Below are 230,686 nucleotides of genomic sequence, written 5' to 3'. Positions count from 1 at the left end.
AAATCTATGATCATAAGTAGCTTTTATTTCATAACCAGATTTTGTAGTTAACTTGAATACATCCTTTTCTCCATTATTATATACCTTAGTTATTGCATTAAAGGAAACACCATCACATTCCATACATGGAATAGTCTTAGCAACACTTCCACCATTTACTACTTCGTATTGAGTCATAGGCACTCTATCGTCAGTAGCTATAACAAGTCCACCATTCTCATATCTTTTATATATTTCATCAATCCTCATCAAACCATATTCCGTTGAGACATAAGTATCTCCAGTAACACATGGGTTAGTGCTTTCTATTTCTCCCAATTTTCTTACAGGGCTCGTTTTATTTATTCTATCTAAAAATACTATTCCAGGTTCTCCTGTACTCCAAGCCATTTCTACAATATGTTTAAATACCTCTTTAGCATTTAAACTTCCTACAGGCTTTTTAGTATGAGGATCTATCAAATCATAATCTTCTCCATTTTGAACAGCTTCCATAAACTTTTCAGTAATTCCAACACTTATATTGAAATTAGTTATCTCACTAGTATCTCTTTTGCACTCGATAAATTCCATTATATCAGGATGATCTATTCTCAATATTCCCATATTTGCTCCTCTACGAGTGCCCCCTTGTTTTACAGCTTCAGTAGCTGAATTGAATACCTTCATAAAACTAACAGGGCCAGAAGCAACTCCTCCAGTTGATTTAACTGAAGAACCTTTTTGCCTAAGTCTTGAAAAACTAAATCCAGTACCACCACCGCTTTTATGTATTAAAGCTGCATTTTTTATCGCATCAAAAATTCCCTCCATAGAATCTTCTACTGGCAATACAAAGCAAGCTGACAATTGCCCAAGTTCTTTTCCTGCATTCATAAGAGTAGGTGAATTTGGTATAAATTCCAAATTAGTCATCATAGTGTAAAACTTTATAGCAGTTTCTTTTACATTTGCATCTTTATCATATATTTTGTCTGCTTCAGCAATAAAATTTGCTACTCTTTCAAACATTTCCTCAGGAGTCTCTAAAATTTTTCCGGTATCATCTTTCGTCAAGTATCTTCTTTCAAGGACTTTTCTCGCATTATCTGTAAGCTCCACAAAAACACCTCCAACAACTATATTTAGTATGCATTTTTCTCAATAATACAATCTATTGTAACATCATAAAAAAAAACTGTCAAAAGAGTTTAATAACAGTTTTTTTTGATATATATATATATATTCTACTTATTTAATTAATTTCCTTAGTTTTAGTTATATTACCATACTATTTTCTTTTATATCCATTTATTGTATATTTATTTGATGCATTCCAAAATATCCATTCTCTTATACCGCTATCATAACAAGCCTGTATTTGAGCTTTTATCTGCTTTTCTCCATATTTTATGTAATGAGAACCATATTGTTTTTTTAACCAAGGAGCTGAAAAATCTTGAAGCCAAGGCCTTATAATAGCTTTTCTATCATCTGCATGAATATTATCTATTCTATTTACAGCAGTTGCGACACTCTTATAGACTATTTTATATGGCTCTGCATCTGGATACTTAACTCCATAACTACCCATTGCATAATGAGATGGATAAACCATAGGCGATACAATGTCTACGCTTGTAGCTATAGTTTCTAAATACTGTCCTAACCCCATATCATCTTCTGCAGTTGTTACCAATCCGAAGACATCTGCCGACACATAAACTCCTAAAGGCTCTAGTCTCTCTCTAGCATACTTAAGAAATTCTCCAATTGCCTTTTCCATAGTAGTATCTTTTATAGCTTGTCCATAATCTATAAAATCTCTTTTCCCATCAGTTGGAAATCTTACATAATCAAATTGAATTTCTTTAAATCCCTTAAGAGCCGCTTCTTCAGCTATTTTTATAGGATATTCCCAAGACTTTTTGTTGTAAGGATTGAGCCAAGCATCTCCTTTGTTGTCTCGCCATACAGTTCCATCTTTGGATTTAATAGCTAAATCAGGTCTTTTACTTGCTAAATTTCTATCTTTAAAAGTTACTATTCGAGCTATAGGGTATATATCTTTTTCTCTCAATATATCCATCACTTCATCAATATCTTCAATTCTAATATTGTTTGTTGCCCCTATATCTTTTAGATACTCTAAATCGGTATTGTATGTTATTTCTCCTAAATCATCTTTTATATCTATAACTACTGCATTTATCTCTGTAGCATCAATAAATCTTATCAACTCATCAAATCTATCTTTATATCCTACTGTATTTCCTGTAAGATATATACCTTTTACTTCTACTTTTTCTTTATATGGAGCCCAATTTGTATCTGGTTGAACTAAAAAATCTTTTTGAGAAAAACCTGCAGAATGTGAATAGTTGTCAATATGAAAAATAAAAACCAAAATAATTATTGTGGCAAATATGAATATGCTTCTATCTCCTTTTTTCAACAATTTCACCTCACAATTCTAATACCCTATTTCTTCTAGTACTTCCTTCAAGGTTTCTTCTACATATTCTCCTTTTCTATATTTTCTCATAGTCACAATAATAGATGGTTGATTTCCGCTATTGTATACTTTTTTTATACAAGTAGGTCTCTCTACAAAGCTTCCCAATTGAGTAAAATATTCATCGTAAAATACAAAAGTAGGTATTCTCACAATATTTTCTTCAATATTAAAAACTTTAAAAAAATCTTTATTTTCTTCCTTCCCAACTATAGAAATGTGGATATTTTCATTTATTTGTCTCATCTTTTCCACAATAGGAACATTTATCATACAATCCGGGCACCAAATTTCTGCACAAATCAAAATATTTATCTTTTTGTCTATGCTTTTTATTCTTTCTATACTTTCTTCTTTAAAACTTAAACTATCATAAATTTCTAAAGTCTTCTCTCTATAAGAATTTGAATCCATATTTACAAAATCTTCAAATGAAACTCCTCTTTCAAATATTTCTTTAGCCTCCATCTATAACCACCCCTTTATATTTGTATATAATATATTGTATTGGTCAACTAAGTAAATTATAATATATAAATGTTTTGATTACAATAAAAGCCCTACCTCGACCTACGAGATAGAGCTTTTGTTTTTATGTAATCTGGCGATGTCCTACTCTCCCAGGGCGTTGCCACCCAAGTACCATCGGCAGCTAAAGAGGCTTAACTTCTGTGTTCGGTATGGGAACAGGTGTGACCCTCTTGCTATAATCACCAGGTAAAGCCTTTCGGCAATTGTAAATTACAAATGAACTACATTCGCAATTTTTTCAAAATCTTGATTTTGAAAATCTAACACAGTAAGATAATTGGTCAAGCCCTCGACTTATTAGTATCCCTTAGCTAAAGATATTGCTACCCTTATACCTGGGACCTATCAACCAAGTGGTCTACTTGGAGTCTTACCTTAAAAAGTGGGAAATCTCATCTTGAGGGGGACTTCGTGCTTAGATGCCTTCAGCACTTATTCCTTCCAGACATAGCTACTCAGCTGTGCCTCTGGCGAGACAACTGATGCACCAGCGGTCTGTCCATCCCGGTCCTCTCGTACTAGGGACAGCTCCTCTCAAATTTCCTACGCCCACGACGGATAGGGACCGAACTGTCTCACGACGTTCTGAACCCAGCTCGCGTGCCTCTTTAATGGGCGAACAGCCCAACCCTTGGGACCTACTCCAGCCCCAGGATGAGACGAGCCGACATCGAGGTGCCAAACCTCCCCGTCGATGTGGACTCTTGGGGGAGATAAGCCTGTTATCCCCGGGGTAGCTTTTATCCGTTGAGCGATGGCCCTTCCACTTGGAAGCCACCGGATCACTAAGTCCAAGTTTCCTTCCTGCTCCACTTGTAGGTGTCGCAGTCAAGCTCCCTTCTGCCTTTACACTCTTCGCACGATTTCCGACCGTGCTGAGGGAACCTTTGAGCGCCTCCGTTACTCTTTAGGAGGCGACCGCCCCAGTCAAACTGCCCAACTGACAGTGTCCCAAGACTGGATTCACAGTCTCTGGTTAGAATTTCAGCATTGCAAGAGTGGTATCCCAAGGTTGACTCCACCAAAGCTGGCGCCCTGGTTTCCAAGTCTCCCACCTATCCTGTACAAGCAATACCAAAATCCAATGTCAGCCTACAGTAAAGCTCCACGGGGTCTTTCCGTCCTGTCGCGGGTAACTCGCATCTTCACGAGTACTACAATTTCACCGGATCCCTTGTTGAGACAGTGCCCAAGTCGTTACACCTTTCGTGCGGGTCGGAACTTACCCGACAAGGAATTTCGCTACCTTAGGACCGTTATAGTTACGGCCGCCGTTTACTGGGGCTTAAGTTCAGAGCTTCGCTTGCGCTAACCCTTCCCCTTAACCTTCCAGCACCGGGCAGGTGTCAGCCCCTATACATCGTCTTTCGACTTAGCAGAGACCTGTGTTTTTGGTAAACAGTCGCTTGGGCCCATTCACTGCGACCAATCAAGGCTTACGTAGCAAGTACTTCACCTCAATTGGCACCCCTTCTCCCGAAGTTACGGGGCTATTTTGCCGAGTTCCTTAACAAGGGTTCTTCCGCACATCTTAGGATTTTCTCCTCGCCTACCTGTGTCGGTTTGCGGTACGGGTACCTAACATACTCGATAGAGGCTTTTCTTGGCAGTGTGGATTCAGCTGCTTCGCTACTTAATTTTCGCTCCCCATCACTTCTCAAGACTCTCCTACGGATTTGCCTATAGGAGCTCTCTACAAGTTTGGACGCACTCAACCAACGGTGCGTTCAGCCTATCCTCCTGCGTCACCCCATTTCTCAAACGCATGTAGGTAGTACAGGAATCTCAACCTGTTGTCCATCGCCTACGCCATTTGGCCTCAGCTTAGGTCCCGACTAACCCTGAGAGGACGAGCCTTCCTCAGGAAACCTTAGGCTTTCGATGGGTAGGATTCTCACCTACCTTATCGCTACTCATGCCAGCATTCTCTCTTCTGTACAGTCCACCACTCCTTACGGTATAGCTTCAGCCCGTACAGGATGCTCCTCTACCGATGCAAATGCATCCCACAGCTTCGGTGATAGGTTTGAGCCCCGGAAATCTTCGGCGCAAAGTCACTCGACCAGTGAGCTATTACGCACTCTTTAAATGAGTGGCTGCTTCTAAGCCAACATCCTGGTTGTCTGTGTAACCTTACATCCTTTTCCACTTAACCTATACTTAGGGACCTTAGCTGGTGATCTGGGCTGTTTCCCTTTTGACCACGAAACTTATCTCCCGTAGTCTGACTCCCAAGAAACATGACTATGGTATTCGGAGTTTGATAGGTTTTGGTAACACTACGTGCCCCTAGACCATTCAGTGCTCTACCCCCACGTCACTTATCTTGAGGCTAGCCCTAAAGCTATTTCGAGGAGAACCAGCTATATCCGGGTTCGATTGGAATTTCACCCCTACCCACAGGTCATCCGATAGTTTTTAAACACTAAGCGGTTCGAGCCTCCACGAAATTTTACTTTCGTTTCACTCTGCCCATGGGTAGGTCACCCGGTTTCGGGTCTACGATATACAACTAAACGCCCTATTAAGACTCGGTTTCCCTACGGCTCCACTACTTAATAGCTTAACCTCGCTATATATCGTAACTCGCTGGCCCGTTCTACAAAAAGTACGCGGTCGCACATATAAAGTGCTTCCACTGCTTGTAAACATAGGGTTTCAGATTCTATTTCACTCCCCTCCCGGGGTTCTTTTCACCTTTCCCTCACGGTACTTCTTCACTATCGGTCACCAGTTAGTATTTAGCCTTGGGAGGTGGTCCTCCCTGCTTCCCACAGGATTTCACGTGTCCCGTGGTACTCTGGATCACGGCTATAAGCTATTTTGTTTCGCCTACAAGACTATCACTTTCTATGGTAGGCCTTTCCAGACCTTTTCGACTACAAAATATACTTATTTTATGCCGGTCCACAACCCTCATAGAGAAAACTCTACGAGTTTGGGCTCTTTCCCGTTCGCTCGCCGCTACTTAGGAAATCGAATTTTCTTTCTCTTCCTCAGGGTACTTAGATGTTTCAGTTCCCCTGGTGTTCCCTCATCTACCTATGTATTCAGTAGATGATACCTAAAGTTTGTTTAGGTAGGTTTCCCCATTCGGAAATCTCCGGATCAAAGCTTGCTTGCAGCTCCCCGAAGCGTATCGGCGCTTACCCCGTCCTTCATCGGCTACTGGTGCCAAGGCATTCACCCTATGCTCTTATTAGCTTGACCAGTGAAAATTGTATTATATATAAGACAATTTTTTCTTACTGTGTAGTTTTCAAAGTTCAATTTGAAATTTTCAACCCTTTGGGTTGAAAATGGTGGGCCTGGGTGGACTCGAACCACCGACCTCACGCTTATCAGGCGTGCGCTCTAACCACCTGAGCTACAAGCCCTTAACAGTATGAAACACATCGCAGTTTCGCAACTCAAATCTATTACTCCCTAAGGTCGTATAGATTTGGTGCTCATTGCGTTTGACTTAACTTGCTCACTTACGTTCACTAAGTTAGGTCATAATCTCCTTAGAAAGGAGGTGATCCAGCCGCACCTTCCGATACGGCTACCTTGTTACGACTTCACCCCAGTCATTGACCCTACCTTCGGCGGCTGCCTCCTTACGGTTAGCTCACCGACTTCGGGTATTGTCAACTCCCATGGTGTGACGGGCGGTGTGTACAAGACCCGGGAACGCATTCACCGCGGCATTCTGATCCGCGATTACTAGCAACTCCGGCTTCATGTAGGCGAGTTGCAGCCTACAATCCGAACTGGGATCGGTTTTGTGGGATTAGCTCCTTATCACTAAGTGGCTGCCCGTTGTACCGACCATTGTAGCACGTGTGTAGCCCAGGACATAAAGGGCATGATGATTTGACGTCATCCCCACCTTCCTCCGATTTGTCATCGGCAGTCTCTTTAGAGTGCACAGCCTAACTGTTTGCAACTAAAGACAAGGGTTGCGCTCGTTGCGGGACTTAACCCAACATCTCACGACACGAGCTGACGACAACCATGCACCACCTGTCTCCCCAGTCCCCGAAGGGAAGGAACTATCTCTAGTTCGGTCCGGGGGATGTCAAGCCCTGGTAAGGTTCTTCGCGTTGCATCGAATTAAACCACATGCTCCGCTGCTTGTGCGGGTCCCCGTCAATTCCTTTGAGTTTCAGTGTTGCCACCGTACTCCCCAGGCGGAGTGCTTAATGTGTTAACTGCGGCACCGAGGTTTGACCCCCGACACCTAGCACTCATCGTTTACGGCGTGGACTACCAGGGTATCTAATCCTGTTTGCTCCCCACGCTTTCGTGCCTCAGCGTCAGTTACAGTCCAGAGAGTCGCCTTCGCCACTGGTATTCCTCCTAATATCTACGCATTTCACCGCTACACTAGGAATTCCACTCTCCTCTCCCGTACTCAAGCCTCACAGTTTCAAATGCTTACCACGGTTAAGCCGTGAGATTTCACATCTGACTTACAAGGCCGCCTACGCACCCTTTACGCCCAATAAATCCGGACAACGCTCGCCCCCTACGTATTACCGCGGCTGCTGGCACGTAGTTAGCCGGGGCTTCCTCCTAAGGTACCGTCATTATCGTCCCTTAGGACAGAGCTTTACGATTCGAAAACCTTCATCGCTCACGCGGCGTCGCTGCATCAGAGTTTCCTCCATTGTGCAATATTCCCCACTGCTGCCTCCCGTAGGAGTCTGGACCGTGTCTCAGTTCCAGTGTGGCCGTTCGCCCTCTCAGGCCGGCTACCCATCGTCGCCTTGGTGAGCTATTACCTCGCCAACTAGCTAATGGGACGCGAGGCCATCTTGTACCGCTAAATCGCTTTGACTTGAAAGTCATGCGACTTTCAAGTGTCATAGGGTATTAATCCCGGTTTCCCGAGGCTATCCCCTAGTACAAGGCAGGTTCCTCACGCGTTACTCACCCGTCCGCCGCTAAGAAATACATAATTCCATCCGAAGATTTCTTTATATATTCTTCGCTCGACTTGCATGTGTTAGGCACGCCGCCAGCGTTCGTCCTGAGCCAGGATCAAACTCTCATAAAAAAAGTTTTACCTGTCTTAAAAAATTTAATTAAACTCAAGGATTGTTTCATACTGTTCAATTTTTAAAGTTCACTGTTGACTTTGGTGTCAACTCTTAAAACTATAGCAGATTTTGATTCCAATGTCAACAACTTTTTTTGAAATCCATCACTTTTTTTGAATCGTTCTTTCAACTCATTTTGTGATGGATTTTTATCATACACCTTTTTTATTCCTATGTCAACATTTTTTTATTAATTTTTTTAATTCTTGTAGATCATCTAAATACACTTTTTTTAACTCTCTCCGGTATATAACTGCTGCTGGGTGATATAGAGGAAATACCATGTACTCTTTACCTTTTATATTAGCTTTAAGGGCCTTCCCATGAACTTCACCTATTTTAAAATTATCTTCAAATATACCTTTAATAGGAGTATTTCCAAGAGGCACTATTATTTCTGGGTCTATGATATCAATTTCTTCAATCAGATATTTTTTAAATTTTTCAATTTCAATATTAGTTGGTGTTCTATTTACTACTCCATCCGTCTTTGTACTCTTTTTTGTAGGTCTATATTTAACTACATTTGTTATATATAACTGTTCTCTCTCAATATCTAAAACTTCAATGAACTCATCAAGATACTTTCCTGCCTGCCCTACAAAAGGCTTCTTTAGTTCCACTTCCTTTGCACCTGGTGCCTCTCCTATGAGCATTATTGAACAATCTAGATTTCCATCACCAAATACAATATTCTCATTTGTATAATCTTCAAGAATTCTCTTGTTTAAACTCTGAATTCTCTCATGCTTCAAATAAATCATCCTCTCTAGTGCATATCTTTTATTTCCATATATTTTGCCTTTATGCTCTTAAAATCTTCCCATGCTCCTCTTTTTTTACTCTCATCTCTCAATAGTGCTGCTGGATGATATGTGGGCATTATGTAAAATTTCCCTTTCTTGACCCATATTCCTCTATCAGTTGTCACTTTGAAATCTGAACTAATTATATTCCTTGCAGCCACTGCTCCTAAACAAACTAGTATCTCTGGATTTATTATCTTTACTTGCCATCTTAAATATTCTATACAGACCTTACTTTCATTCTCTAATGGATTTCTATTGTTTGGTGGCCTACATTTAACAATATTTGCAATATATACTTCTTCTCTTTTAAGATCAATTGCTTCAAGCATCTTGTCAAGAAGTTGGCCTGCTTTTCCTACAAAAGGCCTCCCCATCTGGTCCTCGTAATATCCCGGTCCCTCTCCTATAAACATGATTTTTGCCCGTTTATTTCCCTCTCCAAAAACAGTATTGGTTCTACCCTTATACAATTCACATCTATTACATTTTGAAACTATGTATCTTAATTCTTCCAATGTATACATACAAATCGCCTCTTGACCATGAACTTTCTCTAATTATATCATAAATTTTTTAAGTGTTTTATTTATTAAAAAACAAATAATCCAAAAAAATGATAAAGTGAGTCAAATATTTGGCTCACTTTATTCTTCATCATTTTCATTATTTTCATTATCTATTGGTTTCATTGTTGGAAATAGTATTACATCTCTTATGCTTGACTGATCAGTTAATAGCATGATAAGTCTATCTATTCCTATTCCAAGGCCTCCTGTTGGTGGAAGACCTACTTCTAGAGCGTTGACAAAGTCTGTATCCATCATATGAGCTTCATCGTCCCCTAATTCCTTTTGTTTTAGCTGATCTACAAATCTTTGTTTTTGATCTATTGGATCATTTAATTCGCTGAAAGCATTTGCTATTTCCCAAGTATTTATAAATGCTTCAAATCTATTTGTCTTTCTTGGATCTTCTGGATTTCTCTTAGCAAGTGGAGAAACTTCTACAGGGTGGCCTATGACAAATGTAGGTTGAACTAAATGTTCTTCACAAAATTCTTCAAACATTTCACTGATTACATGCCCTCTTGTCATACCAGGTTTTATTTCTATACCTTTTTCTTTAGCTACTTTTAATGCTTCTTCATCAGTATTTATATTGCTAAAATCTACTCCTGCATATTCTTTTATTGCCTCTTCCATATCAAGTCTTCTCCAAGGTGGAGTCAAGTCTATTTCCTTACCTTGATATGTTATAACTGTTGAACCTAATGTCTTCTCTGCTACATAAGCTACCAAATTTTCTGTTAGTCTCATCATTTCTTCATAGTCTACATAAGCTTGATACAATTCTATATTTGTAAATTCTGGATTATGTTTATAATCCATTCCTTCATTTCTAAACATTCTACCCATCTCATATACTTTATCAAACCCACCAACTATAAGTCTCTTTAAGTAAAGTTCATTAGCAATTCTTAGATACATATCTATGTCTAATGCATTGTGATGAGTAATAAAAGGTCTGGCATTTGCTCCACCAGCAATAGTACTAAGTATAGGTGTATCTACTTCTATAAATCCTCTATCATCTAAAAATTCTCTTACAGCTTTTATAATCTTTGAACGCAATATAAAAGTTTCTTTGACTTCAGGATTCATTATCAAATCTACATATCTTTGTCTATATCTCAAATCTGGATCCTTAAGTCCATGAAATTTTTCGGGTAAAATTTGAATAGATTTACTCAAAAGAATTATCTTTGTAGCCCTAATGGAAATTTCACCTGTCTTAGTTTTAAATACTTCTCCATTGACACCTACAATATCACCAATATCGTATAACTTAAATAGTTCATACTCTTCTTCTCCTAAAAGATCCTGTTTAACAAATATCTGTATTCTTCCTTGGCTATCTTGAAGATCTAAAAAACTTACCTTTCCATGTCCTCTTTTAGACATAAGCCTTCCTGCTACTGCAACTTCTTTGCCTTCCATTTCTTCGAATTTTTCTTTTACCTCACTACTATAATGAGTAAAATCAAATTTTTCAATAAGAAAAGGGTTTCTTCCCATTTCTATAAGTTTTCCTAATTTTTCTCTTCTTAAAACCAGCATCTCATTAAGGTTTTCTTCCGTACCTGCCATATAAAATCCTCCTTATTTTTATCTTGCTATACTAAGAATTTCGTATTTAATTTTACCATCTGGCACTTGTACTTCTACAATATCGCCTTTTTTCTTTCCCAACAGTGCGTTCCCAACAGGAGATTCATTTGAAATTTTGCCTTCATAAGGATCTGCTTCAGCTGACCCAACTATAGTATACTCTATTTCTTCATCATATTCCAAGTCCTTTACACAAACTTTAGAACCGATACTCACTCTGTCTGTTGATATATCTTCATCATCAATAACTTTTGCATTTCTAAGCATATTTTCAAGTTTTACAATTCGTTCTTCCAACTGAGCTTGTTCATTTTTAGCTTCATCATACTCTGAATTCTCACTTATATCTCCAAAAGCTAATGCTTGCTTTATTCTTTCTGCCACTTCTTTTCTTCTAACAGTTTTCAATTCATCCAATTCATCTTCCAATTTTTTTAACCCTTCTACAGTTAAAAAAACATCTTTTTCAGTCATTTTTCTCTCTCCCTTTCTTTTATTTGTTCCAAGCCCAATTGGCCTAAACTTTAAACCCCATTACACTTTATATGGAGACTATTATAATTTAGCTGCAATTTATTGTCAAGTACCTATATGTGTATTCTATTTCTTATTTTATTTTGAACCAATTCTTCTAAAGTATATTTTTGATTTCTTACTAGAACTTTCTCAAAATCTTTTATATCGTATCTATTAAAAACTTCATATTTATGAGAAGGTATCAAATTTTCAGTATGGAAAAATTCTTTTTGCCTAATTAAATATTCCCAGTTAAATAAAAAATCTTCTATTGTTATTACATTTTTATTTATGTTATTTATTTCTTCTGAAAAAACTTTCTCAGTACTTAAATCAAATACAATAGTTTTACTCCTCAATTTTTTTATATTTACAGGAATATTATCTTTAAAATTGATAATTATATTATAATTCATCAATATTCTATCAACATTTTGTGAATAAAATATTGACAATCCCGTGTCATTGTAAATTTTATCAATGCTTTTTTGAACATTATCTTTTTTATCTCCTAATATAGTCAAAAATCTAATCTCTTTAGAAAGCCTTTCTATCAATTTATAAGGTAAATTGCTACTATCGCTTATGATTAGTATTTCACTATTCGACAGTTTTTCATCGCATAAATGCAACAGTTCTTTTAATACATAGGGCAAAAAATATATAAATACATCTACTCCATCTGCTATTTCTAATCCCGTCTGTTCTTTGATATAACATCTATCTTGGCTGTCAAATATATAAATATCATCATATAAAATCTTTTTTGTTTGATCTGATTTAAAAAACTTTGCTACGTTTATTACACCATTTATATATTCTTCTTTGGTCATTTCAATATTTTCTAAAAAAATTCCAATTCCTCTACCTAATATATCTCCTTTTTCATTAGTAAAATCGACGACTTCTTTTGGCTTCATTTTTTTTAACCATATTTTAGGTATATACTTGTACATGCCTCTTCTTAAATATCTAGTATATATTTCTTGATTAAGTATATATAAAAACTCAAAACATAACAATCCCCCTATTAAGTATTTTAGTATTGTATTATATGAGCCAAATACTACAGGTATTCTTTAATTTTATTGTTCTTGCTTCTTTAAGCTATCAGAATAGTCAAGTAAAAGTGTTTTCATACCCTCTAATGTTTGAATGGTGTTTATACTATTCTTTATCTGATTTGAACCCTTTAGCCCCTTTAAATACCAAGCTATGTGTTTCCTCATTTCTCGTACTCCAATCTTTTCCCCTTTGAAGGCACAAGCTAATTCCAAATGCTCTATAGCCTTTTCTATTCTTTCATAATCCTTAGGATAGTTAACTTTTTCGCCATTCATATATTCTAATATATTTTTAAATATCCAAGGGTTACCTCTAGCTCCTCTTCCAAGCATTATGGCATCACAATTTGTGTATTCTAGCATCTTCATTCCATCTTCTACTGTAAATATATCTCCATTACCTATAACTGGTATGGAAACAACTTTCTTTATTTCTCTTATGATGTCCCAATCTGCCTCTCCTGAATAGAACATATTTCTTGTTCGTCCATGAATAGTTATAGCACTTACACCTTCTTCTTCGGCTATTTTAGCTATCTCTACCGCATTTATATTGGAATCATCCCATCCTTTTCTTATTTTAACCGTGACAGGCTTTTTGGATACATTCACTATTCCCCTGATTATTTGTCTAACTAAATCCGGCTTTTTCATAAGGGCACTTCCTTCTCCATTTTTAACTATCTTTGGTGCTGGACAACCCATATTTATATCAATAATATCTATATCACCTCTATCATTTAAATATTTACCGACCACTTCACTCATAATAGATGGTTCTGAGCCAAAAATCTGTATAGCTATTGGTCGTTCTCTTTCATCTACACTTGTCAATTCTTTAGTTTTTTCATCTTTATAATAAAGTCCCTTACAACTTATCATTTCTGTATATACTAGACTAGCCCCCATATCTTTGCATATTATTCTAAAAGGTAAATCTGTAACTCCTGCCATAGGAGCTAAAAAAACATTTCCTTTTAAATTTACGTCTCCTATTTTCAACATCATCACCTCACTTATTAAAAGAGTAGCCTTTTAAGGCTACTCTACACATTTCTTTCATAAATTATTCTAAGTCCTTCCAATGTCAACATCTTATCTATTACATCTATTTCTTTACTTTCACTAGCAATCAAACTTGCCAATCCTCCTGTAGCTACTACAGCTTTTACTTTTCCTTCTCCATTAAGTTCTTCTTTCATTCTCTCAATTATATTGTCCACCAATCCTACATATCCATAGATTAAACCTGATTGAATACTAGATACTGTATTTTTACATATAACTTTGTCTGGTTTTACTAATTCTACCTTTGGAAGTTTAGCTGTTCTAAGAAACAACGCTTCACTTGAAATCTTTATTCCTGGAGCAATAGCACCTCCTAAATAATCCCCTTCTCTTGAAACTGCACAAAATGTTATAGCGGTTCCAAAATCTACAATTATTAAAGGGCCTCCATATTTTTCATATGCTGCTACAGCATTAACTATTCTATCTGCACCGACTTCTTTAGGATTGTCATATTTAATATTCATGCCAGTCTTTATTCCAGGTCCTACAATAAGTGGAGTACATTGAAAATATTTTATACTCATTGCCTCCATTGTATACATCAATGTAGGTACTACAGATGAAATGATTACATCTTTTACATCTGATGGACAAAGACCATGATATTTAAAAATCTGCTCTAACAATAGTCCATACTCATCTGATGTCCTATCTTTATCAGTGGCTATTCTCCAATCATTTAGCAATTTATTTTCTTTATATACTCCTAAAACCACATTAGTATTTCCTACATCTATTACCAATAACAAGTTTTTCACCATCCTTTGGATTAAGCACTCTTTTTAAGAGATGCAACTACACTAGTTACAATTATCATTGCCACTATTATTTCTGGAATTCCATTAGTTATTCCTATGCCTAAAATAGCTTTCCCCGCAGTACTTGGATCTAGTCCTAATTTTAAAGCATATTGTTCTCCATGTACAAAATATATTCCTGACAATACCCCTACTGTATTTGTAAGAGTTCCTGCTGCTGCCGATAACACTACTTCTACAGCACCTTCCTTAAGTTTCTTGCCAGAATAATATCCTATAAAAACAGTAAATCCTATTAAGACAATATTAAATATCTGTACCCACAAACTTATTTCTTCATTGCTTATATTCTTAAAAAAATTTAAAATTAAATAAAGCAAAGTCACTCCCCATATAGAATACAGAATTATCTTTGATGCCCTTTGTCCAAGTTTTTTAAATAAAACATAGACATAATAAGAAACTATTCCTATAAGTACTCTAGGAACTACTGAAACTAGGGGATCTAAAAACACAACAGAAATAGGTGTGGGATTCATAATAGCTTGAAAAATACTAAACAAGCCAAATATAAGACCAATCAGTGCTCCCACTAATGGTCCTTCCATTAGCGCTCCAATAATGACAGGAATATGCATGATTGTAGCTCTAGTAGGCCCAACAGGAATAAATCCAAGAGGGGTAAGTCCTAAAACAGCAGAAATTCCACCGAGAACTCCTGCTACAGCCATTTTTTTGACAGTAAATTTTTTATTTTCCATAATTATACCTCCGTTCTAGTTCTAGAATAGATACTAGACGATGTTTTGAAATTGTACAAAACAGTCTAGCTCCCAATAAAGGATGCTAGCTTTAGCATTCTTACAAGAACATTTTAAAGTTTATTTGATAAAATTTCAACATTTATTAAGAATTATTTATATCTTTATATGACAATATGTTTTCATAAGATTCTGCCGCTAATATTGCATTGACTATTGCCTTTGACATGATTTCACTAGCTACAGTACCTATAAGACTTATATCCGCCTTTACTTTCCCTGTAGACATAGCAAATACAGTGTCTCCATCGTACATAGTATGTATTGGATTTATGGAACGAGCTAAGCCATTCTGTGCCATTTGTGCAACTTTATTTGCTTCAGCCTTTGAAAGTATTCCATTAGTTGCAACTACACCTATAGTAGTGTTTTTCATAGGAAATTCAACAGTTTTCCCTTGTTCTTTCATTATTTCATAAGAGTTTAATAGTCTTTTTTCTTTGTAATCATAAGTTCCCGCTAAAATTCCCTTTTTTTCATAATCATACACATCTCCAAAACTATTTACTGCTACTATAGCACCTACCCATAAATCGCCAATTTTTATACTGGCACTACCAAGTCCTGATTTCATCGAATACTCAGGACCTAAAATTTTCCCTACTGTAGCCCCCATGCCACATCCAATATTTCCTTGCCTATTTTCAGTTTCACTAGCACTTTTAGCTGCCTTATATCCCATATTGTAATCAGGACGAATTCTATAGTCTCCAATATTTAAGTCAAATATAACTGCACCACATACTATAGGAACTTTTGTCACTCCTACATCAAATCCAACTCCATTTTCTTCTAAATATTTCATGACACCACTGGCTGCATCAAGACCAAAGGCTGAACCTCCTGAAAGAACTATTCCATGTACCTTATCTACCATTTTCTCTGGTCTTAAAAGATCTGTTTCCCTAGTCCCTGGTGCAGAACCTCTCACATCTACTCCTGCTACTGCACCATCCTCACAAAGAATAACCGTACAACCTGTCATCCCTTCTATGGATTCACCATGACCTACCTTTATCCCTGATACATCCGTTATATATCCACTATACATTTTGCCATCTCCTTTCAACACAACAAAATTAGCGGAGGAATTCCCCCGCTAATTTATTATCCGAAGAACATAAGAAGAAGTCCTGCTGCTACAGCGGAACCTATTACCCCTGCTACATTTGGTCCCATTGCATGCATAAGCAAGAAGTTCCTTGGATTTTCTTCTTGTCCTACTTTTTGTACTACTCTTGCTGCCATAGGTACTGCTGAAACTCCAGCTGCACCTATAAGAGGATTTACCTTTCCCTTACTAGTCTTATACATTATCTTTCCAAATAATACTCCTGCTGCTGTTCCCAATGAAAAAGCAATCAATCCAAGTAGTATTATCTTTAAAGTTGATGGAGAAAGAAATGTCTGTGCATTAGCTGTTGCCCCTACAGTAGTTCCCAAGAATATCGTTATTATATTTACAAGTTCATTTTGTGCAGTATTTGAAAGTCTATCTACAACACCAGATTCTCTAAGTAAATTTCCCATCATTAGCATTCCAATAAGTGGTGCCGCTGAAGGAAGCAATAGTGAAACTAGCACTGTAACCATTATTGGAAATATTATTTTTTCTTTCTTGGATACAGGTCTTAATTGCTCCATAACTGTTTGTCTCTCTTCTTTAGTTGTAAGAGCCTTCATTATAGGAGGTTGTATGATTGGCACTAGTGCCATATATGAATAAGCAGCTACAGCTATTGGTCCAAGAAGATGAGGAGCAAGTCTACTAGTTAAATAAAGTGCTGTAGGCCCATCTGCTCCACCTATTATTCCTATACTTGCTGCTTCAGGACCTGTAAATCCTAACAATATCGCCCCTATGAATGTCAAAAATATTCCAAATTGAGCTGCTGCCCCCAATAAAATACTTCTAGGATTTGCAATAAGTGGTCCAAAATCCGTCATGGCTCCAACACCTAAAAATATTAGTGGTGGATATATTCCAAGTTTAACGCCTTGATACAAATAATATAGTAATCCTCCTACTTGCTTTGTCTCAGGAACAAGTATCCCAGACCTTTCTACCACTTCAACTATTGGAGGGTCCATAAGCCCCCCTAGTGGCAAATTGGCTAGTAACATTCCAAAAGCTATTGGAACTAAAAGAAGGGGTTCGTATTCCTTTTTTATAGCTAAATAAAGAAGTACAAAGGATATACAAAGCATTATGACTTCTTTATAAGTTATGACAGCAAATCCTGTGCTTTGTAAAAATTCTTTTAATATTTCAAGTAACATTTAGTTTACCTTCCTTTCTTTAGTGTTTTATTCAATAGACACTAATTTATCTCCAGTATTTACAGAAGCACCTTTTGATACATGTATAGCTGCCACCTTTCCATCTCTTGGAGCTAATATTTCATTTTCCATTTTCATTGCTTCAAGAATTAACAACTCTTGTCCTGCTTTTACTTCATCACCTACATTTACATTTATTCTAAGTATTGTTCCTGGCATTGGAGCTTCTACTGTTTCTGCTCCAGCTGGTACATTTACAACTTTTTTCTCTTCTTTTTTTGCTACTTGTGGTTTTGATTGGGGTTTTGATTCTACTACTGGTGTAGCTATTGTTTTTTCTTCTCTTTGACCATTTGACAATTCTTCTACTTCTACCTCATATTCATTTCCGTTTACACTTATAAGATATTTTTTCATTCTTTAGCCTCCTTATAATCTACCAAATATTTGTTCCTGTCTTCCAACTCTTGACCACACAGGAGTATTTTGGGGTATTCTTTTTATACTACTTATTTTTACATCCGAAACATCAATACCTTGAATTGCTGCAATTGCTGCTGCTATTACTGCCACTACTTCTTCTTCATTTTCTTGGTTTAAATTTTCTTCAGCAATATCTTTTTTTTCTTCTACTTCTAATTTTTCTTCTACAGTCTTTTTTCCATTAGTCTTTGAAGAAATAGCTCTCAATCCATCTATCAAGTATGAAATAATGAGTAATGCTATGAAAACTATTACCATGCTGAAAACTGTAATCATCAAACTTTGTCCTATACTAACGCTATCTCCTAACAAATTAAATCACCTCTTTATAGGGGAATATTCCCATGTTTTTTACTAGGTCTATTCTCCCTTTTACTTTGAAGCATATCAAAAGCGCTTACAAGTCTCTGTCTTGTAGTGCTTGGAACTATTACATCATCCACATATCCCCTTGATGCTGCAATATATGGATTTGCTACAGTATCTCTATATTCTTCTATTTTTTTGGCTCTCATTTCTACTGGATCTTCTGCATTTTTTATATCATTTTTAAATATGATATTAGCTGCTCCATCTGGTCCCATAACGGCTATTTCTGCATTTGGCCATGCAAATACCTGATCTGCTCCAAGATCTTTGCTGCACATAGCAAGATAAGCTCCACCATAAGCCTTTCTTATAATAAGAGTAACCTTTGGAACTGTTGCTTCACTATAAGCATAAAGCATTTTTGCACCATGTCTTATAATCCCACCGTATTCTTGTTCAGTTCCAGGCAAAAATCCTGGTACATCAACTAAATTAAGTATTGGAATGTTGTAAGCATCACAAGTTCTTATAAATCTAGCCGCTTTATCTGAAGCATTTATATCAAGACATCCTGCCAATACCTTTGGCTGATTTGCAATAACTCCAACTGTACTTCCATTTAATCTTATAAATCCTACTATTATATTTTGAGCAAAATAAGGTTGTACTTCGAAGAAATCTCCATCATCTGCAATAGTAGTTATGATTTCTTTCATGTCATAAGGTTTATTTGGATTGTCTGGCACTATTTCATTTAATTTATCTTCTATTCTATTTATATCATCACTTGTTTCAATAAATGGAGGATCTTCTAAATTGTTTGAAGGCAAGAAACTAAGTAGTCTCTTTATTCTTTCAATACATTCCTCTTCACTTGAATCTACAAAATGTGCTACACCACTAATTTTATTATGAGTCATAGCCCCACCTAATTCTTCTTGGGATACTTCTTCTCCTGTAACAGTTTTTATAACCTGTGGTCCAGTTATGAACATCATACTTGTCTTTTCTACCATGAATATAAAGTCGGTTAAAGCTGGTGAATATACTGCACCTCCAGCACTAGGCCCCATTATAACTGAAATTTGTGGTATTACTCCTGAAGCCAATGTGTTTCTAAAAAATATTTTCCCATATCCTGACAAAGCATCTACACCTTCTTGAATTCTTGCTCCACCAGAATCATTAAACCCTACAATTGGTGCACCCATTTTCATAGCCATTTCTTGAACTTTACATATCTTTGCAGCATGCATTTCTCCCAATGAACCTCCAAGAACCGTGAAGTCTTGAGCATATGCAAATACTAATCTACCATTCACAGTACCATATCCAGTCACTATTCCATCTGCTGGTGCATCTACATTTTCCATGCCAAAATTTGTACATCTATGCTTTACAAAAGCATCAATTTCTATAAAACTACCTTCATCAAAAAGCAAATCTAATCTCTCTCTTGCTGTATGTTTACCTGCGTTGTGTTGTTTTTCAATTCTTTTTTCTCCTCCGCCAAGTTTTATCTGTTTCTTGGCTTCTATTAGTTTTTCAACTTTCATTTTGCCCCTCCTTTTTAATTTAATCTCTTTCACAAAGCTCTATAAGTACTCCATGAGTGCTCTTTGGATGTAGGAAGGCAATTTTAGCACCACCTGCTCCATATCTAGGCTTTTCATCAATCATTCTAATACCCTTTGACTTCATTTCTTCTATAGCCTCTTCTATATTGGCAACTCTATAGGCTATATGCTGAATTCCTTCTCCCTTTTTTTCTATGTATTTTGCAATAGGCCCATCTTCTTCTGTTGATTCCAACAATTCTACTTCTGTATCTCCAATTGGAAGAAATGCTACTTTTACTTTTTGTTCTTCTACTACTTCACTACCTGCACACTTAAGTCCTAGTACATCTTCATAGAATTTCAATGCTTCATCTAAATTTTTTACAGCTATTCCTATATGATCTACCTTTTGTACCATGCTTTTTCCCTCCTTTACTTCATTAAATTTATTATTTTATCTTTTGCTGTATATGGATCTAGATTCCTTGAAACCACTTGACTAGTTAGCTCATCTAATAAATCTTCCTCCCTAGTCTTTGAAAGAATCATTTCCATAAGTTCTTCCTCAACAAGTTTAATAAGTTCAAGCTTTGTATTTCTAATTCTTCTTTTCTCAAGTTCTCCAGTACTTTCTAAATAGTTTTTATGATCTATAAGTTTATCTAAAAGCTCATCTATACCTTTATTTTTACCTGCTGACACCTTTAATACTGGAGGTCTATAATCCATTTTTTCATTTAAATCTAAATTCATTTCAATTTCAAGCTGTGTTTTATCGGCTCCATCTAAATCAGATTTATTTATTGCAAACACATCAGCAATTTCCATGATTCCAGCTTTTATAGCTTGTATGTCATCTCCTAAATTTGGAACCATAACCATAAGAACAGTATCTGCCATTTTGACAATATCAACTTCCGACTGACCTACTCCTACTGTCTCTATGAAAATTATGTCAGCTCCATATATATCAAGAACTTTCACTGCCCCTTGAGTAGCCTTAGAAAGTCCACCAAGAGATCCTCTTGTGCCCATACTTCTTATGAATACATTACTATTCAAAGCCAAATCACTCATTCTAATTCTATCTCCAAGTATAGCCCCTCCTGTAAAAGGACTTGTGGGATCTATGGCTATGATACCTACTTTTTTTCCTCTCTTTACAAGCTCTTTTGTAAGTCTATCTGTAAGAGTACTCTTACCACTTCCAGGAGGTCCAGTGATCCCTACTATATAAGCATTTCCTGTATGTTCATACAAGTTCTTCAAAATATCAAAGGCTTCTTTTTCATTGTTTTCTACCATAGTTATAAGCCTTGCACAAGCTCTCTTATCACCTTTAAGCAGCCTTTCTTCCAAATTCAACTATAACACCACCTGTATTATCTTTTTATATGAGTCTGTATATACTCAACAATATCCTTTGTAGAAGTGCCCGGTGTAAATATTGCCTCTACCCCTGCCTCTTTTAGACCTGGAATATCATCTTCAGGTATTACGCCACCTCCCAATATAAGTACATCATCAACACCTTGTTCTCTAAGCAAATTTACTACCTTTGGAAACAAGTGATTATGAGCTCCTGATAGTATGCTCATAGCAACCACATCAACGTCTTCTTGTATAGCAGCTGCTACTATTTGTTCTGGTGTCTGTCTAAGTCCTGTATATATAACTTCCATTCCAGCATCTCTAAGTGCTCTTGCGACAACTTTAGCTCCTCTATCATGTCCATCAAGACCTGGTTTTGCTACCAATACTCTAATTGGTCTATCCATATTTTTGCCTCCCTTTTCATAAAAAATTTGTTTTCTTAATATAAACTATAAAATTACTGATTGTTCATACTCGCCAAATACTTCTCTTAAAACATCACATATTTCTCCTAAAGTTGCATAAGTCTTTACTGCTTCCAATATAAATGGCATCAAATTTTCTTCTCCCTCTGCAGCCTTTCCCAATTTTTTCAAAGATTCATCTACTTTTTCATTATCTCTTTGTTTTCTTAATTGTGACAATTTTTCTCTTTGAAGTCTTTCAACTTCAGGATCAACTCTCAATATATCCTTGTGTTGTTCCTCTTCGATTTGGAATTTATTTACTCCTACTACTATTTCTTCTTGAGCTTCTACTGCCATTTGATATTTATATGAACTATTTTGTATTTCTTTTTGTATATATCCTTTTGCAATAGCTTTAGGTGCTCCTCCAAGTTCATCTATTGTCTCTATATATCTCATAGCTTCTTCCTCGATTTTATCTGTCAAACTCTCTATATAATAGGATCCTGCTAATGGATCTATAGTATCTGTAACTCCACTTTCATAGCCTACTATTTGTTGAGTTCTTAGAGCTATTCTTACAGATTCTTCTGTTGGCAATGCCAATGCCTCATCTCTTGAGTTGGTGTGTAAAGACTGAGTTCCTCCAAGCACTGCTGCAAGAGTCTGTATAGTAACTCTTATAATATTGTTATCTGGTTGTTGTGCTGTAAGAGTAGAACCTGCAGTTTGTGTATGGAATTTAAGCATCATAGATTTTTCTTTTTTTGCTTGAAATCTATTTTTCATGATATTTGCCCAAATTCTTCTTGCTGCTCTAAACTTAGCTACTTCCTCTAATAAATTGTTATGTGCATTGAAGAAGAATGAAAGTCTAGGTGCAAAATCATCCACATCTAATCCTGCTTTAAGTGCAGCCTCTACATAAGCAATTCCATCTGCTAAAGTAAATGCAACCTCTTGAGCTGCTGTAGAACCAGCTTCTCTTATATGATAGCCGCTAATGCTTATAGTATTCCATTTTGGTACTTCCTTTGAACAGTATTCAAATATGTCTGTAATAAGCCTCATTGAAGGTTCTGGTGGAAATATATAAGTACCCCTAGCAATATATTCTTTTAAAATATCATTTTGAATAGTACCTCTGAGTTTATCTTTAGATACACCTTGCTTTTCTGCCACTGCAATATACATAGCAAGTAATACGCTAGCTGGAGCATTTATAGTCATGGAAGTACTTACTTTATCTAACGGTATACCATCAAATAATATTTCCATATCCTTTAATGAATCAATAGCAACTCCTACTTTTCCTACTTCACCTTCACTAAGAGCATGGTCTGAATCGTATCCAATTTGAGTAGGCAAATCAAAAGCAACACTAAGTCCTGTTTGTCCTTGCTCTAACAAGTACTTATATCTCTTGTTTGATTCTTCTGCTGTAGCAAAACCTGCATATTGCCTCATTGTCCAAAGTCTTCCCCTATACATTGTAGGTTGGACTCCTCTTGTAAACGGATACTGTCCTGGATAACCTAATTTTTCATTGTAATCAAAATCTTCTATATCTTCTGGGGTATAAAGTCTTTTTACTTCAAATCCGGAACTAGTAGTAAATTTTTCTTTTCTCTCTGGAAATTTATCTATTGCCTTTTTCACCTTCCCATTTTCCCAATTTTCTCTCCCAGCCTTTATTTCTTCAATTTTCTTTTCATCAAACATCCTTTCCCCTCCTCATATTTTAGCATATGAAAATGAAATCCTTTTCCTAATTTAATTATAACTTATCCCTATAAACTATTATATTATACAATATAAATATTTTTGCAATATTTATTTCAAAAATATTTTAAAATGAAATAAATGTTGCATAATCTAAGTAAATATTCGACATAAATTCACTTTTTCCTCTTTAAATAATCTTAACAAAAAAGAAAAAAAGGTAGTTAACTTTTGTTAACTACCTTATGCACTCATGAATATTTCTTCAAATTCTTTTGCATCAAGGGTTTCTTTTTCAAGAAGTTCTTCTGCAACTCTATGAAGTTTATTCATATTTTCAGACAATAGTTCTTCTGCTCTCTGATATGCTTTGTCTATAATATTTCTCATTTCTTTATCTATAGCAGCAGCTACTTCCTCACTATAATTCCTTGCCCTTCCAAAATCTCTTCCTATAAACACTTCTTCATCATCTGTTCCATAAGTCATAGGCCCCAAATTTTCACTCATTCCATAGTGAGTAACCATTTTTCTTGCAAGTTTTGTAGCTCTTTCTATATCATTTTGTGCCCCAGTACTTATATCTCCAAGAACCAATGCTTCTGCTACTCTTCCACCAAGCATCTGAACTATTTCATCTTCCATTTGTTTTTTGGTCATATAAGATCTATCTTCTTCAGGAAGATATGCTGTAAACCCTCCAGCCATACCCCTAGGAATAATAGTTACCATATGAACTGGATCTGCATTTGGAAGAAGTCGTGCTGTAACTGCATGACCTGCTTCATGATATGCAGTAAGTCTTCTTTCTTTTTCGCTTACAACTCTGCTTTTCTTTTCAGGACCTGCCAATACTTTTATTGAGGCTTCCTCTATAAGTTTCATAGGTATTTCTTTTAAATTGTTTCTGGCAGCAAGTAGTGCCGATTCATTTATTAAATTTTCAAGATCAGCTGGTGTAAATCCAGGAGTTCTCTTAGCTACAACTTTTAAATCTACATCTTCTGCAAGAGGCTTATTTCTAGTATGAATTTTAAGTATGGCCTCTCTTCCCTTTACATCTGGCACGCCTACATACACTTGCCTATCAAATCTTCCTGGTCTAAGAAGAGCTGGGTCAAGAATATCTGGCCTATTTGTAGCAGCCATAACTATTATACCTTCATTTGTACCAAAGCCATCCATCTCAACTAACAATTGATTCAATGTCTGTTCTCTCTCATCATGACCACCACCAAGACCTGCACCTCTTCTTCTACCTACTGCATCAATTTCATCTATAAAAATTATACATGGTGAATTTTTCTTTGCTTGTTCAAACAAATCTCTTACACGACTAGCACCCACACCAACAAACATTTCTACAAAATCAGAACCACTGATGCTAAAAAATGGTACTCCTGCTTCTCCTGCAACTGCCTTACTTAAATAGGTTTTTCCTGTCCCTGGAGGCCCTACAAGAAGTACCCCCTTGGGAATTCTTGCACCCAATTCGATATATTTTCTAGGGCTCTTCAAAAAATCCACAATTTCTTTTAATTCTTCTTTTTCCTCTTCAAGCCCTGCTACATCGGCAAAAGTAACTTTTTGAGTTTCATCGTCTTTATGCATTCTAGCTTTGCTTTTGCCAAAAGACATGACTCGATTTCCTCCACCACCTTGAGATTGTTGCATAAATGTAAACCATATAACAACAAATATGAGAATCATAAAAATAGTTGGCAATGCTTCAAGTATAAAAGGAGTTCCTGTTTCTTCTTCTCCTTTATAGGCTTTTATTTTACCTTTTTCTATCTGTGGTTCCACATATTTTTTATAGGTATCCTGTAATTCCTCTGGCAAAATCGTGGTAAATTGAGTATTATCTTTTAATTTACCCTTTATAGTGATCCCGCCAGCACTTCTTACACTTTTTATACTTTCAACATCTTCATTTTTTAAATGTTCTATAAGTTGTATAGCATCTATTTCGACAACTGGCTCTACATCTTTTCCCACCATTTCAACTACTAGAATTATTATGATAAGTATAAGCAAATAGAAGCTCACGCCTCTAAAAAATTTTCTCAAACTAAGTCCTCCCTTCTTAAACTGGGCATAATCGTATATTTTCAAATTATAACACATTTTATTTTAAAAAACAATGATTGATCAATGACATTTTGCGTTTTTAAATTTAACTATAGTGCTTCTTCTTTTAAAGATGATATATATGGCAAATTTCTATATTTTTCAGCATAGTCTATCCCATATCCAACTACAAATTCATCTGGTATTATAAAACCCCTATAATCTACTGGAACATTTACTTTTCTTCTTTCTGGCTTATCCAACAATGTACATATTCTTACACTTCTTGCCCCTCTCTTTGTGAGATTATCTGTTAAATAACCTAATGTTAAACCAGTATCAATTATATCTTCAACAATTAAAATATCTTTTCCTTCAATGCTTGTATCCAAATCTTTAACTATTCTAACTACTCCTGAAGACTGAGTTGCATTTCCATAACTAGATACAGCCATAAAATCCATAGTTAATGGTATATCGATATTTCTAGCGAGATCTGCCATAAATATTGCTGCTCCTTTTAGTATACCAACTAGCATCAAATCTTTCCCTCTATAATCTTCGGTAATTTGCGTTCCTAGTTCCCTTACTCTTTTTTCAATATCTTCCTTGGAAACAAGTACCTCCTTAACAAAATCCTTCATTTTTCTCCTCCTTAAAATATTATAAATTTTTATACTTAATCACTAAAACATTTTTTGTATAAGACGTTATTTTATATTTTTCACTGGTCCTCACGCCTACAACCCAAATTATATCACTTTCATCAACTATTATAGGAATTTTTTCTCTTTCATCTATAGGAACCTTTTTATCTATAAACAAATCTTTTAACTTTTTATTTCCATTCATCCCAAAAGGCTGTATTGTATCTCCAGGCATTCTATTTCTTATGTATATTTCGCCTTTTATTTTATCATAATCAAAATACTTTATAAACCTATCTTTAAAATTTAATTGAATTTTTTCTATAGGAAATACCTCCATTTCAAAAATACAGTTCCACTCTTTTACATATGTAGATTGCCCAAGTTTAAGACTATATTTATAGTTCTTATTTCCATCTAAATTCTTTTTTTGAAAAATTAAATCATCATAGCTTGTCTTAACTTCTAAACTATTCGGCAAATCTATACTCTTTCCTGTATCTCCTCTTTCAAATAGTTCCAATACATTTCTTACATGAATTTCTGAAATTCCTTCTAGAGTCCCTAACAAATTATATATTGAATGTCTTATTATTCTCTGTTTTATAGCTATATGCTCATCATAAAATCTTTGCCTATATAAAATTATACTATTTTTGTCTTGAGATTTCACCAATTCTCTATATCTTTCTTTGGAAAAGTTCTCCAAAAAGTCACTGTCATTAGACATTGTCCTAGAAGTTCTCCAAAGTGTGTCAATAATATTGGGATTAAAATTATCCACTATATATGGGATAAGTTCTAATCTGATTTTATTTCTATTGTATATATTTTCTAAGTTTGTTTTATCTAATCTTGTATCTATGTTTTTTTCTAATATATACTTTTCTATTTCATCTCTCGAAACGTCTAGAAGGGGTCTTATGATATCCCCATTTTTATATTCCATGCCTTTTAATCCATCTAGTCCAGTTCCTCTAAAAAATCTCATAATCAAAGTTTCTGCTTGATCATTCTTGTTATGTGCTACTGCTATTTTACCCCCATTTATACTTGATAAAACTTCTCTAAAAAAATCATATCTAAGCTTTCTACCTGCATCTTCTGATGAAAGTTTGTTTTCTCTTGCATATCCTTCCATATCAATCTTTTTAGAATAAAAAGAAATTCCAAGCTTTTTAGATATTCCCTCAACAAATTTTTCATCTTCATCTGCTTCTATCCCTCTGACACCATGATTTACATGAGCAATATGAAGAGAAAAAGAAATCTCAGTTTGTATTGACAAAAGAACATACAAAAGAGCCATAGAGTCTGGTCCACCAGATACCCCTATCAAAATATTGTCTCCATTTTCTATTAAATTGTGTTTTTTTATTGTATTTAACACCTTATCTTCCACCATATCACCTACCCCTTATTTTTCTTATTTTCTTCTACATAAACACAAATTTCCCTTTAAAATAAACAAAATTTTTTCCCCATTAGCAATGAGAATATAAAAAAAATAATACTTCCCACAAAAAAATAATCTATCTTATCTGTTTTTTTGCTAAATCCTCCAAAATGATAAGATAGTTTTTTCAAATCGCTTTTATATTCATTTAAGGAGCCATACTTTCCATTCAGTCCCCTTTGCAAAAATTTTTTTATCTCTTTATCTAGATTTGTATTTTTTATTTTCTCATTTATGTCTTCCAAAGTAAATAAAAAAGGATGATATTCTTTTCTTAAGAACATTGTGATCAGAACCATTGTAGTGCTAAAAATTATATTTTCAAAATAATTGCCACTCTCATTCTTTTTCCAAGAAATCATATTATAATTTGGAGTATATTCAACTATATGACTATTTTTCTCTGCTACTCCTCCAAAATCCACAAAATAAACAGCATTTTTTCTAGTCAGTATTATATTTTCTAGTTTTATATCATAATATCTATATCCTATATTATATATTTTCTCTAATGAATCTACTATGAAATACCCAATTTGAAATACTTCTTCAATCTTTAATTTGTTTTTTTTAGAAACTTCCTTTAAGTTTTCTCCTGGAATATAATCCATAACAATAAAATGATATATTTCGCCTTTATATTGAAAATCATCAAAATCATAAACCGTAGGTATAAAATCTAAGTTTTTAAGGTTTTCCATAGTATAATATTCTCTAGTTATGGAAGACGTATCCTTAGACATTTTTAATACTCTTTCTTTGTTCCCCTCGTCTAAAACTTTATATACAGTTCCAAAACCACCTTTACCTATCTTTTCAATAATATAATATATATTTTTATTCCAATTACCCTGAAGAAAATTCATCTAATTCACCTATACCATGTACTCGGAAAAAACATTTTTCTCTTTCCCCAGTATCATATCTATTCCACCTTCTAGAGCTGGACCTGTAGGAGTAGTCCCTCCAATTGAAATTTTTTTCATTTTCTCTTCTAAATAATTTACATCATCAGTAAAGTCACAAAGTATATTATAAAAATCTTCCTCCCCAGGATAAGTAATGATACCTATTGCTATCTGTCCTGATCTTTCTTTTAAAAATCTAAAAAGTTCCAAAACGCTTCTTTTAGCTACATTTATTTTATATTTCATACTCCCGCTAGTATCTAATAGTATTAAACATTTTATAGAAACTTCATCACCTAATTTGTCCATCATCTCGACTATTTTCTTTCTCTCTTTTGGAGGAATTTCTTTTATATCCTTGTCTATTATTTCTCTTAGCTCTTTATTAACTACTTCTTCTATTGTCTTATGAATAGACTGAACTGTAACCATACTTAAAACTTCGTCTAAACTTTCCAGACTAGTTATTTCACAAATGCCCCCTCCATTTAAAGCAATTTCTTCAACTTCTCTTAAGGGCTCCTCTCTATCTTTATTCTTCACAATTCCTATAGTATTTACAACTATATCATTTTCTTTAGCTCTTTTGGCTACTACTATAGGACTAGCCCCTACATTTGATTCTCCATCCGTAATAAGGATTATCTGTTTGATTGGCATGATATCACTCCTATATTTTTTTAGGAGTATTGACATATTTTAAAATTTTATACCCCCTTTGCCTATACTGACTAAGGGGGCCATATTTACTTTATCTTCCATACCTTAGTTACAAGTACAGTCATATCATCTTTTATCTCGTCATGACAAGCCTTTTTAGCTTCCTTCATGAGCATATTAGCAACAGTCTGAGGATTGAAACTATCTATATTGGCAATTGTATCCATCATCCATTTTTCCTTGTTGCTTACATCTTCATTTGATTCCAAAACCCCATCCGACATCATGATTATAAAATCTCCATCATCTAAGTATTCTTCATAAATTTCTAAATCTATATCCTTAAGCATTCCAACTGGAAGAGAATTTGAATTTATAACTAAGACTCTATCTTTTTTCTTTATAAAAGTTGGTGCAGCTCCTGTCTTTATTGTTTGAAGTTTTCCAGAATACAAATCTATTGTTGAAATATCTAATGTAGTAAAAATTTCTTCTTCTGATTTCAACATAAGAATTGAATTTATAGTTTTTAAGGCAATCTCTTTATCAAATCCCGCTTCCAAAAATTTTTCCAATAGAGATATAGCAATAGTACTTTCAAAATTAGCTCGTCTTCCTATTCCCATGCCATCACTTAAAGCCGCAAAATAATTGCTTCCTTCTTCCCCGAAAGTATAACTATCTCCTGAAACAGTATTGAAAGATTCACTATTTTTTGCAATTCTCGTCATAGCCCCATATCTATTAGCTTTTATCAATTTATATCTATTGACTTCTCGTGCCTTCATAGTATCAAATGTAAAATCTCCCTTTAAAGGTATTCCTACAACTTCTGAAACCATATCTCTAACATTTTCTAAGCTATTTTCTCTTTTAAAACATTTCCCTACTTCTACATATATCTCAAAATCTTGTTCACTGTACTCAGCTACCATGACATTTTTTATATTTACTCCTTGAGATTTCAATGCAGAATATATCTCTATTTCAACGTCTTCCTTAAATACTGGAGATCTATCTATATCTTTCATAAGTCCTTCCATGATATTTGAAATCCCACTCAATTGCTCTGCAACAAGTTTTCTATTTTCAGCCATTTTCTTTTCCCAAGTATAATTTACTTTATATAAATCAAACAATCTATGACTCTTATCAATTATTTCTTCAGTTTTTATGCAAGTATTTTTAAAAAGTTCCGGCAAATTTTTCTCATCTATGCTACCAGTCATTTCCATAGAAGCTATAAGGTCAAATATAGAATAATAAGTAGTATAAAAATCATCTTTCCAACAAAATACATTCATAGAGCAATTTTTACATACATCACTAGCTACACAATCTATAAACTTAGTTATATTATCCGTATACATTTCTTCATTGTAAGAAACCTTTTTAAATATACCGCCTAAGTCTTTGAACACTTCAGAAATATATTTAAGTTTTTTAGTTGTCAATTCTTTAGTTCTTTCACTATATATATCATTATTATCTAATGATGACACAACCGAAGACATAAAGAATAGATTTTCTTTTATATAATCAGAAAAAATATAGAAAAGACCACAAGCAATAGCTAACTCATAATAACTTAAAAAGCTTGTACTATACCCATTTATATAAAAACTCATAATGCTATTTGCTAAAACAAAACCTAATATAGTTCCAAATTTCCCCAAATCCCTAAATACTCCTGACAACAATCCAGCTAATCCAAATATAGCCAATAAAAATGGCATATCACTTTGCGATAGATAAGAAATCATTCCTATTGATATTCCCATTCCTGCCCCTAAAGATGCTCCATATGCATATCCAGAAGCCATTACAAAAAATATACTTAAAATATTTTTAAATGACAAGCTAAAAATCTCAAAATCAGTTAATCCAGAAATTGCTAACGATAAAGTTATAAATACACATATGATCTCTTCATTGGTGAGTTTAGTCTTTCTTACAGTTTCTTTTGGAAGCCCATAAGAAAATATATATGAAAGAGTAAATATTACCAATCCCTCAAAAAATATCATTAAAAAATCATAAATATAGAAATTCTTCAATATAATAGTTTTAAATATATTTACTCCAACAAATATAAACGATGAAAAAAGAGATGTTTTAAAAACAGATATCTCTTTTTTCTTTGTATATAGAGAAAATAATGTGAATATTATTCCAGAAGAAATTAGATATCTGTAAGAAGCATTAAAACCATGAAAACTTAGCAAACCTAAAATTGAAGAAATCAATGCCACAATTGAAAAGCTCCTACCTAAACTTGCAGTTAAAAATGAAATCCCAAAAGGTGTCAACCCATTAATGATTGAAGCTCTGGATATGAAAAAACCCAGTATCGCTATAGCAATTTGAACTCCGTTAAAAGAAATCTTTTGTAAAGTTCTCTTTTCATTAAAAAATATGCTCTCAGTTCTAGTAGTCATGAAAAATCACCCCTATTTATTTTTTCATGACTATAATATCAGATAGAATTTGAGATTTTTGTCAATACTAGTTGCCTTGCAAAAAGAAAATTTAGACATATTAGAATAATATATATTATAATATCCTACAATTTATTTAAATTAAAGCAATTCACTTTAAGCCCATATAATAGTGTTTTTAATACTTCACGCTTAAAGTGTTAAAAATCTCCATTCAATGTCAAATTTTATACATTAAATATTTTTTGTCTATTCCCTATAATTTAACCTAAAACAAAAAACCGGATAAATCCGGTTTTAATCTGCCAAGCTCTTGCTACGAGGTTTTGAGCCCGAACCTCTTTTTGACTCTCTGCTCTTTAATTGATCTTGCCTTTCATTGCTCTCTTTTAAGAATTTAGAAAGCTTATCTTCAAATGACATAAACTTTTGTTTATCATCTGTTTTACCCCAGTCAATTTCAACAGGGTTATTTGACTTTGGCTTAGCTTGTCTAATAGAAAGACTTACCTTTCCCTCTTTACTTATAGATAATACTTTTACTTTAACTCTTTGATCTTTTTTTAAATAATCGCTTACCTTTTCTACATAATCCTCTGATATCTCAGAAATATGAACTAATCCAGTTTTTCCTTCTGGTAGTTGAATGAATGCACCAAAATTTGTTATACCTGTAACGGTACCTTCAACTACTTCTCCAACAGCTACGGGCATAAATAAATGATTCCTCCTTAATAAATATTTATCTTCTATCTAGTATATATTAGAAAATATTATATGTCAATCTAGTTTATTTCCTACTTTTTTTCAAAAACGGATCTTTATTTTTGCTTTTATCTATATAAATAATTTCTCTTGGCTTAACCATTTTTAATTCTTCTCTTGCCACTTTTTCTACAAACTCCAAAGAATCACTATTTTTTATCTCCTTATTGATTTCATTTATTTCTGTATTTAATGTTTTAACTTCACTTTCCATTTCCGCTTTTTCTCTATTGAGACTTTTAAGCATCCTTCTTTGAGATATTAAAGTTGCACTAATATATATAGCAAACACCAAAACAATGAGATGCCTTATCCTAAATTTCTTTACATTCTTTTTCTTGCGTTTTGCCATAAGTATCACCTCTTTTGTATCTATTCTACATCAAATTAAAAAATCCTCTATTTCTTTTTAGAAATTATGTTTATGTATCTATTCATATTTTTAACTGTCTCTTTAGAGAAACTGTTGGCTTTTTTTACTTTCTTTATCTGTGGCATAAGTAGCTTTTTAATTAAACTAAAAGGATAAAGTAATACATAAAATATTTTATTGAAAAATACATATAAAGCTTTCAATATTTTTATGAGCAATGGATAAACGAAATTACTCAATATTTTTAAATATAAATATACACCTAAAAGTATCCCTACAAATACATATCCACGTATTTCACCAAAATTACTCTTTATAAGCATATAAAAAGTAACTATAACCACTACTATCCAAAATATAAAATCACCCAAGACTGTAGCAATTTTTTTAGGTTTTAAATAATATCTAAAAATCCTATATATGTCGTATATAAATCCAATTATCAATCCGCCATAAAAGACACTTAAAAATACATACAATTGAACTTTGATAGAATTCTCCATATTTACAACCCTCGACATTATTTGAACATTTTCTCAAGCAATTTGCCCTTCCCACTTGAATCTCTATTGTTATATAAAATGCCATTTATCGTCCCATCTATTTTAACATTCCCATCTTCTAAATTTAATTTATTTATATTAAGTTCTTCTCCCTTTATTGTCATGCCCCCCTTTATTGTAATCAAAATAATAGTGTTGTCATTGAAACTTTCAACTTGTTCTACCCCTGTAATTGTAAGTTTTGTTCTGTCTTCTAAATATATATTTTGATTTTTTAAACCAATATCGTTTTCACCCATAGCTATTCCTCCTATAAATTTTCTAATACATAATATGAATAAAAAAAAGCCTTTATTCCTAAAAGGCTTTTATAATTCTTTGTATAATTCTTTGTATAATTCCTGTGCCTTGTCCTTAGGCACATTATCATCAACTCTTATTATTTGAATTTTTCTAGAACCATTTCCAAAATTTATTTCTATATTGTCTCCTACTTTTACTTCATCTCCAGGCTTAGCAGCTTTTCCATTTAAAAGTACCCTTCCCTGTTCACAGGCTTCTTTAGCTACAGTCCTTCTTTTTATAATTCTCGAATTCTTTAGATATTTGTCGATTCTCATAAAATCACTCCTCACAAAAAAGTCAGGTCAATGACCTGACTTTTTTTACTTATTTACTGATTCTTTTAAAGCTTTTCCTGCTTTAAATACTGGAGCTTTTGAAGCTGGAATATTAATGATTTCTTCAGGATTTCTTGGATTTCTTCCTTCTCTAGCTTTTCTTTCTCTTACTTCAAAAGTACCAAATCCAACAAGTTGAACCTTTTCTCCATTTGATAATGCTTCCTCAACAGCCTTCATAAATGCATTTAAAGCACTTTCTGCATCCTTTTTAGTTAAATTACTCTTTTCAGCCATACTAGCAACTAATTCAGATTTGTTCATAATTTAATTCCTCCTCATATAAATGTTTAAAATAGCTCACATTGCTTATTCTACGTTAATTTCAAAATTCCTTCTTATTTTTAGTAGTTTTTATCAAATTATTTGTTTTTATGTATTTTTGCTTCGTTCCATAGCATATCCATTTCCTCTAATGTCATGTCCTTTAAATCTTTATTGACTTCTTTACTCTTCTTTTCCATAAAACCAAATCTTTCAATAAACTTGTTAATTGTCTTATTGAGTGCTATTTCTGGATTGACATTTAAAAATCTGCATACATTCACTACAGCAAATAATAAATCTCCCAGTTCACTCTCTACTTTTCCCATATCACCACCTTTAGATACATTTAAAGCCTCAATCACTTCATGATATTCTTCATCTACCTTATCAATAGCTCCACTTACATCATCCCAATCAAAGCCAATATCAGCCGCTCTTTCTTGAATTTTAAAACTTCTCATAAGAGAAGGTAAATGTGGAATTTCTTTTAGCCTATCTGTGTAGCTTTCAATGTTTCTTTTCTTAAATTTCATTTCATTCCAATTATATACTACTTCATCACAATTTTCTACTTTTTTTTCTCCAAAAACATGTGGATGCCTAAAAATTAATTTATCACAAATTTCAGTAGTCACATCCCATATATTAAAATAGCCTTCGTCCTTAGCTATATCACTATGAAATACAACTTGAAGTAGAATATCTCCCAATTCTTCACATAAATTTTCCATATCATCTTCATCTATTGCATTGACTACTTCATAAGCTTCTTCAACAATACATTCCCTAATGGATTTATGAGTCTGTTCTATATCCCAAGGACATCCTTCATCACCTCTAAGCATTTCTACTATAGTCAATAAATCATTCATGTCATAAATTTTTTTATTTATTTTATCCACTTTAGGAATATATATACTTGTCAAATAACTAATTTCTTCCAATCTATCTAATTCATATATTGGTATTTTAAATATTTGTTCTTTATGAGGAACTCCAGCACTATTTATAACATAAATTTCATACTCATCCCCATATACTTGAGACAATTCCAATTTTACTTGTGAAGCAATTCTCTTGTTATAAACTTGAGTAATTATATTTCCCGTATTTATATCTACATACTGTCCTTTTATATTTAATCCATCTATAATTTTTAATCCATTTACCGGATCATGACCTACAGCTAATATGATAGGATCTATAAAACTCATACCTGGAATGATTTCTATACAAACATTTTCACTTTCTCTTTTTTCCAGCAATAAATCCACAGTTTTTTCAGCTACAAATGGATTGCCTGGAACAAAATAATTTATGGAATTATATTTCCTCGACTTTTCAATCAAATCTAAAACTATAAAATTATAAACTTCATTGAAACTTTCTCTACTTTCATAGACAAAATCATAAGAAATATATGGTATTTTGTTTTCTTTTAAATATTCAATTGTTGGATGAACTTCCGTCCTCAATATATTTAATTCTCCACTTTTAAGCCTATTAACAGCCCCTAATGTCAGGGAATTTACATCGCCAGGACCAAGACCTATAATGTATATCTTACCCATAAATATCTTCTCCTTTGTTTATTATTAACTAATTCTTAACAATTTAAGTTTCACTAAAGTTTTAGCTATTTTTTCACCTTTAGGTAACAACTTGAAATCTTCATAAGTTAAAGAACCAGTTCTCATGAGAAGTAAGAAATAAGTTATCATACCTATAAATATGGCTATAATAGTAGCTAATTTATCGCCTATAAGAGAATAAAACAAAATATGGCTTACTTTAACTATGACTGCCATCCCTAACGCTGAAATAAAAGGCCTTATAAATACTTCTCCCATATTGAATTTAACTTTTGTATATTTTTTTACACCAATTAAATCAAGAATACTAGCTATCATATAAGCTGCAACTGTACTTATAGCAGAACCTTTAACATTGATGCTAGGTATTCCTGTCAACACATAAGCAAGAACTACTTTTACAGCTGCACCTATAGCTAAATTCCTAACTGGAACAATCGGTCTACCTATCCCTTGAAGTATAGCTGTTAGGGACTGAACTAAAGTCAAAAATATGACACCGAAAGATAGATACATGAGTATCTCTCCAGTACTATTTAATGCTTCCACTGTATTCTTAAAGTACAATAGTCTAATTATAGGTTTAGCAAGCACAAAAAGTCCAAATGCAGCTGGAAGTCCAATAAGCAATGTAACTCTCACTCCCGAAGATATAATACTTCGTATTTCTCCATATTGTTTTCTGGCATGAGCTTCTGAAATAGCTGGAACTAAGCTTATAGCCAACGCCATAGAAAAAACTTGAGGTAAATTGATTAAAGTTTGAGCAAGTCCTTTAAGTTGACCATACAAATCATTAGCTTCAAATTCACTAAAACCAACAAACTGTAACCTTTTCATAACTATAGCTGCATCTATAGTATCCATAATTGGTGCAATAGATGCTCCGATGGTTATAGGAATAGCTATAGCCAACAAGTTCTTGATGATTTTCCCTGTAGTTTCTTCCTCTACAAATTTACTTTTTTCAATTTCCCTATTGATTTCACCTTTTTTAGACAAATAAATTATAAATATCGCTAATGTACCAGCAATAGCACCTATAGAACCTCCAAAAGAAGCCCCCCCTGCTGCAATCGGAATTCCACGATCTAATAGATAATAAGTAAAAAATAGCCCTGCACCCACTCTAAAACCCTGTTCACATATTTGCGAAATAGCCGTAGGAGTCATAGATTGCCTACCTTGAAAATAGCCTCTAAAAGCAGACATCATTGGTACAAAAAAAAGTGCTGGAACTAATGCTATTAAAGCATAATAGGCATTTTTATTCCCTAATGACTCAACAATATTTTCTGCAAAAATATATACAAGAAAACTAGTGATAATACCACATATAAAAAGTCCTGCTAGTGCTACTTTAAAAACTTTGTGTGCACCCCTGCAATCCCCTAATGCCCTTTTTTCAGAAACTAATTTGGCAATAGCTACTGGAAACCCAGATGTAGATATAGTCAAAAGCAACACATAAAGAGGATAAGCCGTTTGATAATATCCCATTCCTTCTGTTTTTATAATATTGCCTATAGGAATCCTATAAAATGCTCCCAATATCTTGACCACTATACCTGCTATACCCAATATAGCGGCCCCTTTCAAAAAATTCTCTTTAGTCATATTTTTTCCTCCTAAGAATACTTATCATTTTCTACTAATCAATAAACTATATTATATCAAAAAGATATTTCAGAAGGAATACATTTATTACTAATCAACTTAAAATGAGAAATTAAGAAAGCCTACCCCAAGGTAGACTTTCTTAATTTTCCATTTGTTTTGATAAAAATCCTGCAGCCGTCTCTGCCAATTTCAACTCTAAATCCCCCATTTGAGCATCTGCTTCTTTAGATAGAAATATAACAGCTCCTATAGGGTCACCTTGCATGACAATTGGTACTATTACTTGTGCCGTATACTTATCTACATTTTCATCTTCAGAATATAATTTTATTGGTTTATTTGAACCTGTAGCATTATAAGCTTTTCTGCTTTCCATTATATTTTCTAAATCTTGGCTTACTCTTTTATCCAAATAATCTTTTTTTGAACCACCTGATATTGCTATAATAGTATCTCTATCAGAAATAACAACTGTATGATTAATAGCTTCATATAAAGACTCACAGTATTCAGCTGCAAACTCATTTAATTCCCCAATAGGACTATATTTCTTAAGTATCACTTCTCCTTCTCTATCTGTAAATATTTCTAATGGATCACCTTCCCTTATTCTTAAAGTTCTTCTAATTTCTTTGGGAATGACCACTCTGCCTAAATCATCAATTCTTCTAACTATTCCAGTAGCTTTCATTTTTTCCCTCCTTGTAAATTAATTGTCTTTATGGTTTTATTATTTTACTTTCATGAATATTTTATGCATCAATGGTAAAGTTAAGTTAAAGTATTACTTTAATCAAAAATCAAAAACCCCATAATGTAAACTTTTTTATTGTTTACATTATGGGGTGAATGTTGACAGATTATGGTGTATTTAAAATACTTTAAGATTTCTTTTCCTCTTTTTCGTTATTTTCTTTTTTGTCTTCTTTCATATAAATCTTAACTTTTGCTTCATCTCTCATTTTCTTAACACTTGCTTGATATTTTTGGTTTTTTAAATCTTCCAGTACTTCATCTTTTACGTCTTCATAGTTTTCTAATCTATCTTCGACTTTTATTATATGATATCCATAGTCAGTTTGAACTATTTCACTGACTTCTCCAGGTTTCAAAGAAAAAGCTGCTTCTTCAAATTCTGGTACCATTTGTCCTCTTGCAAAAAATCCTAAATCTCCGCCTTTTACAGCTGACATATTGTCTATAGACTCTGTAGCTGCTAAAGCATGAAAATCTTCACCTTTTTTAATCTTATCTAAAACTTTTTTTGCCTCTTCTTCAGTTTTTACCAATATATGACTTGCTCTAACCTTTACATAAGAATCTTTGTTTTCTTCAAAATACTTCTTTGCCTCTTCTTCACTAATTTTTAGACCATTTACATAGTCACTTTTATATTTATCTATAGTCATTTCTTTTTTTATGCTATCTTTAAAATATTCTTCTGTAAGATTGTTTTGTTTTAAAAATTCCTTGTACTTTTCTTCTCCACCTAGTATTTCTTCATAATTTTTAAGTTGTTCTTTGAGTTCTTCATCTGTAACAGTAATATTCTTTTCTTTAGCACTTTCTGTAATCAACTTTTCTGTAATTAACTTTTCCAATATATTTTCCTTAATCACTTCTTCAAAAGTCTTATCATTTCCTGCATCTTTTTTCATTATATCAGGGCCATATTGAGACTCATAAGCTTTTTTATACATCTCAAAATTCTTATCAAACTCGTCTTTAGATATAGTATCGCCATTCACCCTAGCTACTGCATCTTTGGGAGTTTTTTCGCACCCAGCTAGTACTGAAACACACAAACTTAAAATTATTACTAAAATTAAAAATCTTTTATTTTGCTTCAATAGAAACATCCTTTCTTTAACTTAATATATTTTATTTTAAGTATATTATATAACATTTTAGTCTTTAAGAGAACCTCTAATTTTTTTAACTAATGACTTCAACTCATCTAATAAATTTTCTTTCCATCTAAATTTAAAATATGGACTACCAGATAAATCAAAGGATATTCTCCTTCCATATTCACTGGAAAGATCATTAATGAGTTCAGGAGTTATATGGCTAGATGAATTAAACTCTAATTTCACTTGTCTTCCTTCTTCTGTAATGCTAGAAATATTGCTTCTTCCAGAAATATATTTAATATATGATATTTTCATGAGATTTTCAACTTCTACAGGTACATCTCCAAATCTATCAATTAATTCCTCCATTAAATCATCGTAATCACTTTGACTTTCAATATTTGCAATTTTTTTATATATTTCAATCTTTGTTTCTTCTTCATCAATATATTTATCTGGTATATATCCATCCACATTGAGTTCTATGCTAGTTTCTACTATTTCTTCATAGTTTTCACCTTTTAATTTCTTTATGGTCTCATTCAAAAATTTCACATATAAATCATACCCTATTGCCTCTATATGACCATGCTGTTCAACGCCTAACAAATTCCCTGCTCCTCGTATTTCTAAATCCCTCATGGCAATTTTAAACCCAGAACCAAATTCTGTGAATTCTTTTATTGCTCTAAGTCTCTTTTCTGCTACTTCTGACAATACTTTATCCTTTTCATACATGAAATAGGCAAAAGCTATTCTATTCGACCTTCCAACTCTTCCTCTAAGTTGATAAAGCTGAGATAATCCCATTTTGTCTGCATCATATACAATCATTGTATTTACATTTGGAATATCTAATCCCGTTTCAATAATAGTTGTACAGACCAATACATCATACTCCTTTTCCAAAAATCCCATCATAACTCTTTCCAATTCTCTTTCACTCATCTGTCCATGACCTATGGCAACTCTAGCTTCAGGAACTAATTTTCTTATATTAGATGCTATTCTGTCTATAGACTCTACTCTATTGTATACTAAATAAACTTGACCATCCCTATTCATTTCTCTGATTATGGCATCGCGCACTAATTGTTCATTGTATTCCACAACATATGTCTGTATAGGATATCTTTCTTCTGGTGGTTCATCAATAACACTCATATCCCTTATACCAACCAGTGACATATGAAGAGTCCTTGGAATAGGAGTTGCTGTCAGTGTAAGGACATCTACATTTTCTCTTATTTTCTTTAATGATTCTTTGTGTTTCACTCCAAATCTTTGCTCTTCATCTACTATTAAAAGGCCTAAATCCTTAAATTTCACATCTTTGGATAGCAACCTATGTGTTCCAACTACTATATCTATATTTCCCTTTCTAAGTCCCTCTATAACTTGCTTTTGCTTTGCTGGAGTTTTAAATCGGCTAAGCATTCCAGCCTTTATCGGAAAATCGGCAAACCTTTCTAATATAGTATTGTAATGTTGCTGTGCAAGTATAGTAGTTGGAACTAAAATAGCAACTTGTTTTCCATCCATAATTGCCTTAAATGCTGCCCTCAAAGCTACTTCTGTCTTTCCATATCCAACGTCTCCACAAAGGAGCCTATCCATTGGTTTAGGTTTTTCCATATCTTTTTTTATTTCTTCTATACTTCTAATTTGAGCCTCTGTCTCTTCATAAGGAAACATATCCTCAAATTGCCCTTGCCAAGGAGTATCTTTGCTAAAAGCAAAACCTTCTACACTTTCTCTTTTAGCATACAATTCTAGCAAATCTTTTGCCATGTCTTCTATTGCTTTCTTAGCTTTTGCTTTTGTCTTTGTCCATTCTGTGCTACTTAATTTGTTTACCTTGGGTTTTACCGCATCCGAACCTATATATTTTTGAATTAAATTCATTTGATCTATAGGAACATACAATTTATCTTTGCCTTGATACTTAACAGTTAAATAATCTTTTTTAATCCCTTGAATATCTAATTGTTCTATTCCTAAATACTGTCCTATTCCATGATTTTCATGAACTACATAATCACCAATATTTAAATCAGAAAAGCTAGCTATTTTTTGCCTATCTTTTTTTATAGGCTTAGTTATTTTTCTCTTATTCACTCCAAATACTTCTTTGTCACTAATTATGGCAAATTTAATACTCGTATACTCAAACCCGCCATTTATGCTTCCAGACGTAATAAAAACTTGACCAGATTTTATATCTCTATTACAGTCCTCTACATACACACATTCTACACCTTTTTCTCTAAGAAGCGTTTCAAGTCTTCTACCTCGTTCTTCTATCCCAGACAATATAATAGTTTTATATCCCCTATACTTATAATGATTTAATTCTTCCACTAAAAATTCTATCTTGTTGTGAAAAGATTGCATCCCCTTAGTTGTAAAATTTAATATTGTATTAGAAACAAATCTTGAATCAGAATTTAGAAGAGCTGAAGTAGTTATACAAATGTGTTTTCTCATAGATTTATACACTACATCAAAATCATGATATATTTTATCATGTTTAGATAATAATTCTCCACTTTCAAACACATCAGTAAACTTAAGTATAAACTCGTTCTTAAAGTCTTGTAATTTTTCTTCTAACCTTCTTGGTTCATCTATTAAAATCAAACTATCATCATTTAAATAGTCAATAATATTCCCTAAATATTCTTCAGGAATATAGGGAACAATCATATCCACATTATTTAAACTTAGTCCCTCTTTCACGATTTCCATATATTTCAAAAACTTTTCTTCTAATTTATCTTTTTCTTTAGCACCTTTCTGAAATTTCCCCAGTATGTTTTTTAAATCTCTATCAATATTGGATACAACTTCATTCCTAAACTCATCCAATATCAAAACCTCTTTGGCGGGAGGAATTGAAACAGAAAAAATCTTTTCAATAGATCTTTGAGTTGATATATCAAAAGTCCTTATAGAATCAATTTCATCGTCAAATAGCTCTATCCTATAAGGGTTCTCACTATTTACGGGAAAAAAATCTATAATTCCTCCTCTTAGACTAAATTGCCCCTTGCCCTCTACCATATTTACTCTTTCATAGCCTTTAGTCACAAAAGCATTTAAAAGATTATCTAAATCTATAACTTCCCCATACTTTAATTCTTCAGTACAAATATCAAATATATTGCTACTCATGACCTTATTGAGCAATGCTTCTAAATATGTAACTACAACAATATTTTCATCATCATTTAATCTTGACAATACTTTAATTCTCTCATGAGTTGTTTCATAACTAAAAGCATCAATATCATAAAAAACCAAATCTCTTGAAGGATAATTTCCCACAAAATTGTTGTCGAAATTTTTTAAATCTTCAAATATCTTTTTAGCTTTAATCTCATCGCTTGTTATAATTAATATTTGTCTTTGTGTATGCTTATTTAACCCATAGGCTAAATGACCTATGTTCTCCTCACTCAAACCATGAATGCTTATAGGACTAATTTTAGACTCTATTGCAGCTAATAATTTGTTATAGGAAGACATATTTTTCAGAGGATCTATAAACATATTTTGTGGCATTTAATCAGCTCCTTCTAAAACACCTTAAGCCCAGGTTTATTCCTGGGCCTTGTTGTTTTTGGAATTGTAAATATTCATTGCAGTATTTAAATCTTCATTTATAATAGTTTCAATAGCCGCACAAGCTAGTTCTATTGTATGATCTATAGTTTGTCTTTCTTGCTTGCTAAATCTACTAAGTACAAATTGGGCTAAATCTTCACCAGGTTTTGGACTGCCTATCCCTACTTTAACTCTTGGAAAACCATCGTCTCCTAAATGATATATTATAGATTTCAGTCCATTATGTGTACCAGCACTTCCCTTTCTTTTAATCCTTATAGTCCCAAATTGTATATCTATATCGTCAACTACTACTATGATTTTTTCTATAGGTATTTTATAAAAATTATATAAATCTAGTACACTCATACCACTATTATTCATATAAGTTTGTGGCTTTATAAGTATAACTTTTTCGTTTCCTATCTGTCCTTCACCATAAACTGCCTTAAACTTAATTTTATTTATATCTATATTGTTCCTCTGAGCTAACAATTCTATAGTATCAAATCCTATATTATGCCTGGTATTTGCATACTCTTTTCCTGGATTTCCAAGGCCTACAACCACATACAAAATATCAGCCCCTAACTAATCAAACAATTTACTTACAGATTCATTTCCATATATTCTCTTTATAGCTTCAGCAAATATTGGTGCTACACTTACAACTTGAATTTTATCTATTTTCTTTTCCTCTGAAAGAGGTACGGTATCTGTAACGACAAATTTTTCAATTTCCGAATTGTCAATTCTTTCAACAGCTGGTCCAGAAAGTATTGGATGAGTTGCACAAGCATAGACTTTTAATGCTCCAAAATTTTTAAGTACCTGTGCCGCCTTTGTTATGGTACCAGCAGTATCTATTATATCATCAACAATGATTACGTTTTTCCCTTCAATATCGCCAATTACATTCATAACTTCTGAAACATTAGCTTTTGGTCTTCTCTTTTCTATAATAGCTATAGGTAAATCTAAAAGATTTGCAAAATTTCTAGCTCTTGCAACTCCTCCCAAATCAGGGGAAACAACTACTGTTTCTTCATCAACTATGCTCTTAAAATAATCTGCAAGAATTGGAACTCCCACTAAATGGTCTACAGGTATATCAAAATATCCTTGAATTTGTCCCGCATGTAAGTCCATAGTAAGCACTCTATCAGCACCAGCTTTAGTCAAAATATCAGCTACAAGTTTAGCTGTTATAGGTTCCCTTGCCTTTGTCTTTCTGTCTTGTCTTGCATAGCCATAATAAGGAATAACAGCAGTAATTCTACCAGCTGAAGCTCTCTTTAAGCCATCCATTAAAATCAAGGTCTCCATCAAACTGTCATTTACAGGTGGACAGGTTGGTTGAATTAAAAATACATCATAACCTCTAACAGTTTCATTGATGTTAACTGTTATTTCTCCATCGCTAAAAGTCCCAACTTCACAGTCCCCAAGAGGTACTCCTAATTCACTACAAATCTTTAAAGCCAATTCTCTGTTGGCATTTCCAGTAAATACTTTCATGCCACTTCCGCTTAAGTTCATATTTAAATTCCTCCCAGTTATTTATTATTTTTATCTGCAAATCCTTTTTTATATGTCCAGCCTTCTTTGTTTACTTGTCTAGCCCTAGCTATAGACAGTGCTCCATTTCCTACTTCATCAGTAATAGTGGAACCAGCAGCTACATACCCCCATTCTCTCACAACTACTGGGGCAACCAAGTTGGAATTGCTCCCTATGAAGGCATTGTCCTCCACAATAGATCTTTGTTTGATTTTTCCATTATAGTTTACAAATACCACGCCACAGCCTACATTTACATTCTTACCTACATCTGCATCCCCTATATAGGAAAGATGGCTAGCTTTTGAATTATCTCCTACATTTGAATTCTTAACTTCTACAAAATCACCAATCTTTACATTCTTACCAATATGGCTATTTGGCCTTAAATAAGCATAGGGCCCTATTTTGCTATCATCATCTATACTACTATCTAATATGGTGGAGATTTGAATTTCTACCCTATTCCCAATTTCTCCATTTACAATTTTCGTATTGTGACCTATTATACAATCTTCTCCTATAACTGAATATCCCTCTATAATTGCCCCTGGATATATGATTGTATCTCGTCCAATTTTAGCCTCAGCATCTATGTAAGTACTATCTGGATCAACAATGGTGACTCCATCTTCCATGAACTTTTCAATTATCCTTCTTCTCATAAGCTTTTCTGCATTTGCAAGTTCTTTCCTTGAATTGATGCCATATATTTCTTCAGGATTTTCTATCTTATATGCACCTACTTTTAAATTTTTACTTTTAAGTACTTGTACTGCATCTGTAATATAGTATTCACCCTGAGCATTGTCATTGTCAATATTATCTAATGCAAATTTTAAATATTTTCCATTGAAGCAATACATTCCTGAATTGACTTCTTTTATTTTTCTTTCTTCTTCTGTAGCATCTTTGTGTTCTACTATAGAAAGAATATTGCCATTTTCATCTCTTATTATTCTGCCATAACTAGTAGGATCCTCTAATTCAGCTGTTAAAACAGTACAAACATTTTCACAAGACTTATGATATTCTACCAATTTATTCAAAGTATCTCCCGTTATCAATGGAGTATCTCCATATAAAATTATAACATAACTGTCGTCCTCAATATAATCTCTAGCTTGCATCACCGCAAAACCCGTGCCATAAGGCACATTTTCCCCGATTGGCTGACGTACAAATACCACATCTTCCTTTTTTATGGCTTCTGCCACTTGATTGCCGCCATGACCTATAACTACTATATTTTTCTCCATAGCTGCAGCCCTGCTTGCCTCTAAAACATAGCTTAAAAGAGGCTTACCACATACTTCATGAAGAACTTTAGATTTTTTAGATTTCATCCTAGTTCCCTCTCCTGCTGCAAGTACAATAGATATATTCATATAAACACCTCTATGTTTTGTATTTCTCCACCCAATAATATTTTATACAATTTAAAATATAAGTCCACACCTATTTTTTCTTTTCTTTAAATAATATTGTATTTTGGCTAAGTAAAAAGGACCTCTATGGTCCTTTCACTATTCTTCAGATATGCTTTTTTCATACTCTTTAAATATTGCCTCTTGGATTCTACTTCTAGTCTCGGAATTAATTGGATGTGCAATATCTCTAAACTCTCCATCTGCCATTTTTCTGCTTGGCATTGCTATAAAAAGTCCATTTTGTCCTTCGATTATTTTTATGTCATGAACAACGAATTCATCATCAAAAGTAACAGAAACTATGGCTTTCATTTTTCCTTCATCAGTAACTTTTCTAATTCTAACATCTGTAACTTTCACTCCTGCTTCACCACCTTCCAAAGAAGTCGTTTGAAATCACCAAATATTCTCTATATTCTCTATTTTTTAAAGAAATCCTTCTTTTCACTAAAATTATTTTATCTTTTATCTAAATTGTTTTAATTGTTTGAAATTTGGAATAAGTATGGTCTCATTTTTTTCTTCATCTATTTTTTCAAGCCTTATGAGGGAAACATAATCTTCCACCAATTTTTTCTCTGGATTTTTGGTAGAAATAAATATTCCTACTCCAACAACTTCTGCATTAAATTCCCTCATCATTTCCTTCATTCCCTTTACAGTCCCACCTGCCCTCATAAAATCATCTATGATGAGCACTCTAGAACCCTCTTTTATTGCCCTTTTAGAAAGAGACATCGTTTGAATAGTCTTGGTTGAACCAGATAAATAATTTATATTTACAGCTGGTCCTTCTGTAATCTTCATATTTTTTCTTATGATTATGAGAGGAACATTCAATATTTCAGCAGTCATTAAAGCTATAGGTATGCCCTTGGTTTCTATTGTCACTACATAATCTATATCATTTTTTGCGAATTCATTTGCAAATATTTTCCCAATATTTCTAATAATCCTTGGTGTATACAATATATCCATCATATAGATAAAACCACCAGGAATAAGTCTTTCACCTTTAGATAATTCATCACATAATTCTAAAAGTAAATTTTCCACATCTTTTTTTCTCATATTGGGACTAAATCTAACACCTCCATTAGCTCCCGGAATAGTTTCTATATAGCCTATATCAAGTTTTTCAACCAGTTCCTTCATTATAGAAATATCTCCACTAATACTTGGTTTTTTTACTTTGAATAGTTCTGAAAAATATCCATAAGTAAACACTTTATTTGGATTTGTTGTAAGTATATACATGATACCTGCTATTCTTTCATTTCTTTTCAATTTATCCACATAAATCACCCTACACTTGAATATTATTTTTTTATATATCACTTTATTTTATTCCTATTTATAAAACTTTTCAACAGGTTTACAACTTTTCCTTTTTATATTTATACCTTTATGATATAATCTATCAGTGACAAATAAAAAAGACTTCTATTGTAAACTTTTAATAATCACGGAAGCTTTTTTGAAACCCATTTTGGAAAGTTTTAAATTAAGGAAAACAAAAATTTTCGTATGAGCTATAAAAAATGAATATAATATGATGATAATAACATATTTCTTGGCAATAATAATTAATATAGAACCATTTATTACTTCAGGAGGTATTCGTTTATGTTTTCTTTCAATATATGTGAACATAATTTTTCTCATGTTCATCTCATAGGCATAGGTGGTATAAGCATGAGTGGTTTAGCTGAAATACTTTTAACAGAAGGATATACAGTTTCAGGCTCCGATATGAACCCTTCTCCAATAACAGACAAATTAAAAACTCAAGGGGCAAATATCTACATAGGCCATAAATCTAAAAATATTGAAGGTGCAGATTTAATCGTTTATACAGATGCCATTTCTAAAGATAATCCAGAACTTATAGAAGCTCAAAAAAAAGGAATAGAAACTGTCGATAGAGGAACCTTTTTAGGCAAACTCATGAAAAACTATGAAAAATCTATTGCGGTCTCTGGAACTCATGGAAAAACAACTACTACAAGTATGTTAGCCACAATACTAAATAAATCTCACTTAGACCCTACAATTCTTCTTGGAGGAGAACTTGATGAAATAGGTGGAAATGCCAAAATAGGTAGTAAGAAATTGGTATTGACAGAAGCTTGTGAATACAAAGGAAATATTCTCAAATATCAGCCTACAATGGCTATAATACTAAATATGGAAGAAGATCATTTGGATTATTTTAAAAATATCGATCACATTGTAGCAACATTTGCAGAATATGCTAATGGGATAAGTGAAGATGGGTATCTCATCATTAATACCGATGATATAAATGCTGAAAAAGTTATAGAAAATACCAAATGTAATGTCATCACCTTTGGACTCAATGGTAGTGGAGATTATGTAGCTGAAAATATAAGCTTTACTAGCGAAGGTTATCCAAAATTTATTCTAAATGTAAAAAATAAAGAAAAATACCTCATTACACTAAATGTCATGGGTATACACAATATATACAATGCCCTCGGAAGTATAGCTGCAGCCCATACCTACCATGTACCTATGGAAGATATCATAGAAGCTATAAAAGATTATAAAGGCACCCATAGACGACTAGAAACAAAAGGATTTATAAAGGGGGCTAAAATAATTGATGACTATGCTCATCATCCAACAGAAATAAAAGCGAGCTTGAATACTCTAAAAAAAGCCACTGAAAATAAGCTTTGGTGTGTATTTCAACCTCATACCTATTCAAGAACTAAAATATTATTAAATAGTTTTTCCGAATCCTTTTATGATGCAGATAAAGTTATAGTTACAGACATTTATGCAGCAAGAGAAGTTGATACTGGAATTATTCACTCTAAAAATTTAGTAAATGCACTAAAAGAAAAAGGTGTAGATGCAATATATATTGATTCATTTGACAAAATAGAAAATTTTTTACTAGCCAATATCGAGAATGGAGATACTATTGTCACTATGGGAGCTGGAAATGTATATAAAATAGGAGAAGCTCTTCTTGAAGATGAAAAAAAAGCAATTTAAAAAAAGGTCCTTATTTCATAAGGACCTTTTTTTCTACTCCATATATGTTTTCCATGATTTCCTTAACCATCAACTCATCATATATAAAATAAGATAATTGTTTATTTTTTACTTTCTTATAAGTTCCTACACCAGGCAATGTAGTAAAATTAAAATCCTCCGAACCCATTGCCAATGCACTTTTCCCATAATTTAGGGCTTCAGCCAAACTTACATCTGTCTTTATATAATCAAAGCTAGTCTTTATAACTAAAGGCATTTTTATACTCAACGCTTCATCAATAAAAGATTTTAAAAATTCTTGTTGTGCTTTAACTCTACCTAAATCACCATCACTATACCTATTTTTACCAACATTGTCTTTTCTATATCGCAGAAATTCCACAGATTTTTTCCCATTTAAAAGCTGCTTTCCTTCAGGTATATCTATATACAATGGCGGTTTTGCTGTAGGGTCTTTGTACTTCATATGAAAAGGTACCGTTACTTCTACCCCTCCTACAGAATCAACTATTTTTTCTACACCCTTATAATCTATCATAATATAATGATGTACAGGTACTCCCTCCAATATATGAGAAACTACTTTTTTAACTCCACTAGCACCATGAGAAGCATATACTGCATTTATTTTTCTCTGTTCTGCTTCTTCATATCCCTTTCTATAAATATAAGTATCTCTAGGAATTGATATCATATCTACTTTCTTTAATTTCGGATCAAAAGAAATAAATATAATAGTATCAGATCTTATCCCTTCCATGCCCATAAGCACAAAATTTATTCTACTACTCTTTTCATAAGCCTTTTCTAAAGTATCTATGGTTTCTTTCTTTTCTTTTACTTCCTTTTTTTCATCTTTTTTTAAAATATCGCTTTTCTCTTCTTCTAAATTTTTATCCCTATCTTCATGAATTTTCACTTTAGTCTCCAAATAAGTATAGGAACCTAGAAAAAAAGCCATAACAATACATACAGAAAAAATAATAAGAACTTTTAAATTTTCTTTCATCTATAATTCACCTTTTCTAAACCTCCTTTCCCATCTTCACAATAATATTTTGTACAATAGATAAATTTTTACTCATAAAAAAACCGATCCAATTGGATCGGTTTTTTTATTCTTATTTTGTATAATCGTAAAATCCTTTGCCTGTCTTTCTACCTAATTGTCCGCCTCTAACCATCTTTCTTAGTAGTGGATGAGCTCTATATTTTGAATCACCAAATTCAGTATAAAGTACATCCATTATAGCTAAACATACATCAAGTCCTATTAAATCTCCCAAAGCTAAAGGTCCTATTGGGTGATTTGCACCAAGTTTCATAGCTTCATCTATGTCTTCAACTGTTGCAACACCATCAGCATAAATGCCAACTGCTTCATTAATCATTGGAATAAGTATTCTATTCACTACAAATCCTGGAGCTTCTTCTACTTGAACTGGAGTCTTTCCTAATTTTTCAGCCAATTCAAATACTGTGTTTCTAGTTTCTTCACTTGTTGCAATACCTTTTATGACTTCGACCAATTTCATAACTGGAACTGGGTTGAAGAAATGCATTCCTATAACTTTTTCTGGTCTATTTGTAGCACTTGCTATTTCAGTTATTGATAATGATGAAGTATTGCTTGCAAGTATTGCCTCTGGTTTACAGATTTCGTCTAATTTCTTAAATGTTTCTTTCTTTACGCACATATCTTCTGAGATAGCTTCTACAACAAGATCACAATCCTTTAAATCCTCATATTTTGTAGTTATTTGAACTTTTGCCAATACTTTTTCTTTATCTTCTTCAGTCATTTTGCCTTTTTGTACTTTTCTATTTAAATTTTTATCCACACTTTTTAAACTGCCTCTTGGGTTTCCTTCGTCAATACTTCTAACCCACATAACTACATCATAATCATTTTCTGCCAATACCTGAACGATGCCAGAAGCCATAGTACCTCTTCCAAGAACTCCTACCTTTTTCATAAAAACACCTCCAAAATTTATCTTAATTTATAGTTTGGGCTACGTTTCTCTAGAAACGCTCCCATACCTTCTTTTTGATCTTCTGTTGCAAAGCAAAGACCAAACAAATCTCTTTCTATAGCCATACCAGTTTCAATATCAGTTTCCATCCCTCTATTTATAGAAGTCTTTGCAAATCTCACAGCTATCTGTCCCTTTGAAAGTATCTTATTCGCCAATGCAATAGCTTCATTCATAAGTTCATCTTGAGGAACTACTTTATTTACCAAACCTATTCTATATGCTTCATTGGCATCTATCATATCTGCAGTAAATATAAGTTCTTTTGCTCTGCCCATTCCTACAAGACGTGCAAGTCTTTGAGTCCCAGCAAACCCTGGTATGATTCCAAGTCCAACTTCTGGTTGTCCAAATTTAGCTTTTTCTGAAGCTATTCTTATATCACAGCACATAGATAATTCACAGCCACCACCAAGGGCAAAACCATTTACAGCTGCAATAACTGGTTTTTCCATTAGCTCAATTTTTCTAAATACGCCCAGCCCATTTTTAGCAAATTGTCTTGCTTCCTTTGAATCCATTTCTTTCATTTCAGCTATATCTGCTCCTGCTACAAAAGCTCTTCCTTCACCTGTTATTATCAATATATGTATATCTTCATCATTTTCTATCATATCTATAGCTTTATCCAATTCACATAAAACTTGAGTATTGAGTGCATTTAGTGCTTTAGGTCTATTGATTGACAATATACCTATATTCCCTTCTCTTTTAAAAATCAAATTTTCAAAATCCACACTATCCCTCCTAGGCACAAAACAATATTTTCTCAATTTGTTTATATTTTATCAAATTCAAGCATATAGTGCAATACCATCTTTGATAACTGTTTAACAATCCCTATTGGTAAAAAAAGATTTTTTCGTATAAATCTTTAAATTGCTCCTGTTTTCTCAATTATACTCCAAAACCTCTCATTTCAGTTTTTTTAAACATTCTTTACTTATATTCAATAATGACGTTAAAAAATTATCAACTATAAATGAGATGAATATTCATCCCATTTATATTCTAATATCCAGGTTTACCTAAAAGTTTAAACATATTCTTTTTATATTCCTCAACTCCAGGCTGATTAAATGGATTTACTCCCAATAAATATCCACTGATAGCACAACTTTTTTCAAAGAAATATATAAGTTTGCCAAAATTGTATTCATTCATTTTTTCTATATTTAAAATAATATTGGGAACTCCTCCACTTGTGTGCGCCATAAGAGTACCTTCAAAAGCCTTCTTGTTCACAAAATCTATAGTTTTCCCTGAAAGAAAGTTGAGACCATCTAAATTTTCTTTATCTTCTTTTAAGATCATATCAACTTTAGGTTCTTCTATATTTATAACTGTTTCGAATATATTCCTCCTTCCATCCTGTATTAACTGACCTAAGGAATGGAGATCTGTAGTAAAACTTGCAGAAGATGGATATATACCTTTCAAATCTTTTCCTTCACTTTCACCAAACAATTGTTTCCACCATTCTTGAAGATAAAACAAACTAGGCTCATAACTTGTAAGTAATTCTATTTCTTTGCCTTTTCTATACAATACATTTCTTATAGCTGCATACTGATAAGAATAATTTTTATCTAAATCTAAAACCCCATACTCTTCCATGCCATCTTTGGCACCATTCATTATCTCATCAATATTTAAGCCAGATACTGCAATTGGAAGTAAGCCTACTGAAGTAAGGATAGAATATCTTCCTCCAATATCATCTGGAACTGTAAATGTTTCATAACCTTCTTTAGAAGCTAGTTCTTTCAATGCTCCCTTTTTGCTGTCTGTTGTAATATATATTCTATTTTTAGCCTCTTCTTTTCCATATTTCTCTTCTATATATTCCTTAAATATTCTAAAAGCAATAGCAGGCTCTGTAGTTGTACCAGATTTAGATATAGTATTAATGCTAATATCTTTTCCATCTATAAGCTCCAAAAGTTCCAATATGTAAGAACTACTCACATTGTTCCCAACAAAATATATTTCCGGTCCATTTCTCTTTTCACTAGATAGCATATTGTAAAAATTGTGATTTAATGCCTCTATACAAGCTCTAGCACCTAAATAAGAACCACCTATACCTATGACTATGAATACCTCCGAGTTTTTTCTTATCTTTTCTGAAGCTAGTTTCACCCTTTCATATTCATCTATATCAAATTCCTTTGGATAATTAACCCATCCTGTATACTCACTACCTGGTCCCTTTTTATCATGGAGCATATTGTGAGCTATATTCACATATTCCTTTATATTTTCCAACTCATAATCTTCTATAAAACTATGAGTATAGTCTAAACTAATGCTTGCCACATTAGCACCCCCTCATATTTTTCTCAATATATATAATATCACATTTCTCAAAAAAAAATCCCAGAAGTTGCGACAGCATGCTACGGCAGGGACGGTTCTCGCTGTAGCAAAAAGCATCCTAGAAGATGTACTTCTAGGATGCTTTTTGCACATTGTCAGGATAATTTGGACTATCTGGGTTTAAATCTCTCATGATATACTCATATATCAAGGGCTCTACCTTTATTCCCATATGATTTAAGCCTTCATTTCCAAACAATACATTGAACTCCAATATATAATATTTATCACCCACTACCGCTATATCAAATCCTGCATGATTTATCTTAAGTGAACTAGCTACATTCTCCACCAATTTTATACTAGCTTCAGGAACATCTCTAAAAGAATAGGTACCACCTTTAGCTATATTGTTGTGAAAAGCTCCTTCCCTTCCTATTCTCCAATAAGACGCTACAACTCTATCTCCAACATAGACAATTCTCAAATCCCTATCTATTGGAAGTTTCTCTTGAATATAAAGAACTTCGTTGTTGTTCATATATTCCAACAATTCTCTTCTATTTTCTACGAGGTATACTCCCCTTCCCATAGAATTTCTGATTTCTTTACATACACAAGGATATCCAAATTCCTCTTCTATATCTTCTACACATACTCTATCTAAATTTGTAATCTTTGTATAAGGCACATTTTGAGGAAAAGTAGCCCAAAGTGTTCTTGTCATCTCAATTTTGTTGTGTCCAAGGTGGTATGTGCTTATATTCGGAAATATTTTCTTATTTAGACCATATACAAGAGTGTTTAACTGCCAATATTCTGGAAAAAGCACATAATCTGCCTCTTTAATAATCTCTTTTTCTCTAAACATATTTTCTGGCTTTATATATATTATATTTGGAATACCAATGGTCCTATATGGATTAAAAGAAATAAATTTCAATTTTACACCACCCTTTCATTTTAGCAAAAATATAATACATCATGCTAAATCAGGTGTCAATATATTTTTTATTCCATAACTTCAACAAGAACTAATGCAAAATCATCTTCTTGCTCTCCCCATTGAAACTTTTCTACTTCCCTATTTATAGCGTTTAAAATGTCTCCTCTGTTGTTTTCTATAACTTTTATAACTCCTTCCAATCCAAACTGATTTTTTCCCCTATCATGAACTTCCGTTATTCCATCTGTATAAAAAAGTATTTTGTCACCTTTGTGAAATTGAACACTATCTTCTAAATAAAATATTTCATTGAATATATATGAAATAGGAAAACCTCTGATTTTTAATATTTCTAACTTTTCATCATTAAAAAGTATTGGAATACAATTGTGCCCAGCATTTGAATATTTAAAAATATTTGTCCTAGTATCTAATACACCATAAAACATAGTGAAATATTTGTCATCATCCAAATTTAAATCCACAAATTTCTTGTGAAGTTCTGTAAGCGCTTTTGATGGACTAATAATTTCGTCCTTTATAGAACGCATAGTTTGTCTCACAAACATAGTCATCATAGATGCTGTAACACCATGACCCGCTACATCGCTTATATATATTCCTACATGATTTTCATCTATACTGAATATATCAAACATATCTCCACTAATCATCTCACATGGTTTATATATATAATTGAATTTTATATTTTTATATATTCCTTCTTTAGGAAGGATTTTTTGTTGCAAAGTTTTAGCAAAAAGTAAATCCTTGCTCATTTTCCTATTTTTTTCTTTCAGCTCCTTCTCCAATTTTCTTTCTCTGGTCACATCTCTGAAAACTTCCACAGCAGCATATATATTACCTTCTGAATCTGCCACAGGTGAGCTTTTTACTGAAAAAATTCTATCTCCTACCCTTTCCTCTTTTTGTACTATTTCTCCAATTTCTATACTCCTTTTGGTAATACAAAAATTGCAAGGCAAATCCTTTCCCAAAACTTCATAGCATTTCCTTCCTTCTATATCTTCCCCTAAACTTTCTTTCATCGTTTTATTTGCATATATTATGATCCCATCCTTATCTACAATCCTTACCCAGTCTGCCATTCCTTCTAAAGCATGATAATTGAGTATACCAAAATCTCTATACCTCTGTACTCTTTCTTCTATAAAACTAACTTTCTCATTATCTAACATATTCATCACCTAATTTTCAGAAGATTTAAAGTCCTTTATCTAATCATAGCATATTTACCAATTGAAAATAAAGTAGTATTTGAAAAAAGCATTCATTCTACATAAAAATCTCATAGAACGAATGCTTTTTATCTACCTAATAGTCGAACCATGTATAACATTTAAAAATTCCGGATTGAAAATATCTTTTTTTACAAAAGACTCTCTTTCTATATCATAAGTATAGTCAGATAACTTTAAAACAGCTGAACCTGTTTGCAATGTCAATATATGATAGTCATTCTTTGATGTAAATACCCAAAATTCCAAAGTTCCAATTTGAACATATTCATCAAACAATATATATTCTTTATCCCCATCATGAACTAGCAAAAACCACTTTTGACCATCATCCCAAATCATTTCACCATTTTCGTCTCTTTGAGCAGTAGTATATAATTCTATGGTTTCTTCCTTCTTGTCATTATTTATATCAACTTTCACACTATCCAACAAAGTCAAACCCGAAGTATCCAATCTATCTGTTGATGGAAATATGGCAGTAAATTTTTCTCTCTTTTCTATCTGTTCTTCTTTTCCTACTGATTCTTCTTCTTCATGTAAAACCTTCTCGTATATTTTCCCAAAAGTATCATTCTCTTGTACATCTTCAAGTACAAATGACCCACTTTCTTTTACACTATAAGTTAAAAAATAATATTTATTTTTCTTGATAGTATTCCACAAGTTTTCATCTAGAACCTCAAAGGAAAGCTTTTCGAGTTCATTTCCATCTTCTCCAAAAGTTTCAATAGTTACAAAATTAATTTCCCCTGATTGGTTTTTCCCTACGACTAATCCAGAAATAATTTTAATTTCTTTTTTATTTTCATCTACATTCTTAAGAACAAAAAAAGCACAAATTATAGCTAATATGATAATTAAAATTATAATATTTCTAGATTTATTGCTCATGTTTTCACCTTCTTTTTTAATTAATATTATCATTTAATAACTAGAATATCAATCTTATTTTGTATATCATCTCAATTAATATTTTAAAAAATAGCAAATTTTGCTGTTTCTATTTCATTTATTACAATATTAGTGTAAAATATTATTAAAGTACAAAGAAAGGAGAATTTTTATGGAAAATAATTCCGAAACAAAAAAGTCTAAAGAAAAATTTGGGAATTTAAAATTAAAAATTGTTTTTGCACTTATTTTAACTTTGTTCTTAAGCACTATGGTTTCAAATTTAATTTATGATCTTTTAGAGAATTTTGTCAATATCAACCCTAAATTCGCCATGTTCTTTTCAACTCTCATAAACATTGTAATAGGTCTATTGTTTGCTTATATTCTAGTCAGGACATTCTTTATAAAAAACATTAAAACAATATTGACAAGCATAGAAAAAATAGCTCAAGGCGATTTAACACAAATTAAAGTCTTAAAAAACAACAGCGAATTCAATGCCATAAATGCATCTTTGAATAAAGTCACAGAAAATTTTAAAAATGTATTAAAAGAGATAAAAACAAATTCCGAAATACTTGCAGAAAGCACAAAAACACTATCTGACATAATAGAAGAAACAACAGAATCTACAGAAAATATTGCAAGCAATGTAAATGATATAGCTCTTGGCTCAGAGGATACTTCTAAAAATATAGTTGAATTAAATGAAGCAATCTCTAATTTAACTGAACTTTCTCAAACCACTGATAAAAATACCAATATAGCAACAGAGCTTTCCAAAGATATGGCAAGTTCTGCTGAAAAGGGAAGCAAAGATATGGATATGATCATTGAAAAAGTAACTTTAATTGACGATTCTACAAAAAATACTTCCACTATAATTGAAGATTTAAACAACAAAATTAAAGATATTGACAATATTGTCATCATAATAAACGAAATAGCTGAGCAAACGAATTTGTTAGCACTAAATGCAGCCATAGAAGCTGCAAGAGCTGGAGAAGCTGGAAAGGGATTTGCTGTTGTAGCTGAAGAAATTAGAAAATTGGCAGATGAAACTCATACATATTCAGAAGAAATATCTAAAATCACAAATTCCGTCATCTCTAGCAGTACTAATGCAGTAGAAAGTATAGAAAAAGTAAGCAATATCGTCGATGAAAGTGTAAATGTAGCTAATTTAACTAAATCATCTTTTGAAGAATTGTTAAGTAAAATAGTCGAAATAAATTCATTGATAATAGATATATCTAAAGCTGCTAAAGAAGAGAGAAGCAATAGTGAATACATCCTTGAAAGAGCCACAGAAGTTTCTGCAATATCACAAGAGACAACTGCTTCGTCTGAAAATAGTGCTGCTGCTGTAGAAAAAAATCTTGCTTCTATGGAAGAAATTACGGCTTCAATTGAAGATTTGGCAAAAATCGCAGAAAAACTTAACACTATGGTGGAGAGATTTACTATCTAATCTCTCCATTTTTTAAAATTATTTTTTAGGAGGTCTTGGCCCATAATATTGATAATAGTCTACTTTTATTCTTCCATTGTATAACTTCCTTTTTCTATCTGCCTTTTGCCCATAAAGCTTTTCAAAGTTTTCATTTGAAGTAATTATATAAATAGACCATGTATCCAATTGCCTAAATATCTTCCCAATTTTAGTATATAACTCTTCAACCTTTTCTTTATTCCCAAGTCTTTCTCCATAGGGTGGATTAGAAATTATGACTCCATATTTCTCATGAGTTTTAAAATCCAATACATTTCCTACATTAAAATCAATGCAGTCATCAACTCCTATTTCAAATGCATTTTCTTTAGAAATTTCTATAGCTTCTTTATCTATATCAAAAGCCTTTATATTTAGCTTCCTATCCTGAAGTATTGCTTTTCTTGCATTTATTTTTGCCTCTTTCCAGTACTCTTTATTTATTCTTGGCCAATTCTCCGATGCAAAAGATCTTTGAATACCTGGTGCAATATTTTTCCCTATCATAGCTGCTTCTATAGGAATAGTTCCTGATCCACAAAAGGGATCTACAAGTATTCTCTCATGATTCCAATAACTTAAATTTATTAAAGCTGCTGCAAGAGTCTCCTTTATAGGTGCTTCTACACTTGACTCCCTGTATCCTCTTTTATGTAATCCTTCACCACTAGTATCTATAGTCAAAGTTGCAATATCCTTTAAAAGCGCTACTTGAATAGTAAACTTTGCCCCTGTTTCTTTAAACCATTCTGTATGATATTTAGTTTTCAATTTTTCAACTACTGCTTTTTTAACTATTGCCTGACAATCTGGAACACTCATAAGCTTTGAATCTACAGCCTTTCCTACTACTGTGAACTCTCCATCTTCTGTTATCCACTCTTCCCATGGAAGAGCCTTGGTCTTTTCAAATAATTCTTCAAAAGTAATTGCCTTAAACTCTCCCATTTTTAAAAATACTCTATCAGCACTTCTCAGCCAAATATTAACTCTTGGAATATCCTTTTCTTCTGCACTAAAAGTAACTTTCCCATTTTCTACTTTTACATCTTTATATCCTAAATCTATAATTTCTTTCTTCACTACAGATTCTAAGCCAAAAGTAGATGTTGCAATTAACTCTATTTCACTCATTTTATCTCTCCTTTATCTTGTCCTTCATTTCTATTATAACTAAAATTTAAAATAATTACTTAATAAATGTGTATTTTTTTATACATATGGGTATAAACTTTTATAGGAAAGAAAGTACTCCCCATTGGGGAATGAAACATAAAATTGACAAGGAGGATCTGACTATGAAAAGTTTAGGAACATTTTTGCAAAGTGGAGATTGGAAAGGCGAAAAACATGTACCAGTTATCCATGCTCCTGAAAATGCAAAAAAAGGTGAAGAAATTGAAATAAGAGTATTGGTAGGAGAAGAAATCAAACATCCAAATACATTAGAACATCATATTTCATGGATTAAAGTATTTTTCCATCCAGAAGGTTCAAAATTCCCTATTGAAATAGGAAATTATAATTTTTCAGCTCATGGTGAAGGTGAAATCTACGAAGAACCTGAAATTGCAATTAAAGTTAAACTTGACAAACCTGGCGCAATACATGCATTAAGTTATTGCAATATCCATGGCTTATGGGAAAACAGCATAGAGATCAAAGTAGAGGACTAACAAGTCCTCTTTTTTTCCCCCTTGACAATGGAAACTCTTTATATTATCATATAACATAAATTACATACTGAAACTATGAAGGATTTAGTAGTCCACTATAGTTAAAAGACAGAGAATAGACTATTGGTGAGAAGTCTATAACAAATAGTGCGGCGAATTACACTCTGGAGTTCCAATGAGAAATCATTGCGTCTATCACACGTTAAAGTGATTTAAGGCTTTTTGAGCAAATTAAGGTGGTACCACGGGGTTCTTCTCGTCCTTAGATGGAGAAGAACCCTTTTTTATATTATTTATTTTAGAAAAAGGAGGTTTTTGTTTTGAATAATGTACTCGACTTGTTAAAAGAAAGAGGATATATTGACCAAGTTACTTATGAAGATGAACTACATGAACTTTTAAATAAGGAATCTGTTACCTTTTATATTGGCTTCGATGCTACAGCAGACAGTTTGACCTTAGGACATTTTGTTCAAATAATGGTTATGAAACATATGCAAGAAGCTGGACATAAGCCTATTGCACTACTTGGTGGTGGTACAACATTGATTGGAGACCCAAGTGGAAAATCAGATATGAGAAAAATGCTTACAAAAGAACAAATTGATTACAATGCAACTAGATTTAAAGAGCAACTTTCAAAATTTATTGATTTCAGTGACGATAAGGCATTGGTAGTAAATAATGCAGACTGGCTTTTAGATCTAAACTATGTTGAGTTTTTAAGAGAAATTGGTATACATTTTTCAGTCAATAGAATGCTTGCTGCCGAATGCTATAAACAGAGACTAGAAAAAGGACTAACTTATTTTGAATTTAGCTATATGCTCATGCAATCCTATGACTTTCTAAAACTTTACAGAGACTACAATTGTAAACTTCAGATAGGTGGAAGCGATCAATGGTCCAATATATTAAGTGGATATGAATTGGTAAGAAGAATTGAAAATGACAAAGTATATGCTATGACATTTAAGCTCTTAACCAATGCTGAGGGCAAAAAAATGGGAAAAACGGAATCTGGCACCATTTGGCTAGATAGTGAAAAAACTTCACCTTATGAACTATATCAATACTTGAGAAATATTGATGATAGAGATGTAGAAAAATGTCTTTCAATGCTTACCATGCTTCCTATGGATGAAGTAAAAAAATTGTCATCCCTTGAAGGAGCAGAGATAAACAGAGCTAAAGAAATTCTTGCTTATGAAGTAACCAAAACCGTTCATGGAGAAGAAGAAGCACAAAAAGCACAAAAAGCTGCCAAAGCACTATTTGCAGGTGGAAACCAAGAAGGGTCTATTCCTACTACTGAAATAGACAAATCCAATTTTAAAGATGGCATGGGAATATTGGATTTAATGACCAAATTGGGATTAACTAGTTCAAATAGTGAAGGTAGGAGACTTATAAAGCAAGGTGGAATCTACATTGGCGATAGGAGAGTAGATGATCCAAATCTAAAGATAGAAATAGCTGACTTTGATGACAATAAATTGATGATAAGAAAAGGCAAAAAAGTTTATCATCAAGTTAAATTAGTCTAAGATTATAATTTTTATATTAAAGAAGTTCTACAAAAATTGTAGAACTTCTTATTTTTTATAGCCCATTTCCTTCATATCCCTCTATACCCACATATTAAGGGTTTATCTGAAAAGTCATTAATGATATACTCATAAACAAATTTAAAAAGGAAGGGGGAAAGTCAAATATCTTTATGTATTACACTCAAAAATCCAAGGAGGTAATAAATAATGAAAAAAGGAAATGCGAAAAAAACTCTATTGTCGACAACTATATCTCTGTTACTGCTTTCTTCATCAAGCTTTGCTAGTGCTGGAGGTTCCACAACCATAAGATATACCATAAATACCAATTGCTCAAACTGTTATCAAATAAATAATCAAAATGTCCTATATAAATATGTAACCTATTCACCATATAAATATACTTATAATAGATATGCTGTACCTAATACTAATACCAACACTAATACCAATACTAACACTAATACCAACACTAACACTAATACCAATACTTCTGTATCAAGTACAGCAAATGCAATGGAGTTAGAAGTCTTAAAACTCATAAATGAAGAGAGAAAAAAAGAAGGACTAGCTCCCTTTACTTACAGTGAAGAACTTTCAAAAGTAGCTAGAACTAAATCTCAAGATATGGCTGATAAAAATTATTTTAGCCACACTTCACCTACTTATGGAGATTCTTTCACTATGATGAAAAGCTTTGGAATAAAATACAAAACTGCAGGAGAAAATATTGCCAAAGGCTACTACAGTGCTTCTTCTGTGGTAAATGGATGGATGAACTCTCAAGGACACCGTGCAAATATATTGAATCCAAACTTCAACAAAATTGGTATAGGTTATGCTACAGATAAAAGCGGTACAACTTATTGGACACAAATATTTACAGATTGATATTAGCTAATTTAAAATAGTACTTATAATTATAGTTAGAATTCTAACAGTTAGAATTCTAACTATTTTTTGTTTGAGGTGAAATTATGATAGATAGCCATAATTTATGAGAACATTAGATATGAATAGATACACAAAATTTACCTAGTATCCACTAGCCAAATTTTACTGGTCTTTATCTTATGATAATTTTTTTAATAGCAGAAAATAAAATTGGTTTCATTTCATCTATATCGGCCGGTTCGTTTAAAATTATGCAACTATAGCATACTGAACCTGTCAATTCCAAAATTATAAAAAGCAATTTCTTTATCTCTTCTTCTTCATAATTAAAATCTTTAAGTCCTTCTTCGAACATGTAAAATATTTCATTTATTTCTTCATAATCTTTATAGGCTTTTTTTATTATTCCCCATGAAAGATTTTTATATATAATCTTTAAAAGCAATTTGTTTTCTTTTAAATACTCAATTATGTAGTCTATAAAATAAAGAAGTTTATCTTCAAATTTTTCAAATTGTTCCTTATTTGTTTCACTTATAGCTTGGCTCAATATTTGGCTGCTCTTTTTTAAAACAATTTTATCTAATATATCATATTTGTCTTTAAAATACAGATAAAAAGTACCTTTAGCTACACCTGCTTTTTTTACGATATCATTTATAGCCGTATTGTGAATACCTTGAGTTGTGAATAACTCATATGCAGCAGCATAAAGCGATTCTTCTTTAAGCTGCTTATTTTCCTCTACCTTCGACATTCTTTTCATTTTAGACCTCCAAAAAATATTATCATTTCATAAATATATATTATCATACTAAATAATTTATCTGACAATACTCTCTTCTATTTTTGTTCCAATATACTGATTTTGGCTATAAATATTTTTTATATATTTATCTATATTCCCATCAAAATATAACTCATTTCCAAAAGCAACTTTTTCTAGTGCTACTCTGACTTTATTGACAATAAATTTATCATCTTTATCTACTCCATATCTTATATAATCTTCTATCACTAAACTCAATGCCTCTACCACTTTATCTATATCAAATTTTTTATCATTTACATTAAAAACAATCTCGTCATCAATATAATATTCTTCATTTTCTCTTGCATCTCTAAGAATTTTTTTAGTGTATCCAATAATACATTTATCCCTCATACAAATACCGCAAGTTCCTTCACCTAGACAAATATTATTTACCGCTTCATTTAATTCTTGCGTCTGCATATAAAGAGTTGCTGCCACTTCCTTCAATGCTGATTTTTCTCCAGATTTCCTTTTCACTATGAGTTTTCTTATCAATATAATAGCCAATAATGACAATATACCAAAATAAATTCCAATGTTTAAAGATGTTAAATACTTACTTGGTATTGTCTGAAAAAGTTTCAATGTCCCAAAAGTTATAAATACAAGAGATGAAATGAGTTTTATGAAAATATCTGGAATTTTTTCTCCTATTTTACTTCCTATAAAAATCCCTATACCACTTACAGCTATCATCCCCAAAGTAGTACCCATAAGTATGAAAAATGGATAAGAACCTTCTGTAGCCAGTGTCATAGCAGTAAGTTGAGTTTTATCCCCCAATTCTCCAACGAAAAATGCTAAGGCTACAGTCATCACAGGGCCAAAGTTCTTTTTATCTTTACCTTGCTCTTCATCGTCTTCATCAATTAATGCCAATATTCCAAAAACTACAAAAAGTAAACCTGCAACTATTTGAATAAAACTCATTGGAACAATTTTTGAAATATATCTTCCAAGAACTATAGCTAGACCATGATTTAAAAATACTCCTAAAAAAACACCTAAAAGCACTTGTCGTACTTTATATTGAGTTGCAAAAGTCATAGCTAAAATTTGAGTTTTATCTCCCATTTCAGCCACGAAAATAAGTAAAAAACTTCTCATCAGTTCATTAAACACAGTTTTTCCTCCTTTTATTTACATAGAAAAAAAACTTTTAGCTTAATAGGTATTGTTCCCCATTAAGCTAAAAGTCTCGCTCCTCTTTTTTTGTAAGAGTAAATAGAACCAGGTATTTCTACCAGTATGTTGACTCTATTTGCAAATATTTGCAGCTACTCCCCTTTAGCAAAAAATAACTTAAATTTTACATTCATTATACATTATACAAAAATTATTTGCAAGAATCATTGTTCTTCATTTTTTCTCTATTTATAGCCATTATTTTGTTGTTGATATAGTCATATCCATTGGGTGAATGAGGTATAAGACAATTGCTACAATCCTTTATACCATTGTAATCCCTATGATTCCCTCCACAGTCTTCCAAAAAATATAGAGGACAGTAGCAAAACATACAATTAAAATCCTCTTCATTTTTCACCTTGTGACATGGGAAATAACTACAAGCAGTATTTCTATAAAACCTATATGAATTTTCCACAGCTATTCTCCTTTCTTTTTGTGATTTCTTATGACTTTTTCAATTTCGTCTAAATCATCAATTCCATCTTCTTTTTCTCTCCCTATGACTATAGGCACTATATTTAACTCACTACAGGCAAGTATCTTTTCTAATGTTCCCCCTGCTTCTCCACTATCTTTCATGACTACATAATCTACATCGTATTCTTTAAACATTGATTTATTAAAATCTATAGAAAATGGTCCTAAAATAGCTACAATATCCTTCATTGTTACATTCCACTTTTTGCATTCTTGTATACTACTATTAGCAGGAAGTACCCTATAAATAAATCTATTATCCCTTTTTATTTTTTCAAAATCTCCTATATTCTTTGAACCTGTAGTGAAAAATACCGTCCCAGAAATATTTTTTAGATATTCTATACATTCTTCATAAGTTTTTAAATATATAGCATCCGAAGGAATTTCCGATTTTTTTCTTACATATCTTATATACATAATATCTTTTATTTTAGATACTTTCCTGGCATTTTCACTTACAATTTTGGCATAGGGATGAGATAAATCAACTATAAGACTTATATTCTTCTCTTCAACAAAATTTAACATATCTTCTAATCCCATTCTCCCAACAATTAGCTTGTCCAAATCTATAAATTCCTCTTCACTTTCAGTAGCACTAGTTATGACAAAATCATCTATATCTTCTATCTTTCGAGAAAGAGTACTTGCTTCACTAGTTCCCCCTATTATCCATATCAAATTTCATACCCCCTAGGAGTTATAATGAAGTCATCTTTTATATATGTATTGCTATTTCCAATTATTAAAACACACATCATATCTATAATATCATAGTCTATATCATCTAAAGTAGTAATATATTTTTCCGTATTGGCCCTTCCCGAATTTTTAACTATTCCCACAGGTGTCTTTGGTGCTTTATATTTAAGCATTATATCCACAGCTTTTTTTAAATGATCAGTCCTAGTTTTACTCTTGGGATTGTAAATTGTTATAACAAAATCTCCACAAGATGCATATTCTATTCTCTTTTCTATTATATCCCAAGAAGTCATCAAGTCACTCAAACTAATAGAACAATAATCATGCATAATAGGAGAACCCAATTCGCTAGCAGCTGAAAAAGCTGCTACTATTCCAGGGATTATTTCTACTTCTATTCCTTCTGCCAATTCCAAAATAGGCCCTGCCATACCATAGAGACCTGAATCTCCAGTACTTATGATGGCAGTATCTTTCCCTTCTTTGACTTTTTTTATGGCCATATTACATCTTTCAATTTCTCCCCTCATTCCTGTTGAATAAATTTCCTTTCCTTCTTTTAAATCTCCTAAATATTCAATATAAGAAGTATATCCTACTATTACTGAACATCTTTTTATAGTCTCTACTGCTCTAATTGTCATATTTTCTCTTCCGCCTGGCCCTATCCCCACTACATAAAGTTTAGACATACTAAATCATCTCCTTTGAAACTGCCACAGTTATACCATTGTATTTAGTCTTTCCTACTACTATCTCTCCTCCCGATAGATATGCACAAGGTTCACTGACACAATAAACTCCAACATTTCTTTTAACAAAATCGCTTTTTTCAAATTTTTCTTCCACCATTTTTATTTCTTCTATAGTATAAATATTCCTAGGGCATTTAAAATAACTTGCAGCTTCTAAAATACCTAATTCATCACTTTTTATTTCAATAGTATTTATAGACTTTATAGAATTAGATGAAAAATTGTTTTTATCAAGCACATCTAATATAGCATTTATTATTTCTTTTCCACTAGTACCTTTTTTACAACCTACTCCTATATTTAAATTTTTAGGTCTCAATATTACATGAGGTATATTGATATCTATTTGTTTTATAGAACTTATACACAATACTCCATCTAACTTGTCTTCATATTCTTTTATATTTTCTAATCCATAAATAAAAACCAAATTGTCATATTTTATATGGCCTTCCATTTCAGAAAAATACCCTATCCTTTTATCATTAACCATCATACTAGTTATCTTCTTTACCTCTTCCATATTCTCCATAACATAACCTTTTCTCATAGCAAATATATCTACCGCCTCTATATTTCTCCCATCAGAAGCAGTAGTTATGATTGGCTTTGCCCCCAGTATTTCCCCTACAATTTCACACAATCTATTTCCTCCACCTATGTGTCCTGACAATAAGCTTATCGAATACCTTCCCAAGTCATCAACAACTACCACAGCTGGATCTACAGTCTTATCTATTATATACGGAGAAATCATTCGTACTGCTATACCCGTAGCTGAAATAAATACTATGCCTTCATATTCCTTAACTATCTTTTCAAATATAGATTTTATTCCGCCCTCAACTTCTGAATTTTCATAGTGACAAATTTCCAAAAAATCTTTCTTATCTCCATATTTCTCTAATTTGCGTCCTATATCTCTACCTTTATCTGTAAAAGATAGACATGCTACTTTCAATTTTTTGCCTCCCTGTACTCATGAGTAAAATTTGGATCATACAATTTAGATCTTTCATAAGACCCATCTATAAAATCTCCCACCAATATTTGTGCAGTTTTATTTATGCCTTCTTTTTTTACTTTGTCCACAATATCATCTAAAGTCCCTATAAGGATTTTTTCATCTTCCCAAGTAGCTTTGTATACTACTGCAATAGGTACATCTCCTCTTTTATATCCTTTTCTCAACTTTTCAACTACATTTTCTATATTCTGAACAGAAAGAAATATTGCCATAGAAGCCTCATAAGAAGCTAATTTTTCTAAATCTTCACTTTCTGGTACACTGGTTCTTCCTTCTATTCGAGTAAGTATAACAGTTTGACTTAAACTTGGAAGTGTAAATTCACTTTTTATAGCTGAACAAGCTGCAGTAAAAGAACTAACTCCTGGAATAACCTCATACTGGATATCTTTTTTATCAAGAAGGTCCATCTGTTCTTTTATTGCTCCATATATAGTAGGATCCCCTGTATGAAGTCTCACAACTTTAAGGCCCTTTTCTTCGCCTTCTACCATTATTTTTACAACTTCCTCCAAAGTCATATAAGCACTATTATAAAATTTACATTTATCTTTGCAATAGTCTAAATGTGCCTTAGACACTAAACTCCCAGCATAAATAACAATATCTGCTTGTTCTAAAAGTCTTCTGCCTTTGACTGTTATAAGGTCTACATCTCCTGGACCTGCACCAACAAAACTAATCATTTCTTTCCCTCCTTCCAAAAATAAACGATATATAATCTCTGTCTTTAAGTATCTGGTCTCTATCTACAAGTATTTCTTCATTTTCCAATGTAACTCTTTTCATATATCTATAGACATAATCTTTATTTTCTAAATTATTTAGAATTTCTTTTTTATTCTCTAATGTCTTTAATACACAAATAGAATCTATTTTATCTAATACTTCTTCATTAAATTCATCACAAAGTAAAAAACTTTCTCCTTTTAAAATTAAAGGAGTCTTGGACTTTGCTGCTCCTGCTACAAAAGAAGGTATGCCAGGAATGATTTCTACTTGAATATTCTTTTTCTCCAATTCTTTCATGATATAAATAAAGGTACTATATATCATAGAATCCCCTATAGTTAAATAAGCCCCAGTACCTTCTTCTGGGATTTCATTGTATATAATCTCTGCTGCATTTATATAATCTTCTTTTCCTACCTTCCCCATAGAAAAGTCCAACAGTACTATCTTTTTCCCATGAATAAAATCCTCTACTGTATCCAAAGCCATGTTTTTCCCCTTATTATTTGGTGCAAAAATTACACTGGCCAATTCTATTTCTTTTACTGCTTTTAATGTCAACAACTCTTTATCGCCTGGACCTGTTCCTATTCCATATAATTTTTTCATATTTTCACTCCCTTAACTATAAATATTGGATTTTGTCCCTTCATAAGTCCAATTTTATCCATATAAGAAGATTGAATTAACTGTACTTCTATATTTTCATATTTATATTCTTCTAAACATTGAATACAATTGTTTAAATTTTGTAGTCTAATAAAATTTCCACAGACAATACCGCCTGTTTCTAGATGAGCTTCTAAATACTTAAATATTTCATTAAATTTCCCTCCACTGCCACCTATAAAACATTTGTTTATCTCAATATCTGGTAAAGCCTCTGGAGCTTGTCCCTCTATTAGATTTAACTTCACATTAAATTTAATACTATTTTTAGTTATAATATCTATTCCTTCTTTCTCCTTTTCAATAGCCCAGACATTTGCACCTTGCAATGCTGCTTCTATAGATATGCTACCTGTTCCAGCTCCAATATCTAATAGTCTATCTCCTTTTTCAATAGCTAAATAGGCAATAGCAAGTGTCCTAATATTAAATTTAGTCATAGGAATATTTCCCCTGATAAATTCTTCATCTCTAATCCATTTCATTTTCCACCACCACCACTGCCAAAGAAGAGATATCTTCTATTTCTTCTCCTATATTTATTTTCAATATGCATTCATCTTCATAGGACAAATTGTATCCTATATACATAGTCCCCCTCATACTCAATTCATGCAATTTTTTTGATATAGTCTTTGGTGTATTTATGCTATCTGTAAGTATAATAGTCATAGGAGTATCAAGTACTGATTCTAGGCTTTCTTCTCTCCCATGAAGAGATAAAAATCTAGAATTGTGCCAACTTTTCTTAAGCTTTCCCATCATATATTGAAAAGAAGACAACCCAGGAAAAACTTCATCTACTAATATATCTTTATTTTTTAAATACTCTAGTATACCATAAAAACAAGGATCCCCAGATGCAAGAATCAAGATATTTTCCTTCCTCAAAGAATATCTATACACTTCATCTATATTTTTAACTTTTATATAATCGCTTCTCAAATCTTTTATTGACTCTCCTGCTCTCCCAAAAGCTACAATACATTCCGCTGATTTTATAGCTTCCAATACTTGAACTGTTAAATATTTAGTATTTCCAGGTCCTATACCAGCTACTGTGAGCAAATAAATGCACCTCTTTCCATAGAATATATAATCACCTTCACAGGATAATCTTTATCTTTCAAATACACTTTTATCCTTTCTTCACAACCTCTTTCCATATCATAGACTATTTTGCCGTATCCATTGTCTATACATATATTTAAGGCTTCTTCAGCCGTCATAGCAGCCTTTACTTTTTCTATAATATCCATAGGAGCACCCTTCAGTGCTAAATAGTATATAAAAGCTTCAATTCTTCCATCACACACTCTGCTGTGAGTATTAAATACTCCTATTGATAATTTTGAAAATTTTCCAATATGCCCAACGAGGGTCATAGACTTAAATTCGCTATTATAGACATACAATATACTGTCTCCTATATAGTTTGAAATTTTTACTTTCCCTCCTTGTAAATTCAATGTATCCGCAATTTTTTCTCCATAGTTTCCTGGTACAAGTATTATATTTTCTTTTCCTATATTTTCACCCACTGTATCAACTTCTAAATATATAGTCTTTATGAGAGCATCTTCTGACATAGGATATACTATACCTTTAGTTCCAATTATAGAAATACCTCCTTCTATTCCTATGTTTTTATTGTAAGTTTTCTTGGCAATTTCTTTTCCCATAGGAGCATATACAATTACATCATATCCGCAATTTGAAATTTCTTTTATCTCCTTTTCTATCATCATTCTAGGCACAGGATTTATAGCTGCATCCCCCACCTCTCCAAACAGTCCTTTTCTACATATTCTGCCTATTCCCTCTCCTCCATCTATGAAAACTTGTCCATCATTTCTTTTCCTTACCTTTGCACATATTTCCATGCCATCTGTCACATCTGGATCATCTCCACCATCTTTTATAATAGTAGAATGAGCCCACTCTCCATCTATATATTGATTTTTAACTTCAAGTTTCAATTTGATTTTAGCAGGAGTATTTATCTCTATAAAAGAAACTCTTTCACCTTTAAGCAATTTAGCTGCCGCTTTAGCAGCTGCTGCAGCACAACTGCCAGTTGTATAGCCACACTTAAGTTTTTTGCCTTCTTTTATTACATATAGTTCTTCATTCATCTTCCTACCACCATATATAATATTGCATTCATAATAGATGCTGCTACATTGCTCCCACCTTTAGTTCCAACTGTTGATATAGAAGGTATAGCATATTTTCTTAAACTTTCTTTTGATTCAGCTGCTCCTACAAAGCCAACCGGAACCCCCACAACAAATTTTGGATTTACCTTTCCTTCATCTATCAATTCAAGAAGCCTAAAAATAGCTGTAGGTGCATTGCCTATAACAAACATATCTATCCCCTCAGATACCGCTGCATCTATTGCACAAGCCGATCTAGTAGTCCCCAATGTTTTAGAAAGTTCTACTACTTTTTTATCATCTATAAAATATTTCAATTGGCATGAAGTCTTTGCAAGAGCTGTTTTATTTATTCCTGCTGCTACCATTTTGGTGTCAGTGAATATAGTTCCACCAGCTTTTATTCCTTCAACAGCAGTATTTAAAAAATCATTTTGAAATACTGCTATTTTTCTATAATCAAAATCTCCTGTAGTATGAATCATTCTTTTGACAATCAACTTTTCTTCTTCAGAAAAGTAAGTATCTCCCATAACTTCCTCAATAATCTCCATGCTCTTTTTTTCTATTGCCATAGGTTTCTTTACATACATTTTGATTTCTCCTTTTCAACAATATCTAACAAATTTAAAAATGCCTTCATATTTCCTAAAAAATTTATATGAGGATACCCCGCCAACACATTTTTATACATATATCCACAATTCCACCTTTTATCACTCATAGGTTTGGTTATACTATAGATTTCTTCTCCATCTATTTGGGTCATAGATTTGTGAAATTCATGACCAGTCAGAATATCACCTTTTTCCCCTAAAATACAATCCTTCATTAATTCTATATCTATATAGCCAAATCTTTGCAACTTGTCAGTCATTTTACTCGTTCCATTAAATACGCCACACATTTCATGGTCTTCTATAGCACTCATCAAATACATAAATCCTCCACATTCTGCATAAATATGTCCTCCATTTTCAGCAAATCTTTTTATTGATTTTCTCATCTCTGTATTTTTTGAGAGAAATTCACTGAAAACTTCAGGATATCCTCCTCCTAAATATAAAAGATCGCATTTAGGAATTTGCTTATCCTTCATAGGAGAAAAATAAACAACATTTGTAGTGTTTTCAAATAAATTTAAATTTTCTCTATAATAAAAAGAAAAAGCTCTGTCATAAGCTATGCCCACCACTACATCTCTTTTTGCTGGATATGTGTATTCTTTTGTCACTACTTCACTCATACTATCTATCAAACTATCTAAATTTACATTGTTTTCTATTTGTACAGAAGCTCTTTCTATGAGCTCATCAATATTTTCTATTTCTTCACCTTGGACAAGTCCTAGATGCCTACTCTTTATTTCCAATTCCTTATCCTCTTCTACAAAACCTAATACTTTTATGCCTATATATTTTTCAATTTGTTCTTTCATCAATACATATATATCTTTTCTGACTTTATTTAAAATAACTCCAACTATATTTGAATATTTAAAATCTACCATGCCCTTTATCTTGGGTATAGCTGAAAACATTTCTCCTTTTGGAGTATATACAAGTATTGTATTTATTTTAAGCTTTCTTGAAATATCATAAGATGAATTTTCGAAAGTATTGTAAATTCCATCAAAATATCCCATAGCACCTTCTACTACTGCAATTTCTCCCTTCCCCATAGAAAAAGAATCCTCTATTCCATCCATTCCCATAAGATGAATATCTAAATTCCCCGCATCCAGTCCAGAAGCCAATTCTAAAAATTTCTTATCTATATAATCTGGACCTGTCTTATAGCAGCATACATTTAATCCTCTTTTTTTAAGGGCCCTTACAATTCCCAATGTAATTGTAGTCTTCCCGCTTCCACTAGAAGGAGCCGAAATCATGATACTCTTCATTTTACATCCTCTCCAAATTTCTAAAAGTCTCAATGAGTTTTAGATTGTCTTCTCTTCTTTTTATAGCTATTCGAACATAGCTAGTATCAAGTCCTTGAAAACTAGAACACTTTCTTATAACCATACCTTCTTTAAGAAAATAATTAAATACATATTCTTCATTCCACTTAAGCAATTTAATAAGCATATAATTGGTATCGGTGTCATAGGGCTTTAATCCATCTATTTTTGAAAGCTCTTCAAATATAAATCTTCTTTCATTTTCTATATAAGACTTGCTTTTTTCCATATAATCTTTGCAACTAAAAATATAGCTTCCAGCTATTTCTGCTAAAGAATTTACACACCAAGGCAATTCTACAATTTCATATGCTTTTTTCATATCTATCGAAGTACATCCATATCCCAAACGAATTCCTGGAAGGGCAAAAAATTTAGTTGCTGCCCTTATGATCCCTACATTTTCAAAATCATAATCCTTAAATATATCTATGCTATCATAATCTTCAGGACAAAATTCATAAAATGCTTCATCTAAAAGTAAAAACCCATCTTTCTTTTTAACTATTTTATATATACTTAACAATACTTCTCTTTCAATTCTTAACCCTGTAGGATTGTTAGGATTTCCTAGAATAAGCACATCTCCATGTTTTATATTAGTTTCTAAAAGATTTAAATCTATCTTGAAATCTTCTGTATAATTTAGTTTTAAAACTTCTTTTTCATGTATTTTCCCTCGTTTTTCATATTCAATAAAAGAAGGTACAAATACTACAACTCTATCAAATAGCTGTATAAAATTATCTATTATTTCAACAGCCCCATTGCCAACCACCACATTTTCAACTTTACATTTTAAATAATCAGCAATATGCTGTTTAAGATGTCTATACTTTATATCTGGATAAATTGTCAAAGTATGGAGGGAATTCGAAAGAATTTCATACAATCCACAAGGAGGCCCTAATGGATTTATATTGCTAGAAAAATCTATAAGTTCTCCATCATAAAAATCGCTATAAGAAATCAAATCTCCACCATGTTCCATAAAATCACCTACTTTCCTAAAAGAACAATGCAAATATAAATAAAAATCAAAAGCATTTCAGCTCTATACATTATTTCAATAGTTCTTTTTATATCATCTTTTTCTAATAGTCTATTATCATCTCCAATAGTAGGCTTTTCTACTATCTTCCCAAAATAATAGCTATTTCCACCAAGCTGTATATTCAAAAGTCCTGCTACAGCACCTTCTGGATAAGCAGAATTAGGACTTTTATGATTTTTTCTATCTCTAAACATTATTTTAAATCCATTTTTTACATCATATTTAAACATAGAAGATATGCACATCAAAATTCCCGAAATCCTTGCTGGAATAAAATTGAATACATCATCTACTCTTGCTGGAAAATAGCCTAAATCTATATATTTTTCATTCATATACCCAAGCATAGAATCCATAGTGTTTATCATTTTATACATCATTCCACCAGGTGCTCCAAAAAGTAAGATATAAAATATAGGTGCAATGACACCATCAGAAGTATTTTCTGCTACTGTTTCTACATCTGCTCTTACTATTTCAGATTCAGTCAAGTTCTCAGTATCCCTTCCCACTATATAGGAAAGCCTCAACCTAGCCTCTTCTATTCCATTTTCAAATCCTTTATATACTTTCATAGCTTCTTTGTGAAGGCATCTAGCAGCAATACAAGTATATATAAGATATACATTGACTATATGATAAATAAGTTCATGTTTTTTTACACTTTTAAGAAGTAAATATGGAACAAAATAGGCTATAAAAATATTCAAAAAAGCTATTATAAATCCGCCTATTTTAAGTCCTCTTTTAGTTTTAAAAATCTTTCTTTGCAAATTGTCTTCAACTGAAATAAGCTTCCCCATATATTTCACTGGATGAGGAAAACTATAGGGATCTCCTATAAGCAAATCCAAAAAAACTGCCAATACAATATCCATCACATAATTCACCTATTTCTTCAAAACAGAGTAAATATACTCCATATTTATATTTTCTCTAACTACCTTTGCAAATTTAGATATCTCTTCTTCCTTTTCCCATTCCCTTTGTTCTTTGCTATTGCAATTCTTTTCATAATCTAAAAGACTATCTTCATCTTCCAGTTCCAAATGAACATAAGGAATAGTTCCAACTACAGGAATATGAGTTAGCTTTTCTATCATGTCTATGCCAGATTGTAAAAGAGATATATCTCCTCTAAACTTATTTATGACAAGTCCTTTTATTCTCTTTCTTTCTTCTTCTTCTAAAAGCATTACTGTTCCATAAAGAGATGCAAATACCCCGCCTCTATCTATATCAGCTATCAACAATACCGGAGAATTTGCCATTTCAGCCATGCCCATATTCACAATATCATTTTCCTTCAAATTTATCTCTGCTGGACTTCCTGCCCCTTCTATCACTACTATATCGTAAGTACTCTCAATTTCCTTAAATGTCTCTAATATCATAGGCTTTAAGCTACTTTTAAATTTAAAATATTCTACCGCATCCATAGTATATTTATTTTCGCCATCTATAAAAACTTGACTAGTTCTGTCTCCAGTAGGCTTCAAAAGAATAGGATTCATTCTTGAATCTGGCTTAAGTCTAGCAGCAACAGCTTGAAGTGCTTGTGCTGTACTTATTTCACGCCCATCTTCAAGGATGTACGACTTAGATGACATATTTTGAGATTTAAATGGAAATACAGTAAATCCATCTTCTACAAATATCCTACACAGTGCTGTGCAAAGCATACTCTTTCCTGCAGAAGAAGTAGTACCTTGTACCATAATACTTGTCACTTTCTCACCTCCAAAAAAAAGAGAACCTCCTCGAAGTTCTCTTGCCTACAAATCAACAAAAAACACTACCTTTCCCTCCGAAAGAATGCTTTTAGTTCAGGCAGGTTTCCTGACTCATGGCTAAATCCTCTTTCCTCCTTCCCAGCAAAGCCAGTGGATATGGAATTCGTCACCATTTACAGTAGCGGGGGCTGTAGTGGAATTTCACCACTTTCCCTTTTAACCCATAGGGCACCTAAACCACTATTCTATTTTCTATTTAATAATATCATTCTTATTTATTTTATGTCAAATAAATTCATTCCCAAGCTCTAAAATATGATATCGGCAACATTTAAAATTGTTTCCTCTTTGTTCAATGCAGAAAGAAAATCTACTTTTCTTACAACTTTAGCCAATATTCCTCCACTGTCTTCTTCTATTTCTCTTTCTTCATGTTGTTCCTTAACAATATCTAAAAATTCATCATAAGAATATATCTTAAATTTTTCTATATCATATTTTTCTGCCAATATTTCGAGAAATCTTATGACAATATCTTCATAATCATTTTCTTTATTTGTCCCTAAAATTTCACTTATCTTTGGAATTATAAACTCAAACAAAGCCCTTCTATAAGGTACATCTTCTATACCAAGAACTTGTCCTATCTCTAAAATTTTGTGTTCACCTAAATCTAATAGAGTATTTAAAAAGTAGTCTTCGTCCATCTTAGGCTCAATATAATATTTATAGCCCTTAAGTTTTCTCAAAGCCTTTATTCCGTCATAATATCCAAGTTGCAAATCTCTTCTAGCTATTTCACTATCAAAATCTAAGGTCTTTCCTAAATCCTCATTGGGTGAAATATATATAATATTTAAATCTTTATTGTCAAATTTTTTAGTTCTGCCTACACCATAAGTCCTTACAGCAATTAAATCTTTATATCCTTTATCCGAAAGCAAATTTATAGGAAGATTGTTGTAAACTCCGCCGTCTATATATTTTTTCCCGTCTATCTTTTCTTTTTTAAATACAGGAAAATATGCACTGGCAATTAAATAATCTACAAGCATTCCTTTAGGTATATCTTCAATACATATTTCCACAGGTTTTAAATCTGAAAGTGATACTGTGACTATACCAAAATCCTTCCCTGAATTTCTAATTTTTTCTTCATCTATTACTTCTTCCAGCAAATTTCTCAAGGGAGTTATATCTAATCCTCCATCACTTATGATTCCCTTAATAGCTCCTGCTAAATTTTTTATATCACTTCTACTCATCTTTCCCTTTTTTATTTTTTCTATTTCCTCATCATTAGCTTCTATAACCCTTGAATAAGTCATATTGTACCAAAGTTCATAAGCTTTCTCATACTCACCTTGAACTAGCATAGCTCCATTCAGTGCTCCAACAGAAGTACCTGCTATTCCACCAATTTCAATCCCCATATCCATTATAGCTTTATATGCTCCTATATGATATGCTCCTTTGGCTCCTCCACCTTCAAGAATTAAACCATACATAAAAGTACCCCCATTCATTTCCTTTTTTCATAAACTATTGATAAATATCACAAATTCTACTTTATATCTATGAATCCTTCTTTTTCTATCTTGGTATTAAAACCTTTAGATAAACCATTTATATAGGATATAGCTTCTGCTTTTTCTTTGCCCTCTAAAGGTATAGGTCTTGAATTGGCTATTTTACATGGTATGATATTTACTCTTTCTATTTTCTTATTCTTTATGACTATTTGCCCAATCATGGTCTTCTTGCTTAATTCACTTGTTGAATTGAAAACAAAATTTCCCAAACTATAAAAAATAGGTTTCCCCCTATAAACCTCTATCCCTTGAAGAACATGAGGATGATGACCCATGACAATATCTGCTCCACTGTCTATCGCTCTTTTAGCAAACTTTATCTCTTGTACTCTTGGAGTAGTACTTCTTTCAACTCCCCAGTGAATAGAAAGAACTACTATGTCTGCATTTTTCTTCATCTCTTGAATCTTTTTACACACTTCATCTACATAAATATCATATCCACTAAGAACCCCAGGTCTTTTATCATTTGCATACCACTTTGGATCTGGGATAACTCTTGAATAAGCCACAATTCCAATTTTAATTCCATTCTCCTCAACTATAATTCCCTTCATTGCTTCACTTTTATTTCTTCCAGCTCCTGTATATTTAATTTCATATTTATCTAAATTGTCTAATGTATCCATAAATCCATCATATCCGTAATCTAGCACATGATTGTTTGCAAGAGTCACCACATCTATTCCTGATTCTTTCATCGCCTTTGATGTCATAGGACTGGATCTAAAATTGTACTGCTTGTTTGGCCACTTTTTTCCTCTATTGGTAATACTGGTTTCTAAATTTACTATTGTCAAATCATCTTCTATAAAATATGCTTTTACCTTTTCCCAAGGATATCCTATTCCATATTGATTGTGATATTTTCTAATGCCTCCATCAAACAAAACATCTCCTGCCATAGATATGATTGTTTCATCTTTCTCGCCATTATCTTCCGCTTTTACAGGAATAGTAGAAAACAGTAAAATAAATATTAAAAGCATGGAAATTTTTCTTCTCAATTTTATCCCCCTCATTGAACTTTAAATATACCCGCCTTTATATTCTATAATGGCAAAATATTTTTAAGCACTCTCACAAAATTTTCTCCCAATACCTTTCTTATAGTAGATTCACTATAACCTCTGTTTAGAAGTTCTTTTGTCACTATTGGAATTTTAGTACAATCCTCTAAATCTTTTGTCCCTTTAGAACCTAAATACTCATTAAAATCAAATCCCAATCCTACATGGTCCTCTCCTGCCAACTCTAAAATATATTCTAAATGTTTCATAAAACTTTCCATAGATTCTTTTTCTTTGTCTTCTGTAAAATATCCATTAATTCCTATAACACCACCAGTTTTGGCAATAGCTTTTATTTGTTCATCTGTCAAATTTCTCTCATGATTGTATATAGCTTTGGCATTTGAATGAGAAGCAATAATAGGATTCTTAACTAAATCAATTATATCCCAAAATCCTTCCTCATTTAAATGTGAAACATCAACTATTATACCTAATCTCTCCATCTTCAATATAGCCTCTTTGCCCAATTCACTTAATCCACCACTTTCCGAAACACCTGCTGCAAAATAATTTCTCCAATTCCATGTAAGCATAGCACTTCTAAGACCTAATTCATAGAAAACATCAATCAATCCCAATTCATTGCTTATAGGTTCCATACCCTCCATTGACAATACCAAACCTATTTTATTTTTACTCATTGCCTCATCTAAATCTCTTTTAGTTCGTATGAGAATAGCTTCTTCAGTATTTCTAAGTTGTCTATACACCTCAGATATTTCAACCAATGCTTCCTTTAAAGAACCTTCAGGATGCAAATTTTCAAAAGTATTTACAAATACTAAATTTACACCTCCCTGTTTTAATAAAGGCAAATGTTTTGAAACAAGTATGTCTTCATTTCTTTTTCTACTCTTTTCCATCAACATATGAAGTAGAATATCTGAGTGAGCATCTACCACATAAGAATTCTTATGTAAATCCATATAATCCATTATTTCATCCCCTATTATATAAATTTATTAATACCATAAACATTGTACTATTTTTCTATAAAAAAGAAAACACCCTCAAGTAAAGGTGTTTTTACATACAAGCCACTCTATTTCTCCCACATTTTTTAGCCTCATACAGTGCCTTATCAGCTTCTATTATGACACTACTTATATCACTATTTTTACTAATTTCATCTATTTGAGATACCCCAATACTTATTGTAACTGATATATCAAAATTCCACACTCTAAAATTGTTGTTTTCAACTTGACTTCTAAGTCTTTCAGCTATTTTTTTCGCCGTATTCACGTCAGTATTTGGCAATAAGCATACAAATTCTTCTCCACCAAATCTAATTAGTATATCATCACTTCTAGTATTGTTTTTCATGATTTTAGAAATTTCTTTTAATATCATATCGCCTACACCATGACCATAAGTATCGTTTATACCTTTGAAATGATCGATATCCAGCATGAGTACAGATATATTATTTTTTAGACCTTGACATTTTAGAGAAATTTCCTCTATTTTTTCATCTATATATCTTCTATTGTAGAGTCCTGTGAGAAAATCAGTTTTAGACTCCATATCCTTAACTCTATAAAACCTTTGAAGTTCTTTATTAGCATTTTCAAGCTCCATTTTATTTATTTTTAATTCTTCATTTGATTGAATAAGTAAGTTTACCAGCCTGTAATTTTCTATTACTGTCAAACTTTGTCTTATAGCTATAAATACACCTGTAATCAAAAACCCTAAAAAAATGACATCCATTTTTTTTGCTTTTAAAATAGTCACTATAAGAAATATAACTATTCCTATATAAGCTGACAATATTACAGAAACATTTTCTCTTCTATATTTTCTCCTAGGAATCATTTCTACATCTTCAAATATTTCACCAGAAAATGCAATGACAAGCAAAGGCAATATCCACATTGTTTTATAATATATAAGGCTTTTTGTAATACCAAATACATCCATATAAATATAAATTACATCCATTACTGTCTCCAATAAAAATCCACTAGCCCCAATATACGCTACCTTTTTAGGAAGCACTTCTCTCACCGCAAAATACAAAAACAATACACTAAAAAACAAATTCAAATTCTTTATAATATATCCCATTATAACAGAAAAAGAGCGTAAATCCATGCTGTTTAAAAAAGATACTTTCATATTGTGATAGTATAAAGCTAATGTAAAAACCATTGTAAATATAATTAAATTGTCAAAAAATAATTTTAAACTTGTCATCTTATTTCTTCTCTTTGAAATTATATAAAGTATACCAAATAAGCTTAATGGATATTGTAATAAATAAAAAATACTATGAATCCCTAAAATAGGGGCCTCAGTTTTTAAAATCAAATCATAATAGGCCCGACACATTTCAGCAATTGTATAGCTAAAAATTCCCAATGATAAAAAAAACCAATAGTATCTTTCACTTTTCACAGTGTTTCTATACACATTAAAAAGAACTATAAAAGCTATAAAAGATCCACTTATCCCCAATAAATCGCTTGCCAATTTCTGTATGTAAATGTTTTCCTTAGACATGAACACTACACTATAATATATAATTATGAAAATAGGAATAAAGTATTTTAATGAAATTTTTTTATTTGTCCCCCCCAAACCCCTCACTCTTTTCATAAATATTAAAAATATGTTACAATACATTATATTATATAATATATATAGTTTTTTTGCCATACTATTATAGGTCCAAGGTACCGCTTTTTATTAAATTTAATTAATTTTAAACTGTAAAGGAGGAAATATCATGGAAAGAAGAGATAAAACTAATTATTATTTAGACATAGCTGAAGTTGTGGCCGAAAGAGGTACTTGCCTTAGAAGAAACTTTGGTGCAATCATAGTTAAAAATGATGAAATAATTGCTACTGGATATACTGGTGCCCCTAGGGGAAGAAAAAATTGTTCTGATTTAAAATATTGCAGAAGAGAAGAATTGAATATCCCTAGGGGCACACACTATGAATTGTGCCGTTCAGTTCATGCCGAAGCCAATTGCATCATAAGTGCACCAAGAAAAGATATGATTGGCTCTACTCTCTATCTAGCGTGTAAAGATCCTAAATCAGGAAAGCTAGTTGAAAACACTAATTCTTGTGCCATGTGCAAAAAACTCATTATAAATGCAGGTATTGAAAATGTAATAGTTAGGGACACCAAAAATGAGTTTAGAACAATAAAAGTAAAAGATTGGATAGAAAATGATGATTCTCTAAGTGATGAATTTGGCTACTAATTTTCATCTATCTTTAAAGCTGCTCTAGCAAGTTTATCTACTTCCTCATTGTAAGTATCTCCACTATGAGATTTAACCTTTTTGAATACTACATTCAATCTATCCTTTATAGAATCATAAAACTCTTTGTATCTCTTTGTCCCAATTTTATTTGTTTTCCATTCACCAGTAAGCCACTTCTCTATCCCCATATAGTCATAGTAGAGATAAAGCGTATCTACATTTTTTTCTAGGGCAATGTTCATGGCGACCATTGCCCCTTTAATTTCTCCTGACACATTCCTCATCTCTATCAAATCTTTTTCATTTCCTCGACCTGAATATGTGAATTTCCCATCCTTTGAAAATAATATAACGCCATAAGCATAATATCCAACTTTCACATCAAAACTTCCATCTACATAGGCTATCATTTCATTGTCTTTCAAATCACAAATATCCTTTTCTTCACTATTCTCTTCACCATTTAAATAATCTTTAGCTTCTTTGAGAGTGAGAAAACTCTTGTATTCTGCACCAGAATAACCCTTTACTTGTTTCTCGCACTCACTCCAAGAACTATATATTCCTATATTTCTTCCATTTTTAACTGCATAGTACTTTTTCTTCACACAATCACCTCATATTTTGATTATGACATGATGAGCTACTAGTTTCAACTATATATTTATTTATATTCACTTAACTCCATGACTTGAGCCATATCTTTGTCTCCCCTGCCAGATAAATTGATGATTATTATCTTATCTTTTGGAAGAGTACGAGAAAGTTTCATACCATAAGCTACAGCATGGGCACTTTCAAGGGCAGGTATGATGCCTTCTAATTTTGAAAGTTTATAAAAAGCTTCCAAAGCTTCCATGTCAGTAACAGAAACATATGAAGCCCTTCCTATATCTTTTAAATAACAGTGTTCAGGCCCAACCCCCGGATAGTCAAGTCCTGCTGCAATAGAATATATATCTGAGTCTTCCTTTAGAGTACAACATTTAAATCCATGAATAATTCCTACTTCACCCTTAGAAATAGAAGCTGCATGACATCCCGTATCAATACCCTTCCCAGCAGGCTCTACTCCTATAATTTTCACTTCGCTATCCTCTATAAAAGGATGGAAAAGACCTATGGCATTGCTGCCACCACCAACACAAGCAACCAGATAATCAGGTAAGCGTCCCTCTTCTTTAATTATCTGTCTTTTTGCTTCTTTCCCAATTATACTTTGAAATTCTCTAACCATTAGAGGATATGGATGAGGTCCTACAGCTGAACCCAATAGATAAAAAGTATCTTGACTATTTTCTACAAAATCAGCTAAGGCTTTATCTACTGCTTCTTTTAATGTCCCTCTTCCTTCTTCTACAGGCTCTACTTTTGCCCCAAGCATTTTCATCCTAAAGACATTGTGTTCTTGCCTTTTTACATCTGTACTACCCATATATATAGTACAATCCATATCAAAAAGTGCACAAACCGTAGCAGTAGCAACTCCATGCTGACCTGCTCCCGTTTCAGCAATAATTCTCTTTTTGCCACTTCTTTTTGCCAACAATGCCTGACCTAGTGCATTATTTATCTTGTGAGCTCCTGTATGATTTAAATCTTCTCTTTTTAAATAAATCTTTGCTCCTCCAGTATATTTGGTCAAATTTTCTGCAAAGTATAGTGGACTTTCTCTTCCAACATAATTTTTATAATAATATTTAAGCTCTTTCAAAAAGTCTTCATCTTCAATATACTGATAAAACAAATTTTCTAATTCTTTTAATACCTCTTTCATAGATTCTCCAACATAAGAACCACCATATTGTCCAAAATAACCATCAAATTTTTTCACAAAAACCCCTCCTTAATTTTTTAATAGAAATAAAAAAACCCTCGCCCAAATATAAAATAGGGCGAAGGTTAAATTCGCGGTACCACCTAAATTGTGCAAAAGCACATCTCTTTCATGGGATACTAGCATATCCTGTCCTTAGATAACGGTAGGCTTCCGGCAAATGCTACTCTCCATTTGATTTCGCAATGCATCTTAAGGATCCATTCATTAGAGTCTGTACTACTGAGATCTCACCACCCTCAGCTCTCTTTAAATACTTCATTCTAACTACTCTTTCCTATCATAGAATTTTTATATATTTATTTTAATACATATTACTAGATTTTAATTTCAAAGTCAATACATTTCAATAATTAATTGTTCAACAATTCCATAAGTTTTTCTTCTATATAGTCTACAAGTGAAATTTCTCCAATTGTCACTTTGTTTTCTTCATATAAATCAGCTTTAATTCTAAAGAAATTGATTATGAGTTTGTTATCTACTATTTTGTACTCTTCTTCAGTTCCAGGAACAAATATTACTTCTAACTCTTCAAATTTTGATTCTACGCCACTTTCATTTATTTTATCCATTACTGAATTTAAATTTAGTGTTTTCACTGGATTTACCATCATTTGAGTAAACCCTAAATCCTCCATCATCCACATATTATAGTTCCAAAATCTTCTTTCCTTTTTGCTTTCACTATTTAACATTTCTCTATTTTCTATTGCACTTAATACTCTTCTCACACTATCTTTATTAAATTCATCATCATATACATATTTCATATCTTCCGAATCAGCTACACTTATCAAGTAAGGATCTCCTACCTTTCCTTTTTCACTAACCACTTGCCAAAAATAATTTAACATTTCAATAGTATCAAATTTTGTCTTGATTCTTTTAATCATATAAATCCTCTCCTTTATCTCATTGTTTTAAATTTAATACCTCTTCGAGTAAACTCAATTTTTCCTTCCTTTAGCAGTCTTCCTACTGCTCTTTTAAACGCGCTTTTACTCATATTTAGCTCTTCCTGTATTCTTCTTGGCGAGCTAGCATCATTTAAATCCAATTCTCCCCCGTTGGCCTTCATCTTATTTATGATAGTATTTGCATCTCTATCCATTTGTTTGTAAGACTTACTTCTCAAACTCAAATATAGTCTACCATCTTCTCTTACTTTAGTCACCCTCAATTCTACTTTATCTCCAGGCCTATAGACCCCATATAGTTCATTTTGGGGAATAAGTCCATCATATTTATTATCAACTGCTACAAAAGCTCCCATTTCAAAATTTATGCTATATATAGTTCCAGAAACTTTGTCATTTTCTTTGTATGGAGAATTGGTAGAAAGTAATTTTTTTATCTGCATAGTTGCACATGGTCTATTGCTTTTATCTACATATACACCAACTAAATATTTTTCGCCTCTTTCAATTTTCCCAAACTGTTCTCTAAAAGGAAGAAATAAATCCTTGTCCAATCCCCAATCTAAAAAAGCACCTATTTTTGTTATTTCCACAACTCTTAAAAGCCCTATTTCTCCAGCAACTATTTTAGGCCTTTTTGTAGTAGCTAACAGTTTATCATCTTTATATACAAATGCTTCTATCTTGTCTCCTATTTTAATCTTTCCTTGAATCTCTTTTTCTGGCAAAAACGCCATTTCATTGCTTCCCTTTAAACCTAAAAAAGCTCCCTTTGGAGTAATTTTAACTACATCTAACTCTTGAATTTCACCTACTTTTATCATGTTTCACCTTCTCTTTTCATATTATCCAATTCTAAACTTAGCATCTTTATATTATATATTCGACAATATAAGTCAAAATCCTTTTTTGTATATCCAAAATATTTGTTTTCAAAACCTATTAATATTATACCTTTAAATAACAATATTACACTAATAAACTTTTAAAGTATTTTAAATAAGAAAATAGAATTTATTCATTGTGAATTCTCTTAGAATAATTGATTATTTTTCTTTCATATTCTTCTTCCATTAGTGGCGATGAAAGTAAAAAATCTGCTGTAGCCTGATTGTTTGCAACTGGTATATCATATAATACTGCAATACGAAGAAGTGCTTTTACATCTGGATCATGGGGTTGAGCTGACAAGGGATCCCAAAAGAAAATCATAAAATCTATTCCACCTTCAGCAATACGAGAACCAATTTGTTGATCCCCTCCTAGTGGTCCACTATTAAAAGCTCTCACAGGCAAATGAACTTTTTCTGAAATAAGCCTTGCAGTAGTTCCTGTTCCACATAAAAAATGTCTTCCAAGCTTATCTTTATTTGTTTCTACCCACCGAATCAAATCTTCTTTCCTATTGTCATGAGCAATTAAAGCTATATGTTTTTGTTTTCCCATTTTAACTGAGATAAATTCATCTCCTAAACCCATTTAAAATCCCCCTCATACAAATTAGTATATTATTTATACCCAAATATAATTTAATACCAAATAAATAAAATACATTCCAACTAAAAAAGCACCTTATCCTTCATTTTGTGACAATATCAAAGTGCTAGAATTCCTTACTTCCATCTCCTACACCAATAACTAATACTTCTCTTATATTGAAATGTCTATTCTTCCATATAGTGAGCATTATTATTCAAATTACACATAATAAGGTGCCTAAATAGATTATAATATATATATATTTTAAAAGGAGTGAAATAAATATGACATATGAAATAAAATTGATAAAAAGTGATGAATTCAAAACAAGTGAATGGTCAGGAGGAACTACAACGCAAATTGCCATATACCCAGAAGATGCTGTATATAGTGAAAGAAATTTCATTTGGCGTATCAGTTCAGCTAAAGTTGAAGTAGAAGAATCAACTTTTACTCACCTTCCAGGAATAAATAGAATCATTATGATACTTGATGGAAAACTTGAACTAGTACATGAAAACCACCATAAATGTGTATTGAAACCTTTTGAACAGGACAGCTTTAGCGGTAGCTGGAATACAAAGAGCTATGGAAAAGTAGTGGATTTTAACTTGATGATGAATGAAAATGCAAATGGAAATCTGGAAAGTCTATTCATCAAAGAAGGGGAAGAAAGAAAATTTGCTTTAAATGTAGATATGAAAAGATATTCTAAAAATACTCAAGTTATTTATTGTGCATCTGGACAAGCAAAATTGTATATTCCTTTGACTGATGATACATTAATTTTACATGAAAAAGAAGCTACTATATTTACTATAGACAACACAGGTTCAATGGAATTTACAATATATAACGATTGTGAAGATATAGCTAAATTAGTCAAAACTAATATTATGTATTAATACTGCACTCTATTTATTCTAGCCTTCTTATGTTTTGAAAATAACTAAATATTTTGACATTTTAAAAAGGATTTTAACATATTATGAAGAATACAATATATAGTACATTGTGAAATTTTTATTTTGATATGCATGCCATTTGTGAACGTGCTAAAAATCTTAATACAAATATTAGCATTTTCCCAATTTCAGCTCATATTGGGGAAAGTATAGATGCTTGAACTAATTGGCTAAAAGCTCAAGTATCGGAAGTAAAAAAATAATATTTATAAAAATAAGGGGGATAATGAAATGCGTCCAAAAATTATTGAAATGGCACAACATATCAGCGGTTTAAAAATAAACTTTACTGAAGATGATCCAAGATATTATGTGTTTGCTGATTTAGTAAATGATGAACAAGCTGATGTTGTTCTTGCCATGAAAAGAAGAAAGCCAGAAGCTGTAGAGGATATTGCGGCAAGGGTGAATAAGAGCTATGCTGAAACTTTTGATATTTGTATGCAACTTGCTGATATGGGAGTCATTGAAATTAAACCACAGGGCGATGGAACAGACAAATTTGAACTTCCAATTTATGTTCCAGGAATTTATGAACTGATGATGCTTAATCATGAACAAGTTGAAACTCACCCTGAAATAGCTAAAGCCTTTGAACAATATACAAGAGAAGTCGTTGAACCTGTCACTAGAATCATGCCAATGGGTAATGGAGCAATGCGTGTTATTCCAGTTGAATCAGCTATCCAATCTGAAACCAGAAGGGCACCCTATGAAGAGCTATCTTATTGGTTAACTAAATATCAAAACCACATTGGTATTGCACCATGTCAATGTCGTTTAGTTCGTACTCAAATGGGTGAAGGTACTGGTAGTATAGCAGAAGAATTGTGTATTCTTCTTGGAGCTACTGCTGAATCTGCTATTATGACAGGGAAAGCACGACGTATCACAAAAGAAGAAGCTGAAAAAGTTCTTTTGCAAGCAGAAAAAAAAGGTTATATGCATCAAGTAACAAATATGGATGGTACTAATAAAATTTGGGCAATTTGTAATTGTCAACGTGATGTTTGTCTAGCTTTACGTACTTCCCAATATTTTAATACTCCAAACATGTCCCGCTCTAATTATATTGCAGAAGTAGATCCTGAAAAATGTGCAGCTTGTGGACAATGTGTTGAAACATGTCCTGCCAATGCTGTACGATTGGGAGAAAATTTATGTACTAAAAAACCAATTGAATATCCACTTACTCCACTTCCTGATGACCACAATTGGGGTCCAGAACGCTATAACCCAAATTTCAGAGAAAATTTTGAAAATGTATACGAATGTGGTACATCCCCATGTAAGACAACTTGTCCAGCTCATATCGCTGTTCAAGCATATATAAAATTAGCAGCTCAAGGAAAATATCATGATGCTTTAGAGTTAATTAAAAAGGAAAATCCATTCCCTGCAGTTTGTGGTCGTATTTGTCCACATAATTGTGAAAGTGAATGTACTAGAGGAGATATTGATGAACCTGTTGCAATTGATGAAATCAAAAAATTTATAGCTGATGTGGAATTAAATAGTAAGACAAGATTTATTCCAGAAAAATTATATGATTTTAGTGATATTAAAATTGCCATAATTGGTTCTGGACCAGCAGGACTTTCTTGTGCATACTATCTAGCTCAAAAAGGTTATACAGTCACAGTATTTGAGAAACAACAAAAACTTGGTGGAATGTTGACTTTGGGCATACCTTCATTTAGACTCGAAAAAGATGTTGTTGAAGCTGAAATTGATGTACTACGTCAATTAGGTGTTGAGTTTAAATGTGGTGTTGAAGTAGGCAAAGATATCACTTTAGATGAATTGCGTTCCCAAGGATACAAAGGATTCTACATTGCTATTGGTGCCCAAGGTGGTCGAAAACTTAATATTGAGGGCGAAGACCATGAAGATGTAATTAGTGGTGTAGAGTATTTAAGAGATATTAACCTAGGCAAAGATGTTAAGACTAAAGGTAATGTCGTGGTGATTGGTGGTGGTAATGTCGCAATTGACGTTGCAAGAACCTCCCTTAGAACAGGAGCCGAAACTGTAAATATGTTCTGCTTAGAAGGCGAAAATGAAATGCCTGCCCAAGATGAAGAAGTTCTTGAAGCTAAGAACGAAGGTATTTTTGTGAACAATGGTTGGGGTCCAAAGCGAATCATTATTGAGAATGGTAAAATTAAAGCTGTTGAATTTAAACGTTGTTTAAGTGTTTTTGATGAAAATGGAAAATTTAATCCAAAATATGATGAAAATGATGTTAAAACCGTAAAAGCCGATAAAGTATTATTATCAATCGGACAATCTATTGTTTGGGGCGATATATTAAATAACAGCAAAGTAGAATTAAACCCTAATATGACTGCCAAAGCTCAACAATTGACATATCAAACATGTGAACCAGATATATTTGTTGGTGGTGATGTTTATACTGGGCCAAAATTTGCTATTGATGCTATTGCTGCAGGTAAAGAAGGAGCTGAATCATTGCACCGATATGTTCATCCTGGTCAATCTTTGACATTAGGAAGAAATAGAAGAATCTTTAAAGCAATTGACAAAGATAATTTAAATCTTGATGGCTATGATAGAGTCAAGCGTCAAAAAGTTCGTTATGATTCAAGCAAAAACAATACTTTCTCAGATCCGCGTATTACATTTACGGAAGAACAATTAAAATCTGAAACTGATCGTTGCTTAAAATGTGGAATTGCTCATGTTGATGTAAATCGATGTATTGGTTGCGGAGAATGTACAACAAGATGTAAATTTGATGCAATCACAATCCATCGTAAGTTTAATGCTTATAGTTACGGCTATGAAAAAATCAAACCACATGCAGTTGCACGAGCAATTAATATTAAAATTAAAACAGCTTTAAATCCAAATAGAGATAGTATGGATAAATAGGGAAATATTATGCATGAAATAACTATATTGGTAGAATTAATAAAGATGATTGAAACAGCGGCAATTGAAAACAATATTGATGAAATAGATACTGTTGTTGTGCAAATAGGAGAAATGTCATCAATTGTACCTAGATATATGATGGAATATTTTCCTAATGCAGCAGAAGGAACTCTTCTTAAGAACTCTAATTTGAAAATTGAGATGATTCCCGCAAACGGTTTATGTCATCACTGCAATAAAGTTTTTAAAATTATAAAAAACAAGGGGAAATGCCCTTATTGTGAAGCTGATGATTGGGAAATATTGAGCGGAATGGAATTCATCTTAAAAGAAATTGTCATTAGAAATTCAGTAGAACCAGATTGAACAGGTTGATTTTTAGCTCTCAAAACTTTGAGAAAACAAGGTTTTGAGAGCTTTTAATTAGTCACTTCTTTTAAATTTTGTGAAACTCCCTGTTCAAATGTTTAGGTAAACTTGAATTGATATATCTTAAATAAACTTTCCTGTAGATTTCAAAAAAAGCTTCCTTGATTGTTAATTTTTAGTTGATTTATTGTATGAATTAATGTATAATTTACTCATTGACAATTCTATAACAAATAATTTAGAGGAGGTTTGCCTATGTTTACATTCAATTATGCTGAAGGAGCAACTCTGTTTTCAGCTTGGGGTATGTGGTTTATAGTATTTGTGGCATTGTTCCTATTTAATGAATTTTCGAGAAGATCAAAAACAGGTGCATTTATTAGTTTTATAATTTTACCGACAATACTGTCGATTTTATGGTTTACAGTTCTAAAAGAAAAAACCTATACAGATTGGTTTCACTTGGCAAAAGTCTATTCTGCTACTGCAGGATGTATAGGTTTTTGGTTTATAAGACATTTTGAAAAGAAAGACAAAAATACAGGAAAAGTTTTATGGCGTCTCTCCGAAAAAAAAGCTGCTCTTATTTTCCCACCATTAATTCTTGCTATTAATATCATTGAAGCTGTATCTCGTGATTTCCAAATTGGTAGTCTTGGGCTTATGAAAGATTTATTTGAAGGCGAAGTCATGATAAGTGGACCATGGAATTATATGAATGGTATTGCAGGTATTCTTAATATCATAACTATTACAGGATGGTTTGGAATTGTCATAAGAAAGAAAACAAAAAATGATAAAAGTATGGACATGCTATGGCCTGATATGCTATGGTTTTGGATATTAGCTTATGATGTATGGAATTTTGCATATACTTATAATTGTTTACCAGGTCATGCATGGTATTGTGGTATTGCATTGTTGCTTGCACCAACTCTTTGTGCTTTTACATTAGGAAAAGGTGCATGGCTACAACATAGAGCACATACTCTTGCCATTTGGTGTATGTTTGCACAAACGTTTCCTAATTTCCAAGACCAAGGGAAATATCAAGTAATGTCAACATATAACCCGAAAATTTATTTTATCGTAAGTTTTCTAGCATTGGCAATTAATATTGCCGTATTTATATACATGATTTATAAAGTTGTAACTACAAAGAGAAATCCATATCTTGGAGAACTCTATGTAGACTTACCTGGATATCAAAAAGTTTTTACAATATATAATGATCATAAAAATATAGCTAAGGTAGTCAAAACTAATATTATGTATTAATACTACTACATGCAATTTTAAACTATAATATTTATGAAAAGGTGGAGATAATTTGAAAGGGCAAAAAAGAATTAGAGATTTCTATTCGTCTATTGGAAGTATGAAGACAGGAAATAAAAACTCCATTACAGATGTACCTGGAGTAAAAGTAGGTCATGTGACATTAGATGATGGAGAAATAAAAACAGGCGTTACGGCAATTATCCCTCATGGTAGAAACTTATTTAAAGAAAAAGTTGTAGGTGCTTGCCATGTAATTAATGGTTTTGGAAAAAGTTTAGGATTAGTTCAAATTGAAGAATTGGGGAATATAGAGACTCCAATAATACTTACAAATACTTTAAGCATAGGTGCAGCTCATGAAGGGCTAGTAAAGTACATGCTTTCAATGGATAAGGATATACAGTCCTTAAATCCTATTGTATGTGAATGTAATGATGGATATCTAAATGATATTAGAGGACTTCATGTTAAGGATTTTCATATATCTGAAGCTATAAAAAATGCAAGTTCTGAATTTGAAGAGGGAAATGTTGGTGCTGGAACAGGAATGATGTGTTATGGATTAAAAGGTGGAATTGGAACATCTTCACGTATAGTAAACCTTGACAATAGAGAATATATAGTAGGTATACTAGTATTATCTAACTTTGGAATCATGGATGATTTTATGATAAATGGGAAATTTGTTGGGAAAGAACTAAAAGATATTATAAATTCTGAAAACCAAAGAGATGATAAAGGATCAATAATTCTAATAGTAGCTACTGATATCCCACTCTCTTCTAGACAGCTAAAAAGAGTTATCAAAAGAGTAAACCCAGGTATAGCAAGGACAGGAGGATTTATTGGCCATGGCAGTGGAGAAATAGCCATAGGATTTTCTACAGGAAATATTATTAAGCATCAAGAAGAAAAAGAAATACTTGATATAAAAATTATCGATGAATCGAAAATTAATAAAGTATTTAGAGCTACATCTGAAGCAACAGAAGAAGCCATTCTCAATTCCCTGATATGTTCAGACACTACCATAGGGAGAAGTGGGCATAAAGTTTATTCTCTAGCCAGTTTCTTCCATGAGTTCTAATTTCCCTATAGTTTATATAAAGACAGTAGTAGATTTCAAATAAAATATAAAATAGATAGTGAAATATTAGAAAATAATGGTCTTGTATATAAAGTGATATCATGATAAAATTCACTTAAAAGCTTATCTTAACTAGTAAGAGCAAAATTTTAGATGCAATTTTTTTATATTTGATGTCTATTTATTTATAGTGAACATAAACTTATTATATTATATTTTGATTCATTGGAGGGATATATGTGAAGACAATAATTATCACAGATTCTAGTTGTGATATTCCAAAAGATTTTTTAGAAGAAAACAACATTCCTGTTATTCCTTTTCATTTTTATTTAAAAGGAAAAGATTATGAAGATGATTTTGGAAAGACAATTAGCTATGAGGATTTTTATCACGAATTAAGAAATGGAGAAATGGCAACGACTGCACAAATAACACCATACACATATGAAAATTATTTCAAAAAATACGTCGATGAAGGGTATTCTATTATCTACATAGGACTTTCATCTGCCTTAAGTGAGTCATACAATCATTCCATAATGGCAAAGAATACTATATTAAGTGAAAATCCAGAAGCAGATATTACGGTTATTGATTCCAAATCAGCTAGTATTGGGCAAGGACTTTTGGTAAGGGAAGCAAATAAAATGCTAAAAGATGGGAAATCTAAAGAAGATATTGTTGACTGGCTAGAGAAAAATAAATTAAAAGTTAATCATTGGTTTACAGTTGATAGCTTAGATCATTTAAGACGTGGCGGAAGATTATCTGCTACAAGTGCTATAGTTGGAACTATGCTGAATGTTAAACCTATTTTGATTGTAGATAATGATGGAAAACTTGTTCCAGCACAAAAAGTAAGAGGTCGAAAAAAAGCAATAAGAGTTTTAATGGAGGAATTAAAAGATAGGGGTATCAATATAGAAGAACAAACAATTTATATTGTTCATGGTGATTGCATTGAAGATGCTGAATACCTTAAAAATATGATCATGGAAGAGCTTAATGTAAAGGATGTCATAATTAATTGTCTTGGCCCAGTGATAGGTACACATACAGGTCCAGGATTGCTTGCTATTGTTTTTATAGGACAGAATAGAGAGCTATAAAAAAGCATAAAAAGTGTTTTAAGAATCTAAAGTGTGACTTTGTATATGATAAAAACAAGGATTAAAGTAGATAAATAAGATGGGAGTATCTTTATATGAAAGAAACAATTTATATTACAGGACATAAAAATCCTGATTCAGATTCTATATGTGCAGCATTGGCTTATGCAGAATACAAAAATGCTAATGGAGATGTTAATGCTATCCCAGTACGGCTTGGAGAAATAAATAGAGAAACAAAATTTATTTTAGATTATTTTGGAGTTGCTGCTCCAGTTCTTTTAGAAACAGTAAGACTTAGTGTTGGAGATTTAAATTTTGATAAAATCGCTCCTGTAAGTCCTGATATATCACTGCGAATGGCATTAGAGCTGATGAAAAAAAACAATTTAAACAGTCTTCCTGTAATAGATGAAAATGAGCAATTATTAGGTATAGTTACAATATCTGATATAATAGGTTCTTATATAGATGTCTGGGATAATGGCATTTTGGGAAAGTCTGGAACTCTTATGGATAATATTATAGAAACTTTATCTGCTAAAATTGTAACAATGCCCAACAATCTAAAACCAATCACCGGTAAATTGTTGGTGCTTGCAATGGAACCTAAAACTGCAGAAACATATATAGAAGAAAATGACATAGTCATATGTGGTGACAGGAAAGATATCCAGAAGCTTGCAATCAATAAAAATATTTCATTGATGATTTTAACTGGAAGTGTTAAGGTAGAAGATGATATTGTGAAATTAGGGAAAGAAAATGGTGTAACTATACTATCTACACCTCATGATACATTTACTACAGCTAGATTAATAACTCAGTCTGTTCCTATTCGTCATGTAATGTCTACAGATGATTTGATAGTGTTTACCCTTGATGATTTGGTTGATAATGTAAAAGATAAAATGTCTCAGACAAGGTACAGATCATATCCAGTAATAGATGATGACAATAACAACAAAGTGGTAGGCTTAATATCTAGATATCATTTGATATCTAGTATGAAAAAGAAGGTAATTTTAGTTGACCACAATGAGCGAAGTCAATCAGTAGATGGTTTAGAAGAATGTGAAATATTAGAAATCATAGATCATCATAGAGTGGCAGATGTGTTTACGGGAAATCCAATATATTTTAGAAATGAGCCAGTAGGCAGTACATCTACTATAATTGCTTCTATATTGTTTGAAAATGGCAGAAGACCTTCAAAGAAAATAGCAGGGATACTCTCAGCAGCTATAATTTCAGATACCTTATTATTTAGATCTCCTACATCAACAAATGCAGATAGAATGATGTTGGAAAGATTGGCTAAAATTGCAGACTTAGATGTGAATAAATTTGCTATGGAAATGTTCAAGGCAGGAACTTCTCTAGTGGGAAAAACACCTCAAGAACTCCTAAGTCAAGACTTTAAGGTATTCTCTATAGGTGAAGAAAGAATAGGAATTGCCCAAGTATATACAATGGATCCAGAAAGTTTAAATGGTATGAAAGCTGATTTAATTTCACTAATGGAAGAAAGAGCAAAAGAACAAGGCTATTCGATATTTATTCTAATGCTTACAGATATATTTAAAGAAGCTTCTGATATGGTAGTAGTTGGACGAAATAAAGAATTAGTAGCAAGGGCCTTTGACAAGAATCTTGTGAATAACTCATTTTATGCACCAGGAATCCTTTCTAGAAAAAAACAAGTAGTTCCTCCCATTACAAACATTCTAACAAATGTAAGCGTTAAATAGCCTCCACCTATTAAAGATGAAGGCTATACATTATACTATTCTTTGTTAGGAACTTTACATTCTTGTGGAATTGAATTTGATCAAGGTAGAAGATTATCTAGATCTTCTGGATTATCTAAATCTCAATTTTGACGAGATAAATCTATTCCAAAATTTTTAAATTGCTGTCCTTGCCTGTATAATGGAACTGCCTCAGAGTATTTACGATCCATTACATTCGTATTCAATTACTTCTACTGGTAGGTCTTCGAAGGATTTTTTATTTAATCATTTATTTTTTTCTACGTTTGTATGTAATTTCTTCAATGGACAGAAACATTGTTTTCTTCAGCCCATTTAATAGCTGTTAAACCACTGGCCCTATAATCTTCGATTCTTTTAGTCCAAAGTTTTCTTTCTTATTCAGTCATTTGAGATAACCTCCCTTATTGGTGATGTTTAAAGGTATTATCTCATAAAAGGTATTTCTTTAAAATGTGGGGTGGATTTGACGCTTACATATATTTAAACATATATAATTATAATATTAAATAATCTATAGCATTTGTTTAAATCCAAATCTGTTTTTAAACCAACAAAGAGTAAGAAGTAAGAAATATAATAATTAAAGTTTTAGAGTTTAAATTTATAGTTTATTAAGTTATCTATATAACTTCAATAGTTTTTCATCTTTAACATTTATTCCTTGAACCCTGCTTTTCCCCTGTTTCTATTCCCATTGTACCTGTCTCACGCTTACATTAAAAAAAGCCAAAGCCCAAGTCTAATACTTGACCTTGACCCTTTCCCCTTGTTCCTGTTTTATCCCTTAATCCTGTCTTTTCTAATGCCTCCAATTGTTTTTGAAAAAACTCCTTTACTTCTGGTCTATTAGGTTTAGATATATTTAGTATTTTAGAAATGTTAATATTCTTATACTTAAAAAGTTCTTCTGATTTTACTATTATAAACTTAATTCCCATTTTTTTTGCAAGGCCATTAATTATATCTATGTTTTGAACAAATATTACCTCCTCTATTTATGCTTTAACCTTTAATTTTTCTTTTTACATAGGATTCCTTTATTTCTATTCTTATACATATAATACCCTCATTGTCGTAAAAACAACTTTTTAAATCTATATATTGTAGGCTTAGGAACAGAGGCATTCTGCTCTTTTAAGTAAAATAGATGAAAAAAGGGTCAAGAAGTTAGGCTTAATTGTTTTATAAAAATACAGAGCTACCTTTTGTTATAAGAAATTTTGCTTTTTCAGAAAATCAATAACCTCTTTATTTTCTATATTTTCTTTATCTTTTTAGCTAAATTAATTTCATCCGATAAAATCATCTTGATTGCCTTTAGAGTAACAACTGAAACGGAAATAATAGCAACTGTAGCTACAACAGAAACCGTTAAAAGTTCCATTGAATCAACTCCTTTTCTTAAAAACTTTATCAAAGATTAAATTTATCCTAATTTTAGTTTTAAAATGTTTATTTTGTGGTATAATAAGAGTAGAAAGAGATTTGGCTCTTAGAGTCATTTTAATCTATAGTTTTGATATTTTAAAACAGTAGAATCCTTTGCCGGGGGTCTACTGTTTTTCCTTTTCACCTTTTTCTGATACATCTATTTCTAAACCAGTTTCAAATTTTACGCCTTTAATATCTAGCTTTGCACCTAATCTGGTAATAATCTCCTTGTTTGTATCTCTAACAAGTTTCATTATTAAAAACAGTAAAGATATACAAACAATTGTTACTGCAAATACTATTACTAGTATTATTATCATTTGTGTTTTATCTTCTATATCCCCCACCTCCTCCCTGACCTCTAGTAAGCCTATTGCCTCTTTCTACTCATGTTGGCAAAAAGAGGAGGTATTCAAAACTATAAATTTGCATTGCCCTTCTATTATATTATACCACAATTTTCTTTTAAAATAAAAAAACTTGTCTTTCCCTCATTACTCACATCAAAAAAGAGCCAAAGCCCAAGTCTAAAACTTGAACCTTGACCCTTTCCCCTTATACCTGCTTTATCCCTTGTTCCTGTCTTTTCATCCTTATCCCTAGCTCCTTATTCCTTGAACCTGCCTCTACTCCACTTCATGCATTCCACCAAGTTTTATTGTAAGTTGATTACCTAAAATTAAGCTCTCTGCAGCTAAAGTGAAAATTTGGCATTTTACTGACTTATAGCAGCTTTTTATGTTAAAATCACGTACTTATTATATGAATGCTTACAAAATAATAATATGGTTAAATCATTATAAGAATTTATAAGAAATTATCTTGTAATAATTTAATGATTATAAGAAACTATAAGAATTTATAAGAAAGGCAGGTTTAAAACTTCGGGGATAGGGATTAGGTATAATATAAAAACCTTAAATCTAAATGTTGTCTTCATCATAAATTTTTTGTGGTAACAATTCTTTAAAGTACTGTTCAGAAAATAATGGAATATGATAATCTCTATCGACCATCAGCATCATATCTTCTTTTTTAATATACCTATCATATATTCTTATAATTATATATTCTAATATTTTATAATTGAATTTTAAGGTATTCTTATATTGCTCTGATGAGAGTTCTAAAAAATCTTCTTTAATACTTATTTTCGTCACTAAAGGGTACCATTTTGTTTCTTTTAACCCTATAAGTTTGAATTTGAGGCTAAATCTACACTCTGGACCTAAATTCTGTATATAGCTAATTATTTCTATAGGAGAAGCGTAAGTAATACAATCCAATATAATTACCTCCCTTACATACTTATTCCTTAACCCTATTTCAAAGGCCTGCCAGGTCTACTCATACAAAACTTACAATTAGGGTCTCCACAACTTTTTTCTGTCCATTTATTACAATAAGCACAAAAGTATGAATCATATTTCTTATAGTAAATCAATTTATTGTTACATTTATTGCACTTTTTATTTGTAACAATCCATCTATTTTTCTATTATCAATTATTACTTCTTCAGAATTATTACATTCAATAATTTTCATATATTTCACCGCCCTTATATATTGTCATTTAAAATACCTTAATAAATATTCTAAATACTTTCTATAATAATACCACATTTTCCACAATATTTCTTATATTCAGGAAAACAACTATACATTATTTAACTTATACGATTCTACATCTCAAACTTTACCCCATAATATTACTTCACTCTATTTTTTTTAAATACCATTCCCCTATTAATTCAACCTTTTTTATACCTTATCTTCTGTCGTTTCCCTTATTCCTGTTTCTATCCTTATTCCTATCTTTTCTCCCTTAATCCTTATTCCTTTTTTCCTTAACCCTTAAGAAAAGAGAATATATCCCATTTTCTTCCATGATTTTAAATCCGTTTTTATTTTTTCCCTATTTCCTGTCCTTACTATGTTCCTTTATAAAAAAGTTTTGCTTTTTCACCCCCCTCAAACCCTTATACCTTCGTCGAAAATTTAATAAAGTTTTGCTTTTTTTCTCTCTTTTTTCCCAATTTATTCCATGAATTGAAAGCAAGACTCTATTAAAATTAGAATAAAGTTTTGCTTAATGCAGGAATAGAAACAGGAATTAGGATTAAGGTTCAAGGGATAAGGATTTATATGAAAAAAAGAAGGATAAAATAATTGAATAAACGAAGAATTTCCTATCATTATTTCAATCTTTTATCCCTTATTATTCCTTGATTCTTATACCTTTCTCCTGTCTCCTGTATTTCCATCTGTATTTCATCTTTTAATTAAAGGAAATGTAGAGGGAAATATAAAGAAAGCAAATGTTTTTTATAATAGAAGCAAGAGTTTATTTAAAAGAGCAAGAGTTTATTATATTAGAACATTTCCTTTTGTATCAACGCTATACACTCCACATGGCTCGAGAGGACAGAATGAATGTCATATAAGTGTGTCCGTTCTCGGAAACATATCCACTGCGTTTTTGGCACTATCGGTAGACGGGAACATATCCACCAATCGTACCGTTTACGAAAAGGGCACTCTTACTAGGAGCGCCCTCAATAATAAACATTAATGTAATCAATAGTCTTTTTTCTTTACTGGAATCCAGATTTCGCTTCGATACTTTGGATTTCCAGTGTCTGGACTCTCATTCCATAAAATTTCAGGACCTTCAACCGCCTCGTATCCTGAAGATGGAAACCACTCTGAGTATATCCTACCCCACACATTTTGAAGTGTTTCCGGAAATGGTCCAATCGATTCAAATACAGCCCAGGTACTAGCATCAATTTTTAATACATCAAAATCTGCAGTTTCATTACTTGATGTTGCTACCCCGATGTAATGATCTAATTCTCCTTTCTCTTCCATTCTACCTTCTGAAAAATTAGTGGAAGCACTAATAATACCTGTAGGTTCTACATTTGAAATTGCTTTTAATTGATTAATAACATCCATGGTTAAAAGTTCAGTCATTTTTGCAATCTCTGGATTGACACCTTCAAAAATAATTGGAACTCTCTTCTTAAATCCTACTAACTTAAAAGGTCCTTTCTCAACAATACGATAGTTCATTTCGCATCCTCCTTTAATTGATAATTGAAAGGTCATTCGAGGATAAGCTTTTAATTGTGTATTCTCACTCCTTGCCTCAGAAGGGAGAATGCCATGCAGAGAATGAAAAGCACGGGAAAATGAATCAGCCGAATTATAGCCATATTTGACGGCTACATCAATTATTCTCAAATCCCTATCTTTCAAATCAAGTGCAGCCAACGTCAGTCTTCTTCTCCGAATATATTCTGATAAACTTATGCCTGCTAAAAAAGAAAACATCCGCTTGAAATGATACTCTGAACAATATGCGATTTTAGATACTTCAATATAATCAATTTCCTCTGTTAAGTGCTCTTCAATATACTCCAATGCATTATTCATACTTCTTAAAGAATCCATCAAACAACCTCCTTTCATCATCAATATTATCAGAGGATGCATTTATCCATCCGACAATCTGTGCACAGTATTGTCGATTCCCTTACATGTAATTAGTATCGTTAAACTAAATTTATCTTTGGGATGTTTACAACAGGAATCCTTTACTTTTCTTCAGTGTATCTTTCTTGCTGCAAAAATTCCTTTGCTTCGCTAAGGCATAAATCCCAATGACTCTTTCTTCAAAGTCAGCTTCATCTAGCCTTGCATTGCTATCTTCTCTTATTCGTTCCAACAGTTCACTTCCAAATCCAGAAAGGGAATCTTTAATAGAACGTGCCGTATCTTTTCCTCCTCTAAATTCTAATTAAATCGGAATTTGTCAGTTACTTGTATTCACTCGGTACAGGAATATTAAATCTCTCGCACAATAGTTTTACATCATGCATATCATTTTCATCATGCTCATAGCCCAGATGAAATAACACTTGATTTTCAGCATCGATACATCTTACCGTTTTATCGCCTATTTTCCCAATGCCGCTAAAGACTTCTGGAGGATATGCTTCTCCCTCAAAAACAATGTATCCTTGTTCGTTGAATTTAAATATATGAAGATCAATTATCCTACCTTTACTATCCTTATAAACCGTATGAGATGTGGTGGTATATGCTTCGATAACTTCAGCAAAGCCATATTCTTTTAATATTTCAATAAACTTTTTACCATTACTTTCTTCCACAAATAAATCAATATCGTTGTGTACTCTTGTTTCTTCTTCTAATAGAGCATCTACTCCCCAACCACCATCTATCCAAATGTTAATATCATTTTCTTCAGCATATGTTATTATCTCAATGGCATCAGTTTTACTTACCATGTAATCCCTCCGTTCAAATTAAATCTATAAGTGATAAATCTCAAAGCTATTTCTCCTAATAATATAATGTCTATTGTTCCAATCAAAGCTAAAGATGAAGCTTGCCTTCTTTAGCTCGCAATAATTAGAGCTAAATCGAGATTCCAGCACCCCCTAGATTTAAGTTCCCTTTTGTGCCGTGGTAGAAAGGCCCCAAGTCTAGGAATTTTTCATGAATTGCTCTAACCCTGCTTTGGATGTTAACATTTCAAGATTATTAAATATTTCCTCTTCGCTCCAGTTCCACCATTGTAGCTTTAGCAAGAATTCAATCTTTTCGTCACTAAAGCGTTTTTTGATAAACTTAGCTGGATTCCCACCATATATTGTATATGGCTCAACACTTTTCACTACTGTTGAATTAGCGGCAATAATCGCACCATCACCAATTTTAATACCCGGCATAATGGTAACATTTTGACCTATCCATACATCATTGCCAATCACTGTATCTCCCTTAAAAGGAAGTTGTTCAATTGTAGGAGTCACCTTTTCCCATCCATGGCCAAAGATATTAAAGGGATAGGTTGTAATTCCATCCATTCTATGATTTGCACCATTCATAATAAACTTAACACCCTCTGCAATTGCACAGAACTTTCCTATTATAAGTTTATCCCCTAGAAATTCGTAATGGTGCTCTATATTATCATAAAATTTCTCCGGTGTTTTTTTATTATCGCTATAATAGGTATATTCCCCAATCTCCACATTGGGTCTTTTAGGTAGATTGCTTATAAAACAAACCGTCTTTATATTTTCATTTGGATAAAGTTTTTTCTTATCTGGTCCTATCATAAAATATTAGCTCCTTTAATCTTTAATTACTTCATTACCTTAATTCGTTTCTTATTTGCTCTTTCCATTTATTAATATTAACGATTGCATTTTGCTCCCGACCTAAATATATATCTTCAATTGTCATAGGCCAAAGTCTTAGTTCACGCTTTCTTGCGTTGCTTGGTAAAGGGTTTGTTATTTTGCTTAATGACTTTACTATTTCTCGATTTTTCTTAAGAATATATGGTGTATCCCAATCATTATCAAAAGCGTTAATAAAAAGATTTACTAAATTTGTATATCCTTCTTCAGTAAAATTCGAAGGATGCTGGATCATATAGCACGAAACAAGCCAAAAATGTAACTCATATAGCTTTGGATCATTATGCTCCCATACAAGAGGGAACCCGAATAGCTCATGGCATGAAAAACCATCGGTCTCTTTAGCTCCACATTCTATACATCTCCCAGATTTCATGACTGTGTTATTATCAACCACCTATAACCAACCTCCCTTATTTAAATTATTTTAATATTCATTAATGTAATGTTTGCCAAAGAAAAAAAGTCTTTTTACTTTAACAACGAAGCCGCCAGCCAGAGAAGACTATTCTGACCAGCGACTACCTTAAGTTTAATGTTTCAGATTTATTTTCTTATCACTAATTTCATAAATCACATCAGCCACATTATCAAGCAACCGTTTGTCATGGGTGATAAACACTATAGTTCCAGCATACTCCTTCATTAAAATTTCCAAAGCCTCTAAGCTTGGTATGTCAAGGAAGTTGCTTGGTTCATCCATTAGTAGGATGTTATATCTGCCCATAAGCATTTTAGCTAGCAACAATTTTATAATTTCTCCGCCGCTTAAAACAGATAAACTTTTCCCAATATCGTTTTGTTTAAACCCCATCGATGCTAGCACTGAACGAATTTCTGAAACATTGTAATCACTATCTTCCTGCATAAACTCCAATACTTTCTTATTACTGTCGTACTTGTAACCATTTTGTGCAAAGTAGCCTATTTTTGCCTTAGGTGAAATAGAAATTCCATCTTCATGGTTTAAGATCATTTTGATTAAAGTTGTTTTTCCTGTTCCATTACCACCAGTTAATGCCACTTTTGCGCCAAGCGGAATTTGAAAAGATACATTTTCAAACAATACTTTATCTCCAAATATTTTATTAATTTCCTTACCGACAATAGGATATGGATTGTGGAGCTCCAATGCTTTACTTTGCCTGAAACGAATCCTACGAATATCTTCTGGAGCTTCTACACTTCCTAAGGCCGCAATCCTATGTTCTAGGGATTTAGCGGCATTATGCATCTTTTTTTCCTTACTTCCTATTGATTTTTGATGAGCTAAACGCCCTCCGCCTTCAGTACTTTTTTTCTTTGAAGCACCTTTTGCCTTCTGTCCTATTTTACGAGCCTGTTTTCGCTTTTCCTCTGCAGCCCTTTCCAATCGGGCACGTTCCGCAACAAATTGTTCGTATTCTGCAGCTTGGCTCTTGCGTTCTTCTTCTTTCTGGCGAAGATAATCAGAATAGTTTCCCCAATACTCAGTGATTTTGCCATCTTTCAGTTCCCATATTTTATCTACTACCTCATCAAGAAAATAACGGTCATGGCTAATAACTAACAGTGCACCTGTAAAATATTTTAACTGTCCAATTAGAAAATCAATTCCTTCACGGTCTAAATGACTCGTAGGTTCATCCGCTAAAATACCATGAACCTGTGCTGATAAAGCCTGTGCTATTTTAAGCCTTGTTTCTTCACCACCGCTCATGGTCTGTATATCTAATTGTTCAACACCAAGCTTTCCTACAAGTGCAAAATCTTTTTCTTTCTGCAAAGTTACTTCGTCCAACTGAGGGATATAGGCAAGTTCACCCAGACGATTTAATTTACATCCTGGGGGAGTTAATTCTCCTAAAAGTACCTTGAGTAGAGTGCTTTTCCCTGCACCATTTGCTCCCACTAAACCAATACGGTCATAATCATATACTTCTAATTCATCTATATCTAAAACATCGCGTCCTTTGAATTCCACACGAATGTCTTTTGCTTTTAATATCAATTCCATAACATTATCCTCCTGTCTATAATCGCATGTTTTCATTTGCTTGTACGCAGGGAAAACCCTGCGATTTAAGCAGGAAGAATTACATGAAAATAAGATACATAAATATCCCTCCAATATTGTTTATTTTAAATCTAATTTTCTAACCTCAGTTATCATGGGGCAAACTATAGCAATGCCAATAATTAAAATACCTGATAGTAAAAACCAATGATTTACACCGATCCTATCAGCAAAGAACCCAGAAAGAATTAACCCAATTGGCATTGCAAGTGACATGATACTTCCGGTCAAAGAAAATACACGTCCTAAATATTCAGGCTTAATTTTCTCCTGAAAAAGAGCTGTTTGCACACCGCTATAAAACGGCACCGAAAGCCCCATTATTGCACAGCAAACTACAAATATAACAAATCCACTTGGAGGAAGTATTCCTGAAACGGCTAAACTGGCCCCCATTATAAAAAACGAACCTGTTATTAGTAGTACACGCTTTTTGAAACTTCCTAATCTCCCCAATAGTAAGCCTCCTACTAGCATTCCAGATGCAAAAGCGATTTCGGTAATAGAAATATGCACAGGTGTTCCATTAAAGTATTCCATGCTTATTAAAGGAAATAGTGCATTAATTGGCATATAAACAAAAGTATATATTGTTCCTAAGAGTAATAAGGCAAATAATCCTTTGTTTTGTCTCAGTACGACAATTCCTTCTTTCATTTCTCTTATGAAATTTGGTTTCAAGCTTTGCACTTGATCGCCCAGCTTAGGAATCCGTACAATTGCCACCGTAATAGACGCAATCACAGCACCTAATACATCGATGGCAATAATAGCATTTAATTCCCAAACAGAATATAACAATGCTGCAACCGCCGGACTAACAATATAGCTTATAGACTGCAAAGACTGACTATAGCCTGCGCATTTCGTAAGCTGCTCTTCTGGTACTAAAAGTGGCGTAACTGCATTGAGTGCTGGGGTATGAAAAGCTGTTCCAACGCTGCGGATAAACAATACTACCATAACCATCCAGACAGGTAACTCCATATACAAAGCAACAATAGCCAGCACTGCCCCAGCTGCTGCGATAATTAAATCAGCACCAATCATTATCTTCTTCCTATCATGACGATCCACTAATACACCTATGGCAGGTCCAAAGACCGCATAGGGTAAAAAACCTACTAGTGAAGCCATAGACAAGACCATCGCAGATCCTGTTTTTTCTGTAAGGTAAAAAATAATCGCCATTTGCAGGATAGCACTAGTGATTAAAGAAACTGCCTGCCCTGCCCATATTGTAATAAACTTAAGTTTCCAATTGTTGTATTTTTCCATTTATATTTTCTCCTGCATAATTATTTTGCTTGAATTTCTATTTTGAATAGCATTCTAGGCAATAAAAAATGCAGGCCTAAATCCACAATGTGGCTTTTGGTCTGCATACATACAATTTGGAAACATTCATATTAAAGACACAGTTAAATAAAGGTATAGTTAAATAACCTATATTCTGACCGCAACTAATGAATGCTCAATATCGTATAAATAAGCACAACAAAAAAGCCTATCATCGGGGATAGATTCTGCCTTTTTTATTGCCAGCTTATCTTAAACGCATTGAGGCTGTCATAGTTTCGGTTCCTCCTGAATTCTTATTTGTATCAGCGTATATTTTATCACAATAAGGTTCTATATTCAACACAAAAAATATAAAGGAAGGAAATACCGCCAAAGGCGATAGTTTCCTTAATTGCGGTTGACTCAATAATCTATATCATTTCTTCAATCTTCACACCTGACTTAAACTCCACCTCAATCCTGTCATCGCGGATCGTAACTTTTTCAATAAGCCGCCTTACCAACTGCTCATCATACTCCTCTAACTCGTGAGACTGTTCATTTAAGAAAGCAGTCATTTCAGCGATTCGTTGCCTTTTTCCTTCACGCTCGGCATTTTCTACAAGTGAATTTTGCTTCATCTCCCGAAGGCGGTATATCTCATCAGCAACATTATCGTAGTCATTTTTTGACTTTGCCTGTTTAAGAAGCTCTATCTGCAATTCTTCCAACTTGCTATCAAGCTCATCCGTATCATTATCACTTTCTTCATTAAATATAGTGTCGATATTTTTCTGTAATGTTGAAAGGAAAGGTTCTTTGTTAGCCAAAAGTTCGTTAATAGCCCTGACCACTGCTGTCTGTAATGTTTCCTCGTTTATGGTAGGGGCAGTGCATTCAGACCCTTTTTCCTCCAATCGGCTAACGCATCTCCAGACAATAGACTTATAGCCTCGGTTATTCCAATGTACCCGTCGGTAAATATCGCCGCACCGTTTGAAACTGCGACTTTTTGCACGAAGCCCCACGCCCGTTTCCGGGATGAAAAGCGGTAGAAATTTAGATCCCCCTACCCTATAAACTGCAGAAAATCTCAAAAGCTAAGCAGTTCTTTGAATTTCATGAGATTTTTTGCATCTATTTTAAGCCGTTTTTCGGCATTGTTTTCAAACGAGGTATTAATTTTTCAAGAACAAAGTGAGTGTATTCAATTTATCTGTCAGTCAAGCGAACAATCTGACAATTGACCGTTATCCTGTCCAATAAAGTCTGGCAAAGATGCTTATCCTCAGCTGCATCTATCCATGCCGACAGTTCACGATTGGTTATAAAAATAATGCTTCTGGTTTCATTAAGAAAGGTAACTGCCCGGTAGAAAACCTGCAGTTCTGCCCTGGTTGGTTCCACATAAAAGACATCATCAATAATAATTAAGTCACATTCCTGCATATAAGAAAAGATCGCTTCTGCTTTTGGATTTGTGGCTTTCTTTTCTGCCACTGCGATAAAATTATCAAAAGGCGCATAATAGGTTTTATATCCATTGCTAATTGCAGTTTCTCCAAGCTGCGCTGCAAGACCACTCTTACCCGTCCCGCATTTTCCCAGCAGGATTAAGTTTTGCTCTTCCTTAATCCATGTCAGGTTGGATAACTGTTTAATCTGCCATTTTAAGCCCTTGTTTGAGTTCGATGCGTCAAATGCTTTGTTTGGAAGCTTACTTGCCTTCCTCAGCTTGGTGTGTTTTTGTCTGGCCCTAATCTCCAATTCTTTTTCTAACACCATCTTAAGATAGTCAAGGTTTGATAGTTTCTCATCGTTCAAATCAATGTATCCCCTTGCGATATTCCAAAGATTAAGTTTTTGAGCTAATTCACGGATTTCTGTTATATCAGCCATCGATTTCCCTCCTTATTTCTTTACTCCTGGCCAAATGGTTAAAATACTGCTGATTCGGCAAAAACTTCTTAGCTATATGCTCTCCGTACTGATACATGAGATAAGCCAAAAGCTCATAGGCACTGCAGCGTTCAGTATCAATGCAGTATTCTATTCCATCAAGCAATTGTCCAATTGTATAAAACTTTGTCATCCGGTATAATCGAATGCAATGTGTATTAAAATATTTCGGCTGTTGCTGCTCCATCCGGCGAATGAATTCCTGAGCTATTTCGTATTCTGCAAAATATTGTTTTATGATGGTTAAAGAAACCCTGTCTCTCCTGTAATTTTCTTCTGGTTTGAACAACTGCCCGGTATCTTCTGTGACTGGATATTTAGCCAATAAATCATTTGTTTCAGCATCATAGAACAAAAGCATTTCACCATCATCTTCAATGCGAATGCGTTTATGAGCATCCATCATACCTGTATTAATCTGATAACGGTTGCCTTTATAACTTACCACTCCATCCTTATCAAAGGAGGCCACAGTGCTTGATACTTCGGAATAAGGTTTGACATGGAACAGGTATTTTTGCTCTTCCATGAACATTTCACGCGGCACTTTTCTGGTCACGGTATGTATTCGCCCGTTGCCTTCCCTATCTAACCATGCAAGGGCAGCACTGTTAAGGCTATCAATTCCGGTGTATATCCTGCCCTCAAGAAAACTTTGCTTTATGTATCCAATCACCTCTTCAACCTTGCCTTTACTTTGAGGATCTCTTGGTCTACATAGCGAAACACTGTAACCTATACGCCTAACATATTCTTCAAATGTGGGTACGAATATGATATTTCCCAGATTTTCACTGACTACATAGACACGGTCAAGGTCATAAAGAATAGTCTGTGTTCTTCCTCCAAAATATTGGAATGCATAGTTATGAGCTTTAATGGCTGTTTTGGTTGTAAAGGGATCCGGTGAAAAATAAACAAATTTCATTCTGCTATAACTCAGAACCATGCAAAAGAAATATATTCGTACAATTCGCCCGTACATATCCTTAAGTTTGTATTGACCAAAATCCGCCTGCGCTTCATATCCTGGTGGCGAGACTTCACGTGGCGAGATTTTCCGCTTACTGGTATGCTGATACCCATGCTGTTCCCTTAGAGCTTTCATATAGCGATAGAAAGTAGCTCGTTTAACTTGTAAATCAGGAAAAGCTTCCATTAATTTGAGATAGATATTCGTATCCCGGATTTGCGGGCATATTTTCAATTGCTCTAATATGTACTGTCGATAATTATCCATATGATACTTTTCCTGCTCAGCTTCCCTGGCATAATCCTCTTTGCTCATATTCCAGTATTTACTGACAGAAGTATAGGTGATCCCCAGCGCTTTAGCAGTTTTGGTCTGGGCAAGTCCGAGTTCTTTGTATTCTTGGATTTTTTGGTATTGCTCGATACCGATCATGTGTTTTCCTCCTTGGTTTTGTTTTAGGAACGAACATCTATAGCGGCACAATCATAGGCATCACCTCCTCTTCAACAGAAGATTAATTTTTATGATAAAGAAATAAAACCAATCATGGACAAGCGCCGCTTGTTCATGATTGGTCCTCATTTCTATTATTAGTTATTTATTCACTGCAGTAAAAGATTTTATGTGATTAAAATACAATATGTATATTCGTTTATAAACCGATCATCTTCACCATCAGACGGATTTATTCGATCCATTTATCAAAATTATTATACCCATCATCAGCAACCCAATCATAAACCTTGAAATACTTTGACAATTGATAAGCTTTCCCCCATTCAGACTGTTGAATACCGCTTATTCTCCATCCATCAAGATCGGTATATTTGACCCATTTCCCATTTTTATATTCTAGCAAATTAAGTTTTTGACCGTCATTGCTAAATTCAATTGCAAGATAGTCAAATGGATTAGGCCCCAATTTTTTTGTTTTTTGATCTTTACCTGCTATGGAATTAATATGAATGCCCAATAACAAATTTCCTTTTTCCAGACTTTTCATGATTTCATATCTAACCCATCTTCTTGAGTATGTTTCAGAACCTATTAAAACAGCTGTAACTGATGTATTTTTAAGTTCGCTATTGATTAAGCGTTTTAATGCTAAATCGCTTTCTTTCTTCGCATCTTCCCATATAGAAGCATCAAAATAACCTGCGCCTTCATGTTTTGTTGTTTTATGATTTCGAACCACGTTTGCACGAAAATCAATTACATCTTGATAATGAAAGCTGAAAAAAACTCTCTTAGCCATCTAAATTCTCCTCCTTAACTCATCTATTATTTTAAGTATAGTACTAATAATTTCATGTGGTATCAAAGAATTCCCAAGGATTTCAAACAATGGCTTAAATACTTGTTCATCAGAATAATACCTTGAAAAATCATTCATTACTTCTTCCCATAAAACCCTAGCTTGAAAACCTGTTGCCCCTACTGGAATTACATTTAATCCCATTGATTTCGCTATTTCAAATTCCTTTCTCACACCATCGGCATTGACAATCTTCCCGTCAACCATTTTATTGCCAAATAAAAAAATCGCTATACCAGATTCAGAAATTATGTTCCGTCTATAAAAATCCCATAGGTCAGGAAGTGACTTGTCACCACTTGCTTTTTGTGGAAATGGTCTTAAAATTAAGTTGTTTTCAATTCTTTTTTTCTTTTCTGATTGTAAACAATCAAGCGCACCATTAATCACATAACTCCCTACGCCTAGACCGAATCCAGAAATAATTGTGCAATCACTTTTCACCAGTTCATAACTTAAGCCATGCAAGAGTTCTTTTGCAATGTCCTCAGACATTGCACCGTAGTCTTCAGCACTTCCAGATATAAAGATACTATTTTTTCTAAAAGATTTTTCAATCATTCTTAAAATATTAGTTATTTCTTGGTACTCATTAACTAATATGGTTTTAATCGAAAATCTTTTCAAATCATTTATTTGAAGTTCCTGCTTAATCCTTGCATAATCATAATCCTCTTTATTGTCAAAATCTGTTTCAACTATTTTTTTTAGAAAACAATAATGAGGACGTTGATTTCCCTCAAGCCTTATTCTTATACGGCTAAGGATATAGTTTAAGTTTGGATCATTAAAACTGAATCCTATAAACAAGAATGTCTTTGATACCAGGTCACCTTGTAATGCAGTAGTGAACAACGAATGCGTTAGCTCATATTTTTCATAATCATCCCGTGTTATAACTGCCTTATGAACTTGACTGACATCACCATGCATTTTATAAATAACCGCATCTCTGTCACTTAACGTAATTGCAAGATTTTCCGGATCAATTTTTACATCAGGATTTTTACCGTTTTCTCTAAGTGCTGTTTCAATTAAGGTGTCATAATTTGTTGTCCAATATGTCGTAATAGGCAACCTGGCTAAAATCCTATGGTTCTCAGTAATAGAAGCACGTCTTTGAAATTCATCAATAATAATCTGATTTAACCTACCTCTTCCACTATGTTCATTGCAATAATACTGAGCAAGAGAGATTAGATCATGTTGTTCTTTTTCTACCTTTAAATGAAGCTCTTCCGCAACACTTCGGAGTAGTTCTGTCCAATTCACAAACCCTGCTCCACTGGAAAGTCCTGCTCCAGCAAAAATAGCTGCATTATTTTCTCTTAACGCTTTAGAAAAATCGTCAATAAAAGGTTTTAGATTCTGCAACCCTATTCACCTCTTCCTTTTAAATTTTGACTTCAGAGTTAGCGTCAATACATCCTTTATATAGCCTATATCTCCATCGCGACCATATCTTTCTTTTCTTCACTGATTATGAACTTTTGTATTTATTAAAACACTGAACCTTTATTAACTGTCTCTATGCTGCCGGATAAGTAGTATATACAAACTCATAAATCTTTCGGCGATATTCATTTAATAATCTATCATCGTAACTATCAGGTAGTTCACTCCATAGGGTATCTCTGATAAGTATATCGACTGCTGCCTGAGTTTCTTCCTTTTCTGTCCAATGATCCAATTCACTGATTTTATCCTTGATTCGTTCCAACAATACCTTGGCAAGCTTTTTAACCTTTTTAATCTCTGCGGGAGTAAGTGAATCCTTTAAAAGCAAATCGTACATAGCCAATTCTTCGTCATTGTTAAATCCTTCCCGTACGTATCTTTTCTCCTCATCATCCAGATCATTTACGAAGTTAGTTAAGTCAATAAATGTTTTCTCTATGGCAGCTTTGTCCTGTTCAGCATTGTATTCCTCAATAATTTTCTGATATCGTTCATAATAGTTAATACGTGATGGGTTGCACTTCATCATATTATCCAGCCTGTCATTGATAAGCTCCTGTAAATCTTTCATAAGAAGATTCTTATTCTTAACACGTGCAAATTCCTGCTGCAAGCGTTCAAAGTCAATATGGCTAATATCAAAGCGGCGACTTTCAACTAAGTATCCACTACCATCTTCGTTTACATGCTCTGGTAGCTTAACAACATTGATATATTCACTAACTATATTGTGCAGCTGAATCATTAAATCTGTATTATCCGAATGCTTCCTTTTTTCCTGCATCTGGTCATAAACTGCACTGATAGCATTTTTATAAGCTCGGTACTGATCTGTGACTTCTTGTTTTTCGACATACTTAAACAGTTTGAATAATTCCCTAGCCATAACTTCAAAACGTTTCTTCACTTCCTCTGAAACGCACATGGCATTGGCTCCCTCTTGAACCAAGGCCAACTTGTCAAAGTCAACTGCCTGAAGAAGAGCTGACAAATTAAAACCATGCTGTTTCATGTATTCGATGATATCATTGGTTAATGCAATGATACGAGCAATCAGTTCTGCTTTATCAGGAGCAGGATCAGATCCATCAGTACCGCCTTTAGTTTTTGTATAATCAGCCAAAGCCTTCCTCAACGCTTTAACAACACCAACATAATCAACAATTAGACCATTGCTTTTTCCTTCATAAACACGATTCGCTCGTGCGATGGTTTGCATTAAGGTATGTGCCTTTAATGGCTTATCCAAATAGATTGTAGAAAGGCATTTCACATCAAACCCTGTCAGCCACATAGCGCAAACAAATACGATTCGAAATGGATTATCAGGATCCTTAAATTCCTTGTCCATTTCTCGTTTTTCCATTTTGCTGCGATGGGGTTTAATATCCAGTCCCCATTTTTCAAAAGTAGCTACTTCATTTTGTTCCTGGCTGATAATAACCGCCATTTCTGTGTTTTTCATCCACTCCAGCCTACGGCTGATTTCCATGTATTCCTGCTGTGTGGCTCCAGACAGCGAAGATTCAATTTCTTTTATTTTTAGCTCCCAATATTTCTGAGCTAAATTAAACATTCGAACTGCAGTTACTTTATTGATACAAACAAACATTGCTTTGCCCGTTGTCCACAACTCAGAGTAATGCTCTACAAAATCCTTTGCAATGGTATCCAAACGTTTTTCACTGGTAAGGACATGTATGTCCTTAGCTAGTTCCTGTTCTAGTTTAGCTTGCTGATTAACATCCAGATCAGCCTGTTCTATTGCATCTAGTAGTTCATCATTAATTTCAGGATTGTCTATCTCCAGTAGATCAGCTCTATTCTCATAATAAAGAGGAACAGTCGCTCCATCATCTACAGCACGCTTGAAATCATAAATGGAAACATAGCCGCCAAATGTTCTTTCGGTAATATTGTCGTAAGCGAACAGCGGTGTACCTGTAAATCCTATACGGGAAGCAGTAGGAAGCAATGTACACATATTATCAGCAAATATACCATTCTGTGTACGATGGGCTTCATCCGATAAGATTATGATGTCGTGATCAGGAATAATTGGTGGTTCATCTGGTTTATTAAACTTATGTATCAATGTAAAAATAAAGCTTGGATTTCCTTTTAATTTCTGAATTAAATCTTCACCACTAGTAGCAATAAACTGTTTTGCTTTAGTGGTACCAAGTAAGCCACAAGCTTCAAAGGTATCACTAATTTGCTTATTCAACTCTTCACGATCTGTCAGAATAACAAAGGTTGGGGAGCCTGCAAATTTTCGACGGATTTTTTGTGCAAGAAATACCATGGAATAACTTTTTCCACTACCCTGAGTATGCCAGAAAACACCCAGCTTACCATTGTTCAGTTTTCGATTCTTATAAGATTCAACAGCTTCGTTAACACCAAGGAACTGATGGTTTCTTGCCATAATTTTTGCCGTTGTACCACCAGAAGTATCAAAAAGGATAAAGTTTTCAAATAAATCCATGAAGTTTTTCTTATTACAAATACCTTTCAACATGGTTTCCAGTTCCACTGAACCAGTATCATCCTCATGCAGACGTTTCCAATCATTAAAAAACTCGTATTTACTACCCAGGGTACCTACTTTGGATTCCAAGCCATTGGACAACATCACAAAGGCATTGAAATGAAATAGCTGGGGAATGGTATCTAAATAGTCAATGTAATTGCAGGTGTAGGCATCCTGTACATCTACATTTTGCTTTTTCAACTCTATAAAAAGCAGTGGAATGCCATTCACAAAGCCAACAATATCGGTTCTGCGACGATATAAATCACCGTGAATCTTCATCTCCTTTACAGCAAGAAAATGGTTCTTTTCAGGCTCAGAGAAATTAAAAACCCGGATCAGCCTATCCTCCTGCTCTCCATCAGCTTTCCTAACTTTTATAGGAATGCCATCTCGAAGCATTTTATACTTTTCTCGATTGATTTGCATTAGGCTACTAGAGGACGTATAAGCAAGGAGTGTCTTTATTGCGGAATCACAGTATTCTTCTGTTAGCCAGTCGTTATTATCAAACAGAGCTTTCCGAAGGTAACGGAGAAGAACAATTTCTTTATAGCTTTTACGCCCAAAGGTACCATTCTCACCGAGGACTTCCTTATTATAGGCAAACTGAACATCCCACCCCAATTCATCTTGAAGCAGGTTTCCCGCACTATTTTGAACCAATATATTTTCAGAATACTCCCAGCTCATATGTACCCCTCCTTAGTGGATCTTTAATAATAGTGGCAATATAGCTGTACCTACATCAACACTCTTATCAGCTAACCAAACTAGAATAGGTTTTGCTTTTTGCCATTTATTTTTCTTGCTATCTTTTGATTTTATAATTTCTTCTATTTCATCAATCTTTTGTTTAGCTTCAATTGTCTGTTCAGTAGTGAGAGACGTATTATTGTCAATCTGAGATCGAACAGTTTCAAAAGAAATCTTAATATCAATATTATTATCAATGCTTACATTAACTGTTGTGTCTGGAACCATATTCGGTATAGCGTTAACTTGATATTTATAGGACGTCAGTTTTGCTTTCATTATTTTCAGATTGCATAGTAAGCTTGATACTCCTAAGAATTCATATGAAAAACCAAAATTTTTAACCCAACCATACATACTATTATCCCAGTTCTTTATGCATGCTTGATATTTACCATCAAGCTCCATATGGAGGCTTTTCAAAGTCTCTTCATCAGCCTCACTATCAATTAGTTTATTTATAAGTTCTATATCATTTTCAACCATCTGGATAAATTCTAAAGGTATTTGAACCATAATTACACCTCAATCTCACCACTCATAAGTTTAGGAAGTAGTTTATCGCGCGCTTGTTTTAATTCTGAAATTAATCGTTCTTGAACTGCTATTTTTTTGAATAAAGGAGCAACTAAATTACAAAACGGTTCCATAATAGTAGATTCTGGTATATAAGTAGATAATGCATTAATATCTTTTGCATATACGTGTGGTTGCGCAGCTCCACGTTGTAAATTATCAATTACTTCTTTATTATTTTTCAAAAATGTATAAATGAAGTAGAGCTTATCTCCATAAGACGCATCAATATATGAGCAGTCTGATGCCCAGATATCAGTATTATACAATCTTGTATACCCTGCATTGGCTCCTGAAGCACTTATAGTAATAACTGGAGCTACAGTATTAGCAACATTGTGAAAATAAGCAGGTTCTAAACCACCAGCAACTACAGGTACATTGCCATCTTTAGCATTTTTTTTGGTGATTGTTTTTCCACGTTTAAACTCAGCCAACTCTGAAACTCTACCCAATCTCCACCCCTCCGGCACACCATCTACTATCTTAGTGTTTTCATGGCCAGGGAATCTCAGATTTACAAACCATTCTGTATACAACCGCATAGCTGCTTCTTCCAGTAACTTAATCTGCTTTTGGTTATTTTGAATTAGATCATCATAGGCAGAAAGAATATTGGCAATACGAGATTGAATATTAATAGGTGGCACCGGTACTGGCACTGTTTTTATTCTTTCTAGTGCTAACTTCGGCTGAGATGCTCCGCCTTTTCTGACAAGTAGCTCACCATTACCTCTAGGACTTCGAAGATAATATAATAAATAGTCCCTATTAATTTCATCTGAAAACTCCGACAGTTTTGCGCAATTTTCCGTTAAATTTGCGCCGTCAATAAACTCAGGTATTTTACCAACATATCCGATAGTGCCAGCGATACTAATATATATATCATCTTTGGAAATTGTATACCTCGAAATATGTTTAAAAGTTTCCTCAGTTATATATAGTAAACCATCTGTAGATAAAGAGTCAAAACTCATATCCGTAATTCTAATATATGGATGCTTAGTTTTACTATCTACAAATTGATGCCCTTTAGGTAATCTTTTTCCTCCACTTACTTTGCAAATATCATTTATTTTATATATAGGCCACTTCATATCCCCAGCCCCTCAAAATTTGCTGAAATTGTATCCATTAACTGATTTGCTTCTGACTGTAAGGTTAAGAGTTCCTTATGAATTTCAGTCATTCTTTCTTCGAAGTTTTCATCATCTTCTTCTACAGGAGCTACTCCTACATATGCACCCGGAGTAAGGCTCCAGTTCTTTTCTTCTATTTCATTTAGGGTTGCTACTTTACAAAGTCCCAGAACATCAGTATATATACCATCGCCAAATTTTTCGGTTAGCCACTTTGCTTCTTTTATAACTGTGCGGCATGCTTTAATTTGAGATACTACTTCCTCAATGCGAGTAGAAACAGATTTTTTGAAGCGCTCCCAAGTTGTTGCGGATTCATCGATGGATTTAGCAAACACCTTAGCTTCATCCTTCTCCAATCCATCACCGTACTCACAAAGAGCTTTTAACGATGCATTAAGTTCTGTAGTATACTTTTTCAACAAATCATTCAGTGGTAACAGCTGGTTAATATCCTCGGAATTTTTAACGATATCTGAAATCTGAACTCTCAATGGTTTAAGTTTCTCACCATAGCCATTCAACAGTACCGACACACTTTCAAATGCAGCATCAAGGTCTTTGCAATCATTGATAATTTGAGTCCTATAATCCTGTAATAATTTTGTGTACTTTTCTTTCTCTCCACGATAGAGCCAGACAATGGCATTGAGGTTTTTCATCTGCCATTCACTCCACTCATTGAGTGTTCTGTCCACTACAGTATAGTAATTACGCGAATCTATGAAAAGCACTTTATCCTTTAATTCTTCTTTCTTTCCCTTATCAAAGAACCACAGGGAGCAAGGCAATGAAACCTTGTAAAAGAAATTATTGGCTACTGATATTAAACAATCTACATGTCCCGTCTGAATAAGCTGTTTTCTGATTTCTCGATCCTTATTGCCACTATCCGTAGCAGAAGCAGCCATAACAAAACCAGCACGTCCAGTATCATTTAAATATGCATAGAAATATGAAATCCAGAGATAATTAGCGTTAGAGACTTCCTTTTTCTGATTTACTCCCGGCAGCCCAAAAGGTAAGCGTCCTGCATTCTGAGTAGATTCTGCTTTAACCTTATCTACATTAAAAGGAGGATTAGCCATAACATAATCGCATCTACCTTCCAGATTATGAGCATCATGATAGAAACTATTGGCCTCATCACCAGATTTGATCTTTGCATTTAGTCCGTGTACAGCCATATTCATGATACATAGCTTCGCGTTAAACTCTACTTTTTCCTGTCCATAAAAAGTCATTACAGAATTAGCATTGATTCCTTCAGCATTGACAAAGTCGCTGGAAGAAACAAACATTCCACCACTGCCACAGGCAGGATCCAACACTATCCCATGAGTTGGCTCAATTATATTCACAATCATCTTTACTAAAGATTTAGGTGTAAAGAAAACTCCATCATCCGATGCGATAGCTGAAGCAAACTTATTTAAGAAATACTCATAAATACGTCCAAGGATATCATCGTTGATTTCGTTTAATGCACTATTGTTGAAAATACGCAACAATTCTTTCAACAAATCATTTCTGAAAGAAGTATATGATTTGGGTAGTATTCCTTTCAATTGAGTACTCTCTGCCTCAATCAATTCCATAGCCTCATTGACTGCCTTCCCACAATCAGCATCGTCTGGCAAATTGAGTAGATAATCATATCGAGCCTTTTCAGGTAAAAAGATAGCGCTTTTTTGCTTAAAATCACTTGACTCAACGGGAAGTACACGACCATTACGTACAGGACGGTCTTTTAGTATTTCTGCCTCTACATATTTAAACCGGCTATATGCATAACGCAAAAAGATTAAACCAAGAACCGGCATGCAATATTCTTGAGAACTTAGTTTAGAACCTTGGCGTAAGAGATCCGCAGATTCCCATAATTCTGATTCTAATTTTCTTATATTTATCATTAAACAAGCCTCCATTTGTTTGGTAATTCACAATAATAAGCATTAACTGCGTTTGTTATCATCCATCTCCATGATATCGCAGACGTCACATTCCAAAGCAATGCAGATTTTTTGTATAATTTCTGTGCTAACATTTTCGTTTTTACCAAGCTTTGTTATCGTAGCAGAACTAATGCCTGCGAGCTTTTGCAGGTCTTTCTTTTTCATGTCTCTATCAATAAGAAGCTTCCAAAGCTTTTTATAACTAATTGCCATTCTAATCACCTCTATGTATGTATAATTACATAATATCATTAGCATCATCATATTGCAAACATTTTCTTTACGTTCGCATGATTTTTGATTTGTATTCAATAATTCTTACTCCAAATCCTTCTAAATTCTATGCTATAATCTCAGGTGTATAGAATGTTACATCCATCCTGTCTCCTCAACCCTACTAATTTATCTATTCTGTCCACTCACCCCTACCTAATTTCAGACTCATTTTTACCACAAAAAAACACCCTCGATATGTTTCCACGTACACATATCGAGGGCTTAAGTCGAGTAGACAGATTTACTTTCATTTTATAAAACTCAGTATTCTCAAGGCTTTCCGGACATCACTTTCTAGACATTAAACATACCGTCTCAACGTGCCCCGTCCTCGGAAACATATCCATACATTTTACTTTTTCGATTCTATATCCTCTATCTATAAACTCTTTTAAATCCCTAACCAATGTAACTGGGTTGCAAGATACATATACGAATTTTTCTGGACAAAAATCTATGATCTTCTGTAGTGCTTTTGGGTTGATACCTTCTCTAGGAGGATCTAATATGATTAAATCTGGCTTTTCAACTAGCTTTCCTACCTCTTCTAACACATCTCCTGCAATAAACTCCACATTATCCAACTCATTCAATTTTGAATTTTCATGAGCCTTCTCTACAGCTTCTTCTACAATTTCTATACCTATAACTTTTTTAGCTACTGGAGCCATTATTTGAGATATAGTGCCTGTGCCAGAATACAAGTCAAACACTACCTTATCATCAATATCTCCTGCAAAATCTCTAACTATAGAATAGAGCTTTTCTGCTCCAAAAGTATTGGTTTGAAAAAAAGAAAATGGAGATATTTTAAATTTAAGTCCCAAAATCTCCTCTATAATATAATCTCTACCATATACCAATTCCAATCTATCTACTTTTATGGCATCAGCTACATTGTCATTTATAGTATGAATGAAACCTTTTATTTCTCCATCCAATTCTAATTTTTTTAGTCTATCTATCAATTCATCAAGTGGTACTTCTCCTTGAGAACTAGTCACAAGATTTAGGAGTATTTCCCCAGTAGACAAGGCCTTTCTTATGACAAAATGTCTCAATACTCCTAAATGAATTTTCTTGTTATAACAAGGTATATCCGTATTCCTAAAATAATTCATAACTTCCCCTAATATAATTGAAAAATCTCTATCTACAATATTGCACTTTTCTACACTAACTACTTCATAAAATCTTCCCTTCTTGTGAAGTCCCAAAGACAATGGTCCATCCTTTTCTTCATCTCCAAAAGTATACTCCATCTTGTTTCTGTATTCCTCTAGACTTGGGCTCCTTTCAATCCCCAAAAACTCAAAATCCTCTATTCCTGCTTCAGCAAATAACCGTTTTACTTGATTTTCTTTTATTTTTAACTCTTCTTCATATGGAAGAGACTGATAAGTACATCCACCGCAACCACCAAAATGAGGACATTTTGCTTCTATTTCTAACGGAGACTTTTCAATTATCTCTATAATACTTCCTGCAAGATAATCTTTACGCCTTTTATTTATACGAACTTTAACTCTTTGTCCCTTTATGCCACCTTTAACTTTAACTTTTTTCCCATCCACTACTCCATATGCTTTGTTTGGAAAATCAACATCTATTATTTCCATCTCAACTATTGGTCTCTTTCTAGCCATATATAAATCAACTCCTTCTAGATTATTATAGCAATTGTAGAGAAAAAAATAAGGGGAAAATTATTTCCCCTCTCTGCTACTATTAAATGACCACCAAAAATCTGAATTAGTATCCAATATATCACTTATCTCTTCATAAGGAATACTAAATTTGCAAAGCCTTCTGCATAGCTTGCTACTTCATAGGGATAAAAGTACAATTGAATATAATCTTTAAATAACACAAAATTTTGATCTTCTCTTATAGACTTAAAATCATCTAAAAAATATGTTCCCGTACCTTCACTTTGACTTTTTTTCATCTGCTTTTTTACAATATCAGTTAGCTTTTCTACATAATTGCTATTTGGTTTAAACAAATCCTTTAAGCTATAAAATTTCCCTGTATACAAATCTATATGGTATGTTTCTTCTGTAGGCACACCATGGGCAGCACCTTGCATAAAATAATATCCACTTTTTTGAATTATTAATAAATCATTGCTTCTTCTAACGCTATATTGAAGATTTAAAGTAGTTTTTTCTTTGTTCTCTTTAAGGCCTTTCATTGTATCAGTAACAAATAGATTATACAATTTTTCATTTATAGTTTTCTCAACTTTTCTATCTTTCAGTCCCTGTATTTCTGGATAATATATTTTTACACCTATATCTGGTACATGTTTTTTCTCTACTACAACAGCTTCACCTCTTAATTTATAAGTATTGTCTTCTTCCCATATTGCCTTTCCCTTGAGATTGTAATAGGCTATCCTATCATCTATAACTGAAGCTATCACATCGCCTTTGAGAGAAACTTCTCCAACGCCTTCGATTTTAGGAAATTTAGAAATCTGTTTGCCTTTCTTATCTAACAAGAAAGTATGCTTTCCATCACTAACCGAAATATATCCATTGTCTATCTTTTTATCTTTATTTCCTCCAATATTATAATACTCAAATTCAGTCAACTGTTTATCATCTTGATTTACAATAGCTTTTTTTACATACATTTCACTACCTTCAATTTCATCTTTAGATACTGCAAATAGTCCCTCTCCTAAATAAACTATACTAGTATATTTAGGTTTGATTAAATATTCTCCCTTTTTATCTATAACTCCCCATTTTCCAATATTCTTTGAAGTATCCTCTATACTGACTATAGCCATTTTATCCTCATAATGATATGCATTAGTAAACTTAGGCTTTATAAATACATCTCCATTTTCATCTAAATATCCATACAAATTGTTTTCATCAGTAAAAATAAAAGTTTTATTGTCATCAGCTGGAGATACATTTTCATAATTGAGCTCTTTAATGATTTTGCCGGTATTATCTATTAATGCATACTTGTCATCTGCATTTTTGACTAATGCCCTTCCATTTTTAAAATCATACGCAATATTGAATTGTGGCTTTATGAGTTCTTTCCCATTTTTATCAATATAGCCCATCTTCACATCATCATCAACCTTCTTAGCTGCCGATATATATCCCTCACTAGATATCCCTAAAAATAAATAATCACTAGATGAAAAAAGAATATTCCCTGATTTATCTAATATAAAATACTTATTGTCTTGAACAGCACTCATCACATCCTCATTTAAATTGCTAATAGCATCATAGATTGGAGGCACTACTATTTCACAATTCTCATTTATAAGCCCCATTTTCCCTTCATTATACACCTTTGCCAATCCGTTTTCATCAAAATTTTCAGCAAACTGAAACTTGGGCTCTATTTTAAAATCTCCATTTGCATCTATATAACCCCATAATTTCTTGTTTTGATCCTTTTTATAAGCAGGGTATAAAGATATTTGACTTTTACTTCCTTTATTTTCATTTACACAAGAAGTCAATATCATAGATAAAATCAATACTGTCAAAACTAAAGTGTTTCTTTTCCTCATATCTAAACATCGCCTCATTTCATATTATTTCATATATCAATTTGTATTCATTTCGTCTAAGGTCTTATGTATGCAAAACCTTCTTTTTGTTTTTGTATCAACTCAATCATGCTATTTGGAACTACTCTTACAAATTCCAATATATCATTTTTCCCCAAATCACATGCTTCAAGGGCATTCTTGCAAGCACTAAATTTAACTCCTTTGGCATTTTGTTTAGTTATTACATGAGCTAGCTCAAAATCAGGAGTAAAACCTTTTACTGCCGATGAATTTGCAAGTACTTCTATTTCCACTTCTTCTTCAGAATCTCTTAAAAGATTCCTGACATTTATAAGTGTCAAGCTCCATTTTTCCATTTCATCAATATGAAATATTGCTTTCATTTTTTCCATGTTTATTACCCCCTACATATCAAATAAATATTTTATTTCTTCCTCGCTAAGCTTAGATACAAGCGTTTCTCCTTCTGTAATCACCTTGTCTATCATCTCTTTTTTTGCCTCTTGCAGTTCAAATATTTTTTCCTCAATAGTTCCTTTAGTTATAAGCTTCAATACTTGAACAGTATTTTTTTGCCCTATTCTATACGCCCTATCCGTAGCTTGATCTTCCACCGCCGGATTCCACCAAGGATCAAAATGGATGACCATATCTGCTCCAGTCAAATTGAGTCCTGTTCCTCCTGCTTTTAGTGAAATCAAAAATACTTGTCCCTTCCCTCCATTAAATTCCTCAACTAATTTCCCCCTCTCCTTCACATCAGTGGAACCATCTAAATACATATATTCAATAGAATCTCTTTTAAGTCTCTCTTTTATAATATTTAACATGCTTGTGAATTGAGAAAATATAAGTATTCTATGTTCTCCATCCAATGCATCATACAATATTTCTTCAAGAGAGTCCAACTTTCCACTGCCAAATTCATAATTTTCAATGAACATTCCTGGGTGACAGCAAATTTGTCTAAGTCGTGTAAGTCCAGATAATATCTTTATCTGATTTTTGGCAAATCCTGAAGTATTTATTTCTTCTTCTATTTCACCTTTTATAGCTTTGAGATATGCAAGATAAACCTTCTTTTGTTCTTTGGTCAAATCCACGAGAATTTTTTGTTCTATCTTCTCTGGAAGTTCCTTAAGAACATCTTTTTTAAGTCTCCTTAAAATAAATGGTCTTATATGATTATTTAAATCTTTTAGTACCTTTTCGTCTTTGTTGGCTATAATAGGTTTTTCGTATTTATCCACAAATTTTCCATGAGACATCAAATATCCAGGCATTATATAATCAAATATAGACCAAAGTTCCAAAAGTGAATTCTCCATAGGAGTACCTGTCAGAGCAAAATAATTTTTAGCCTTTAATCTTTTCACTGACTTAGCACTAATGGAATTTGGATTCTTTATATGCTGAGCCTCATCTAATATACAAGTTCTAAAGCTATATTTTTCATATTCCTCAATATCTTTTCTAATAAGAGGATAAGAAGTAATAACTACATCATATTCTTGAATATCTTTAAGCATAGAAATTCTTTCAACCTTACTTCCTGATACCACTAAAGTCTTAAGATCAGGAGCAAATTTATCAATCTCTGCTTCCCAGTTGTATATAACTGAAGTTGGAGCAATGACAATAGAAGTGTTTTGCCCCTTTTCTATTTTCTCTGACAATAAAAAAGCAATCATCTGCAAAGTCTTTCCAAGGCCCATATCGTCAGCCAATATTCCGCCAAGTCCACAATTAGATAAAGTTTTCAGCCATTTAAATCCAAATTTTTGATATTCTCTAAGGGTATTTTCAAGTTCCTCTGGCACTTCATATTCCATATCTTCAACTTCATTTATATCATGTACAAGTTTTTTAAATCCTGCATTTTTTTTAATGAAATCTAGTTGTTTTTCTTTCAAAAAATCATCTATATAAATAGCCCTATACTTTGGAATAACTATGGTTTCAGCTTCCAAATCCTTTTTATTTATATTTAAATAGTCAAAAACTTCTTTCATATATTTAAGCTCTTCATTGTCTAAAGGCAAAAATGAACCATCTTTTAATCTATAATACTTTTTCTTTTCCTTCATTGACTTAAATACATCTATCAGTTCACCTTGTTCTATTCCATCTATTTCAAAATCAAATTCTAGCATATCTAAATTGTCATTAAGTCTTATGCCCCCTGAAAAATATGAAGAATCTCTAAAAATTATATTCTTAAAGTTTTCAGAATAATATATATCACACAGCTCTTGAAGTTTAGGAATTGTTTCATATATGAGGGCATATATTTTTTCTTCATCATCTATATATATTTCTCCATCTCGAACCTTAAAGGAACTTTCTTCCAATTGCTTCAAGATAGACCTTTCCTTTTCTATATCCCTCAAAAGTATCTTTTTATTTTCACCTTTATCATCTGCTTTAGAACTAAAAGGATTTATAGATATATCTCCATAAATAAAATTCACTTTGCATACTACCATATCTCCTTCTTTATCAAAATATATTTCTCCCTTAAATTCTGGATTATATATTGCATTTTGAACTTTTTCATCTATATGGATATTGACAATATTTTTTATATTGGGTATTACTTCTGATATAAAAGCTTCCCTACACTCTTCAGGTATTTTCATTACCCCATCATAATCAGACATTATTATATTATATATAGGTCCCAATTTTCTAGCCTGCTCTACTGAAGGATTGTATATTTTCCCCTTATAGAAAAAATAATCTCCACTTTTTGTTAAAGGTCTCAAACTGTAATCAAAGTTCATTTCTACTACCATTTCTTCATTTTCTGCTCTCAAAAACATATCTAATGGCAAATTTTCTTCTACTATATTTATGTCTTCATATTTTTCATCCATTATAGTAGCGTTAAAACTTCTACTTTTCATCATCTCAAAAAATCTTTTTAAAGATTCTGGTGTCAATTGAATCCTCTTATCCTTAAATATAGTTTCTCCATAATCCATTTTATGATTTTCATATAACAATCTCAAAAAATTCATTATCTCTTTGTCTTCATCTTTAAATACATGTTTACTGGGATAAAAAGTAAATCCCTTTCCATACTGTATTTCCTCATTATTTTCTAGACTCTCAAAAAATTTTCTTATATTCTTAACCACATAAAGCTTATCTTCTCCTATTCTAAGGCTCAAAAAAGAACTATTATCTATTCCATCATATTTGTTGTATTTATATTCATAATTGTATTCTATATTTAAAGGCAAAGTTTCTCTTTCATTGTTGTATCTATAATAGTTGATGATGTCTTTAATTTTTTCTTTTTCTATGTTCGTATTGGAAAGTTCCCCTAAAATATTTTTAAGTTCTGACTTTTCTATAAAGGTAAGAAGAGCCACAATATGTTTACAGTCTCCTGGATATTTCTCATAAGCAGGGCATGTACAATGAGTTGAAATTAATTTCCCTTTTTCTGAAAACTCAGCATAGACTTTATAGTCCTCACTGCCTTTCACTATAGCCTCAACATAATTAAGTTTTCTAATATATTTCACATTTGTAACTCTTCCCATTCGATAGTACTGAAGCCCTTTAAAATAAGATTCAGTATTTCCTGCTCTATTTAACAAGATTTTATCATCTATTTGTAGCATATTCCACCTCAACAATAAAAAGTTCTATTTACTTATGATTATTGACAAATATATATTATAATAATTATATCACAGCTTGTAATTATTTTAAAAAAATAATAAAAATGATATAATCATAATAGTGTTGGGGGTGGAAATAATTGAAAAAAGTCACTTCAGCTGAAATGAACTCAATTGATGCATTTTGTATAAAAGCCATAGGTATACCTGGAATAGTTCTCATGGAAAATGCAGCCTTAAAAGTAGTGAAAAATATAGATTTAGAAAAATGTAACAAGTTCACTATTGTATGTGGCGTAGGAAACAATGGTGGAGATGGATTGGCTGTTGCTAGACATTTAATAGTAGCTGGAAAAGATGTAGATGTATTTATAGTTGGAAATATAGATAAAGGAAGTAAGGATTTTTATGTAAATTACAATATACTTGATAATATGGTTATCGATATACATCACATTTCAAGTGAAGAAAATCTAAAAAAGCTTTCAATAAGTCTAGACTCTTCAGATATGACCATTGATTCAATATTTGGTACAGGACTTAAAAGAAATGTAGAAGGAATATTTGAAAAGACTATTTCTCTTATGAATGAAAAAAGCAAATATATACTAGCTATAGACATACCTTCAGGTCTAAATGCCGACAATGGAGAAATATTAAATATCTGTATAAATGCAAACAAAACTGTAACTTTCCAATTGCCAAAGGTAGGTCTTTATGAATTCAATGGAAAAAAATACGCTGGAGAAGTAATAGTAGAACCCATCGGCATACCTGATATGGCAATAAACAAAGTGCTCGAGAAAAAAAGCATCTGAATTTTCAGATGCTTTTTTCTTCAATACTTCCTTCTACTTCAAAGTAAACCCTTCTTATTTCTTCTAATTGCTTATCGCTTGCATTCCAATATCCTCTTTCATTTGCTTCTAGTAGTCTTTCCATCATGCTTAAATAAGCCCATCTATTGTTTTCTTTAAGTTTTTCCCTCAATCCTTCATCTGATACATAAGTTGATTGAAGACTATCAAATACCCAATTTTCTACTTTGTTTGTTGTAGCTGAAAGACCTATTATATTTTCAAATCTTTCATATATTTTTTGTACTCCATGATATTTATGTTCAAGCATTCCATCTATCCACTTTGGATTTAAAAGCCTCGTCCTAACTCCTCTTTCTATAGATTTATCTACAGTTTCTGTTTCAATAGACTCTCCAGTAGTGTCACTAATATATATTTCAGCCTTTTTCCCTTTAACCATCTCTACGGATTTTGCCAATCCACCAAAGAACTCATAGTAGTGATCTAAATCAGTAACTTCGTATTCATGATTGCTCCTAGTCTGAGATACGATATCTACCGTCTTTAAATTATCTTCTAAAAGCCCATCTACTTTCTGTCCACTATGATTTAAACTATATACATATTTTAAACTATTAATAAACTGGTCTCCTAGCTGCTCTTCGCTGGTCCAATTTTTAGTTTCTATAATAGTTGTAATGCCAGTACCATAATCTCCTTCTTTAGGACCAAACAATCTTGAAACAGCCAATTCTTCTGCCTCATCTAGAGAATATCCTTTAGCTACTAAATTTTTATAAATCTTCTTTGTATTTGCTTTAAAATAATTCATATCATCAGGTTCATCCAACAAATATACATCTCTAAAGACCTTGTTCATAAACTGAATCATATTGTAAAACATATCCCTAAAGAATCCACACATATTAATAGTTATATCTATTCTAGGCCTACCCAATTCTTCAAGTGGTATTATCTCATATTCAGGGTCAAAACCTTTATCTCTAACAACCCTTACGCCTAAATAACGGAATATCTGTCCTAGAGTTTCACCTTGAGTTCTTGAAGTCTCCAATCCCCACAAAACTATAGCTACTGAATTGGGATATTCTCCATTAGATTTCATGAACTTCTTTATAGTATTGTCTGCAATTCTTGCCCCTCTTTCACAAGCTACTTCACTAGGTACAAGTCTAGGGTCAAATTGATAGAGATTATATCCAGTAGGTAATACTTCAGGGCTTCTTACAGTATCACCAGCCAACTTTGCAGGTAGATATTCTCCACCTAATACTTTAAGCAGTCCTTTTATTTCATAACATTCTTTTGAAGCATTGTAGCATTCCATACCAAACTCTAATGTATCTAAATACCTATCTTCACAAATTCCTTCTGATACATACTTTTCTATGATGTCAACAGATTTTTTATCTAAATAAGTAAGCCTTTCTGTATCATTTCTATCAATCAATTCATCATAGTCTAACTCTTCACTTTCAGCTACTAGCCTTCGTATAGATTTTATGTTTCCTCTATCATATCTCAATACAAATTTCATATAGTCACAAGCTTCACTAGAAGAATATCCTTGGCCAAATATATGTAATCCTTTTGGAATAAGAGATCTTTTAATTCTATAAAGCTCTCTTTCTAACATTTCCAAATCTTCTTCATCAAAATTGAGCTCACAAGCCTTTTCTTTTATCTTTGCCTTTAAATCATCACACTTTATAGGATCTACTCGCTCTGCTTCTTTTAACTCATTTAACAAGGTTTCTAACACAATCAATTCTCCATATAGTTCAGCTTCTGTATATGGTGGTGACTGATACCCAACCAATACCGCATGAGAACGTCTTTTAGCTATGACTGATTCTGCAGGATTGCCACAATAGTATAAATAGGCATGAGGAATATCATATACTAGCATATCTGGAAAACAATCTTTAGACATTCCACATTCTTTTCCCTTCAAAAATTCCAATGTCCCATGAGTTCCCACATGAATTATCGCATCTGCTTTAAATTCTTCTTTTAACCATTTATAAAAAGCTATGTATTGATGATGAGGCAACAATGTCTTGTCGTGATAGGATTTTTCTGGATTTTCATGAACTCCTCTAGATGGTTGAAGTCCTACAAATACATTTCCAAATTCTTTTCCTGGAATGAGAAATTTTTCATCTTCGGTCATTACCTTCCCTGGGATTTCTCCCCATTGACTTATCATCTCATCGTACCAATCTTTGCTCTTTATAGCTTCATAATATTTATCTTTTTCATAGCTAATCATATGTTCACTTTGCTTTCCATTTATCCATCTTCCAGAATTAACAATTTTACCTGCTGTAAAATAATCCATCAATTCATCGCTAGTTTTAGCATCTACATTGTATCCTTCATCTTTCAATGCCGACATTATTTTCTCTATGGATACAAAGGTATCTAGAAACGCACCACCAAACAAATTATCTTCACCAGGAGGATAATTGTAGCATATAATAGCAATCTTTTTATCTTTGTTTGGTTTCTTCTTTAAGTTTATCCAATTGTTTATCCTTGAAATAACCTTTGTAGCTCTATCATCTATAATATCAAGTTCTCCTAATTCCAAATCCAATTCTTCATCTTTATCATAAACCTTTATAGCTCCTATAGGTATAGATTCTATAGAACCATCAAGTTCAGGCAACATGACAGAAACCAAAAACTCTGGAGGAGATATACCTTCAATTGATTCTTCCCACTCTTTCTGTTCCCTCTTTGCCATCAAATAAGGATGTAACTGTGGGACATTTAGTTTTTTAAGCAATTCTACTGCCTTTTCTGCATCTCCACCCATAGGTCCTGCCCCTAATCTAAACGCCATTACATTAACTATTAAATCTATATTTGGGTTTTCAGAATTTAATAAAATTTCTTCCAATACATCCAAATTTTTAGGTGTGACTGAATTAAAGGCAACAGGCACAACATTCACATCTTTACTTAGTTGAGTACAAAATTTACCAACACATCCACTACTCCTATGAGGATAATTGTCACTACGGTATAAAACTGCAACCATAGGTTTATCTTCATCAAAGCCATTATCATCAGCATATTCTCCCCAATTCTTATATGTCTTCAAAGTTACAGGATCACATATAGAAATAGGTTTATTTTCTTTTGGCTCCCTTGGTTTTGGAAGATCTTTTACCTTCCCATATTCTCTGAGAATTAAATAAAATAAATCTTCTATCCCTTCTCCAGCAAGTTTCCAATATTTCGATATAAGGACTAAGTTTCTCATATCTCTAGGTTTCCCAAAAGGTACAGCTTTCCCCATCTTTTCAGCCATATCCATCATTTTCATTATAGCTTCTACATCAATATCTTTTTTCCCCTTCTTAGAACCCATTTTCATATCTTTAGCACTCAAAGAACCTAATTTTAGATATGGACCAATTTGCTTTCCCTGTCCTCCAATATTCACTATATCTCCGCTACATTTTTTACATCCTGCTACAGTAGCAACTATTACATCTTCTGGAGCTCCCATGAGGTCTGTAAGTACAAAATCTGCTTTTTCTATACAATTTTCAATTTGAAAAAGCTTTTCTTTTTTACATCCTCTGCCCACATAAAAAAGTTTTAAATCAAATATATCCCCACACTCTTCTTTAATCTTCTTGTAGAATCTTGACATATCAATAGCTACAGGATTAGATACAGTAACAACTACTAATTTCATACATAACACCCCTAATCTTAAACTTTAATCTGCTTTCCTCAATAAATGCAAGAAAAATGGAGCCATAAGGTGAATGGCCTCAGGGAACACTACAAGTATTAAAATTCCTGCCAACCCTGCCCCTGATGAAATACCGATTATCTGTGGATCTGCAAGGAGATTTCCCATAACCCCTTGCAATATTGTCCCAGAAAGGGCAAGATTCATACCCACCAAGCAAGCCACTATAGTTCTAGGTAATCTAATATTCCAAATAACTTGCCTTTTAGCCCCAGTTTCATCTACAAAAATAGATTTGATTATATCCTTATTAGTCAATTTCATAGTCCCAAACGAATTGCTTACAAAAAAACTTATTTATTTTCTGCTGGCAACTTATCCACAATCTCATCTACTTTTCCCTTGTTGTTATCCACAATTTCTGGTTTATTTTCAAGTTCCACTTCACGTTCATTTGCATCTATTATAACCAATGAATAACTAGTTTGAGTTGTATCTGCATTTTCCTCTATTTTTTCTTCATATGCTTCTTCCTCCCTTTTATTTATAAACTTGGCTTAGCCAAATTTTTCACTGTATTGACTATTTTTTTATCATCTAAATCCTCTATTCTATAGTAATTAGAATCCATGACAGTTGCCAACCTTTTCAATGTCCCAAATTTTACAAAACCACTTTCTGTATCAATAACTGCACTTCTTATACCTTGCTTTCCAATTTTCTCGCCAATATAGAGAGCTTCCTCAAGAGGATCTCCTCCATTTAAAGAAACATTAGCCCTTCCATCTGAAATAAGTACTACAAAAGGTATCATCTCTTTGTCCCTCAAAGACTCCCTTCTTATGAGCTCATAGGCACTGTTTAATCCTGCTGCAAGGGGAGTTTTCCCTCCTGCTGGCAAATCTCTCAAACATCTTTGTGCTAAATCTACACTTCTAGTCACTTGCAACAATACTTCTGCCTTATCCTTCCTAAAAGCAATCATAGCCACCTTGTCTCGTTTCTCATAAGCATCTGTCAAAAGCGACATAATTGCACCTTTTGCTGCCTCCATTCTCTTTTGAGCACATATAGATCCACTAGCATCAACTACAAATATAATAGTAGTGCCAGTACGTTTTTCTCTCATCTTTTGCCGCAAATCACATTTTTCAATAGCAAGTGCTACATTTCTTCTATCCCTGATATTCTGATATAAAGCAGCAGCCCTTATGGTTCCATCAAGGGCAATATCGCTTATTTCTCCATTTTTAAGTCTATATCTTACATATCTTCCTTCCTTTAAGCTTGTCCTAGTCTTTAACCTTTTACCGCTTCCACTTCTCTTCATTCTATCTTTTCTATCATTAAATAAATTTTTTGCCTTGAAAACTTCTCCTATATTTTCTACAATCTCATCCTCTGATGTAGGATTGTTGTTCATTAAGTCCTTTAAATCATCCAATATGTCATCTAAATTGTCTAACTTTTCATTGTCATCTCTATTTTCTTCATTTTCCTCATTTTCTTCACTTGAATTGTCCTCATTTCCCTGTGGTTCACTTATATTCCCTCTGTGAGGTAAAACATACTCCATAGCTTCCCTTACATCTTTTTCTGTAACTTCTTCCCTGCCATCCAATGCTGCTAATGTTTTGGCTGTTTCAACCATTATGATTTCTGCCCTATTTCCCTGACAATTGGCCATATTAACTATCTTTAAAATCATATCCAATATCTCTTGTGAAATAGTCACTTTATCAATAGTATCTATGGCTTTTTTTATCGCTCTTGTGCATTTATCGCATTCATACTTCCACTTTTCATAAAAGCTTTCTGAACTTTTCTCATATTCCAATCTTCTATTTACAATTTCAACTCTTTCTTCTACGCTCTTCTCACCTTCAACATGGACATATAATCCAAATTTATCTATAAATTGAGATTTCAGCTCCCCCTCTTCTGGATTCATAGTTCCTATAAGAACAAATTTAGATGGATGACTAAAAGATATACCTTCTCTTTCAACTACATTTTCTCCAGAAGAAGCCACTTGCAATAGTGAATTCACAATGCTTTCACTTAAAAGATTTACTTCATCTATATATAAAATATTTTCATGAGCCTTTTTAAGAAGTCCTTCATCAAAGGCTTTTTCTCCATTTAAAATAGCTTTTTCAATATCTATACTTCCAAGCAATCTATCTTCTGTAATATTTAGTGGCAATTCAACTATGTGAAGCCAAGGCGCTATGGACACTATAGATCTAACTACAGTAGATTTGGCAGTACCTTTTTCACCACTTATGAGAACTCCCTTAATATTTGGATTTATAAGACTTAGGAGTATGGCTTTCTTTACCTTTTCTTGCCCTACTATAGCAGGAAAAGGATATATATTTTTCTCCACAAAATCACCCCTAATTATTCCAATATAATCTTTTCAACAACTGAAAAATCCATAGTTCCTTCCTCGAAAGGTCTCCTTCTCATTCTATGAGGGAGAACGTACTTTAAGCTTTCCAACAAATCTTCTTTTTCAACCTTTTTTCTTCCATCAAAAGCAGCTATAGTCATAGCTGTTTTAATAGCCACTATATCTCCTCTGTGTCCATCTATATCTAATTCAACACATGCTTTAGATACTTTTTCTATGATTTCATCATCATACTCCACTTCATCAAGGATTGATATGGCTTTCATTATCCTTTCCTTTAGCTTTTCTTCTTCGTCTTTGAATTTATTTAAAAATTTTTCAGGATTTCTTTCATATTCTATTCTTCTCTTAACCACACTCATCCTCATATTAGTTTCTCTTTCTCCAACTACGTCTACTACAAGGCCAAATCTGTCTATAAGTTGAGGTCTTAAGTCTCCTTCTTCGGGATTCATGGTTCCTACAAGAATAAATCTAGATGGATGACTAAAAGATATACCTTCTCTTTCCACGGTATTGACCCCCATAGCTGCTGCATCTAAAAGCATATCTACCACATGATCTTCCAAAAGATTTACTTCATCTACATAGAGAATGTTTCTATTGGCAGAAGCAAGAATTCCAGGTTCAAACTTTTTTTCTCCCTTTTTAATAGCAGTCTCAATATTAAGGGTTCCAGCAACTCTATCTTCCGTAGCATTTATAGGTAATTCAATAACTTTCATTTTTCCTTGAATTGCTTCAAGTTTTCCTTCCTTTTGCAGTCTTTCGCTACAATCTCTACACATTTTACTTTCATCTTCAGGATCGCAAGAAAACGGACATGCCTTCACTTGTTTTCTTAAAGGCAGCAACTCTGTTATACCTCTCACTGCTGTTGATTTAGCAGTTCCTTTTTCTCCTCGAATGAGCACTCCCCCAATAGATGGATTTATAATATTTAAAATAAGAGCTTTTTTCATTTCTTCCTGTCCAACTATTGCTGAAAAAGGATATCTAACAATTCTCTTTTCTTCCATATAAATCACTCCTCTACTTAATATAAGCAGCAAAGATTTTCACAATCCTTGCTGCTTACATTCTAGTTAAATACTTCTGGATACAATATTTTAGCTAGTCCTTCATAAGCTTCTCCATATCTATCATTTGGCTTGTACATATACAAATCCTTTGGCAAAAATATATATCTACCATTTTTCACAGCCTTCAACGAACTCCATGCTGGATTAGATTCTACATCCTTTTTCAATCTTTCATTGACTTTATCCACATCTCCCATAGTTTGAACAAATATGAAATCTGGATCTTCCTCTATTATCTTTTCCATACTAAAAGTTTTAGAATCTGAAGAATCATTGATTGAATCTGAAATATTTATAGTATTTAAATCTTTTAGCATATCTCCAACCATAGAATCAGAACCTCTAACTGTAATGCCCTTTGCACTACCAAAAAGTATCAAGACTTTATAGTTCTTATCTTTTGGAGCCTTTTCTATGATATCATCTATAGCAGCCCTTACTTCTCCTTCATACTTTTCATATAAATCTTCTCTATCAGTTAGTGCTGTAAACAATCTTACAGTTCTGAAATAATCTTCTTTGTTTTCATTGTCCAAAGCAATAACTTTAATATTATTTTGTTCCAACATTTCAGCTATTTCCAATTGCTTTTTAAAGTTTGCAGTAAGTATAACCAAATCTGGTTTTAAGGATATGATTTTTTCCAAACTTGGTTCCCCAGGTCCACCTACAACTTCTGCATTTTCTGAACCTTCCACTGGTTTCTCCTTTGCAGAATCTACTCGTCCTACAACTTCTCCACCACATTTGTACCAAATGTCCAAATATGAATTAAACAAACAAACTACTCTTTCAGGTTTCTTGTCAATTGTTATTTCTTTGTCCCTTGCATCTGTGAAAGTTACAGAATTTTCATCAATGGATATACCATATTCCTCTACAACTTCTTCTTTGCTTTCCTCTTTGTTTACTTCCTTGCTCTCATTATTTGCCTCTTTGTCAGTACATCCTGCGAAAACTGACAAAACCATTGCAATAGCTAGAATTAAAACTAACATTTTTGACTTTTTCATTTTCACCACTCCATTTCTTTAATTTTCATTTCATCTCTTTATAGCTCATGCCCACACCAAAAAAATAAAATCCTATTGCATAAATTAAAAGTACTAATATAGATTTATGGTCAAACTGCCCTTTCAATACAATATCTCTTAGGGACTGGGAAGTATGAGAAAGAGGCAATATCCCTATTGTTTCTTTCACTACAGGAGGCAAATTCTTAAGTGAAAAGAAAGTACCACACAAAAACGACATAGGAGTCATTACATAGGTGGTAAACCTACTCATATCATAGTGACTCTCTATTGAAAGAGCAGCACCATATCCAAAAGCTGCAAATAAAAAACTGTTTAAAAAACAAATAAGTACAAAATAAAAATCCACATATATTTTTATACCAAATATAAATGATATAAGAAATATCAAAAAAGCTGCATACATTCCTCTAAGTGCACCAGCAAGAACATGACCAAAAGCCAATAAATTCATGTTCACTGGAGAAGTTAAATAATATTCAAAACTTTTTTCATGTAGCTTTGAAATGTTAATTCTTATGGCTACAGCATTAAAACTTGTATTCATAGTAGAAAGAGCAATTATTCCTGGAATAACAAAATGCATATATGTTGCTCCTTCTATGACTATATCTTTACCTAATCCCCAACCAAAAGCTATAAGATATAAAAGGGGAGTCATAATAGCTGAAGTTGTTATCTTCCAAAATCTCCTTTTAAAAAAAATAAACTCTCTCCACAATACAGCGAAAACTTCCATTTTTATACTACCTTTCTATTTGTAAAGTTATAAAACACATCTTCCAAGGTTGTTTTCCTTATGGTATAAGAAATGTATTCAGTATTTAAAATATACTTTTCTGCTCCATTTTTATCTTTAAAATATTCATATCTGGTCTTCATTTCACTATCAAAGTATTCAACAGTATATATGCCTAAATCATTTTTAAGTTTTTCAGGAGTTTCTTTTTTGAATACTTTCCCATTATTTATCAAACAAACTTGATTACATAGATAATCTGCCTCTTCAATATAATGAGTTGTAAGGAGTACAGTCTTACCTATAGCTTTCATTCCTTTAAGTATATCCCATATCTTCCTTCTTCCATTTAAATCAATTCCCACAGTAGGTTCATCAAGAAAAATAATATCTGGATCATTGATAAGAGCTTTAGCTATCATAAGCCTTCTTTGCATTCCGCCTGAAAGATTCATAGCTTTTTTATTCTTGTGTTCTTCTAGTTCGATAAATGTAAGAAGCTCTTCTATTTTGTCTTTATAGCCCTTTATCTTGAACAATTTAGCTGCAAAAATTAAATTCTCATAGACAGTCAACTCTTTATCTAAATTGGTATATTGAGGAACTACGCCTATTCTCTTTTTTATTTCCATATTGCTTCTAGACATTTTTTCCCCATCTATATAAATAGCACCACTTGTAGGCTTTAAAAGTCCTGTAAGCAGCTTTATAAGTGTAGTTTTCCCTGCACCATTAGGCCCCAAAAGACCTAAAAATTCTCCAGATTCAATCTTTAAATTTACATTATCTACAGCTGTAAATTCTCCAAACACTTTAGACACATCAATTATTTCTATCAATTAAATCACATCCATATCCTATCTAATTAACAATTTTATCTATTTTCTTAGGTATAAAATAAGGGCAATTGTTTATTGAATCTTCATATATATCTGCTTTAATTCTAAAAACATCTCTAAGTAAACTAGTGCTTATTATATCTTTTGGACATCCAGATTTAGATAACTTTCCATCATTTATAACAAATATTTCATCAGAATATCTAGCAGCTTGATTTAAATCATGAAGAACCATGACTACTGTGAGATTTAAGGTTTCATTTAATTCCTTTATAAGTTCAAGTACTTCTAATTGATAAGAAATATCCAAAAAAGTAGTAGGTTCATCAAGTAGCAATATTTTAGGTTTTTGAGCAAGTGACATAGCTATCCAAGCCCTTTGTCTTTCTCCTCCTGAAAGAGTAGATACAAATCTCTTTCTTAAATCTTTTAGCCCAGTTTTTTCTATAGCCCAATCCACGATTTCTAAATCTTCTTTTTTCAATTTCTTTCCAAATCCCAAATGTGGATATCTTCCATAAGAAACCAATTCCTCCACAACCACATCAGAAGATACATTTTTCACTTGAGGAAGTATTGCTAATTTTTGAGCTACCTTCTTGGTATTTATAGTGTAAATATTCTCATCATCTAAATAAACCTTGCCTTTTACAGGCTTTAAACATCTAGATATAGCCTTTAAAATAGTCGACTTTCCTGAACCATTAGGTCCAATGATAGTCACTACATATCCGTCTTCAATTTGAAAGTTTACCCCTTTTATGACTTCTTTGTCGCCATAATTCACATAGAGATCTTCCACTTTAATCCCCATCATTAAACACTCTCCTTTTTTCTTAACAAATATAGGAAAAATGGAGCACCAAGAGCTGACATTATAATTCCTACAGGAATTTCCATAGGTGCAAATAAGACTCTAGCCAAAGTGTCACACAATATAACTACTGAAGAGCCAAAGAATATACAGCCTGGAAACAAATACCTATAGTCTGAGCCTATAAAAAGTCTAGTCATATGAGGTACTATAAGACCTACAAATCCCAAAAGTCCAACAACGCTTACAGCACTTCCTGCGAATAAAGATGAAAGAACTATAAAACTAAATCTAGTTTTTTCTACATTTAGTCCCAATCCAGTAGCCACTTCATCACCTAACATCAATATATTTAATTTATTTGGAAGCAACATAACCAAAAACACTCCTACAACTGCGTATGGGAACAACAATTTTACTTGAGACCAAGTAGTAGCTGAAAGTCCCCCCACCATAAAACCTATAACCCCTGCAACTTTGTCTGGAAAAAAAGTCATAAGAGCATTTATCCCTGAATTTAAAAGCGATGAAACAGCTACGCCCGCTAAAATAAGTCGTGTAGGAAGAACACCATCTTTCCAAGCTAAACAATATATAAATAAAGTAGCTAACAATGAACCTATAAAAGCACCTACTGGAACTAAATAATAAAATTCAGGAAACAGTATGAGAATTGTCAAAGCCATAAGCCCTCCCCCAGAAGAAACCCCTATAATATTGGGACCTGCCAAAGGATTCCTCATGATTCCTTGCAAAATAGCACCTGACAATGAAAGACATATCCCCACAAGCCCTGCAACTATAGTTCTAGGAAGTCTCACATTCCATATAACTTGATAATTTATCGTATCCTTTTCAAAAAAAACTGCGTCAACTATTTCTTTAGGAGATATTTTGACAGCACCATTTCCAATGCTTATAAAAAAACTTGCAATACACAAAACCATGAGTAAAATCAATATAAATCCTTTATTCATTCCATGTTTTTTTTCGCAACTATCCATAAACAATTCTCCTAACTAGATCATATTTTCCAAATTAGAAATAAATAATTCTTGTATTCTCTCATTTTCTCCTAATCCCGTCATGCATGTTTCAACTTGAAATCCTTCTTTTAAAAGTATACTTTTCCATGAGTTTTCCCCGTCCCCTGCCATATCATTGGTAGCATGATCTCCTGCCACCAACATAAAAGGTTTTAATGTGACCTTATCTATCTTTTCTTCCTTCAAAACCGGGATTATATCTTCAATAGTTTTCTTTCCTTCAACAGTACCAATATAAATTCTTTGGAAACCTTTTTTTCTAAAGCTTTGTTGAAGCATATCATAGTATTTATCACTAATATGATCTGTCCCATGACCCATATAAACCACAGCTTCATCTTCCCTTAAATCCTCAATTTTTAATGCATTTATCACCTTTTCATAATCTCCTTCATCAAACAACAATGGTCTTCCAATACTTATATGAATACTTTTATTTACTTCTTCAAATTCATGAACTTGTCCAATTAATTTTTCAAATTCATGCCCAGGTATTATGTGAAGAGATTGTATATATATTTGTTCAAATCCATCTTTCTTCAACCTATTCAGTGCTTCACTCACATTATCTACTACTATTCCATCTCTATTTTTCAACTTATTTATCACCATTTGAGAAGTAAAAGCCCTTCTCACCTCAAAATCAGAAAACCTACTTCTAATTCTATTTTCCACACCCTCTATACATTTTTTTCTCGTCTTTTCATAAGTTGTACCAAAACTTACAACTAAAATGGCCTTTTTCATCTCATCACCCCAATAAAAATTCCATAGTCTTCAGAAGACTATGGAATTTACTTTTTTTAAACATAACAAAAAGTACAGACTTCCCACCGAAGACTTACTTAAAAAAAGCTATAGGCAGGTCTCCTGGCTTGTGGATCATTCTACTTTCAACGCCTTCCCAGAAAAAATCCAGTGGACTATGTTGATTTCGTACCCACTTACAGTAGCGGGGGCTGCATCGGATTTTCACCGATTTCCCTTTTAAAAAATACCTATACTTTTCTCATATTCACTTTTTCATACATAATGTTATCATAAGAAAAAAAATCTTTCAACGTATATATTTCAAAATGCTTATTTTATACTATTAAAGTATAAGTTAATAATCAAGATTATGTTGACAAAATAGCCCTTCTTGGATATAATGAGAGAAAAAATAGTGATATTTAAGGAGCATACTATGAAAATAACGCAAGAAACTGATTAGCATTGAGAGTAGTAGCTTACCTATCGAAACTAGAATCAGGAACAAAGTTGAGTGCTAATATAATAGCTGAAAAACAAAATATACCATTGAGATTTCTTTTAAAGCTTCTTCAAAAATTGAGAGATGCAGATATAGTAGAATCATTCATGGGAGTTAAGGGCGGCTATGCTCTAAAAAAAGCACCAAGTGAAATAACTTTTAAAGATGTCATAGAGGCCATAGAAGGGCCTATTTACTTAAATCGATGTCTTGAACATCCAGAAGAATGCAACAACAAAGGACCAGAAAAATGCCCTATACATAAAACATTGGAGGAAATCCAAGAAAATTTTAAAAATGATTTAGATTCAGTATCATTTCAAGATATCATAGACAGATGCAAAGAATAGGGGAAAATCCCTATTCTTTGCATTTACTTTTTAAATATATTTCTTTAGAACTTATCCCTTCGATATGCATTTTTTAACTAAATCTTTAAAGTCATAAAGTTTCCTTCTTTTTTTACTCCTCTTGATGTTTGATTCCTATTTCCATCAGGTTCTAAATATTTTTTACAGCCTTTTTATTAAGATACATTTCTTACATATTAGGTATTTAAAATAATCCTTCTTAATTAATATTAGAACTAATGATTTTGACATACTTTTGTTTGGATTTTAACTAACTTTGGCAAAAACCGTTATATACATCATAATTCGTTGTTGGTACTGTATTGCTACTCATAAGCTCTCACAGGTTAATCCATGTATCTTAACACTACATACCTATCAAACTATAAAATGTACAGTAATTCCTAAACAAGAGATTACTGTACATTAAATTTTAGATATATTTTTCTATTACAATAAATTATTTATCATTTAAATTTCTCTAGCCACTTCTTGTCTTAAATCTTTAACTATTGGCTTACTCTCATCTAGCGGTGCTAAAGCAATACCTGCAAATCCATATATTATTGCTATAATAGGATTAATAAGTCCTAAAAAATGATATCTACCATATTGAAATGCACTTACTCCCAATGTTGTCTTGTAAACAGCACCACAAGTAGACCAAGGTACCAGTCCTGAAGTTAAAGTTCCAGCATCCTCTAATGTTCTTGATAAGTTTTTAGAATGTAAATTTAACTTTTTATAAATAGATCCAAACATTTGTCCTGGTATTACAATAGCCATATATTGGTCTGCTGCCATAAAGTTCATGGAAATACAAGCTACAACGTTAGCTAAAATAATTGATCCTCTAGTATGACAATGCTTAAGTATTACTTCAAGTATACTATCTAAACAACCTATTTTCTTTATAAGCCCTCCAAAAGACATAGCACATATAACTAATGAAATGGTTTCCATCATCTCAAGAAGTCCACCTCTATTTAACAACTTATCCACCATTGCATTTCCAGTTGTTATTTCAAACCCATAAAATAAATTTGATAATACTTGGCTTGCATTAGCTCCTTGTGCCAATGAAAATATAACTCCTATAATTGTTCCTCCTATCATTCCTGGCACTGCAGGAACTTTAAATGCAATCATCAATATTACTGACAAAGGTGCTATAAATATTAAAGGTGTGATATTAAAATTAGCCTCTAGCGTATTTAAAATATTATTTATTTGAGTTGTATCTACAGCTGTCCCTTTATATCTCAATCCCATAATCCCAAACAATGCTACAGAAATAATAAAGCTTGGAACTGTAGTATACAACATATGTTTTACATGATCAAATACATCTGTTCCTGTAACTGCTGCAGCTAAATTTGTACTATCTGACAAAGGAGATAGTTTATCCCCAAAAGAAGCACCTGTAACTACTGCACCTGCCGTTATAGCTGGCGGTATTCCTAATCCTGCTCCTATTCCCATGGCTGCAGTTCCCATAGTTCCTGCTGTACTCCATGCACTTCCTGTAGAAATAGAAATTACTGCACATATCATAGGTAACAAAAATAAAAACATACTTGGAGTAAAAAACTTAAGACCATAATAAATCATTCCAGGGACTACACCACCTGCCATCCAAACGCCAATCAAACAACCTACTATCATAATAATAAAATTTGCTTGCATCGTCATAGCATTGGCATCAATCATTGCTTGTTCCATATCAGCCCATGTATACCCTAATTTTTTCCCAATAAATGCCGTAACTATACAAGCTAATATTAATGATATCTGAGGTTCTCCCTTAAGTGTCACTACTCCTATAAGCATGAAACAAATAAGGCAAATAAAAGGTACTAATGACAGAGCTAAAGATGGTTTTTTAACTTTGTTTAACCTTTTCATTTTTCTTTTCCTCCTTTCTGGATAGCTATTCTTTCTTAAAATATTAAGTGAGGAAATTGCACAATTGAATCTATAAAATTAAATAAAAAAGAGTATGAAACAACAGCTCATTAAAAATGAGATTTTAAATTTGACATTCTAATTTTATAGATTTTATAAATTTGCAAAAACCTCCTAATTACCATATATAATATTCAAACATTTATATACTGTTAGATAGCTTCATCTGATAATTTATCTAAGTTTACTACAATAGTTCTAGCTATTAACGTTATACAATTTAATAGTTCATACACTTTAACTTTCTTGACACCTTTAAACCTTATATTATCTAAACTCAAATATTTTTAAAACCTGCCATTGCATCTTTCAATAGTTGTTCTTTTATCATATATTTTTTGCTAAATGTCAAAAGACCTTAAAGACCATTCCACAATATCTTGAATTCTCTATAGGTAGTCTAGAATCCTGTATTTCCAGTAGGCTCTACTGATAATAGGCCGAGGTTTCAATTCCTTATAGGTAGTCTAAAATCTGGCACCGGATTTTTATAAAAAGGATAGAGAATACTGTTTCAATTCCTTATAGGTAGTCTAAAATCGATTTATTATTGCTTATTCCAGAATTAGAATATTATAGTTTCAATTCCTTATAGGTAGTCTAAAATCAAGTTGTTGACAATCTTCCAAACAATAGAATTGTTGAGTTTCAATTCCTTATAGGTAGTCTAAAATCCAAAGACGAAGAAGAGTAGGCTAGATAGGAGGATGAGTTTCAATTCCTTATAGGTAGTCTAAAATCTTTTTGGAGTGTTCGGAGTGTTTTCTTTGCTATATATGTTTCAATTCCTTATAGGTAGTCTAGAATCAAGTGTTCGAGTGGACTGACAGACATGGTGAACAGTAGTTTCAATTCCTTATAGGTAGTCTAGAATCGAAATCATTGAAATATTGACGGAGAAGGGGATAGAGCAGTTTCAATTCCTTATAGGTAGTCTAGAATCTTTTATTCCCCTCTTTATCTAGTTCAGTATCTAGCATGTTTCAATTCCTTATAGGTAGTCTAGAATCTTGGAATATGTCGTTCATCTCACTCATCTCCTTCCTCTGTTTCAATTCCTTATAGGTAGTCTAGAATCCTAAACAAGGTAAACAGCTTAATAATTTTGGAAGTTTCAATTCCTTATAGGTAGTCTAGAATCTTTTCCTATGACTAGGTCCTCTCCATGCTCCCCAGGGTTTCAATTCCTTATAGGTAGTCTAGAATCGAACAGTACAATATAATAGTTACATTATAAAAAGTGCAGTTTCAATTCCTTATAGGTAGTCTAGAATCCATATTGTACGACTTAGAGTTGACCGATGAAATGAAGTTTCAATTCCTTATAGGTAGTCTAGAATCGATATCATTGCGATTACGAAAGATGAACGAGAAGTGTTGTTTCAATTCCTTATAGGTAGTCTAGAATCTGAGCACTCTGTTATAGCTTTATGCTGGCATTGTCATGTTTCAATTCCTTATAGGTAGTCTAGAATCCCAGAAAAACCAGAAAATGTAAAACCATTTAATAAAAGTTTCAATTCCTTATAGGTAGTCTAGAATCCTAAAAATGATATATATATTTGTGGGTCACTGCATTGTTTCAATTCCTTATAGGTAGTCTAGAATCACAGTGTAGATATTGGAAAGGTTGTCAGGTATGTGACTTGTTTCAATTCCTTATAGGTAGTCTAGAATCTTTATTCTAGAAGGAGGTGGATACCATGAAGAAGTGTTTCAATTCCTTATAGGTAGTCTAGAATCTTCTTTTTCTATCCTTGCCCTTCTCGTCTTTTTCTAGTTTCAATTCCTTATAGGTAGTCTAGAATCTATGAATTTCTTATAAAATCAGTTTTATCGGAATTATGTTTCAATTCCTTATAGGTAGTCTAGAATCATAGAACAAAATCCTACCACTATAGAGATTGAGAGAAGTTTCAATTCCTTATAGGTAGTCTAGAATCCCAGTTCTATATCTATATCCTGTAAAGGTGTCTTCTTAGTTTCAATTCCTTATAGGTAGTCTAGAATCAATAGACAAGGACAATATCCTCATGGCCGATTATTTACGTTTCAATTCCTTATAGGTAGTCTAGAATCCTCCTTCCTCCTCCATACTCTCCTGTTAGCGTTTTTAAGTTTCAATTCCTTATAGGTAGTCTAGAATCTTCCAACGGCTTAGTCCCGGTTAATCGATTCAAGTCGTTTCAATTCCTTATAGGTAGTCTAGAATCAACACCCCAGCCCTAGCACCGACGCCCCAGCTGCCGCGTTTCAATTCCTTATAGGTAGTCTAGAATCTAAACGAGTTCGTTTATAATGTCAAGGATAAATATGGTTTCAATTCCTTATAGGTAGTCTAGAATCTGATTATAATAAAATGTATGAACCTTTCTATGAAAAATGTTTCAATTCCTTATAGGTAGTCTAGAATCGCAGGTTCTAATGCTTGTTCACATAAACACCTTTGAAGTTTCAATTCCTTATAGGTAGTCTAGAATCTTTCCTCCTTTGTTGATGTTCTTCTGTTTTCAGCTTAGTTTCAATTCCTTATAGGTAGTCTAGAATCATGTGAAGCCTGTGAAGAAGCTATAGATTGTGCTAGGTTTCAATTCCTTATAGGTAGTCTAGAATCATTATAGTTTATAAAGGGAAAAATAACATAATAGCAGGTTTCAATTCCTTATAGGTAGTCTAGAATCTCCCTTAACATCCTTCTTTAATTTGTTAAACTCTTGTTTCAATTCCTTATAGGTAGTCTAGAATCATATTAGCAACCTTGTAGAGGCTGAAAAGATTGCTAAGTTTCAATTCCTTATAGGTAGTCTAGAATCCATTTTATACGACTTAGAATTGACCGATGAAATGAAGTTTCAATTCCTTATAGGTAGTCTAGAATCATAAAATGTTCTCTACGGCTTGAGCCTGGTTTAATGTGTTTCAATTCCTTATAGGTAGTCTAGAATCAATGTTTTATTTTGTTGTTGTAATTCTATTGTAATTGGTTTCAATTCCTTATAGGTAGTCTAGAATCTTTTTTTACCTCATTTTTTAATATTATTTTAATTGAGTTTCAATTCCTTATAGGTAGTCTAGAATCTGTCTGTATCTTCAGGACTAAAATTGGTTTCCGTGGGTGTTTCAATTCCTTATAGGTAGTCTAGAATCCATTTCTGCTGCTTGCACTGCTACAGTTACCCAGAAAGTTTCAATTCCTTATAGGTAGTCTAGAATCTTTTTCTGCCCAAGCTATTTGTTTTGGAGTCCCTTTGTTTCAATTCCTTATAGGTAGTCTAGAATCTTGACTGGGATTCAATCGAATCCCAGCTTGATAGAAAAGTTTCAATTCCTTATAGGTAGTCTAGAATCAGACGCTCTAAAATCATTTTAGAGAAGGATTATAACTGTTTCAATTCCTTATAGGTAGTCTAGAATCCTGGTGCTTGTTTTTTGTTAGCAACCTTTTCATTCTCTAGTTTCAATTCCTTATAGGTAGTCTAGAATCGTGTTCGAGTGGACAGACCGAAAAGGTGAAGTATAGTTTCAATTCCTTATAGGTAGTCTAGAATCGGGCAAAAAGAGCCTAGATAATCTTTCAGAGGATAGTTTCAATTCCTTATAGGTAGTCTAGAATCCATATTAGCAACCTTGTAGAGAATGAAAAGGTAGCTAAGTTTCAATTCCTTATAGGTAGTCTAGAATCTATTGGATTTTTAGAGTTGTTACAAAGCGAAAAAAAGTTTCAATTCCTTATAGGTAGTCTAGAATCAAAAAGAGAACGAACGTTCTCTTTTTTTTTGTTCAGTTTCAATTCCTTATAGGTAGTCTAGAATCCTTGGCTCTGAATATATTGACTCTGCAATAAGTGAGTTTCAATTCCTTATAGGTAGTCTAGAATCTAAGTGTCAAGTTGTTGTTGCTGTCATAGTCAAATATGTTTCAATTCCTTATAGGTAGTCTAGAATCTAACTTCTATTTCTAAATCCTGGTTTCTAGGTGCTCCGTGTTTCAATTCCTTATAGGTAGTCTAGAATCGTAAATACAAAAGAAAGGGAAGTTAACATACTTATTAGTTTCAATTCCTTATAGGTAGTCTAGAATCCAGTTATTAACACCAGCACAGAAACTAAAAATAGAATTGTTTCAATTCCTTATAGGTAGTCTAGAATCTCATTCTTCACTTTTTTAGGTGGCTTCTCCCTCTTCTGTTTCAATTCCTTATAGGTAGTCTAGAATCCTATACCATCAAAACCTACTTTTTCTGCATATTTTGCGTTTCAATTCCTTATAGGTAGTCTAGAATCTTAAGTAGCTTTTTATTGGCTACTTTTTCCTTTTCTAGTTTCAATTCCTTATAGGTAGTCTAGAATCCTGATTGTGCTATTTCATCTTCCCCTTCTACCATAACGTTTCAATTCCTTATAGGTAGTCTAGAATCTCCCAAATACCGCTACTTCCTGTGGTCTTGGTGTGTGCAGTTTCAATTCCTTATAGGTAGTCTAGAATCCATCCCAAGAAAACACTAGATGATTTTGAAGATGTAGGTTTCAATTCCTTATAGGTAGTCTAGAATCAGAGACCAATGGCAAGTAGATGGGGTTGTAGACAAGTTTCAATTCCTTATAGGTAGTCTAGAATCTCTTTAAATGCCACAGGATTAGCTTTGGATGATATAGGTTTCAATTCCTTATAGGTAGTCTAGAATCCAAGAAAGTTATGAACCTAGTATTGATACTATCTTAGTTTCAATTCCTTATAGGTAGTCTAGAATCATCTCATCTAAAACCTTGTTCAATTCTTCATCTAACTCGTTTCAATTCCTTATAGGTAGTCTAGAATCCCAGAAAAAGCACCGGAAAAATCCGAAAAACCATTTAAGTTTCAATTCCTTATAGGTAGTCTAGAATCACATCAACAGCCTTGTAGAGGCTGAAAAAGTAGCAGAGTTTCAATTCCTTATAGGTAGTCTAGAATCCATGTCCTGCTCCTCTTGTATATCTCTGCTGGTCTGTTTCAATTCCTTATAGGTAGTCTAGAATCTCCGAACATACAGGTATATGTATCATATACCTCTTTCGGTTTCAATTCCTTATAGGTAGTCTAGAATCCAAATACTTCATTAGTTCTAACTCTCCCTTATCTCTATGTTTCAATTCCTTATAGGTAGTCTAGAATCTGCCCTTATTCCATGAATCCAGAATTTATCGTAGTGCAGTTTCAATTCCTTATAGGTAGTCTAGAATCTAAACTAACTTCTACTTGAATATCTTTAACTCCATTGTTTCAATTCCTTATAGGTAGTCTAGAATCAAGGCTGAATATATAGCAGAAAAAACAATGGAACTTGTTTCAATTCCTTATAGGTAGTCTAGAATCTTGATTTAAGAAGAGCTATAGTCTTGATTGAATTATGTTTCAATTCCTTATAGGTAGTCTAGAATCACAGCTTATGTATCAGATTCGAGACGAGTTTCTGAGTTTCAATTCCTTATAGGTAGTCTAGAATCTTTATCACTACTTGTGTATGTTACAGGCTTTCCTAGTTTCAATTCCTTATAGGTAGTCTAGAATCGGTTAGACGTTGCTCCTTGCTTCTTCATCTGTTCTATGTTTCAATTCCTTATAGGTAGTCTAGAATCAATTGCTTCCATAAGTTTCTCATGCGTGTTTGTCATTGTTTCAATTCCTTATAGGTAGTCTAGAATCATCCAATTCAGTTGCATATTGAGGGTTAGCTAAAAGGAGTTTCAATTCCTTATAGGTAGTCTAGAATCTAGGTTGCCTATTCTTCTATCATAGTCATAATTTTCGTTTCAATTCCTTATAGGTAGTCTAGAATCCAAATAGTCTTTTAAACGGTTTAGTAATGATATTAGTGTTTCAATTCCTTATAGGTAGTCTAGAATCAAAATAAGGAAAACTGACTTCAACAAACAGGTGTTCGGTTTCAATTCCTTATAGGTAGTCTAGAATCTACCAAATGAAAAAGCCTACCATACTTCCCACTATGTTTCAATTCCTTATAGGTAGTCTAGAATCTAGGCAGGGAACTATACACTGCACCCTTCATATGGAGTTTCAATTCCTTATAGGTAGTCTAGAATCTAGGCAGGGAACTATACACTGCACCCTTCATATGGAGTTTCAATTCCTTATAGGTAGTCTAGAATCGTTACACTAGACGAAGAAACAGAAATATACGTAGCAGTTTCAATTCCTTATAGGTAGTCTAGAATCTAAAAATACTTCTCTTTCATCGTCTGCCATTATTCCTAGTTTCAATTCCTTATAGGTAGTCTAGAATCCTGCAATTCCATTTTCATAGAACTTTATTGCTTCTTCGTTTCAATTCCTTATAGGTAGTCTAGAATCCCCACATTTGAGTGTACTCTGCTTCCACTCTTCTAAGTTTCAATTCCTTATAGGTAGTCTAGAATCGCTATAAATAAGGTCTTACTTGGATATGTTGATGGTGGTTTCAATTCCTTATAGGTAGTCTAGAATCAAAAAAGTATCTATAGATGATGTAGGAGAAGAAATAGGTTTCAATTCCTTATAGGTAGTCTAGAATCTCACTGTCCTGCTCCTCTTGTATATCTCTGCTGGTCTGTTTCAATTCCTTATAGGTAGTCTAGAATCGCAAAAGAGTATGGATTTAAACCTGTAGTACAGGATAGTTTCAATTCCTTATAGGTAGTCTAGAATCCCTCTACGGGAATGTTTTGTAGTTACTCAATATATGGTTTCAATTCCTTATAGGTAGTCTAGAATCTTTACATTTCCTTCTTTTACTTGTTTTTTTAATTTATGTTTCAATTCCTTATAGGTAGTCTAGAATCGCAAAACCATTTAATAAAGTAAATGTGGGCGATATAGGTTTCAATTCCTTATAGGTAGTCTAGAATCCTTTTGGATTTATTTGAAGAAAGTAAAGTAAAAAATTTGTTTCAATTCCTTATAGGTAGTCTAGAATCGTTCAACGCAAAGAAAAACAACAAAAGGTAAAAAAGGTTTCAATTCCTTATAGGTAGTCTAGAATCACCTCTTTAGTTATTTGAATATCTTTAAACTTTTCAAGTTTCAATTCCTTATAGGTAGTCTAGAATCGTCTCAGGCTTAGTAAAAATTTCTTTACCTTGATTATGTTTCAATTCCTTATAGGTAGTCTAGAATCCTGTTATAACTGCCCCTTCAGATGGTGGAGTATTGTTTCAATTCCTTATAGGTAGTCTAGAATCCATTATTTTCTCACCACCTTATAGGTGATACTATCCCGTTTCAATTCCTTATAGGTAGTCTAGAATCGGGTATCAAGATTTATCGGACCTAAATGTAGTAGCAGTGTTTCAATTCCTTATAGGTAGTCTAGAATCATTTTGACTCGCTCTTGAGGATATTGGAGTATTCTCGTTTCAATTCCTTATAGGTAGTCTAGAATCTTATAGAAGTTGAGTGAAGTTTGGGGAGGTCATTAAGTTTCAATTCCTTATAGGTAGTCTAGAATCTATGAAGCTATGGGAGGAGTGCCAAGTGAGGAAGAAAGTTTCAATTCCTTATAGGTAGTCTAGAATCAAATTCAGGGTGGAAGGCGAGGAAATAGAACATCCTGGTTTCAATTCCTTATAGGTAGTCTAGAATCTTTATTATCAAAAAACTTACTGCTTACTTTAGGCTGGGTTTCAATTCCTTATAGGTAGTCTAGAATCTATTAGTAATTACAGCAGTTTCTGTAGTAATATTTTCTTGTTTCAATTCCTTATAGGTAGTCTAGAATCCTAAACCATCTGCCTTAAATAATTCTTCAATAGCTGGGTTTCAATTCCTTATAGGTAGTCTAGAATCAACAATAATTAAGGTGGGTTTAAACCCGCCTTAATTTGTTTCAATTCCTTATAGGTAGTCTAGAATCAGGAGTTTTTATAAATGATGAAAATAATTGATATGAGTTTCAATTCCTTATAGGTAGTCTAGAATCTATATTCATGGTGAATTTTGCTAATTTAGATAGCGGTTTCAATTCCTTATAGGTAGTCTAGAATCTACTAGATACCAGCTTTCGCCTTTTTTCTCGAAATAGTTTCAATTCCTTATAGGTAGTCTAGAATCTTGAAATTCTTGTTATTCTATCAATATAAGTATTAATGTTTCAATTCCTTATAGGTAGTCTAGAATCCAGGTGTTCGAGTGGACAGACCGACATAATGAAACGTAGTTTCAATTCCTTATAGGTAGTCTAGAATCTAGCAAATAAAAAGCTACTTAAAACAGAAAAAGAAGGTTTCAATTCCTTATAGGTAGTCTAGAATCAACTTGAAAGTATTGTAGACGATGATGTAATTAGCCGTTTCAATTCCTTATAGGTAGTCTAGAATCAGATTTATGATGATTTTCAGAAAGTCCAACTAGTAGAGTTTCAATTCCTTATAGGTAGTCTAGAATCTTACTTATATATTATATAAGATAATCACTTTTATAGTTTCAATTCCTTATAGGTAGTCTAGAATCGAATTATTAAGGAGGTTAAGTAATGATTAAAGTAGTGTTTCAATTCCTTATAGGTAGTCTAGAATCATGCACACCATACACACTTCTCAACCCTAGTATCCATGTTTCAATTCCTTATAGGTAGTCTAGAATCCGTAGAAGATATTAAGAATTTAGAAATAGATTTGGTGTTTCAATTCCTTATAGGTAGTCTAGAATCGTGAACTATTGTTATATAGTCTGCTATCCTCTTTATAGTTTCAATTCCTTATAGGTAGTCTAGAATCCTTCATAGCATCAAAAGCTCCACTCTCCCCTATCTGGGTTTCAATTCCTTATAGGTAGTCTAGAATCCTATCATAAATAAAAACATATTGCAACCCTTTTTTAGTTTCAATTCCTTATAGGTAGTCTAGAATCCTTGGGAAAAGTAAAAGAGAGGTATACAAGGCAGGAGGGTTTCAATTCCTTATAGGTAGTCTAGAATCCTTAAAACTTTTCAACTATTTTTTATATTTAGAGTGTTTCAATTCCTTATAGGTAGTCTAGAATCGTTAATACTGTAAAGTCTTTTTGTCGGAGAAATGAGTTTCAATTCCTTATAGGTAGTCTAGAATCACTAAATCAGTAGATATAACATTATCAACTTTTACTAGTTTCAATTCCTTATAGGTAGTCTAGAATCCATCTTCCCACATAAAAATATTGCTACCTTGATTAGAAGTTTCAATTCCTTATAGGTAGTCTAGAATCCTACAATATAATAATAACATTCTAAAAGTGCATACAAGTTTCAATTCCTTATAGGTAGTCTAGAATCCTACTTTTAAGGCTATATAAGCTACTATTTCATCCAAGTTTCAATTCCTTATAGGTAGTCTAGAATCGGAGCAAGTTTCTTTGGAGCTAGTAAGCCAAGTTTATGTTTCAATTCCTTATAGGTAGTCTAGAATCATATTTGTCAAAATCGTTTATATTTTTTACTTCGCTAGTTTCAATTCCTTATAGGTAGTCTAGAATCAGCTAAAATAAGCAGAAAATAGGATATAAATGGAAAGTTTCAATTCCTTATAGGTAGTCTAAATCCATCATCAATGAGTCCATGCTGTTCTAAATCCCACTCGGGTTTCAATTCCTTATAGGTAGTCTAGAATCTTTTATTATCGAAAAATTTACTGCTTACTTTAGGCTGGGTTTCAATTCCTTATAGGTAGTCTAGAATCTAATTCATAAAGTTTCAATTCCTTATAGGTAGTCTAGAATCTAGTTATAATAATGGCTTATAAGAAGAGGGAAAGTTTCAATTCCTTATAGGTAGTCTAGAATCTAATTACACACCTTGATATTACTACATTCTCTCATTTTTGTCAATGTCATAAAATCAGTTTTATTTATTACGTAAACTTAATATTTTTTCTTATAACTATTGCAACTACTCAATTCAGACAAAAAATAATTTGTCGTCGATCTCCAGGGGTTTTTGCACTATTATAGGTCGACGACAAATTATTTTTAACAATATCTATAAAAAATTATCCTCTCCACCCTTTTTTATTCCCATTATTTCTACATTTGAATATTTTGTAGTCCTAAAACTATATATAATGATAGAATCCTGTTCATAATTGATTATCCTTCCTAATTCTACTTTCAGCTTTGTCAAATTTGCCTCCGATATTTGACCTTCAAACACGGAATTTTGTACCCAATACAAATATTTTCTACAAGTTTTTAAAACTTTTGCAACCCTTTTTTCTCCAATATCATACACAAGTATCACAAACAAGCCTCTTCACATCCTCTACCATCTTGAAATATAAGGTTCATAGCTAGCTTCACCAATAAAATGTTTTTCCAACTTGTACAACTCTAGTCTAATCAATCTTCTATATGATACACTCCTTCCCAATTCTCTATGCTGTATAGTAGTTACTAATCTTTTATCAAATTCCTGAACAAAAGTTTTTCTGCCTTTTTCTTTTAATAAAATTCCTCCTAAGTCTTCTTCAAAATCATTTTTTGTAATCATTTTTTTGCTTAAAAGTGTAAAGATAATCCTATCTATGATTATTGGTTTAAATATTTCGGCTACATCTAAATTTAGTGTAAACCTTCTAAAATTAGTTGAATGTAAATAACCAATTCTAGGATCCAAATGGGTTTTATATATCTCACTCAATATCAATACATATAAAATTGAATTCCCAAAACTAATCATAGCATTTAATTGATTTTTCGGCGGCCTTCTAGTCCTTTGTTCAAATATAAAATCATCATTATCTATAATTGTATTAAAACCCTTATAATAAATATCCCTTATATTCCCTTCTATTCCCATCAATTCACCTATATTGGTACAACATGAAATTCTATCTTGCAAAGAAATAATACTCTCCTCTATATGTTGTAAATCTTTGTCTCTATTTTTATAATATCTAATTACATTTAGTATATTTTTACTACTTCCCTCTACAAATTTACTAGCAATTAAAAGTCTTTTATCTTCATCTAAATAATTTTCAGCTTGCTTAAGTATCATATAACCAGAATTGTAATGTTCACGTGGATAATAGGTTCCTGTATAATATCCATAATAATTGAAAAAATGCAACAAAATTTCTTTTTGTGACATGAATTCCAATAAACTCTTATTTAAACTTACTTCTCCAAATATAAATATATCATTTATATCTTCTATAGGAAAATATTTTTTCCCTTCATTTGTTTCAAAGCATAAAGTATTATCTTTCCTCTTTATTTCTCCATCATTGAAAACATATAATGTTTTCTTCATATTTTCACCTTCCTTAAGACCAGCAAAATTCTCTATAGGCACATTTATTACAGAAATTAATTTTTATTGGTTTTGGCGGAAATGGTCCATAACAAATCTTAATTATATCTTTCTCCGCTTCTTCCAATTTCTTAACTAATTCCTTTGTTAACTCAATTTCCTCTCTCTTTTTTTCTTTAGGAAACATTAGAGTGCCTTTCGCTGTTATGCCATTTCTCTCTAATTGCAATAAATAATAGGCTAATTGATTTCTAGCGCTTTCAATATATCTTGAACTTTTCTTCATTTCTCCAATCATTACATACCCATCTTTTTCTTCCACTATATCAACTTTTATATTGCCAATAGATACTTCTTTTGTTTTTCTGCCATAAGAGTTTTCATGAATAAACCTTCCCAAATCAATATTTTCGTCATCTTCATCTGGAGATATACTATGGGCCATCAACCATACTTCCCTTTTGCAAACATAATAGTACCAAATCAAGGTTCCATTCACATTTAAATCTCCCAATTATTTCACCACCATATCTAATCATAGTTAAATAATAAAGCCCTTTCCACTCTCATCTATAAACCCAGTCTCCTCATCATAATACTGATCTTTTTGATTAAGTGGTATCCAAAATAGTGAAGAATCAACATCTCCCCTAGCTTTAAATTCTATAGGTTTATTTTTTATCAATTTAGTAACCCTAATTTGGATAATATAATCATTCATTTTTGTCATAATAGTCCTTATAATAGCTTTCCTTTGGAAAACACCGAGCTCACCCTTTACATCTTTATAATCGTCACCTAATACAGGTACTAAATCATATTCAAATTGATTTTCATATTTAAGCAATGCTTCATAGGCATTTGCTAACTCGCTAGCATATTCATCCATTTCCACAAATACATCGAATACTTCGCCAATATTATCTATAAGTTTAAACTCATCTAAAGCATCAAAGTCTAATTTCATTATTCCTTCATCCCAAATAAATCTTGACTTATCTGATATGTCTCTTTTCAATGCTAAGTTATAGTATTGGTCAATCAATTCTCTATACTCTTTTTCTGGAATTTCTTCCTTACCTTTAAGTAAATCCAAAGTTGATTGTCTATGAGAAAGATTATAAATATAATGATTATCTTTTTCTAATTGTACAATGTAAACCGGAAAATTTTCTCCTTTTTCCCCCTCTCTATTTATTCGACCTGCTGTCTGAATCAAGGAATCTAAAGGTGCAAAATCTCTAAATCCCATATCAAAATCCAAATTCACCCCTGCTTCAATTGTTTGAGTTGAAACCAATATAACCGGCTCATTTCCATCAAGCATTCCTTTTACTTCAGCTATTACATCCCTTCGCTTTTTAGGAATGATATTTGTAGAAAGATAATAAATATGTGTATCATACTCTCGCTGTTCTAATTCATCTTTAAGTTTCCTATAAATCTCAATACTACGACTTATTGTATTTACAACAATTACTGCCGATTTACTTTCCTCCCATTTTTCGAAAAACATTTCTATAAATTCTTCAGTATTTATTCTTCTATCCAACATAGGAATAAATTTAGTCCTATCAAGTCCCTCAAAATATTTTTCATTGTTTGGCAATAACTCTTTCCTCGCAGAGTTTTCCATAACAATGTTATTTTCAGAAAGAAGCATATCCCCAAATTCCAATAGTTTAGGCTGTGTTGCACTCATTAAAATAAATCTAGTACCATAGTATTTACTTATCATTTGCAATGTTGCTCCAATAAGAGGCATATAATCTTCAGGTATTGCTTGAACCTCATCTAATATAACTATACTTCCTGCTAATTTATTTATTTTCTTTAAAGGTTTATTGTGACCTGTAAAAAGAGAGTGGAAAAGTTGCACAAATGTTGTTAGTATTACATCTCCATCCCAGGATTCTGTTTCTAGCAAAGCCTTATCTATGGCGGTTTCTTCATAAGAAGCAATTCTAGAGGAAAAATCCGCCAGCCTATGATGAACTACTATTTTGGCCTGATTTGCCAACGCCTTTTCGTATTCCCCTACATTTTGTTCAATAATATTTATAAAAGGTATAGCAGTTATTATTCTAGGAGTATATTCTTCGACTTCTTGAATTCTTTCTTGCAATTTTAAAGCACATTGCAAAGATGACAATGTTTTTCCAATCCCCGTAGGTGCTGTAAGAATAAAAAATTTAATATTTTTTATATCTTCATCTTCTAAACTATTTATAGTCCCTAACATCTCAATTCTTGCTTTTTCCCTTTTGTCTATTAAATCAATTTTTCCATTCTCGCCACGGATTGATTTCAAATATTTCGTCACATTATCTGAAGAAATTTCTTTAACTTTATGTGGTGAAATATAAGCAGAATCCAATTTATCAACATCTATGAGAATAGAAAACATATAAATCAATAAAAAATACCATCTAGTATCACTTATCATTCTGTTATTTAACATGAGGGGAATATATTCCATATCTTTCTTGTTATTTTCTAGAGACTTTATATCAAACCAACTTAAAAAATGCTCAAAATCTATTTCTTCTTCAATACCTAAGTCGTGAAAAACATCTTGGCCTTTGTTGTAAAAATGTTCTTCTAATTTTTTTAATTCTTTCCACATATCCCTATCAAATAAATTTTTCGTTCTCAAGGAAGTATGATGGAATCTATCAGATAGATAAGATAAAAAAATAAGCATTTTAAAAGAATTATTTTCTAAATTGTTTTGATTTAAATTGTTTTTCAAAAAATTATAATTACAACAAGCTGAAATATGTGCATGATTCTTAAACTTGCTATTTTTATTTTTGATTAAATAATCTTGGAAATAGTCACTGTATTTTCCTATGTCATGAAAGTATCCCATCCAATAAACTATATCTTTCATCATAAGATTATCTATATCATCAAAATTTACACATGGTGGAACTTGACACATAGATAAAATAGCAACAGAATCTAAATGTTCTTTTAATAGCTGTTTCTCATTCCTTTTTTCATCATAATGTGCATAATACTCCATTTGCTGATCACCTCTTTGTTTAAAAGCATTGGGATTTGTTAAAATCCCAATGCTTTTATCTACTCTAACCATACTATATTTTCTTCATTTTCTAATTTAACAAAAGAATTTACACGAGCGGGAATAGATTTACTATTTATATTTACCAAAACATCCTTCAATCCATTTGGAGTTATTTCCCTCTCTAGATTAAACTCCAAAGGTATTTCTTCTTTTAGTATTCTATATCTTCCTTCCAACATTTTATCCACTTTTATTTCTTGTACCTTTTCTAAGGGTATGGCTGAAGAAAATATTTCCTCGCCTACTTCATTTATTTCCTTTCCTTCTAAAATTTCAATTCCATCAATCCATCCTAAGTTAAAAGCGCTACCTAAAGCAATGGATGTCCCTAAACTTGTATAATAGTCAATTTGTCTTTCCATAAATATTTTCTCAATTTCATCCATAATATTTTTTTCAGTATGATATATCCAAATTTTATAATCTACATAGCTATTTCTAATATTCTGCGGAATAATTAGTTCCATGGGTGTTTGACTGTGATATTCTTGAGAACCGTTTAAATCTTTTGTAACTGATTCCACTTTTAAATAATTCATTTTCTGCATTGTTTTCTTAATAGGTCTACATGAAGCTATGGCTATTTTACATTTATCTAATGAAAAATCTTCATAATATTCATCTCTTTCTATCCCCATAAGCCCCGCTATCATTCCACATACAGTAGTTCTTGGAGGTATAAAATAAGAAAGAGCGGATGAATTAGAATAAAATTTCCTAAAATGAGCCATTTTCCCTTTCAAGTGAAATGAAATTACTTTCATTTTTAACCCTCCACTTTTATAATAGGTGCCCACAAATCCACTTCTTCATATTGTGGCATATTGATTAGTTGTTCTTTGCCTGCAAAAGGATGTTCCCAACCAATGACTTTATCTATATATCCTTTCTTTTTCATTTCATCTAAAGCTGTATTTAACCTACTAAAATCTACTGTTAAGTCCTCTATACTCCTGATATTTTCTCCATATCTAATATCTATAAATCTTCTCAAATCTCCTAAATACCCATCAAAATCTTCTTTATAAAGGATTTCTAAATAAAATAACGGTTCTTGACCTTGTTTACTATCAGTTTGATTAGCCATGATACTTTGTACTAATGATTTTCTAAACAATTCTCTATCTTCTTCAGTCATTCCAGTTCGTTGAGCATTATATTTATTTATAGTGCCATAATGAGCCACTAAAGCATAGTAAAGCTTATACTTTTTCCCAAAAGTAGAATTGTCGTCATTCATTATAGATGTTATAGTGCTAGATTTCACCAATTCAACTGGATGTAGCGAATATCCCCAGCTCATTTGGACAGGGCCTGTGTATGTTCTACTCACTCCTTCTACTGCCATAGCACTTCCAAACAATCTAATATCTATTAAGGATCTTTTTATTATTTCTGTCAAAAATATATTGTTAAATCTCACAAAATCTTTATTCTTCTTTAGCTTATCTTTCTTATCTAAATAAGTCTTTAAAAAATCTTTTTCTTCTCTGAAAACATCTTTCCACTGTTCTTTTAATTTTGGATTGTCTTCAAATAAGCTATTCATTCTTTCTTCATCATTAAGCCAATTATCCCTTATATATTCAAACATCTTGTCCATAGGAACTTTTTGGTCAGATAATGTATCTACAAATATCTGATATCCCTTATTCTTTAAAAAATCTCTTATATCTCTTTTCCTTCTTCCATCACTTACCAATATAGTTGAAGTTTCATAATCCATTCTTGGTTTATTCTCTTGATCTGGATCCCCATTAGGATTAGAAAGAATTGATTGAAAACCAAATAAAAAATCACTATTATTCTTCACTATCATCATTATCTCTCCTTCCACTTTGTCTCAATTTTACTCTAAATCTTCATTTTCTTCTTCAACGGCTTGATTTTGAGCTTCTATTTCTTCTTTGCTTAAATCTGGTGATTTGTTCCCTACCATATAAGAATATCCCGCCATTATATAAAATACATTAGCTTGGTCATTTAGAGACCATTCCTTATCCAATGCTCCAAAATAATAATGGAATCGATTCATAACTGCCTCTGCAAAAAGAGTCATTTTATCGTATTGCCTCAATTTTTCTATTGTATCTTGATATAATCTATAGCTGTCTTTTTCATTCATACCCTGAAACTGTATTTTTTTCAAAATAGGCTTTGTTTTATGTTCTTTTTGAATTTGAGCTATAGCTACTCTATTGACTAAAATACCTAAATAAAACAATGCTTTTGCATCATTGCTAAAACCTTGTTCATCTAGAAACCCTTCTATCTGCATTATAGAAGAATTGATTTTATCTGATGATGTATTTATTTCGTTCAAGATTTCTCCCTCCTCTTTGCATTTTTCAAATACTTCTCTATCTAATATATTGAGCTCCTGACATGTTTTTAAAAGTACTATATAGCCAAATATAATCCTTTTAATAAAAAAGTCTTCATATCCTAAATATCTAGTTATCCCCAAGTTGAAATAATTATCTATTTTAGACTTGCCCAATTGTTTAAGTCCTTTTTCTAAAGCCTCCACTCCATAAGAATATAAAACATCAGCATTGACTTGTTCTCCTGACAATATTGCTTTGTATAAAGATAATACCCTTCCTATATCAATCTGTTCTTTATTCTTATTTACCTTTACAGGAACTAAACCATAAATTGATCCTAAAGACATCTTCTTTATATGTGGTTCTAAGTTTTCCGTACAATCAGCCAATATTTCCATGACATTTTCAAATCTTAAAGTTGGCACATCTTCTATAGTTTCTAGAACTGTAACTGAATTTCCATCTGTCCTATAAAAAACAAAGCTTATAGTGTACAATCCTATATTATCAACATCCTGTACCATATTTATGGTTTTGACCCAATCCTTTGCATCGTTGGTTTTAAACGCTAAATCCACATCTTCTTTCAGTATATTCAAAGTATTATAATTAAATTTCTTTAGTAGCGCTTCTGGTACTACAAATACATCTTCTCCAGCAATTCTAGATTTAAATTCTTTAGAAACTATTTTTTCACCTGATAACAGTTTCTGATAGCATTCACTGCATATATAATAATTGTTAGCTTGCTTGTATTTTTTAAAATACTGAGAACTATTTACGGTTGTTGTAGTAAATATCTTATTTATTCCAGTTCTATCAAAATTTTTAGTATATTCACTTGAAACATCGCTTTTTTCCTTTTTACAAATATAGCAAACTTTCTTTTCCTTTTTATCATCATCTTCTTTATCGCAAACACCCAAATTATTAACCTTTTTTACAACTTCTAAATAATCACTATGTTTAGAAAGCACAATTTCATCCTCATTTTCCAATATAACCTTAGGAACTACTAGTACAAATTTATTATTTTTGTTTTCATCTTCTATAAATAGCCTTACAAAAGCTTCTGGATTGCAACGTTTCCCATCAATATCAATGTTTTTCTTTTCATCCAACTTTATTTCATTTACTTTACCTTCTTTTGCTATGGAAAATTTAGATAAATTTAATTTGCCTTCGCCTTTTTTCTGTCCTAAATATATAAACTTTTTATCTTCTAAGCTTTTTAGTAAACTAGCCAGTTCACTTTTCTCCATATTATATTTGACTAGCATCTGATAAAGATCCCCAAAAACACTACTTAATAGATATTTAATAGATCCCACTTCTCTAGTCAAATAGCATTGTGCTGCAGCTGCTGCATTGTTTCCAAAATAATAATATTCATGAACCGAATTTTGACTTAATTTTTTATCTAATTGAAAATACATTTGATTTTTATATAAATCAAGCACTAAAAATATTACATATGGTTCTTCATCTTCTTTGACTTTTTTTACATTCTTTATTATAGAAGAGAATTCATTTTTATTTTTCTGGGAAACGTTTTCTCCGATGAATGCTGTGATTTTAGGTAAACTCACCCTTTTCACCTCCCCTACTTATTTATTATTTTTATACAACCAAATCCTTGGCTGTTTTTGCTACCTAAGCCAGTGTCAAGACCCATCTGTAACAACGGAATGGGGCCAGTCATAGAAAATTTTCCTGTGTAACCTTTTATAACTGTTTGTTTATAATTCATAACTGATAACTTAGGACGATTCAAAGATTTTATTACAATATCTCCATCTGGAGGACTCTGCTTATAGAATGCTTCATATTTTTTCCGCAAATTTTTTTCTAGTAATTTATTAAATTCTGACTCCCCAGGCTGGAAATAACAGGTGAACTTCTTCCCATTAGCTTTAAACAATGTACTATAAATAACTATAGGAGATAAAGTATGAAATTCTATATGTTTTTTAGTAACAACTTCTTTTTCCAATGTTACTTCTTTAATTTTTATATAGTTATTTCCTAGTTGAGCTTTTTCTTTCGTCAAGAAGTTGTTACCAATTGAATTGCAAAATTCCTCAAATGGCGAGGCAATCGTCAAGGATACAGGTCCTTGAAATATAATTTTGCTATTATTTTTGTCTAAGGTGTAATTTCCATTCAGCCTAGAAAATGTAAACATTTTAAAAGATCTATTCCCTTTTAGAAAACCTTCGTCATGAAGAAAACTTGATAAATTATCATTAAGTAAATTATAAATCATACCCTGAACCATATGATTATATTGTAGCGGTAAAATTAATTTTTCTTCTTCAGACACGAAAGTTATAGTTTCTTTTATTTTCATCACCCCACTTTGAATATTTTTAATACTTAAATATATTATCTAACCACCCTATTTATATAGGCAAGCTTTTAAAATATAAATTCGTTACATGAATGGCATTTTTTAGAAAATTTATACTCATATATTAATTTTTCATTGTCGATAAACAATTATCGTTTTTTATCTTCTTCCGTAAAATCACTTCTTTTTGTCAATGGGCCTCACCCTTTCTTAATGTGATTTTAACATGTTATTTATCAACCTAATTCATATTTTTCTTGTCAACTCTTCTTTATAATATTGATTTATTCTCGATTCAAATGTATTATATAATATATAATACATTACTTATTAAGGTTTGAAATTGTGATTTTAATATATTATTTATAGTCTACCTATAAGGGATTAAACAGGCACATGGATAGTTTTCATTTTTATACTTCTACATATTTCCAAAAAATCCTTCTATTTTTTCACATATATACAATTATATCTGATATTTTCAAGAGCTTATACTATAAATGGTATAGGCTCATACTTTTTTCACATAAAAAGCCTCTTTTAGTTCAATGGAATTATTGACAAAACCATATACCAAAAGGGTCCTTTTTCATGTATATAAATAATATATAAAATAGTACAAGTAATTGGTAGTAATATCCTAAATATACTTGTTAATGGAAGTATTATGCTTAAAGCGACCCAATTCCCAAATGAAATGGTGACTTACTTTTATATAACGTAAACAATTCCTCATAGGTAATCTAGAATCCGATCATAGCTTGTACTATATGATTATATTCAATTGGGTTTCAATTCCTTATAGGTAGCCTAGAATCAATTGTACCCCTTGATATTACTATATTCTCTCATTTTTGTCAATGTAATAAAAATAGCCTTATTTGTTACATGAATTTAGTATTTTTTCTTATAACTATTACAATTACTCAATTTTGTCAAATGTGCTTCTGATGTTTCGCCTTCCATTTTTATATATCCCCCTATCACCAATACAGATCCGCTGGTTCTCCTGTGACCAGAAAAATGATTATGTACAATACCAATGCTATAACTCCAATTATGAGAGATGCTCTACAATAGTTTTTCTTGTTTTCATTTACATTCCCACCAAAACCCCAAACAAAGAGCATGACTATGTTGACAATAGGTATAGCCAATATAAGTTCTGTAGCGAACCAATCTTTTACACTCATGACATCGTCATAATCCCTAGTTTCGTTATAGTAGTTTCTATTGTTCGGTTCCACAATACTCCCCCCCTTACTTTGCTTACATTATATTATATGCAGCCTTAAGGTTTCAAGTTCAACTATATTTCCAAAACTCCTCTATTTGTCTCTTTAGGTTTTCCAAATTCCTTGCCTTCTTATATTTCATCCATTCCTTAGGAAATAATCTCTTGTACTTATGTGTAGTAAATCTGTCATCTATAAGTAGAACAACTCCCTTATCTTTTTCTGTTCTTATGACTCTGCCTGCAGCCTGAAGTATTTTGTTCATTCCTGGATACATATATGCATATTCATATCCCAGTTTGTTTTTTTCATCAAAATAGTTTCTAATTATATTTCTCTCAAGGCATATTTGAGGAAGACCTACCCCTACAATTATAGCTCCTATGAGTTTGTCTCCTGTCAAATCTATTCCCTCTGAAAATATTCCTCCAAGTACAGCAAAGGCTACTCTAGTTTCATTGTCATCTTGAAATTCTTTCAAAAAATCTTCCTTTTCACTTTCCCCCATGGATGAACTCTGAATGATTGTATTTATATTTTCATTTCTTTCTTTGAATATTTCATACACCCTCTCCATATATACATAAGAAGGAAAAAATACAAAATAATTTCCCTCTTTGCCTTCTGCAACAATTTCTATATATTTAGCTATATCTAAATAGCTATTTTCTCTATCTTTGTATCTAGTAGATATATGGTGAGCTATAAATAAAGACAAATTTTTCTCATCAAAAGGTGAAGGTATTTTCATTGTATAGTCTTCTTCAGCACCACCCAATATTTCTTTAAAATATTCCAAGGGAGTAAGCGTTGCTGAGAAGAATACAGCACTTCTCCCTTTTTTTAAAGTCTCACTCAATAGATGGGACGGGTCTAGACAAAAAAGTTTCAATTTTATATCTCCATCTACTTTTTCTCCATAGGTTATAAATTTCTCATCATATATCTCCCATATTTTCACAAATCCTACGAGATTAAAATATATATCTAGTATTTCCTTATATTTTTCATCTTCTTTGTTCTCCAAAAGCCAAGGTTCCAATTTCTTCATTAGTCTTTCTATTGGCAAAATTATTTCATCCATTCCTTCTTTTCGCACAAAATAGTTTTCATCATTGTACCATTTTTTAGTCTCAAGCATGAAACTATTGATTTTGCCAAAAGCTTTAGAAAGCCTCGGCTCTCTTTCTTTGAAATATCTTTTGTATTCTAAAAAAGGCTTTTTATGTATTTCTATAGAGTACATTTCTCTTGCTCTGTCTACTAAATTGTGAGCTTCATCCACTAGAAATATGAAATCTTCCCTTCCCTCTTGAAAAAATCTTTTTAAAGACACCATAGGATCAAATACATAATTGTAGTCACATATGATACAATCCGCAAAAATACATAAATCCAGAGACAATTCAAAAGGACATACATTGTGCATTTTTGCATAGTATTCCACTACTTCTCTAGTGATGATATCTTCATTTTCCAGTACCTCCATTATAGTTTCATTGATTCTATCGTAGTGTCCCTTGGCATAAGAGCAACAATTTGGATCACAGTTTACTTCATTATTTAAACATATTTTTTCTTTTGCTGTGAGAACCATGGCCTTTAATCTAAGTCCTTTGGATTTCATAGTCTCTATTGAATCTAGAGCTACCTGCCTAGTTATAGTTTTGGCTGTAAGATAAAATATTTTATACCCAATTCCCTCTCCTAAGGATTTGATTGAAGGAAAAAGAGTAGATATAGTCTTTCCTATTCCTGTAGGGGCCTGTACAAATAAATTCTTTTCATCCAGTATAGTATTGTATGCTGCTATCGCTAGTTCTCTTTGGCCTTTCCTGTAATCATCATAGGGAAAATTTAGTTTTCTAATAGAATCATCCCTTATATTGGTCCAATCTAAAGTGAAACTTATCCATTTCAAGTATTTATCTATAAGGAAATAAAAGAAGCTTTCCAATTCTTCCATAGAAAAACTTTTTCTGAACTTCTTCATCTCTTCTGTATCTAACTGATAATAGGTAAGATTTACATCTAAATCATCTAAATGATTTAATTTTCCATACATATAGGCATAGCATTTTCCTTGAGCCCAGTGCATTTCATTGTAGTCTTCATCTATAAAATCTAAAGCTATAGTAGTAGTTTTTATTTCATCTATGATTATTTTCCCATTTTCTTTAAATATTCCATCAGCTCTTCCTTCTACTGTCATATTGAAATCTTTATATTGAAAAGACTGCTTTAATGTGACTTCTTTGCTATATTCATCTCCATAGGAATTTTGAATTTTTATATGAGCTCTTGTACCTTCAACTGCTCTACTTGTCCCCATAAAGCTAGTATCTAAGTCGCCAGATCGAAGAACAAATTCAATTAAATTTCTTACAGATACTTTTATTTCCTTTTTCATATCAAGTTTCTCCTTATTTCTGTTCTAATGATATATTATCATTTTTCATAAATAATCACAAAAATATTAAATATTTAGAAAACGTTTACAACCGCTACTTTTTAATATAAACTATAATTGTTGAAAATTTTATTGGAGGGATTTGAATGAACAATTTTAATACTATGCTAGAAAATTATGCACGCCTTGCAGTAAAAGTAGGAATCAACATTCAAAAGGGACAAAAGCTTGTAGTGAATTCCCCTATTGAATGTGCTGATTTTGTCAGACTTGTAGCAAAATATGCTTATGAAGAAGGTGCAAGTGATGTATATGTAGAATGGCATGATGAAGAATTGCTACTTATGAAATACATGAATGCACCTATGGAAGTATTTGAAAAGTTTCCAAAATGGAAAGCCGACGGTTTTGCACAAATGGCTGAAGAAGGAGCTGGTTTTTTATCTATTGCAGCATCAAATCCAGAACTTCTAAAAGATGTGGATCCAGCAAAGATTGCTGCAAGCAACAAGTCAAGTTCTACAGCTATGAAGAAATTTAGAGAATATACTATGGGCAACAAAAATTCTTGGTGCGTAATCTCAATACCTACAAAAGACTGGGCTACCAAAGTATTCCCAAATGTATCAGAGGATGAATCTATAGAAAACTTGTGGGAAGCTATATTTAAAACTGTAAGAATAGATAAAGAAGACCCTGTGAAAGCTTGGGAAGAACATTTAGAGAATGTAAATGAAAAAGTTAAATTCTTAAATGAAAAGAAATTTAAAACTCTTCATTATACTTCTTCCAATGGAACAGATTTGACTATAGAATTGCCTGAGGGACATATATGGGCTGGTGGTGGAGAAAATACTACTGGTGGTGTATATTTTGTTGCAAATATGCCTACTGAAGAAGTTTTCACCATGCCTAAAAAAACTGGAATCAATGGAGTAGTTGTGAGCACTAAACCACTTAACTATGGCGGAAATTTAATAGACAATTTTAAATTAACTTTTAAAGATGGAAAAGTAGTAGATTTTGAAGCAGAAAAAGGATATGAAACATTGAAGCATCTATTGGACACAGATGAAGGAGCTCGTTATTTGGGAGAAGTTGCATTGGTTCCATATGATTCTCCAATATCCAATTCAAATATACTATTTTACAATACACTATTTGATGAAAATGCTTCTTGTCATCTTGCTTTTGGTATGGCTTATCCAACTTGTATCGAAGGTGGCAATGATATGAATGAAAAAGAAAAAGAAGCTCACGGTGTAAACACATCTCTTGTCCATGTAGATTTCATGATAGGAGCTAGTGATTTAGATATAGTTGGAGAAACTGAGAACAAAGAAAAATTCCAAGTATTTAAAAATGGCAACTGGGCTTTTTAACTAAATTCATAAAAAGACCTTGGGTTAAACCCAAGGTCTTTTTATGAATTAAAAACTTTTGTTTTTTTAAGTGCCACACTCAAAATCACTGCTACTACTGCTCCAAATAGCCCTTGCACAATATTTCCTGGTACACCTGCTATAGCAGCTTCTCTCCCATACATAAATATCTCTGCTATATAATATCCAAAAGCCATCCACACTCCTCCAATAGCAGTAGGAACAATTGGCGCCTTTTGACCCAATTTGGTATTTAAAAGTGCTCCTGCAAAGAAACCTTCAAGACCCTTTACTACAAAAGTAATAGGTGCATAATGAGTATATCCCAAAAGCAAATCTGCAAGGGCTGAGCCCACTCCTCCTACAACAAATCCACCACTCTTACCAAATATAATTGCAGCTAAAAATACTACCATATCGCCAAGATTTAAATATCCTTTTGTAGCTGGTGTAGGTATATGCACTACCATAGTCATGACTGTAGTAAGGGCAATCATGACAGCATATCTTGTCATTAGTTTCAATTTTTCATCCTTCATAGCTATCAGCTCCTTTGCCATATGCATTGTATGGGTACGTTTTTCTTTCTTATTTAAACTGTATCCATATCTATAGTAGCATCTTCGTTACACTTTTTCAAGTAAAAAGTACAAAAAAACTGTCCTAAATTTAGGACAGTTTATATCAAATCATCTTGTATTGAAGTTTTTTCATAAGAATTCATTTCATATTCTTTATCATCAATAGCTTCCAATTCAGCCTTTTTAATAGTCTTATCCAACTTTCTAGACTCTCTTCTCATAAGAAATACAGCTACTAAACTAGAAATAAAGTCTGCTATAGGATATGATAGCCAAATAGCCAATGCTCCTAAATCAAATACTTCTACAAGTAGTATAGAGACTGGCAAAAGTATTATGATCTGTCTAAGTATAGATACAGTAAAAGATTTTTTTGCCTTCCCCAAAGCTTGAAAATAGTATATGGAAACATAATATAAACTTATGAGTGGCAGTACAGACACCATTATCCTAAATGCCTTTACAGCTTCTTTGACAATGTTTTTATCTTTTACAAACATAGATATCAATTGAGGTGTAAATATCATAGTTATAGCCCAAAGGCCTAGAGAAGTAAGTAAAGCATATATGATTGTTTTTCTCACTACTTCCTTAAGTCTTTTATAATTTTCAGCTCCTAGATTATATGCTGCAATAGGTTGCATAGCCGAACTGATTCCAAGCATATTTATAAACATAAACATAGAAAGCTTTGATATAACCCCTAGAACTATAACTCCCATATCTCCTGCATGTCTTAAAAGAAGATTATTTAATATTGCTAAAAGTATTCCATCTTCTGCCTCAACTATAAATGCAGAAAATCCAACAGTAGTTATGTCTTTCCATATATCAGCATTAAATTTAAAACCAAAAGACAATTTGAATTTTTTCTTTACTTCTACAAAATGATAGTAGGCATATATAAAGGAAACAAATTGAGATAAAACTGTAGCAATAGCTGCACCCTTTACCCCAAAATCTAAAAGTACTACAAATACAAAGTCTACAATAGCATTGCAGATAGCTCCTGTCGCTGTACTTTTTAATGCAACCTTTCTATTTCCCAAGGCCATCATAATATATCCTATAGATATAGTTAAGGATTGAAATATACTTCCAAAAACTATTATAGATAAATACTCTCTAGCATACGGCAATATTTGCCCACTTGCTCCCAAACTTTTCAATATACTATCTTTAAATATAAAGATTAAAATAGTTAAAGGAATCATACTAGAAAGAGTCAAGCTAAAAGAATTTTTTATGATCTTCTGTACATTTTTATAATCTTTTTCACCACTACTTCGTGCAATTGCGGTAGAAGAACCTATAGCTATCATCATACTGATAGCGACTATTATTCTCTGAATTGGAAACACAACTACTAGTGCTCCTATCCCATTTCCACCTATAACTCTTCCTACAAAAACAGTATCTACCATATTGTAAAGCTCAGATACTAGTAAGGAGATTATAGCTGGAATGGAGAATTTCATCAAAAGTTTTCCTACATTACCTTTCTCGAATATACTGTCGTTTACCCCATAATAAAACCTCCTGTCAATATAAACCTATTATTATATTAACATTTTTTAGCTTTTGTTTCATTCACTTAAATATCTAATATAGGGTACTTATTTAGGTTCTTAAGAAATGTAGAAAATTCCCAATTCATAAAAAAGTTCTTCATTACCACTATTTGTGTACTTTTTTTAAAATTATCAAGGTTCCGCCGTATTCTTCAACAGTAGCTACTATATTGTGAACAGCACTTTTCTTCCCATAGGATAGTAAAATTTTAGGCCTACTGGAATCCCTTAAAATTTCTAATTCTTTTTTATCTATTCTCTTTGGTCTACCTATAGAATTCCATTTGTCATATGCACAACCACATTTGTTGTTTATATAGTATTTAATCACTCTATAATCATCTTCCATGTTTTTTATATTTATTGAAAATTTTCTTTCTATAGTATTTTTAAGTCCTCTGTTTAAAAAAGCCTCTTCATAAGCAGGAATAAAATCTAAATTTTCACTATGGCTAAATAACAATATTTGATAATCCCCATCTTTTTCTGTGACTATATATTCTTCTCCTTTAGAAACTAAATTGTTCCCTAATTGTGACAATAAAAAATATGCATAATATGAAGACTTCTTTATATAGTTATTAGTCACAAGGCCACTGTCCCCAAAGAAAATTTCATTGTCCATTTTCACTCTATAATCCACTTCATCTACAGCCTTAAATACAGTCAAGTTTTTTTTCTCAATTAGATTATATATGATATATGGAATCATATAAGAAGTATCATATACAGTATTGAAGTCCTGAAAAGTCTTTATCTCTTCACTTTCTATGACCATATCTCTTTTCCAATTTTCATCTAAAATTTCCTCTAATTTTTTTATATACTCTTCACTCATATTTGATGGAATGAAATATTTCCAGCTACAAACTAGGTCTTCTCCATAATAATTCATGAAATAATGAAAAAATTCTTCCAATACAAAAGACATTTCTTCTCTACTATATTTCATTCCCATGTCTATGACAGGAATAAACTCTTGTTTCATTAAAAAACTAATTGCTCTTTGAGTTTCTCTCCAGTTTATAAGTCCTGATGTATCTTTTAAATATGAATATAGGGATTCTTCGAATATTCCATGCAACAATCCATATTTAAAGCCTATCTCCTTTTGAATTTCTTCTATAAGTCTTTTGTTTTCCTCTTTCAACAAATTTTTTACTTGCCCCAAATCTACTATATTTTCTATCTCAACATCCCAAGGCTCCAATTCTTCAAATAAGTCAATGTCCAATCTAATAGTCTTACTTTCATAGTTAAATCTATCGTAATCTTCCAGATAATGGCTAACTGCAGAAAGGGCTTCTTCTAAATCATAGAACTTAATCTTTTTCATCTTCTCCAATTTTTCACTATCCATTTTATATTTCTTTCTATACTGCATAGGAGTAAGTTTGTAATTTGTCTTAAAGTGCTTATTGTAGTATCTTACATGAGAAAAACCAACCTCTTCTGAAATTTCCGATATAGTTTTGTCTGTATCTAAAAGAAGTTTTGTAGATTCTTCTACTCTTATGAGATTTAAAAAGTCGTTAAAACTTCGGCCAAAAGTACTCTTTATTTTATATGAAAGATACTGAGAACTCAAAAATTCTTTCTTTGCTATATCTTGCAAACTCACCTTGTTCATATAATTGTTACTTATATATTTTACAATTCTATGGTATCTTTCAAGTTGAACTTCATCTTCCCTTAAGCTTTCTTCTTCATAAAATAGATAATGAAAATTGTTTAATAAATGGAACATCATGTCCAACAGTTTCTCTTCTACAATATCTTCATAGGCATCATGTTTTTGTACTATTTCACACAATAGCATAGCTAAATACTTTCTCAAAATATAATAGTTCTCATCTTCTTGTATTCCCTCTATTGATGAATTGGTATAAAAAAATACATCTTTTGCATCTTTATAATATTTTTCAAAAAAATTTGGATCTATATTAAATATAAGGACTCTATTGTCTTTGTCCTTACTTTTTAAACTGTGAACTTCATTTGAATTTATAATTTCAATCTCTCTTTCTTCCACATTGTATGTTTCTGTTTCCATTTTTAAATCAATAGTACCTTTGAGTACAAACAATATTTCTATTGAATCATGCCAATGAATTGGATATTCCATGATATTGGCAAAAGCTATATTCAAAGGAAGCCCAGCTATATATTCTGTATATTCCTTTCTCATGATTTTACCCCTTTCTACATATTCAAAAACTGCCAAAACTATGGCAGTTGATTATCTAAATTTATCAATTAAATATAGTATAAACAAATGTGCTGGATAAAAGACATAGAATACATACTTTAAACTGTATCCTCTTTCTCCATTGTATAGCTTTATAAGTAGCAAAGATACTAAACTCAAAGCTTGATTTGAAACAGATAATATATTTTGTAAGCTTAATTTTCCTCCATAAGATGCATATCCAAGGATATTCATACTAGCATACGCTAAATTCAAAATTACTTGATATTTGACTATGTCTTTAAAATCTTCATGATATTTATAAAAAATATATATTGTTAGTACTCCATATATTCCATAGTCGGCACCTATAACTTGTCCAATCAATCCCATCAACCATATATAGTAGCTTTTATTGGTGTTTTCACACATATATATAGCATATAAACCCAAAAACAATGTAAAATATATATTTAGATGATATTTTTCATTGAAAGCCAAATAAAATGGCACTTGGGATATCAGAGCAAATATAAAAAGTCTTTTCATATACTTTTTTACATCACTGGTCTTAAAAAATCCTTCAGATACTAAATACGCAAATATAGGGAATGCTAGTCTGCCTATCATTCTTAACCATTCTACATCTGGAAACAATACTGCCCCTATATGATCTATAAGCATAGTGATAATGGCAATGAGTTTTAATTGAAATGAATTCATTCTTTCCTCCTCAAATTTTTCTATGCTTAAATTTTAACATAAATACAAAAAATATAAAAGCTCCAAGTTTGTGGAGCTTAATAAAGACCGTTACTGTTAAAATACTCTTTATATTCCATATCACTCTTTAAGATATGATTTTCAATCCAATTTGCTATAAAAGTTATGAGTTCCATACTTACTTTTTTCTGTTTTTCATCTACTTCTTCTTGACTTATAGATGTGATTTTCTCAATAAATCTCGCATGCTCTATTTTTTGTTTTTGATAATTTTCATATCCATATTGTTTCATAAGCTCTTCTTCATAACCAAAATGATAGATAGCATATCTCCTAAGTTCAGATAATATTTCCATTATTTCATCATATCTATCTACATTGTCTTTTGCTGAAACAATAGTATACAATTTTGACCCCAAATTAAAAAGTTCCTTGTGTTGTTCATCAATCTTTTCTACATTTACACTAAATTCATCTCTCCATTTAAACATAAACAATCGCCTCCAAATTTTTTTATACCCTAAAAATCTAGAAGTTAACCCTTTATTTTTCCCTATGATGGAGGCCTAAAAGATTAGAAACTGGTATAGTAAATATGATACCTGTCCCTGGATCGTTAAGTCGTCCAGCTTCTACAATAGTATCAAATATAGGTCTATAGGTTTCTTCTTCATGAAGCACAAGTATCACTTCTTTTGAAGCCTCTATATGAATATTTAAAAACTTATTTATTTCGCTTTCTCCAGTTCCTCTACCATACAATATAGTAGCTCCTTTTGCTCCAGCTTTTTTTGCTTTATCTACAATTTTATCTGCCTTTCCCCTTTCAACTATAGCTACAATGCATAGAATATTTTTCATACCCAAGCTCCTTTCTTAAAACTTTGTTAATATTCCTAATACAAGAACAGACATTACTGCTCCCAAAGATGTCAGTCCTATTATACCAAATCCATTTAAAAGAGGATCTGCATTTTCTACTATAGTGGATAAACCAATAGCTACTGCCATGTTCAATGGTATATTTACAGGCCCCGTAGTAGAACTAGCAGAATCCATAGCAATAGCTACAAATTCATCAGGTGCTAAATAAGTAAGTACAGCTATAACTAAAAGTATAGGCAAAATAACTTTAGTATTTGGAATACTATTTAATATTTTAAACATTCCTATAGCCATTCCTCCGCCAAACCCTATAGCTACAGCATGAATTAAAGTTGTACAAGGAATAGCTCCTACTGAAATTTCTTCAACTTCTAAAGCCAGTGCTTTTAAAGCTGGCTCTACCAAAGTTGCAAAATAGCCTAAAATAAAGGAAAATACTACTATTGACCATTTATATTTTAAGTCAATGAGGTTTTTACCTACTGAATTGCCCAATGGGATGAGACTCATGGAAACTCCCTTTAAAAAGAAATGAAGACCAAAAACGCTCAACAAAAAACCAAAAACAAAATTTTTGAAATTTTCTATAGGCTTTCTCAGGACTAAAACTTGAAACAATATTAGAAAAGCTGATATTGGCAGGACACTTCTTGCTGTTTCCCATAGGGCATTTAGCCCTTCTAAGTTTTTCATATACACTTCCTCCTTTTGCAAATCATTTTCCATATACATTATACTATAAACTATATAAACATCTCAAAAAATAGGTTATAATTATTAAAATAGGGTATGAATAAGTACTGATGCCTTGGATATAAATTGTCTTTACATAATGAAATAAGATGGGAGGCTAGAAAAATGGAAAAATATATTCCTGAAGTAAAATCTAAATTAAGAAGCAGAATAATAGAAGTACCACCAGTTATATATAAAGCTAGTGGAATTAAAGTATTGGGTACTCGTATTAAATCCCTTCTCTTTTCCACAGATGTAGCTATTATAAAAAACACAAATGCCAATTCTATCATAGCAGTATATCCTTTTACCCCACAACTTTCCATTACTCAGGCAATATTAGAAGTAGCACCTGTTCCTGTATTTGCAGGAGTTGGTGGTGGAATAACTACTGGTAGAAGATCTATTGATATAGCACTTCAAGCTGAACTAATGGGTGCATATGGAGTTGTAGTAAATGCCCCAACTAAAAATGAAGTCATAAGTGAAATGTATGACAGAATAGATATACCCATTATTGCCACTATAGTATCAGAATTTGATGATTATAAGGGAAAATTAGATGCAGGTGCTAGAATTTTAAATGTTTCTGGCGGGGCAAGAACCGCAGAAATAGTTCAAAAAATAAGAGAAGACTACAAGGAGCTCCCTATTATAGCTACAGGAGGCCCTACAGATGAAAGCATTCTAAAAACTATTGAAGCTGGAGCAAACGCTATAACCTATACCCCACCTTCTAGTGCAGACATTTTTGCTGACATCATGGCTCAATATAGAATTGAAAAAGAGAAATAAGAGGCTCAGTTGAGCTTCTTATTCTATTTCCACTATTGGAATAGATATTTCAAAGGTTGTCCCTTCATCTTTCTCTGAAAAAACAGATATATCTCCCTTTAAATAAACTTCAACTATACTTTTTGCAATACTAAGTCCCAGCCCTTTGTTTGTCTTCCCAGTCTTGTAATCCATTTTAGTAGAATAACCTGGTGAAAATATGTGCAAAATTTCTTCTATTTTTATACCGCAGCCATTATCTTCTATTATAAATAAGTGATCCTTATCTGATACTTTATGAGTAAATACAATTTTACCTTTATATTCAATGGAATCAATGGAATTCATAATGATATTTGTTAGAACTGAAATTAAATAATATTGTTTTTCTGTATGAAAATCTTTCCCTAAATTAAAATCAAGAGTAATATCTTTATTTTGGCTATTTATTTCCGCTTCCAAATTTTCCTTTAAAATAAGTGCTAGTTCATGAAAATCCATACCATTGTCATCAATTCTATTTGCAAGAATTTCTTCTATATCTTCAAGTAATTGTTCATATCCCTTTTGTATTTCATGAACCTCTTTTGAAATTTCAAGAGATCTATTGGCCCAACTTTCTTTATCTTCATTGTTGTTAATTTTTAAAAATAGTTCATAAGCATTGGACATAGTATTTTGAGTATAATCTATATTTTCCCTCATCCTGTATACTTCCATATTGAGCCTTGAAGTCAGCCAAAGAAGTTTTTTATACCTTTCTTCATGTTCTTCCTTTATGAGAAACATTTTATAATATTTAAGCAATGTAATTACCAATATAGCCATTCCTGCCCTTATAATAGCTACTACAATCAAGTCTTTTATAATATATAAATCTGCTAAAAAAGCCTTAATCCCAATACGAATACATACTTCAACTATATTGCTTAAAAAGTCACTTCCTAATATTGTAAAAAACATTTGACTTATAGACAATTTTGAAAAAGGTTTGCTAAATATATAAAATATAGTACCATAGGCTGTATAAAAAATTACCTCTGGGAAAATTTCAAAAATACCTGTCTTAAAAGTTCCCCCATCAATAATATAAAATAACATCCTAAAAAGGCCAAGGGAAAGTCCAGATGAAACCCCTAGCAATATGGGATTTATTTCACTGTAAATATATAAAAACACAGAAAAAGCTACTGCTGAAAGTGAAAATTTTAAATTTAATATCTGAAAATCAGTATATAATTGTGACAATAGCCCCACTAAAATGATTACTAAAATAAAATTTTTCTTTTTATCCATTCTACCACCATTAATGTATATTATTTTTTATATTATACCATTTATATATATGTAAGTGAATTAATGATATTTTATTAACATGAAACAGTGGGCCAAAGCCCACTGTTTACATGATACTCTCTAGTGCTTGTTTTAAATCATTTATAATATCTTCAGATGTTTCCAATCCAACTGATAATCTTATAAGCCCATCAGTTATGCCACTAGCTTCTCTTTCTTCTTTTGTATATGGTGAATGAGTCATACTAGCTGGATGTTGAATGAGGGTTTCCGTATCTCCTAAACTTACTGCAATATTGCAGAGTTTTACATTGTTCATGACTTTCTTTCCTTCTTCTATTCCACCTTTTATTTCAAAAGAAATAATTGCTCCTGGAAGTTTCATCTGCTTTTTAGCTAATTCATATTGTGGAAAACTTTTAAGTCCTGGGTAGTAAACTTTTTCAACCATAGGATGGCTTTCAAGAAATTCAGCTACTTTAAAAGCGTTTTCACAATGTCTATCCATTCTAATTTCCAAAGTCTTTATACCTCTGTTTATTAAAAATGCATCAAAAGGACTAAGTGAAGCTCCTGTCATATCTTTTACACCAAACAATCTCACTTCATCAATAAATTCTTTTTTGCCTATTACAAAACCAGCTATAACATCTCCATGCCCATTTAAATATTTTGTCGCAGAATGAACCACTACATCTGCTCCTAGTTCTAATGGTCTTTGTATATATGGAGTACAAAAAGTATTATCTACTACAACCATGCAATTTTCATTTTGGTGAGCAATTTTTGAAATAGCTTCAATATCTGCAATTCCTAAAGTTGGATTTGCTGGCGTTTCAAGATATACTACTCTTGTATTATCTCTAATGGCTTTTCTCACATTTTCAGGATCTGTTGTATCTACAAAAGTCACATCTACTCCATATCTAGTCAATCCATGATTCAAGTAAGCAAAAGTACAACCATAAAGAGTTTCAGCAGCTACTACATGATCTCCTGCTTTAAGTATTGTCCAAAGGCAAGATGTTATAGCTCCTATGCCAGATGCCATAGACATACAAGCTTCTCCATTTTCAAGCAATGCAACTTTTTCTTCAACTTGTGTATTTGTTGGATTTCCAAGTCTTGTATAGATATATCCTTCTTCTTCTAATGCAAATCTTCTTCCACCTTGTTCTGCTGAATCAAATATAAATGTAGAAGTCTGATATATTGGAGTAGCTAACGCTCCAACTTCATTTTTTTGATATCCTCCATGTACAGCTTTGGTAGCAAAACCCATATTTTTCATTTCACCCTTATCCATTTAAATCCCCCTATCATATATTTAATTTTCTTATCTTACATTTTCATTATATTACAAAAAAGCAATAAAACATAATTATTAAAAATTTGTTAAAATTCTATCAATGATAGTTTCCCAAATATTGTTAAAATACAATAAAAACTCTATTTTAACAATATAGTTTTCTGTGCTAATATATATGTATAAAAGCAAGAAATGAGGTGTATTTATTTGTCTATTTTAAATAATATAAAAGCTTTAAAGGAAGTATTCTGGATAAACCCTAAATATGAGAATTTTGATAATGTGAAAGATAGCCTAGAAGTTTCAAAAGAGGATGTATTAGATGCAGAAAAAAGACTAAATAGATTTGCCCCATATATAAAAAGTGTATTCCCCGAAACAGCTTCATCTGGTGGTATCATAGAATCCCCTATAGCTAAAATACCAAATATGAAAAAACGGATGGAAAATGATTTAGATAAAAAAATTTTAGGAGAACTTTTAGTTAAACTCGATAGCAACTTGCCCATAGCTGGTTCCATAAAAGCTAGAGGTGGAATATATGAAGTACTTAAACATGCTGAAACATTGGCTATAAAAAAAGATATGTTATCTGTAGAAGATGATTATTCAATTATCAATAGTGATAGATTTAGAGATTTTTACAGTGATTATACTATCCAAGTTGGAAGCACAGGAAACCTAGGACTTAGCATTGGTATCATGAGTGCAAAATTAGGATTTAAGGTGAAAGTTCATATGTCTAGTGATGCTAAACAGTGGAAGAAAGACCTTTTGAGAAGTAAGGGTGTTGAAGTAATAGAATATGCTTCTGACTACTCAAAGGCAGTTGAAGAAGGAAGAAAATTATCAGACATGGATCCTAAAAGCTATTTTATTGATGATGAAAATTCTAAGGATTTATTCATGGGATATGCAGTGGCAGCATTGAGACTTAAAGTACAATTGGAAGATATGAATGTAATTGTAGATGAAAAACATCCTTTATATGTATACCTTCCCTGTGGAGTAGGTGGTGGTCCTGGGGGAGTTTCATATGGACTTAAATTAGTATATGGCGACAATGTACATTGTTTTTTTGCTGAACCTACTCATTCACCAGCAATGTTGCTTGGACTTGTAACTGGACTTCATAGTAAAATCTGCGTACAAGATTATGGAATAGACAACAAAACCGAGGCTGATGGCTTAGCAGTAGGAAGACCTTCAAGCTTTGTCGGAAAAACTATGGAGAGACTATTGAGTGGAGCATATACTATTGATGATGATAGACTATATAAATTACTGAAAAATCTTGTAGATGAAGAACAAATCTATCTAGAACCTTCTGCTCTGGCAGGATTTATGGGCCCTGTGTATGTGTCTTCTAGAGAAGAAGCAAAATACCTAGAAAATGCAACTCACATTTGCTGGGCAACAGGAGGAAGTCTTGTGCCAAAAGAATTTATGAAAAAATACTATGAAAAAGGAAAAATGTTGAATATAAAAAGGGCTATTTAGCCCTTTTTATCATTAAAACTCCCTTGTCATATATAATTTTTTAGATATTTGAAGTGAAATATAGTATATTAGTATAGAAAATATAAATGCAAATAAAGTTATTTGCCTTATATTTAAACTTGCCATTCCTTTTAATAGACCTTTTGATTCTAATTTTCTTCCTATTTTGCCTAAGATAGTTGGCCCAACAAACACTAACATCCATAGTATTGAATTAAACATTCTCAAATCACCTAATTTAAAATATAGTGGATAATATATAGAATAAAATACTAACAATAAACTCATAGCTGCTACAATATCCCATATATCTGCAGGTCTACCCGCTGATTTTAATCCCAATGCTTCAATTGCATTTGTAAATAGTAACGTAAAAACACTAATAAGTATAAATATTATCAAAGTCACATATTTACCTCTTACAATATCTACTCTATCAATTGGAAAACTGTTTAAAACTACTTCACTTTTGTTCTTGTCATCATATCCGATAGAATAAATTACAGAAACAAATACAAAATTAATGATTCCTAGTATATACATTATATTTACAGGTAAATCAACAGGTAAATTCATTCCCATTGCAGAAATAAACATTGCATAAACTACTGCAAAAATATTTATTTTAGTAGATAATTTTAAATCCTTCTTAACCAAATTAAACATAATATCACCTCTATAAATCTCTTGTTTCATAAAGTTTCATAGATAATAGTAATGACAATATATATAAGACAATAGATATAGGTAAAATATAATTATCACTAAGGAATTTTATATGGCTTACCAACGAATTTTCTCCAAGGTTAGCAACATTCATCATAGCAACAAATGAAGATATAAAAATTATCATGTGAACTATTTGAGCTATTTTAGGTTCAAATCGAAAATATGCAGGATATAGAAATGATATGGAAATAAGTATTACAGGTATTACTGCTTTTATCACCTCTAAATTAAAATAATCCACAGTTGTTATTCCTAAAGTATTAATTATCCACAAATAAACCCCAGCATACACAACAGTTATTACAAAATAAATAAATGTTAATAAGTATTTATATAAAACCATTTCTTTTCTGCTAATAGGTAAAGAACTCATCATATAGCTAGTTTTGTATGTCATGTCATAGCTAAATGGTGTAATAGCTATAAGATAAGTATAAGTATACAATATAATAAAGTATGGCCACTTTTGATCATAGGACTCTACTATTAAAAGTAAAAAAGGTATATATAATAGAAAGAAAAATCTATTTTTCTTATCTGAAATAATCAAATGTAAATCTCTTTTTAATAATCCTATCATTACCTTACCCCCTTACTGTATAGAACATTATATCTTCAAGAGTTGCTCTTTCTATCAGAACCTCTTCTCCAAAAAGTCTTTTCACCTTATCTTTATTATTCGTCAATGCTTCAAATCCTACATTGGTTTCCTTAAGACCTATAAATTCTTTCCTTATATCTCTATCAAGAAGGTCTATTCCTCCTTTAACCACACTATAATTTTCAAGTACTTCATCTTTAGTTTCTGAAAAAACAATACTTCCTTTATTGATAAAAGTAATATAGTCTGCTATTTTCTCTAAATCAGTAGTTATATGAGTTGAGAAAAATATACTTTTAGTTTCATCTTGTATGACATTGTAAAGTATATCTAGTATCTCTCTTCTAAATACTGGATCTAATCCAGATGTAGGCTCATCCATTATGATTAAATCTGCATTGTGAGAAAGAGCTACAGCTAGAGAAAATTTCATCTTCATCCCCTTAGAAAGAGTCTTTATTTTAGATTTTGGATCCAAATCAAATTGTTCAATATAGTCATTAAAAGTAGCATCATCCCATTTAGAATAAAAACTTGCCACTATATTCTTCATCTGCTTTATAGTCAAATCCTCATAATAATAATTCTCGTCATATACAAAACCAATCCTGTCTTTTATTTCTTTTTCATGTTTTTTATGGTCTAATCCAAATACCTTTATTTCTCCACCATCTAATTTAAGCAAATTCATTATTAGTTTAATAGTAGTACTCTTGCCAGCCCCATTTGGTCCTATAAACCCCATGATATATCCCGGTTCTAATTTAAAACTTATATCTTTTAATGCGAATTTTTTAAACTCTTTTCTCAAATTGTTTACCTCTAAAATATAGTCCATACTTAAACCTCCTCAAACAAAATTCTTAGCATTTCACTTACTTCTTCATAGGAAAGTCCCAATACATTGCATTCCTTGACTACTTTTTGCAATTGTTCTTCTATAATCTTTAGTTTCATCTCTCTCATGAGTTCCTTGTTTTGACTGGCAACAAAAGAACCCTTCCCTTGAACTGATTCAATGAAGCCTTCCCTCTCCAATTCATCATAAGCCCTCTTTGTGGTAATGACACTTATTTGAAGATCCTTGGCAAGTCCTCTTATAGAAGGAAGCATCTCTCCTTCTATAAGTTCCCCTTTAAGTATCATAGATTTTATCTGGCTAGATATCTGCTCATATATGGGCTCATTTGAGGAATTTGAAATAAGTATTTTCATTTTCATCTCCCCATTCTAATTTAGCTGTGTATATACTGTCTATATTCTTTATATACAGTATATACACAGCTAGAACTCTTGTCAAGCTATTTTGAGGAAACCATAAAAACTTTCATTGTCAACCGCTTTATATTTTTAGTTGACAATATGAGAACAATAAAGTATATTTATATTGTAAACTTGATTTTATATTTAGTTAGACAAATTTTAATTTAAGGAGGCTTTTTTATGAAAATCAGTACAAAAGACATGGTATTGGTATCATTATTCACAGCATTGACAGCTATAGGAGCTTTTTTAAGTATTCCATTAGGAAATGTTCCTATTACTCTTCAAACCCTTTTTACTATTTTATCTGGACTTATATTGGGACCTAAACTTGGTAGCTTGTCTCAACTAGTATATGTGATATTAGGACTTTGCGGAATAAGAATATTTGCAGGATTTTCAGGAGGACCACAGACAGTTTTTAGTCCCTCTTTTGGATTCTTGATAGGATTTATATTTGCAGCATACATAGTTGGAATCATAGGAAATACTGAAAAGAAAGTTAACTTTAAGAAAATGTTTTTAGCTGCATTGGCAGGCACAGCTGTTATTTATGCTTTTGGTGTTCCCTATATGTATCTTATATTAAATAAAGTGCTGTTAAAAGAAATTTCTTTTGCTACAGCACTAAAAACTGGTTGTATCATATTTTTACCTGGAGATTTAATTAAATGTTTTGTAGCCACATATGTAGCTACAAGAGTAGTACCAAAACTTTGTAAAAATTGATTTTACACTATCCTACCATTTCAAGTATTTTTAACTCTTCTTCTTTAGCTAAATCCACATAGGTGTTACCCAACTTTACAACTGGACAAGTAATATTGTTAGGAGGAATAAATACTATTTCTCCTATATGTCCATCACTTATTTTGACCTTAGAACCTAAATAATAGTTTACTATATTGTCAAAAAATACTTTAAGTATATTGACATCAAAAGAGTATGCTCCAACCCTTTTCAATTCTTCCACAGCTTGAAATGGGGTACTCTTTTCCTTATATACTCTTTTAGATATCAATGCATCATATACATCAGCAATAGCAAGTATTTTAGCATAATTGTTTATTTCATCACCTTTAAGCCCTTGAGGATATCCACTTCCATCTATTCTTTCATGATGAGAAAGAATAGCTTGTCTTACATTTTCGTCTATGCTCAAAATATCCTTAGCCATTGTATATCCAATGGTAGTATGAGTTTTAACTATATCAAATTCTTCCTTTGTAAGTTTACCTTTTTTATTTAATATTTCTGAAGGTATTCTAGATTTTCCTATATCATGTAGAAGCCCTGCTTTTATTATATTCTTTTTTTCTTCTTCACTACATCCTAACCATTCCCCAATCAAAAGAGCATACAGTGCTACATTCATAGAATGATTGTAGGTATATTTGTCTTTAGCTTTTATTTCAAAAATATGTTCTATTGAGATACCAACCTTATCTATATATGCGTATAGAGTATCAGAAATTTCTCTTATTTTTTTAGGAGCTACAATTTTTCCTATGGCTAAATTGTTCATAATGCTTTTAAGCGTTATGACACTTTCCTTGTATAATCCCCTAAAGTCTCTTTTTTGCCTTCCAGACAATTCTTCTTTAGAAATATATACAGGAACCTTATCCACCTTATATTCTTCTAATTTCTCAGCAATATATGGATTTATAGTTGAGTTTTTAGAAACCAAAATACTTCCTTCTAAATCATATAAATTTTCACTCAATATTTCTCCGTTGCTACATTCAGATAATTTCATATATTTATATGCCAAAATATCACCCACAATTTCTACAGTGTATACAATCAGAATATTTTATGGTAAAATATACTATGTATAATATAGCAATATTATCAGAAATTTTTATAAACTGCAACAGGTATTATAGATTTTGTCCATAATTTCTATCATTTTAGACAAAATAGGTATAATTTCCTAGACTTATAAGAAATATGTGTCATATTTTTTATAGGATTGACTTTTCATGATAATTTTGTTAAAATATTATCAAATTGAACTTTCATCCAAATTTTTTGAGGAAATACCTTGATGGATTTGGATGTACAATATTCCTAATACCTGACAGGAATAGAGAATTCTATCCTGAAAGGGAATTGGTTTTATTTTGCTACCCAACTTCCTTTCAGAGGAAGTTTTTTTGTTTAGAAAGGAGGAAATTTCTTGAAAAAAAGGATTGCAATCATTAGTGCCATATTGGAAAGCCCAGAAAAATCCCAATATGAGTTCAACAAAATCGTTTCAGAATACAAATCCCTCATAAAAGGAAGAATGGGCATACCTTTTGATGAGGAAAATATTTCAGTCATATCCATAACTGTTGTAGGAACTATTGATGAAATAAATAGCCTGACAGGAAAATTAGGAAATCTAAATAATATCACTGTAAAAACTTCTATATCTAAAAAGGAGCTTGATTGATGAAAAAAGTATTAGACAAATTATACAAAACCAACTCCCTGTCTAAAGATCAACTCATCTATATTTTAAACAATTTAGATAAATCTTCACAAAATTATTTATTCCAATTGGCAAAAGACACTACAATCAAAACTTATGGAAACAAAGTATTTATAAGAGGACTTCTGGAATACTCCAACCACTGCAAAAACAATTGTATGTACTGTGGCATTAGACGTGATAACAAGAATGTAGATAGATACAGGCTCAGTGAAGAAGAAATACTCCTCTCTCTTGAAGAAGGATACAAAATAGGATATAAGACTTTTGTATTGCAAGGCGGAGAAGATTTATATTTCACTGATGACATATTTGAAAATTTGATACTTAAAATAAAAAAACAATTCCCAGATGTAGCAGTTACTCTTTCCATTGGAGAAAGAAGCTATGAAAGTTATGATAGATTTCATAGGGCTGGAGCAGATAGATTTCTGCTTAGACACGAGGTAGCAAATGTTCAATTGTATAACAAACTTCATCCTGGAATGAATTTTGAAAACAGAAAAAGCTGCTTATACAATCTGAAAAAAATAGGATACCAAGTTGGAGCAGGATTCCTTGTAGGACTGCCTGGTGAAAGCAATGAAATACTAGCTGAAAATCTGATATTTTTAAAAGATTTAGAACCAGCCATGGTGGGAATAGGTCCACTGATTCCTCACCCTGATACTCCATTAAAGGATGAAAGAGTTGGTTCCGAAGAAAAAACTATTGTGATGCTCTCCCTCACAAGACTTCTTCTTCCAACTGCATTAATCCCTATAACTACTGCTTTAAATACCATTTGTCAAGATGGACTAGAACGTGGCCTGATGGCTGGAGGAAATGTAGTCATGCTCAATCTCTCACCTATATATGTGAGAAAAAAATATGAGATATATAAGAACAAAGAAACAAGGGACGCCCATGAGTTGAAAACCATTCAAGAAAAGGCTAAAAATGTTGGTTTTGTTGTGGATATGGAAAGAGGAGACAATATAAATTTTAGGAGGAATGAAAATGGAAAATAGTTTTATCAATGATGAAAAAATTTGTGAACTCCTTGAAAGTGGCAAAGGGGCTTCTAAAGCTGAAATAAGAAAAATCATAGCTAAATCTTTAGGTAAAACTCGTCTTGAACCCGAAGAAACAGCTAAACTTCTACAAGTAGAAGATAAGGAACTTTTAGAGGAAATATTTGAGGCTGCAAGAACCCTTAAACAAGAGATATATGGAAACAGAATAGTATTTTTTGCACCTCTTTATATAGGAAACAAATGTATAAACAATTGCCTCTACTGTGGATTTAGAAGAAACAATAAAGCCATAGTTAGAAAAACCTTGACTCATGAAGAACTTGAAGAACAAGTGAAAATTCTTGAAAGTAAAGGACACAAGAGACTTATTTTAGTATATGGGGAACATCCACATTATGATGCTGATTTTATAGCTGAAACTATGAAAATTGTCTATGGTACAAAAAATGGAAAAGGTGAAATCCGAAGGGTAAATATAAATGCCGCCCCTATGGAAGTAGAAGACTATAAAAAACTTAAAGAAGCAGGAATAGGAACATTCCAAATATTCCAAGAAACATATCATTATGAAACATATAAAAAACTTCATCCCGAAGGAGATATGAAAAGCGACTACAACTATAGGCTATATGGTTTAGATAGGGCCATGAAAGGCGGAATAGATGATGTGGGAATAGGTGCATTGTTTGGACTTTATGATTGGAAATACGAAGTCATGGGGCTACTATATCATGCTATACATTTAGAAGAAACTTTTGGAGTAGGTCCTCACACTATTTCTTTCCCAAGAATAGAACCAGCCATAGATACTGAATTTTATGACCAAACTAAATATAAGGTTTCAGATGATGACTTCAAAAGAATCGTAGCTATACTTCGTCTATCCGTTCCTTATACTGGAATGATTTTGACTGCAAGGGAAAACCCTGAAGTAAGAAAACAAGTAATTCCTCTTGGGGTATCTCAAATAGATGCAGGTTCAAGAATAGGTATAGGTGGATATACAAAAGATGATTATATACCAGATAAAGAACAATTCCAATTAGGAGATATGCGTTCTCTAGATGAAGTCATTGGACAAATGTGTGATTTAGGGTTTTTGACTTCCTTCTGTACTGCTTGCTATCGTTCAGGAAGAACTGGAGAAGAATTCATGTGCAAAGCTAAACCAGGAGAAATACAAAATTTCTGTGAAGCCAATGGAATATTTACATTTAAAGAATATCTAATAGACTATGCTTCAGAAGAAACTAGAAAACGAGGAGAAAAAATTATATCAAAAGAATTAGATAAGCTTGAGCCAAATAGAAGAAAACTCATTGAAGAAAAATTGAAAACCATAGAGGAAGGTAAAAGGGATGTCTATCTATAATACTCCAAATTCAAATAGAACAACTATATCTATATATGGAAAAAGAAATGCAGGAAAATCTTCTATTTTAAATGCAATTGCAGGACAAGAAGTCTCCATTGTCAGCCCTTTTAAAGGTACTACCACAGATCCAGTAAAAAAGGCCATGGAATTAAATCCAGTAGGACCAGTGCTTTTTATTGATACTGCAGGAATTGATGATGAAGGAGATCTCGGCCATTTGAGAGCACAGAAAAGTTTAGATACAACAAGACGTACAGATATAGCCCTATATGTAATGGATGGAGAGGATATTGATGAAGAATCTTTTTTGAATATGGAATTGATGTTTAAGAAGTACAATATTCCCTATATTCTTGTGATAAATAAAATAGATCTTCTTTCTAAAGAACAAATTCATGCTATAAGTAAAAAGTTTCCTGAAGCTGTTTTAGTGTCAACTACTTCTAATGAAAGCATCGAAAAGCTTAAAACTTTAATTATTGAAAAAATTCAAGATACAGAAGAAGACCTTCCTATTGTAGGAGATTTAATTCCATATGGCGGAAAAGTTGTACTTGTAGTTCCCATTGACAAGGAGGCTCCAAAGGGAAGACTCATTCTTCCTCAAGTACAAGTTTTAAGGGATTGTCTTGACAATGGAATCAAGTCTTATGTAGTGAGAGATGTAGAACTTGAAAGTGCATTAAACGACTTAAATGATATAGATTTAGTTATAACTGATTCCCAAATATTTAAAAAAGTAGATGAAATTGTACCAAAAAATATCCCCCTTACTTCCTTTTCTATTCTCTTTGCAAGGCACAAGGGAGATTTAAAAGATTTTGTTCATGGAATAAATGCAATAAAATCTTTAAAAGATGGGTCAAATATACTAATAGCTGAAAACTGTACTCACAACACATCTCATGAAGATATTGGAAGAATCAAAATACCTACACTACTTCAAAAGAAAACTGGAAAAAATTTTAATTTCGACTTTAAAACAGGGTACAATTTTAGTGAAGATTTAAGTAAGTATAGCCTTGTCATACACTGTGGCGGTTGTATGGTCAATAGAAAAGAAATTGAAAGTAGAATCAAAATATGTAAAGAAAATAATGTTCCCATAACCAACTATGGAATAGTCCTGGCATATGCAACTGGAATACTTGATAGATGTATTGAGATTTTTAGATAATTGGGAGAGTGTTGCTCTCCCTTTTTTCCTTATACATATCCATATAATCCCCTTACAGATACTTCGCCTGACAATACATTTTCAACCACACCATTGCCATAATCAACTTCTAGTTCTCCATCACCATTTAACCCTACTACTTTGCACTTTTTTTCTTCACTTCCTCTTATTAATTTCACCTCTTTCCCTATTAGTATTGATTTTTCTCTACATACTTTTAATGTACTAGAAAAGTCATCTTTTTCTATAAAAGGCATATATAATTCTTCAAATCTATTTAAAAATAATCCTAACAATTCTTTTCTATTGATCTTCTCCCCTGTTTCTATTTTAAGAGAAGTCCCTACCTTAGAAACTTCACCTTGAAAATCCTCACTGTCTAAGTTCACGTTTATACCTACACCCATTATTACATAATTTATCATATTTAATTCGCAACTCATTTCAGTAAGTATTCCACATACCTTTTTCCCATTCATGACAATGTCATTTGGCCATTTTATAAATGCTTCTATGCCTAAATCTTCAAGAGCTAAAGCTATTGCTGCTGCACCTATTTGAGTTATCTTCGCCACTTTCATAGGATCTATGCTAGGCTTCAATATGATAGACATCCATATGCCTTTTTTCTTAGGAGAAATCCAAGTTCTACCTAATCTCCCCCTGCCCAGTGTTTGTTCTTCTGCTATAACCAATGTCCCTTCGTCTTCTTTATAAGCTAATTCTTTAGCTTTTATATTTGTAGAATCTATAGTGTCAAAATAATATATTTTTCTTCCTATAATTTTAGTTCCTAAATATTCTTCTACTTCCCCATAAGTAAGTATATCTGGCGAAGAAACCAGTCTATACCCCTTTCTAGGTATGGATTCTATCTCATAGCCTTCTTCCTTTAAAGCATTCATATATTTCCAAATAGCCGATCTGCTCACGCCAAATTTATCACTTATCTTTTCTCCAGAAATAAATCCATCTCTGTTTTCTTTCAACAATATAAGTATTTTATCTTTCATCCTATCACATCCTTTAATTATATATTCTCTAATTCTTTTTATTTTCCTTTAAGTATTTTCTTTTTCTATAACTATTTACTCAAACATCTAAAATAGTATATGATTAATATAATAAATTGAAAGGAGTGAGTTGTGTGAAAAAAAGGTACATATTGATGCTTTTTCTAACCTTAATTATTTTTAGTTCTTTTCCATTAGAAGCAAGTGCAGATGGAGATTTAGCTGTAAATAGATGGCTAGTTGAATCCAAGCTTTTAGAAAATGGAGATTTGTATGTTGAAGAATATATTACATATACTTTTTCAAGTGAATTCAATGGTATATACAGAGAAATATCCCTTGAAGGTACCAATGGAATAGAAAATACTCAAGTATCAGAAATAATTGGCGAAAAAGAAGTAGAATATACAAAAATTAAAAATGGTGAAAACGGAGATAAAAAAGTATTTGAAATACTTGGAGGAGAAAATAAAAAAGTTATAAAAATCTATTGTCCTTCAGAAAATGAAGAAAAAACCTTTAAATTTAAGTATACACTAAAAAATGTAGCTATTTTGTACAATGATACTGGAGAACTATATTACAAATTTTTAGGAGCTGAAAATTCCACCCCTATTGACTATTTTTCAGTAAATATAAAACTCCCTCAAAATATAAATGATAAAGTTAAGATATTTGCCCATGGACCACTAAATGGGAATATTGATTTTGTAGATGAGGATATGGTACATATGGAAGTAGAAAATGTTCCATCAAACACTTTTATAGAAAGTAGAATACTCTTTCCTACAAATTTTATCCCAAATTCTCACAATTTAATAAATAAAAATTCCTATGCTGAAATAATAAATGCTGAAAAAAAACTACAAAAAGATATAATAGCTGAAAATGCTAAAATGGAACATAGGAAAAACACTTTTAATTATATATCCATAATATTGGGTGGAATAAATACAATACTATTAGCTTTAGCTATGATCAGTCTAAGAAGAGAAGTAAATATATATGAAAAAGTAAAGTCAAACCCTATACCTGATGATTGTACTCCTGCTATAGCTTCATATTTATTTAGTTATTCTGTAAATTCAAATTCCATTATAGCTACTATATTGGATCTTTCAAGAAAAGAGTATCTTCAAATTGAAGATGGTGGAAAATATAAAAAGAAAATCAACAATATCATCATCACAAAAACTAAAAATGAAGATGGAAATCTTCTAGCCCATGAAAGGTATTTTATGAATTGGATATTTGATCATATAGGTACTGGAGATAAGGTTGAAACAAGACAAATTGAAGATTACGCCAAAAAATACTACGGAGATTTCTGGAAAGAATATGGACAGTGGACAACAAAAGTCAAAGAAGATGCTATAGATAAAGGTTATTTTGATGACAAAGGCAAAACATGGGGAATATTTATTTTGATATTATCTATAGTATTTATGACTTTAGCAATTGTATCTCTTACTTTTGGTAGCAGCTATGGACTATTTCCTCTCTTTGTTTCTATATTTGGAATAGTATATAGTATACTTTTATTCTTTAGGAGATCAGATTTAGGATATAGTGAATATAAAAAATGGGAAGATTTCATGAAGTATATGAAAGAAAACAGAAGTGACTTAGATAAAGACATATTTGAATATCCTTTGGATATATCTCTTATATATGCATTAGCACTCGGAATAGATAGGAAAATTTTAAATGAATACAAAATACACGCACAAAACTGTTATGATATGACCAATACGAATAGCTGGATATATTGGTATTTTCTCACTAGCTCTCCTAAAAACAATACCTTTGATCAAAGTATAAATAGAGCTTTTGGCACTGTTTCATCTTCCAGTGGAAGTAGCGGTAACTTTGGAAGTGGAGGAGGTTTTTCCGGAGGTGGCGGCGGTGGCGCTGGTGGTGGTGGAACTGGTGGATTCTAATTATCCACCAATTCCTTTAATTCACCTTTAACTTTATATGGAGTATTCCTTAGCTCTTCAATATTTGCTTTACCAAGAAGAAGCATGAGTATCTTGAGCTTATATGTCATTTCATCTAAATACCTATAGGCTGAATCATATCCTCCTTCTAAAATTCTTCTGAGTATTTCCCCGCTGATACCTACCATATGAGCTCCAATACATAAGGATTTCACTACATCAATAGAATCTTCTATACCACCACTTGAGATGATTTTTAAATCATCCTTGATATTCGAACATTGTATAAGGCTCATTGCAGTTGGTATTCCCCAAGTATATATATCAGAAAAATCCTTTTTTATATCTCTTCGTCCTTCAATTTCAATGAAATTGGTTCCTCCAGCCCCTGAAACATCTATATAACGCACACCTACATCATATAATCTAATAGCCACATCTTTTGATATCCCAAATCCAACTTCTTTTACAATGATAGGTACATCTATGTTTTTAACTATATTTTCTATATTCTTAAATAGCCCCTTAAAATGTCTATCTCCCTCTTTCATGACAAGTTCTTGAGCAACATTTAAATGAAGTTGAATGGCATCTGCCTCTATCATATCTATGGCAGCTTTTACTTCATCTATGGTAGCATTGGCACTTAAATTTCCTATGACTACCCCATCTTTCATAGTTTCTCTGACAATCTCAAAAGATTCTCTACTACATGCCTCATAGATTCCTATGGTCTGAGAACCTACTGCCATGGGAATATTAAATTTTAGTGCCAAATTAGACAAAGTTCTATTTATTTCCCGGGAAAATTCTGTACCCCCTGTAATGGCATTTATCATTATAGGATAATCTACACTCTTTCCCAAGAATGTAGTATTTGTTTTTATTTCTTCAAAATCTAGCTCAGGTAGTGCATTGTGTTCTAAATATACATCTTCAAACAATGTAGACTGTTCATGACTAGATTTAAGAAAATATTCTATATGTTCCTTCTTTCTATCCTTTCTTATATTTCTCATATATTTCCCCTACTCTACAGTTTTATTTGTATAAAGATAATCCCCAAACATTTCTTTTACTAGTATATCCATTTCTTCTTTGTTGTATATAAAATAGCTAGTTTTCCCTATATATTGCCCGTCTCCTGGAATAGTAGCTCCATGAATATTTTCTGTATTTATTTTGTTTGCACTAAAAGCCATTTTAGTTAACGTTCCCATAGGTATATTTGTATCTACATATTTATAATATGCTGATATCATCTTTGGCAATTTAAGCAAATTTTTAGGCTTTAAGGCTTGTTCCATAAAAGCTTTCATGAATTGTTGCTGAGCTTTTATTCTACCTAAATCTGCATCCTTGTATCCCTTTCTGAATCTTAAAAACTGAAGAGATTCATCCCCATTTAACACCTGTACTCCTTTTTTTAAATTTATATGAAGTGGTGGGTCTGCTGTTGGATCATCATATTTCATGTTCATAGGCACATCTACTTTAACTCCTCCAATAGCATCTACTACTTCTTTAACTACCTTGTAATCCACTTTTACATAATAGTCTAAATCCACGCCTAAAAGATCTTGTACAGTTTTTACTGATAGTTCTGGTCCCCCATTGGCATGAGCTGCATTTATTTTTCTCTTACCACTTAATCCTCTTATGTCAACTCTAGTATCTCTTGGTATAGAAAGTATTTTTACAGCTCCTGTATTAAAGTCTATATTCACCAACATCATAGTATCCGTTCTAGTTCCCTTTGATTTAGATACATCTTTTGCATCTACTCCCAAAAGCAAAAACAATATCTCGTTTTTTTCATCAAAATGATCATCTATTTTTTTCTCTTCTTTTCCTATTGTTCCTATTGCTGCTTCATTCTTATGATTCATAAAATAATATCCTATTCCCCCATATGCTACAACAAAACATAAAAAAGATATAAAAAAAGTCCTAGCAAATTTTTTCTTCATTTTTTCACCTCAAATTCAAAGTATATGCTACTGTTTAATAATACTAGATATAATGTTTTTTTTCAATCAATATATTGTAAATGTAACTTTTATGTAAACATTAACATAAATTAAATCAACACAGCTGTTATTAATTGGATTTTGTTATGTTTTAATGTATTTTTACTTATTTTATGATATAATAACGAGATGTTTTATAAATTTAAAAGTAGGAGAAGATTATATATATGATAACTGTAACAAATGTAGGGCTCAGATATGGAGAACAAAAACTATTTGAAGATGTAAATCTAAAATTCACTCCAGGCAACTGCTATGGCATTATTGGTGCTAACGGAGCTGGTAAAAGTACTTTTTTGAAAATATTATCTAATGAAATAGAGCCAAATGTAGGAGATATAAGCATTCCCCCAGAAGTTCGTATGTCTGTTTTAAAACAAGACCATTTTAAATACGATGGATATAATGTCCTAGAAACCGTTATAATGGGGAACTTAAGACTTTATGAAATTATGAAAGAAAAAGAAGCTATATACGCAAAACCAGATTTTACAGATGAAGATGGAATCAAGGCTTCAGAATTGGAAGGAGAGTTTGCAGAACTTGATGGATGGAATGCAGAATCAGAAGCTTCTTCAATACTTCAAGGATTAGGAATCGGAACAGAGTTGCATGATAAAAAGATGTCTGAACTCTCAGGTAATGAAAAGATAAAAGTATTGCTTGCTCAAGCTCTATTTGGAAAACCAGGTATATTGCTATTAGATGAACCTACAAACCATTTAGATAGAAAGGCTATCAATTGGTTAGAAGAATTTTTAATTAATTTTGAGGGTACTGTCATAGTTGTATCTCATGACAGACATTTTTTAAACAAAGTTTGTACTCACATGGCAGATATAGACTATGGCAAAATTAAATTATATACTGGAAATTATGATTTTTGGTATGAATCTAGCCAATTAGCTCTTAAAATGGCAAAAGATCAAAATAAGAAAAACGAAGAAAAAATCAAAGATTTGCAAGAATTCATTGCTCGTTTTAGCGCTAATGCTTCTAAATCAAGGCAAGCTACATCTCGTAAAAAGCTATTAGAAAAAATTTCTTTAGATGATATTCAACCTTCAAATAGAAAATATCCTTTCATTTCTTTTCAAATGGAAAGAGAAGTAGGAAACGAAATCCTTACAGTAGAAGGATTATCTAAAACAATAGATGGAGTTAAAGTTTTAAACAATATTAGTTTTAGGGTTTCTAAAGATGACAAAATTGCATTCATAGGCGAAAATGATATTGCAAGTACTACTCTTTTTAAAATATTGAATGGAGAAATAGAACCAGACTCTGGCAGCTACAAGTGGGGAATTACTATCACAAAATCCTATTTCCCAAAAGATAATTCTAAATACTTTAATGATGTTGAACTAAATTTAGTTGAATGGTTGAGACAGTTCTCTGAAGAAAAATCCGAGAGCTATTTGCGTGGATTTTTAGGTAAAATGCTCTTCTCAGGTGATGAACCTTTAAAACAAGCTAATGTACTATCAGGTGGAGAAAAAGTAAGATGTATGCTTGCGAAAATGATGCTTAAACATGCAAATGTTTTGATATTAGACCAACCTACAAATCATCTTGACCTTGAATCTATCACTGCTTTAAATAATGGATTTAAAGATTATAAAAGCATTGTATTATTTACTTCTCATGATTATGAATTTGTCCAAACTATAGCAAATAGAATAATAGAAATAACACCAACAGGTCTAATTGACAAACAAATGACTTATGATGAATACTTGGAGAATACTAATACAATTATGTAGGGACGACCAAATGTCGTCCCTACTAATCTAACTTTATTTCTCCTGCCTTTATGAGTGCAGTTTTTGTTATCATGGGTCCCAGGAGTTCGTATATAACTGTTGCAGCAAGGACAATAGTCCTCACTTGTGCTCCATAAGGAGATGGCAATGTGTTTTGAGCAATCATAGAAAGGCCTATAGCTACTCCTGCTTGAGGAATAAGTGTGAAACCTAAATATTTTTGTACAGTGTCTGGAAAATCTGAAATTTTTGCACCTAAATATGCTCCAAGCATTTTACCTACCACTCTTACTACTATATACACAATCCCAAGAAGTCCTACTTCTTTCAATATAGATAAGTCCAATTGAACTCCTGCAATAGTGAAAAAAGAAATAAGCACTGGTGGTGTAAATCTATCAACAGTAGTAAAGGCCCTTTTATTGTTTGGATCTAAATTTGTTAAAGTAGCACCTATCATCATGCATGCAAGAAGTGAAGAAAGATTAAATCTTATAGCAATTCCTGCTGTAGCAAAAAGTACAGCTATGACTATAGAAAGTAGCCCATCTTCTCCTTTTACCTTTTTAGATAAATATGTAAGAAGAATTCCCATTCCAAATCCTATAGCCAATGCAGCTACAATTTCAAAAAGTGGAATCAAAATTATTTTAGCTATTGAAATGCTTCCTGAATTCTTAACTAATGTTTGAGCTATAGTAGTAGATATCCCAAAAGCCATAATTCCGACTGCATCATCCATCGCAACTACAGGAAGTAGTGTATCTACTACAGGACCTTTAGCCTTATATTGACGTACAACCATAAGGGTAGCTGCTGGTGCAGTTGCAGCTGCTATAGCTCCTAGTACCAAACTAAATGCTACAGGTTGTCCAAGGACAAATATCATGACAATATCAACTAAAAAAACTGCTGTCAAAGCCTCTAATACAGTGATTATAATGACTCCTTTTCCAACTCTCTTTAAATTCTCTATATTGAATTCACTTCCAATACTATAGGCAATAAAAGAAAGAGCAGCTTCAGAAATGATGGAAAGTTTGTCCGAAGCTTCTTTTGGAATAATTCCAAGAAGTGAAGGCCCTATTATGAGACCTGCTATTAAGTATCCAGTTACATTAGGTAGTTTAAATTTTGACAAAATCTTTGCAGTACCCATTCCTGCAAATAGTATTACAGCTATATAAAACAACATATGCATTTAGATCATCCCTTTATTTTAAAATTCCTTCTGCTTTACTTACTGGAATAGTAAACATGATTCCAACTCCATCTTTACTTAAATCTCCAATAACTCTTCTCACACAGTCCATAGCAATAGACACTTTTTCTTCACACAATACCGTAAATATAGTTTTGTTAAAAGGCCTATTTTCGTTGAGCATCATCTTGAGAGAACCAAACAGTGGTATATCATCTGCGTGTTCATCAGCCAAAACCTTTATCATGCCCATACTATCAATAATTGTAGCACCTCTTATGCCGCAGTTGTTAAACTCCATCATAAGATCTTCTAATTTTTCAGTTTTGTTGAGCACTATAACTAATATCTCCATATATATCACTCCTTTCACCTTTTACATTATATTACTTGAAAAAAATTTTTTCAAATTTTTTTCATTTTACTTTAGAAACATACGAATTCCCTTCTATATAATATCTATATGGAAAATCCCTTGCCTCTTCTGCATAATCTATACCTATTCTCTTTGCAGTGACTATACTTAAACTTTCCACTTTTCCTTCTTCTATATAGAGTGTATCTCCACATAAATCTTCTCCATTCAAGTACTTGTCAAGTTTCATAGCTTGACAAAGTTTCCCAGGTCCATTGGTCAAATTTTTCACTTGAGTATTTGACAATTGAGACAGTTCCTTGTTAAAACGATTCTTAGCCATATCATTTATTCCATCTATAGGTTCCAATCCTCTAATAAGTACTGCCTCTGGTGTGCCCTCTTCTTTGGTAACTACATTGAAACAATAATACATTCCGTATATAAGATATATATATGCTCTTCCTGGAGGACCATACATAATTTCTAATCTTTTAGTTCTTTTTCCCCCATAAGAATGAGCCGCTTTATCTACAATACCTAAATAGGCCTCAGTTTCAACGATTTTTCCACTAAATATCTTCCCATTTACATTGTGTACAAGAATTTTCCCTAAAAGTTCTCTTGCAACAGTTCGAGTATCTCTAATATAAAAATCCCTTTCAAGTTTCAATTTTAGGCCTCCTTCCCCAAAAAAGTGGAGCTATTGCTCCACCTTTTCTTCAACCATATCTAACAATATGTCCTTCTTAAGTTCATTTGCTTTTTCTTTTCCCGCTAAATTTTCCAATATTTTAAGAGCAAAATATACCGCCACTGCAGGTCCTCTTGCTGTGATAATATTTCCATCTTGTACTACTATATCCTCTAAATAAGTACTTCCCTTTAATTCTCCTTCAAATCCAGGATAAGATGTAACTTTCTTCCCTTTTAATACCCCTGCTCTTTCAAGTACTATTGGCCCTGCACATATAGCAGCTAGAATTTTCCCTTCATGATTAAACCCTTGAACCAAATTTACGACTATAGGATTGTCTCTTAAATTTGTAGCTCCTGGTAATCCCCCTGGTATGATTAAAGCTTGATAATTGTCTATGCTTTTTATTTCCGCCAACACTTTATCAGCTTCTACTCTTATTTCATGAGCTCCTACCACCATTTTTTCTCCAGTTATAGAGCAGGTTTCACACAATACATCTTTTCTCTTCAAATAATCTACTACTGTCAAAGCTTCAACTTCTTCAAAGCCTTCTGCAAGTAAAACCAATGCCTTTTTCATAGAAATCCCTCCACTTATATTTTCTATACAATATTATACATCAAATAACAAGATAATATAGGTTGATTTGTGAATAATAACTATAATATAATGAATTAAATTAAACTTTCAACTCAGGAGGAATTTCATGAAACTTCCAAAAGATTTTACAAATATGATGAAAAACTTATTAAAAGAAGAATATACTGATTTTATAAAATCCTATGATGAAGAACGTACTTATGGATTAAGGATAAACACTTTAAAAATAGATAGAGAAGAATTTTTAAAAATAAATCCATTTCATCTTGAAAATATCCCATGGGTAAAAGAAGGATTTTATTATACCAAAGAAGATTTACCTGGAAAACATCCCTATCATGAAGCAGGACTATACTATATTCAAGAACCTAGTGCCATGGCAGTTGTGGAACATCTTGATGTACAAAAAGGAGATAAGGTATTGGACCTCTGTGCAGCTCCTGGAGGAAAATCTACTCAAATAGCAGCCAAACTACAAAATACAGGTTTTTTGTTATCCAATGAGTTATATGAAAAAAGAGCTCAAATTCTTTCTGAAAACATTGAAAGAATGGGAATTTCTAATGTGTTGGTAACTAATGAAACTCCTGAAAAACTTGCTAGTAGATTTTATGGATATTTCGATAAAGTTCTAATAGATGCACCTTGTTCTGGTGAAGGCATGTTTAGGAAAGACCCTACAGTCATAAATGAATGGAGCATTGAAAACATATCTTATGCTTCACAAAGACAACTTAGCATTTTAAACAGTGGAAAAGATATGCTAAAATATGGCGGAAAATTGGTATATTCTACTTGTACTTTTTCTTATGAAGAAAACGAAAAAGTACTAGAAAAATTTTTAACTGAAAATAGAGACTTTTCTTTAGAAAATTCTCTCCGACTATGGCCACACAAAATAAAAGGTGAAGGTCATTTCATAGCTGTTCTTAAAAAGAACAGTGAAAGTAAATTATCAAAAATAAATAAAATAAAAGATAAAATAAATAAAAGTGATATAAAAGATTTTTTCCAATTTCAAGACAAATATTTAAATACAAATTTTAGTCATCATTTGCTTTTGTTTGGAAACAATCTATATTATTTTGAAGAAAGTTTAGATCTACATGGCATAAAAGTTGTGAGGCCAGGACTACACTTGGGAACTTTAAAGAAAAATAGATTTGAACCTTCCCATGCATTGGCACTATATTTGAAAAAAAATGAAGTTAAAAATACTATATCCTTAAACTCAAAAAGCAATGAAATTCTTCTTTATCTAAAAGGTCAAAGCTTCAAATTTAATTCAGAAAATGGTTGGAATTTAATACTTGTAGACGAATATTCTATAGGATGGGGAAAAGTAACTGACAATTTAGTAAAAAACCATTATCCTAAAGGTCTTAGGTGGACATAAAGTATAAAAAGGCATAGTTCCTATGTTGTTGAAGGGGTTTCGGAACTATGCCAGTGGTGGGCTTATTTATGTTCTTCCAATCTATCTATGGCTTCATTGTATAAATCTACTATCTTAGAATTAAAAGTATCATCTATAATATATTCATTTTCTTCTATGAGTTTTAAATACTTGCTTATAATATCAGCTGTAACAGTGTTTTTATTTGTAACTATTGTCTTTTTATAGCTTTCAAGAACATCCCCTATTATTTTATTATCTTCTGCATTGCATATAGGGGTATTGTCTCCTCCTGACATGTATTTTATCAAATATTCTCCATATAATCTTAGTATTTCTTCATTTTTTTGTCCTTCTGGATACTTAATCAAATATTTTTCTGTTTTTATAAGTCTATTAGCCAATTCATCCCAAGTAATAATAAGGCCTCCATCTGTCATTGAAGGACTATCTGATTCTAAAGCTTTAACATTTAAATATCCCCTCATATCTTCAGGCAAGTATTTTCCATACTTTTTAAAACTTCCATAATCAATTATAGGGAAAAAGGAACCTTCAATATTTATAAGTTTATATCTTCCTTCAACAATTTTAGTTACAATTTCTTTCAACTCTCCATCTTCTATAGCATCAAGCTTTTGTGGGTCATATTCCCCATTTGGGAAAACTTGATTCAATATTTCTTGTCTATTCGATTTATAGAGTCCTTCAGAATATATGTTCATGTACTTTTCTTGAACTGTTTCAAATTCTTTAATCATTTCTGTTGCCTCTACTGGAGTTGTTTTGTCAATATTCTCATCAATAAACTTTATTATTTCATAGGGTTCTTTATTTGCTGATATCAATACTCTGAAATTTTCCATTATTTTTTTAATTTTGTTTTCTTCTACCTTTGCCATATCTTCATCTATACTTTGAACTGGTTTGTTTTCTTTTTGAGAATTCTTTTTCTTTGTGCAACCTGAAACAAGTACTAATATTGCCAAAACAAAAATTAACACCAAATGTTTTTTGTTTTTCATATACTTACCTCTCTCGTTAATTTTTATAGATTTCCTCTGATTGTAATTATACCAAAAATTTAAACAGAAAGCATTACAAAAGAGTTACAAATATGAACAGTACAAATATTTAGGGTATAATGAAAGTAATATTATGATACATAAAGGGGTGAACTTATATGAACTTTGTTTTAGAAGAACAAAAAAACTTTTATAAAACAGGTATTACTAAAGAATTAAATTTTAGAATGACCAATTTAAATAAATTAAAAAATATAATATTAAAAAATGAAAAACATATTATGGAAGGATTAAAAAAAGACTTAAATAAATCCGAATTTGAATCCTATTCCACAGAAATAGGAATATCACTAAGTGAAATAACCTACACAACTAAAAACTTAAAAAATTGGGTCAAACCTAAAAAAGTCAAAACTCCTTTAACTGCCTTTAAAGCTAAAAGTTATATATACCCAGAACCCTATGGAAATACCTTTATCGTCTCTCCATGGAATTATCCATTTCAACTATCTATAACGCCACTTATAGGCAGCATAGCTGCAGGAAACACAGCTATAATAAAGCCTTCTAGTACCTCATATCATACAAGCAGAGTATTAGAAGAACTTATAAACTCTAATTTCAATAGAGAATACATTTTTGTATCTACAGGAGAAGAAAGCAAGACTTTGTTAGATGAAAAATTTGACTATATTTTCTATACTGGTAGCGTTTCTGTAGGAAAATTAGTCATGGAAAAAGCTGCAAAACATTTGACACCTGTCACTTTGGAATTGGGAGGAAAAAGTCCTTGTATAGTAGATAAAGATGGAGATATTGACTTGTTTGCTAAAAGAATAGTATGGGGAAAATTTTTAAATTCAGGTCAAACATGTGTTGCACCAGATTATCTATTAGTCCACAAGAGCATAAAAGATGTATTGATTAAAAACATTATTAAATATATTGAAGATTTTTATGGGAAAAATCAAAAAGATAATCCTGACTACATAAGGATTATAAATGAAAAACAGTTTAATAGACTGTTAGGATTACTCAAAAGCGGAAATATAATTTATGGTGGAAAACATGATAGAGAAGCTCTTTTTATCTCTCCTACTCTTATGGATGAAGTAAATTGGGATAGTCCTATAATGGAAGAAGAAATTTTTGGCCCTATTTTCCCTATTTTAGAATATGAAGATTTAGATGAAGCTATAAAAATAGTCAATTCTCATCCTAAGCCACTAGCTCTTTACTTTTTCTCAACAAACAATGAAAAAATAGAAAGAGTCATTAAAAATACTTCCTATGGCGGTGGATGTATAAATGATACCATAATGCATCTTTCAAGTCCCTATTTGCCTTTTGGAGGCGTAGGAAATAGTGGAATGGGTAGCTATCATGGCAAGAAAAGTTTCGATACTTTTACTCACTATAAAAGTGTTCTAAAAAGGAGTAATGCATTTGACCCAAACTTCAGATATCCACCATATAAAGATAAAATAAATACTGTAAAGAAAATTTTAAAATAGCTGGACATCCAGCTATTTTTTTGTGATTTATGTCCACGTTTTGAACTTTTCATACAATCTGATATACTACTAATATAGATATTTTTATATTAGGAGATGATTTAATGAAAATTGTATTCATAACTCCTGCAGCTGACATTAGAAGAAATTCTATCTATAGACTCGGCGGCTCCTTTTATGGACAGAAAAATTCAATAACTGGACCATTAATTTTGGGAAGAATACTTAAAGAAGCTGGTCATGATGTAGAAGTATATGAGGAGCTTTATAAAGATTTAAAACCAGAAAATATATTGGATGCAGATACTGTAGGAATATATACTATGACTTCCAATGCAACAAGAGCTTATGAACTAGCTGATATTTTAAGAAACGAATACAAAAAAAGAGTCATCCTTGGTGGTATGCATATTTCTGGTTTCCCTGAAGAAGGACTCAAACACGCTGACCAAGTAATTGTAGGTGAAGCCGAAAATATAATAGTAGATGTAATTGAAGGAAATATAAAGGAAAAAATAGTTTATGCCCCACCTGTTAAAGACTTGGACAAAATACCATTCCCAGATTATTCCCTATTGAAAACTCCATGCAATGCAGCCAATGTCATGACTTCTAGAGGATGCCCTTTTAGCTGCATATTTTGTACTACCTCAAGAATGTTTTATCCTTATAGACAAAGAACTCCTGACAATGTAATAAAAGAACTTGAAATGTATAAAAAAATGGGATTTAAATATGTAAACTTTGAAGATGACAATTTCACTGCCAACAAAATTAGAGCAAAAGAAATACTCAGAAAAATGATTGAAAATAAGCTTGTGTTTAAAGAAACATTTTTCTTTGGAAGAACCGATTTGGCAAATGATGAAGAACTACTAGCTCTCTTAAGAGATGCTCATCTAAACAGAGTTCTTATAGGAATTGAGTCCTTAAATCAAAAATCCTTAGACTATATAGATAAAAAACAAAAAATCGAAGATATAGAAAAAGCAGGTGAAATGCTTGCAAAATATAAAATAAAACTCATAGCAAGTATTGTACTAGGTCTTGACTATGATACAGTAGAAGATATAAGAAATTCTGTGGAATTTGCAAAAAAAATTAATGCATATCAATTACAACCTGCAGTCTTGACACCATATCCAGGAACCCCACTTTATGAACAATTCGAAAAAGAAGATAGAATTATAATAAAGGACTGGCAATACTACGATATGATGAATGTAGTATTCCAGCCCAAAAACATGTCTCCTTGGAAATTACAGTCCGAATTTTTCCATGCTGTAAAAAGTTTTTACTCTTTCAGCGGAGCTATGAAAATATTTAAGCTTTTCGGCTTTGAAGCAGGTATGAGACGACTAGGCCTATGGATAGCTGCTAATTTTGGAAAAACATTTTTCAACAAACAGTCAGAAAAAGAAAATGGAAATATATATCATGAATTGTATGAACTAAGTGATTCATCTTCTTCTGACCTTCCTAAATCGTCCTTTAAATTGTCTTGAGCGGCTGAAAGCATGAGTTTCAATCTATTCAATTGATTTACTTCACTTGCCCCAGGGTCATAATCTATTGCAACAATATTGGCCTTAGGGTATTTCTCTTTTATAGCCTTAATCATTCCTTTTCCTGTCACATGATTTGGAAGACATCCAAAAGGTTGAACGCACACTATATTTTCAACACCGCTTTCTATCAGTTCTACCATTTCTGCAGTTAGAAGCCATCCTTCCCCAGCTTGATTACCTACTGATACCAATGGTGATACTGTATCAGCCAATTTTTGTATCTTCATAGGTGTATTAAATCTCTTACTCTTTTTCAATGCTTTCTTTAAAGGTTTCCTATAGTGTTCCATATACAATATGGCCACATCGCCTACAAATTTATTGAGCCTTGCCTTAGATAGATATTTGTATTTAAAAGTTTCATTATATGCACAATACATCAAGAAATCCGTCAAATCTGGTACTACAACCTCTGCACCTTCATCTTCAAGAATACCTACAATATCATTGTTAGCTGTAGGATGATATTTAACGAGTATTTCTCCAACAATTCCTACTCTTGGTTTTTGAATTTTTTCTATTTCTAATTCATCAAAATCTCTAACTATTCCTTCGACATTTTCTATAAAAACTTTTTTATCTCCGACTTTTACAGATTCTATACATTTTCCCATCCATTTTTCAAATAAAAGATTGGCAGAACCTTTTATTTTTTCATAAGGTCTAACTCTATAAAGAACTTTCATGAGAAGATCTCCATACATTATAGCCATGATTCCCTTTCTAGCCATATCCATGGAATAAGTAAAACCAGGATTAGCTTCCATCCCATATGGGTTTACACTTATAACTGGTACCTGTTCAAGTCCAGCATCTTTTAAAGCCTTTCTTATAAATCCTATATAATTTGATGCTCTACATACCCCACCTGTTTGAGTCATCAAAACTGATGTATTGTCTAAATCATATTTCCCTGATTTCAACGCATTTATAAACTGTCCAACTACTATTATAGATGGATAACATGCATCATTGTTTACATATTTAAGCCCTTCATCAATAGCTTTTTTATCCACTGAAGGCAATATTTCGAAATTGTATCCACAAGTATTCACAGCTTCTTGCAATAATTTAAAGTGGATAGGAGCCATCTGTGGTGCAAGTATTGTATGCTTTTCTCTCATTTCTGTAGTAAATATAACTCGCTTTGACAACTCTCCTACCCTTGTAGGTTCAAACCCATTTTTATCTCTTTCTTCTACTGCTGCTATCAATGAACGTAATCTTATTTTCACTGCACCTAAATTATTTACTTCATCTATCTTTAACACAGTATATATTTTTTCATAATTTGCCAATATCTCTTGTACTTGATCAGTAGTCACTGCATCTAGCCCACATCCAAAAGAATTTAGTTGCACAAGTTCTAATTTTTTTTCTTTTGCTACGAAATTGGCTGCGTTGTAAAGTCTAGAATGATAAGTCCACTGATCAACTACTCGCAGTGGCCTTTCTACTCCTTCCAAATGGCATACTGAGTCTTCAGTCAATACAGCAATCCCCAATGAAGAAATTAAATTTGGAATACCATGATTTATTTCTGGGTCTATATGATATGGCCTACCAGCTAGTACTATTCCTTCCATATTGTTTTCTTTCAAGTATTCAAGTACTTCCTCACCTTTTTTTCTTATATCTTCTTTATATCTTTGCTCCTCATCCCAAGCAATATCTACTGCTTTTTCAATATCTCTTTTTGATATGGATAATTCTTTTAAGCCTTTTATAAGTCCCTTTTTAAGTCCTTCTTTATCATCCAAAGTTAAAAATGGATTTAAAAATTGTATATTATTTTCTCTAATTTCATCCATATTGTGCTTTATAACTTCTGGGTATGAAGTCACAACAGGACAATTTAAATGATTATTTGCGTTTTCATCCTCTTTCTTCTCATAGAAAATACATGGATAAAATATAGTCTTTACCCCTTTGTCTATTAAGTCAATAATATGACCATGAACTAATTTTGCTGGATAACAAATTGTTTCACTTGGTATAGTTCCTATTCCTTTTTCATAAAGCTCTCTATTTGAATTCCCAGATAAAACTACTCTATAACCCAAATCAGTAAAAAAAGTAAACCAAAATGGATAATTTTCATACATATTTAATACCCTAGGAATACCTATAGTTCCCCTCCTAGCTTCTTCTTCGCTCAATGGAATATAGTCAAAAGTTCTTTTATATTTATATTCAAATAGGTTAGGTACATCTTTTTTCTTGTTGGCAAGTCCGGCACCTTTTTCACATCTATTGCCTGTTATATATCTATTCCCATCAGAAAACATATTTATGGTTAGTAGACAATTGTTACCACATCCTCCGCATCTTTGCATCTTTGTACTATAAGAAAAACTATCTAATTTATCATTATCTACTAAAGATGTACTTGTTTTAGGATTGTATCGTTCTTTAGCTATAAGGGCCGCTCCAAGGGCACCCATAAGTCCTGGATCATCAGGACGTACAGCCTTTCTATCTGAAATCAATTCAAAACTTCTAAGTATAGCATCGCTATAAAAAGTACCACCTTGAACTACTATCTTTTCTCCCATTTGTTCTGGGTCTCTTATCTTTATTACTTTTTGAAGAGCATTTTTTATAACTGAATACGAAAGTCCTGCAGCTATATCACCAACAGTAGCACTTTCTTTTTGTGCCTGTTTTACCTTTGAATTCATAAATACTGTACATCTCGAACCCAAATCTACTGGATTTTCTGCCATAAGAGCTTCTTTCAAAAACTCCTCTGCACTCATATTTACTGAATGAGCAAAAGTTTCAATAAAAGAGCCACATCCAGAAGAACAAGCTTCATTTAAAAGGATACTATCAATAACTCCATCCTTTATCCTCATACATTTCATATCTTGTCCGCCAATGTCAAGTATGAAATCTACTCCAGGAAGAAAATAATTTGCAGCCTTGTAGTGGGCGATAGTCTCTACTTCTCCCTCATCTACATGAAGTGCTGCTTTTATAAGTTCTTCTCCATAGCCCGTAACTGCTGAGTAGGCAATGTATGCATCCCTTGGCAAAAAAGAATAAATTTCTTTAAGTATTCTCACTACTAATTCCAATGGTTTTCCTTGATTGTTTCCATAATAAGAATACAATATATTATTTTCTTCATCTATAAGGACAACTTTAGTAGTAGTTGAACCTGCATCTATTCCTAAAAAACATTTTCCACTAAAAGTTTTTATGTCCTTTTCAATTAATTTATGTGTCTTATGTTCTTCTCTAAACTTTATAAGTTCACCTTCATCTAAAAAAAGAGGCCTTAATCTTTTCACTTCCATGTCTATAGGCTTATCCAAACAAATAAGTCTATCCCTCAACTCTTGAAAACTAATTTCTTTTTCCTCTATTGAAGCAATAGCCGCCCCTATAGCAACAAACAATTGTGCATTTTCTGGATATATAACTTCTTCATCTTTAAGTTTTAATGTTTCTATATACCTTTCTCTAAGTTCAGATAAAAAATGAAGTGGTCCACCTAAAAAAGCCACATTTCCCTTTATAGGTCTTCCACAGGCAAGGCTAGTTATCGTTTGATTGACAACGGATTGAAATACACTGGCAGCAATATCTTCTTTACTAGCTCCTTGATTTATCAATGCTTGAATGTCTGTCTTTGCAAACACTCCACATCTAGAAGCTATGGGGTATATTGCCTTATGCTTTTGGGAGAGTTTATTTAATCCTTCTGCATCTGTTTCAAGCAAAGATGCCATCTGATCTATAAATGCACCAGTTCCCCCAGCACACATGCTATTCATTCTCTGATCTATTCCACCATCAAAATAAGTTATCTTTGCATCTTCACCACCAAGTTCTACAGCTACATCAGTTTTGGGAATAAATTTTCTGATGGCTGTAGTAGAAGCAACAACCTCTTGAATAAAAGGAATTTCAAGCCATTTATTAACTGCTAACCCTCCTGACCCAGTAACCATTATGGTTATATCCTCATTTTTAAATCTAGAATAAGCTTCAAGTACTAAATCTTTAACACTACTCTTTATATCTGAAAAATGTCTCTTATAGCTACTAAAAAGTATTTCAAACTTGTTGTTTAATACTACCAACTTTACAGTTGTTGAACCTACATCCAATCCTAAATGTAATGTTTTCATATACACCCAGCCTTAGGCCTTTACCTCCCTTATATTCTATATACAAAAAATTTGGTAAAAGACTTACGCCCAATACCAAAATAAATGTTTAGATTAGATTGACTTCATATGAATTATATCACAAGTTTTAAGAACTTACAAATGTTTCTACAAAACTTCAAAAGTCCTATTATTGCCCTATTCTTGTGCTTTTATGTAGACAATAGGAAAGTTGTCGTTTCCCTAATATAAAACTTTCTTATGAGGCACACAAAATGGCAGGTTGATGCCAAGCACCAACCTACCATTTTGTCGTTTCAATTTAAAACAATATTATCCTCTTGGCCAAGGCCATGGTATTGACCTTGGAACACATATTACTTGACCTATTTGTAAATTGTTTGGATCTACTCCTGGATTTGCTGCCATAAGTTCTTGTACTGATACATTGAACATTTGAGCTATACTATAGAAAGTATCTCCTGCCTTTATTGTATAGTAAAATCCGCCTGGGCATGGAGGTACTGGCCTTGATGGTACACATATTACTTGACCTATTTGTAAATTGTTTGGATCTACTCCTGGATTTGCTGCCATAAGTTCTTGCACTGATACATTGAACATTTGAGCTATACTATAGAGAGTATCTCCTGCCTTTATTGTATAGTAAAATCCGCCTGGGCATGGAGGTACTGGAGGTATTGGAGGTGCTGGCCTTGAAGGTATACATACTACTTGCCCTATCTGCAAATTGTTTGGATCTACTCCTGGGTTTGCCCTTAATATTGCATCTAATGGTACATTAAATCTTATTGATAATTTATAGAAAGTATCTCCGGCTTTTATGGTATAGTAAAATCCGCCGGGACATGGAGGTACAGGAGGTACAGGAGGTGCAGATTTTAATGGTATACATACTACTTGCCCTATCTGCAAATTGTTTGGATCTACTCCTGGGTTTGCCCTTAATATTGCATCTAGTGGCACATTAAATCTTATTGATAATTTATAGAAAGTATCTCCAGCCTTTATGGTATAAGGAAATGTCCCTGTTGGGCAACTTTTTTGTTTTTCATAATTGTCCAATACACTAACCACCTTTCTTTGTATATTTACTTCAATATATTTTATGCAAATATAGGTTTAAGTGTTAACAGGGACTTTGCGATAATTTTACTTAAAAATTCCATTATATCCTATGAAAGCAGCAGCTAAATAAGCAACAGTCTTTGGTATCATAAGTAATCCTATGATTGGATTGTATCTAGCAAATAATATTACTGGGATATAGAAGGCATAGGATATAAAAATCATAATGCTAAACCATTTAAACGTATTATCCCTTGAATCTTTTGAATCTTTAAATATAAGGATAGCTACCCCTAATCCCAATATCATAAGAGGAATATTTCTATACATTTCAAAATTCATAGGAGCAATTTGACTTCCCCATTGATTTCCCGGCAAAAATAGTATTATAAGCCTTGCTATTCCACAAAGTAGCAAAACAATAGTAACAATATTATGCTTCTTGTCAAATCGAGCTCTCCAAACTTCTACCAACAACATGTAAAATATAGTCACCGTAATAGAAGTAAACATCTTTCCCATGCCTAAAAGATAAGCATTTTGAGTAAGTCCTCCTTTCAAATATGCAAGTACTCTAAATCCAACATGACCAGTATCTCCCAGTGCAAGAAGAAGAAAAGCCAAAGCTAACAATTTACCTGTCTTTCTATCCTTAGAATTTAAACTATCTATATTTTTATACATCTTAATAGCCAAATACCATATGACAATCAAATAAAATATATTAAATATTATTTCCATTACGTCTTTCATTTCCATAGTCTAATTTTCCCCTTTCTATTATCTATCCACTATACTTTTTAGTATTTGAAGACCTGTAATTATAGTTTCTAATTCTTCCTTTGAAGAATTGGAAAACAAATCGTGAAAATAATCATCAATGACATTTCTAAAGCCTTTTGCAATATTGTATCCCTCTTCTGTAAGAGCTATATACACAACCCTCCTGTCTTTTTTACTTCTAGTTCTACAAACCAATTTTTGTTTCTCTAACCTATCGATGATACCAGAAACTGTCCCATTTGTAATGTACATTTCTTCACTTATATCACTAACTTTCATATTCCCATTTTTATACAACATACTCATGATTGTAATCTGCGGAACCGTCAATCCAATATCTTCAAACTTTTTCTTTATGCTATTGTTTAACTTAAAATACACTTCCTTTATAAAAGAAGCAATAATTATCCCTTCATCTGTGCTAGAAATTTTTATCCCACCTTTCAATTTATTTTGTATACTAATATTTTGCATCCAAACTAATTATAGTTTAATACTAAAATAAAGAAATGTAAAGAAAAAAACCTTATATAAATAAGGTTTTTTAATCAAATAGAGTTATTTCAGTTACATATTTGTTGTAACAGTCAACTTTTATGAATGCACCACTATTTTCATTGCCCTTTTCATTGTATTGAAATACATAGTATTCAATATTGTTTGAATTTTTTTCGACCTCATATTCTGTATTGGTAAGAACTAATTCGTCTTTCATATCTTTTAATTTTTCATTGATAAAATCCAAACTTAATTTTTCTGCTGATTTTTCATCTAATGCTTTACCATCATGATTTTCTGGCAATATTTGCTGTAAATAAAATGCTTTTTCCTCACCTTTTCCTACTCTTACATCAAAAGTATTGGAATCATTCCAAAATAAATATTGGTAATATCTACTATCATCCCCATAGTCGAAATAATTTACCTTCAAGTCATAGGAATCATCTATATCTATTCCAAAATAATATTTTATCTCATTTACTGCAATTTTCTTTCCTTTTTCTTCAATATCTTTGTCGATATTTTGATTTTCCTCTTTTCCCATTTCAGATGCTATGACAGTTTCTTCTTTTTGTGATGTATTCGCCTTTGAGCCACATCCCGAAAGCCCTGCAACTACTAAAATTCCTATTAGAATCAAGGATATTTTCTTATTCATACTTTCATCTCCCCATATATATTACTTTAATTTTCACAATTTCTATATTTTAATTATATATAGCTTTATAAATAAAGTAGTTACAAAGGGTTTACAAAAGTATGTCAATATTTATTTAGGAAACACAATTATTTTTACTAGTTTTATTAGTGACTTTTAAAAACATCATATTTATTATAGGTATGAGATAAATATAAAATGCATAGGGCAAATATTTAAAACTACTAACACCTAAAGTCATCGCCGGTATAACGCCAGATATATTCCACGGTATCATAGGCGAAAGTACAACAGCTGTATTTTCAATATCTATAGCAAATTGGTATTTATCTATATCCATCTTTTCATAAAAATCTTTCATTATTTGAATAGTAAGAACTATAGCTATTGACTGATTGCCTCCAAAAGCTGCTGTTAAAATACTTATTATAGCTGTAGCTATAAATAATCTGCATCTCGAATTTACTCCATCAAACAAATTATGAATGCCTTTCAAAAACCCTGCACTATCCAATAATCCCGCAAGAGAACAAGATATAAAAGTCATGAATATTGCTTTAAGCATAGATATAACTCCTCCTCCTTTTATTATGGAGGAAAGAAAAGTTTCTTTAGGAATACTATATCCAAAAAAAAGATATTTCATAAAATCTTGAATTTTTACTTCTTGATAAAAGTAACTTATAAAAAAAGCTACAACTATACTCAAACTCATAGATATTTTTACATTTACTTTAAATACACTCAATAAAAGTATTAAAATTGCAGGTAATAGTACCAAAAAACTTATGTTGAAATTTTTAATTATTTCCTCATTTATTTTATTTTGTGTGAAATTTAAAGGATACTTAGTAGAAATAAATATATATATTAATAAAGAAATTCCATAAGGAACAATTGTAGTTTTAAACATATTTTTTATATTCTCATAGAGATCAGTTTCAGTTAAATTGGCTATTAAATGAGCACTAGAAGACATAGGAGAACACCTATCTCCAAAATATGCCCCTGCCACAATAGCTCCTGCAGCTATATTTGAATTAAGACCTCCACTTTTAGCTATAACCATAAGGCTAAGACCTACTGTGCCTACAGTACCAAAGGCTGTTCCCAATATAAATGAAATTACAGTACATATCATAAAAGCATAGGCCACAAAATATCTTGGGTTCATAAATTCTATACCATAATAAACCATCCCTTGAACAGTACCAGAAGCCATCCATGATGCTGTTATCATTCCAATGAGTATTAGCACTTCTGAAACTATAAAAGATTTCTTTCCACCTTCGTAGGAAATTTTCATTATTTCTTTAAAAGAATATCCTCTTTTATAAGCAATAAAACAAAAAATAAAAAAACATATAGTCAAAGGAATCCCTATGAACATGTCTCTGTAAATAGAATAAATAAGTAAAATAGAAGATATTACAAATCCTAATATTTCATCCATGTTTTTTCTCCCTTATGATTGTCACTATAGTAAATTGATGTGAATCCACAAATATTATAACACAAAAAAGTTCTTTTCTACTTTCTCAGAAAAGAACTTTTTACCACTAATTTTAATGTCTTGGATTTGCTATTTCAATATTTATTTTTTTACCCTTTATTTTGTGGTTTTTAAGTCCCACAAGAACTTCTTTTACATATTCCTTTGGAACTTCTACGAACGTAAACTTATCATATATATCAACTTTTCCTATACTCTTTCTTGGAAGACTTGTTTCCCCTGTTATTGCTCCAACAATATGTCTTGGGCTTATGTTTTCTCTTCTTCCAATATTTACAAACAATCTTACCATTCCAGCTTCTGCACCAGTATTTACTACATCTAAGTCTAAATCCTCGTGTCCATCCTTTTTGTTTTCATCCATATACATTTTAAGTATTGCTGAAGCTATATCTATAGAATTGTAATCTTCTTCTAGCAAAGTATCTATAATATTTTGATACTTTGAAATTTCTTCATTATCTAGTTCATGTCTTATTTTATCCAAAAGAATATCAATTTTCTTTTCCTCTACATCACCTAATGTAGGTAAATCTTTTCTCATTATCTTAGTTTTAGTGTATTTTTGAATATCTTTTAGCTTATATATATCTCTACCTACTACAAAGCTAAAAGCCGTACCTTCTCTTCCTGCCCTTGCAGTTCTTCCTATTCTATGAACATAGTATTCTTCATCTTGTGGAATATCATAATTAAATACTATATCCACATCATCTACATCAATACCTCTAGCAGCTACATCTGTTGCAACAAGAATGTCTATATTTCCACTTCTAAATGTAGACATGACCTTATCCCTTTGAGTTTGTTTTAAATCTCCATGAAGTCCATCTGCAAAATATCCTCTTCCTTGAAGTTCCAATACAAGTTCATCTACTTTTCTCTTTGTATTGCAAAAAACAAGAGAAAGTTTTGGATTATATATGTCTATAAGTCTACACAATATCTCTGTTTTCATATTTGACTTTAGCTCAAAATAATATTGTTCTACTTTAGGTACTGTAAGTTCCTTATGAACCACTTTTATGATCTCAGGATTTTTTTGAAATTTTTTTGCAAAACTCATTATTTCTTGTGGCATCGTTGCTGAGAAAAATATAGTTTGTCTCTCCTCGGGCATTTTATCCAGTATAAGTTCAATGTCATCTCTAAATCCCATATCAAACATTTCATCTGCTTCATCAAGTACTACCATCTTTATATTTTCAGGTTTCAAAGTATGTCTATTTAAATGATCTATAACTCTTCCTGGTGTCCCAATGACAATTTGTACTCCCTTTTTCAAAGCTTTTATCTGTCTTTCAATTGGCTGCCCACCATATACAGGCAATACATATACACCTTTTTTGTATTTTGCCAATTTACTTATTTCCTCTGCCACTTGTATGCATAATTCTCTAGTAGGACACAGTACAATTGCTTGCAGTTGCCTATTATCCCCATCACACATTTCTAAAATAGGTATACCAAAAGCTGCAGTTTTTCCTGTCCCTGTTTGAGCTTGACCTATTACATCTTTACCTTCAAGTATATATGGTATAGCTTGTGATTGAATAGGAGATGCTTCTTCAAATCCCATATCCGAAACAGCTTTTTTTATCTCCTGTGAAAACTCCATGTCTTCAAATTTTAATTTTTTCATATAAATTTAAATCTTCCTTCCATAATTTATTAGCGTTTTAAGTATATCTTTATTGTTCCAAAAATGCAACTTAAATATTATAATTCTTTCCTTGAAAACTATCACGTCTTTTCAATTCCATATCTATGCCTGACAGTACCCTTAACTTATCAAGGCTCCAACGTGGTTCTACCAAAAGTTCCTTTTTCCCATCTCCCGTAAGGCGATGAATGACCATATTTTCTGGCAAGAGTTCAATAGCATCACAGACGAGATTTATATACTCATCCTTGGACAAGATATGAAAAGGATTTTTTTTGTAGTATTCATACAAATCTGTGCCTTTTTGTACATATAAAAGATGAAACTTAACTCCCCAAGTATTAGTTTTGGCCACATATCTTACAGAGTCAAGAATATCTTTTGTAGATTCTTTTGGAAGTCCAAATATAAGATGAGTAACAACTCGTATATTTCTCTTTTTTAGTTCTCTCACTGCATTTTCATATACTGATAAATCATATCCTCTTCTTATAAATTTAGCTGTATCTTCATGAATAGTTTGAAGTCCCAATTCAACCCATAGAAAAGTCTTCCTATTAAATTCTTCAAGCAAATCCAATATATCTAAAGACAAACAATCTGGTCTGGTAGCTATTGAAAGACCTGATACATCATCTAATGAAATAGCCTCTTCGTATTTTTGTCTTAAGTCTTCGCATGTAGAATAAGTATTGGTGAAATTTTGAAAGTAAGCTATATACTTTCCTTCAGGCCATTTCTTTGATAAAAACTCTTTTTGATTTCCAATCTGTTCACTAATAGACAAGCATCTTTTACCAGCAAATTCTCCAGAACCCTCTTCCCCACAAAATATACATCCTCTATTTCCTACTGTACCATCTCTATTGGGGCAAGTAAATCCGCCATCAAGAGAAAGCTTAATAGTCTTTGTGCCAAATAAATTTTTAAGTTCATAATCCAATGAATGATATCTTTTATCTTTCCACACATTATCAACCTTTCGCTAAATGAATAAGTCAGGGATAATCCCTGACCCATTTCAATTAAATTTCCATAGTATCAACTACAATTATATCATCACCAAATTCAATATCAAATTCAATCAGCATATTTCCTCTTGCGGCGCCATAGGATTTAGGCACTTCAATTATATCTAGTACATAATCTTCTTTTAATTTTTCACGAATTTTTTCTTCAAAAGATTCTAAATAAATGTATATTCTCTCATTAAGACTAAATGTTCTTCCTGAACTCACATGTTCATTTAAAACTTTCAAGTCATCTTCATTGTCTACATGATAAACAGAGTACTTCGTCAAGATATCTACTACATTTTCATCTAAATTTTTATAAGCCACTAAATACACCTTATACTTAATAGTTACTCCTTTTCCCTTCATTAATTATACCCCCTTTTAATATTAACTAATCACATAATAAATATTTTATTAAAAGCTCAGTAGTATTGTTTATGGATGATATATGAGTCCTTTCATAATGATGAGAAGCATCTACTGCAGGTCCTAAACTAGCAAAATTTATATCTTTTCCTTGACCTGCAACATGAGTAGAATCCGAGCTATAAAAATTATATAAATCTAATTTATATCTAATATTGTTTTCTTCAGCTATATCCACAAGTTTATTTCTAAATTCAAAATTGTAAGGGCTTCTCCTATCCATAGCTGCAATACTTACACTATATTCATCTGAATTTTGTCCATCTCCTACAATTCCTATATCTACAGCTATCATCTCTGCTACTTTTTCAGGTTCTCCTGCTACTCCATGACCTATTTCTTCATAATTGCTAATAAAGAAATGTGTTGTATATTTAGGTTTTAAATTGTTTTCACTGAAATACCTGACAATTTCAACTAATATTGCAACAGCCAATTTATCATCTAAATATCTAGATTTGACAAATCCTGAATCTGTTATTTCTGTTCTAGTATCCATGCAAATAAAATCTCCAATATTTATTCCCAAATTAAGTACATCTTCTTTAGAAGCAACAATCTCATCAAGTCTTATAAACATATTTTCTCCATTTCTAGTTGCATCTCTATCTGCACCATATATATGAGCAGAAGCCATCTTAGGAATGACAGAACCACGAATTTTTTTACCCTTCCTAGTAATTATGTAACAATTCTCCCCTTCAATAGAGCTCCAACTACCACCGCCAATTTTCCCATATTTAATCCTACCATCATTTGTAATCTCTTTAACCATGCAACCTAATGTATCAATATGTGCTGTAATCATCACATGTCTATCATTGTTTTCTCCTTCTAACGTTCCAATTAACGCTCCCTTATTTGTCAATTCTGTTTTTAATCCAAACTTTTCAAAATCTTTTTTTACTTCTAGAGTAGCCTCTCTTGTATACCCTCCTGGACTAGGAATTTGAAGATATTTTTTCATAGTTTCTAAAATAAACTCTGTATTTATTTCCATGTTTCTTCCTCCTTATGTATGTAGAAAGTTTTTTATTATATATTTATATTATATCAAATATTCGTTAAATATTTAATTTATAGAAATGTTTTTTATTTAAGAAATTTTTCAAATCCCTTTGATGAGACAGGTTTACTATAAAAATATCCTTGAACCTTGTCACAATTGTTTTCCTTCAAAAACTGTATATGTTCTATAGTTTCTGCACCTTCAGCTGTAACTTGTAAATTTAACTCATGAGCTAAATGTATTATAGCTTTCACAATTGACATGTTTTTAGTATTGGTATTTACATCCATGATAAAAGTTCTGTCAATTTTCAATTCATCAACACTCATCTCTTTTAAATAGCTAAAACTTGAATATCCTGTGCCAAAATCATCTATAGATATATATACACCTAAACTTTTCATTTTTTTAAGAACTTCAATAGTATATTTTATATCAGTCATTGCTATGCTTTCTGTAATCTCAAGTTCTAAATATTGAGATTCAAGTCCAGTACTTTCCAATATATTCTCAACAATATCAACAAAATCTTTCTGTTGAAACTGTACCCCAGAAATATTTACTGAAACCCTTATAGGCTTATACCCTTTGTCCATCCATGCTTTATTTTGTCTACATGCTTCTCTCAATACCCATTCACCTATAGGTAGTATAAGCCCCATTTCTTCTGCTATAGGTATAAAATGATTTGGCCCTATAAGTCCCTTATCAGGACTATTCCACCTAATCAAAGCTTCCATACCTTGGACTTCTCCTGAATTTATATCTATCTTGGGCTGATAATACAATTCAAATTCATTTCTTTCTACTGCTCTTCTCAATTGACTTATAGTTTTTACTTTATTTATCTCGATATCACTCAATTCTTTGTTGTAAATATATAAATTGTTGCCCCCGCTTTTTTTAGCCCTATACATAGCCATATCTGCATTTTTAACTAATGTTGTAAAATCCTTTCCCCCTTCTGGATAAATACTGACTCCTACACTAGCCGTTAAAAAATGTTTATATCTACTCAGTAAAAAAGGTTCACTCATTTTATCTAAAACTTGTTTGGCAAATTCTACTACTTCATTTTCATCTTCTATATTTTTCATGAGTATAAGAAATTCATCCCCTCCAAATCTAGCTAATATATCTCCATCTTTAATTATATTTTCTATCCTTTTACCTACTAAATTTAATATATGGTCTCCAGTATCATGACCTAATGTATCATTTATATCTTTAAATCTATCAATATCAAAATAAAGCACTGCCAATCTATTGCCTTTTTTTTCAATTTCTTCTACGATATCAGAAAACTTTTTTGCTAAATACAATCTATTAGGCAAATCAGTTATTGCATCATAATAAGCCAATCTATATATTTGTTCTTGATGAGAAATAAGATTTTTATTCGCCTCTTCTAACTCACTAGTTCTCTTTTCAACTTCCGTTGCTAGTTGTTTGTTCCACCCCGACAATATAAAAAACACCAGCAATATAACAAAAACTATAACCACTATTTGTTTTTTATACACTTTAAATAGATCTTTCTTTCCATAGTATTCTTCCCCAAACCATTTTTGATATATTTTATCATAGGTTCCATTCCTTTTTATTTCTTTTATACCTCTATTCAATATATCTGCAACCTCTTGCTTGTCTTTAGTAGTCACAGGTCCATATTCTACTTCTCCCATTGGTTCTCCAACTATTTTGACCATATCAGCCTTTTTCATTTTCTGTAAATAATACAGTCCCGTCTGTCTATTTCCTAGAAAAGCTTCTACTTCTCCATTCAACAAAGCTTCTATCCCATCTTTTTGGTTGTCTTTAGGCCTTAAAATAACCCTAGAAATATCATTTAATATTTCTTCATTTATATCACCTTTTTGAAAAGCTACCTTAACTCCAGTTAAATCTTCTATACCTGAAATATAATTTGTATCTTTAAGCACAAATATAGCCTGTGAATTTTTAACTGTAGGAATTGAAAATAAAAACTTATTCGCTCTTGTAGGTGTTTTCGACATACCTTGAATAGCATCTACTTTTCCAGCCTCAAGTGCATATACTGCCTGATTCCATGCCATAGGAATTATTTCTATTTCTATTCCTTCTTCAATAGCTATAGCTCTCATGATATCAACATTAAAACCTTTATAGTTGCCTTTTTCATCTATAAATTCATAAGGAGGGTGATTGTTGTCTCCCGCTACTCGAAGAACCTTTATTTCTTCTGCAAAAACAGGTTCACAAGCCATTATAAACATGCTCAAAATAAATAAAACCGAAAATATAAATTTGTTTTTTTTAAGTTCACAGCACTCATCCTCATTTCTTTTAATGAACACATAATTATTTATTCTACATAAATTGACTATTTCCTCCTAATAAAGACATTTTAATAAAATATTTGTCTAAAAAATAAAACCTTATGAGAATTTCCTCTCATAAGGTTTATAATCTACAACTATCTTCTAAATCTTCTATCGTTATTTCTTTCTTTTCTCTTCTTTCTACAATCTGGACATCTTTGAGGTTCATTTTCAAATCCTTTTTCTTTATAAAAAGCTTGTTCACCTTCAGTAAAAATAAATTCTTTTCCACAATCTTTGCAAACAATAGTCTTATCTGCCATTTCAACATTCCTCCTTTACCTTGATTTTAGATTTAAAACAGATTCACATGGGATTCCCAAAAGAGGAATGCTGTTAATCTTTTAAATCTTTAAATTCATAATTAGCATATCATTTTTATAATCAATATGCAATAAAAATTTTAACTATATTTACTTATTATTATATTCCTAAAATCGATAAAATTATACATTAATTTATGCTTATTTAAAATATTTTTTTAGTTCTGATAAATATATGAACTCTATCCCTTTTTTCTTCATTTCTTCAGATTTTTTATTTATTGCAGCAACAGTTACTTTTCCCCCTTGACCTCCTATATGACCTATCCCAATTGAATATCCTCTATTCAAAGCTATATCAGAAAGCTTATACATTGCATTTTCTATATCTTCAATATTTTTAGAGTTATCTAAAAATACATCCCTTGCAAAATATACTACATCTAAATCCGATGTTATTTCTTCTGCAACAGAATATTCTCCTGTTTTGCTATCTAAGAAAAATAAATCTTTCTCTTTGGCTATTTTTAAAACCTCCGTCATAATTCTCTCATCCTTCATAATCTTTGAACCCATATGATTATTTATCCCTTTAGCCCATTTCACTTCTTCAAGGCCGTCTTCAACAATCTCCCTAACTTCTTCATTAGATTTATTGCAAGTTATAGGCCGTGGCCCAAGCCACTCGGGAAGCCCTTTTTCAGGTTCCATAGGTAAATGCAATATGACCTCAAATCCAGCTTCATGACTTCTATTTGCATCTTCTTGTGTATACTCCAAAAAAGGCATCACTGCAACAGTTATATGAAAATAAAAAGTATATTATTACATTTATATTTGAAGGGAGATATAATACAAAAATTGTAATTCTATATTCAATTCCCTTTAATTTGTAAATATATGTATTATAATAAATCAAAAGTGGGAATACTAAATTCCCACCTTTAGCCTAGCTATTCATCTAGCATATTATCTCTAAAAAATTTAATCAAACCATACTGTGCAAGTATGTCCATAAATTGATCATAAGTAGAACCTTCCACGCCTTTAATCATTGAATTCTCTTTGTATCTCTGCTCATTTGCTTTTATTTCTTTTCTGAATATTTCATAATACTCTTCCTTAGTATTGCAATCTTTTAAAATTTCTGCATATCTATCATAGTCTTTAGAAAGTTCCTCCACGAAGAATTTGTCCAGTTCGGGATATCTACTTACATATTCTTTAAGTACTTCTTCTTTTTTTCTCAATTTTATCATGCTTTCACCCTCTTTTTATATTGTCAAAATAATAAAATTGCTTATATATATATATATTAGCACAATTTTCGGTATAATTGTGAATTTTCCAAAAACTTTTTTTAAAAAATCACACCTTAGTAAACGCTAAGGTGTGATTTTTTGTTAATTTGCCTTTTTAAATAAGTTCTTTAACCAATTGAAAAATCCACCTTTATCTCTTTGGTTATTGTTTGTATCTATTTCCACTTTTTCTTTTTCCATTTTCAATTCTTCTGTCTTCATAACAAATTTTACGCTTCCATCCATTTCATCAGCTATTCCAGTGAAACTCTTATAATCATTTGACAAATTTAATATTTTATCTTTTGTATTCATTATATCAGCTATATTGAAATCACTATCTTGAACTCTATTGCTCATCTCAAGAATTCCTTCTTGATAGAATTTTTTCATTCCTTCATCTAATTCTTTTGAGCCATCAGTCAATTTTTTTGAACCCTCTTTCAATGCCCCACCAGCACTTGAAAGTTGACTGGTCCCTTTTGCTAATTCATTTGCTCCTTTATTTAAATCATTAGCTCCTACATTTAATTGTCCTAATCCATTTGTCAATTTTTCAGTTCCTTGTACAAGCTTATTAGCTCCTTCATTAAATCCTTTAACTCCTTCATTGGCTTGTTTTGCACTTTCATTTAATTGATTAGCTCCAGCCATAAGCCCTTGACTACCAACTACTAATTGCTTTGATGCATCTCCTAATCCACTAGTTCCTTTAGCAAGTTCATCTAATCCATATGCTACTTTCTTTTGCCCTTCATTTACTTTTCCAATATTTTCACTAAGTTGTGAACTAGCCATCTGGGCTTGTTTTATTCCTTCTTCTACTTGGTTTAATCCAGATATCAATTGATTGCTTGACTGTTTCAATCCTTCTAGTGCCATCTTTTGTTTTCCAAATCCATCAAGCATTTTAGCTGCTATTCCATCAGCTCCTGGTACTTTTGAAAGTCCATTTGCTGCGGCTTCCAACCCTTCAACACCTTTTAACAATATATTTACAACTTCTAATTCTTTCTCTTTGCCTTTCTTTATTTGTTCAATAGCATCTAAACTGTTCTTTAATCCTTCAGTCAATTGTTCTTGACCATTTTGTATCTTTTCTGTTCCCTGAACTAGCTCATTTATGCCACTGCTCATCATTTGAGTTTTTTCAGGAATTTGACTCACTCCATTAGCTACTTGCTCAGCACCTTTTGAAAATTCTTGAGCCTTTGAACTAAATTCTATAGATCCTTGGCCTAATCCAATAAACCCTTGTCCTAATTTGTTTGCACCATCATTTAATGCCTTGACTCCATTCTTAATTTCTTTGCTTCCTTCATAAGAAGCATTTACTCCATCTTTTAACTTAGCTGAGCCATCTTTTAATGCATTGGCTCCTACATTTACCTTATCTACACCATTTACAAACTCACTTATGCCATCATTTAATGTAGTTTGGCCTTCATACAATTTTCCAGTAGCTTCACTTAATTTTTCACTGGCATCCTTTATCTTTTCAATTCCATCAATTAGCTCATCAAAATCCCCTGCATTTTCAAAATCCTTAACTTCTGGCAATTCTGAAGTAACAGTAAGAACTACTGAACCCATTTCAAATCCTTCCACATCTGCAGTAACAACCAAAGTCTCTGGAATATCTATAATATTTGTATCTAAGTCTAGACTTTGCTTTAATCCAGGAAGTGTCACATAAGTTATTACTTGATTATTTCCATCTGAAACAAGTTTTCCACTATTTATTTTCACATTGCTAAATGTATCTATTGGCAAGTTCATAACTACAATACCAACAAATGGTGTGTACACATCTTTTTCTTTTCCACTATCTAATTTAATGACATGACTATCTTTGTTGACTACAGAAACATTTATTTTAACCTTCCCAGACTTTCCCAACATATCTTTAGGATTCATTCTTTTGCCATCTAAATAATATTGAATTCTAAGTTCTACTGGCAATTCTTTATCTGTAGTTCCTTGATAAAATATATCCTTCTTATCCGTATTCCAAATAATTTTGTCTCCATTTATTTCTGGCACTTCATCGCCTTTTACATTTTTTATATCTTTTAATGAAGTCTTATCCTCAATTTTCCCAAGAGCTGAATCAGAATGTAACCATATACTTGATATTTTCTCAACAGGAGCTCCCTCTGGATCCAAATTTATAAAAACTGTTTCATTTTTAGTCACAACCCCTTCAGCAAATGCTACAGTTGACATTGCCATCATCAAAACTAAAAATAAACTCAATACTCTCACAAGTTTCCTATTTGTTCTCATATATAATCTTTCCTCCTTTTATTTTATCAGCAATACTTTTGTTCCAGTTTTTTGATGTTGATTTGATAAATCCTTCAAATGCAAGCAATACTCCTGGTAATATAAATAATATAACCCCCGTACTAATTAAAGCTCCTCTAGCTATCATGACACTCATGGATTTAATGATTTCTATCTCTGATATAACACCTACTCCAACCGTTGCTGCAAAAAAAGTAAATCCACTTGTAACTATTGATTTTGCTGATTCTCTTACTGCTATTTCCATAGCTTCAAATTTGTCATGGCCATTTCTTATCTCTTCTCTAAACCTTGTAGTCAAAAGAATTGCATAGTCAACTGTTGCTCCCAGCTGTATAGAACCTATAATTATTGAAGCTATAAAAGGTATCGAATTTCCTGCATAAAATGGTACACACATATTTATAAATATTGCCAATTCAATAACCAATATTAAAAAAATTGGTATTGATATCGATGTAAATACAAACATTACAATGACAAATATAGCTAATGTAGAAATTATATTTACTTTTTTGAAATCTGTATCTGTAATTTTTATCAAATCTTTTGTAAGTACTCCTTCTCCAGTTAATATAGCTTTGTCATCATACTTCTTAACAATAGAATTTATTGCATCTATTTGAGCGTTTTCTTCATCTGTTGCTGCTTTAAATTTTGAATTTATAAGTATAAGTTTATATCCACTTTGTTGAAATACATCCTTTACCTCTTGTGGTATAAAAGTTTCTGGAACACTAGGTCCTAGGAATTTTTCATAACTTACAGCTCTTTCTACACCATCAAGTTTCTCAATTTCATCTATCATCTGCTTCATTTCAAAGTTTGGCACTTTTTCAGAAACTAAAACCATATGAGTAGTTATCATATTATATTCATTTTTTAACTTTCTAAAAGCAATTACTGATTCTATATCATCTGGCAATGATTCATCTATATTGTAATAAACTTCATTGTGGCTTTGGCCATAAAATGCTGGCAAGAATATAAGTATTGCTATGATTATGAAAGTCTTATAGTGTTTTGTGACTAATTTAGCTAATCCATCAAATTCAGGTAACACTGTCTTGTGACTAAATCTATGAATTAACTTGTCAAACACCAACATGAAAGCTGGCAATGTAGTTACTACAGAAATAAGCCCTAATAGCACTCCCTTTGCCATTACAAGTCCTATATCCTTACCTATAGTCAATTCCATAAAACATATAGCCAAGAAACCTGCAATTGTAGTAAGTGAACTTCCAACAATTGAAGCAGCTGTCTTTTGGATTGCATTTGCCATAGCCTGATTTTTATCATCTAATTTTTCACATTCCTCATCATATCTGTGAAGAAGGAATATTGAATAGTCCATTGTAACTCCAAGTTGCAATACTGCAGCTAAGGATTTAGTTACATAGGAAATCTCTCCAAAAAATATATTGGTTCCAAAGTTGTACATTATGGCATAAGCCATACTTAAAAGTATAATAAAAGGAATAAATGTTGATTCAAGAGTTAAAGCCAACACTACAATTGCAAATATTACAGCCATAAGTACATATATTGGAGTTTGTTTATCTGCTATATCTATAGTATCTCTCATCGCTGAAGCTGTACCGCTTAAAAAACATTGTTTGTTCAACAATTTTCTTATACCCACTACAGCCTCTTGAGTAGTATCTGAAGAAACTTTATCACTAAATTGAATCATCATAAGTGTAGAGTTTTCTCTATAAAAAGCATCTTTTAAATCCTTTGGAAGTATCTCTTCAGGTATTCCAGTATCCACAAAATCATCTACCCAAATTACCTTTTCAACACCCTCTACATTTGTAATCTTTTCTTTTAATTTTGCAACATCTTTAGACTCCATATTTTCTACAATTAAAAAACTAAGACCAGAGTTTTTAAAATCATCACTTAATATTCTTTGACCTTTTACTGAATCCAATTTTTCAGGTAAATAAGTCAATATATCATAGTTTATTCTAGTCTTTGCCATCCCATAAAATGATGGCAACAACAAGAGTGTGGCCACTATTATCACTAGCACTCTATTCTTTGCTATGAAATAACCAAATTTATTCATATAATCATCTCCTATATAATTTTCTTTATAATTTCAAATAATATTGGTTTCATTTCATCTATATTTGTAGGTTCCCTCAATACTATACAACTATAGCAAACTGACCCAACCAATTCTAAAATAATGAATATAACCTTTTCAATATCACCTTCTTTCAAATCATGGTCCTTAAGACCCTCCTCAAACATATAGTAGATCTCATTTATCCTTTATAGTCCTTATAAGCCTTTCTCACCACTCCCCAAGAAAGATTCTTATAAATAAGTTTAAGTAGTAGCTTATTTTGTTTCAAATACTCTATTATATAATCTATAAAATACAATAGCTTTTCTTCAAAACTATCGAATTCCTTTGTATTGGTATTTTCAATAGCTTCAACAAGTATTTCAGAACTTTTATCTAAAATTATCTTGTCAAGTACGTCATATTTGTCTTTGAAGTATAGATAGAAAGTTCCTTTTGCCACTCCTGCTTTTTTAACTATATCGCTAATTGCCGTATTATGTATACCCTGTGTGGTAAATAATTCATAAGCGGCAGCATATAGAGAATCTTCCTTTTGCCTTTTATTTATTTCAACCTTTGATATGTGTTTCATATTTCACCTCCAAATATGACCATCGGTCAGTACAAAACATATTATACCCTTATAATGACCATTAGTCAACTTTTTTATGAGGATTTTTTTATTCTTTTTTTGGGCATAGAACCTTGATACAATCTACATTGGAAAAATTGTTAAAAAAAATAACGGAATGAAATTTCATTCCGTTATTTTTTAAGTCTACTTTTATATAAAATTTTTCCCTACTAAAACATTCCTGTGATAAGTATTATAATTAATGCTACTGGAATAACAAATTTAACTAATGGAGCCCACCAATCATATACTTTAAATTTAGATGCTCCAATATTTGTTTCTTCTTGATATTTATCAAATTTCCAAACAAATAGTGTATATAAGGACAATATCAACGCACCTAAAGGCATCATAATATTTCCAGATAAATAATCTGCAAAGTCAAAGAAGTTTCTTCCACCAATTTTTATATCTGCCCATGGCCCTTGAGCCATTATAGTTGGAAATCCTATGATGAATATAAGAGCCAAACTTACCCATACAGCTTTTTTTCTATTCATCTTAAATAATTCTGTTCCAGTTGTAACTATAGGCTCTAAATATCCCAATGCTGAAGAAAGTGCAGCAAAGAATACCAATAAAAAGAACATTCCACCAAAGAAATTACCTGCTGGCATATGAGAGAATAAATTTGACATAGTAACAAATAATAAACTTGGACCTGCATCTGGTTGAAGTCCTAATGCAAATATTGCTGGGAATATAACTACACCTGCTATCAATGCTGCCAATGTATCAAATCCTATTATTATAAGTCCATCTGTTGGTATATCACTATCTTTTTTAAGATAACTACCATAGATAAATGCTCCACCACTAGCTATACCTATTGAGAAGAAGCATTGACCTAGTGCATCAAGCCAAACACGTCCATTTATTTTTGAAAAATCAACTCTTAAATACCACTTAAGTCCTTCCATTGCTCCAGGTAAAGTAAGTGATCTTATAGCTAATATAATAAGCATTATAAACAATGTAGGCATCATTATCTTACATGCTTTTTCTATACCCTTTTCTAATCCTTTAGCAGAAATAAGTCCAATAATTATAGCACATGCCAATGTAGCTCCAGCTACTGCACCAGTATTTGATGTAAAATCAACAAAAGCCTGTGCATATCCTTCTGCTGTAAGGCCAGCTAAACTGCCTGAAATCATCTTAAATAAATAAGCTAATATCCATCCCATTATCTGTATATAATAAGTCAAAATATAATAAGTCAAAATTACAAATGCCGAAAGTACTCCAAACCAGCCAAATAATACCCAAGGACTACCTTTCTTTGTAAGAGATCTCATACCTTCTACTGAACTCATTTGAGTTTTTCTTCCTAAACTCATTTCCATTGTAAACAAAGGAATACCTATCAATGCACAAATTATTAAATATACAAATACAAAAGCCCCTCCACCATTGACACTGCTGTTAAATATGGAAATCTCCATATGTTTCCAAGCCCTATGGAAAAACCTGCAGCCGCCATTATCTGAAAAAACAGTAAGTCTCTTTCCTTGTGGTATATAACCTTCTTCTTCTGGAAGTACTTCTTCACTATATTTGCCATAACTGGTAATGCTTTTCTCATTCCTGCTGCTGAATCAGATGTACTAGCAATTATTACTTGTCCCTTGCAAACATCTACCCCTGGGTTTTCGACATACATTCCAGTCACTGCAGGAATATTTAATTGTTCTACAATGGCTTTTGCAATTTCTCCACAAGCCATTCCATATCTCCCTGCATTGAAAGCAGGACCTGTAACTACTATATCTGGATTAGTCTTTTTAACTATGTCAAGAATAAATTTCATAGCTTCTTCTTTGTTTTCATTAAAATAGTTGTCTCCACAAATAATAGTACCTATTACTTCCCCTTCTTCACTTATAAGTCCATTAAATCCTAATGCTGGTCCTACGGTTTCTTCTTTATACATAGGCTCTATTCCTGCCTTATCCTCTCCGCCTATCTGACCAAAAAACTGATTTACATAGTATAGTACTTTGTATTTCTCTGCCATATTCTACATCCTCCCTTCCATATGATTAGTACAATTTAACTGTACAATTATGATATCCTATTTCTGAAGTAGCTCCTATTACAGCATTTAATTCACACATCAGTGTTCCATCTTCCAATAGAGCTCCATCCCATCCTCCTGCTAGAGTAGCTATGCTTTCAGCATTTCCTATTACCTTATCAGCAGGTGGCAATGTAACAACATGACTTACGTTTCCAGTAGATATAACAGCTACTGCTTCGCTTGCTGTATCAGTTAAAGGTTGACTCATTCCATCTCTTCCTGAACATTCATCAGTGATTAAAGCAGTTTTTATTCCTGCATTTTCTAATCTCTTGCAAATCATAACTAAGTCTGAGTCTGGATTTCCATAACCTTCTTCTGATACGATAACACCATCTGCTCCAAGAGTCTTACACAATTTTGCGGTATAATCACAAGTTCTGAACTTACCTTCCAAAGTAGTAAGCTCTGGAGTCAATATTACTCCTAAGAAGTTTATTGTTTTCCCATGTTGTGCATATAAATCCAATATTACTGAATTGTTTTGATGTTGATAAGTTGTAATCTTGTCACAAGCTGCTACACAGTTCCCACTGATTACAGCACCATCAAGTTCTTCATTTGGATGAATAAGGGTTGGCAATATAAGTTGGCTATTTACACCATATATATAACCATCATGAAGCAATCCTTGTGAAATAAGCATTTCTACATATAATACCTTTGGCAAATCTGGATATTTTTTAGTTTCTAAAGCATTGCTTTCCATCTCATAAGTTAGAACTTCATCTGGTTCAACTTTTCTTCCTGCTTCGCCAATAAATTCTGCTGCTTTAAGACCAGCAAGTCTTACAGTAGCCTCATGAGTATGTGGATCCAATCCTTCAACAGGAGTTATATCTACAACTAGATTATAAGTTTTGGAAAAAGGTGTCCATTTTGCTCCTTCTCCCCACATATCCACAACACCTTCTTGGAAACCTACAATATCTCCAACTGTTACAACAGCAGCACCATATAGTACATTAACTTTTCCATCTCCAAGTTGAGCTATTTTAGTTGATGCTCCAGGGAAACCGTTTCCTGCCCCTTCAATTTTTACTCTAGGTTCTATCACGTCTTTTACTGGAATAATTCTTACCTTTTCTCCTGGTCTTGCAATATCAACTTTTATATCCTTAATTCTTTCATCTTCCTTAAGCTTTTCAATTAAATCCTCTTTGTTTACAGTTAGAACCCCATTTTCTACAGCAAGTTTGTCCCCAAACTGTATATCTTTTATGTGAATTCTTCTAAGTTCTAATTTCAAGCAAATCACCTCCGAATTTTTTAAATACAACTTTCACAAGAATTGCTATTTAAACTTTTTAGTGTTGATTCTAAAAGTTCATTGTCAATTAATTGGTAGTCTTCCTTGTTGTCCCAGTCTGCATTTCTCACTTCCATATGTTTTTTATAACTGATAATACTATTTTCAATAATCTCTACACTAAAAACATCGATTTCTTCTACTTTTTCTCCAACTATTATAGAACGATAAGGAGAAAAAAGCATTCTAATACTTGCCCCAAGTGGATGACTCACCAATACAAAATCTTTATGGACCAAATCTCTAACACTTATCAGTACATCTAAAAATGAGCCTTCTACAAAATGTACATTTTCATACTTATCTTTTACACGTGGATTGTTTGTAACTATTAGAAATTTCGCTTTTCTTCGCCTCCTTTCAAAATAAAATAAAACAATTTGTATTCTACTTGTATACTATAAATATTTGATAAGTATATTATATATATTTTTTAGAAATCCTTCAAGTCCTTTTAAGAATTTTGTTAAAATTTCTACATTCTTTCATGGAAATTTTCGCAAAAAAAGTCCTAGAACTATTTTTTTAAATAATTCTAGGACTTTTCCCAAAAAATTTTTAAAGCATTTCTTGTTTTATTTTTTCTACAAAAGCATCAATATGTTCTCTTGCATATTTTTCTGCCATATCCATATCTTTTTCTTTTATAGCTTCTAGGACTTTTCCCAATGTATCGGTAAATATCGCCATAGAATCTATATATTGTTCAGAATAGTGCCATAATCTTTCAGTGTGTATATGGAGACTACTGAGAACATCACCTAAGCAAGGATTTTCACTACTTAAAAATATGATGTTGTGAAATCTTTCATCATCATTTATTGCCTCTTGATAATCTTCAACTATATCATAAGATTCAAGACGATGAAGTATAGTTTCTAACTCACGAATATTTCCATCTGAAATCCTTTCCGTAGCTAATCTTGCTGCATAAGGGTCCAATATTCTAGTTACTTCAAAAACTGATTTCATGTACTTAAAATCAATAGGCGTGACTTGGGCTCCAAACCTTGGAATTATATTGAGCAATTTGTCATTGCTCAACTGTTGGAATATTTTCCTTATAGGAGTTCTACTTATATCGAATTCATTAGCCACATCAACCTCATTTAGTACCTCACCTGGTTCATAATCCAATTCAATTATCCTTCTTTTTAACACTTCATAAATTTTATCTGTATCAATTTTACCCACAGCACATAACCCCTCATGAATTATATTTATAATACTACTCATTATTATATAAATATATAACTTTTTATGCAATGAGTAAAATTATAGCATATAAAAATTTAATCTTCCAACATAAGTTTTTCTAATTCCAATGGTTCTATATACTGACCATCTTTATATGCTCTCATATTCCCGCCTGATATCTCATCTATCAGAGCAATTTCATTGGTTTCGCCTATTCTACCAAATTCAAATTTTATATCATACAATTCAATACCTTTTTTAGCTAATTCTTCTTTTACAATATTCCCTATTTTTTGTGTTAAATTCTTTAACACTTTGTATTCATCTTTGGATAATATTCCCAACATATCAAGTGCATCTTCAGTAATAGGAGGATCTTGACGAAGATCATCTTTAAGAGTCACTTCAACAAAAGCATCCAAAGGCTGACCTTCCTTTGCATACATACCATATCTACGTAAAAAACTTCCCACTGCTCTATAACGGCATATTACTTCAATTCCATTCCCAAATACTTTAGCTGGCTTTACTGTCATAGTTGCTTCTTCAATATTTGCATCTATATAGTGAGTAGGTATTCCTTTTTCATTTAACAATTCAAAAAAATATTTTGTAAGCCTAAGTCCAGCTCTACCTGCTCCTTCCATAGTAAGTCCCACTGTATTTGCTCCTGGATCAAATACCCCATTTTCACCTGTCACATCATCTTTAAACTTAAGTAAATAATTTCCGTCTTCTAAAGAATATACATCTTTTGTCTTGCCTTTGTAAACAATGTTCATTACTATTAGCTCCTTTTTTAAAATTTTTATCTATAATGTTTTATATGTTATATTATATATCATCTTTTTTCTAAAAATCAATTACAATATGCTTAAAAATTATTTTAATTTTATCTCAAGAACTACAGGACAATGGTCACTGCCCATGACATCTGAATGAATCTCTGCAGCTATAAGCCTATCTTCAAGCTCTTTAGACACGAGAAAATAATCAATTCTCCAACCAGCATTTCTTTCTCTGGCTTTTGTGATATATGACCACCAAGTATAAGCCTCTTCCTTGTCAGGATAGAAATATCTAAATGTATCTATAAAACCAGAATTTAAAAGTTCTGTCATTTTCCCTCTTTCTTCATCAGTAAAACCTGCATTTTTCCTATTTATACTTGGATTTTTTAAGTCTATTTCCTTGTGGGCTACATTCAAATCCCCACATATAATGACAGGCTTTTTAGAATCTAACTCTAATAAATAACTCCTAAACATATCTTCCCAATCCATTCTATATTCAAGTCTTGCCAGTTCTCTTTGACTATTTGGTGTATATACATTGACTAAATAAAAATCTTTGTATTCCAATGTTATAACTCTTCCTTCTTTGTCATGTTCTTCAATACCTACTCCATATTTGACAGATAAAGGCTTCTTCTTCGTAAATACAGCTGTACCTGAATAGCCTTTCTTCTCGGCATAGTTCCAATAGTCATAGTATCCTTCTAAATCTAGTTCTATCTGCCCCTCTTGCAATTTCGTCTCTTGAATACAAAAAATATCTGCATCTACTTCCTTAAAATAATCTAAAAATCCTTTTTTCATACAAGCTCTAATTCCATTTACATTCCAAGAAATAAGTTTCATATTCTCCCTCCCTTTAGTATTTTCCTATATTCATGATTTATTTTATTATAACATAATAATTTAAAACTAATATCTCCCAATATGATATAATGCTATTTGATGCTATTTGATGATATTATCAATATAAAAGGAGGCATGCTTATGTTTGATTTCCCAAAAGGTCTATATACAGATGTCCGTATAGAAGATGTATATGAAACAAAAATTATTTACACTATGGGAGAAATTGAAGAATCTAAAATTAGAAGTTATAAAGCAGCTTTTATAAGGATATTTGATGGCGAAAGATGGTATTATAGTTCTACATCAAATATAGAAAATATTCAAAAAGAAATAAATTCTCTATCTTCCTATGCAAAACCTAATCAAAAAATAGACGATGATCCCATTGTTGCAAAATTTCAAGTAAATATAGAAAATTTAATTAAATTTAAAGATAATGATGTAACTAAAATTGGAATTGATGAAAAGCAAAATTTATTAAAAGAATACTTCCCAATACTACGAGAAAATGAACTCATTAAACATTGGAAAACCATTTATGTAGATAAAAAAACAAACAAAGAATTTTATTCCAGCAAAGGTGCAAAAATTCTATATGATACACAAGTTGTTGGTCTCTCCATAAGGATGCAATTTGTTAAAGGTGAGAAAAGGTTTTCAGAAAGTTTTCAAAAGTCTTCCACCAATTTTAATGATATAAAAGGTAAAACAGAAGAATGTAAATCTTATATCAAAAAATGTGAAGATTTTCTATTAAATTCTCAACCTATCAAACCGGGAAAATACACAGTCGTACTATCTCCATTAGCTGCAGGAGTATTTGCCCATGAGAGCTTTGGCCATAAAAGTGAATCTGACTTTATGATAGGCGATGAAACCATGAAAAAAGAATGGGCTATAGGAAAAAAAGTTGGAAGCGATATACTTTCTATTGTAGATGATGGCAATGTAAGTGGAAGTGGATATGTACCTTTTGATGATGAAGGCACAAAGGCTGAAAAGACCTATCTTGTAAAAAACGGTATACTTAGCGGACGACTTCACAGTGCTATTACAGCTCATTATCTAGAAGAAGAATTAACTGGAAATGCTAGAGCAATGAATTTTGAATATGAACCTATCGTTAGAATGACAACCACATATATAGAATCTGGAAATAAAACAAAAGATGAACTTTTCTCTGAAGTCAAAGAGGGAATATATATAGAAACCATAAAACATGGATCTGGAATGTCAACTTTCACAATAGCACCATCCCTTGCCTATTATATAAAGGATGGTAAAATTGCAGAGCCAGTGAATATTTCAGTAGTCACTGGAAATGTAATGGAAACTTTAAATGAAATAGATGGCCTTTCTGATGAAGTTGAAATACTTTGCTTTATATTGGGCGGATGTGGAAAAATGGAACAATTTCCTCTGCCAGTAGGCTTCGGCGGACCTTTCGTCAGAGTTAAAAATTTAAATGTTCAATAGGAGGTGGAGATAAATGGTTAAAGAAAAATATACAAGTAGAGTTAAAGAAGTATCAATAAATGTCAACCAGACTAGAATAGATTCTATTAGACATAAAGATATTGAAAAAACAGGACTTAGAGTATACGAAAACGGATATATCGGATATGCAGGTGCTATTGGAAACTATGAAGAAGCCGAATTGGAAAAAAGAGCAAAAGCTACCCTTGACAATAAAATCCCATATGAATATGAACTTGAAGAAAACAAAGTACAAAACGAAGATTTTTCTTTAAAAATAATCGAAGAAGATAAATTGGTAGAAGAACTTGAAGAACTGTTGAGCGTACTTAGAAAAGAACAATCCGACTTCTATTTCTCTCATAAATTTAACCTCAATGAATATAATATTAAGCTTGTAAATGACAAGGGCCTTGATTTATCATATAAAGATAGAGTCATCTCATTGGAATTGTTATTTAAAGAAAAAAAATCTGTAAACATAATGGATGGCTTTGTAGGTTTTTGGGGAAGAAAATATGATCGCTCTTTGGCATTAAAAGATATCAACCATGTATGTAATGCTTACAAAAACAAAGTAGATCTTCCAAAAAAAGAAATATTCCCTGTTGTATTTGCTACAGATGAGACTTTGCCCTTAAAGAAACTTGTTCAGGATTTAGATGGAAATAACTTTGGCAGCAATAGCTCATTGTTAAGTGGCAAAAAAGGTAAAAAGGTATTCAATGAAAACTTTACATTGTACCAAAACAACAATCCTTTAGACACCTTCCTTCCATTCTTTGATGCAGAAGGAGTTATAAATAAAGACTATAGATATACTCTAATTGA

The 230,686-nt window shown here is 32.2% G+C and carries 200 protein-coding genes, 1 tRNA gene, 3 rRNA genes, 1 pseudogene, 1 CRISPR repeat array, 2 riboswitches and 1 other annotated feature (2 of these 209 cut by a window edge); of the genes and pseudogenes, 30 read left to right on the top strand and 175 right to left on the bottom strand.

Annotation, left to right across the window (positions count from 1 at the left end; genetic code table 11):
- The 47 genes from ACFWUA_RS06695 to purR form a co-directional block, all read right to left on the bottom strand.
- A protein-coding gene (locus ACFWUA_RS06695; RefSeq protein ID WP_416197284.1) for a ribonucleotide reductase N-terminal alpha domain-containing protein crosses the window boundary here: on the bottom strand, positions 1–1,101 show its 5' end (the start). It extends 2,391 nt beyond the left edge of the window; only the first 1,101 of its 3,492 coding nucleotides appear in the window; its start codon is at positions 1,099–1,101; the stop codon falls past the left edge of the window.
- A gap of 169 nt (positions 1,102–1,270) precedes the next feature.
- On the bottom strand, positions 1,271–2,434 hold the full coding sequence (locus ACFWUA_RS06690) for a putative glycoside hydrolase (protein ID WP_416197283.1): 1,164 nt from the start codon (positions 2,432–2,434) through the stop codon (positions 1,271–1,273).
- An 18-nt stretch (positions 2,435–2,452) separates the two neighbouring features.
- Complete coding sequence (locus ACFWUA_RS06685) at positions 2,453–2,962, bottom strand: thioredoxin family protein (protein ID WP_416197282.1); 510 nt, start codon at positions 2,960–2,962, stop codon at positions 2,453–2,455.
- A 131-nt stretch (positions 2,963–3,093) separates the two neighbouring features.
- Positions 3,094–3,212 (bottom strand): 5S ribosomal RNA (rrf, locus tag ACFWUA_RS06680).
- Positions 3,213–3,302: 90 nt separating this feature from the next.
- Positions 3,303–6,235, bottom strand: a 23S ribosomal RNA gene (locus ACFWUA_RS06675).
- A 90-nt stretch (positions 6,236–6,325) separates the two neighbouring features.
- Positions 6,326–6,402, bottom strand: a tRNA-Ile gene (locus ACFWUA_RS06670).
- A gap of 133 nt (positions 6,403–6,535) precedes the next feature.
- Positions 6,536–8,066: ribosomal RNA gene (locus ACFWUA_RS06665) — 16S ribosomal RNA — on the bottom strand.
- The 16S, 23S and 5S rRNA genes sit together here with 1 tRNA gene alongside, the layout of an rRNA operon.
- A gap of 62 nt (positions 8,067–8,128) precedes the next feature.
- The gene (locus tag ACFWUA_RS06660) at positions 8,129–8,269 is read right to left on the bottom strand and encodes a hypothetical protein (protein ID WP_416197281.1); all 141 of its coding nucleotides are present in this window, start codon (positions 8,267–8,269) and stop codon (positions 8,129–8,131) included.
- A 16-nt stretch (positions 8,270–8,285) separates the two neighbouring features.
- A complete protein-coding gene (locus tag ACFWUA_RS06655; RefSeq protein ID WP_416197280.1) occupies positions 8,286–8,864 on the bottom strand; it encodes a uracil-DNA glycosylase in 579 nt (192 codons plus the stop codon).
- Positions 8,865–8,878: 14 nt separating this feature from the next.
- Positions 8,879–9,442 carry a uracil-DNA glycosylase gene (locus ACFWUA_RS06650; protein WP_416197279.1) on the bottom strand — a complete coding sequence of 188 codons (564 nt, stop codon included), beginning with the start codon at positions 9,440–9,442 and terminating at the stop codon, positions 8,879–8,881.
- Positions 9,443–9,562: 120 nt separating this feature from the next.
- Positions 9,563–11,065, bottom strand: coding sequence for a lysine--tRNA ligase (lysS, locus tag ACFWUA_RS06645; RefSeq protein WP_416197278.1), 1,503 nt, complete (start codon positions 11,063–11,065; stop codon positions 9,563–9,565).
- An 18-nt stretch (positions 11,066–11,083) separates the two neighbouring features.
- Entirely contained in the window at positions 11,084–11,560 is a 477-nt protein-coding gene (greA, locus tag ACFWUA_RS06640; protein WP_416197277.1) for a transcription elongation factor GreA, read from the bottom strand.
- Positions 11,561–11,673: 113 nt separating this feature from the next.
- Complete coding sequence (locus tag ACFWUA_RS06635; RefSeq protein ID WP_416197276.1) at positions 11,674–12,624, bottom strand: hypothetical protein; 951 nt, start codon at positions 12,622–12,624, stop codon at positions 11,674–11,676.
- Between the two features lie 63 nt (positions 12,625–12,687).
- The gene (gene dusB, locus ACFWUA_RS06630) at positions 12,688–13,671 is read right to left on the bottom strand and encodes a tRNA dihydrouridine synthase DusB (RefSeq protein WP_416197275.1); all 984 of its coding nucleotides are present in this window, start codon (positions 13,669–13,671) and stop codon (positions 12,688–12,690) included.
- 41 nt (positions 13,672–13,712) lie between these two features.
- Positions 13,713–14,486 (bottom strand): type III pantothenate kinase, encoded by a 774-nt coding sequence (locus ACFWUA_RS06625; protein WP_416197274.1) that lies wholly within the window; start codon positions 14,484–14,486, stop codon positions 13,713–13,715.
- 20 nt (positions 14,487–14,506) lie between these two features.
- Positions 14,507–15,256: an ECF transporter S component gene (locus ACFWUA_RS06620; protein ID WP_416197273.1), complete on the bottom strand. Its 750-nt coding sequence runs from the start codon at positions 15,254–15,256 to the stop codon at positions 14,507–14,509.
- A gap of 145 nt (positions 15,257–15,401) precedes the next feature.
- On the bottom strand, positions 15,402–16,367 hold the full coding sequence (locus ACFWUA_RS06615) for a P1 family peptidase (protein WP_416197272.1): 966 nt from the start codon (positions 16,365–16,367) through the stop codon (positions 15,402–15,404).
- A 56-nt stretch (positions 16,368–16,423) separates the two neighbouring features.
- Positions 16,424–17,596, bottom strand: coding sequence for a sodium ion-translocating decarboxylase subunit beta (locus tag ACFWUA_RS06610; protein WP_416197271.1), 1,173 nt, complete (start codon positions 17,594–17,596; stop codon positions 16,424–16,426).
- A 27-nt stretch (positions 17,597–17,623) separates the two neighbouring features.
- Complete coding sequence (locus ACFWUA_RS06605) at positions 17,624–18,013, bottom strand: biotin/lipoyl-containing protein (protein ID WP_416197270.1); 390 nt, start codon at positions 18,011–18,013, stop codon at positions 17,624–17,626.
- A gap of 12 nt (positions 18,014–18,025) precedes the next feature.
- A complete protein-coding gene (locus tag ACFWUA_RS06600) occupies positions 18,026–18,391 on the bottom strand; it encodes an OadG family protein (RefSeq protein WP_416197269.1) in 366 nt (121 codons plus the stop codon).
- Positions 18,392–18,405: 14 nt separating this feature from the next.
- Positions 18,406–19,944, bottom strand: a complete 1,539-nt coding sequence (locus ACFWUA_RS06595) for an acyl-CoA carboxylase subunit beta (protein WP_416197268.1) — start codon at positions 19,942–19,944, stop codon at positions 18,406–18,408.
- A 19-nt stretch (positions 19,945–19,963) separates the two neighbouring features.
- Positions 19,964–20,365 (bottom strand): methylmalonyl-CoA epimerase, encoded by a 402-nt coding sequence (gene mce / locus ACFWUA_RS06590; protein ID WP_416197267.1) that lies wholly within the window; start codon positions 20,363–20,365, stop codon positions 19,964–19,966.
- Positions 20,366–20,379: 14 nt separating this feature from the next.
- Positions 20,380–21,312, bottom strand: coding sequence for a methylmalonyl Co-A mutase-associated GTPase MeaB (meaB, locus tag ACFWUA_RS06585; RefSeq protein WP_416197266.1), 933 nt, complete (start codon positions 21,310–21,312; stop codon positions 20,380–20,382).
- Positions 21,313–21,329: 17 nt separating this feature from the next.
- Positions 21,330–21,725 carry a cobalamin B12-binding domain-containing protein gene (locus tag ACFWUA_RS06580; RefSeq protein ID WP_416197265.1) on the bottom strand — a complete coding sequence of 132 codons (396 nt, stop codon included), beginning with the start codon at positions 21,723–21,725 and terminating at the stop codon, positions 21,330–21,332.
- Between the two features lie 45 nt (positions 21,726–21,770).
- Complete coding sequence (locus ACFWUA_RS06575; protein WP_416197264.1) at positions 21,771–23,450, bottom strand: acyl-CoA mutase large subunit family protein; 1,680 nt, start codon at positions 23,448–23,450, stop codon at positions 21,771–21,773.
- A 243-nt stretch (positions 23,451–23,693) separates the two neighbouring features.
- Complete coding sequence (gene ftsH / locus ACFWUA_RS06570) at positions 23,694–25,520, bottom strand: ATP-dependent zinc metalloprotease FtsH (protein ID WP_416197263.1); 1,827 nt, start codon at positions 25,518–25,520, stop codon at positions 23,694–23,696.
- Positions 25,521–25,630: 110 nt separating this feature from the next.
- On the bottom strand, positions 25,631–26,164 hold the full coding sequence (gene hpt, locus ACFWUA_RS06565; RefSeq protein ID WP_416197262.1) for a hypoxanthine phosphoribosyltransferase: 534 nt from the start codon (positions 26,162–26,164) through the stop codon (positions 25,631–25,633).
- Positions 26,165–26,183: 19 nt separating this feature from the next.
- The gene (gene tilS / locus ACFWUA_RS06560; protein WP_416197261.1) at positions 26,184–27,572 is read right to left on the bottom strand and encodes a tRNA lysidine(34) synthetase TilS; all 1,389 of its coding nucleotides are present in this window, start codon (positions 27,570–27,572) and stop codon (positions 26,184–26,186) included.
- A gap of 53 nt (positions 27,573–27,625) precedes the next feature.
- The gene (locus tag ACFWUA_RS06555) at positions 27,626–28,489 is read right to left on the bottom strand and encodes a protein kinase domain-containing protein (protein ID WP_416197260.1); all 864 of its coding nucleotides are present in this window, start codon (positions 28,487–28,489) and stop codon (positions 27,626–27,628) included.
- A 9-nt stretch (positions 28,490–28,498) separates the two neighbouring features.
- A complete protein-coding gene (locus tag ACFWUA_RS06550; RefSeq protein WP_416197259.1) occupies positions 28,499–29,191 on the bottom strand; it encodes a vWA domain-containing protein in 693 nt (230 codons plus the stop codon).
- A gap of 86 nt (positions 29,192–29,277) precedes the next feature.
- The gene (gene spoIIE, locus ACFWUA_RS06545; protein WP_416197258.1) at positions 29,278–31,629 is read right to left on the bottom strand and encodes a stage II sporulation protein E; all 2,352 of its coding nucleotides are present in this window, start codon (positions 31,627–31,629) and stop codon (positions 29,278–29,280) included.
- Positions 31,630–31,926: 297 nt separating this feature from the next.
- Positions 31,927–32,343, bottom strand: coding sequence for a S1 RNA-binding domain-containing protein (locus ACFWUA_RS06540; protein ID WP_416197257.1), 417 nt, complete (start codon positions 32,341–32,343; stop codon positions 31,927–31,929).
- 76 nt (positions 32,344–32,419) lie between these two features.
- Positions 32,420–32,746 (bottom strand): FtsB family cell division protein, encoded by a 327-nt coding sequence (locus ACFWUA_RS06535; RefSeq protein WP_416197256.1) that lies wholly within the window; start codon positions 32,744–32,746, stop codon positions 32,420–32,422.
- A 47-nt stretch (positions 32,747–32,793) separates the two neighbouring features.
- Complete coding sequence (yabQ, locus tag ACFWUA_RS06530) at positions 32,794–33,270, bottom strand: spore cortex biosynthesis protein YabQ (protein WP_416197255.1); 477 nt, start codon at positions 33,268–33,270, stop codon at positions 32,794–32,796.
- A gap of 17 nt (positions 33,271–33,287) precedes the next feature.
- Positions 33,288–33,569, bottom strand: a complete 282-nt coding sequence (gene yabP / locus ACFWUA_RS06525) for a sporulation protein YabP (protein WP_416197254.1) — start codon at positions 33,567–33,569, stop codon at positions 33,288–33,290.
- Between the two features lie 69 nt (positions 33,570–33,638).
- A complete protein-coding gene (locus ACFWUA_RS06520; protein WP_416197253.1) occupies positions 33,639–33,890 on the bottom strand; it encodes an RNA-binding S4 domain-containing protein in 252 nt (83 codons plus the stop codon).
- A gap of 45 nt (positions 33,891–33,935) precedes the next feature.
- A complete protein-coding gene (locus ACFWUA_RS06515; protein WP_416197252.1) occupies positions 33,936–34,214 on the bottom strand; it encodes an HU family DNA-binding protein in 279 nt (92 codons plus the stop codon).
- A gap of 98 nt (positions 34,215–34,312) precedes the next feature.
- Positions 34,313–35,788 carry a nucleoside triphosphate pyrophosphohydrolase gene (gene mazG, locus ACFWUA_RS06510; protein ID WP_416197251.1) on the bottom strand — a complete coding sequence of 492 codons (1,476 nt, stop codon included), beginning with the start codon at positions 35,786–35,788 and terminating at the stop codon, positions 34,313–34,315.
- A 24-nt stretch (positions 35,789–35,812) separates the two neighbouring features.
- Positions 35,813–37,426 (bottom strand): putative polysaccharide biosynthesis protein, encoded by a 1,614-nt coding sequence (locus tag ACFWUA_RS06505; RefSeq protein ID WP_416197250.1) that lies wholly within the window; start codon positions 37,424–37,426, stop codon positions 35,813–35,815.
- Between the two features lie 142 nt (positions 37,427–37,568).
- Positions 37,569–38,120, bottom strand: coding sequence for a stage V sporulation protein T (gene spoVT / locus ACFWUA_RS06500; RefSeq protein WP_416197249.1), 552 nt, complete (start codon positions 38,118–38,120; stop codon positions 37,569–37,571).
- Positions 38,121–38,310: 190 nt separating this feature from the next.
- Positions 38,311–39,279 carry a peptidylprolyl isomerase gene (locus ACFWUA_RS06495; RefSeq protein WP_416197248.1) on the bottom strand — a complete coding sequence of 323 codons (969 nt, stop codon included), beginning with the start codon at positions 39,277–39,279 and terminating at the stop codon, positions 38,311–38,313.
- Between the two features lie 57 nt (positions 39,280–39,336).
- On the bottom strand, positions 39,337–42,846 hold the full coding sequence (gene mfd / locus ACFWUA_RS06490) for a transcription-repair coupling factor (RefSeq protein WP_416197247.1): 3,510 nt from the start codon (positions 42,844–42,846) through the stop codon (positions 39,337–39,339).
- A 36-nt stretch (positions 42,847–42,882) separates the two neighbouring features.
- Positions 42,883–43,464 (bottom strand): aminoacyl-tRNA hydrolase, encoded by a 582-nt coding sequence (pth, locus tag ACFWUA_RS06485; RefSeq protein ID WP_416197246.1) that lies wholly within the window; start codon positions 43,462–43,464, stop codon positions 42,883–42,885.
- 15 nt (positions 43,465–43,479) lie between these two features.
- Positions 43,480–44,427 carry a ribose-phosphate diphosphokinase gene (locus tag ACFWUA_RS06480; protein ID WP_416197245.1) on the bottom strand — a complete coding sequence of 316 codons (948 nt, stop codon included), beginning with the start codon at positions 44,425–44,427 and terminating at the stop codon, positions 43,480–43,482.
- A 17-nt stretch (positions 44,428–44,444) separates the two neighbouring features.
- Positions 44,445–45,836 carry a bifunctional UDP-N-acetylglucosamine diphosphorylase/glucosamine-1-phosphate N-acetyltransferase GlmU gene (gene glmU, locus ACFWUA_RS06475; RefSeq protein ID WP_416197244.1) on the bottom strand — a complete coding sequence of 464 codons (1,392 nt, stop codon included), beginning with the start codon at positions 45,834–45,836 and terminating at the stop codon, positions 44,445–44,447.
- A gap of 138 nt (positions 45,837–45,974) precedes the next feature.
- Entirely contained in the window at positions 45,975–46,238 is a 264-nt protein-coding gene (gene spoVG / locus ACFWUA_RS06470; RefSeq protein WP_072744688.1) for a septation regulator SpoVG, read from the bottom strand.
- 105 nt (positions 46,239–46,343) lie between these two features.
- A complete protein-coding gene (gene purR, locus ACFWUA_RS06465) occupies positions 46,344–47,174 on the bottom strand; it encodes a pur operon repressor (protein WP_416197243.1) in 831 nt (276 codons plus the stop codon).
- Positions 47,175–47,504: 330 nt separating this feature from the next.
- Here purR and murC point away from each other — a divergent pair, with 330 nt between their 5' ends.
- Positions 47,505–48,902 (top strand): UDP-N-acetylmuramate--L-alanine ligase, encoded by a 1,398-nt coding sequence (gene murC, locus ACFWUA_RS06460; RefSeq protein ID WP_416197242.1) that lies wholly within the window; start codon positions 47,505–47,507, stop codon positions 48,900–48,902.
- 10 nt (positions 48,903–48,912) lie between these two features.
- Here the strand turns inward: murC and ACFWUA_RS06455 are convergent, their stop codons facing one another.
- The 7 genes from ACFWUA_RS06455 to ACFWUA_RS06425 all read right to left on the bottom strand — a co-directional run bounded on the left by ACFWUA_RS06455 (position 48,913) and on the right by ACFWUA_RS06425 (position 56,359).
- Positions 48,913–49,914 carry an LCP family protein gene (locus tag ACFWUA_RS06455; protein WP_416197241.1) on the bottom strand — a complete coding sequence of 334 codons (1,002 nt, stop codon included), beginning with the start codon at positions 49,912–49,914 and terminating at the stop codon, positions 48,913–48,915.
- Between the two features lie 112 nt (positions 49,915–50,026).
- Positions 50,027–50,881 (bottom strand): 3-hydroxybutyryl-CoA dehydrogenase, encoded by an 855-nt coding sequence (locus ACFWUA_RS06450; protein ID WP_416197240.1) that lies wholly within the window; start codon positions 50,879–50,881, stop codon positions 50,027–50,029.
- A 17-nt stretch (positions 50,882–50,898) separates the two neighbouring features.
- On the bottom strand, positions 50,899–51,678 hold the full coding sequence (locus ACFWUA_RS06445) for a short-chain-enoyl-CoA hydratase (RefSeq protein WP_416197239.1): 780 nt from the start codon (positions 51,676–51,678) through the stop codon (positions 50,899–50,901).
- Positions 51,679–51,952: 274 nt separating this feature from the next.
- Positions 51,953–53,260, bottom strand: coding sequence for a glucose-6-phosphate isomerase (locus ACFWUA_RS06440; protein WP_416197238.1), 1,308 nt, complete (start codon positions 53,258–53,260; stop codon positions 51,953–51,955).
- Positions 53,261–53,393: 133 nt separating this feature from the next.
- The gene (locus tag ACFWUA_RS06435; RefSeq protein ID WP_416197237.1) at positions 53,394–54,203 is read right to left on the bottom strand and encodes an ATP-grasp domain-containing protein; all 810 of its coding nucleotides are present in this window, start codon (positions 54,201–54,203) and stop codon (positions 53,394–53,396) included.
- A gap of 68 nt (positions 54,204–54,271) precedes the next feature.
- Positions 54,272–55,405, bottom strand: a complete 1,134-nt coding sequence (locus ACFWUA_RS06430; protein WP_416197236.1) for a SpoIIE family protein phosphatase — start codon at positions 55,403–55,405, stop codon at positions 54,272–54,274.
- A gap of 132 nt (positions 55,406–55,537) precedes the next feature.
- Complete coding sequence (locus ACFWUA_RS06425; RefSeq protein WP_416197235.1) at positions 55,538–56,359, bottom strand: hypothetical protein; 822 nt, start codon at positions 56,357–56,359, stop codon at positions 55,538–55,540.
- A gap of 172 nt (positions 56,360–56,531) precedes the next feature.
- Between ACFWUA_RS06425 and ACFWUA_RS06420 the strand changes: the two genes are divergently transcribed.
- Complete coding sequence (locus tag ACFWUA_RS06420) at positions 56,532–57,833, top strand: methyl-accepting chemotaxis protein (protein WP_416197234.1); 1,302 nt, start codon at positions 56,532–56,534, stop codon at positions 57,831–57,833.
- Between the two features lie 18 nt (positions 57,834–57,851).
- Here ACFWUA_RS06420 and ACFWUA_RS06415 read toward each other — a convergent pair whose 3' ends face one another.
- Positions 57,852–58,988, bottom strand: a complete 1,137-nt coding sequence (locus ACFWUA_RS06415) for a THUMP domain-containing class I SAM-dependent RNA methyltransferase (protein WP_416197233.1) — start codon at positions 58,986–58,988, stop codon at positions 57,852–57,854.
- 164 nt (positions 58,989–59,152) lie between these two features.
- Here ACFWUA_RS06415 and ACFWUA_RS06410 point away from each other — a divergent pair, with 164 nt between their 5' ends.
- The 3 genes from ACFWUA_RS06410 to ACFWUA_RS06400 all read left to right on the top strand — a co-directional run bounded on the left by ACFWUA_RS06410 (position 59,153) and on the right by ACFWUA_RS06400 (position 61,971).
- Positions 59,153–59,530: a class II SORL domain-containing protein gene (locus tag ACFWUA_RS06410; protein WP_416197232.1), complete on the top strand. Its 378-nt coding sequence runs from the start codon at positions 59,153–59,155 to the stop codon at positions 59,528–59,530.
- Between the two features lie 320 nt (positions 59,531–59,850).
- Positions 59,851–61,077, top strand: a complete 1,227-nt coding sequence (gene tyrS / locus ACFWUA_RS06405; protein ID WP_416197231.1) for a tyrosine--tRNA ligase — start codon at positions 59,851–59,853, stop codon at positions 61,075–61,077.
- A 210-nt stretch (positions 61,078–61,287) separates the two neighbouring features.
- Positions 61,288–61,971 (top strand): CAP domain-containing protein, encoded by a 684-nt coding sequence (locus ACFWUA_RS06400; protein WP_416197230.1) that lies wholly within the window; start codon positions 61,288–61,290, stop codon positions 61,969–61,971.
- Positions 61,972–62,146: 175 nt separating this feature from the next.
- Here the strand turns inward: ACFWUA_RS06400 and ACFWUA_RS06395 are convergent, their stop codons facing one another.
- From ACFWUA_RS06395 to ACFWUA_RS06300, 20 genes are all read right to left on the bottom strand, one after another.
- A complete protein-coding gene (locus ACFWUA_RS06395) occupies positions 62,147–62,740 on the bottom strand; it encodes a TetR/AcrR family transcriptional regulator (protein ID WP_352404240.1) in 594 nt (197 codons plus the stop codon).
- Positions 62,741–62,797: 57 nt separating this feature from the next.
- The gene (locus ACFWUA_RS06390; RefSeq protein WP_352404239.1) at positions 62,798–63,910 is read right to left on the bottom strand and encodes a TMEM165/GDT1 family protein; all 1,113 of its coding nucleotides are present in this window, start codon (positions 63,908–63,910) and stop codon (positions 62,798–62,800) included.
- A 214-nt stretch (positions 63,911–64,124) separates the two neighbouring features.
- Positions 64,125–64,394, bottom strand: coding sequence for a cysteine-rich small domain-containing protein (locus ACFWUA_RS06385; RefSeq protein ID WP_416197229.1), 270 nt, complete (start codon positions 64,392–64,394; stop codon positions 64,125–64,127).
- Positions 64,395–64,396: 2 nt separating this feature from the next.
- Positions 64,397–65,140 carry a precorrin-6A reductase gene (cobK, locus tag ACFWUA_RS06380; protein ID WP_416197228.1) on the bottom strand — a complete coding sequence of 248 codons (744 nt, stop codon included), beginning with the start codon at positions 65,138–65,140 and terminating at the stop codon, positions 64,397–64,399.
- Complete coding sequence (gene cobJ / locus ACFWUA_RS06375; RefSeq protein WP_416197227.1) at positions 65,137–65,856, bottom strand: precorrin-3B C(17)-methyltransferase; 720 nt, start codon at positions 65,854–65,856, stop codon at positions 65,137–65,139. The genes cobK and cobJ overlap by 4 nt, the downstream gene beginning before the upstream one ends.
- 1 nt (position 65,857) lies before the next feature.
- The gene (gene cbiG, locus ACFWUA_RS06370; protein ID WP_416197226.1) at positions 65,858–66,880 is read right to left on the bottom strand and encodes a cobalt-precorrin 5A hydrolase; all 1,023 of its coding nucleotides are present in this window, start codon (positions 66,878–66,880) and stop codon (positions 65,858–65,860) included.
- A complete protein-coding gene (gene cobM / locus ACFWUA_RS06365) occupies positions 66,877–67,632 on the bottom strand; it encodes a precorrin-4 C(11)-methyltransferase (RefSeq protein WP_416197225.1) in 756 nt (251 codons plus the stop codon). The genes cbiG and cobM overlap by 4 nt, the downstream gene beginning before the upstream one ends.
- On the bottom strand, positions 67,625–68,287 hold the full coding sequence (locus tag ACFWUA_RS06360; RefSeq protein ID WP_416197224.1) for a precorrin-2 C(20)-methyltransferase: 663 nt from the start codon (positions 68,285–68,287) through the stop codon (positions 67,625–67,627). The genes cobM and ACFWUA_RS06360 overlap by 8 nt, the downstream gene beginning before the upstream one ends.
- Positions 68,284–68,832 carry a precorrin-6Y C5,15-methyltransferase (decarboxylating) subunit CbiT gene (gene cbiT, locus ACFWUA_RS06355; protein ID WP_416197223.1) on the bottom strand — a complete coding sequence of 183 codons (549 nt, stop codon included), beginning with the start codon at positions 68,830–68,832 and terminating at the stop codon, positions 68,284–68,286. The genes ACFWUA_RS06360 and cbiT overlap by 4 nt, the downstream gene beginning before the upstream one ends.
- Entirely contained in the window at positions 68,819–69,415 is a 597-nt protein-coding gene (gene cbiE, locus ACFWUA_RS06350) for a precorrin-6y C5,15-methyltransferase (decarboxylating) subunit CbiE (RefSeq protein ID WP_416197222.1), read from the bottom strand. The genes cbiT and cbiE overlap by 14 nt, the downstream gene beginning before the upstream one ends.
- Positions 69,403–70,482, bottom strand: coding sequence for a cobalt-precorrin-5B (C(1))-methyltransferase CbiD (gene cbiD / locus ACFWUA_RS06345; RefSeq protein ID WP_416197221.1), 1,080 nt, complete (start codon positions 70,480–70,482; stop codon positions 69,403–69,405). The genes cbiE and cbiD overlap by 13 nt, the downstream gene beginning before the upstream one ends.
- A complete protein-coding gene (locus ACFWUA_RS06340) occupies positions 70,479–71,099 on the bottom strand; it encodes a precorrin-8X methylmutase (RefSeq protein WP_416197220.1) in 621 nt (206 codons plus the stop codon). The genes cbiD and ACFWUA_RS06340 overlap by 4 nt, the downstream gene beginning before the upstream one ends.
- Entirely contained in the window at positions 71,090–72,409 is a 1,320-nt protein-coding gene (locus ACFWUA_RS06335; protein WP_416197219.1) for a cobyrinate a,c-diamide synthase, read from the bottom strand. Before ACFWUA_RS06335 ends, ACFWUA_RS06340 begins: the two co-directional genes overlap by 10 nt.
- A gap of 1 nt (position 72,410) precedes the next feature.
- Positions 72,411–73,460, bottom strand: a complete 1,050-nt coding sequence (locus ACFWUA_RS06330; protein WP_416197218.1) for a pyridoxal phosphate-dependent aminotransferase — start codon at positions 73,458–73,460, stop codon at positions 72,411–72,413.
- 8 nt (positions 73,461–73,468) lie between these two features.
- Complete coding sequence (gene cbiB / locus ACFWUA_RS06325; RefSeq protein ID WP_416197217.1) at positions 73,469–74,401, bottom strand: adenosylcobinamide-phosphate synthase CbiB; 933 nt, start codon at positions 74,399–74,401, stop codon at positions 73,469–73,471.
- Between the two features lie 12 nt (positions 74,402–74,413).
- Positions 74,414–75,253: a cobyric acid synthase gene (locus tag ACFWUA_RS06320; RefSeq protein WP_416197216.1), complete on the bottom strand. Its 840-nt coding sequence runs from the start codon at positions 75,251–75,253 to the stop codon at positions 74,414–74,416.
- Between the two features lie 81 nt (positions 75,254–75,334).
- A riboswitch (cobalamin riboswitch) is annotated at positions 75,335–75,507 on the bottom strand.
- A 57-nt stretch (positions 75,508–75,564) separates the two neighbouring features.
- Entirely contained in the window at positions 75,565–76,764 is a 1,200-nt protein-coding gene (locus tag ACFWUA_RS06315) for a patatin-like phospholipase family protein (RefSeq protein ID WP_416197215.1), read from the bottom strand.
- A 56-nt stretch (positions 76,765–76,820) separates the two neighbouring features.
- Positions 76,821–77,855 carry a CapA family protein gene (locus ACFWUA_RS06310; RefSeq protein ID WP_416197214.1) on the bottom strand — a complete coding sequence of 345 codons (1,035 nt, stop codon included), beginning with the start codon at positions 77,853–77,855 and terminating at the stop codon, positions 76,821–76,823.
- A 44-nt stretch (positions 77,856–77,899) separates the two neighbouring features.
- Positions 77,900–78,856 (bottom strand): dipeptidase, encoded by a 957-nt coding sequence (locus tag ACFWUA_RS06305; protein WP_416197213.1) that lies wholly within the window; start codon positions 78,854–78,856, stop codon positions 77,900–77,902.
- A gap of 91 nt (positions 78,857–78,947) precedes the next feature.
- Positions 78,948–80,426 (bottom strand): GGDEF domain-containing protein, encoded by a 1,479-nt coding sequence (locus ACFWUA_RS06300; RefSeq protein ID WP_416197212.1) that lies wholly within the window; start codon positions 80,424–80,426, stop codon positions 78,948–78,950.
- Positions 80,427–80,652: 226 nt separating this feature from the next.
- On the opposite strand from ACFWUA_RS06300, the gene ACFWUA_RS06295 reads away from it, so the two are divergent.
- Positions 80,653–81,141: a deoxycytidylate deaminase gene (locus tag ACFWUA_RS06295; protein WP_416197211.1), complete on the top strand. Its 489-nt coding sequence runs from the start codon at positions 80,653–80,655 to the stop codon at positions 81,139–81,141.
- On the opposite strand, the gene ACFWUA_RS06290 is transcribed toward ACFWUA_RS06295, so the two are convergent.
- From ACFWUA_RS06290 to ACFWUA_RS06270, 5 genes are all read right to left on the bottom strand, one after another.
- Positions 81,138–81,752, bottom strand: a complete 615-nt coding sequence (locus ACFWUA_RS06290) for a viroplasmin family protein (protein ID WP_416197210.1) — start codon at positions 81,750–81,752, stop codon at positions 81,138–81,140. The genes ACFWUA_RS06295 and ACFWUA_RS06290 overlap by 4 nt on opposite strands.
- Before the next feature lie 56 nt (positions 81,753–81,808).
- Positions 81,809–82,978, bottom strand: coding sequence for a tryptophan synthase subunit beta (trpB, locus tag ACFWUA_RS06285; RefSeq protein WP_416197209.1), 1,170 nt, complete (start codon positions 82,976–82,978; stop codon positions 81,809–81,811).
- A gap of 54 nt (positions 82,979–83,032) precedes the next feature.
- Positions 83,033–83,274 (bottom strand) — a binding site (T-box leader).
- A gap of 60 nt (positions 83,275–83,334) precedes the next feature.
- A complete protein-coding gene (locus tag ACFWUA_RS06280) occupies positions 83,335–83,877 on the bottom strand; it encodes a hypothetical protein (RefSeq protein ID WP_416197208.1) in 543 nt (180 codons plus the stop codon).
- A 14-nt stretch (positions 83,878–83,891) separates the two neighbouring features.
- Positions 83,892–84,725, bottom strand: coding sequence for a S1 RNA-binding domain-containing protein (locus tag ACFWUA_RS06275; RefSeq protein ID WP_416197207.1), 834 nt, complete (start codon positions 84,723–84,725; stop codon positions 83,892–83,894).
- A gap of 190 nt (positions 84,726–84,915) precedes the next feature.
- The gene (locus ACFWUA_RS06270; protein WP_416197206.1) at positions 84,916–85,380 is read right to left on the bottom strand and encodes a methylglyoxal synthase; all 465 of its coding nucleotides are present in this window, start codon (positions 85,378–85,380) and stop codon (positions 84,916–84,918) included.
- A gap of 284 nt (positions 85,381–85,664) precedes the next feature.
- Here ACFWUA_RS06270 and ACFWUA_RS06265 point away from each other — a divergent pair, with 284 nt between their 5' ends.
- From ACFWUA_RS06265 to ACFWUA_RS06235, 7 genes are all read left to right on the top strand, one after another.
- Positions 85,665–86,285 carry a HutD family protein gene (locus ACFWUA_RS06265; protein WP_416197205.1) on the top strand — a complete coding sequence of 207 codons (621 nt, stop codon included), beginning with the start codon at positions 85,665–85,667 and terminating at the stop codon, positions 86,283–86,285.
- Between the two features lie 291 nt (positions 86,286–86,576).
- A complete protein-coding gene (locus ACFWUA_RS06260) occupies positions 86,577–89,240 on the top strand; it encodes an FAD-dependent oxidoreductase (protein ID WP_416197204.1) in 2,664 nt (887 codons plus the stop codon).
- A 9-nt stretch (positions 89,241–89,249) separates the two neighbouring features.
- A complete protein-coding gene (locus ACFWUA_RS06255) occupies positions 89,250–89,609 on the top strand; it encodes a hydrogenase maturation nickel metallochaperone HypA (RefSeq protein ID WP_416197203.1) in 360 nt (119 codons plus the stop codon).
- A 258-nt stretch (positions 89,610–89,867) separates the two neighbouring features.
- On the top strand, positions 89,868–90,890 hold the full coding sequence (locus ACFWUA_RS06250; protein WP_416197202.1) for a DUF5692 family protein: 1,023 nt from the start codon (positions 89,868–89,870) through the stop codon (positions 90,888–90,890).
- A 52-nt stretch (positions 90,891–90,942) separates the two neighbouring features.
- Positions 90,943–91,980, top strand: coding sequence for a P1 family peptidase (locus tag ACFWUA_RS06245; protein ID WP_416197201.1), 1,038 nt, complete (start codon positions 90,943–90,945; stop codon positions 91,978–91,980).
- Positions 91,981–92,219: 239 nt separating this feature from the next.
- Positions 92,220–93,092 carry a DegV family protein gene (locus ACFWUA_RS06240; RefSeq protein WP_416197200.1) on the top strand — a complete coding sequence of 291 codons (873 nt, stop codon included), beginning with the start codon at positions 92,220–92,222 and terminating at the stop codon, positions 93,090–93,092.
- 95 nt (positions 93,093–93,187) lie between these two features.
- Positions 93,188–94,843, top strand: coding sequence for a putative manganese-dependent inorganic diphosphatase (locus ACFWUA_RS06235; RefSeq protein WP_416197199.1), 1,656 nt, complete (start codon positions 93,188–93,190; stop codon positions 94,841–94,843).
- A 122-nt stretch (positions 94,844–94,965) separates the two neighbouring features.
- Here ACFWUA_RS06235 and ACFWUA_RS06230 read toward each other — a convergent pair whose 3' ends face one another.
- From ACFWUA_RS06230 to ACFWUA_RS06105, 26 genes and pseudogenes are all read right to left on the bottom strand, one after another.
- Positions 94,966–95,055: a hypothetical protein gene (locus ACFWUA_RS06230; RefSeq protein ID WP_416197198.1), complete on the bottom strand. Its 90-nt coding sequence runs from the start codon at positions 95,053–95,055 to the stop codon at positions 94,966–94,968.
- 90 nt (positions 95,056–95,145) lie between these two features.
- Positions 95,146–95,226: pseudogene (locus ACFWUA_RS06225) on the bottom strand (hypothetical protein); the annotation flags it as partial.
- Between the two features lie 357 nt (positions 95,227–95,583).
- Positions 95,584–95,805 (bottom strand): hypothetical protein, encoded by a 222-nt coding sequence (locus ACFWUA_RS06220; RefSeq protein ID WP_416197197.1) that lies wholly within the window; start codon positions 95,803–95,805, stop codon positions 95,584–95,586.
- Positions 95,806–96,122: 317 nt separating this feature from the next.
- A complete protein-coding gene (locus tag ACFWUA_RS06215; RefSeq protein WP_416197196.1) occupies positions 96,123–96,251 on the bottom strand; it encodes a hypothetical protein in 129 nt (42 codons plus the stop codon).
- 169 nt (positions 96,252–96,420) lie between these two features.
- Positions 96,421–96,645 carry a hypothetical protein gene (locus ACFWUA_RS06210; RefSeq protein WP_416197195.1) on the bottom strand — a complete coding sequence of 75 codons (225 nt, stop codon included), beginning with the start codon at positions 96,643–96,645 and terminating at the stop codon, positions 96,421–96,423.
- A 576-nt stretch (positions 96,646–97,221) separates the two neighbouring features.
- The gene (locus tag ACFWUA_RS06205; RefSeq protein WP_416197194.1) at positions 97,222–97,584 is read right to left on the bottom strand and encodes a hypothetical protein; all 363 of its coding nucleotides are present in this window, start codon (positions 97,582–97,584) and stop codon (positions 97,222–97,224) included.
- Positions 97,585–98,875: 1,291 nt separating this feature from the next.
- Positions 98,876–99,754, bottom strand: coding sequence for an AraC family transcriptional regulator (locus ACFWUA_RS06200; protein ID WP_024411461.1), 879 nt, complete (start codon positions 99,752–99,754; stop codon positions 98,876–98,878).
- 365 nt (positions 99,755–100,119) lie between these two features.
- The gene (locus ACFWUA_RS06195) at positions 100,120–100,614 is read right to left on the bottom strand and encodes a nucleotidyltransferase domain-containing protein (RefSeq protein WP_024411462.1); all 495 of its coding nucleotides are present in this window, start codon (positions 100,612–100,614) and stop codon (positions 100,120–100,122) included.
- Between the two features lie 198 nt (positions 100,615–100,812).
- A complete protein-coding gene (locus ACFWUA_RS06190) occupies positions 100,813–101,451 on the bottom strand; it encodes a Vat family streptogramin A O-acetyltransferase (protein ID WP_024411463.1) in 639 nt (212 codons plus the stop codon).
- A gap of 34 nt (positions 101,452–101,485) precedes the next feature.
- A complete protein-coding gene (locus ACFWUA_RS06185) occupies positions 101,486–101,932 on the bottom strand; it encodes a DUF5946 family protein (protein ID WP_123779057.1) in 447 nt (148 codons plus the stop codon).
- 135 nt (positions 101,933–102,067) lie between these two features.
- Positions 102,068–103,531 (bottom strand): ABC-F type ribosomal protection protein Msr(D), encoded by a 1,464-nt coding sequence (gene msr(D) / locus ACFWUA_RS06180; RefSeq protein ID WP_183326707.1) that lies wholly within the window; start codon positions 103,529–103,531, stop codon positions 102,068–102,070.
- Positions 103,532–103,651: 120 nt separating this feature from the next.
- On the bottom strand, positions 103,652–104,869 hold the full coding sequence (gene mef(A) / locus ACFWUA_RS06175; protein ID WP_128123316.1) for a macrolide efflux MFS transporter Mef(A): 1,218 nt from the start codon (positions 104,867–104,869) through the stop codon (positions 103,652–103,654).
- A gap of 434 nt (positions 104,870–105,303) precedes the next feature.
- Positions 105,304–105,900: a recombinase zinc beta ribbon domain-containing protein gene (locus ACFWUA_RS06170; RefSeq protein WP_416199183.1), complete on the bottom strand. Its 597-nt coding sequence runs from the start codon at positions 105,898–105,900 to the stop codon at positions 105,304–105,306.
- A 184-nt stretch (positions 105,901–106,084) separates the two neighbouring features.
- The gene (locus ACFWUA_RS06165; protein ID WP_416197193.1) at positions 106,085–106,771 is read right to left on the bottom strand and encodes an ATP-binding protein; all 687 of its coding nucleotides are present in this window, start codon (positions 106,769–106,771) and stop codon (positions 106,085–106,087) included.
- Positions 106,764–108,236, bottom strand: a complete 1,473-nt coding sequence (gene istA, locus ACFWUA_RS06160; protein ID WP_416197192.1) for an IS21 family transposase — start codon at positions 108,234–108,236, stop codon at positions 106,764–106,766. Before istA ends, ACFWUA_RS06165 begins: the two co-directional genes overlap by 8 nt.
- A 253-nt stretch (positions 108,237–108,489) precedes the next feature.
- Positions 108,490–109,059 (bottom strand): TIR domain-containing protein, encoded by a 570-nt coding sequence (locus ACFWUA_RS06155; protein WP_313567269.1) that lies wholly within the window; start codon positions 109,057–109,059, stop codon positions 108,490–108,492.
- Entirely contained in the window at positions 109,060–110,493 is a 1,434-nt protein-coding gene (locus ACFWUA_RS06150; RefSeq protein WP_416197191.1) for an SIR2 family protein, read from the bottom strand.
- 154 nt (positions 110,494–110,647) lie between these two features.
- Positions 110,648–113,803 carry a type I restriction endonuclease subunit R gene (locus tag ACFWUA_RS06145; RefSeq protein WP_416197190.1) on the bottom strand — a complete coding sequence of 1,052 codons (3,156 nt, stop codon included), beginning with the start codon at positions 113,801–113,803 and terminating at the stop codon, positions 110,648–110,650.
- Positions 113,804–113,815: 12 nt separating this feature from the next.
- On the bottom strand, positions 113,816–114,382 hold the full coding sequence (locus tag ACFWUA_RS06140) for a hypothetical protein (protein ID WP_416197189.1): 567 nt from the start codon (positions 114,380–114,382) through the stop codon (positions 113,816–113,818).
- Between the two features lie 2 nt (positions 114,383–114,384).
- Complete coding sequence (locus tag ACFWUA_RS06135; protein WP_416197188.1) at positions 114,385–115,542, bottom strand: restriction endonuclease subunit S; 1,158 nt, start codon at positions 115,540–115,542, stop codon at positions 114,385–114,387.
- On the bottom strand, positions 115,539–117,497 hold the full coding sequence (locus tag ACFWUA_RS06130; protein WP_416197187.1) for an N-6 DNA methylase: 1,959 nt from the start codon (positions 117,495–117,497) through the stop codon (positions 115,539–115,541). Before ACFWUA_RS06130 ends, ACFWUA_RS06135 begins: the two co-directional genes overlap by 4 nt.
- Before the next feature lie 42 nt (positions 117,498–117,539).
- A complete protein-coding gene (locus tag ACFWUA_RS06125; protein WP_416197186.1) occupies positions 117,540–117,752 on the bottom strand; it encodes a helix-turn-helix domain-containing protein in 213 nt (70 codons plus the stop codon).
- Between the two features lie 350 nt (positions 117,753–118,102).
- The gene (rlmD, locus tag ACFWUA_RS06120) at positions 118,103–119,461 is read right to left on the bottom strand and encodes a 23S rRNA (uracil(1939)-C(5))-methyltransferase RlmD (protein ID WP_416197185.1); all 1,359 of its coding nucleotides are present in this window, start codon (positions 119,459–119,461) and stop codon (positions 118,103–118,105) included.
- Positions 119,462–119,586: 125 nt separating this feature from the next.
- Positions 119,587–121,362 (bottom strand): WG repeat-containing protein, encoded by a 1,776-nt coding sequence (locus ACFWUA_RS06115; protein ID WP_416197184.1) that lies wholly within the window; start codon positions 121,360–121,362, stop codon positions 119,587–119,589.
- Between the two features lie 56 nt (positions 121,363–121,418).
- A complete protein-coding gene (locus ACFWUA_RS06110; RefSeq protein ID WP_416197183.1) occupies positions 121,419–121,757 on the bottom strand; it encodes a DsrE family protein in 339 nt (112 codons plus the stop codon).
- Positions 121,758–121,769: 12 nt separating this feature from the next.
- The gene (locus tag ACFWUA_RS06105; RefSeq protein ID WP_416197182.1) at positions 121,770–124,997 is read right to left on the bottom strand and encodes an SNF2 helicase associated domain-containing protein; all 3,228 of its coding nucleotides are present in this window, start codon (positions 124,995–124,997) and stop codon (positions 121,770–121,772) included.
- Positions 124,998–125,137: 140 nt separating this feature from the next.
- On the opposite strand from ACFWUA_RS06105, the gene ACFWUA_RS06100 reads away from it, so the two are divergent.
- Positions 125,138–125,815, top strand: coding sequence for an NAD(P)H-hydrate epimerase (locus ACFWUA_RS06100; protein ID WP_416197181.1), 678 nt, complete (start codon positions 125,138–125,140; stop codon positions 125,813–125,815).
- Positions 125,816–125,819: 4 nt separating this feature from the next.
- Here the strand turns inward: ACFWUA_RS06100 and bchH are convergent, their stop codons facing one another.
- The 10 genes from bchH to ACFWUA_RS06050 form a co-directional block, all read right to left on the bottom strand.
- Positions 125,820–129,530 (bottom strand): magnesium chelatase subunit H, encoded by a 3,711-nt coding sequence (gene bchH / locus ACFWUA_RS06095; protein ID WP_416197180.1) that lies wholly within the window; start codon positions 129,528–129,530, stop codon positions 125,820–125,822.
- A gap of 24 nt (positions 129,531–129,554) precedes the next feature.
- Entirely contained in the window at positions 129,555–129,848 is a 294-nt protein-coding gene (locus tag ACFWUA_RS06090) for an iron chelate uptake ABC transporter family permease subunit (RefSeq protein WP_416197179.1), read from the bottom strand.
- A gap of 226 nt (positions 129,849–130,074) precedes the next feature.
- Positions 130,075–131,919, bottom strand: coding sequence for a magnesium chelatase subunit D family protein (locus ACFWUA_RS06085; protein WP_416197178.1), 1,845 nt, complete (start codon positions 131,917–131,919; stop codon positions 130,075–130,077).
- Positions 131,920–131,933: 14 nt separating this feature from the next.
- Positions 131,934–132,965, bottom strand: coding sequence for an ATP-binding protein (locus ACFWUA_RS06080; protein WP_416197177.1), 1,032 nt, complete (start codon positions 132,963–132,965; stop codon positions 131,934–131,936).
- Between the two features lie 62 nt (positions 132,966–133,027).
- On the bottom strand, positions 133,028–134,041 hold the full coding sequence (locus ACFWUA_RS06075; protein ID WP_416197176.1) for an ABC transporter substrate-binding protein: 1,014 nt from the start codon (positions 134,039–134,041) through the stop codon (positions 133,028–133,030).
- Positions 134,042–134,066: 25 nt separating this feature from the next.
- Positions 134,067–134,801 (bottom strand): ABC transporter permease, encoded by a 735-nt coding sequence (locus ACFWUA_RS06070; RefSeq protein ID WP_416197175.1) that lies wholly within the window; start codon positions 134,799–134,801, stop codon positions 134,067–134,069.
- Between the two features lie 2 nt (positions 134,802–134,803).
- The gene (locus ACFWUA_RS06065) at positions 134,804–135,640 is read right to left on the bottom strand and encodes an ABC transporter ATP-binding protein (protein WP_416197174.1); all 837 of its coding nucleotides are present in this window, start codon (positions 135,638–135,640) and stop codon (positions 134,804–134,806) included.
- A 22-nt stretch (positions 135,641–135,662) separates the two neighbouring features.
- Positions 135,663–136,457: an ABC transporter ATP-binding protein gene (locus tag ACFWUA_RS06060; RefSeq protein ID WP_416197173.1), complete on the bottom strand. Its 795-nt coding sequence runs from the start codon at positions 136,455–136,457 to the stop codon at positions 135,663–135,665.
- Positions 136,457–137,458, bottom strand: coding sequence for a FecCD family ABC transporter permease (locus ACFWUA_RS06055; RefSeq protein WP_416197172.1), 1,002 nt, complete (start codon positions 137,456–137,458; stop codon positions 136,457–136,459). Before ACFWUA_RS06055 ends, ACFWUA_RS06060 begins: the two co-directional genes overlap by 1 nt.
- 15 nt (positions 137,459–137,473) lie before the next feature.
- Entirely contained in the window at positions 137,474–138,247 is a 774-nt protein-coding gene (locus ACFWUA_RS06050; RefSeq protein ID WP_416197171.1) for a sirohydrochlorin cobaltochelatase, read from the bottom strand.
- 95 nt (positions 138,248–138,342) lie between these two features.
- Positions 138,343–138,517, bottom strand: a riboswitch (cobalamin riboswitch).
- A 198-nt stretch (positions 138,518–138,715) separates the two neighbouring features.
- On the opposite strand from ACFWUA_RS06050, the gene ACFWUA_RS06045 reads away from it, so the two are divergent.
- The gene (locus ACFWUA_RS06045) at positions 138,716–139,102 is read left to right on the top strand and encodes an RrF2 family transcriptional regulator (RefSeq protein ID WP_416197170.1); all 387 of its coding nucleotides are present in this window, start codon (positions 138,716–138,718) and stop codon (positions 139,100–139,102) included.
- 471 nt (positions 139,103–139,573) lie between these two features.
- Here the strand turns inward: ACFWUA_RS06045 and nhaC are convergent, their stop codons facing one another.
- The 12 genes from nhaC to ACFWUA_RS05985 all read right to left on the bottom strand — a co-directional run bounded on the left by nhaC (position 139,574) and on the right by ACFWUA_RS05985 (position 163,737).
- Complete coding sequence (gene nhaC, locus ACFWUA_RS06040; RefSeq protein ID WP_416197169.1) at positions 139,574–141,007, bottom strand: Na+/H+ antiporter NhaC; 1,434 nt, start codon at positions 141,005–141,007, stop codon at positions 139,574–139,576.
- 212 nt (positions 141,008–141,219) lie between these two features.
- Positions 141,220–141,348 (bottom strand): hypothetical protein, encoded by a 129-nt coding sequence (locus ACFWUA_RS06035; RefSeq protein WP_416197168.1) that lies wholly within the window; start codon positions 141,346–141,348, stop codon positions 141,220–141,222.
- A gap of 97 nt (positions 141,349–141,445) precedes the next feature.
- A CRISPR array of direct repeats spans positions 141,446–150,685; the repeat unit is 30 nt; unit sequence GTTTCAATTCCTTATAGGTAGTCTAGAATC.
- 367 nt (positions 150,686–151,052) lie between these two features.
- Complete coding sequence (gene cas2 / locus ACFWUA_RS06030) at positions 151,053–151,310, bottom strand: CRISPR-associated endonuclease Cas2 (protein WP_416197167.1); 258 nt, start codon at positions 151,308–151,310, stop codon at positions 151,053–151,055.
- A 21-nt stretch (positions 151,311–151,331) separates the two neighbouring features.
- The gene (gene cas1b / locus ACFWUA_RS06025; RefSeq protein ID WP_416197166.1) at positions 151,332–152,324 is read right to left on the bottom strand and encodes a type I-B CRISPR-associated endonuclease Cas1b; all 993 of its coding nucleotides are present in this window, start codon (positions 152,322–152,324) and stop codon (positions 151,332–151,334) included.
- Positions 152,325–152,337: 13 nt separating this feature from the next.
- The gene (gene cas4, locus ACFWUA_RS06020; protein ID WP_416197165.1) at positions 152,338–152,838 is read right to left on the bottom strand and encodes a CRISPR-associated protein Cas4; all 501 of its coding nucleotides are present in this window, start codon (positions 152,836–152,838) and stop codon (positions 152,338–152,340) included.
- Positions 152,839–152,865: 27 nt separating this feature from the next.
- Positions 152,866–155,424: a CRISPR-associated helicase Cas3' gene (gene cas3, locus ACFWUA_RS06015; RefSeq protein WP_416197164.1), complete on the bottom strand. Its 2,559-nt coding sequence runs from the start codon at positions 155,422–155,424 to the stop codon at positions 152,866–152,868.
- Positions 155,412–156,179 (bottom strand): CRISPR-associated protein Cas5, encoded by a 768-nt coding sequence (cas5, locus tag ACFWUA_RS06010; RefSeq protein WP_416197163.1) that lies wholly within the window; start codon positions 156,177–156,179, stop codon positions 155,412–155,414. The genes cas3 and cas5 overlap by 13 nt, the downstream gene beginning before the upstream one ends.
- A gap of 2 nt (positions 156,180–156,181) precedes the next feature.
- Positions 156,182–157,234, bottom strand: coding sequence for a CRISPR-associated protein (locus ACFWUA_RS06005; protein WP_416197162.1), 1,053 nt, complete (start codon positions 157,232–157,234; stop codon positions 156,182–156,184).
- Between the two features lie 30 nt (positions 157,235–157,264).
- Positions 157,265–159,331: a TM1802 family CRISPR-associated protein gene (locus tag ACFWUA_RS06000; protein WP_416197161.1), complete on the bottom strand. Its 2,067-nt coding sequence runs from the start codon at positions 159,329–159,331 to the stop codon at positions 157,265–157,267.
- A gap of 14 nt (positions 159,332–159,345) precedes the next feature.
- Entirely contained in the window at positions 159,346–160,092 is a 747-nt protein-coding gene (gene cas6, locus ACFWUA_RS05995) for a CRISPR-associated endoribonuclease Cas6 (protein ID WP_416197160.1), read from the bottom strand.
- Between the two features lie 983 nt (positions 160,093–161,075).
- Positions 161,076–161,339 carry a hypothetical protein gene (locus tag ACFWUA_RS05990; RefSeq protein ID WP_416197159.1) on the bottom strand — a complete coding sequence of 88 codons (264 nt, stop codon included), beginning with the start codon at positions 161,337–161,339 and terminating at the stop codon, positions 161,076–161,078.
- A gap of 58 nt (positions 161,340–161,397) precedes the next feature.
- A complete protein-coding gene (locus ACFWUA_RS05985; RefSeq protein WP_416197158.1) occupies positions 161,398–163,737 on the bottom strand; it encodes an ATP-dependent DNA helicase in 2,340 nt (779 codons plus the stop codon).
- Between the two features lie 146 nt (positions 163,738–163,883).
- Between ACFWUA_RS05985 and ACFWUA_RS05980 the strand changes: the two genes are divergently transcribed.
- Positions 163,884–165,119 carry an aminopeptidase gene (locus ACFWUA_RS05980; RefSeq protein WP_416197157.1) on the top strand — a complete coding sequence of 412 codons (1,236 nt, stop codon included), beginning with the start codon at positions 163,884–163,886 and terminating at the stop codon, positions 165,117–165,119.
- 41 nt (positions 165,120–165,160) lie between these two features.
- Here the strand turns inward: ACFWUA_RS05980 and ACFWUA_RS05975 are convergent, their stop codons facing one another.
- The 7 genes from ACFWUA_RS05975 to ACFWUA_RS05945 form a co-directional block, all read right to left on the bottom strand.
- Positions 165,161–165,658 carry an ECF transporter S component gene (locus ACFWUA_RS05975; protein ID WP_416197156.1) on the bottom strand — a complete coding sequence of 166 codons (498 nt, stop codon included), beginning with the start codon at positions 165,656–165,658 and terminating at the stop codon, positions 165,161–165,163.
- A 140-nt stretch (positions 165,659–165,798) separates the two neighbouring features.
- Entirely contained in the window at positions 165,799–167,178 is a 1,380-nt protein-coding gene (locus ACFWUA_RS05970; protein ID WP_416197155.1) for an MATE family efflux transporter, read from the bottom strand.
- Between the two features lie 199 nt (positions 167,179–167,377).
- Positions 167,378–169,459 (bottom strand): helix-turn-helix domain-containing protein, encoded by a 2,082-nt coding sequence (locus tag ACFWUA_RS05965; RefSeq protein WP_416197154.1) that lies wholly within the window; start codon positions 169,457–169,459, stop codon positions 167,378–167,380.
- Between the two features lie 51 nt (positions 169,460–169,510).
- A complete protein-coding gene (locus tag ACFWUA_RS05960) occupies positions 169,511–170,182 on the bottom strand; it encodes a TraX family protein (protein WP_416197153.1) in 672 nt (223 codons plus the stop codon).
- A gap of 77 nt (positions 170,183–170,259) precedes the next feature.
- Positions 170,260–170,673 carry a bacteriohemerythrin gene (locus ACFWUA_RS05955; protein ID WP_416197152.1) on the bottom strand — a complete coding sequence of 138 codons (414 nt, stop codon included), beginning with the start codon at positions 170,671–170,673 and terminating at the stop codon, positions 170,260–170,262.
- A gap of 52 nt (positions 170,674–170,725) precedes the next feature.
- On the bottom strand, positions 170,726–171,043 hold the full coding sequence (locus tag ACFWUA_RS05950) for a P-II family nitrogen regulator (RefSeq protein WP_416197151.1): 318 nt from the start codon (positions 171,041–171,043) through the stop codon (positions 170,726–170,728).
- 15 nt (positions 171,044–171,058) lie between these two features.
- On the bottom strand, positions 171,059–171,760 hold the full coding sequence (locus tag ACFWUA_RS05945; RefSeq protein WP_416197150.1) for a DUF1538 domain-containing protein: 702 nt from the start codon (positions 171,758–171,760) through the stop codon (positions 171,059–171,061).
- Positions 171,761–171,925: 165 nt separating this feature from the next.
- On the opposite strand from ACFWUA_RS05945, the gene ACFWUA_RS05940 reads away from it, so the two are divergent.
- A complete protein-coding gene (locus ACFWUA_RS05940; protein ID WP_416197149.1) occupies positions 171,926–172,597 on the top strand; it encodes a hydrolase in 672 nt (223 codons plus the stop codon).
- A gap of 18 nt (positions 172,598–172,615) precedes the next feature.
- Here the strand turns inward: ACFWUA_RS05940 and ACFWUA_RS05935 are convergent, their stop codons facing one another.
- Together ACFWUA_RS05935 and megL are read right to left on the bottom strand one after the other, a co-directional pair.
- Positions 172,616–173,872: a sensor histidine kinase gene (locus ACFWUA_RS05935; RefSeq protein ID WP_416197148.1), complete on the bottom strand. Its 1,257-nt coding sequence runs from the start codon at positions 173,870–173,872 to the stop codon at positions 172,616–172,618.
- A gap of 106 nt (positions 173,873–173,978) precedes the next feature.
- The gene (gene megL, locus ACFWUA_RS05930; protein WP_416197147.1) at positions 173,979–175,178 is read right to left on the bottom strand and encodes a methionine gamma-lyase; all 1,200 of its coding nucleotides are present in this window, start codon (positions 175,176–175,178) and stop codon (positions 173,979–173,981) included.
- Positions 175,179–175,388: 210 nt separating this feature from the next.
- Here megL and ACFWUA_RS05925 point away from each other — a divergent pair, with 210 nt between their 5' ends.
- Positions 175,389–176,681 (top strand): D-serine ammonia-lyase, encoded by a 1,293-nt coding sequence (locus ACFWUA_RS05925; protein WP_416197146.1) that lies wholly within the window; start codon positions 175,389–175,391, stop codon positions 176,679–176,681.
- Positions 176,682–176,693: 12 nt separating this feature from the next.
- Here ACFWUA_RS05925 and ACFWUA_RS05920 read toward each other — a convergent pair whose 3' ends face one another.
- Genes ACFWUA_RS05920 through ACFWUA_RS05905 form a run of 4 tightly spaced genes read right to left on the bottom strand, consistent with a single transcriptional unit; the run spans position 176,694 to position 179,226 of the window.
- Positions 176,694–177,347, bottom strand: coding sequence for an ABC-2 transporter permease (locus tag ACFWUA_RS05920; RefSeq protein WP_416197145.1), 654 nt, complete (start codon positions 177,345–177,347; stop codon positions 176,694–176,696).
- A 10-nt stretch (positions 177,348–177,357) separates the two neighbouring features.
- Positions 177,358–177,990: an ABC-2 transporter permease gene (locus ACFWUA_RS05915; RefSeq protein WP_416197144.1), complete on the bottom strand. Its 633-nt coding sequence runs from the start codon at positions 177,988–177,990 to the stop codon at positions 177,358–177,360.
- A gap of 4 nt (positions 177,991–177,994) precedes the next feature.
- Complete coding sequence (locus ACFWUA_RS05910; protein WP_416197143.1) at positions 177,995–178,849, bottom strand: ABC transporter ATP-binding protein; 855 nt, start codon at positions 178,847–178,849, stop codon at positions 177,995–177,997.
- Positions 178,850–178,851: 2 nt separating this feature from the next.
- Positions 178,852–179,226 (bottom strand): GntR family transcriptional regulator, encoded by a 375-nt coding sequence (locus tag ACFWUA_RS05905; protein WP_416197142.1) that lies wholly within the window; start codon positions 179,224–179,226, stop codon positions 178,852–178,854.
- Positions 179,227–179,454: 228 nt separating this feature from the next.
- Between ACFWUA_RS05905 and ACFWUA_RS05900 the strand changes: the two genes are divergently transcribed.
- Positions 179,455–180,003, top strand: coding sequence for a biotin transporter BioY (locus tag ACFWUA_RS05900; protein WP_416197141.1), 549 nt, complete (start codon positions 179,455–179,457; stop codon positions 180,001–180,003).
- Between the two features lie 7 nt (positions 180,004–180,010).
- Here the strand turns inward: ACFWUA_RS05900 and ACFWUA_RS05895 are convergent, their stop codons facing one another.
- Complete coding sequence (locus tag ACFWUA_RS05895) at positions 180,011–181,048, bottom strand: HD-GYP domain-containing protein (RefSeq protein ID WP_416197140.1); 1,038 nt, start codon at positions 181,046–181,048, stop codon at positions 180,011–180,013.
- A gap of 408 nt (positions 181,049–181,456) precedes the next feature.
- On the opposite strand from ACFWUA_RS05895, the gene ACFWUA_RS05890 reads away from it, so the two are divergent.
- From ACFWUA_RS05890 to hydF, 4 genes are read left to right on the top strand one after another with little or no spacing between them, the layout of a single operon-like run.
- Positions 181,457–181,714 (top strand): TM1266 family iron-only hydrogenase system putative regulator, encoded by a 258-nt coding sequence (locus ACFWUA_RS05890; RefSeq protein WP_072745170.1) that lies wholly within the window; start codon positions 181,457–181,459, stop codon positions 181,712–181,714.
- On the top strand, positions 181,714–182,763 hold the full coding sequence (gene hydE / locus ACFWUA_RS05885; RefSeq protein WP_416197139.1) for a [FeFe] hydrogenase H-cluster radical SAM maturase HydE: 1,050 nt from the start codon (positions 181,714–181,716) through the stop codon (positions 182,761–182,763). The genes ACFWUA_RS05890 and hydE overlap by 1 nt, the downstream gene beginning before the upstream one ends.
- The gene (gene hydG, locus ACFWUA_RS05880) at positions 182,753–184,141 is read left to right on the top strand and encodes a [FeFe] hydrogenase H-cluster radical SAM maturase HydG (RefSeq protein ID WP_416197138.1); all 1,389 of its coding nucleotides are present in this window, start codon (positions 182,753–182,755) and stop codon (positions 184,139–184,141) included. Before hydE ends, hydG begins: the two co-directional genes overlap by 11 nt.
- Positions 184,128–185,321, top strand: coding sequence for a [FeFe] hydrogenase H-cluster maturation GTPase HydF (hydF, locus tag ACFWUA_RS05875; protein WP_416197137.1), 1,194 nt, complete (start codon positions 184,128–184,130; stop codon positions 185,319–185,321). The genes hydG and hydF overlap by 14 nt, the downstream gene beginning before the upstream one ends.
- A 29-nt stretch (positions 185,322–185,350) precedes the next feature.
- On the opposite strand, the gene ACFWUA_RS05870 is transcribed toward hydF, so the two are convergent.
- The gene (locus ACFWUA_RS05870) at positions 185,351–186,334 is read right to left on the bottom strand and encodes a biotin--[acetyl-CoA-carboxylase] ligase (RefSeq protein ID WP_416197136.1); all 984 of its coding nucleotides are present in this window, start codon (positions 186,332–186,334) and stop codon (positions 185,351–185,353) included.
- A gap of 134 nt (positions 186,335–186,468) precedes the next feature.
- Here ACFWUA_RS05870 and ACFWUA_RS05865 point away from each other — a divergent pair, with 134 nt between their 5' ends.
- On the top strand, positions 186,469–188,274 hold the full coding sequence (locus ACFWUA_RS05865) for a DUF2207 domain-containing protein (protein WP_416197135.1): 1,806 nt from the start codon (positions 186,469–186,471) through the stop codon (positions 188,272–188,274).
- Here ACFWUA_RS05865 and fni read toward each other — a convergent pair.
- Positions 188,271–189,293 carry a type 2 isopentenyl-diphosphate Delta-isomerase gene (gene fni, locus ACFWUA_RS05860; RefSeq protein WP_416197134.1) on the bottom strand — a complete coding sequence of 341 codons (1,023 nt, stop codon included), beginning with the start codon at positions 189,291–189,293 and terminating at the stop codon, positions 188,271–188,273. The genes ACFWUA_RS05865 and fni overlap by 4 nt on opposite strands.
- Positions 189,294–189,302: 9 nt before the next feature.
- Positions 189,303–190,244 (bottom strand): LCP family protein, encoded by a 942-nt coding sequence (locus ACFWUA_RS05855; protein WP_416197133.1) that lies wholly within the window; start codon positions 190,242–190,244, stop codon positions 189,303–189,305.
- 227 nt (positions 190,245–190,471) lie between these two features.
- Between ACFWUA_RS05855 and ACFWUA_RS05850 the strand changes: the two genes are divergently transcribed.
- Positions 190,472–192,067 (top strand): ABC-F family ATP-binding cassette domain-containing protein, encoded by a 1,596-nt coding sequence (locus ACFWUA_RS05850; RefSeq protein ID WP_352404605.1) that lies wholly within the window; start codon positions 190,472–190,474, stop codon positions 192,065–192,067.
- Between the two features lie 22 nt (positions 192,068–192,089).
- On the opposite strand, the gene ACFWUA_RS05845 is transcribed toward ACFWUA_RS05850, so the two are convergent.
- The 4 genes from ACFWUA_RS05845 to ACFWUA_RS05830 all read right to left on the bottom strand — a co-directional run bounded on the left by ACFWUA_RS05845 (position 192,090) and on the right by ACFWUA_RS05830 (position 194,902).
- Entirely contained in the window at positions 192,090–193,268 is a 1,179-nt protein-coding gene (locus tag ACFWUA_RS05845; RefSeq protein ID WP_416197132.1) for a cation:proton antiporter, read from the bottom strand.
- Between the two features lie 13 nt (positions 193,269–193,281).
- Entirely contained in the window at positions 193,282–193,623 is a 342-nt protein-coding gene (locus ACFWUA_RS05840; protein WP_416197131.1) for a hypothetical protein, read from the bottom strand.
- Between the two features lie 61 nt (positions 193,624–193,684).
- A complete protein-coding gene (locus tag ACFWUA_RS05835; protein ID WP_416197130.1) occupies positions 193,685–194,296 on the bottom strand; it encodes a DNA-3-methyladenine glycosylase in 612 nt (203 codons plus the stop codon).
- Positions 194,297–194,326: 30 nt separating this feature from the next.
- The gene (locus ACFWUA_RS05830) at positions 194,327–194,902 is read right to left on the bottom strand and encodes a DJ-1 family glyoxalase III (RefSeq protein ID WP_416197129.1); all 576 of its coding nucleotides are present in this window, start codon (positions 194,900–194,902) and stop codon (positions 194,327–194,329) included.
- Between the two features lie 127 nt (positions 194,903–195,029).
- Here ACFWUA_RS05830 and ACFWUA_RS05825 point away from each other — a divergent pair, with 127 nt between their 5' ends.
- A complete protein-coding gene (locus tag ACFWUA_RS05825) occupies positions 195,030–196,319 on the top strand; it encodes an RsmF rRNA methyltransferase first C-terminal domain-containing protein (protein ID WP_416197128.1) in 1,290 nt (429 codons plus the stop codon).
- Positions 196,320–196,381: 62 nt separating this feature from the next.
- Here ACFWUA_RS05825 and ACFWUA_RS05820 read toward each other — a convergent pair whose 3' ends face one another.
- Positions 196,382–197,344: a hypothetical protein gene (locus ACFWUA_RS05820; protein WP_416197127.1), complete on the bottom strand. Its 963-nt coding sequence runs from the start codon at positions 197,342–197,344 to the stop codon at positions 196,382–196,384.
- A 158-nt stretch (positions 197,345–197,502) separates the two neighbouring features.
- Between ACFWUA_RS05820 and ACFWUA_RS05815 the strand changes: the two genes are divergently transcribed.
- Both ACFWUA_RS05815 and ACFWUA_RS05810 read left to right on the top strand, forming a co-directional pair.
- Positions 197,503–198,858, top strand: a complete 1,356-nt coding sequence (locus ACFWUA_RS05815) for an aldehyde dehydrogenase (RefSeq protein WP_416197126.1) — start codon at positions 197,503–197,505, stop codon at positions 198,856–198,858.
- A gap of 104 nt (positions 198,859–198,962) precedes the next feature.
- Positions 198,963–200,363 (top strand): B12-binding domain-containing radical SAM protein, encoded by a 1,401-nt coding sequence (locus ACFWUA_RS05810; protein ID WP_416197125.1) that lies wholly within the window; start codon positions 198,963–198,965, stop codon positions 200,361–200,363.
- On the opposite strand, the gene ACFWUA_RS05805 is transcribed toward ACFWUA_RS05810, so the two are convergent.
- From ACFWUA_RS05805 to ACFWUA_RS05685, 25 genes are all read right to left on the bottom strand, one after another.
- The gene (locus tag ACFWUA_RS05805) at positions 200,294–204,565 is read right to left on the bottom strand and encodes an acyl-CoA dehydratase activase-related protein (protein WP_416197124.1); all 4,272 of its coding nucleotides are present in this window, start codon (positions 204,563–204,565) and stop codon (positions 200,294–200,296) included. The genes ACFWUA_RS05810 and ACFWUA_RS05805 overlap by 70 nt on opposite strands.
- Positions 204,566–204,877: 312 nt before the next feature.
- Positions 204,878–205,630: a LysM peptidoglycan-binding domain-containing protein gene (locus ACFWUA_RS05800; protein ID WP_416197123.1), complete on the bottom strand. Its 753-nt coding sequence runs from the start codon at positions 205,628–205,630 to the stop codon at positions 204,878–204,880.
- Positions 205,631–205,717: 87 nt separating this feature from the next.
- On the bottom strand, positions 205,718–206,392 hold the full coding sequence (locus tag ACFWUA_RS05795) for a hypothetical protein (protein WP_416197122.1): 675 nt from the start codon (positions 206,390–206,392) through the stop codon (positions 205,718–205,720).
- A 21-nt stretch (positions 206,393–206,413) separates the two neighbouring features.
- Positions 206,414–206,890, bottom strand: coding sequence for a MarR family winged helix-turn-helix transcriptional regulator (locus ACFWUA_RS05790; protein ID WP_416197121.1), 477 nt, complete (start codon positions 206,888–206,890; stop codon positions 206,414–206,416).
- A gap of 70 nt (positions 206,891–206,960) precedes the next feature.
- Entirely contained in the window at positions 206,961–207,575 is a 615-nt protein-coding gene (locus ACFWUA_RS05785) for a hypothetical protein (RefSeq protein WP_416197120.1), read from the bottom strand.
- 115 nt (positions 207,576–207,690) lie between these two features.
- Entirely contained in the window at positions 207,691–209,028 is a 1,338-nt protein-coding gene (locus ACFWUA_RS05780) for a Na+/H+ antiporter NhaC family protein (RefSeq protein WP_416197119.1), read from the bottom strand.
- Between the two features lie 112 nt (positions 209,029–209,140).
- A complete protein-coding gene (locus ACFWUA_RS05775) occupies positions 209,141–210,730 on the bottom strand; it encodes a DEAD/DEAH box helicase (protein WP_416197118.1) in 1,590 nt (529 codons plus the stop codon).
- A 70-nt stretch (positions 210,731–210,800) separates the two neighbouring features.
- Positions 210,801–211,721 (bottom strand): TIGR01212 family radical SAM protein, encoded by a 921-nt coding sequence (locus ACFWUA_RS05770; RefSeq protein ID WP_416197117.1) that lies wholly within the window; start codon positions 211,719–211,721, stop codon positions 210,801–210,803.
- Between the two features lie 55 nt (positions 211,722–211,776).
- Positions 211,777–212,133, bottom strand: a complete 357-nt coding sequence (locus ACFWUA_RS05765; protein ID WP_416197116.1) for a hypothetical protein — start codon at positions 212,131–212,133, stop codon at positions 211,777–211,779.
- 25 nt (positions 212,134–212,158) lie between these two features.
- Positions 212,159–213,193 (bottom strand): M42 family metallopeptidase, encoded by a 1,035-nt coding sequence (locus tag ACFWUA_RS05760; protein ID WP_416197115.1) that lies wholly within the window; start codon positions 213,191–213,193, stop codon positions 212,159–212,161.
- Positions 213,194–213,285: 92 nt separating this feature from the next.
- On the bottom strand, positions 213,286–215,460 hold the full coding sequence (locus ACFWUA_RS05755) for an EAL domain-containing protein (RefSeq protein ID WP_416199182.1): 2,175 nt from the start codon (positions 215,458–215,460) through the stop codon (positions 213,286–213,288).
- 200 nt (positions 215,461–215,660) lie between these two features.
- The gene (locus tag ACFWUA_RS05750) at positions 215,661–215,828 is read right to left on the bottom strand and encodes a zinc-ribbon domain-containing protein (protein ID WP_072744929.1); all 168 of its coding nucleotides are present in this window, start codon (positions 215,826–215,828) and stop codon (positions 215,661–215,663) included.
- A 201-nt stretch (positions 215,829–216,029) separates the two neighbouring features.
- Positions 216,030–216,632 carry a divergent polysaccharide deacetylase family protein gene (locus ACFWUA_RS05745; RefSeq protein ID WP_416199181.1) on the bottom strand — a complete coding sequence of 201 codons (603 nt, stop codon included), beginning with the start codon at positions 216,630–216,632 and terminating at the stop codon, positions 216,030–216,032.
- 149 nt (positions 216,633–216,781) lie between these two features.
- Positions 216,782–217,087: a hypothetical protein gene (locus ACFWUA_RS05740; protein WP_416197114.1), complete on the bottom strand. Its 306-nt coding sequence runs from the start codon at positions 217,085–217,087 to the stop codon at positions 216,782–216,784.
- Between the two features lie 144 nt (positions 217,088–217,231).
- A complete protein-coding gene (locus ACFWUA_RS05735) occupies positions 217,232–219,415 on the bottom strand; it encodes a hypothetical protein (protein ID WP_416197113.1) in 2,184 nt (727 codons plus the stop codon).
- Entirely contained in the window at positions 219,402–221,510 is a 2,109-nt protein-coding gene (locus ACFWUA_RS05730) for an efflux RND transporter permease subunit (protein ID WP_416197112.1), read from the bottom strand. Before ACFWUA_RS05730 ends, ACFWUA_RS05735 begins: the two co-directional genes overlap by 14 nt.
- 11 nt (positions 221,511–221,521) lie before the next feature.
- On the bottom strand, positions 221,522–221,698 hold the full coding sequence (locus tag ACFWUA_RS05725) for a hypothetical protein (RefSeq protein WP_416197111.1): 177 nt from the start codon (positions 221,696–221,698) through the stop codon (positions 221,522–221,524).
- A gap of 14 nt (positions 221,699–221,712) precedes the next feature.
- Positions 221,713–222,108, bottom strand: coding sequence for a TetR/AcrR family transcriptional regulator (locus ACFWUA_RS05720; RefSeq protein WP_416197110.1), 396 nt, complete (start codon positions 222,106–222,108; stop codon positions 221,713–221,715).
- Positions 222,109–222,320: 212 nt separating this feature from the next.
- Positions 222,321–223,595, bottom strand: a complete 1,275-nt coding sequence (locus ACFWUA_RS05715) for a sodium-dependent transporter (protein WP_416197109.1) — start codon at positions 223,593–223,595, stop codon at positions 222,321–222,323.
- Positions 223,532–224,167, bottom strand: a complete 636-nt coding sequence (locus ACFWUA_RS05710; protein ID WP_416197108.1) for a glycine/betaine/sarcosine/D-proline family reductase selenoprotein B — start codon at positions 224,165–224,167, stop codon at positions 223,532–223,534. Before ACFWUA_RS05710 ends, ACFWUA_RS05715 begins: the two co-directional genes overlap by 64 nt.
- Before the next feature lie 25 nt (positions 224,168–224,192).
- Positions 224,193–225,479, bottom strand: a complete 1,287-nt coding sequence (locus ACFWUA_RS05705) for a glycine/sarcosine/betaine reductase component B subunit (RefSeq protein WP_416197107.1) — start codon at positions 225,477–225,479, stop codon at positions 224,193–224,195.
- A 20-nt stretch (positions 225,480–225,499) separates the two neighbouring features.
- Positions 225,500–225,871: a GrdX family protein gene (locus tag ACFWUA_RS05700; RefSeq protein ID WP_416199180.1), complete on the bottom strand. Its 372-nt coding sequence runs from the start codon at positions 225,869–225,871 to the stop codon at positions 225,500–225,502.
- Between the two features lie 226 nt (positions 225,872–226,097).
- Positions 226,098–226,733, bottom strand: a complete 636-nt coding sequence (locus tag ACFWUA_RS05695; RefSeq protein ID WP_416197106.1) for a GntR family transcriptional regulator — start codon at positions 226,731–226,733, stop codon at positions 226,098–226,100.
- Positions 226,734–226,831: 98 nt separating this feature from the next.
- Positions 226,832–227,518 (bottom strand): phosphoribosylaminoimidazolesuccinocarboxamide synthase, encoded by a 687-nt coding sequence (locus tag ACFWUA_RS05690; protein ID WP_416197105.1) that lies wholly within the window; start codon positions 227,516–227,518, stop codon positions 226,832–226,834.
- 99 nt (positions 227,519–227,617) lie between these two features.
- Positions 227,618–228,376 (bottom strand): exodeoxyribonuclease III, encoded by a 759-nt coding sequence (locus ACFWUA_RS05685; RefSeq protein WP_416197104.1) that lies wholly within the window; start codon positions 228,374–228,376, stop codon positions 227,618–227,620.
- 141 nt (positions 228,377–228,517) lie between these two features.
- Here ACFWUA_RS05685 and ACFWUA_RS05680 point away from each other — a divergent pair, with 141 nt between their 5' ends.
- A complete protein-coding gene (locus tag ACFWUA_RS05680) occupies positions 228,518–229,855 on the top strand; it encodes a TldD/PmbA family protein (protein ID WP_416197103.1) in 1,338 nt (445 codons plus the stop codon).
- A 13-nt stretch (positions 229,856–229,868) separates the two neighbouring features.
- On the top strand, positions 229,869–230,686 hold the 5' portion of the coding sequence (locus tag ACFWUA_RS05675) for a metallopeptidase TldD-related protein (RefSeq protein WP_416197102.1). Its footprint extends 415 nt past the window's final position; the window shows 818 of its 1,233 coding nt (coding positions 1–818); the start codon lies at positions 229,869–229,871; the stop codon falls past the right edge of the window.

Source organism: Sporanaerobacter sp. (assembly GCF_047830725.1).
Lineage (GTDB): Bacteria > Bacillota > Clostridia > Tissierellales > Sporanaerobacteraceae > Sporanaerobacter.
This window is presented reverse-complemented; position numbering and strand designations above follow the sequence as displayed.

Bases quoted from the DNA above. Each gene is read 5' to 3' on its own strand.
- ACFWUA_RS06595 (WP_416197268.1), bottom strand. From the start codon at position 19,944: ATGAAAGTTGAAAAACTAATAGAAGCCAAGAAACAGATAAAACTTGGC.
- ACFWUA_RS06335 (WP_416197219.1), bottom strand. From the start codon at position 72,409: ATGAAGAGTATCATGATTTCGGCTCCTTCTAGTGGAAGCGGGAAGACT.
- ACFWUA_RS06515 (WP_416197252.1), bottom strand. From the start codon at position 34,214: ATGAACAAATCTGAATTAGTTGCTAGTATGGCTGAAAAGAGTAATTTA.
- ACFWUA_RS06580 (WP_416197265.1), bottom strand. From the start codon at position 21,725: ATGGATAGACCAATTAGAGTATTGGTAGCAAAACCAGGTCTTGATGGA.
- ACFWUA_RS06235 (WP_416197199.1), top strand. From the start codon at position 93,188: ATGAAAGAAACAATTTATATTACAGGACATAAAAATCCTGATTCAGAT.
- ACFWUA_RS05870 (WP_416197136.1), bottom strand. From the start codon at position 186,334: ATGAAAGATAAAATACTTATATTGTTGAAAGAAAACAGAGATGGATTT.
- ACFWUA_RS05825 (WP_416197128.1), top strand. From the start codon at position 195,030: ATGAAACTTCCAAAAGATTTTACAAATATGATGAAAAACTTATTAAAA.
- ACFWUA_RS06340 (WP_416197220.1), bottom strand. From the start codon at position 71,099: ATGTATGTAAAGAAACCTATGGCAATAGAAAAAAAGAGCATGGAGATT.
- ACFWUA_RS05955 (WP_416197152.1), bottom strand. From the start codon at position 170,673: ATGTTTAAATGGAGAGATGAATTTAGTGTAAATGTAGAAAAGATTGAT.
- murC (WP_416197242.1), top strand. From the start codon at position 47,505: ATGTTTTCTTTCAATATATGTGAACATAATTTTTCTCATGTTCATCTC.
- cbiT (WP_416197223.1), bottom strand. From the start codon at position 68,832: ATGAAATGGATTAGAGATGAAGAATTTATCAGGGGAAATATTCCTATG.
- dusB (WP_416197275.1), bottom strand. From the start codon at position 13,671: ATGTTGAAAATAGGAGACGTAAATTTAAAAGGAAATGTTTTTTTAGCT.
- cas1b (WP_416197166.1), bottom strand. From the start codon at position 152,324: ATGAAGAAAACATTATATGTTTTCAATGATGGAGAAATAAAGAGGAAA.
- ACFWUA_RS06620 (WP_416197273.1), bottom strand. From the start codon at position 15,256: ATGGAAAATAAAAAATTTACTGTCAAAAAAATGGCTGTAGCAGGAGTT.
- ACFWUA_RS06135 (WP_416197188.1), bottom strand. From the start codon at position 115,542: ATGAAGTGGCCTATATATAAAATAAATGATATTTGCAAAGTAAGTGGA.
- ACFWUA_RS06140 (WP_416197189.1), bottom strand. From the start codon at position 114,382: ATGGTTCAAATACCTTTAGAATTTATCCAGATGGTTGAAAATGATATA.
- ACFWUA_RS06060 (WP_416197173.1), bottom strand. From the start codon at position 136,457: ATGATGGGGATTAAAGTGGAAGATCTCTATGTGAATTATGGCGACAAA.
- ACFWUA_RS06200 (WP_024411461.1), bottom strand. From the start codon at position 99,754: ATGGATTCTTTAAGAAGTATGAATAATGCATTGGAGTATATTGAAGAG.
- ACFWUA_RS06275 (WP_416197207.1), bottom strand. From the start codon at position 84,725: ATGATAAAAGTAGGTGAAATTCAAGAGTTAGATGTAGTTAAAATTACT.
- ACFWUA_RS06305 (WP_416197213.1), bottom strand. From the start codon at position 78,856: ATGGATTATATGGATTTACATAAGAATTCTTATGTGGTAGATGCTCAC.
- ACFWUA_RS06055 (WP_416197172.1), bottom strand. From the start codon at position 137,458: ATGGATAGTTGCGAAAAAAAACATGGAATGAATAAAGGATTTATATTG.
- ACFWUA_RS05725 (WP_416197111.1), bottom strand. From the start codon at position 221,698: ATGTTTGAGGAGGGTCTTAAGGACCATGATTTGAAAGAAGGTGATATT.
- ACFWUA_RS05735 (WP_416197113.1), bottom strand. From the start codon at position 219,415: ATGAGAACAAATAGGAAACTTGTGAGAGTATTGAGTTTATTTTTAGTT.
- ACFWUA_RS06130 (WP_416197187.1), bottom strand. From the start codon at position 117,497: ATGATAAATATAAGAAAATTAGAATCAGAATTATGGGAATCTGCGGAT.
- ACFWUA_RS06550 (WP_416197259.1), bottom strand. From the start codon at position 29,191: ATGCCAATCAAACAGATAATCCTTATTACGGATGGAGAATCAAATGTA.
- ACFWUA_RS06270 (WP_416197206.1), bottom strand. From the start codon at position 85,380: ATGGGTTTAGGAGATGAATTTATCTCAGTTAAAATGGGAAAACAAAAA.
- ACFWUA_RS05975 (WP_416197156.1), bottom strand. From the start codon at position 165,658: ATGAAGGATGAAAAATTGAAACTAATGACAAGATATGCTGTCATGATT.
- cobM (WP_416197225.1), bottom strand. From the start codon at position 67,632: ATGATTAGTTTTGTTGGTGCAGGTCCAGGAGATGTAGACCTTATAACA.
- cbiB (WP_416197217.1), bottom strand. From the start codon at position 74,401: ATGGATATTGTATTGGCAGTTTTTTTGGATTTGCTTATAGGAGATCCC.
- ACFWUA_RS06450 (WP_416197240.1), bottom strand. From the start codon at position 50,881: ATGAAAAAGGTAGGAGTTCTTGGAAGAGGTACTATGGCTTCTGGCATC.
- ACFWUA_RS06685 (WP_416197282.1), bottom strand. From the start codon at position 2,962: ATGGAGGCTAAAGAAATATTTGAAAGAGGAGTTTCATTTGAAGATTTT.
- hydF (WP_416197137.1), top strand. From the start codon at position 184,128: ATGTCTATCTATAATACTCCAAATTCAAATAGAACAACTATATCTATA.
- ACFWUA_RS06215 (WP_416197196.1), bottom strand. From the start codon at position 96,251: ATGGAACTTTTAACGGTTTCTGTTGTAGCTACAGTTGCTATTATTTCC.
- cbiD (WP_416197221.1), bottom strand. From the start codon at position 70,482: ATGAATGAAGAACTATATGTAATAAAAGAAGGCAAAAAACTTAAGTGT.
- ACFWUA_RS06575 (WP_416197264.1), bottom strand. From the start codon at position 23,450: ATGTTTGATGAAAAGAAAATTGAAGAAATAAAGGCTGGGAGAGAAAAT.
- ACFWUA_RS06555 (WP_416197260.1), bottom strand. From the start codon at position 28,489: ATGAATTTTCTTCAGGGTAATTGGAATAAAAATATATATTATATTATT.
- ACFWUA_RS05970 (WP_416197155.1), bottom strand. From the start codon at position 167,178: ATGAAATTCTCCATTCCAGCTATAATCTCCTTACTAGTATCTGAGCTT.
- hpt (WP_416197262.1), bottom strand. From the start codon at position 26,164: ATGAAGGATTTTGTTAAGGAGGTACTTGTTTCCAAGGAAGATATTGAA.
- ACFWUA_RS06230 (WP_416197198.1), bottom strand. From the start codon at position 95,055: ATGGATCGTAAATACTCTGAGGCAGTTCCATTATACAGGCAAGGACAG.
- ACFWUA_RS05820 (WP_416197127.1), bottom strand. From the start codon at position 197,344: ATGAAAAACAAAAAACATTTGGTGTTAATTTTTGTTTTGGCAATATTA.
- ACFWUA_RS05945 (WP_416197150.1), bottom strand. From the start codon at position 171,760: ATGAAAAACTTAGAAGGGCTAAATGCCCTATGGGAAACAGCAAGAAGT.
- ACFWUA_RS06115 (WP_416197184.1), bottom strand. From the start codon at position 121,362: ATGAGGAAAAGAAACACTTTAGTTTTGACAGTATTGATTTTATCTATG.
- ACFWUA_RS05680 (WP_416197103.1), top strand. From the start codon at position 228,518: ATGTTTGATTTCCCAAAAGGTCTATATACAGATGTCCGTATAGAAGAT.
- ACFWUA_RS05850 (WP_352404605.1), top strand. From the start codon at position 190,472: ATGATAACTGTAACAAATGTAGGGCTCAGATATGGAGAACAAAAACTA.
- ACFWUA_RS06155 (WP_313567269.1), bottom strand. From the start codon at position 109,059: ATGGCTAAGAGAGTTTTTTTCAGCTTTCATTATCAAGATGTAATTGAT.
- rlmD (WP_416197185.1), bottom strand. From the start codon at position 119,461: ATGGCTAGAAAGAGACCAATAGTTGAGATGGAAATAATAGATGTTGAT.
- ACFWUA_RS05755 (WP_416199182.1), bottom strand. From the start codon at position 215,460: ATGTTTATAATGGCTTGTGAACCTGTTTTTGCAGAAGAAATAAAGGTT.
- ACFWUA_RS05840 (WP_416197131.1), bottom strand. From the start codon at position 193,623: ATGGAGATATTAGTTATAGTGCTCAACAAAACTGAAAAATTAGAAGAT.
- ACFWUA_RS06300 (WP_416197212.1), bottom strand. From the start codon at position 80,426: ATGTCTAAGGAAAACATTTACATACAGAAATTGGCAAGCGATTTATTG.
- ACFWUA_RS05920 (WP_416197145.1), bottom strand. From the start codon at position 177,347: ATGTTTAATTTGGTTAAGAAGGATTTAAAATTATCTACTAAAATAAAT.
- ACFWUA_RS05795 (WP_416197122.1), bottom strand. From the start codon at position 206,392: ATGGAAATGAAAGACGTAATGGAAATAATATTTAATATATTTTATTTG.
- ACFWUA_RS06250 (WP_416197202.1), top strand. From the start codon at position 89,868: ATGTTTACATTCAATTATGCTGAAGGAGCAACTCTGTTTTCAGCTTGG.
- yabP (WP_416197254.1), bottom strand. From the start codon at position 33,569: ATGGGTGAAAACGATATTGGTTTAAAAAATCAAAATATATATTTAGAA.
- ACFWUA_RS05805 (WP_416197124.1), bottom strand. From the start codon at position 204,565: ATGAAAACATTACATTTAGGATTGGATGTAGGTTCAACAACTGTAAAG.
- ACFWUA_RS06110 (WP_416197183.1), bottom strand. From the start codon at position 121,757: ATGGAAAAAATGAAAGCAATATTTCATATTGATGAAATGGAAAAATGG.
- ACFWUA_RS06480 (WP_416197245.1), bottom strand. From the start codon at position 44,427: ATGAACTTAAGCGGAAGTGGCATGAAAGTATTTACTGGAAATGCCAAC.
- ACFWUA_RS06420 (WP_416197234.1), top strand. From the start codon at position 56,532: ATGGAAAATAATTCCGAAACAAAAAAGTCTAAAGAAAAATTTGGGAAT.
- ACFWUA_RS06260 (WP_416197204.1), top strand. From the start codon at position 86,577: ATGCGTCCAAAAATTATTGAAATGGCACAACATATCAGCGGTTTAAAA.
- ACFWUA_RS06295 (WP_416197211.1), top strand. From the start codon at position 80,653: ATGGAAAGAAGAGATAAAACTAATTATTATTTAGACATAGCTGAAGTT.
- cobJ (WP_416197227.1), bottom strand. From the start codon at position 65,856: ATGTCTAAACTTTATGTAGTGGGGATAGGGCCAGGCGGAAGAGAAAAT.
- ACFWUA_RS06610 (WP_416197271.1), bottom strand. From the start codon at position 17,596: ATGTTACTTGAAATATTAAAAGAATTTTTACAAAGCACAGGATTTGCT.
- nhaC (WP_416197169.1), bottom strand. From the start codon at position 141,007: ATGAAAAGGTTAAACAAAGTTAAAAAACCATCTTTAGCTCTGTCATTA.
- ACFWUA_RS05715 (WP_416197109.1), bottom strand. From the start codon at position 223,595: ATGGAGATTTCCATATTTAACAGCAGTGTCAATGGTGGAGGGGCTTTT.
- ACFWUA_RS06315 (WP_416197215.1), bottom strand. From the start codon at position 76,764: ATGTATGGTTTAATTCTTGAAGGTGGAGGAGCCAAAGGAGCATATCAT.
- ACFWUA_RS06075 (WP_416197176.1), bottom strand. From the start codon at position 134,041: ATGAAAAAGTCAAAAATGTTAGTTTTAATTCTAGCTATTGCAATGGTT.
- ACFWUA_RS06520 (WP_416197253.1), bottom strand. From the start codon at position 33,890: ATGAGAATCGACAAATATCTAAAGAATTCGAGAATTATAAAAAGAAGG.
- ACFWUA_RS06650 (WP_416197279.1), bottom strand. From the start codon at position 9,442: ATGTATACATTGGAAGAATTAAGATACATAGTTTCAAAATGTAATAGA.
- ACFWUA_RS05790 (WP_416197121.1), bottom strand. From the start codon at position 206,890: ATGCAAAATATTAGTATACAAAATAAATTGAAAGGTGGGATAAAAATT.
- ACFWUA_RS06050 (WP_416197171.1), bottom strand. From the start codon at position 138,247: ATGAAAAAGGCCATTTTAGTTGTAAGTTTTGGTACAACTTATGAAAAG.
- mfd (WP_416197247.1), bottom strand. From the start codon at position 42,846: ATGCCACAAAATATGTTTATAGATCCTCTGAAAAATATGTCTTCCTAT.
- mce (WP_416197267.1), bottom strand. From the start codon at position 20,365: ATGGTACAAAAGGTAGATCATATAGGAATAGCTGTAAAAAATTTAGAT.
- ACFWUA_RS05730 (WP_416197112.1), bottom strand. From the start codon at position 221,510: ATGAATAAATTTGGTTATTTCATAGCAAAGAATAGAGTGCTAGTGATA.
- ACFWUA_RS06410 (WP_416197232.1), top strand. From the start codon at position 59,153: ATGAAAAGTTTAGGAACATTTTTGCAAAGTGGAGATTGGAAAGGCGAA.
- ACFWUA_RS05760 (WP_416197115.1), bottom strand. From the start codon at position 213,193: ATGGAAATAAATACAGAGTTTATTTTAGAAACTATGAAAAAATATCTT.
- ACFWUA_RS05855 (WP_416197133.1), bottom strand. From the start codon at position 190,244: ATGAAGAAAAAATTTGCTAGGACTTTTTTTATATCTTTTTTATGTTTT.
- ACFWUA_RS05900 (WP_416197141.1), top strand. From the start codon at position 179,455: ATGAAAATCAGTACAAAAGACATGGTATTGGTATCATTATTCACAGCA.
- ACFWUA_RS06605 (WP_416197270.1), bottom strand. From the start codon at position 18,013: ATGAAAAAATATCTTATAAGTGTAAACGGAAATGAATATGAGGTAGAA.
- istA (WP_416197192.1), bottom strand. From the start codon at position 108,236: ATGATCGGTATCGAGCAATACCAAAAAATCCAAGAATACAAAGAACTC.
- ACFWUA_RS06615 (WP_416197272.1), bottom strand. From the start codon at position 16,367: ATGTATAGTGGATATATAACGGATGTATCAGGGATAAAGGTAGGTCAT.
- ACFWUA_RS05710 (WP_416197108.1), bottom strand. From the start codon at position 224,167: ATGGCAGAGAAATACAAAGTACTATACTATGTAAATCAGTTTTTTGGT.
- ACFWUA_RS06505 (WP_416197250.1), bottom strand. From the start codon at position 37,426: ATGACTAAAGAGAATTTTTTGAAAGGGGCCGCTATATTGGGTATAGCA.
- ACFWUA_RS06005 (WP_416197162.1), bottom strand. From the start codon at position 157,234: ATGATAGTGAAGAATAATAGTGATTTTTTATTTGGTTTTCAATCAATT.
- ACFWUA_RS06255 (WP_416197203.1), top strand. From the start codon at position 89,250: ATGCATGAAATAACTATATTGGTAGAATTAATAAAGATGATTGAAACA.
- greA (WP_416197277.1), bottom strand. From the start codon at position 11,560: ATGACTGAAAAAGATGTTTTTTTAACTGTAGAAGGGTTAAAAAAATTG.
- ACFWUA_RS05985 (WP_416197158.1), bottom strand. From the start codon at position 163,737: ATGAAAAAGGAAATAAAAGTATCTGTAAGAAATTTAATTGAATTTGTT.
- ACFWUA_RS05965 (WP_416197154.1), bottom strand. From the start codon at position 169,459: ATGAGAAAGGAATATACAGAATATATAGCTGGGCTTCCTTTGAATATA.
- mazG (WP_416197251.1), bottom strand. From the start codon at position 35,788: ATGGGTAAGATATACATTATAGGTCTTGGTCCTGGCGATGTAAATTCC.
- ACFWUA_RS05810 (WP_416197125.1), top strand. From the start codon at position 198,963: ATGAAAATTGTATTCATAACTCCTGCAGCTGACATTAGAAGAAATTCT.
- ACFWUA_RS05775 (WP_416197118.1), bottom strand. From the start codon at position 210,730: ATGAAAAAATTAAAATTTGAAGACATGGAGTTTTCACAGGAGATAAAA.
- ACFWUA_RS06540 (WP_416197257.1), bottom strand. From the start codon at position 32,343: ATGCCCGTAGCTGTTGGAGAAGTAGTTGAAGGTACCGTTACAGGTATA.
- ACFWUA_RS05940 (WP_416197149.1), top strand. From the start codon at position 171,926: ATGGAAAAATATATTCCTGAAGTAAAATCTAAATTAAGAAGCAGAATA.
- ACFWUA_RS06455 (WP_416197241.1), bottom strand. From the start codon at position 49,914: ATGAAAGAAAATTTAAAAGTTCTTATTATTTTTTCTGTATGTATTGTT.
- ACFWUA_RS06070 (WP_416197175.1), bottom strand. From the start codon at position 134,801: ATGGAAGTTTTCGCTGTATTGTGGAGAGAGTTTATTTTTTTTAAAAGG.
- ACFWUA_RS06400 (WP_416197230.1), top strand. From the start codon at position 61,288: ATGAAAAAAGGAAATGCGAAAAAAACTCTATTGTCGACAACTATATCT.
- ACFWUA_RS05785 (WP_416197120.1), bottom strand. From the start codon at position 207,575: ATGAATAAGAAAATATCCTTGATTCTAATAGGAATTTTAGTAGTTGCA.
- ACFWUA_RS06265 (WP_416197205.1), top strand. From the start codon at position 85,665: ATGACATATGAAATAAAATTGATAAAAAGTGATGAATTCAAAACAAGT.
- tilS (WP_416197261.1), bottom strand. From the start codon at position 27,572: ATGGTGGAAGATAAGGTGTTAAATACAATAAAAAAACACAATTTAATA.
- ACFWUA_RS06195 (WP_024411462.1), bottom strand. From the start codon at position 100,614: ATGGTAAGTAAAACTGATGCCATTGAGATAATAACATATGCTGAAGAA.
- hydG (WP_416197138.1), top strand. From the start codon at position 182,753: ATGGAAAATAGTTTTATCAATGATGAAAAAATTTGTGAACTCCTTGAA.
- ACFWUA_RS05780 (WP_416197119.1), bottom strand. From the start codon at position 209,028: ATGGATGAAATATTAGGATTTGTAATATCTTCTATTTTACTTATTTAT.
- ACFWUA_RS05915 (WP_416197144.1), bottom strand. From the start codon at position 177,990: ATGATAGGATTATTAAAAAGAGATTTACATTTGATTATTTCAGATAAG.
- ACFWUA_RS06280 (WP_416197208.1), bottom strand. From the start codon at position 83,877: ATGATTAAAAGAATCAAGACAAAATTTGATACTATTGAAATGTTAAAT.
- ACFWUA_RS06165 (WP_416197193.1), bottom strand. From the start codon at position 106,771: ATGGCTGATATAACAGAAATCCGTGAATTAGCTCAAAAACTTAATCTT.
- ACFWUA_RS06105 (WP_416197182.1), bottom strand. From the start codon at position 124,997: ATGCTACAAATAGATGATAAAATCTTGTTAAATAGAGCAGGAAATACT.
- ACFWUA_RS06080 (WP_416197177.1), bottom strand. From the start codon at position 132,965: ATGGAAGAAAAGAGAATTGTTAGATATCCTTTTTCAGCAATAGTTGGA.
- ACFWUA_RS05910 (WP_416197143.1), bottom strand. From the start codon at position 178,849: ATGGACTATATTTTAGAGGTAAACAATTTGAGAAAAGAGTTTAAAAAA.
- megL (WP_416197147.1), bottom strand. From the start codon at position 175,178: ATGGATAAGGGTGAAATGAAAAATATGGGTTTTGCTACCAAAGCTGTA.
- cas3 (WP_416197164.1), bottom strand. From the start codon at position 155,424: ATGGTTAGAGTAGATAAAAGCATTGGGATTTTAACAAATCCCAATGCT.
- ACFWUA_RS05980 (WP_416197157.1), top strand. From the start codon at position 163,884: ATGAACAATTTTAATACTATGCTAGAAAATTATGCACGCCTTGCAGTA.
- ACFWUA_RS06395 (WP_352404240.1), bottom strand. From the start codon at position 62,740: ATGAAAAGAATGTCGAAGGTAGAGGAAAATAAGCAGCTTAAAGAAGAA.
- ACFWUA_RS06330 (WP_416197218.1), bottom strand. From the start codon at position 73,460: ATGGAACATGGTGGAGATTTGATTTCTTATAGCGATTTTTATGATGGA.
- ACFWUA_RS06415 (WP_416197233.1), bottom strand. From the start codon at position 58,988: ATGAGTGAAATAGAGTTAATTGCAACATCTACTTTTGGCTTAGAATCT.
- ACFWUA_RS06360 (WP_416197224.1), bottom strand. From the start codon at position 68,287: ATGAAAAAATTATATGGAATAGGAACAGGTCCAGGCGATAAAGAGTTG.
- ACFWUA_RS05750 (WP_072744929.1), bottom strand. From the start codon at position 215,828: ATGGCAGATAAGACTATTGTTTGCAAAGATTGTGGAAAAGAATTTATT.
- spoIIE (WP_416197258.1), bottom strand. From the start codon at position 31,629: ATGACTACTAGAACTGAGAGCATATTTTTTAATGAAAAGAGAACTTTA.
- ACFWUA_RS05690 (WP_416197105.1), bottom strand. From the start codon at position 227,518: ATGAACATTGTTTACAAAGGCAAGACAAAAGATGTATATTCTTTAGAA.
- hydE (WP_416197139.1), top strand. From the start codon at position 181,714: ATGAAAAAAGTATTAGACAAATTATACAAAACCAACTCCCTGTCTAAA.
- ACFWUA_RS05905 (WP_416197142.1), bottom strand. From the start codon at position 179,226: ATGAAAATACTTATTTCAAATTCCTCAAATGAGCCCATATATGAGCAG.
- ACFWUA_RS05960 (WP_416197153.1), bottom strand. From the start codon at position 170,182: ATGAATTCATTTCAATTAAAACTCATTGCCATTATCACTATGCTTATA.
- ACFWUA_RS05720 (WP_416197110.1), bottom strand. From the start codon at position 222,108: ATGAAACACATATCAAAGGTTGAAATAAATAAAAGGCAAAAGGAAGAT.
- glmU (WP_416197244.1), bottom strand. From the start codon at position 45,836: ATGAATATATCTATTGTACTTGCAGCAGGAGAGGGAACTAGGATGAAA.
- ACFWUA_RS05845 (WP_416197132.1), bottom strand. From the start codon at position 193,268: ATGCATATGTTGTTTTATATAGCTGTAATACTATTTGCAGGAATGGGT.
- ACFWUA_RS05935 (WP_416197148.1), bottom strand. From the start codon at position 173,872: ATGGATAAAAAGAAAAATTTTATTTTAGTAATCATTTTAGTGGGGCTA.
- ACFWUA_RS05950 (WP_416197151.1), bottom strand. From the start codon at position 171,043: ATGAAAAATATTCTATGCATTGTAGCTATAGTTGAAAGGGGAAAGGCA.
- fni (WP_416197134.1), bottom strand. From the start codon at position 189,293: ATGAGAAATATAAGAAAGGATAGAAAGAAGGAACATATAGAATATTTT.
- ACFWUA_RS06535 (WP_416197256.1), bottom strand. From the start codon at position 32,746: ATGGCAAAACGCAAGAAAAAGAATGTAAAGAAATTTAGGATAAGGCAT.
- ACFWUA_RS06125 (WP_416197186.1), bottom strand. From the start codon at position 117,752: ATGGCAATTAGTTATAAAAAGCTTTGGAAGCTTCTTATTGATAGAGAC.
- ACFWUA_RS06220 (WP_416197197.1), bottom strand. From the start codon at position 95,805: ATGGGAATTAAGTTTATAATAGTAAAATCAGAAGAACTTTTTAAGTAT.
- ACFWUA_RS05815 (WP_416197126.1), top strand. From the start codon at position 197,503: ATGAACTTTGTTTTAGAAGAACAAAAAAACTTTTATAAAACAGGTATT.
- ACFWUA_RS05685 (WP_416197104.1), bottom strand. From the start codon at position 228,376: ATGAAACTTATTTCTTGGAATGTAAATGGAATTAGAGCTTGTATGAAA.
- ACFWUA_RS06190 (WP_024411463.1), bottom strand. From the start codon at position 101,451: ATGATAGGACCAGATAAGAAAAAACTTTATCCAAATGAAAATATAAAG.
- ACFWUA_RS05765 (WP_416197116.1), bottom strand. From the start codon at position 212,133: ATGAAGGGAAAAGGAGTAACTATTAAGTATAAGGTGTATTTAGTGGCT.
- ACFWUA_RS06425 (WP_416197235.1), bottom strand. From the start codon at position 56,359: ATGAGCAATAAATCTAGAAATATTATAATTTTAATTATCATATTAGCT.
- yabQ (WP_416197255.1), bottom strand. From the start codon at position 33,270: ATGGAGAATTCTATCAAAGTTCAATTGTATGTATTTTTAAGTGTCTTT.
- ACFWUA_RS06145 (WP_416197190.1), bottom strand. From the start codon at position 113,803: ATGAGCTGGGAGTATTCTGAAAATATATTGGTTCAAAATAGTGCGGGA.
- ACFWUA_RS05740 (WP_416197114.1), bottom strand. From the start codon at position 217,087: ATGATAAAATTGAGAAAAAAAGAAGAAGTACTTAAAGAATATGTAAGT.
- ACFWUA_RS06430 (WP_416197236.1), bottom strand. From the start codon at position 55,405: ATGTTAGATAATGAGAAAGTTAGTTTTATAGAAGAAAGAGTACAGAGG.
- spoVT (WP_416197249.1), bottom strand. From the start codon at position 38,120: ATGAAAGCTACTGGAATAGTTAGAAGAATTGATGATTTAGGCAGAGTG.
- ACFWUA_RS05830 (WP_416197129.1), bottom strand. From the start codon at position 194,902: ATGAAAAAGGCATTGGTTTTACTTGCAGAAGGCTTTGAAGAAGTTGAA.
- cas5 (WP_416197163.1), bottom strand. From the start codon at position 156,179: ATGAAAGTAATTTCATTTCACTTGAAAGGGAAAATGGCTCATTTTAGG.
- bchH (WP_416197180.1), bottom strand. From the start codon at position 129,530: ATGAAATTAGTAGTTGTTACTGTATCTAATCCTGTAGCTATTGATATG.
- cas6 (WP_416197160.1), bottom strand. From the start codon at position 160,092: ATGAAAATAAAAGAAACTATAACTTTCGTGTCTGAAGAAGAAAAATTA.
- lysS (WP_416197278.1), bottom strand. From the start codon at position 11,065: ATGGCAGGTACGGAAGAAAACCTTAATGAGATGCTGGTTTTAAGAAGA.